This window comes from Kribbella jejuensis (assembly GCF_006715085.1).
Lineage (GTDB): Bacteria > Actinomycetota > Actinomycetes > Propionibacteriales > Kribbellaceae > Kribbella > Kribbella jejuensis.
In genome coordinates this window covers 514,652-745,337 of the sequence record NZ_VFMM01000004.1, presented here as the reverse complement: position 1 = coordinate 745,337, position 230,686 = coordinate 514,652, and the positions used below count along the sequence as shown (strand labels likewise).

At 69.0% G+C, this 230,686-nt stretch carries 194 protein-coding genes, 1 tRNA gene, 1 other RNA gene and 2 pseudogenes (2 of these 198 cut by a window edge); 110 read left to right on the top strand and 88 right to left on the bottom strand.

Annotated features, from left to right (window positions below; translation table 11 throughout):
* On the bottom strand, positions 1-2,216 hold the 5' portion of the coding sequence (aceE, locus tag FB475_RS36210) for a pyruvate dehydrogenase (acetyl-transferring), homodimeric type (protein ID WP_141862962.1). Its footprint begins 553 nt before the window's first position; only the first 2,216 of its 2,769 coding nucleotides appear in the window; its start codon is at positions 2,214-2,216; its stop codon lies beyond the left edge, outside the window.
* Positions 2,217-2,493: 277 nt separating this feature from the next.
* Here aceE and FB475_RS36205 point away from each other — a divergent pair, with 277 nt between their 5' ends.
* From FB475_RS36205 to FB475_RS36190, 4 genes are all read left to right on the top strand, one after another.
* Positions 2,494-2,937: a DUF3052 domain-containing protein gene (locus tag FB475_RS36205; protein WP_141862960.1), complete on the top strand. Its 444-nt coding sequence runs from the start codon at positions 2,494-2,496 to the stop codon at positions 2,935-2,937.
* A complete protein-coding gene (locus FB475_RS36200; protein ID WP_141862958.1) occupies positions 2,934-3,404 on the top strand; it encodes a peroxiredoxin in 471 nt (156 codons plus the stop codon). Before FB475_RS36205 ends, FB475_RS36200 begins: the two co-directional genes overlap by 4 nt.
* A gap of 33 nt (positions 3,405-3,437) precedes the next feature.
* Positions 3,438-3,510: transfer RNA gene (locus FB475_RS36195), tRNA-Val, on the top strand.
* Between the two features lie 425 nt (positions 3,511-3,935).
* Positions 3,936-15,005, top strand: coding sequence for a non-ribosomal peptide synthetase/type I polyketide synthase (locus FB475_RS36190; RefSeq protein ID WP_141862956.1), 11,070 nt, complete (start codon positions 3,936-3,938; stop codon positions 15,003-15,005).
* 423 nt (positions 15,006-15,428) lie between these two features.
* Here the strand turns inward: FB475_RS36190 and FB475_RS36185 are convergent, their stop codons facing one another.
* A complete protein-coding gene (locus tag FB475_RS36185) occupies positions 15,429-16,379 on the bottom strand; it encodes an ROK family protein (RefSeq protein WP_141862954.1) in 951 nt (316 codons plus the stop codon).
* Positions 16,380-16,604: 225 nt separating this feature from the next.
* Here FB475_RS36185 and nagZ point away from each other — a divergent pair, with 225 nt between their 5' ends.
* Entirely contained in the window at positions 16,605-18,083 is a 1,479-nt protein-coding gene (gene nagZ / locus FB475_RS36180; protein ID WP_141862952.1) for a beta-N-acetylhexosaminidase, read from the top strand.
* Positions 18,084-18,096: 13 nt separating this feature from the next.
* Here the strand turns inward: nagZ and FB475_RS36175 are convergent, their stop codons facing one another.
* Positions 18,097-19,302, bottom strand: a complete 1,206-nt coding sequence (locus FB475_RS36175; RefSeq protein WP_141862950.1) for an ROK family transcriptional regulator — start codon at positions 19,300-19,302, stop codon at positions 18,097-18,099.
* Positions 19,303-19,410: 108 nt separating this feature from the next.
* Between FB475_RS36175 and FB475_RS36170 the strand changes: the two genes are divergently transcribed.
* The 5 genes from FB475_RS36170 to FB475_RS36150 all read left to right on the top strand — a co-directional run bounded on the left by FB475_RS36170 (position 19,411) and on the right by FB475_RS36150 (position 25,748).
* A complete protein-coding gene (locus FB475_RS36170) occupies positions 19,411-21,048 on the top strand; it encodes a glycoside hydrolase family 13 protein (RefSeq protein WP_185759589.1) in 1,638 nt (545 codons plus the stop codon).
* A gap of 214 nt (positions 21,049-21,262) precedes the next feature.
* Entirely contained in the window at positions 21,263-22,390 is a 1,128-nt protein-coding gene (locus FB475_RS36165; protein ID WP_141862946.1) for a Nif3-like dinuclear metal center hexameric protein, read from the top strand.
* Positions 22,391-22,400: 10 nt separating this feature from the next.
* Entirely contained in the window at positions 22,401-23,159 is a 759-nt protein-coding gene (locus FB475_RS36160; RefSeq protein ID WP_141862943.1) for a zinc ribbon domain-containing protein, read from the top strand.
* Positions 23,156-24,280: a bifunctional RNase H/acid phosphatase gene (locus FB475_RS36155; protein ID WP_141862941.1), complete on the top strand. Its 1,125-nt coding sequence runs from the start codon at positions 23,156-23,158 to the stop codon at positions 24,278-24,280. Before FB475_RS36160 ends, FB475_RS36155 begins: the two co-directional genes overlap by 4 nt.
* Before the next feature lie 16 nt (positions 24,281-24,296).
* Positions 24,297-25,748 (top strand): RNB domain-containing ribonuclease, encoded by a 1,452-nt coding sequence (locus tag FB475_RS36150; RefSeq protein WP_141862939.1) that lies wholly within the window; start codon positions 24,297-24,299, stop codon positions 25,746-25,748.
* On the opposite strand, the gene FB475_RS36145 is transcribed toward FB475_RS36150, so the two are convergent.
* A complete protein-coding gene (locus tag FB475_RS36145) occupies positions 25,731-26,291 on the bottom strand; it encodes a TetR/AcrR family transcriptional regulator (protein ID WP_141862936.1) in 561 nt (186 codons plus the stop codon). The genes FB475_RS36150 and FB475_RS36145 overlap by 18 nt on opposite strands.
* Before the next feature lie 52 nt (positions 26,292-26,343).
* On the opposite strand from FB475_RS36145, the gene FB475_RS36140 reads away from it, so the two are divergent.
* On the top strand, positions 26,344-26,829 hold the full coding sequence (locus FB475_RS36140) for a GNAT family N-acetyltransferase (RefSeq protein ID WP_141862934.1): 486 nt from the start codon (positions 26,344-26,346) through the stop codon (positions 26,827-26,829).
* Here the strand turns inward: FB475_RS36140 and FB475_RS36135 are convergent.
* Positions 26,826-27,971 carry an alpha/beta hydrolase gene (locus tag FB475_RS36135; RefSeq protein ID WP_141862932.1) on the bottom strand — a complete coding sequence of 382 codons (1,146 nt, stop codon included), beginning with the start codon at positions 27,969-27,971 and terminating at the stop codon, positions 26,826-26,828. The genes FB475_RS36140 and FB475_RS36135 overlap by 4 nt on opposite strands.
* A gap of 120 nt (positions 27,972-28,091) precedes the next feature.
* Here FB475_RS36135 and FB475_RS36130 point away from each other — a divergent pair, with 120 nt between their 5' ends.
* A complete protein-coding gene (locus tag FB475_RS36130) occupies positions 28,092-28,826 on the top strand; it encodes a DUF899 domain-containing protein (RefSeq protein WP_141862930.1) in 735 nt (244 codons plus the stop codon).
* A gap of 95 nt (positions 28,827-28,921) precedes the next feature.
* On the opposite strand, the gene FB475_RS36125 is transcribed toward FB475_RS36130, so the two are convergent.
* Complete coding sequence (locus FB475_RS36125; RefSeq protein WP_141862928.1) at positions 28,922-30,520, bottom strand: TROVE domain-containing protein; 1,599 nt, start codon at positions 30,518-30,520, stop codon at positions 28,922-28,924.
* Positions 30,521-30,894: 374 nt separating this feature from the next.
* Here FB475_RS36125 and FB475_RS37100 point away from each other — a divergent pair, with 374 nt between their 5' ends.
* Positions 30,895-32,535 (top strand): HNH endonuclease signature motif containing protein, encoded by a 1,641-nt coding sequence (locus tag FB475_RS37100; RefSeq protein WP_185759588.1) that lies wholly within the window; start codon positions 30,895-30,897, stop codon positions 32,533-32,535.
* Here FB475_RS37100 and FB475_RS36105 read toward each other — a convergent pair.
* The 3 genes from FB475_RS36105 to FB475_RS36095 all read right to left on the bottom strand — a co-directional run bounded on the left by FB475_RS36105 (position 32,507) and on the right by FB475_RS36095 (position 35,568).
* Positions 32,507-34,357 (bottom strand): IS1182 family transposase, encoded by a 1,851-nt coding sequence (locus FB475_RS36105; RefSeq protein WP_141862926.1) that lies wholly within the window; start codon positions 34,355-34,357, stop codon positions 32,507-32,509. The two genes, FB475_RS37100 and FB475_RS36105, sit on opposite strands and share 29 nt — an antisense overlap.
* A 419-nt stretch (positions 34,358-34,776) precedes the next feature.
* Positions 34,777-35,189: RNase P RNA component class A (rnpB, locus tag FB475_RS36100), an RNA gene on the bottom strand.
* 10 nt (positions 35,190-35,199) lie between these two features.
* Entirely contained in the window at positions 35,200-35,568 is a 369-nt protein-coding gene (locus FB475_RS36095) for a DUF952 domain-containing protein (RefSeq protein ID WP_141862925.1), read from the bottom strand.
* 44 nt (positions 35,569-35,612) lie between these two features.
* Here FB475_RS36095 and FB475_RS36090 point away from each other — a divergent pair, with 44 nt between their 5' ends.
* Positions 35,613-37,091, top strand: a complete 1,479-nt coding sequence (locus FB475_RS36090; RefSeq protein ID WP_141862923.1) for a S10 family peptidase — start codon at positions 35,613-35,615, stop codon at positions 37,089-37,091.
* A 14-nt stretch (positions 37,092-37,105) separates the two neighbouring features.
* On the opposite strand, the gene map is transcribed toward FB475_RS36090, so the two are convergent.
* The gene (gene map / locus FB475_RS36085) at positions 37,106-37,954 is read right to left on the bottom strand and encodes a type I methionyl aminopeptidase (protein WP_141862921.1); all 849 of its coding nucleotides are present in this window, start codon (positions 37,952-37,954) and stop codon (positions 37,106-37,108) included.
* Positions 37,955-38,005: 51 nt separating this feature from the next.
* Between map and FB475_RS36080 the strand changes: the two genes are divergently transcribed.
* The gene (locus tag FB475_RS36080; RefSeq protein ID WP_141862919.1) at positions 38,006-38,194 is read left to right on the top strand and encodes a hypothetical protein; all 189 of its coding nucleotides are present in this window, start codon (positions 38,006-38,008) and stop codon (positions 38,192-38,194) included.
* 58 nt (positions 38,195-38,252) lie between these two features.
* On the opposite strand, the gene FB475_RS36075 is transcribed toward FB475_RS36080, so the two are convergent.
* Positions 38,253-38,831 carry a histone H1 gene (locus tag FB475_RS36075; RefSeq protein ID WP_141862917.1) on the bottom strand — a complete coding sequence of 193 codons (579 nt, stop codon included), beginning with the start codon at positions 38,829-38,831 and terminating at the stop codon, positions 38,253-38,255.
* A gap of 234 nt (positions 38,832-39,065) precedes the next feature.
* On the opposite strand from FB475_RS36075, the gene FB475_RS36070 reads away from it, so the two are divergent.
* Both FB475_RS36070 and FB475_RS37095 read left to right on the top strand, forming a co-directional pair.
* The gene (locus FB475_RS36070) at positions 39,066-39,863 is read left to right on the top strand and encodes a helical backbone metal receptor (protein ID WP_238332654.1); all 798 of its coding nucleotides are present in this window, start codon (positions 39,066-39,068) and stop codon (positions 39,861-39,863) included.
* A 63-nt stretch (positions 39,864-39,926) separates the two neighbouring features.
* On the top strand, positions 39,927-40,103 hold the full coding sequence (locus tag FB475_RS37095) for a hypothetical protein (protein ID WP_185759602.1): 177 nt from the start codon (positions 39,927-39,929) through the stop codon (positions 40,101-40,103).
* A 9-nt stretch (positions 40,104-40,112) separates the two neighbouring features.
* Here the strand turns inward: FB475_RS37095 and FB475_RS36065 are convergent, their stop codons facing one another.
* Positions 40,113-40,592 carry an NUDIX hydrolase gene (locus tag FB475_RS36065; protein ID WP_141862915.1) on the bottom strand — a complete coding sequence of 160 codons (480 nt, stop codon included), beginning with the start codon at positions 40,590-40,592 and terminating at the stop codon, positions 40,113-40,115.
* Positions 40,593-40,682: 90 nt separating this feature from the next.
* On the opposite strand from FB475_RS36065, the gene FB475_RS36060 reads away from it, so the two are divergent.
* Positions 40,683-41,582, top strand: a complete 900-nt coding sequence (locus FB475_RS36060; RefSeq protein WP_141862913.1) for an aldo/keto reductase — start codon at positions 40,683-40,685, stop codon at positions 41,580-41,582.
* On the opposite strand, the gene panB is transcribed toward FB475_RS36060, so the two are convergent.
* The 5 genes from panB to FB475_RS36030 form a co-directional block, all read right to left on the bottom strand.
* Positions 41,579-43,894 carry a 3-methyl-2-oxobutanoate hydroxymethyltransferase gene (gene panB / locus FB475_RS38545; RefSeq protein ID WP_425551983.1) on the bottom strand — a complete coding sequence of 772 codons (2,316 nt, stop codon included), beginning with the start codon at positions 43,892-43,894 and terminating at the stop codon, positions 41,579-41,581. The genes FB475_RS36060 and panB overlap by 4 nt on opposite strands.
* 146 nt (positions 43,895-44,040) lie before the next feature.
* Positions 44,041-45,813, bottom strand: a complete 1,773-nt coding sequence (locus tag FB475_RS36045) for an NAD+ synthase (protein ID WP_141862911.1) — start codon at positions 45,811-45,813, stop codon at positions 44,041-44,043.
* A 156-nt stretch (positions 45,814-45,969) separates the two neighbouring features.
* A complete protein-coding gene (locus FB475_RS36040; RefSeq protein ID WP_141862909.1) occupies positions 45,970-46,179 on the bottom strand; it encodes a hypothetical protein in 210 nt (69 codons plus the stop codon).
* A 34-nt stretch (positions 46,180-46,213) separates the two neighbouring features.
* Entirely contained in the window at positions 46,214-46,855 is a 642-nt protein-coding gene (locus tag FB475_RS36035) for a dihydrofolate reductase family protein (protein ID WP_141862907.1), read from the bottom strand.
* 67 nt (positions 46,856-46,922) lie between these two features.
* Complete coding sequence (locus FB475_RS36030) at positions 46,923-47,600, bottom strand: peptidoglycan recognition protein family protein (RefSeq protein WP_141862905.1); 678 nt, start codon at positions 47,598-47,600, stop codon at positions 46,923-46,925.
* 48 nt (positions 47,601-47,648) lie between these two features.
* On the opposite strand from FB475_RS36030, the gene FB475_RS36025 reads away from it, so the two are divergent.
* Positions 47,649-48,113 carry a hypothetical protein gene (locus tag FB475_RS36025; RefSeq protein WP_141862903.1) on the top strand — a complete coding sequence of 155 codons (465 nt, stop codon included), beginning with the start codon at positions 47,649-47,651 and terminating at the stop codon, positions 48,111-48,113.
* Entirely contained in the window at positions 48,110-48,994 is an 885-nt protein-coding gene (locus FB475_RS36020) for an HTTM domain-containing protein (RefSeq protein ID WP_141862901.1), read from the top strand. The genes FB475_RS36025 and FB475_RS36020 overlap by 4 nt, the downstream gene beginning before the upstream one ends.
* On the opposite strand, the gene FB475_RS36015 is transcribed toward FB475_RS36020, so the two are convergent.
* Complete coding sequence (locus FB475_RS36015; protein WP_141862899.1) at positions 48,920-49,327, bottom strand: hypothetical protein; 408 nt, start codon at positions 49,325-49,327, stop codon at positions 48,920-48,922. The two genes, FB475_RS36020 and FB475_RS36015, sit on opposite strands and share 75 nt — an antisense overlap.
* Before the next feature lie 115 nt (positions 49,328-49,442).
* Between FB475_RS36015 and glnA (FB475_RS36010) the strand changes: the two genes are divergently transcribed.
* On the top strand, positions 49,443-50,783 hold the full coding sequence (gene glnA, locus FB475_RS36010; RefSeq protein ID WP_141862897.1) for a type I glutamate--ammonia ligase: 1,341 nt from the start codon (positions 49,443-49,445) through the stop codon (positions 50,781-50,783).
* 173 nt (positions 50,784-50,956) lie between these two features.
* Here the strand turns inward: glnA (FB475_RS36010) and FB475_RS36005 are convergent, their stop codons facing one another.
* Entirely contained in the window at positions 50,957-51,460 is a 504-nt protein-coding gene (locus FB475_RS36005; RefSeq protein WP_141862895.1) for a hypothetical protein, read from the bottom strand.
* Positions 51,461-51,584: 124 nt separating this feature from the next.
* Between FB475_RS36005 and FB475_RS36000 the strand changes: the two genes are divergently transcribed.
* From FB475_RS36000 to trmB, 4 genes are all read left to right on the top strand, one after another.
* Positions 51,585-54,569: a bifunctional [glutamine synthetase] adenylyltransferase/[glutamine synthetase]-adenylyl-L-tyrosine phosphorylase gene (locus FB475_RS36000; RefSeq protein ID WP_141862893.1), complete on the top strand. Its 2,985-nt coding sequence runs from the start codon at positions 51,585-51,587 to the stop codon at positions 54,567-54,569.
* 145 nt (positions 54,570-54,714) lie between these two features.
* Positions 54,715-55,026: an ArsR/SmtB family transcription factor gene (locus tag FB475_RS38005; RefSeq protein WP_141862891.1), complete on the top strand. Its 312-nt coding sequence runs from the start codon at positions 54,715-54,717 to the stop codon at positions 55,024-55,026.
* Positions 55,023-55,448: an SRPBCC domain-containing protein gene (locus tag FB475_RS38000; RefSeq protein WP_141862889.1), complete on the top strand. Its 426-nt coding sequence runs from the start codon at positions 55,023-55,025 to the stop codon at positions 55,446-55,448. The genes FB475_RS38005 and FB475_RS38000 overlap by 4 nt, the downstream gene beginning before the upstream one ends.
* 21 nt (positions 55,449-55,469) lie before the next feature.
* A complete protein-coding gene (gene trmB / locus FB475_RS35985) occupies positions 55,470-56,174 on the top strand; it encodes a tRNA (guanosine(46)-N7)-methyltransferase TrmB (RefSeq protein WP_141862887.1) in 705 nt (234 codons plus the stop codon).
* Here the strand turns inward: trmB and FB475_RS35980 are convergent.
* Entirely contained in the window at positions 56,152-58,764 is a 2,613-nt protein-coding gene (locus FB475_RS35980; RefSeq protein ID WP_238332653.1) for a family 78 glycoside hydrolase catalytic domain, read from the bottom strand. The two genes, trmB and FB475_RS35980, sit on opposite strands and share 23 nt — an antisense overlap.
* 265 nt (positions 58,765-59,029) lie before the next feature.
* Here FB475_RS35980 and FB475_RS35975 point away from each other — a divergent pair, with 265 nt between their 5' ends.
* The 5 genes from FB475_RS35975 to FB475_RS35955 are packed head-to-tail and all read left to right on the top strand — an operon-like array spanning position 59,030 to position 63,140.
* Entirely contained in the window at positions 59,030-59,926 is an 897-nt protein-coding gene (locus FB475_RS35975) for a sulfite exporter TauE/SafE family protein (protein ID WP_141862882.1), read from the top strand.
* 31 nt (positions 59,927-59,957) lie between these two features.
* The gene (locus tag FB475_RS35970; RefSeq protein ID WP_141862880.1) at positions 59,958-61,022 is read left to right on the top strand and encodes an ABC transporter substrate-binding protein; all 1,065 of its coding nucleotides are present in this window, start codon (positions 59,958-59,960) and stop codon (positions 61,020-61,022) included.
* Between the two features lie 21 nt (positions 61,023-61,043).
* A complete protein-coding gene (locus FB475_RS35965) occupies positions 61,044-61,838 on the top strand; it encodes an ABC transporter ATP-binding protein (protein WP_141862878.1) in 795 nt (264 codons plus the stop codon).
* Entirely contained in the window at positions 61,825-62,715 is an 891-nt protein-coding gene (locus FB475_RS35960; protein ID WP_141862876.1) for an ABC transporter permease, read from the top strand. The genes FB475_RS35965 and FB475_RS35960 overlap by 14 nt, the downstream gene beginning before the upstream one ends.
* 26 nt (positions 62,716-62,741) lie before the next feature.
* Positions 62,742-63,140, top strand: a complete 399-nt coding sequence (locus FB475_RS35955) for a PLD nuclease N-terminal domain-containing protein (RefSeq protein ID WP_141862874.1) — start codon at positions 62,742-62,744, stop codon at positions 63,138-63,140.
* A 30-nt stretch (positions 63,141-63,170) separates the two neighbouring features.
* Here the strand turns inward: FB475_RS35955 and FB475_RS35950 are convergent, their stop codons facing one another.
* The 3 genes from FB475_RS35950 to FB475_RS35940 form a co-directional block, all read right to left on the bottom strand.
* Complete coding sequence (locus FB475_RS35950) at positions 63,171-63,464, bottom strand: WhiB family transcriptional regulator (RefSeq protein WP_141862871.1); 294 nt, start codon at positions 63,462-63,464, stop codon at positions 63,171-63,173.
* Between the two features lie 261 nt (positions 63,465-63,725).
* Positions 63,726-64,268: a histidine phosphatase family protein gene (locus FB475_RS35945; protein ID WP_238332652.1), complete on the bottom strand. Its 543-nt coding sequence runs from the start codon at positions 64,266-64,268 to the stop codon at positions 63,726-63,728.
* Positions 64,269-64,306: 38 nt separating this feature from the next.
* Positions 64,307-64,579 (bottom strand): hypothetical protein, encoded by a 273-nt coding sequence (locus FB475_RS35940; protein ID WP_238332651.1) that lies wholly within the window; start codon positions 64,577-64,579, stop codon positions 64,307-64,309.
* A 394-nt stretch (positions 64,580-64,973) separates the two neighbouring features.
* Here FB475_RS35940 and FB475_RS35935 point away from each other — a divergent pair, with 394 nt between their 5' ends.
* A complete protein-coding gene (locus tag FB475_RS35935; protein WP_141862869.1) occupies positions 64,974-66,059 on the top strand; it encodes a 3-deoxy-7-phosphoheptulonate synthase in 1,086 nt (361 codons plus the stop codon).
* A gap of 159 nt (positions 66,060-66,218) precedes the next feature.
* Here the strand turns inward: FB475_RS35935 and FB475_RS35930 are convergent, their stop codons facing one another.
* Positions 66,219-66,863, bottom strand: coding sequence for a nucleoside/nucleotide kinase family protein (locus tag FB475_RS35930; protein WP_238332650.1), 645 nt, complete (start codon positions 66,861-66,863; stop codon positions 66,219-66,221).
* Positions 66,860-67,903 carry a LacI family DNA-binding transcriptional regulator gene (locus FB475_RS35925; protein ID WP_141862867.1) on the bottom strand — a complete coding sequence of 348 codons (1,044 nt, stop codon included), beginning with the start codon at positions 67,901-67,903 and terminating at the stop codon, positions 66,860-66,862. The genes FB475_RS35930 and FB475_RS35925 overlap by 4 nt, the downstream gene beginning before the upstream one ends.
* 151 nt (positions 67,904-68,054) lie before the next feature.
* Between FB475_RS35925 and FB475_RS35920 the strand changes: the two genes are divergently transcribed.
* The 3 genes from FB475_RS35920 to FB475_RS35910 are packed head-to-tail and all read left to right on the top strand — an operon-like array spanning position 68,055 to position 70,890.
* Positions 68,055-69,086 carry a substrate-binding domain-containing protein gene (locus FB475_RS35920; RefSeq protein ID WP_141862865.1) on the top strand — a complete coding sequence of 344 codons (1,032 nt, stop codon included), beginning with the start codon at positions 68,055-68,057 and terminating at the stop codon, positions 69,084-69,086.
* Positions 69,087-69,091: 5 nt separating this feature from the next.
* Positions 69,092-70,090, top strand: a complete 999-nt coding sequence (locus FB475_RS35915; RefSeq protein WP_141862863.1) for an ABC transporter permease — start codon at positions 69,092-69,094, stop codon at positions 70,088-70,090.
* Complete coding sequence (locus FB475_RS35910) at positions 70,087-70,890, top strand: ATP-binding cassette domain-containing protein (protein WP_202878698.1); 804 nt, start codon at positions 70,087-70,089, stop codon at positions 70,888-70,890. Before FB475_RS35915 ends, FB475_RS35910 begins: the two co-directional genes overlap by 4 nt.
* On the opposite strand, the gene ybaK is transcribed toward FB475_RS35910, so the two are convergent.
* Complete coding sequence (gene ybaK, locus FB475_RS35905) at positions 70,891-71,379, bottom strand: Cys-tRNA(Pro) deacylase (RefSeq protein ID WP_141862861.1); 489 nt, start codon at positions 71,377-71,379, stop codon at positions 70,891-70,893.
* A 65-nt stretch (positions 71,380-71,444) separates the two neighbouring features.
* Complete coding sequence (locus tag FB475_RS37995) at positions 71,445-72,335, bottom strand: helix-turn-helix transcriptional regulator (protein ID WP_141862859.1); 891 nt, start codon at positions 72,333-72,335, stop codon at positions 71,445-71,447.
* Between the two features lie 74 nt (positions 72,336-72,409).
* Here FB475_RS37995 and folE point away from each other — a divergent pair, with 74 nt between their 5' ends.
* Positions 72,410-73,021 (top strand): GTP cyclohydrolase I FolE, encoded by a 612-nt coding sequence (folE, locus tag FB475_RS35895; RefSeq protein ID WP_141862857.1) that lies wholly within the window; start codon positions 72,410-72,412, stop codon positions 73,019-73,021.
* A 28-nt stretch (positions 73,022-73,049) separates the two neighbouring features.
* Here the strand turns inward: folE and FB475_RS35890 are convergent, their stop codons facing one another.
* A complete protein-coding gene (locus FB475_RS35890) occupies positions 73,050-73,370 on the bottom strand; it encodes a hypothetical protein (protein ID WP_141862855.1) in 321 nt (106 codons plus the stop codon).
* Positions 73,371-73,592: 222 nt separating this feature from the next.
* On the opposite strand from FB475_RS35890, the gene FB475_RS35885 reads away from it, so the two are divergent.
* From FB475_RS35885 to FB475_RS35840, 10 genes are all read left to right on the top strand, one after another.
* Positions 73,593-75,050: a 3' terminal RNA ribose 2'-O-methyltransferase Hen1 gene (locus FB475_RS35885; protein WP_141862853.1), complete on the top strand. Its 1,458-nt coding sequence runs from the start codon at positions 73,593-73,595 to the stop codon at positions 75,048-75,050.
* On the top strand, positions 75,050-77,575 hold the full coding sequence (locus FB475_RS35880) for a polynucleotide kinase-phosphatase (RefSeq protein ID WP_141862851.1): 2,526 nt from the start codon (positions 75,050-75,052) through the stop codon (positions 77,573-77,575). The genes FB475_RS35885 and FB475_RS35880 overlap by 1 nt, the downstream gene beginning before the upstream one ends.
* A 94-nt stretch (positions 77,576-77,669) precedes the next feature.
* Positions 77,670-79,553: a glycoside hydrolase family 127 protein gene (locus FB475_RS35875; protein ID WP_141862849.1), complete on the top strand. Its 1,884-nt coding sequence runs from the start codon at positions 77,670-77,672 to the stop codon at positions 79,551-79,553.
* Positions 79,553-81,250, top strand: coding sequence for an ABC transporter substrate-binding protein (locus FB475_RS35870; RefSeq protein ID WP_141862847.1), 1,698 nt, complete (start codon positions 79,553-79,555; stop codon positions 81,248-81,250). The genes FB475_RS35875 and FB475_RS35870 overlap by 1 nt, the downstream gene beginning before the upstream one ends.
* On the top strand, positions 81,247-82,206 hold the full coding sequence (locus FB475_RS35865) for an ABC transporter permease (protein ID WP_185759587.1): 960 nt from the start codon (positions 81,247-81,249) through the stop codon (positions 82,204-82,206). The genes FB475_RS35870 and FB475_RS35865 overlap by 4 nt, the downstream gene beginning before the upstream one ends.
* Entirely contained in the window at positions 82,203-83,186 is a 984-nt protein-coding gene (locus FB475_RS35860; RefSeq protein ID WP_141862845.1) for an ABC transporter permease, read from the top strand. Before FB475_RS35865 ends, FB475_RS35860 begins: the two co-directional genes overlap by 4 nt.
* Positions 83,183-83,986: an ABC transporter ATP-binding protein gene (locus FB475_RS35855; protein ID WP_141862843.1), complete on the top strand. Its 804-nt coding sequence runs from the start codon at positions 83,183-83,185 to the stop codon at positions 83,984-83,986. Before FB475_RS35860 ends, FB475_RS35855 begins: the two co-directional genes overlap by 4 nt.
* Entirely contained in the window at positions 83,983-84,807 is an 825-nt protein-coding gene (locus FB475_RS35850; protein ID WP_141862841.1) for an ATP-binding cassette domain-containing protein, read from the top strand. Before FB475_RS35855 ends, FB475_RS35850 begins: the two co-directional genes overlap by 4 nt.
* The gene (locus FB475_RS35845; RefSeq protein WP_238332649.1) at positions 84,771-86,081 is read left to right on the top strand and encodes an alpha/beta fold hydrolase; all 1,311 of its coding nucleotides are present in this window, start codon (positions 84,771-84,773) and stop codon (positions 86,079-86,081) included. The genes FB475_RS35850 and FB475_RS35845 overlap by 37 nt, the downstream gene beginning before the upstream one ends.
* A 39-nt stretch (positions 86,082-86,120) precedes the next feature.
* Positions 86,121-86,816, top strand: coding sequence for a GntR family transcriptional regulator (locus tag FB475_RS35840; RefSeq protein ID WP_141862840.1), 696 nt, complete (start codon positions 86,121-86,123; stop codon positions 86,814-86,816).
* On the opposite strand, the gene FB475_RS35835 is transcribed toward FB475_RS35840, so the two are convergent.
* The gene (locus FB475_RS35835) at positions 86,804-87,397 is read right to left on the bottom strand and encodes a TetR/AcrR family transcriptional regulator (RefSeq protein WP_141862838.1); all 594 of its coding nucleotides are present in this window, start codon (positions 87,395-87,397) and stop codon (positions 86,804-86,806) included. The two genes, FB475_RS35840 and FB475_RS35835, sit on opposite strands and share 13 nt — an antisense overlap.
* Before the next feature lie 71 nt (positions 87,398-87,468).
* Between FB475_RS35835 and FB475_RS35830 the strand changes: the two genes are divergently transcribed.
* On the top strand, positions 87,469-87,888 hold the full coding sequence (locus FB475_RS35830; RefSeq protein WP_141862836.1) for an ester cyclase: 420 nt from the start codon (positions 87,469-87,471) through the stop codon (positions 87,886-87,888).
* Here the strand turns inward: FB475_RS35830 and FB475_RS35825 are convergent.
* Entirely contained in the window at positions 87,885-88,865 is a 981-nt protein-coding gene (locus tag FB475_RS35825; RefSeq protein ID WP_141862834.1) for a carbohydrate kinase family protein, read from the bottom strand. The two genes, FB475_RS35830 and FB475_RS35825, sit on opposite strands and share 4 nt — an antisense overlap.
* Positions 88,866-88,960: 95 nt before the next feature.
* Here FB475_RS35825 and FB475_RS35820 point away from each other — a divergent pair, with 95 nt between their 5' ends.
* From FB475_RS35820 to FB475_RS35800, 5 genes are read left to right on the top strand one after another with little or no spacing between them, the layout of a single operon-like run.
* Entirely contained in the window at positions 88,961-89,596 is a 636-nt protein-coding gene (locus FB475_RS35820; protein WP_141862832.1) for an O-methyltransferase, read from the top strand.
* Positions 89,593-90,237 (top strand): ABC transporter ATP-binding protein, encoded by a 645-nt coding sequence (locus FB475_RS35815; RefSeq protein ID WP_185759586.1) that lies wholly within the window; start codon positions 89,593-89,595, stop codon positions 90,235-90,237. Before FB475_RS35820 ends, FB475_RS35815 begins: the two co-directional genes overlap by 4 nt.
* The gene (locus FB475_RS35810) at positions 90,234-91,775 is read left to right on the top strand and encodes a DUF6297 family protein (RefSeq protein ID WP_141862829.1); all 1,542 of its coding nucleotides are present in this window, start codon (positions 90,234-90,236) and stop codon (positions 91,773-91,775) included. Before FB475_RS35815 ends, FB475_RS35810 begins: the two co-directional genes overlap by 4 nt.
* A 10-nt stretch (positions 91,776-91,785) precedes the next feature.
* Positions 91,786-92,013, top strand: coding sequence for a PadR family transcriptional regulator (locus FB475_RS35805; protein ID WP_141862827.1), 228 nt, complete (start codon positions 91,786-91,788; stop codon positions 92,011-92,013).
* Positions 92,010-92,570, top strand: a complete 561-nt coding sequence (locus FB475_RS35800) for an HAAS signaling domain-containing protein (RefSeq protein ID WP_141862825.1) — start codon at positions 92,010-92,012, stop codon at positions 92,568-92,570. The genes FB475_RS35805 and FB475_RS35800 overlap by 4 nt, the downstream gene beginning before the upstream one ends.
* 97 nt (positions 92,571-92,667) lie before the next feature.
* Here the strand turns inward: FB475_RS35800 and FB475_RS35795 are convergent, their stop codons facing one another.
* A complete protein-coding gene (locus tag FB475_RS35795) occupies positions 92,668-93,441 on the bottom strand; it encodes a peptidoglycan recognition protein family protein (RefSeq protein ID WP_141862823.1) in 774 nt (257 codons plus the stop codon).
* 160 nt (positions 93,442-93,601) lie between these two features.
* Positions 93,602-94,651: an LLM class flavin-dependent oxidoreductase gene (locus tag FB475_RS35790; RefSeq protein WP_141862821.1), complete on the bottom strand. Its 1,050-nt coding sequence runs from the start codon at positions 94,649-94,651 to the stop codon at positions 93,602-93,604.
* A gap of 164 nt (positions 94,652-94,815) precedes the next feature.
* Between FB475_RS35790 and FB475_RS35785 the strand changes: the two genes are divergently transcribed.
* A complete protein-coding gene (locus FB475_RS35785) occupies positions 94,816-96,699 on the top strand; it encodes a glycoside hydrolase family 76 protein (RefSeq protein ID WP_141862820.1) in 1,884 nt (627 codons plus the stop codon).
* On the opposite strand, the gene FB475_RS35780 is transcribed toward FB475_RS35785, so the two are convergent.
* Positions 96,680-97,264, bottom strand: a complete 585-nt coding sequence (locus FB475_RS35780) for a TetR/AcrR family transcriptional regulator (protein WP_141862818.1) — start codon at positions 97,262-97,264, stop codon at positions 96,680-96,682. The genes FB475_RS35785 and FB475_RS35780 overlap by 20 nt on opposite strands.
* 85 nt (positions 97,265-97,349) lie before the next feature.
* On the opposite strand from FB475_RS35780, the gene FB475_RS35775 reads away from it, so the two are divergent.
* Positions 97,350-98,225 (top strand): aldo/keto reductase, encoded by an 876-nt coding sequence (locus FB475_RS35775; protein WP_141862816.1) that lies wholly within the window; start codon positions 97,350-97,352, stop codon positions 98,223-98,225.
* Here the strand turns inward: FB475_RS35775 and FB475_RS35770 are convergent.
* Complete coding sequence (locus FB475_RS35770; protein WP_202878697.1) at positions 98,215-99,903, bottom strand: sialidase family protein; 1,689 nt, start codon at positions 99,901-99,903, stop codon at positions 98,215-98,217. The two genes, FB475_RS35775 and FB475_RS35770, sit on opposite strands and share 11 nt — an antisense overlap.
* 134 nt (positions 99,904-100,037) lie before the next feature.
* Positions 100,038-101,462 carry a type I glutamate--ammonia ligase gene (gene glnA / locus FB475_RS35765; RefSeq protein WP_141862814.1) on the bottom strand — a complete coding sequence of 475 codons (1,425 nt, stop codon included), beginning with the start codon at positions 101,460-101,462 and terminating at the stop codon, positions 100,038-100,040.
* Between the two features lie 189 nt (positions 101,463-101,651).
* On the opposite strand from glnA (FB475_RS35765), the gene FB475_RS35760 reads away from it, so the two are divergent.
* Positions 101,652-102,113: an RDD family protein gene (locus FB475_RS35760; RefSeq protein ID WP_141862812.1), complete on the top strand. Its 462-nt coding sequence runs from the start codon at positions 101,652-101,654 to the stop codon at positions 102,111-102,113.
* On the opposite strand, the gene FB475_RS35755 is transcribed toward FB475_RS35760, so the two are convergent.
* The 3 genes from FB475_RS35755 to lipA all read right to left on the bottom strand — a co-directional run bounded on the left by FB475_RS35755 (position 102,110) and on the right by lipA (position 105,151).
* Entirely contained in the window at positions 102,110-103,390 is a 1,281-nt protein-coding gene (locus FB475_RS35755; protein WP_141862810.1) for an SAM-dependent methyltransferase, read from the bottom strand. The two genes, FB475_RS35760 and FB475_RS35755, sit on opposite strands and share 4 nt — an antisense overlap.
* Before the next feature lie 111 nt (positions 103,391-103,501).
* Entirely contained in the window at positions 103,502-104,197 is a 696-nt protein-coding gene (locus FB475_RS35750; protein WP_141862808.1) for a DUF4191 domain-containing protein, read from the bottom strand.
* Between the two features lie 15 nt (positions 104,198-104,212).
* Complete coding sequence (lipA, locus tag FB475_RS35745) at positions 104,213-105,151, bottom strand: lipoyl synthase (protein WP_185759585.1); 939 nt, start codon at positions 105,149-105,151, stop codon at positions 104,213-104,215.
* Between the two features lie 55 nt (positions 105,152-105,206).
* Between lipA and FB475_RS35740 the strand changes: the two genes are divergently transcribed.
* The 5 genes from FB475_RS35740 to FB475_RS35720 all read left to right on the top strand — a co-directional run bounded on the left by FB475_RS35740 (position 105,207) and on the right by FB475_RS35720 (position 110,379).
* A complete protein-coding gene (locus tag FB475_RS35740) occupies positions 105,207-106,475 on the top strand; it encodes a sensor histidine kinase (protein ID WP_238332648.1) in 1,269 nt (422 codons plus the stop codon).
* On the top strand, positions 106,468-107,139 hold the full coding sequence (locus tag FB475_RS35735) for a response regulator (RefSeq protein WP_141862802.1): 672 nt from the start codon (positions 106,468-106,470) through the stop codon (positions 107,137-107,139). Before FB475_RS35740 ends, FB475_RS35735 begins: the two co-directional genes overlap by 8 nt.
* 123 nt (positions 107,140-107,262) lie before the next feature.
* Entirely contained in the window at positions 107,263-108,144 is an 882-nt protein-coding gene (locus FB475_RS35730; protein ID WP_202878696.1) for an ABC transporter ATP-binding protein, read from the top strand.
* Positions 108,141-109,307, top strand: coding sequence for an ABC transporter permease (locus FB475_RS35725; RefSeq protein WP_141862800.1), 1,167 nt, complete (start codon positions 108,141-108,143; stop codon positions 109,305-109,307). The genes FB475_RS35730 and FB475_RS35725 overlap by 4 nt, the downstream gene beginning before the upstream one ends.
* A 109-nt stretch (positions 109,308-109,416) precedes the next feature.
* Positions 109,417-110,379 (top strand): LysR family transcriptional regulator, encoded by a 963-nt coding sequence (locus FB475_RS35720; RefSeq protein ID WP_141862798.1) that lies wholly within the window; start codon positions 109,417-109,419, stop codon positions 110,377-110,379.
* 217 nt (positions 110,380-110,596) lie between these two features.
* Here FB475_RS35720 and FB475_RS35715 read toward each other — a convergent pair whose 3' ends face one another.
* Positions 110,597-111,997 carry an MFS transporter gene (locus tag FB475_RS35715; RefSeq protein ID WP_141862796.1) on the bottom strand — a complete coding sequence of 467 codons (1,401 nt, stop codon included), beginning with the start codon at positions 111,995-111,997 and terminating at the stop codon, positions 110,597-110,599.
* A gap of 99 nt (positions 111,998-112,096) precedes the next feature.
* Here FB475_RS35715 and FB475_RS35710 point away from each other — a divergent pair, with 99 nt between their 5' ends.
* Entirely contained in the window at positions 112,097-113,479 is a 1,383-nt protein-coding gene (locus FB475_RS35710) for a sulfatase family protein (protein WP_141862794.1), read from the top strand.
* On the opposite strand, the gene lipB is transcribed toward FB475_RS35710, so the two are convergent.
* Entirely contained in the window at positions 113,461-114,165 is a 705-nt protein-coding gene (gene lipB / locus FB475_RS35705) for a lipoyl(octanoyl) transferase LipB (RefSeq protein WP_141862792.1), read from the bottom strand. The genes FB475_RS35710 and lipB overlap by 19 nt on opposite strands.
* A 424-nt stretch (positions 114,166-114,589) precedes the next feature.
* On the bottom strand, positions 114,590-115,678 hold the full coding sequence (locus FB475_RS35695) for an IS110 family RNA-guided transposase (RefSeq protein WP_141862790.1): 1,089 nt from the start codon (positions 115,676-115,678) through the stop codon (positions 114,590-114,592).
* Between the two features lie 276 nt (positions 115,679-115,954).
* Between FB475_RS35695 and FB475_RS38515 the strand changes: the two are divergent.
* Both FB475_RS38515 and FB475_RS37985 read left to right on the top strand, forming a co-directional pair.
* A pseudogene (locus FB475_RS38515) lies at positions 115,955-116,374 on the top strand (protein kinase domain-containing protein); the annotation flags it as partial.
* Positions 116,375-119,026: 2,652 nt separating this feature from the next.
* A complete protein-coding gene (locus FB475_RS37985; protein ID WP_141862788.1) occupies positions 119,027-119,416 on the top strand; it encodes a hypothetical protein in 390 nt (129 codons plus the stop codon).
* A gap of 94 nt (positions 119,417-119,510) precedes the next feature.
* On the opposite strand, the gene FB475_RS35675 is transcribed toward FB475_RS37985, so the two are convergent.
* Positions 119,511-121,922 (bottom strand): HNH endonuclease signature motif containing protein, encoded by a 2,412-nt coding sequence (locus FB475_RS35675; RefSeq protein WP_141862786.1) that lies wholly within the window; start codon positions 121,920-121,922, stop codon positions 119,511-119,513.
* A 307-nt stretch (positions 121,923-122,229) separates the two neighbouring features.
* Here FB475_RS35675 and FB475_RS35670 point away from each other — a divergent pair, with 307 nt between their 5' ends.
* Positions 122,230-122,934 (top strand): DUF4386 family protein, encoded by a 705-nt coding sequence (locus FB475_RS35670; RefSeq protein ID WP_202878695.1) that lies wholly within the window; start codon positions 122,230-122,232, stop codon positions 122,932-122,934.
* Positions 122,935-123,112: 178 nt separating this feature from the next.
* On the opposite strand, the gene FB475_RS38510 is transcribed toward FB475_RS35670, so the two are convergent.
* The 5 genes and pseudogenes from FB475_RS38510 to lpdA form a co-directional block, all read right to left on the bottom strand.
* Positions 123,113-123,295 (bottom strand): hypothetical protein, encoded by a 183-nt coding sequence (locus FB475_RS38510; RefSeq protein WP_420359242.1) that lies wholly within the window; start codon positions 123,293-123,295, stop codon positions 123,113-123,115.
* Positions 123,296-123,420: 125 nt separating this feature from the next.
* Positions 123,421-124,358: pseudogene (locus FB475_RS35665) on the bottom strand (integrase core domain-containing protein); the annotation flags it as partial.
* Positions 124,359-124,484: 126 nt separating this feature from the next.
* On the bottom strand, positions 124,485-125,372 hold the full coding sequence (locus tag FB475_RS35660) for a TIGR01777 family oxidoreductase (protein WP_141862782.1): 888 nt from the start codon (positions 125,370-125,372) through the stop codon (positions 124,485-124,487).
* A gap of 85 nt (positions 125,373-125,457) precedes the next feature.
* Positions 125,458-127,437, bottom strand: a complete 1,980-nt coding sequence (sucB, locus tag FB475_RS35655; RefSeq protein WP_141862780.1) for a 2-oxoglutarate dehydrogenase, E2 component, dihydrolipoamide succinyltransferase — start codon at positions 127,435-127,437, stop codon at positions 125,458-125,460.
* Positions 127,438-127,658: 221 nt separating this feature from the next.
* Entirely contained in the window at positions 127,659-129,038 is a 1,380-nt protein-coding gene (gene lpdA / locus FB475_RS35650; RefSeq protein WP_141862779.1) for a dihydrolipoyl dehydrogenase, read from the bottom strand.
* A gap of 183 nt (positions 129,039-129,221) precedes the next feature.
* Between lpdA and FB475_RS35645 the strand changes: the two genes are divergently transcribed.
* The gene (locus FB475_RS35645; protein WP_141862777.1) at positions 129,222-129,536 is read left to right on the top strand and encodes a hypothetical protein; all 315 of its coding nucleotides are present in this window, start codon (positions 129,222-129,224) and stop codon (positions 129,534-129,536) included.
* Positions 129,422-129,862 (top strand): cupin domain-containing protein, encoded by a 441-nt coding sequence (locus FB475_RS38250; RefSeq protein WP_272952124.1) that lies wholly within the window; start codon positions 129,422-129,424, stop codon positions 129,860-129,862. The genes FB475_RS35645 and FB475_RS38250 overlap by 115 nt, the downstream gene beginning before the upstream one ends.
* On the opposite strand, the gene FB475_RS35635 is transcribed toward FB475_RS38250, so the two are convergent.
* Complete coding sequence (locus FB475_RS35635) at positions 129,851-131,359, bottom strand: leucyl aminopeptidase (RefSeq protein ID WP_141862775.1); 1,509 nt, start codon at positions 131,357-131,359, stop codon at positions 129,851-129,853. The two genes, FB475_RS38250 and FB475_RS35635, sit on opposite strands and share 12 nt — an antisense overlap.
* Positions 131,360-131,457: 98 nt before the next feature.
* Here FB475_RS35635 and gcvT point away from each other — a divergent pair, with 98 nt between their 5' ends.
* The 6 genes from gcvT to FB475_RS35605 all read left to right on the top strand — a co-directional run bounded on the left by gcvT (position 131,458) and on the right by FB475_RS35605 (position 139,070).
* Entirely contained in the window at positions 131,458-132,558 is a 1,101-nt protein-coding gene (gene gcvT, locus FB475_RS35630) for a glycine cleavage system aminomethyltransferase GcvT (RefSeq protein ID WP_141862773.1), read from the top strand.
* Between the two features lie 352 nt (positions 132,559-132,910).
* Entirely contained in the window at positions 132,911-133,918 is a 1,008-nt protein-coding gene (locus FB475_RS35625) for an ABC transporter permease (protein WP_141862771.1), read from the top strand.
* Positions 133,919-133,959: 41 nt separating this feature from the next.
* A complete protein-coding gene (locus FB475_RS35620) occupies positions 133,960-135,717 on the top strand; it encodes an ABC transporter substrate-binding protein (protein WP_141862769.1) in 1,758 nt (585 codons plus the stop codon).
* Between the two features lie 98 nt (positions 135,718-135,815).
* The gene (locus tag FB475_RS35615) at positions 135,816-136,808 is read left to right on the top strand and encodes an ABC transporter permease (protein ID WP_141862767.1); all 993 of its coding nucleotides are present in this window, start codon (positions 135,816-135,818) and stop codon (positions 136,806-136,808) included.
* Positions 136,805-137,983: an ABC transporter ATP-binding protein gene (locus FB475_RS35610; RefSeq protein WP_238332645.1), complete on the top strand. Its 1,179-nt coding sequence runs from the start codon at positions 136,805-136,807 to the stop codon at positions 137,981-137,983. Before FB475_RS35615 ends, FB475_RS35610 begins: the two co-directional genes overlap by 4 nt.
* Before the next feature lie 22 nt (positions 137,984-138,005).
* Positions 138,006-139,070: an ABC transporter ATP-binding protein gene (locus FB475_RS35605; RefSeq protein WP_141862765.1), complete on the top strand. Its 1,065-nt coding sequence runs from the start codon at positions 138,006-138,008 to the stop codon at positions 139,068-139,070.
* A 79-nt stretch (positions 139,071-139,149) separates the two neighbouring features.
* Here FB475_RS35605 and FB475_RS35600 read toward each other — a convergent pair whose 3' ends face one another.
* The 4 genes from FB475_RS35600 to FB475_RS35590 form a co-directional block, all read right to left on the bottom strand.
* Positions 139,150-139,989, bottom strand: a complete 840-nt coding sequence (locus tag FB475_RS35600; RefSeq protein ID WP_238332644.1) for an IS3 family transposase — start codon at positions 139,987-139,989, stop codon at positions 139,150-139,152.
* An 11-nt stretch (positions 139,990-140,000) separates the two neighbouring features.
* The gene (locus FB475_RS37980; RefSeq protein WP_238332643.1) at positions 140,001-140,498 is read right to left on the bottom strand and encodes a helix-turn-helix domain-containing protein; all 498 of its coding nucleotides are present in this window, start codon (positions 140,496-140,498) and stop codon (positions 140,001-140,003) included.
* 77 nt (positions 140,499-140,575) lie between these two features.
* Complete coding sequence (locus tag FB475_RS35595) at positions 140,576-141,598, bottom strand: low temperature requirement protein A (RefSeq protein ID WP_141862763.1); 1,023 nt, start codon at positions 141,596-141,598, stop codon at positions 140,576-140,578.
* A 15-nt stretch (positions 141,599-141,613) separates the two neighbouring features.
* On the bottom strand, positions 141,614-142,159 hold the full coding sequence (locus tag FB475_RS35590) for a hypothetical protein (protein WP_141862761.1): 546 nt from the start codon (positions 142,157-142,159) through the stop codon (positions 141,614-141,616).
* A 139-nt stretch (positions 142,160-142,298) separates the two neighbouring features.
* Here FB475_RS35590 and FB475_RS35585 point away from each other — a divergent pair, with 139 nt between their 5' ends.
* Both FB475_RS35585 and FB475_RS35580 read left to right on the top strand, forming a co-directional pair.
* On the top strand, positions 142,299-144,323 hold the full coding sequence (locus tag FB475_RS35585) for a sensor histidine kinase (protein ID WP_141862759.1): 2,025 nt from the start codon (positions 142,299-142,301) through the stop codon (positions 144,321-144,323).
* A complete protein-coding gene (locus tag FB475_RS35580; RefSeq protein WP_141862757.1) occupies positions 144,320-145,000 on the top strand; it encodes a response regulator in 681 nt (226 codons plus the stop codon). The genes FB475_RS35585 and FB475_RS35580 overlap by 4 nt, the downstream gene beginning before the upstream one ends.
* Here the strand turns inward: FB475_RS35580 and FB475_RS35575 are convergent.
* The 13 genes from FB475_RS35575 to FB475_RS35515 all read right to left on the bottom strand — a co-directional run bounded on the left by FB475_RS35575 (position 144,963) and on the right by FB475_RS35515 (position 157,872).
* Positions 144,963-146,258 carry a sugar ABC transporter permease gene (locus tag FB475_RS35575; protein WP_141862755.1) on the bottom strand — a complete coding sequence of 432 codons (1,296 nt, stop codon included), beginning with the start codon at positions 146,256-146,258 and terminating at the stop codon, positions 144,963-144,965. The two genes, FB475_RS35580 and FB475_RS35575, sit on opposite strands and share 38 nt — an antisense overlap.
* Complete coding sequence (locus tag FB475_RS35570; protein ID WP_141862753.1) at positions 146,255-147,064, bottom strand: ATP-binding cassette domain-containing protein; 810 nt, start codon at positions 147,062-147,064, stop codon at positions 146,255-146,257. The genes FB475_RS35575 and FB475_RS35570 overlap by 4 nt, the downstream gene beginning before the upstream one ends.
* A gap of 77 nt (positions 147,065-147,141) precedes the next feature.
* Positions 147,142-148,215 carry an ABC transporter substrate-binding protein gene (locus tag FB475_RS35565; RefSeq protein ID WP_141862751.1) on the bottom strand — a complete coding sequence of 358 codons (1,074 nt, stop codon included), beginning with the start codon at positions 148,213-148,215 and terminating at the stop codon, positions 147,142-147,144.
* 80 nt (positions 148,216-148,295) lie between these two features.
* Positions 148,296-149,471, bottom strand: a complete 1,176-nt coding sequence (locus tag FB475_RS35560; RefSeq protein ID WP_141862749.1) for an ROK family transcriptional regulator — start codon at positions 149,469-149,471, stop codon at positions 148,296-148,298.
* 150 nt (positions 149,472-149,621) lie between these two features.
* Positions 149,622-150,665 (bottom strand): adenosylcobinamide-GDP ribazoletransferase, encoded by a 1,044-nt coding sequence (locus FB475_RS37335; RefSeq protein WP_238332670.1) that lies wholly within the window; start codon positions 150,663-150,665, stop codon positions 149,622-149,624.
* Between the two features lie 293 nt (positions 150,666-150,958).
* Entirely contained in the window at positions 150,959-151,642 is a 684-nt protein-coding gene (locus tag FB475_RS35550) for a bifunctional adenosylcobinamide kinase/adenosylcobinamide-phosphate guanylyltransferase (RefSeq protein ID WP_141862747.1), read from the bottom strand.
* The gene (locus FB475_RS35545) at positions 151,635-152,444 is read right to left on the bottom strand and encodes an ECF transporter S component (RefSeq protein ID WP_141862745.1); all 810 of its coding nucleotides are present in this window, start codon (positions 152,442-152,444) and stop codon (positions 151,635-151,637) included. Before FB475_RS35545 ends, FB475_RS35550 begins: the two co-directional genes overlap by 8 nt.
* Complete coding sequence (locus FB475_RS35540; RefSeq protein ID WP_141862743.1) at positions 152,441-154,051, bottom strand: ABC transporter ATP-binding protein; 1,611 nt, start codon at positions 154,049-154,051, stop codon at positions 152,441-152,443. The genes FB475_RS35545 and FB475_RS35540 overlap by 4 nt, the downstream gene beginning before the upstream one ends.
* Entirely contained in the window at positions 154,048-155,133 is a 1,086-nt protein-coding gene (locus tag FB475_RS35535; protein ID WP_141862741.1) for a CbiQ family ECF transporter T component, read from the bottom strand. The genes FB475_RS35540 and FB475_RS35535 overlap by 4 nt, the downstream gene beginning before the upstream one ends.
* Positions 155,134-155,832, bottom strand: a complete 699-nt coding sequence (locus tag FB475_RS35530; protein WP_141862739.1) for an SCO2322 family protein — start codon at positions 155,830-155,832, stop codon at positions 155,134-155,136.
* Between the two features lie 214 nt (positions 155,833-156,046).
* Positions 156,047-156,256, bottom strand: a complete 210-nt coding sequence (locus tag FB475_RS35525) for a hypothetical protein (RefSeq protein ID WP_141862737.1) — start codon at positions 156,254-156,256, stop codon at positions 156,047-156,049.
* Complete coding sequence (locus FB475_RS35520; protein WP_141862736.1) at positions 156,253-157,263, bottom strand: aldo/keto reductase family protein; 1,011 nt, start codon at positions 157,261-157,263, stop codon at positions 156,253-156,255. Before FB475_RS35520 ends, FB475_RS35525 begins: the two co-directional genes overlap by 4 nt.
* 21 nt (positions 157,264-157,284) lie before the next feature.
* Positions 157,285-157,872 (bottom strand): DUF3043 domain-containing protein, encoded by a 588-nt coding sequence (locus tag FB475_RS35515; protein ID WP_141862734.1) that lies wholly within the window; start codon positions 157,870-157,872, stop codon positions 157,285-157,287.
* 167 nt (positions 157,873-158,039) lie between these two features.
* Between FB475_RS35515 and FB475_RS35510 the strand changes: the two genes are divergently transcribed.
* The 4 genes from FB475_RS35510 (at position 158,040) to FB475_RS35495 (ending at position 161,603) form a co-directional block, all read left to right on the top strand.
* A complete protein-coding gene (locus FB475_RS35510) occupies positions 158,040-158,879 on the top strand; it encodes a PspA/IM30 family protein (protein ID WP_141862732.1) in 840 nt (279 codons plus the stop codon).
* On the top strand, positions 158,876-159,151 hold the full coding sequence (pspAA, locus tag FB475_RS35505; RefSeq protein WP_141862729.1) for a PspA-associated protein PspAA: 276 nt from the start codon (positions 158,876-158,878) through the stop codon (positions 159,149-159,151). Before FB475_RS35510 ends, pspAA begins: the two co-directional genes overlap by 4 nt.
* A 307-nt stretch (positions 159,152-159,458) precedes the next feature.
* The gene (locus FB475_RS35500; protein ID WP_238332641.1) at positions 159,459-160,985 is read left to right on the top strand and encodes a sugar transferase; all 1,527 of its coding nucleotides are present in this window, start codon (positions 159,459-159,461) and stop codon (positions 160,983-160,985) included.
* A 48-nt stretch (positions 160,986-161,033) separates the two neighbouring features.
* On the top strand, positions 161,034-161,603 hold the full coding sequence (locus FB475_RS35495) for an RNA polymerase sigma factor (RefSeq protein WP_202878693.1): 570 nt from the start codon (positions 161,034-161,036) through the stop codon (positions 161,601-161,603).
* A 36-nt stretch (positions 161,604-161,639) separates the two neighbouring features.
* Here FB475_RS35495 and FB475_RS35490 read toward each other — a convergent pair whose 3' ends face one another.
* The 11 genes from FB475_RS35490 to FB475_RS35440 all read right to left on the bottom strand — a co-directional run bounded on the left by FB475_RS35490 (position 161,640) and on the right by FB475_RS35440 (position 177,633).
* Positions 161,640-161,990, bottom strand: a complete 351-nt coding sequence (locus FB475_RS35490; RefSeq protein ID WP_141862727.1) for a hypothetical protein — start codon at positions 161,988-161,990, stop codon at positions 161,640-161,642.
* Between the two features lie 5 nt (positions 161,991-161,995).
* A complete protein-coding gene (locus tag FB475_RS35485; RefSeq protein ID WP_141862725.1) occupies positions 161,996-163,612 on the bottom strand; it encodes a right-handed parallel beta-helix repeat-containing protein in 1,617 nt (538 codons plus the stop codon).
* 42 nt (positions 163,613-163,654) lie between these two features.
* Positions 163,655-164,854, bottom strand: coding sequence for a glycosyltransferase (locus FB475_RS35480; protein ID WP_141862723.1), 1,200 nt, complete (start codon positions 164,852-164,854; stop codon positions 163,655-163,657).
* Positions 164,851-166,083 carry an O-antigen ligase family protein gene (locus FB475_RS35475; protein ID WP_141862721.1) on the bottom strand — a complete coding sequence of 411 codons (1,233 nt, stop codon included), beginning with the start codon at positions 166,081-166,083 and terminating at the stop codon, positions 164,851-164,853. The genes FB475_RS35480 and FB475_RS35475 overlap by 4 nt, the downstream gene beginning before the upstream one ends.
* A complete protein-coding gene (locus FB475_RS35470) occupies positions 166,080-167,708 on the bottom strand; it encodes a YveK family protein (RefSeq protein ID WP_141862719.1) in 1,629 nt (542 codons plus the stop codon). Before FB475_RS35470 ends, FB475_RS35475 begins: the two co-directional genes overlap by 4 nt.
* A complete protein-coding gene (locus FB475_RS35465; protein ID WP_185759583.1) occupies positions 167,705-168,922 on the bottom strand; it encodes a Wzz/FepE/Etk N-terminal domain-containing protein in 1,218 nt (405 codons plus the stop codon). The genes FB475_RS35470 and FB475_RS35465 overlap by 4 nt, the downstream gene beginning before the upstream one ends.
* Positions 168,923-168,983: 61 nt before the next feature.
* Positions 168,984-170,897: a heparinase II/III family protein gene (locus FB475_RS35460; RefSeq protein ID WP_202878692.1), complete on the bottom strand. Its 1,914-nt coding sequence runs from the start codon at positions 170,895-170,897 to the stop codon at positions 168,984-168,986.
* Complete coding sequence (locus FB475_RS35455; RefSeq protein ID WP_141862716.1) at positions 170,894-173,155, bottom strand: bi-domain-containing oxidoreductase; 2,262 nt, start codon at positions 173,153-173,155, stop codon at positions 170,894-170,896. Before FB475_RS35455 ends, FB475_RS35460 begins: the two co-directional genes overlap by 4 nt.
* A gap of 8 nt (positions 173,156-173,163) precedes the next feature.
* The gene (gene asnB / locus FB475_RS35450) at positions 173,164-175,080 is read right to left on the bottom strand and encodes an asparagine synthase (glutamine-hydrolyzing) (protein WP_141862714.1); all 1,917 of its coding nucleotides are present in this window, start codon (positions 175,078-175,080) and stop codon (positions 173,164-173,166) included.
* Between the two features lies 1 nt (position 175,081).
* Positions 175,082-176,314 (bottom strand): glycosyltransferase family 4 protein, encoded by a 1,233-nt coding sequence (locus FB475_RS35445; protein WP_185759582.1) that lies wholly within the window; start codon positions 176,312-176,314, stop codon positions 175,082-175,084.
* Complete coding sequence (locus tag FB475_RS35440) at positions 176,311-177,633, bottom strand: UDP-glucose dehydrogenase family protein (protein WP_141862710.1); 1,323 nt, start codon at positions 177,631-177,633, stop codon at positions 176,311-176,313. The genes FB475_RS35445 and FB475_RS35440 overlap by 4 nt, the downstream gene beginning before the upstream one ends.
* A gap of 179 nt (positions 177,634-177,812) precedes the next feature.
* On the opposite strand from FB475_RS35440, the gene FB475_RS35435 reads away from it, so the two are divergent.
* The 16 genes from FB475_RS35435 (at position 177,813) to FB475_RS35360 (ending at position 195,049) form a co-directional block, all read left to right on the top strand.
* Entirely contained in the window at positions 177,813-178,874 is a 1,062-nt protein-coding gene (locus tag FB475_RS35435) for an NAD-dependent epimerase/dehydratase family protein (RefSeq protein WP_141862708.1), read from the top strand.
* Entirely contained in the window at positions 178,874-180,097 is a 1,224-nt protein-coding gene (locus FB475_RS35430; protein WP_185759581.1) for a class I SAM-dependent methyltransferase, read from the top strand. The genes FB475_RS35435 and FB475_RS35430 overlap by 1 nt, the downstream gene beginning before the upstream one ends.
* 29 nt (positions 180,098-180,126) lie before the next feature.
* Entirely contained in the window at positions 180,127-180,933 is an 807-nt protein-coding gene (locus FB475_RS35425) for a sugar phosphate nucleotidyltransferase (protein ID WP_141862706.1), read from the top strand.
* Positions 180,882-181,583 carry a PIG-L deacetylase family protein gene (locus FB475_RS35420; protein ID WP_238332640.1) on the top strand — a complete coding sequence of 234 codons (702 nt, stop codon included), beginning with the start codon at positions 180,882-180,884 and terminating at the stop codon, positions 181,581-181,583. Before FB475_RS35425 ends, FB475_RS35420 begins: the two co-directional genes overlap by 52 nt.
* Positions 181,580-182,719, top strand: coding sequence for a class I SAM-dependent methyltransferase (locus FB475_RS35415; RefSeq protein WP_185759580.1), 1,140 nt, complete (start codon positions 181,580-181,582; stop codon positions 182,717-182,719). Before FB475_RS35420 ends, FB475_RS35415 begins: the two co-directional genes overlap by 4 nt.
* A gap of 3 nt (positions 182,720-182,722) precedes the next feature.
* On the top strand, positions 182,723-183,271 hold the full coding sequence (gene rfbC, locus FB475_RS35410; protein WP_141862702.1) for a dTDP-4-dehydrorhamnose 3,5-epimerase: 549 nt from the start codon (positions 182,723-182,725) through the stop codon (positions 183,269-183,271).
* Positions 183,268-184,581 carry a glutamate-1-semialdehyde 2,1-aminomutase gene (locus tag FB475_RS35405; protein ID WP_141862699.1) on the top strand — a complete coding sequence of 438 codons (1,314 nt, stop codon included), beginning with the start codon at positions 183,268-183,270 and terminating at the stop codon, positions 184,579-184,581. Before rfbC ends, FB475_RS35405 begins: the two co-directional genes overlap by 4 nt.
* A 22-nt stretch (positions 184,582-184,603) precedes the next feature.
* The gene (locus FB475_RS35400; protein WP_141862697.1) at positions 184,604-185,566 is read left to right on the top strand and encodes a glycosyltransferase family 2 protein; all 963 of its coding nucleotides are present in this window, start codon (positions 184,604-184,606) and stop codon (positions 185,564-185,566) included.
* On the top strand, positions 185,567-186,802 hold the full coding sequence (locus FB475_RS35395; RefSeq protein WP_141862696.1) for a polysaccharide pyruvyl transferase family protein: 1,236 nt from the start codon (positions 185,567-185,569) through the stop codon (positions 186,800-186,802).
* Positions 186,799-188,211: an MATE family efflux transporter gene (locus tag FB475_RS35390; protein ID WP_141862694.1), complete on the top strand. Its 1,413-nt coding sequence runs from the start codon at positions 186,799-186,801 to the stop codon at positions 188,209-188,211. Before FB475_RS35395 ends, FB475_RS35390 begins: the two co-directional genes overlap by 4 nt.
* Positions 188,208-189,392: a glycosyltransferase family 4 protein gene (locus tag FB475_RS35385; protein WP_141862691.1), complete on the top strand. Its 1,185-nt coding sequence runs from the start codon at positions 188,208-188,210 to the stop codon at positions 189,390-189,392. The genes FB475_RS35390 and FB475_RS35385 overlap by 4 nt, the downstream gene beginning before the upstream one ends.
* 191 nt (positions 189,393-189,583) lie before the next feature.
* Positions 189,584-191,059: a sugar transferase gene (locus FB475_RS35380; protein WP_141862689.1), complete on the top strand. Its 1,476-nt coding sequence runs from the start codon at positions 189,584-189,586 to the stop codon at positions 191,057-191,059.
* On the top strand, positions 191,059-191,997 hold the full coding sequence (locus FB475_RS35375) for a GDP-L-fucose synthase family protein (protein ID WP_141862687.1): 939 nt from the start codon (positions 191,059-191,061) through the stop codon (positions 191,995-191,997). The genes FB475_RS35380 and FB475_RS35375 overlap by 1 nt, the downstream gene beginning before the upstream one ends.
* Positions 191,994-192,989 (top strand): GDP-mannose 4,6-dehydratase, encoded by a 996-nt coding sequence (gene gmd / locus FB475_RS35370; protein ID WP_141862685.1) that lies wholly within the window; start codon positions 191,994-191,996, stop codon positions 192,987-192,989. The genes FB475_RS35375 and gmd overlap by 4 nt, the downstream gene beginning before the upstream one ends.
* A complete protein-coding gene (locus FB475_RS35365) occupies positions 192,986-193,771 on the top strand; it encodes a WecB/TagA/CpsF family glycosyltransferase (protein ID WP_141862683.1) in 786 nt (261 codons plus the stop codon). The genes gmd and FB475_RS35365 overlap by 4 nt, the downstream gene beginning before the upstream one ends.
* A 9-nt stretch (positions 193,772-193,780) precedes the next feature.
* A complete protein-coding gene (locus FB475_RS35360) occupies positions 193,781-195,049 on the top strand; it encodes an MATE family efflux transporter (protein WP_238332639.1) in 1,269 nt (422 codons plus the stop codon).
* Here the strand turns inward: FB475_RS35360 and FB475_RS35355 are convergent.
* The 3 genes from FB475_RS35355 to FB475_RS35345 all read right to left on the bottom strand — a co-directional run bounded on the left by FB475_RS35355 (position 195,036) and on the right by FB475_RS35345 (position 200,470).
* Positions 195,036-196,532, bottom strand: coding sequence for a fibronectin type III domain-containing protein (locus FB475_RS35355; protein ID WP_185759579.1), 1,497 nt, complete (start codon positions 196,530-196,532; stop codon positions 195,036-195,038). The genes FB475_RS35360 and FB475_RS35355 overlap by 14 nt on opposite strands.
* Before the next feature lie 56 nt (positions 196,533-196,588).
* The gene (locus FB475_RS35350; protein ID WP_141862681.1) at positions 196,589-198,118 is read right to left on the bottom strand and encodes a WD40 repeat domain-containing protein; all 1,530 of its coding nucleotides are present in this window, start codon (positions 198,116-198,118) and stop codon (positions 196,589-196,591) included.
* Positions 198,119-198,250: 132 nt separating this feature from the next.
* Entirely contained in the window at positions 198,251-200,470 is a 2,220-nt protein-coding gene (locus FB475_RS35345) for a LamG-like jellyroll fold domain-containing protein (protein ID WP_141862680.1), read from the bottom strand.
* 189 nt (positions 200,471-200,659) lie between these two features.
* Between FB475_RS35345 and FB475_RS35340 the strand changes: the two genes are divergently transcribed.
* The gene (locus tag FB475_RS35340) at positions 200,660-202,264 is read left to right on the top strand and encodes a Wzz/FepE/Etk N-terminal domain-containing protein (RefSeq protein ID WP_141862679.1); all 1,605 of its coding nucleotides are present in this window, start codon (positions 200,660-200,662) and stop codon (positions 202,262-202,264) included.
* On the top strand, positions 202,264-203,547 hold the full coding sequence (locus tag FB475_RS35335; protein WP_141862678.1) for an O-antigen ligase family protein: 1,284 nt from the start codon (positions 202,264-202,266) through the stop codon (positions 203,545-203,547). The genes FB475_RS35340 and FB475_RS35335 overlap by 1 nt, the downstream gene beginning before the upstream one ends.
* On the opposite strand, the gene FB475_RS35330 is transcribed toward FB475_RS35335, so the two are convergent.
* Positions 203,533-205,053 (bottom strand): right-handed parallel beta-helix repeat-containing protein, encoded by a 1,521-nt coding sequence (locus FB475_RS35330; RefSeq protein WP_141862676.1) that lies wholly within the window; start codon positions 205,051-205,053, stop codon positions 203,533-203,535. The two genes, FB475_RS35335 and FB475_RS35330, sit on opposite strands and share 15 nt — an antisense overlap.
* Before the next feature lie 147 nt (positions 205,054-205,200).
* On the opposite strand from FB475_RS35330, the gene FB475_RS35325 reads away from it, so the two are divergent.
* Positions 205,201-206,664, top strand: a complete 1,464-nt coding sequence (locus tag FB475_RS35325; RefSeq protein WP_141862674.1) for a hypothetical protein — start codon at positions 205,201-205,203, stop codon at positions 206,662-206,664.
* A gap of 25 nt (positions 206,665-206,689) precedes the next feature.
* Here FB475_RS35325 and uxaC read toward each other — a convergent pair whose 3' ends face one another.
* Positions 206,690-208,102 (bottom strand): glucuronate isomerase, encoded by a 1,413-nt coding sequence (gene uxaC, locus FB475_RS35320; protein ID WP_141862672.1) that lies wholly within the window; start codon positions 208,100-208,102, stop codon positions 206,690-206,692.
* Positions 208,103-208,284: 182 nt separating this feature from the next.
* Between uxaC and FB475_RS35315 the strand changes: the two genes are divergently transcribed.
* Positions 208,285-209,313 (top strand): LacI family DNA-binding transcriptional regulator, encoded by a 1,029-nt coding sequence (locus tag FB475_RS35315; protein ID WP_141862670.1) that lies wholly within the window; start codon positions 208,285-208,287, stop codon positions 209,311-209,313.
* On the top strand, positions 209,310-210,686 hold the full coding sequence (locus FB475_RS35310; RefSeq protein WP_141862668.1) for a mannitol dehydrogenase family protein: 1,377 nt from the start codon (positions 209,310-209,312) through the stop codon (positions 210,684-210,686). Before FB475_RS35315 ends, FB475_RS35310 begins: the two co-directional genes overlap by 4 nt.
* On the opposite strand, the gene FB475_RS35305 is transcribed toward FB475_RS35310, so the two are convergent.
* A complete protein-coding gene (locus FB475_RS35305; RefSeq protein ID WP_238332638.1) occupies positions 210,683-212,272 on the bottom strand; it encodes a right-handed parallel beta-helix repeat-containing protein in 1,590 nt (529 codons plus the stop codon). The genes FB475_RS35310 and FB475_RS35305 overlap by 4 nt on opposite strands.
* 147 nt (positions 212,273-212,419) lie before the next feature.
* Complete coding sequence (locus tag FB475_RS35300) at positions 212,420-214,129, bottom strand: right-handed parallel beta-helix repeat-containing protein (protein ID WP_238332637.1); 1,710 nt, start codon at positions 214,127-214,129, stop codon at positions 212,420-212,422.
* A 73-nt stretch (positions 214,130-214,202) separates the two neighbouring features.
* Between FB475_RS35300 and FB475_RS35295 the strand changes: the two genes are divergently transcribed.
* Genes FB475_RS35295 through FB475_RS35265 form a run of 7 tightly spaced genes read left to right on the top strand, consistent with a single transcriptional unit; the run spans position 214,203 to position 219,559 of the window.
* Positions 214,203-215,426 (top strand): glycosyltransferase, encoded by a 1,224-nt coding sequence (locus FB475_RS35295; RefSeq protein WP_141862664.1) that lies wholly within the window; start codon positions 214,203-214,205, stop codon positions 215,424-215,426.
* 55 nt (positions 215,427-215,481) lie between these two features.
* On the top strand, positions 215,482-215,919 hold the full coding sequence (locus tag FB475_RS35290) for an adenylyltransferase/cytidyltransferase family protein (protein ID WP_238332636.1): 438 nt from the start codon (positions 215,482-215,484) through the stop codon (positions 215,917-215,919).
* Entirely contained in the window at positions 215,916-216,641 is a 726-nt protein-coding gene (locus FB475_RS35285) for a CDP-alcohol phosphatidyltransferase family protein (RefSeq protein WP_141862661.1), read from the top strand. Before FB475_RS35290 ends, FB475_RS35285 begins: the two co-directional genes overlap by 4 nt.
* Positions 216,638-217,054 (top strand): FAD synthase family protein, encoded by a 417-nt coding sequence (locus FB475_RS35280; protein WP_141862659.1) that lies wholly within the window; start codon positions 216,638-216,640, stop codon positions 217,052-217,054. Before FB475_RS35285 ends, FB475_RS35280 begins: the two co-directional genes overlap by 4 nt.
* Positions 217,054-218,241, top strand: coding sequence for a glycosyltransferase (locus FB475_RS35275; protein WP_141862657.1), 1,188 nt, complete (start codon positions 217,054-217,056; stop codon positions 218,239-218,241). The genes FB475_RS35280 and FB475_RS35275 overlap by 1 nt, the downstream gene beginning before the upstream one ends.
* Positions 218,242-218,296: 55 nt before the next feature.
* The gene (locus tag FB475_RS35270; RefSeq protein ID WP_141862655.1) at positions 218,297-218,674 is read left to right on the top strand and encodes a VOC family protein; all 378 of its coding nucleotides are present in this window, start codon (positions 218,297-218,299) and stop codon (positions 218,672-218,674) included.
* A 15-nt stretch (positions 218,675-218,689) separates the two neighbouring features.
* Complete coding sequence (locus FB475_RS35265) at positions 218,690-219,559, top strand: alpha/beta fold hydrolase (RefSeq protein WP_141862653.1); 870 nt, start codon at positions 218,690-218,692, stop codon at positions 219,557-219,559.
* Here the strand turns inward: FB475_RS35265 and nadA are convergent, their stop codons facing one another.
* Positions 219,560-220,741: a quinolinate synthase NadA gene (nadA, locus tag FB475_RS35260; protein ID WP_141862651.1), complete on the bottom strand. Its 1,182-nt coding sequence runs from the start codon at positions 220,739-220,741 to the stop codon at positions 219,560-219,562. It lies immediately after the preceding gene.
* Positions 220,742-220,823: 82 nt separating this feature from the next.
* Between nadA and FB475_RS35255 the strand changes: the two genes are divergently transcribed.
* The 3 genes from FB475_RS35255 to FB475_RS35245 all read left to right on the top strand — a co-directional run bounded on the left by FB475_RS35255 (position 220,824) and on the right by FB475_RS35245 (position 223,052).
* Positions 220,824-221,426, top strand: coding sequence for a nucleotidyltransferase family protein (locus tag FB475_RS35255; RefSeq protein WP_141862649.1), 603 nt, complete (start codon positions 220,824-220,826; stop codon positions 221,424-221,426).
* 24 nt (positions 221,427-221,450) lie between these two features.
* Positions 221,451-222,545, top strand: coding sequence for a glycerate kinase family protein (locus FB475_RS35250; protein ID WP_141862648.1), 1,095 nt, complete (start codon positions 221,451-221,453; stop codon positions 222,543-222,545).
* 150 nt (positions 222,546-222,695) lie between these two features.
* Positions 222,696-223,052 carry a HesB/IscA family protein gene (locus FB475_RS35245; protein WP_141862646.1) on the top strand — a complete coding sequence of 119 codons (357 nt, stop codon included), beginning with the start codon at positions 222,696-222,698 and terminating at the stop codon, positions 223,050-223,052.
* Positions 223,053-223,103: 51 nt separating this feature from the next.
* Here FB475_RS35245 and FB475_RS35240 read toward each other — a convergent pair whose 3' ends face one another.
* Positions 223,104-224,546: a DHA2 family efflux MFS transporter permease subunit gene (locus tag FB475_RS35240; protein WP_141862644.1), complete on the bottom strand. Its 1,443-nt coding sequence runs from the start codon at positions 224,544-224,546 to the stop codon at positions 223,104-223,106.
* Positions 224,547-224,646: 100 nt separating this feature from the next.
* On the opposite strand from FB475_RS35240, the gene FB475_RS35235 reads away from it, so the two are divergent.
* Positions 224,647-225,357, top strand: coding sequence for a TetR/AcrR family transcriptional regulator (locus FB475_RS35235; protein WP_185759577.1), 711 nt, complete (start codon positions 224,647-224,649; stop codon positions 225,355-225,357).
* Here FB475_RS35235 and FB475_RS35230 read toward each other — a convergent pair.
* Positions 225,354-226,061 (bottom strand): maleate cis-trans isomerase family protein, encoded by a 708-nt coding sequence (locus FB475_RS35230; protein WP_141862640.1) that lies wholly within the window; start codon positions 226,059-226,061, stop codon positions 225,354-225,356. The two genes, FB475_RS35235 and FB475_RS35230, sit on opposite strands and share 4 nt — an antisense overlap.
* 45 nt (positions 226,062-226,106) lie before the next feature.
* On the opposite strand from FB475_RS35230, the gene FB475_RS35225 reads away from it, so the two are divergent.
* On the top strand, positions 226,107-228,959 hold the full coding sequence (locus FB475_RS35225) for an FAD-binding and (Fe-S)-binding domain-containing protein (protein WP_141862638.1): 2,853 nt from the start codon (positions 226,107-226,109) through the stop codon (positions 228,957-228,959).
* Here FB475_RS35225 and FB475_RS35220 read toward each other — a convergent pair.
* On the bottom strand, positions 228,933-229,739 hold the full coding sequence (locus FB475_RS35220; protein WP_141862636.1) for a MerR family transcriptional regulator: 807 nt from the start codon (positions 229,737-229,739) through the stop codon (positions 228,933-228,935). The two genes, FB475_RS35225 and FB475_RS35220, sit on opposite strands and share 27 nt — an antisense overlap.
* A gap of 5 nt (positions 229,740-229,744) precedes the next feature.
* Positions 229,745-230,686, bottom strand: the 3' portion of a protein-coding gene (locus FB475_RS35215; protein WP_141862634.1) for an amidase family protein. It continues 354 nt past the right edge of the window; only the last 942 of its 1,296 coding nucleotides appear in the window; its start codon lies off the right edge, out of view — the gene reads right to left on this strand; the stop codon is at positions 229,745-229,747.

The window sequence follows — 230,686 nt, the reverse complement described above, 5'->3', positions numbered from 1 at the left end:
TACATGCCCTTCAGCAGGGCCGCGACGTCGAGGTTCTCCGGCTCGGCCGGCTGCGGGACCGGCTCGTTGTAGACGGTGAGGTAGTAGAACACGTCCTCGCCGTACGGCTTGTCCGCCTCGAGCCCGTAGCCGTACATCCGGCGCAGACCGTCCTTGACGATGTACGGGATCTCGTACGCGAACGCGGGGTCGTAGTGCACCGCCGCCGGGTTGGTCGAGGCGAGCAGCGGCGAGTGTCCGTCCGCGTGCTGCAGTCCCTCGCCGGTGAGCGTCGTACGACCGGCGGTGGCGCCGATCAGGAAGCCCCGGCCGAGCTGGTCGCCGAGCGCCCACATCCAGTCGCCGGTGCGCTGGAACCCGAACATCGAGTAGAAGATGTAGAACGGGATCATCGGCTCACCGTGCGTGGCGTACGCCGTACTCGCGGCGAGCACCGAGCCCATCGCGCCGGCCTCGCTGATGCCCTCGTGCAGCAGCTGACCGGCCGTGGACTCCTTCCACGACAGCAGCAGGTTGCGGTCGACGGCGTCGTAGTTCTGGCCGTGCGGCGAGTAGATCTTCGCGGTCGGGAACATCGAGTCCATACCGAAGGTGCGGTACTCGTCCGGCGCGATCGGGACGATCCGGTGGCCGATCTCGGGGTCCTTCATCAGGTCCCGGAACAGCCGGACCAGCGCCATCGTGGTCGCGACCGGCGCGTGCGAGCCCTTCGACAGCGGCTTGTACACGTCGTCGCCGGGCAGTTGCAGCTTCTTCGGCTGCACCCGGCGCTCCGGCAGCGAACCGCCGAGCTGCTTGCGGCGCTCCATCATGTACTGGTACTCCGGCGAGTCGGTGCCGGGGTGGAAGTACGGCGGGTTGTACGCGTCCTCGAGGTCCTTGTCCTCGATCGGCAGGTACAGCCGGTCGCGGAACGCCTTCAGGTCGTCCGACGTCAGCTTCTTCATCTGGTGGGTGGCGTTGCGGCCCTCCAGCGCCTCGATCGTCCAGCCCTTGATGGTCTGGGCGAGGATCACGGTCGGCTGGCCGACGTGCTCGGTCGCGCTCTTGAACGCGGCGTACACCTTGCGGTAGTCGTGACCGCCGCGGGGCAGCTTGCGCAGGTCCTCGTCGGACAGCCCGCTGACCATCTGCCGCAGCCGCTGGTCGCCGCCGAAGAAGTTCTCCCGGATGTACTCACCGGACTCGACGGAGTACGTCTGGAACTGCCCGTCCGGCGTGGTGTTCATCTTGTTCACCAGTGCGCCGTCGTGGTCCTGGGCCAGCAGGTTGTCCCACTCGCGGCCCCAGATCACCTTGATCACGTTCCAGCCCGCGCCGCGGAAGAACGCCTCCAGCTCCTGGATGACCTTGCCGTTGCCGCGGACCGGTCCGTCCAGCTGCTGCAGGTTGCAGTTGATCACGAAGGTGAGGTTGTCCAGCTCCTCGCGCGCGGCCAGGCCGATCGCGCCGAGCGACTCCGGCTCGCCCATCTCGCCGTCACCGAGGAAAGCCCAGACGTGCTGCTGGCTGGTGTCCTTGATGCCGCGGTTGTGCAGGTACCGGTTGAAGCGCGCCTGGTAGATCGAGTTCAGCGCGGCCAGACCCATCGAGACCGTCGGGAACTCCCAGAACTCCGGCATCAGCCGCGGGTGCGGGTACGACGAGAGGCCCTTGTGCGGGCCGCGGGAGACCTCCTGGCGGAAACCGTCCAGCTGGTCCGCGCTCAGCCGGCCCTCGAGGAAGGCGCGCGCGTACATACCGGGGGAGGCGTGGCCCTGGATGAAGATCTGGTCGCCGCCGCCCGGGTGGTCCTTGCCCCGGAAGAAGTGGTTGAAACCGACCTCGTACAGGCTCGCGGCCGACTGGTAGGTGGCGATGTGACCGCCGACCTCCAGGCCCTTGCGGTTCGCCTTGCTCACCATCACCGCGGCGTTCCACCGGATGAAGGCGCGGATCCGGCGCTCGATGTGCTCGTCGCCGGGGAACCAGGGCTCCTTCTCGGGCGGGATCGAGTTGATGTAGTCGGTGCTCCGCAGTGCGGGCACCCCGACCTGTCGCTCCCGGGCCCGCTCGATCAGCTTGAGCATCAGGAAGCGCGCTCGCGCCTTGCCCCGTTCGTCCAGGACGGCGTCGAGCGATTCGACCCATTCACGCGTCTCGTCGGGGTCGATGTCGGGGAGCTGGGTGGGCATCCCCTCGGTGATGATGGCTGGTGGTTCGTGTCCGGAAGCCACGGTGTCCTGCCGTTCTCTCTGGTTGTCTTCACCGCAATCCTGTCACCTGTTCGGAATGCGTTCTACTTCGCCTTCCGTTCCGGCCGGTTTCCGGCTGGTCAGGCGTGATCTGAGCGGACACGCCTGGTACCCGCCACGCGGATACCGGACACGTCACGGAACCCTGGTGCATACTTGCGCGACGCGGTACGTCACGATGGACTACCGCTAGCTGTATCGCTAGTAGTAGAGCTATGACACCTATCCCCGGGCAAGCGGGGACCACGGAGGAGGACACGTGAGCGCGACCGCGGATCACGCGGACGGCAAGAGCGGCGGCCCGAACATGGCCTCCCGACTCGGCCTGGAGGCCGGTTGGGTAGTGCAGGAGATCGGGTACGACGACGACTGCGACGACGACCTGCGTGACGCCATCCGGGAGGTCACCGGTGAGGATTTCGTCGGTGACGACACCGACGAGGTCGTGGACGCGGTCCTGCTCTGGTTCCGCGAGGACGACGGCGACCTGGTCGACGCGTTCTTCGACATCCTGACCGATCTGAAGGCCGGTGGAGTGGTCTGGCTGATGACTCCGAAGGTCGGCCGCGACGGCTACGTCGAGACCAGTGACATCGCCGAGGCCGCCCCGGTGGCCGGCCTGGCCACGACGAGCACGCTGAGCGTGACCGACGACTGGTCCGCGACCAAGCTGGTGGTCCCGAAGTCCGGTCGCCGCGGGTGACCGTCCCAGCTGCCGGCCCGGCTGCCGGCAGCCGGGCGCCCGACTTCCAGACCCAGAACCAGTACGGCGAACCCGTCCGGCTGAGCGACTACGCCGGCCGGCGGGACGTCGTACTGGTGTTCTACCCGTACGCGTTCAGCCAGGTCTGTACGAGTGAGCTGACCGCGCTCCGGGACCGCCCTTCGCTGCTCGCGGCGGCGGAGTTCCTGGCCGTCTCGTGCGACCCGATGTTCACCTTGCGCGCCTACGCGGACGCGCAGCAGTTGCCCTTCGGCCTGCTGACCGATTTCTGGCCGCACGGCGCCATCGCTTCGGCGTACGGCGTCTTCGATGCGGATCGCGGCTGCGCGGTCCGTGGCACCTTCGTGATCGACCGCGCCGGGATCGTGCGCTGGTCCGTCGTGAACCCGCTGCCCGAGGCCAGGAACCTCGACGACTATGCCGAGGCCCTGGCGAAGCTGGGGTGAAACCTCAGGTAGACTCCTCCGGTCGTTCGATCCGGGCGGATAGCTCAGTTGGTAGAGCGCTTCCCTTACAAGGAAGATGTCGGGGGTTCGAGTCCCTCTTCGCCCACCCGATCTGTTGAACCCACCGGGCGTTCAAGTACCGGTGTGTAGACCCTTGGCAGGTTTACGCCGTGTGGCCGGTGTACGGCTTTCGTGCGGGGCGTATCGGAAGCTGCCGTCACTCGTTGGAACGGTGTCGACGGTCGCAGGATTCTTAACCATCGGGTGCTGAGAACGGACTCCTCCAGGGCGGGTCGCGGCTGGTAGGGTTCACGGCTGTCGGTCGGCGCGATGACGCACCGGGTGTACCCGGGCGTGGCATCTGTTCCGGCTGCTGGAACACGGGGCTGCAGTCGGTGAGAAGTGAGGCGGGTCTGCCCGGACCCGCTCCGTCCAGTTGGGGAGGCACGTGTCCGTGGGTCGCCAACAGACCGGCGTCTTCCCGCGTCCCGGCGTACCCGCTGGCGAGGCCCCGCTGGTGGTGGCATCGGCGTGAGAAGTGGTGCGGACCGGCCGGCGATCTCCACCGGGCCGGCATTGATGATTCCCGCCGGGTACCCGCGCGACCTGCCGAGCGCGCTGCTGCGTGCCGCGCGTGACTTCGCCGGTGCCGGCGTTGTCGAGATCGGTCCGGACGGCCGTGAGACCAAGCTCGACTTCCCGACCCTGCTCGAGCTCGCGGCGCGAATCCTGGCCGGTCTGCGCGCGAACGGCGTACGGGCCGGTGATCCCGCGGTCGTGCACTGCACCGAGCCGGTCGGGTTCTTCGCCGCGTTCTGGGCCTGCACGCTCGGCGGCATCCGCCCGCTGCTGGTCGCCCCGAACCCGGGCGGCGACCGGACCGAGGAGGGCCGCGAGCGGCTCCGCCGGATCACCGACCTGCTCGGCTGGACGGTGCTGATCGGCCGTCCGTCCGACCTGCCGAACGACCTCGGCCTGCCGGTGCTGGACCCGGACGCGCTGGCCGGCCACGAACCGACCTCCGACTTCCACCGCCCGGCCGCGGACGACGTCGCCGTACTGATGCTGTCCTCCGGCTCGACCGGTACGCCGAAGATCGTGCAGCTCACGCACCGCGGGCTGGTGGAGTTCGCCGCCGGTACGCCGGCCATGCTCCCGGTCCGCCCTGGCCAGACCACGCTGAACTGGCTGCCGCTGGACCGCAGCGGGGCGTTCCTGCTGTACCACCTGCTGCCTGTGTTCACCGGCTGCACGAACATCCACGTCAACACCGACTGGGTACTCGCCAACCCGCGGCGATGGTTCGACCTGATGGAGCAGCACCGGGTCAACCACTCCTGGTCGCCGAACTTCGGGTACCGGCTCGCGACCGCGGCCGTCGCGGGGGAGCCCGACCGGCACTGGGACCTGTCCGCGCTGCGCAGCCTGGTCAGCGGCGGTGAGCAGATCACGGTGCCGGTGATGTCGGACTTCCTCCGCGTGACGAACCGGTTCGGCGTCGTACCGGAGACCTTCGTCGCGGCCTGGGGGATGACCGAGACGGTCACCGGGATCACGTTCGCACGGCCCGGGCTGACTCCGAACGTGCATCGCGTGCGGATCCCGCCGACCGGCGTCGTCGAGTGGGTCGACCAGCGCCCGTCCTCCGGCAAGGTCGCGGTCGCGCGGCCCGGCGCCCCGCGGGTCGAGGCGCCGGGTGTGCTCTCGCTGGTATCTGTGGGCGCACCGGCGCCTGGTGCGACGGTACGCATCGTCGCGCCCAACGGCGCCGTACTGCCCGAGGGCCGGATCGGTCAGCTGCAGGTCGCGTCCGCGCGGGTGACGCCCGGGTACCTCGGGAACCTCGAGGCGGACCGGCTCGCGTTCCCGGTCGGCGCCTGGCCGGCCCGCAAGTGGCTCGCGACCGGCGACCAGGGCTTCATCACCGGCGGCCAGGTCGTCATCACCGGCCGGGACAGCGAACGCATCATCATGTCCGGGAAGCTCCACTACGCCCACGACATCGAGTCTGTCGCCGCGACGGTCGTCGGCGCGGAGCCCGGCCTGGTCGCCGCCTGCGGCATCGCCGACGAGGAAACCGGCACCGATCGGCTGGTCGTCTTCTACGCGCTGACGCCGGACTCGGTCCCCGGAATGGATCAGGCGATCCGCAGCCTCATCCAGACCCGCCTGGGCCTGACCGCTCAGGTCGTCGGCGTCCCACGCCGCGACTTCCCGACCACCCCCGGCGGCAAGATCCTCCGCCCACTGCTCAAACAACGCTGGATCGACGGCACCCTCGACTCCACGTCGCACCCCCACGTAGAACCCGCCGGCGCCACCCAATCCTCCGGCCCCGAAGGCCAAGGCCCGTCGACCACTCCCGAAACCACCCCGTACGCCGACGAGGACCCCTCCGAGCGCACTACCGAACTCCCGGTCGTCCACCTCGCCTGGAAACGCGAACTGCAACAATCCATCCCCACACCCCCCGAACGCCCCACCCTAGGCACCCCCCGCACCCCCGCCGTCCCCCCGGCGCCCGTCCCGCCGGAGCCCTCGCATCCGCAGACGACCCAGCCCGCGGAACTCCCGCAGGACAACGTGTCCGTGGAGCGTCCGCAGGACAACGTGTCCGTGGAGCTGGAGCCATCTCCCGAGCCCGCCGCACCCGCATCTCCGTACGGCCCCGCCCCCCTCACAGGCCCCGCCGACCCCGCCGCCAACCCACCCGCAGCCGCGTCCCTCACCGACGACGAGCCCGCAACCACCGAACTAACCCGCATCACAGACAACACCCCCGCCCCCACCGCGAACTCAACCGAAGCCGCGCCCATCCGCGAACCCGCCCCCACCGACCCAGGTGACGCCAAGACAGCCCGCACCAACGACGCGACCGCACTCGACGACGCCAGCGCACCGGCCGAGGCCAGCGCACCGGCCGAGGCCAGCGCACCGGCCGAGGCGACCACCGCCGACGGTGAGACGCGGGCCGACCGCACCGACGTACTCAAGCCAACCGACGCAGCCGGTACGACGGACGTGGGTACGGCGGACGGTACGACGGACGCAGGTACGGCAGAGGCAGGTACGGCGGACGCAGGTATGAGCGGCGTGGGTACGGCGCACGCGGCTACGGCGCACGCGGCTACGGCGGACGTGGCTACGGCGGACGTGGGTACGGCGGACGCTGGTACAAGCGACGCGGGTACGGCGGACGCTGGTGCGACCGACGCTGGTGCGACGGACGCGGGTACGACGGACCGGTCTGTGGATGCTGTGGAATCGAACGGTCGCAACGGAGCTACCGGGGAAGCGAACGCGGGAGATCCGAGCGGGGCGGACGACGGCGAGACTGCCGAGCAGATTCAGGCCGCAGTGCATGGAGCGACGTCGGAGGATCTGAACGTCGGCTTCGACGAAGAACCGGCGGACGCATCGGACTCGACCGATGAGCAGTCGGAGACGGCCGAAACGGACTACGCCGGCGGGCTGGAGAACACGTCGGAGGAGTCAGACGAGCGCACCAACGCCGACGAGCTCAGCGCCGAACCGTACGCAGCAGCCGACTCGACTGACGACGAAGCAGTCGCGAACGGGCACGACTCGATCACCAGCGAGTACGAAGCCACCATCACCCAGCCGGACGAACCCGCCGAAGAACACATCGCGGCACCTGGCGACGCCGACGCCACGCTGACGGAAGACGAAACGCCTACAACCGCCGACGAGCCCACCGACACGAAGTCCGACGCCGAGCACCAGGTGGCCGCTGACGGGGATGAGTCGTCTGCCGCCGAGCACCAGGTGGCCGCTGACGGGGATGAGTTGTCTTCCGCCGAACGTGCAACCGTCGAAGAGCTGGAAGCCGATGCCCCCGGGGGTGAAGCCGCGGCCGCTGAGGCCGCCCCAACCGCCGCCGACGAGGATGACTCAACTGCCACCGAGGAGGTCGACTCAACCGCCACCGAATCCGCGGCCGTCGCCCCAGGAGAGGCTGCAGCCGAGCGCGAGGTAGCCGTTGCCGAGGACGCCTCGACTGCTGCCGAACGCGTAACTGTTGAAGAGAATGACGCGACTGCTTCCGAGCCCGAGACGCCTCCGGAGGAGGACGACGCTGTCGCCACCCAAAGCGCGACCGCCCTCGCCGCGGAGCACCCTGCAGGCGAGCCTGAGGTGGTTGTTGCTGACGGCGACTTGAGCTCGAGCCAACGGGTGAGTGGCGTCTCCGAGGAGGAGGCTGCAGGCGAGCCTGAGGCGGCTGTTGCTGACGGCAACTTAACCTCGAGTCAACACGCGACCGACCCGGCCGCCGAGGAGGCTGCTGGCGAGCCCGAGACAGTTGTTGCTGACGGCAACTTGGCCTCGGGTCAGCGGATGAGCGGTGTGGACGCGGAGAACGCTTCCGCTGAGCGCGAGGCGGTCGTTCACGAGGACGCGTCGGGTGCTGTCGAGGGCGTGGCAGGCGAAGGAGCGGGGGAGGCTGCCTCCGAGGAGCAGGCTGCTTCCGAGGAGGCGGCGGTTGCCGAGGGCGACTTCGCCTCCAGCCAGGGCGTGACCGGTGTTGCCGCGGACGAGCGCGAGGTCGGCGAGGACGGGTCGACTGCTGTTCAGGGCGCGACGGCCGACGCGGGTGGTGACGCCGTACCCGGGGCCGCGGGCGATGTGGGCCACGGCGTCGTAGACGAGTTGACGGCCGAGGCGGGCCACAGCGCCGTACCTGAGAAGACGGCGGACTCGGGTGGTGACGCGGTACGTGGGGCCGCAGCTGATGCGGGCGACGGCGTCGTAGACGAGATGACGGGCGAGGCGGGCCACAGCGCCGTACCTGAGAAGACGGCCGACGGGGGTGGTGACGCCGTACGTGGGGCCGCAGCCGATGCGGGCGACGGCATCGTAGACGAGATGACGGCCGAGGCGGGCCACGGCGTCGTACATGAGACGACGGCCGACGCGTGTGGTGACGCCGTACGTTCGGTCGCAGGCGATGCGGATCACGGCGTCGTAGACGAGATGACGGCCGAGGCGGGCCACGGCGTACGCGAGGTGACGGGCGAGGCGGGTTCTACCGACGTGTCTGTCGATGACGTCTCTGTGGCGGCGGAGTTGCCTCTGGTGCGGGGCGGTGAGTCGGCGGGCGTGGGGGAGGACGTTGCCGACGTAGAGGTTCGCGATGTGGTCGATGCGAGCGGGGATGCGAACGCTGCCGCGGGTGTCGACGCTGCCGATGATGGGGATGCGCGAACGGTCGTTGACGGTGCCGATGATGGGGATGTGCGCACGGTCGTCGTCGACGGGGCCGGTGCGATTGAGGATGCCGGCGGCGTCGAGGTTGTGGAGTCCGCCGGTGGGGCAGACGTTGCGGTCGCGGCGTCGGCAGTTGCAGTTGATTCTGAAGATGCAGCTGCGGATGTCGACGGCGACGTGGACGTTGCCGATGGAGCGGATGTCCCGGCCGTTGGCGCCGATGCGGAAGGTTCCGGTGATGCGGCCGTTGTCGACGGTGCGGAGGGGTCCGATGGCGCGTCCGTTGTCGACGGTGCGGAGGGGTCCGATGGCGCGACTGCCGTTGGCGGCATGGACGTGTCTGGCGGGGTGGACGTGTCTGGCGGCGTGGGTGTCGTCGAGGACGCTGACGCTCCTGAGGATGATGGTTTGGCGGTCGCTGCCCGGGCCGCGGGGGTTGAGCAGGTCGGGGCTGGGCGTGGTGGGGATGGGGCGGCTCGGGTTGTGGAGCCGGTGGCTGTGGTGGGGGTGGCGGGGCGGTTTCCGGGGGCGGAGACGCTGGAAGGGTTCTGGGAGAACCTGGTGGGGGGTGTGGAGAGTGTTCGGCGCGGGCGGACGGAGAGCGGCGACGGCGCGGTAGCGGTCTCGGGTGCGTTGGAGCACGTGGAGGCATTCGACGCGAAGTTCTTCGGGTTGAGTGATCGCGAAGCCGAGTTGATGGAGCCGGCGCAGCGGTTGTTCCTCGAGGTTTGTCATCAGGCGTTGGAGCACGGCGGGTACGCCGGTACGTCGGCCCGCGTCGGCGTCTTCGCCGGTTCCGGCATGAACCTGTACAACCGGCAGCACCAGTCCCGCGACTCGATCGCCACCCGGGTCGCGTACCGGCTCGGGCTGACCGGTCCGGCGATCGGCGTCCAGTCGGCGTCGTCGTCCTCGCTCGTCGCGGTGCACCTCGCCTGCCAGGCGCTGCGGTCCGGTGACGCGGATCTCGCGCTCGCCGGTGCCGCCGCCGTACAGGTGCCGCAGGCAACGACCTACCAGCCGACGCCGGATTCGATCCTGTCGCCCACCGGTCACGTAAGGGCGTTCGCCGCGGATGCGGACGGCACCGTCGGCGGAAACGGTGTCGCCGCCGTACTGCTGAAGCGCCTCGACCAGGCCATCGCCGACGGGGACACCGTGTACGCCGTGATCCGCGGCACCGCGGTGAGCAACGCCGACGGGAACCAGGTCGAGCTGGTCGAGCGGGCGCTGCAGCGGGCAGGGTTCGACGCGGACTCGTTGAGCTACATCGAGGCGAACGGGATCGGCAGCCCGGCCGCGGACGCCGCCGAGGTGAAGGCGCTGACGACCGCGTTGCGCCGGCACACCGACAAGGTCGGGTTCTGCACGCTCGGCTCGGTGAAGCCGAACATCGGCCACCTGGACAGCGCCGCCGGGATGGCCGGCCTGATCAAGACGATCCTGATGCTGCAGCACCGCACGCTCGTCCCGACCATCAACTACACCAAGCCGAACCCGGATCTCGAGCTCGACGACAGCCCGTTCGTGATCGGTACCGACGCGCGCGAGTGGACCGTACCGCTGCAGTCCGGCGCTACGACGCTGCGCGCCGGCGTCAGCGCGCTGGACCCGAGCGGCACCAACGCGCACGTGATCCTCGAGGAGGCGCCGCGCCAGATCCGCCGCGGCGACGACGGTCCGGTCGTACTGCCGCTGTCCGCGCCGGACCCGGACGCGCTCGCCGACCTGGTCGAGCTGTACCGCTCCGACCTCGGTCACGGCACCGGCCATCGCCTGATCGACCTTGCCGGTACGGCGGCGCTCGGCCGGCCCGCGCACCGGTACCGGATCGCGGTCGCGGGTACCTCCGAGCAGGACCTGGTCACCGCGCTCGGATCCGCGCAGCCGACCGAGGTACCGCGGGGTGGACCGGGGCCGCTCGGGTACGCGTTCACCGGGCAAGGTGCCGCGCGCCGCGGAATGGCTGCCGGGCTGGCGGCGCGGTTCCCGGTGTTCCGGTCGGTGCTCGACGAGTGCGACCGCGTGTACCACGAGGAGACCGGCGGCAGCTTGAACGAGCTGCTCCTCACCCCGGCCGGCGGTGCGGAAGGCGTGTGGCCGACCGAGACGGCGCAACCGGCGTTGTTCGCGTTCGAGGTCGCGTTGGCGCGGCTGTGGCAGTCGTTCGGGGTACAGCCCGGGCTGGTTGTCGGGCACAGCGTCGGCGAGTACGCCGCTCTCTGTGTCGCGGGCGCGTTGTCGGTCGCGGACGGCGTACGGCTGACCGCCAAGCGCGGCGAACTCATGCAGCGGGGGACCGTGCCGGGCGCGATGGTTGCCGTCCGCGCCGATGCCGACCGGGTCCGGGAGATCGCGCGGACCGCCGGCGTGGAGGTTGCTGCGGGCAACGGTCCGCAGTCGTTCGTACTGACCGGGTCCGAGGTGATCGTCGGGCAGCTGGCGGCGCAGCTCGATCAGTTGCAGGTGGCGTGGCAACGACTGGACGTGGACCGGGCGTTCCACAGTTCGTTGGTCGATCCAATACTGTCGGACTTTGCGGAGATCGTTCGGGAGATCACGCTGAAGCCGCTGCGGACGCCGATGGTATCGAGCTGGTCGGGTGATCTGCTCGAGTCGGGGACTGTCCTCGACAGCGACTACCTGGTCGGTCAGTTGCGGCAGCCGGTGCTGTTCGGGGACGCGGTCGAGGCGGTGACCGCGGCCGGGTGCCGGCGGTTCCTCGAGCTCGGGCCGGACGCCGTACTCAGCCCCGCCGGTCGCCGGATCGCGCCGAACAGCACGTGGATCCCGGCGCAGCGCCTCGGGCAGGATCCGGTCCTCGCGACGATGAACGGGCTCGCCGAGCTGTACGAGCAGGGCACCGAGATCGCGTGGGCGAAGGTGTACGCCGACAGTGGTCGGGTGCCGTTGCCGACGTACCCGTTCCGCCGGGTGGATCACCCGGTCGATCCTTCGGTGATGGTGGTCGCCGGTCCTGGTACGGCGGTTGCCGGGGACAACGTTGCGCCGCGGCTGAACGCGTTCGAACGGGCCGCGCGGGCGCAGTCGGTGGTGTTCGAGCCGCCGTCGAGTGCCGCGGTGAAGCGGATCCCGCTCGATCCGCCGGTGACGCCGGAGCCGGTCGAGGAGGACCGGGCCGAGGCGGAGCGGGACGAGCCGGACGCGTTCGCGTTGCCGGCCGAGACGCATGCGATCGATGCGGACTACCTGGCGCAGGCCGGTTCGCTGGCGGGCAACGAGATGTCGGCGGAGCGGTACCGCGAGTCTCTGAACGTCGTACTCGATCTGACGTGCGAGGTGCACAACCTCGATCCGTACGACCTGACCGTGGACCACACGTTCGCGGAACTCGGCGCGACGCCGGCGTCGATGGCGCCGGTGCTCGACGAACTCAACAGCCGGTTCGGGGCGGGGTTGGCGCCGGATGATCTTTTCCTGACGTACACGACACCACACAAGCTGGCGACCGCAGTCGCCGTCCAAACAGCTGAACCAGACGAGCCGGTGGAAGAGCCGTCCGCGGACGAGCTGCGGGCCGAGGAAGACCTGTCGCACGAGAGCGATGAGGCTGAGCCGACGCAGGTTGAGTCGTCGCTGGCCGCACCGTCGCTGGATGCACCGTCGCGGGATGGGGCGCGGGATCCGCGGGCGGCGTTGGCGATGCTTGGGTCGGGGCTTGCGGAGTTGGCGGCAAAGGTTGACGAAGCCGCGGCCGCGACCAGTGCGGCGGAGCTCCCCGGCAACGGGATGGCTGCGCTGATGTCCCAGCAGCTGCGCGTAGCCGGTCAGTTGGTCGAGGGCGTCACCCAGCTGATGCGCGAACAACTCGCCCTCCTCGCCGAACCCGCCGATGAACACCCCGCTCGCCAGGTCCACCCCACGCCCGAACCCGAGGACACACAGGCGTCCAACGAGCCTGCTCCCGACGCGGAGGGTGCTTCGGATGCCGGGCGACAGGCGATCGAGGTTGTGGCGACAGACGGGGCGGCGACAGACGGTGCGGCGACAGACGGTGCGGCGACAGACGGTGCAGCGGCCGACGGTGCAGCGATCGACGGTGGGGCTGTCAGCGGTGGGGCTGTCAGCGGTGGGGTGGCCGGGGCTTGGGATGGCGTGCCGGTGGTTCCTGCGGGGGGCGGTGATATGCGGCGGGATCTGGCGTATTGGGAGCAGGTGTTGGCCGGGGGTGAGCCGTTGGTTTTGCCGGGGGATCGGGTGCGGGGTGCGGGGGACGACGGGGTGGCGTCGGTCAAGCGGGAGCTGGACGGTGAGCTCAGCGACGCCGTCTTCGCATACAGCCGGGAGCGCAAGCTCAGTCCGGTAATGACCATGCTCGCCGCCACCGCGACCGTTCTCGGGCGGTTCGCCGCGCAGGACGATGTCACGATCGGTTCGGCGTTGACGCGACCGCAGGGCGACACCTCGACCGACCCGCTGCCGGCGCTCCCGCTGCGCATCGACCTGTCCGGTGAGCCCGAGCTGGGCGAGTTGACCGAGCGGATCCGCGACATCACGACCGCCGCGCTCGAACACGCCGGCGCCGACCTCGGCTTCTTCGAACGCGATCCGTTGTTCCAGATCCTGGTCGAGTTCGAGGACGGCGCCGACGAGCTGCCGCCGTCGGTCGACCTCAGGTTCCGGCTCACCCACCACGGCGCCGGCATCACCTGTACGGCGGACTACCGGACCGGCCTGTTCGAGCAGCGGAGCGTCGAACGCCTCCTCGACTACCTCGCCGAACTGTTGCGCAGAGCAACGACCAGCCCGCGGCTCCGGCTGCCCGAGCTCGTCGCTCCGATCGAGTCCGACCTGGAGCTGCTCCGCCAACTCGAATCCGAGTCCGGCCCGATCGGCGGAGTACGCCGCGACGCCGTCGTCGCCGGTGAACTCAGCGGCCTGCACACCCTGTTCGAGCAGCAGGTCGCCCGTACTCCGGACGCAATCGCTGTGATACAAGGCGATCGCGAGCTGACGTACGCCGAACTCGACCGCCGCGCGAACGCCGTCGCCTGGCAGCTCGTCGACCTCGGCGTGAAGCCCGGCGAGATCGTCGCGGTCCGTGTTGCCCGCGGCACCGAAATGGTCGTCGCCGTCCTGGCGGTGCTGAAGTCCGGCGCTGCCTACCTCCCGCTCGACCCCGGCGTCCCCGAATCCCGCTGGGCGTTCATGGTCCGCGACGCGGCCGCCGGCACGCTCGTCGGTGACGACGCGGCGCTCGCGGACCGGCTCGGCCTACGGCTGGTACCGGTCGCGGCGGCCGACGCACGAGCGCGGCAGGCCCCTCCGGCGCGGGCCGCGGCGGACGATGTCGCGTACTGCATCTACACGTCCGGCTCGTCCGGCAACCCGAAGGGCGTCCTGGTCCCGCACCGCGGCCCGGTCAACCTGGTCCGGCACTACCTGCGCACGCGGCGGCCGCTCAGGACGCTCCAGTGGACCTCGTTCGGGTTCGACGTCCACGTGCAGGAGATGTTCACGACGCTGGCCTCGGGTGCGGCGCTGGTACTGATCGGCGAGGACGATCGGTACGACCCGGACGCGGTTGTCGCAGCGTTGCGCGATCACGGCGTACAAAGGCTGTTCATGGCGTTCAGCCCGCTGACCGCGCTGCTGGCGACGATGCGCCGGCTACCCGAGCTGCCCGCGCTGCGGGAGATCGTCGCGGGTGGTGAGGCGATGGTGCTGACGCACAAGGTGCGAGAGTTCCTCGAGGCGCATCCGCGGTGCCGGCTGTTCAACGAGTACGGGCCGACCGAGGCGTCGATCGTGACCACGATCCACGAGGTCGACCCGGCCGAGGACCGGCCGTCGATCGGGCGGCCGATCGAGGGCGTCGCCGTACGGCTGCTCGACGCCGCGCTGCGTCCGGTACCGGTCGGCGCGGTCGGCGAGATCCACCTCGGTGGCGCCGCGGTCGCGCAGGGCTACCTAGGCCGGCCGGAGGACACCGAGCGCGCGTTCGTCGGCGATCCGGCGCACCCGGGCGCGCGGCTGTACCGCAGCCGCGACCTCGGCCGGTGGCGCGTCGACGGCACCCTGGAGTACCTGGGCCGCGCCGACGACCAGGTGAAGATCCGCGGCCATCGCGTCGAGCCGGGCGAGACCGAACACGTACTCGCGGACCAGCCGGGCGTGGTCGACGCGGTCGTGGTCGCTCAGACGGATCCGGCCGGCGACACCTGCCTGATCGGGTACGTCGTCCTCGAGGACAGCGACCCCGCCGTACTGGCCCGGCTGATGCTTGACCTGGGCAAGGAGCTGCCGATCTACCTGGTCCCGGCGGATCTGATCCCGATCGAGGAACTCCCGCTAGACGACAACGGCCGCCTGGACCGCGCCCGCCTCCCCGAACCCGAGTGGCTCAGGCCGTAACCAAGGCATCAGTTCTGCACCGTGGACGGGGGTCAGGCCGATGGCAACCCCCTCCTGCTGCCATCGTTCACCGTTCACGGTGCAGAACCCGCGGTCGATTCCGTCCCTCCCCGGATCGATCGCGTGCGAAACGGTCGGACGTTGCCGAAGGCACGCTGGTTCCCGACCGGTGCTGCACACGTTTGCGGCGGGGAGTCTCCTCACCCGCCGCTCGCGTGTTCCGGTAGATCCGAGCCCCCCTCGATCTGCCGTTGTACCGTCCGGCCCGAGCCCCCTCGACCGGTCGTGGATGACGGTGCCCCCACCCCATCCATCCCTTGAATCGCTGCGGGTAGGGCGGTCGTTACACGGATTCGGGAGATTCGTAAAAATTGCGCAAAGGTGCGCGGGAGAAGGGTTACCGCGCGACCGGAAGTGTGCAGATCAGGCGAGCGCAGCCCACGCCTGGTGCGCCGCGCCGAGCAGCCCGGCGTTGTCGAGCTGAGCCGGTACGACGCTCAGGTCCGTCACGAACGGCAGTTGCGCCAGCCGCTTGACCCACGCCTGCACCGGATCGAACAGCACCGGCCCCGCCTTCGCGACACCACCGCCGATGACCACTGTGGTCAGGTCGACGGTCACGGCTGTCGCCACGATCCCTGCGGCCAGCGCCTGCGCGCCGTCGTCGAACGCAGCCAGCGCGAGCTCGTCCCCGGCCGCGGCGTCGGCGGCCAGTACGGCGGCATCCACGTCCTCGCCCGTCCGCCAGCCGCTGCGCTGCGCCCGGGCGACCATCCGCGGACCGCTCGCGTAGGCCTCGACGCACCCGTACGACCCGCAGGCGCACGCCTCGCCGTCCTGGTCCACGACCGCGTGACCGATGTGGGCCGCGTTGCCGGACTGCCCGACCAGCGGCTTGCCGTCGACCACCAGACCGCCACCGACGCCGGTCGACACCACGATGCCCAGCAGCGTCTGCGTACCCCGGCCCGCACCGTTCCAGAACTCACCGAGCGCGAAACAGTGCCCGTCCAGCCCCAGTGCGACGGGCACGTCGCCGGTCAGTGCGCGGACCTGGTCGACCAGTGGAAAGTTGCGCCAGCCGGGGATGTTCACCGGCGACACCAGGCCGTGCTTCTGGTCGAGCGGGCCGGCCGAGCCGATGCCGACCGCGAGCGGGGTGAATTCGGGCGCCTGCCCGCGGACCCGGCCGATCAGCTCACCGAGCGCGGCGAACACCTGGTCAGCGCCGCCGGGTGGGGTCGGGATCCGGTCGCCGGTGAGAATCGTGCCGTCCGCGGACACCAAAGCGGCGGCCATCTTGGTGCCGCCGATGTCGATTCCCAGCACGGACTCCCGCGTCACAGCTGTGCCCGCTACGGTGTCGTCGCTCATCGTCCCCCCGGTCAGGGCGGTCAGGTCGAGAGACAACGTTATCTGTAGTCGGGTCGAACAGACAGGGGTGATTCGAGGTAATCACGGAAAACCCGCAGGAAGACGGCCGTTAACGGTGGTGACAACGCTTGACAACGATGCCCCTCAGGGCCTGTCAAGGCCGATACCGATCAGCACTGCGTGATTGGCTGGCGCGGGCCGCCCGGGCTGCGAGAGGGTGGGGGGATGAGTGCTCAACTGGATCGTGACGCGGCCGGATCGCTGGTCGTCGGCTTCACCGGGACGACGGCTCCGGACGACCTGCGCCGGGCGGTGGCCGGCGGACTCGGTGCCGTCATCCTGTTCACCCGCAACGTCGCCGACGCCGAGCAGGTCGCCGCGCTGACCGCCGCGCTGCGCGCCGAGCGCCCGGAGTTGATCGTGGCCATCGACCACGAGGGCGGGGAGTTCAGCCACCTCGCCCCGGCGAACCCGTGGCCGCTGGCGTCACCGCGGCTGCTCGGCGACCTGGACGACGTCGAGCTGACCCGTGCCGCCGCCCGGGACGCCGCCGCCACGCTGGCCGCACTCGGGATCGACCTGATGCTCGCGCCGTCGGTCGACGTGAACAGCAACCCGGCGAACCCGATCATCTCCACCCGCTCGTTCGGGCGGACGCCGGACGTCGTCTCCCGGCACGGTGTCGCGTTCGTCGAAGGTGTCCACGACGCGGGGATCGCCGCCTGCCCGAAGCACTTCCCGGGCCACGGCGACGTCTCCGTCGACTCGCACACCGACCTGCCGCGGGTCGACCGCTCGATCGACGAGGTCCAGGCGGTCGAGCTGGCACCGTTCCGCGCGACCATCGCCGCGGGCGCCGACGTCGTGATGAGCGCGCACATCGTCTTCTCGGCGTACGACGACAAGCCCGCCACGCTCTCGCACCGGATCCTGACCGGGCTGCTGCGCGAGGAGCTGGGCTTCACCGGCGTCATCACGACCGACGCGCTGGAAATGCAGGCGATCACCAAGGGCCGCTCGATCGAGGACGCCGCGGTCGCGTCGATCGGCGCCGGCGCGGACCTCGCCATGATCGCGGTCGGTACGGCGGACCCGCAGGTGCTGACCGCCCGAGTGGTCGACGCCGTCCGGAACGGAACCCTCCCGGCCGAGCGGGTCGCCGACGCCGCGGCCCGCGTCCGTACGCTCGCCGACTCGCTCGGGCAGCGCACCCGGCAGCCGGGTCTCGACGGTGCACCGATCCGCGAGGTCGCTGCGCGGGTGGTGGCCAGGCAGACGTTCCCCGCGCTCGGCCTCGCGCCGTACGTCGTGGATCTGACGCAGGGACTGCACCCGGCGTGGAACCCTTATTTCTCAGGGCTTCCGGAGATCTTCACGCGGGTCGCGCCCCAGGCCGAGGGTGTCGTACTGCGCGGCGAACACCACCTCACCGACAACGGCGAGCCGCAGGACGACGCGATCGCCCAGGCTGCGAAGGCGGCGCAGGGCCGACCGCTGGTGATCGCCGTACAGGACGCAGGCCGTACGCCGTGGATGCGCGCGGCGCTGAACCACCTGGTCGAACGTCACCCGGACAACGTCTTCGTGCTCTGCACCGGCATCCCCGAGGACCAGGCGCTGGTCCCCGTGGGCGTCGCATCCGCCACCACCTCGGGGCGCAATGTCGTCGTCCTCGAGGCGATCGCGCGCGAGCTGACGCGGTAGGGCGTCGCGCGCCTCACGGGCGGCAGCTGAGTTCCAGGTCCAGGGCGTGCAGTTCGACGTAGTTCAGCGCGTGCCGGACGGCGCCGACCGAGACGATCGCGTCGCCCAGCGAGGAGACGGCGACGCGGAGCGGTGTGCTGGTGTAGCGGGGGAGTTGTTCCTCCAGGTCGGGGAGCAGGGCGGCGGCCGCCTGCGCGACGGCACCGCCGATCACGACCAGTTCGGGGTTGAACACGGTGCCGAGCGTGGCGATCACCCGGGCGGTCCGGTCGGCGATGTCGTGAAGGATGCTCTGGGCAACCTTGTCGCCGTCGGCCGCGGCCCGGAAGACCTGCTCGGCGGTCACCTCGCCGTCGGTCGCCAGCTCCCGCAGTGACGTCTCCACGGCGTCGTCCGCGACCGCCGCCGCGCCCTTCTCGCGCGCGATCCGGGCAATACCGTGGGTGTTGCCAACGCCCTCGATGAGCTTCAGGAACACCATTTCTCCGGCCCCGCCGCGGCTGCCGTGCAGCAGCCGGCCGGAGTCCATCAACCCCGAACCGAACCGTTCACCGGCGAGCAGCACGACCAGGTCGTCGACGTTGCGCGCCTCGCCACGCCAGTGCTCGCCGAGCGTCGCCAGGTTCGCGTCGTTCTCGAGCAGCACCGGCCAGCCGTGCAGTTCGGTGAGCCGCGAGGACAGGCCGCTGTCGAAGCGGCGCCAGAACTCGTCGTCGACGAGCAGGTTGCCTTCCCGGTCGACCGGCGCCGCGACGCCGACCCCGGCCGCTAGCACCTGGGCGTCCGACACCCCCGCTGACGCCAGCGCCTCGACGACGGTCTCGTGCACGAGCTCGGTCCGCTCGCCGGGCGTCTTCACGCCGGCCACCGACCGTCCGACCTTGGCGACGGTGTCGCCGCGCAGGTCCGAGACCAGCACGGTCGTCCGCGCCGCGCCGATGTCGATACCGAGCACGTACCCGGCGTGGCTGTTGAACTCGAACCGCCGCGACGGCCGCCCGACCGAGGTCCGTCCCGGGTCGAGCTCGACCACCCAGCCCATCGAGATCAGGTCGTTGCAGACCGCGTGCACCGTAGCGCGGGTGAGACCGGTGGCCTCGATCAGGCCGGTGCCGGTCATCACCCGGGCGCGGGTCAGCACGCCGAGAACCTTGCCCGCGTTCACCCGGCGCAGCATCGTCGGCGTCGCCGTTGGCGGGGTAGCCGGTGGTTTCGCCATGAAAGCCCCTTGACCTGTTCGTTGTTCCACCGCAGAATACATGCAGATTCTAAATTTAGAGCCTATATATAAACCCCGGGTTACCGGCAGATTCCGAGTGAGGCAATCGTGACGAGTCCGCAGACGACCGACCCCGACTGGTGGCGGCAGGCCGTCGTCTACCAGATCTATCCGCGCAGCTTCGCCGACTCCAACGGCGACGGCGTCGGTGACCTGCCGGGCATCATCAGCCGCGTCCCGTACCTGGTGTCGCTGGGGATCGACGCGGTCTGGCTCAGCCCGTTCTACCCGTCCGCGCTGGCCGACGGCGGGTACGACGTCGACGACTACCGCAACGTCGACCCGCGGCTCGGCACCCTGGCCGACTTCGACCAGTTGGTCGAAGCGCTGCACGCCGAGGGCATCAAGCTGATCGTCGACATCGTCCCGAACCACACCTCCGACCGGCACGAGTGGTTCGTCGAGGCGCTGGAGGCGGCCAAGGGCCACCCGGCCCGGGACCGGTACATCTTCCGCGACGGTCCCGACGGCGCTCCCGACCAGCCGCCGTCGGACTGGGACTCGGTGTTCGGCGGGTCCGCGTGGGCGCAGACCGACGACGGCCAGTGGTACCTGCACATGTTCGCGGCCGAGCAGCCCGACCTGAACTGGGAGCACCCCGAGGTCCGCGCGGACTTCCTGGAGACGCTGAAGTTCTGGTCGGACCGGGGTGTGGACGGCTTCCGCGTCGACGTCGCGCACGCGCTGGTGAAGGATTTGTCCGAGCCGTTCCCGTCGAAGGCCACGCTGCCCCGGCAGTCCGAGTCGTACGGCAAGCACCCGTTGTGGGACCAGGACGGCGTGCACGAGATCTACAAGGACTGGCGCAAGCTGCTGAACACCTACGACCCGCCGCGGTCCGCGGTCGCCGAGGCGTTCGTACCCGCCGCCCGCCGGCACCGGTACGCGAGTGCCGACGGGCTCGGCCAGGCGTTCAACTTCGACCTGCTGCAGGCCGACTTCGAGTACGAGAAGTTCCGCAAGGTGATCGAGGAGAACCTCGCCTTCGCCGAGCAGAACGGGTCGTCGTCGACCTGGGTGTTCTCGAACCACGACGTGGTCCGGCACGCCACCCGGTACGGCCTGCCGAAGAACCCGAAGGGCGGCTGGCAGGACGGCAAGGACTGGCTGCTCAGCAACGGCACCGAGCCGACCGTCGACGTCGCGCTCGGCCTGCGCCGGGCCCGCGCCGCGACGCTGTTGATGCTCGCGCTGCCCGGCTCGGCGTACCTGTACCAGGGTGAGGAGCTCGGTCTGCAGGAGGTCGGGGAACTGCCGGCCGCGAATCTGCAGGACCCGGCGTACTTCCGGTCCAAGGGTGCCGAGAAGGGCCGTGACGGCTGCCGGGTGCCGATCCCGTGGACGATCACCGGTCTGTCGTTCGGCTTCGGCACCGGCGGCTCGCACCTGCTGCAGCCGAAGTGGTTCGGGGCGTACTCCGTCGAGGCGCAGCAGGACGACGCCGACTCGACGCTCAGCCTGTACCGCAAGGCCCTCGCGGTACGGCGTGGGCTCCGCACCGGCAGCGAGCTGATCTGGATCGACGGCACCGACGACGTCCTGCACTTCGTCCGGTCCGGCGGCTGGCAGTCCGTGACGAACTTCGGCGCGGCCCCGATCGAGCTGCCCGACGCCGCGGTCGTCCTGTCCAGCGGCCCTCTGGAAGGCGACAAACTCCCGAGCGACACCACGGCCTGGTTGATCTAGGGACCCCAGAACGCGCCCCGGTCGGCCGTCCCGAGACGGTCCTCCCCCTGTGTGACCGGGGCGTACCCGCCGGTGCGGGTGTTGTGCCGGCTGCGGCGGGGCGGCCGCACCGGCACGCGATCACCGGTACCGGCGGACATGGTCGTGGCGGGGGCACCGGGCGGTTGCCCCCGTCACGATCCATGCGATCACAGGGGAATGTCAGGATAAGCGCGTGACGACGCTAGCGGACGTGCTTGCAGTACTCGATCGGCTCTACGATCCGGCCTGGGCGGAGGACTGGGACGCAGTCGGTCTGGTCACCGGTGACCCCGACCAAGAGGTACGGCGGGTGCTGTTCGCCGTCGATCCGATGCGGCCCGTGGTGGACGAGGCGATCGACGGCGGCTTCGACCTGCTCGTCACGCACCACCCGCTGTTGCTCCGCGGCGTGAACAGCGTCGCCGCGACGACGCCCAAGGGTCGCGTGATCACGGACCTGATTCGCGCAGGTGTCGCTTTACATGTCTGTCACACGAACGCCGACAACGCGAACCCAGGTGTGAGCGACGCCCTCGCCGCGGCGATCGGGCTGCGGGACACGCGGCCGTTGAAGGCGATGCCGGCCGAGCCGATGGACAAGGTCGTCGTGTTCGTACCGGTCGCCGAGACGCAAGCGATGCTCGACGCGCTCGCGAAGGCCGGCGCCGGCCGGATCGGCGACTACGAACGGGCGGCGTGGAGCGGGACCGGCGAGGGTACGTTCCGCCCGCTGGCCGGCGCGAACCCGACGATCGGGACGGTCGGCGACGTCGAGGTCGTAGCGGAGAACCGGATCGAGATGATCCTGCCGCGGAGCAGGCGGCGCGCGGTCGTCGAGGCGCTGGTCGCGGCCCATTCGTACGAGGAACCGGCGTACGACATCTACGAACTGGCGGCGTTGCCGAGTGAGCGGGGCGGCGGGCGGGTCGGCGTACTCGAGGAGCCGTTGCCGCTGGCCGAGTTCGCGCGGCTGGTCGCGCAGAGCCTGCCGCGGACCGAGCACGGTGTGCGGGTCGCCGGCGACCCGGACCGGATGATCGGGACCGTCGCGGTGGTCGGCGGAGCGGGCGATTCCGAGTTCGCCCGGGTTCGTGCCGCCGGTGTCGACGCGTACCTGACCGCCGACCTGCGGCACCACCCCGCGACCGAGGCGCAGGCGTACGGCGAACCCGCGCTCGTCGACGTCGCGCACTGGGCCAGCGAGTGGCCGTGGCTCGTGGACGCCGAGCGCCTCCTGCTCGAAGGTCTCGCGGCCCGAGGCAGTACCGTGGACACTCACATCTCAACCCTCTGCACGGACGCCTGGACGCTGCGGATCTGAGTGAACCTGAGTGAAGGAGCCGACTCTGAACGCCGAGCCCGCCGTCCAACGCCGGCTGCTGGACCTGCAGGATCTCGACCTGCAGCTCGATCAGGTCGCGCACAAGCGCGCGTCGCTGCCGGAGCACCAGGCGCTCAAGGAACTGGCCGCCGAGAAGTCCGTGGTCGACCGCGAGCTCGTCACCGCCGACACCGAGGTCAGCGACCTGCAGCGTGAACAAAAGAAGGCCGACACCGATGTCGAGCAGGTCCGGCAGCGCCGGGCCCGCAACCAGCAGCGGCTCGACTCCGGTCAGGTCACCTCGCCGCGCGACCTGGAGAACCTGCAGCACGAGATCGGCTCGCTGGAGCGGCGGATCTCCGACCTGGAGGACGCCGAGCTCGAGGTGATGGAGAAGCTCGAGGCCGCCGAGGTCGTGCAGGCCGAGCTTCGCTCGCGCGCCGAGGCGTTCGCCGGCCGGCAGGCCGAGCTGGAGACGTCCCGCGACGCAGCGGTCAAGGAGCTGGACGAGCAGCGCGCCGGGCTCGCCGACAAGCGCGCCGCGGTCGCGGCCGAGCTGCCCGAGGGCCTGATCACGCAGTACCAGCGACTACGTGAGCACAACGGTGGCATCGGCGCCGCGCCGCTGGTCGGCAAGCGCTGTATGGGCTGCCGGATGGAGCTCGCACCGTCCGATCTGAACGCGATCAAGGCCGCCGCCCCCGATGCCGTACTGCGGTGCGAGGAGTGCGGCCGCATCCTCGTCCGGACGGCGGACAGCGCGGTATGAGTTACTCGCACGTCATCGTCGAGGCTGACGGTGGATCGCGGGGGAACCCGGGCCCGGCGTCGTACGGTGCGCTCGTCCGGGACCCGGTGTCCGGCAAGGTCATCGTCCAGCAGGGCAAGACGATCGGGATCGCGACCAACAACGTCGCGGAGTACTCCGGGCTGATCGCGGGCCTGGAGCTCGCCGCGGAGTACGCGCCGGACGCGTCGATCGAAGTACGGATGGACTCCAAGCTGGTCATCGAGCAGATGGCCGGCCGCTGGAAGATCAAGCACCCGGACCTGCAGCCGCTGGCGATCAAGGCGCAGGGCCTGGCGCCGTTCGGGACCGAGTGGACGTGGGTGCCGCGCGCGCAGAACGCCGCGGCGGACGCCCTCGCGAACAACGCGCTCGACGGCGTACCGATCCCGATGCAGCCGGCCGATGCGCAGGTGCCCGCGGTGCAGCCGGTCGCGCAGCCGACGGATCAGCAGAAGGCGATGCGTGGTTGGGGTGCGCAGGCGGAGCCGCCGACGCAGTTGATCTTCCTGCGGCACGGCGAGACTCCGCACACCGTCGAGAAGCGGTTCTCCGGTTCGGGCGGGGACGACCCGGCGCTGAGTGAGACCGGCCGCCTCCAGGCGGTTGCGGCAGCCGAGTACCTCGCTCGGATCGGTGGGGTCGACGCGGTGGTGACGTCGCCGATGCGGCGGACGCGCGAGACGGCGTCCGTGGTTGCCGAGCGGCTCGGGCTGAGTGCGGTCGTGGACGACGGCTGGGTGGAGTGCTCGTTCGGGGACTGGGACGGGCACACGTTCGGCGAGGTGCAGGAGAAGTGGCCGGACGCGCTGAACGCCTGGCTGGAGTCGACGACGGTGGCGCCGCCCGGCGGCGAGTCGTTCGACGCGTGCGCGCGGCGGGCCCGGTTGGCACGCGACGGGCTGCTCGCGCGCTACCCAGGCAAGACGATCGTCGTGGTCACCCATGTCACCCCGATCAAACTGATGGTCCGATCGGTGCTCCAGGCCCCCATGTCCGCCATCTTCCGGATGGAACTCCGCCCGGCCACCATCACCGAAGCCCACTGGTACGCCGACGGCCTGGCCTCCTTGCGGTCCTTCAATGTTGAACCGCCGCTCTAGGCCCTAGTCTGACCCCATGCCGCTGCAGAGGGTTCGTTTCGCTGAGGATGTGCCGGAGGTTTTCCGGGCGTCGTTGCAGGACATCCGCCGGGAGCAGGAGGTGCCCGCGGAGTTTCCGGCCGAGGTGACCGCCGCGGCGGTGCAGGCTGCCCAGAATGCGCGGCTGCCGGAGCTGGATCGGACCGACATCGAGTTCGTGACGATCGATCCACCCGACTCGATGGACCTCGACCAGGCGCTGCACATCGAGCGGAGCAGTAGCGGTAACAGCGAAGGCTTCACGGTGTACTACGCGATCGCCGACGTAGCGGCGTACGTGCAGTACGGCGACCCGATCGACACCGAGGCGCGACGCCGCGGCGAAACGTTGTACGCGCCGGACAAGCGCACCCCGCTGCACCCGCCGGAGCTGTCCGAGGGAGCCGCCTCGCTGCTGCCCGACCAGGTCCGTCCCGCGCTGCTGTGGACGGTGACGCTCGACGCGACCGGCGAGATCACCGGCGTCACCTGCCAACGAGCATTGGTCAAGTCGCGCGCAAAGCTGAATTACGCCGGCGTACAGAAGGACCTCGACGCGGGTACGGCGTCCGCCTCGCTGCAGCTGCTGCGCGAAGTCGGGCAGCTCCGAGAGCAGCGCGAACTCGACCGCGGCGGCGTGAACCTGCCGATCCCGGACCAGGAGGTCGTCACCTCCGACGGCGGCTGGGGCCTCGAGTTCCGCGCACCGCTGCCGGTCGAGGGCTGGAACGCACAGATCTCGCTGCTCACCGGGATGGCCGCCGCGCAGCTGATGATGAAGGGAAAGATCGGCATCCTGCGCACGCTGCCCGAGTCACACGACGACCTGCGCCGCAAGCTCGGCAACACCGCGAAGGCACTGCGGATCGACTGGCCGGCCGACCTGTCGTACGCCGAGTTCATCCACGGGCTCGACCCGAAGGTGCCCGCGCACGCGGCGATGCTCGCGGCCTGCACGGTGCTGTTCCGCGGCGCCGGCTACACCGCCTTCAACGGCACGGTCCCGGACAAGCCGCAGCACGCCGCGATGAAGGCGGAGTACGCGCACGTCACCGCGCCGCTGCGGCGGCTGGTGGACCGCTGGGCGGGGGAGATCTGTATCGCGCTGTCCGCCGGCGTCGAGGTACCGGCCTGGGTCCGCGAGTCGATGGACGAGATCCCGAAGATCATGGACGAGGCGGACCGACGCGCGCACGCGTACGAGCGGTCGATCGTCAGCATGGTCGAGGCAGGCCTGGTCGCGGACCAGGTCGGCGACGTCTTCGACGGCGTCATCACCGACGTCGACCAGAAGGAGAACAACCGCGGCATCGTCGCGCTCACCAAGCTCGCGATCGAAGGCCGCGTCACCGGTACGGCGCTGCCGCTCGGCCGCCAGGTCCGCGTCAAACTCGTCGAGGCCGACATCGCCAAGCGCACCGTCGCCTTCGAACTAGTGCATGCCGGCTAGGTAGTCCTCGACCGCGGCGGTCGTCCTCTCCAGGTCGCCCGTCGCGAGTAGGTCGATCAGCGCGCCACGGAGGATCGCGAGTACGGCGGTACGCCGGGCGGCGGTCTGCCCAGGCTCGCTCGCCGCCAGCAGTTCGAGCCAGTCGTCGACCGTCGACCGGGCGAAGTCCGCCCACGGTCCTTCCGGCGCGACCAGCGAACGGCCGTACGCCTCGACCCAGAACGTCATCAGCGGCCGGCGCTCCGGTGCGGCCAGCCAGGTCCACAGTTCGCGGGCGATCACGGTCAGGCCGGGCGGGGCGTCGTACCGCTGCTCGGTCTGGCGGAGGAGTTCGAGCTGGTCGGCGCGGCCGCGGGCGAGCAGTGCCCGGATCAGGCCGTCCTTGCTGCCGAACAGGAACAGCAGCACCCGCGGGCTGGAGCCGATCGCGCTCGCCAGCGGGCGCAGCGACAGGTCGGCCAGCCCGTGGGTGAGCGAATAGGAGTAGGCGCGCTCCAGCAGTTCTTGCTGCCGCGCTGACGGAGCTTCCTTTGTGGTCGGCACGGGTCTAGTATTGCTTACTGAAACACTCGTGTCAGTAGATCGGGTAGGGTTGATGACGAAACTGATCAGGAAGCTGGGGAAGCCTGGGGATCTCGGCTGGGTGGTCCAGTCGCACGCGGAGATCTATGCGCAGGAGTACGGCTGGGCCGCGCAGTACGAAACGTTGATCGCGCAGATCGTGGCGCAGTACGCGACCGACCACGACGACGAACGCGAATGCGCGTGGATCGCCGAGGTCGACGGGGAACGGGCCGGGAGCATCTTCTGCGTACGCGGTCCGGACGAGACGACCGCGCAGCTACGGCTGCTGCTCGTCACGCCGGCGGCGCGCGGATTGAAGCTCGGCGCCGAGTTGGTCGACACGTGTCTGGAGTTCGCGCGGTCGGCCGGGTACAAGCGGATGGTGCTGTGGACGAACGATCCGCTCGTCGCCGCGCGGCACATCTACCTGTCCCGGGGCTTCCGGCTGACCGGTTCCGAAGTACACGAACTGTGGGGCGACCGGTTGACGGGGCAGACGTACGAGCTCGACCTCTAGCGTTTGCAGAGCGGCGCGCCGGGGGCCGCGGTCTTGTAGATCGCGTGCGAGAGGAAGGTGTTCAGGTAGCCGCTGGTGACGGTCAGGGCGTGCCGCGGGTCGACGCTGCCGAGCGGCAGGAACTTCCGGAGCGGGTAGGCGAGGTAGTACACGCCGTAGTCGGTGAAGTTGAAGTGCCGGGTGCCGGGGATCGTGGCGCACCACGACGTACCGGTGCTTGCCTTGAGCAACGAGATGGCGCGGTCGCGGTCGGTGTCGTTCTTGGCGTCCGGGCCGCAGACGCCGGTGATACAGGAGTCGTCGGCGCCGAGCAGCATGATCGGCGCCGTCACGCCCTTCTTCACCACGTCGCCGAACTGGCTGCCGTCCAGGTCGACGGCCCCCGCGCACCGTGCGTCGAGCCGGCAGGCCTCCAGCGACGCGGCGCCGCCGAACGAGTGGCCGACGTACGCCGCACCGACCGCGGGCTCCACCGAGTTCGGGAGCACCTTGGCGACCATACCGGCGGCGAACCGGGCGTCGGCGGCCCAGACACCGACGAGGTGATCGCCGACCTGCTGCGAGCTCTCGCTGCTGTCGCCGAGGTTCGACGGGTTCGCCTCGGGTTTGCTGGTCACGACCTGACCGCCGAGCACGGTGAGGTTCGCACTGTACGTCGGCGTGACACCGGCGACCAGGTATCCGTGGCTGGCCAGGTCCTCGGCGAGAGCGGCGTACATCGGCGCGGACAGGCCCATCCCCGGCATCAGTACGACGACCGGGAACTTGCCCGGCGCGATCGCGACCCGGTCGAGGGCGCGGTCCTGCAGTGTGTCGAACGGACCTTGGAAGATCGAGATCGGGGCCTTGAGGTGCAGGCCGTTCCAGTCGCCCGGTGTGTACTGGACGTGCTGGCCGGTGGTCGTTTTCGCCACCGGATACCAGAGCCAGACGGCGAGCCGGCGCGGACCGTTCGCGTACGGATCGCGGCGCGGCGCGTCGGTCCACTCGAACGTACGCCGCCCGACCTGGAACCCACCGGTCGTCTCCGGAAGCGCCACCGGCTCCGACCGCTGCACGAGCACCGAGCCGACGTACCCGGCCCCGGCCAGCAACACGATCAGCAGCAGGATCACGACCCCAGTACGCACCCGCCTCCGCATACCCCAAGCTTCTCACCCCTGCTGGGCCGTCCGATGCAGAAACTCCAGCGGTCGATGTCGAACTGAGACCGGCGGCTCCGACGTCCCGGGTACAACTGTCGGGTTCGAAGGAGGTTCGGGATGAGTTTGCCGGAGGTTGTTTCGCGGGACGAGTGGCGGGCGGCGCGGTTCGAGTTGCTCGCGGCGGAGAAGGAGTTCACGAAGCAGCGGGACGCGTTGAACACGCGGCGGCGGGAGTTGCCGATGGTGCTCGTGGACAAGCCGTACGTGTTCACCGGCGCGGACGGGCCGGTGAAGCTGGCCGACCTGTTCGAGGGGCGGCACCAGTTGGTCGTCTACCACATCATGTACCCGCCGGAGTGGGACGCGGCCTGCCCGAACTGCACCTGGTTCGTCGACGACATCGGGTCGCGGCGCGGGCTGGACGAGACCGACACGACGTTCGTGCTGATCTCGCGTGGCCCGTACGAGAAGCTCGCCGCCTACAAGGCCGAGCGGGGCTGGCAGCACCCGTGGTACTCGTCGGCCGGGACGGACTTCAACTACGACTACCACGTGACGCTGGACGAGTCCGTCGTACCGTTCGAGTACAACTACCGCTCGAAGGCGGAGTGGGACAAGCGGCCGAACGCCGACTTCATCCAGCAGGAGCAGCCCTTCGACCTCCACGGCCTGAGCTGCTTCCTCCGCGTCGACGAGCAGGTCTACCACACCTACTCGATGTACGGCCGCGGCCCCGACGCGATGACGTTCTCCACCAACGCCCTCGACCTGACCGCCCTCGGCCGGCAAGAACCCTGGGAAAAGCCAGCCGGCCGGGCAGTCCCTCCGTCACACGACGAACACTGCCACTGATCTTCCCAGTCCTCGCCCGTGGCGCTGTCCGCGACGGGCCTCGGGTGAGGGGCGGGCGGGCGCGCTGGGTGGCGCGCCCGCCGCGGTCCGCCTGTTCAGCGCGAGAAGTCGCTGATCAGGCCAGGTACGGCGCTGTCGAAGCCCGACACGTCCAGCATCCCCGGATCGGACGGGTCCGCGATCGTCCGCCCGCTCGCGGTCATCGCGACCACGACCAGCCGGGCGTCGATCCCCGACGTCTGCCGGTACTGCCGTAGTGCCTGGTGCGGATGGATGTCGCCGTACCACGTCTCGTTGTCGGTGTAGATGACGAACGTGTCGATCGCGAGCTTCCGCCGGATCGCGTACAGCATCGGCAGTGCGCAGTCGGTCGCCCCGAAAGGCAGCTCCGACACCGTGCGGATCGCGTCGTCCAGCCGCTGCCGTGGACTGATCGAGAGCCGCGTGAGCTCGGTGTCGCGGAACATCCGCTTGCTGGTGAAACCAACGATCTCGTACGACGACTCGGTTGCGGCCGTGACCAGCGCGAGCGCCGTCGAAGCTTCGCGGCACGTGATCGGCAGACCCGACACCGGCGAGCCCATCGACCCGGACACGTCGAGCGCGAGCAGCGTCCGCTTCCCGGTCGGCTCGACCGCGTCGTACGCCTGGTAGAACGCGGCGTCGAGCGCATCCACGATCGGCCGCGACGGCGACCAGGTCCGGACGCCACGCGTACCGTGACCGGCCGAATAGGTGCGCTGGGCAACGAGTACGTCGACCGGATGCACCCGCGCCTTCCGCAGTCGGGCGCGATCGGTGAGCTGGTCGGCGACGATCCGCGCCCACGATCCGAGCGGCTCGAGCAGCCCCAGCCGGGTCAGGCGGGGGAGCTGTCGCAGCAGCGCGGTCTGCGGGAGACCGTTCGCGAGCAGGGCTTCCCAGATCTGCGGCTCGTTCAGGAACCGGTCGGGGATCATCTCCCAGGACAGGGCCCGGTTGAGCGCGATCACGTCGGCAGCCTCGGTCACGTCGGTCGCGGCCTGGATCCGCTCGAACGCGGCGATCAGCGGGAGCGCGGACAGGTCGTCCGGGCGGCCGTGGATCCAGTCGAAGAGCTCACGCCGTACCGGCTCTGTCGTCTTCGGGTGCGCCAGGCGGAGCAGGTCCGCGTGCGACCAACCGTTGCGCCGGCGGTACTTGAGCACCTGGTACGCGAGCGCGTCGACGGCGGGTTCGACGTACCAGTTGCCGATCGCGCGACGCGTACCGCGACCCCAGCCACCGAACTGCTCGAGGTAGCCGGCGAACGTGAACAGGTGCGTGCCGGTGCGCGCAACGAGCGGTACGGCGGCCAGCGCGGCGCGACGCCCTTCCTCGTCACCGAGCTTCGCGGCGGCCGCGAGCGCGAACAGGGCCTGGTTCTGCTTCGGCACACGACCGGAGAGGGAGATGTCCAGCACCGCCGCCACCACCGCGGTGGCCTGCGTGCGCGCGAGGTCGATCACCAGGGCAGCGTTCTCCTGGGACAGCTCACGCGCGGACGTGTAGTACGTTCCGCCGGTGGTGCCGAGGGTCAGGAACCGGTGCAGGCGCGCGAAGTCGTCCTGTCCGAACGCGTACCCACCGGCACGGTTCAGCTGCTGCCGCGGGTCGGCCTGCTCGCCCTGGCGGGTCTGCCGGGTGCTGATCTGAGCCAGCGGGTCTGTGGACATGTCCTTTCTCCCCCATCGATTTCGGGCATGACGAAGACAAGCCCAGGCGGACGTGGTACGCCGACCGGAAGATGCTCTAGCCAGTTGAGCTACATCGGCGAACCGATGGCGGGACTCGAACCCGCAACATTCCCATCAAGAGTGGTAACCGACCAGCTCCGGCCCGCCTGGGCTTGTCTTCTGTCCCAACGGTACGACTGCACTGCCCGGGATCGCCACGTAATTATGGGGTTTCGCAATGGTGGCGGAGGGCAACTATCTAGCCGGCTGTGGACAACGATGCCGCCTGTGGACAACCGATCGGTGCTGATCTCCTTGAAAACAAGGGGTTCTGGCGTTGGAAACTGTCGGAGGGCGTGTCTAGAGTTATGGGCATGGAGATCCTGGGTGCACGACCCGTCTGGTCGATGAGCGACAGTGAGAAGCTGTCGGCTCTCGACGCGGTCGTCGCCGAGGAAGCGCGCTTGAAGACGCTGAGGTGGCAGCTGACAGCGAGCCTGGACGCCTCCGGCTACGCGAAGGAGCTAGGCGCCGGCGACACCGCTCGACTGCTCTCGACCCGATACCGCCAAGACCTCAAGGACACCCGCCGCGACGTCCGCCTCGCCAACAGAGTAGCCGCCTACACCGCCACCAGCGCCGCCCTACCAAACCCCACCACCCCCTTCCAAAACCCCACCTACGCCACCCCCGCCACCGACTGCGACACCAGCACGTCGGACTCCGGTACGTCGGACCCCAGCACGTGCCACGCTGGCACGTGCGACGCCGGCACGTCGGACTCGAAGGCGCCGGACAGCGGGATGCCCGACGCTGTTACGTCCGGCACCGCGGGTGCCGAGGGTGGCGTGGGGTGCGGGTGGCAGGTGAGCCCGGCGCAGGCCGCGGCGATTGTCGCCGTACTGGACCAGGTCCCATCCACCGTCCCGTTGGACAACCTGGAGGTCGCCGAGCGGGAGCTGATCGGCCTGGCCGCGACTCACACCCCGCAAGAACTCCGCCGCGCCGGTCGCCGGATTCGCGACCTCCTCGATCCCGACGGCCCCGAGCCGGACGAGAAGGAGGCCTACACCCGCGAATCCCTCACGCTGAAACCCGCCGACCGCGGCGTCACCTTCACCGGCTACCTCGCGAACGAGAACGCCGAACTCTTCCGCACCCTCATACACACCCATGCCCGCCCCCACCGAACCACCGACGCCGAACCCGACCCCCGCCCCCTGACCAAACGCCAAGCCGACGCCCTCACCACCATCCTCAACACCACCGGTCTCGACGGCGCCGGTCGATCGGGGCGGCCGCCGTCCGGACAGCACGCCAAGCGCGGTCCTGCCGACGCCATAAACTGCAGTACTTCGGACAACCCTCTGCCCGGATTCGCCGCATCGCGCCCCGCTCGTGCAGGTGCAGGCTCAGCGGCACTCGGCGACAACGGGGAACCGACGTCCTCGCCCGACCCGGAAACGCCCCGCACCAATCGCCGAGCCTTCGATCATGCGCTCACCGGCTCGGACGCCGACGCGGGTATCGACAGTCGTGGATGCGGCGGCCAGGACGTCGTACCCGGTCATGGTCAGAAGCCCCACATCAGCATCACCATCAACTACGACGATCTCGTCGCCGCGACCCCCAACGCTACTGGCACGCTGATCTTCGGCGACAACCTGTCCGCCGCGACCGTACGCCGCCTCGCCTGCGACGCCGCCGTACTACCCATCATTCTCGGCTCGAAGTCACAACCCCTCGACGTCGGTACCAGCCAACGCCTCGTCACCCGCGCGATGCGCCGCGCCCTGAACGCCCGCGACAAAGGCTGCGTAGTCTGCGGAGCCCCGCCCAACCAGACGGAAGCCCACCACATCATCCACTGGGCCGACGGCGGCCCCACCGCCATCACCAACCTGGCTTTGCTGAGGCTGTCGCGCGAATCCTCGGGGCCGGGGGTTGGTCGTGTGTTCGGCGGTCCGGGGGTGCTGCCCCTGCCGGTCAGGCGGGGGTGGCTTGTTGGAGTTTGAGGAGGTTGTGGACGGTGCAGATGAGGCGCCATTCGCTGTGCACGGCCGGAAGGCTGCGGCGGGCGAAGCGCCGGAATCGGAGGTTGTGCTTGATGTTGCCGAACACGGGTTCGATGCTCGAGGCCCGTTGCTTGTAGAGTTCGGCGTTGCCGGGGTCGGCGAGTTTGGTGTCCATCGTTTTGCGGGCGACCGTTGGATCGGTGGCTTCGCCGCGGACGTGGGCAAGCATTGCGTTGATGCGGGTGTCGGAGACGGTGAGCTCGTCGCGGGCGGCGCGTTTGGACATCTCCCCGCGGGCGACTTGTTCGATGACCGGGATCCATTCGGCGGGTTCGGGTTCGGCGCTTCGGGTGATGCGTTGCCCGTCGTTTCCGAAGTACCGCTTGGTCATGTCCCGCACCCAGGTGTAGGAGACACCGAGGATCTCGCCGGCCTTGCGTTGTGACAACTCGCCACGGTTGACCTTGGCCAGGACCGCGAGCTTGTCGTCGTCGGGCTTGTCTGCCTTGCGCCATGAGGGTTTCTTCGTCGCGATGAGCACCTCGGCACCAACACCGGTGGTGCCGTTCGCAGCCGTCCAGTAACCGGCATCGGCCACGAACGCCCCGACCCCGTCGTTGTGTCCGGCGTCGGTCAGGTTCTCGCTCACCGCGGTGGCCATCGGCACGAAGTGGGGTTGATCGTTGGTGGTTGCGGTGACCTCGGCCGCGACCACGATCTGAGCAGTCGTGGCAGCTGTTTGGGCGTTGTAGCCCTGCATGACACCCTTCGACGCCTGAGCAATGATCCGCGAGTGCGGATCGGTGGTGTTGGCCCGCCGCGGCTTCGAGCGCCGAGCGGCGTCTTCCTTGGGTTTGGGGCCGGTCAGCTTTCGTCCCAGCCCGGCCTCCTTCTTCGCGCGCTCAGCCATCCGGGACTCGTAGTCGCGCGACTTCTGCGACTCCAGCTCATCGAGCGCGGCACGGATCCGGGCCCGACGATCCCGGCCTCCCGCCCACTCGACGGGAAGCTCGTCGCCGCGGGCATCGCCATGCTCAGCGTCCTCGGCCTCATCGACCGCGGCAGCCTCGGCCAAGACCGCCTTGGCGACCTCACGCGCCGCATCGACCAGATCGCCAGGATCCATCTGGCCGGCCTGGCTGTGCTCGGCCATCGCAGTGAGTTCCTTGGCCAGGGCTTTGCCTTCGCGGTTGGCGAAAAACGATGCATTCGCGGCGATCTTGGTGCCGTCGATCGCGACCACGCCGGCATCAACCAGACCGGCCTTCACACACAAACCAAGGACCTGCCCGAACAACCCGGCAATCGCTTCTTGATGACGCGCCCGAAACCGCGCGATCGTCGCGTGATCGGGCTGCTGGTTCGCCGCCACCACCCGATAGGCGACGTCCTCGACCAGACGCCGCTCGACCCGGCGCGAAGACCGCTCACCAGTGCAATACGCGTACAGCAACACAGCAAGCATCATCGCCGGGTCGTAGACCGAACCACCCCGCCCGTCAGCCCGATACGCCGCGAAGAACTCCGCCAGATCCAGCTCGGCCACCGTGTCCAGCACGAAGAACGCCAGATGATCCCCAGGCAGCCACTCCCGCACCGAAGGCGGCATCAACATCAACTGATCCACGTCGCCACAACGCACATTCACAGCCACACCAAATACTCCCGCGAAACCCCAGCCAGACCCCGCAGGCGCGCGATTCGTGCGACAGCCTCTGCTCTGCAAACGCCACCACCAGGATCTGCACTCCGGCCACTGGCAGATCCGCATCCTCAACGGCATCGTCCAGGTAACACGCCCTTCCTGGTCGAACCCGACCACTATCCCACCCAGCAGCTACGAACCGCCGACCGCCAACATCGTCCACAAGCCACTCATCCCAATGAACCCCTGGGGCGATGACGAGCTGCCCAGCCCAAAGATCACCTCGGAGCCACCGAATCCGCATGACATCTGGGGCGATGAGATCGTGCCGGTGTCGAGCGCACGGTTGTCGCCGGTTACGCGCGATGTTTGGGGCCATGCAGTGACGCCCGCCACCGGTACCGCACAAACGCCCGTCGATCCATGGGGCGAAGACACTGCATCCGCGGTGTGACCCGCGGGACAGTCGTCCTTGAAAGCAACCGACTTGTGGGTCACAGCTGGTCGACTGCGACTGCGACTGCGACTGCGACTGCGACTGCGACTGCGACTGCGACTGCGACTGCGACTGCGGGTGTGGTGCGGTGCGGGTGAGGGGAACGGGCCGGTCGTGTAAGCCGGATTCTGTCGTGGGCGATCATCCATCTACGGTGACCGTTGCCGGGCACCTCCAGCGGCCTACCCGCGAGCTCGGGCGGGCCGCCCTCGAACGCTCGCGCGGGCGGTGGTTGCCCGCCGCCCTTCTTGGCCTTGCTCCACGTGGGGTTTACCTAGCCTCCGCAGTCACCTGCGGAGCTGGTGGTCTCTTACACCACCGTTTCACCCTCACCCGCACTCCTGTGAACCACGGGGTTCACCGGAGCCGCTGGCGGTCTGTTCTCTGTGGCACTGTCCCGCGGGTTACCCCGGGTGGGCGTTACCCACCACGCTGCCCTGTGGAGTCCGGACTTTCCTCGGCGCCCCGGCCAGCATCAACTGTCCAGGACGACGCGATCGCCCGACCGACCCGTTCCGTACCCTCAGGATACGGCCTGCTCGGACACCTCCGGCCACAGGCCGTCCGGTCCGCGGTGATACGGCCGTACGTCGACCACCGCGTCCAGGTTCAACGGTCCGTAGATGTGGGGGAAACTCATCCCGGTCCCGTCCAGGTCCTCGTCGCAGAGCGCGGACACCAGCCGGGTGGTGTCGATCACCAGCAGGCACAGCGGTACGTCGACGTCGTCGTACGCGAAGTTGGCCACCATCGCGACCTGCTCCGGGCGGGAGGCGTGGATGAAGGTCGCGCCGTCGTCGAGACTCTTGCCCCGCGTCGACCACCGGTAACAACCAGCCTCGACCGCCGCCTCCCACTGGTCGGGAAATGCGATATGAAAAATCGTCGCCATGAACCCAACGCTAGTGCTTCCGGCGGTGGATTAAGGTGCTCGACATGGCCAACGAGGAGCAGGGCGAGACCGACGCCACGGAGACCAAGGCGGCGAAGCCGACGGACGATCTGGTGGCGACGCGGCACACGATGACCGTCGACGGGCAGGAGTTGCGGTACACCGCGACCACCGGGCGGATCGTGCTCCGCGAGGAGGTGTATACCGACGGCAAGTTCGAGGGGCTGAAGCCGAAGGCGGAGGTCTTTTTGACGGCGTACACGCTCGACGATGCTGAGGCCACGGATCGGCCGGTGACGTTCGCTTTCAACGGCGGGCCGGGTTCGTCGAGCATCTGGTTGCACCTCGGGCTGCTCGGGCCGCGCCGCGTGGTGTCGGGTGACGCCGGTGCGCTCGCGCCGCCGCCGTACGAGCTGGTCGACAACGCGGAGACGCTGCTGCGGTACAGCGACGTCGTGTTCATCGACCCGGTGTCGACCGGGTTCTCCCGGGCCGCCGAAGGGGAGAAGCCGGGGGACTATCACGGGTTCACCCGCGACCTGGAGTCGGTCGGTGAGGTGATCCGGCTGTGGACGTCGCGGAACGGGCGGTGGATGTCGCCGAAGTTCCTCGCGGGCGAGTCGTACGGTACGACGCGCGCGGCCGGGCTGGCGGCGCATCTGCAGGAGCGGTACGGGATGTACCTGAACGGCGTGATGCTGATCTCGGTGGTGCTCGAGTTCGGCACGCTCGACTTCACGCCGGGCAACGACCTGCCGTACACGCTGTTCCTGCCGACGTACGCCGCGATCGCGCACTACCACGGGCTGGTCCCGGATCGGGAGCTTTCCGAACTGCTCGCCGACGCGGAACGGTTCGCGGCCGGGCGGTACCCGAACGCGCTTGCCCAGGGCAACAGGATCCCGGCGGACTACCGGGCCGAGGTGGTCACCCGGCTGGCCGCGTTGACCGGGTTGAGCGAGGACTACATCGACCGGGTGAATCTGCGGATCGAGCACATGCGCTTCTTCGGTGAACTGCTCCGCGCGCAGCGTCGTACCGTCGGCCGGCTCGACGGGCGCTTCACCGGCTGGAGCGCCGACTACGGTTCGGAGACCCCGGACCGCGACCCGTCGATGAACGCGATCACCGGGCCGTATTCGGCGGCGCTGAACCATTACGTACGGGTCGAGCTCGGCTACGAGAACGACGTACCGTACGAGGTCCTGAACATGGACGCCGCGAAGAACTGGTCGTTCAAGGAGTTCGAGGGCCAGCAGGTCACCGTCGCGGAGAAACTCGCGGACGCGATGCGGATGAACCCGCACCTCAAGGTCTACGTAGCCTCCGGCCACTACGACGGCGCCACCCCGTACTTCGCCACCGAACACACCCTCGCCCGCCTGCAGATCCCCGCCGAACTGACCCCCAACATCCAAACCAAGTACTACCCAGCCGGCCACATGATGTACGTCCACGAAGAGTCCCGCATCCAACAGGCGGCGGACCTCGGCGCGTTCATCCAGTCCTCCTCCAACCGCTGACCTTCAGGAAGGTGTTACGGGAGGGTGAGGACTTCGGCGCCGGTGTCGGTTACTACCAGGGTGTGTTCGAACTGGGCGGTGCGGGACTTGTCCTTCGTGGTGGCGGTCCAGCCGTCGTCCCAGAGGTCGTATTCGTAGGTGCCGAGCGTCAGCATCGGCTCGATGGTGAACGTCATGCCGGGCTCGATCACGTCGTCGAAACGTTCGTCGTCGTAGTGCGGGATGATCAGGCCGGAGTGGAACGACGTCGAGATCCCGTGGCCGGTGAAGTCGCGCACCACGCCGTACCCGAAGCGCTTCGCGTACGACTCGATCACCCGCCCGATGATGCTCACCCGGCGCCCGGGACGAACCGCCTTGATACCGCGGTTCAGCGCCTCCTGCGTGCGCTCCACGAGCAACCGGCTCTCCTCGTCGACGTCACCGACGAAGAACGTCGCGTTGGTGTCGCCGTGCACCCCGTCCAGGTACGCCGTGATGTCGACGTTGACGATGTCGCCGTCCTCGAGCGGCCGGTCGTCGGGGATGCCGTGGCAGATCACCTCGTTGACCGACGTACACAACGACTTCGGGTAGCCGCGGTAGCCGAGCGTCGACGGGTACGCGCCGCGGTCGATCAGGTACTGGTGGCCGACCGCGTCCAGCTCGTCCGTCGTCACACCGGGCTTGGCCGCCGCACCGACTGCCTGCAACGCCTGCGCGGCCAGCTTGCTGGCGACCCGCATCTTCTCGATCAGCTCCGGCGGCGTCACGTACGAACCGTCGAACGGCGTCGGTGCCGGCTTGTCCACGTATTCCGGGCGCGGGATGGAAGCAGGTACGTCGCGGCGCGGCGAAATGACGCCAGAGGTAAGCACAGACATGGTGAGATCATTGTAGGTAGCCGCGACAAAGATCCCGGGAGGTGGTCATCGATGAGCGACGATCACAGCAACGAGTGGTACTACAACACCAAGACCGGCAAGGTGGAGCCGTACCAGGGCGCGAAGTCGGGCGACCGGCTCGGTCCGTACAGCTCGCCGGAGGAAGCCGCCCGCGCGCTGGAAAAGGTCCAGGAACGCAACGAGAACTGGGACAACGACCCGAAATGGGACGACGACTGACAACGTTCTGAGGGGCACCACCGCAGCCGCGGTGATGCCCCTCAGTTGTGTACTACCGTCAGCGAGCGGCCTTGCGGGCCGGTGCCTTACGCGCCGGAGCCTTACGAGCCGGTGCCTTCTTGGCAGCGGTCCGCTTCACCGCGCTCTTCTTCGCGGCGACGCGCTTCGCGGGCGCCTTCTTCGCGGCCGTCTTGCGGGCCGTCGTCTTCTTGACGGCAGCCTTCTTGGCCGGAGCCTTCTTGGCGGCGGTGGTCCGCTTCGCGGCCGTCGTCGTCTTCTTCGCAGCAGCCGTTGTCTTCTTGGCAGCGGTGGTGCGCTTCGCCGGCGCCTTCTTCGCGACCGTCTTCTTGGCAGTCGACTTGGCGGTCGTCTTCTTCGCCGGGACCTTCTTCGCAACAGCCTTCGTGGCGGTGGTCTTCTTGGCCGCAGTCTTCTTCGCTGGGGCCTTCTTCGCCACCGTCTTCGTGGCCGCGGTCTTCTTGGCCGCACTCACCTTCTTCGTCGCTGTCTTCTTTGCTGCGCTGACCTTGCGCGCGGTCGTCGTCTTCGCGGCGCCGGTCTTCTTCGCGACAGTCTTCTTGGCGGGAGAAGCCTTTTTGGCTGTCGCCTTCCCTGCGGCTGCCTTCTTGGCTGGCACTCTGCCTCCTTGGTGCGGCTGAGGAAAACCACGGTGGATTCCTCGTCGTCATGATGATGACAACACTTGTGCGTTACGTAAAGCACCGGAAACACACCCAGGCTAAGGCGAACCGGCAGCGTGATCAGGCGCAATTGCCGAAAATCCTTGTAGAGAAGGGATTCCGCCGCGCCCCGAGCATGCCGGATGCCCGGAATATTTTCTTCGCGACACGCGGCGGTTTTGCCCCCGAAAGTGCCGGATCGGACGAGTGTTGTCCTCGGCAACGTCCTGCGAACAGAGGAGCTGAAGCACGTGTACGACGACCTGCACAACGTCGTCGAACTCCCTCGCGAGGTGCGCCGGGTGGTCAGCATCGTGCCCTCGTTGACGGAGTCGATCGCAGTCACCGACGCGGACAAAATCGTTGGTGCGACCGACTGGTGCACGCATCCCGCGGACCTCGACGTGGTCCGTGTTCGCGGTACCAAGAATCCCGACCTCGATCGGATCCGCGAACTCGCACCGGACGTCGTCGTCGCCAACGCGGAAGAGAATCGCGTAGTCGATCTCGACACGTTGCGCGCGAGTGGAATCGCGGTCTGGGTGACCGCACCGACGACGGTGCCCGAATCACTCGACTCACTCGGCCGCATGCTGTCCGCGATCATCGGTACCGAACCGCCGTGGCTGCACGAAGCACGCGAGGTCTGGAGCACGCCGTACGAAGGAATACGCCGGCGGGCCGTCGTACCGATCTGGCGTAGACCATGGATGGCACTCGGACGGGACACGTTCGCCGGAGATCTGCTCGAACGTCTTGATGTCGACAACGCGCTGAGAGATTCCGGTGAACGCTATCCGCGATTCGACCCGGACGCGTTACCCGACTACGACATCGTCGTACTCCCGGACGAGCCGTACGCGTTTTCCCCGGACGACGGACCGGAGGCGTTCGGCAAACCCGCGAAGTGCGTGTCCGGCCGGCACCTGACCTGGTACGGACCCTCACTCGTCGAGGCGCGCGCGTTGCTCAGCGGACAACTCGCGTGATGTCCACCACGAACGACGCTCGGCGTCTGGACGGGTTAGGCATGCCTCACCTAGGCTCGCCGGGTGCCGTCGATGAAGGCGAAGAAGAAGTGCTGCAAGGACAAGCCGAGGTGCAAGAAGTGCCCGGTGGTCCTGCTGCGCCTGTCCAAGGCTGGCTGCGCCGAACGGCTCGATCGCGTGCACTACAAGGTTGACAAGAAGATCCCGAAGAAGGTCCTGAAGGAAGCACGCGCCCGCTGACCTGCTGACCTACGAGGCCCGGCGCAACGTGATCGCGTCCGTGGCCTGACGCAGCATCGCGGGGATCGTCACGTGCGCGGCCAGGCCGGTCGCTTCGAGGTCGTCGCCGTACCACCAGCCGTGGTGGCTGATCGTCTGCAGCTCGAGCTCCTCCTGATTCGCGAACGTCACGTCGACGGTGTCCACCGCGACCGCGAAGAACGTCTGCCGCTGCACGATCAGGCAGCCGCTGTACTCGTACTCGATCGTGTTCGTCGCCACCGGCGCGCCGAGCTCGCCGGCCGGCAACTCGATACCGACCTCCTCGCGCAGTTCGCGGCAGGCCGCTTCGGCGATCGTCTCGCCCTCCTCGACGCCGCCGCCGATCGTGAACCAGTACGTCGTGTCCGGTTTCAGCGGGTCCCAGCCGTGTAGCAGCAACACCCTGCCGTCCGGGCGTACCGGCAGTACGCGGGCCGTCGTCCGCCGCCTCACCGTCAAGTCGGTCACACCACAAAACGCTAGACGAAAGAGGCGACCGAACGTCGCCCGAGGCGGCGCGTCTCACACTTGTTGCCGCGCACACCTACGATCGGAGCCATGGCAACGATTGGGCTGGGGCTCGCGGCGCTCGGGCGTCCTGGGTACATCAATCTCGGGCACGACCAGGACCTGCCGCCGCGACGGGCAGTCGAGGACCTGCGGGCGCGCACGCACGAGCTGCTGGAGCAGGCGTGGCAGGCAGGAGTTCGGTACTTCGACGCCGCGCGTTCGTACGGTCTTGCCGAGGAGTTCCTGGGCGAGTGGCTGACACCGGAACGCCGTACCCAACTGACCGTCGGCTCGAAGTGGGGTTACACGTACGTCGCCGACTGGCGGCACGACGCGGCCACGCACGAGGTGAAGAGCCACGACCTCGCGACCTTCGAACGACAGTGGCCCGAGACCTTGCATGCGCTGGGCGGGCCGCCGGACTTCTACCTCGTTCACAGCCTGACCGACGACAGTCCCGCGCTCGACGACAAGCGTTTGCTGGACCGTCTGCGCGAGCTGGCCGACACCGGCGTACGCGTCGGTCTGTCGACGAGCGGACCGCGACAGGCCGAGACACTCCGCAAGGCGCTGTCGTCCGGTACGCCGTTCTCCGCAGTACAGGCGACGTGGAACGTACTGGAGACCTCCGCCGGCCGTGCGCTCGCCGAGGCGCACGATGCCGGCTGGTTCGTCGTGATCAAGGAAGCTGTCGCGAACGGCCGGCTGACCGCACGTGCCGGCGAGACCCCGTTCAACGAGTTCGCCCGCCAACACGGGGTAGCACCGGACGCGCTGGCGATCGGCGCCGCGATGGCTCAACCGTGGGCGGACGTCGTCCTCAGCGGCGCCACCACAGCTGAACAGCTGAAGAGCAACCTGGCGTACCACGTCGACGGCCCGCTCCTCGAGTTCGTACAGCAACCCGAGGAGTACTGGACCGAACGTTCAGCCCTGCCCTGGATCTAAAAGGTGTGCTCGTCGGCCGGGAACGCGCCGTTGGCGACCTCGGCGGCGTAGCTGGTGGCGGCGCTGGTGAGGATGCCGCGGAGGTCGGCGTACTGCTTGACGAACCGCGGCATCGTGCCCGAGCGCAGACCGGCCATGTCCTGCCAGACGAGGACCTGGGCGTCGGTGTCGCGGCCGGCGCCGATGCCGATCGTCGGGATCGGGATCCGCTTGGTGATCTCGGCCGCCACGTCGCCCGGCACCATCTCGAGCACGAGCGAGAACGCGCCGGCCGCGGCGAGCGCGACCGCGTCGTCGATCAGGCCGGCCGCCTGTTCGCCGCGGCCCTGGACGCGGTACCCGCCGATGCTGTGCTCGCTCTGCGGGGTGAACCCGATGTGCGCCATCACCGGGATGCCGGACTGCGTCAGCTTCTCGACCATCGGTACGACGGTACGGCCGCCCTCGAGCTTCACCGCCTGGACGCCGGCTTCCTTCATGAACCGTACGGCGGTGTGGAACGCCTGCTCCGGCGACGCCTGGTACGAACCGAACGGGAGGTCCGCGACGACCAGCGCGCGTTGGGCCGCGTTCGCGACCGCGCGGGCGAGCGGGATCAGTTCGTCGACGGTGACGCGGAGCGTGGTGTCGTAGCCGTACACGTTGTTCGCGGCCGAGTCACCGACGAGCAGCACCGGGATGCCTGCCTGGTCGAAGATCTCGGCGGTGTACTGGTCGTACGCCGTCAGCATCGCCCACTTCTCGCCGCGGTTCTTGAAGTCGCGGAGGTGGTGGACGCGGTACCGCCGCGGACGCTTCGCCTGGTCGCCGGTCGTTTCGGCGGGCTGGTTGCTCTTGGCCGCGGGGCCGCCGTACGGCGAGACCTCTGCGTCACCGCCTGTGCTGTTGGTCGCGGCGGCCGGCTGCGGTGGGGAAGTGGGTGCAGGTTCGGTGTGGTTGGCGAACGCGCGTCGTGCGGCGCGGTGTGAGGTGACCTGCTCGGCCGGTACTTGGCTCGGGGCGTCCTGCTGTACGTCCGCACGTCGGCGCGCACCGATCGGCCGGGAACCCTCGGTCGCCGGCGACTCACCGGGCGGCTCCTCGGTCATCGGTGCGTTGACCTCGTACTCCGCACTCGGGTCGGTCAGATACCCGTTCTCCCGCGGCCCGTCGCCCCGCAGCCGAATCTCCTGCGGCTGAGTACTCTGCTCAACCACCCGCTCGCTCTCCCGAGGCTGCGCCGCCGCCACCTCATACCGCCGCGCCTCGTCAGCCTGTGCCCCGTACCGCTGCTCGCTCTCGGGACGCCGCGCGTCCTCCTGCTGCGGTTCGTAACGTCGCTCGCTCTCGCGGCGCGGCGCGTCCTCTTGCCGCGCCTCGTACCGCTGCTCGCTCTCGGGACGTCGCGCGTCCTCCTGCTGCGGTTCGTAACGTCGCTCGCCCTCGCGACGCGCCGGGTCCTCTTGCTGTGCCTCGTACCGCTGTTCGCTCTCGCGGCGCCGCGCGTCCTCTTGCTGTGGGTCGTAGCGCTGCTCGCGGCGGCGGGACTCGTCCGGCCGGGCGCCCTCCTGCGACCTGCCGGCGCCGTACGCCTGGGCCGCGTCGCTCAGTCGCGACGGCTCCGGCGGACGTTGCTGCGGCGGCTCGGGCCGACGTTCGTGTCCCCACACCGGCTCGGGCCCGGGGCCCGGTTCGTACCGGCGCCGTGGTTCTTCCTGTTGTGCGCGCGACGCGTCCGGCGGCTGGAGCCGCTGCGGCGGACGCGGCGGCTGCGGCGGCAAACCGTTGCCAATCACACCATTACTACTGTGCCCATTGCTGCTCTGCGACGGCGATGAGGGCGGCGACGATGGCAACGATGGTGGCGGCGGTGGCGACAACGGTGGTGGCGGCGGCGACGACGGCGCGAACGGATTGGGCTGCGGCGCCGGGCCGCTCCACCCCGCGTTGCCGTTCGACGACGGCCGCGGCGGCGTACCGTTTCCCGCCGGTGGCCGCGCCGGTACGCCGTTCGACCCCGGACCGAACGAACTAGGCCGTCCCTGCGCGGGCGGTGTTGTCGGCGGTGTCGCAGGCGGCTGCTGCTGCGGGCGGAACGGGTTCTGCTCCTGGTGCTCACGCCCGTACTGCTCGTCCCGCTGCGGCTCGTAGTACGGCTGCTGGCCGGGAGGTGGTGGCGCGCTCGGCAGGAACGGCGGCTTCGGGACGTACGGCTGCTGCGGCACCGGGCCGCGCTCGTAGGTCCGCGGCGCGTTCGGCAGTGACGGCGACGGGTCGAGACCGAGCCCGCGGTCCCGCCAGTTGTCGTCCTCGTAGTCCGAGCTGTCAGCCATGGCGTCATCGTCCCACCGATGCGGAGGGTGAGCACCACCGGCTGTGGAGGAGCTCACATCCTGGTTGGGCAGGCCGGAACGATCGTAGGGCTCTTCGGGAGAACCCCACGGGGAGTCTTGGGATGGGCGGTATCGCCAGGAGTCGCTCAGTGCTCGGCTGCCTTCCGTGCGTCCTCACGCCATGCGTTCGTGATCGGCAACCGGCGGTCCCGGCCGAAGGCCTTGTGCGTCAGCTTCGGGCCCGGTGGGTACTGCCGGCGCTTGTACTCCGCTCTGTCGACGAGCTGGATCACCTTCGTGACCAACTCGGTGTCGAAGCCGGCCGCGACCAGTTCGGCACTGCCGCGGTCCTGCTCGACGTAGTCGTCGAGCATGTCGTCGAGCAGGTCGTACGGCGGCAGCGAGTCGGTGTCCTGCTGTCCCGGACTGAGCTCGGCGGACGGGGGTTTGACGATCGAGTTCTCCGGGATCGGCGGTTGCTGACCGCGCGCCTTCGCGTCCTCGTTGCGCCACTTCGCCAGCCGCCAGACCAGCGTCTTCGGCAGGTCCTTCAGCGGCGCGTACCCGCCGACGGCGTCGCCGTAGATCGTCGAGTAGCCGACCGCCAGCTCCGACTTGTTGCCGCAGGCAAGTACCAGGTGACCGTCTGAGTTCGACAGTCCCATCCAGATCACGGCGCGGACCCGGGCCTGCAGGTTCTCCTCGGACAGGCCGGTCAGCCCGAGCGTGTCGAGGAACGGCTGCACCATCGGCTGGATCGGGACGACGCGGTAGTTGAGACCGGTCCGGGCGGCGAGCTCGGCGGCGTCGTCCTTGGAGTGGTCGCTGGAGTAGACGCTCGGGTTGGAGATCCCGAACACGTGCTCGGCGCCGATCGCGTCGCACGCGATCGCGGCGACCAGCGACGAGTCGATACCGCCGGACAGGCCGAGCAGTACGGACTTGAACCCGTTCTTCTGGACGTAGTCGCGCAGCCCGGTGACGATCGCGCCGTACATCTCGGCCTCGTCGGACAGCCGCGGTGCGATGTTCGGTGCCATCGGTGCGTACGGCGGGAGCGCCTCGGACTGCAGCACTGTGTGGACGATGTCGATGCCCTCGTGGCTACCGGACGGAGTGCCTGTCGCGGCAGGGAGTTCGAGGTCGACGATCATGCTGCCCTGCTCGAACTGCGGGGCGCGGGCGAAGATCGTGCCCTCGGCATCCGCGATCAGCGAGTCGCCGTCGAAGACCAGTTCGTCCTGACCGCCGACGAGGTTCACGTACGCGAGCGCGCAGCCGGCCTCGCGGGCGCGACGCCGTACCAGATCGCCGCGGAGGTCGTCCTTGTTCGCCTCGTACGGCGAGCTGTTCACGACCAGCAGCAGACCGGCGCCTGCCTCGCGGGCGACCGCGACCGGGCCGCCGTCCTGCCAGAGGTCCTCACAGATCACGATCGCGACGTCAATGCCGTGGATCCGGACGACCTGCAACGTGTTGCCTGGTACGAAGTGCCGGAACTCGTCGAAGACGCCGTAGTTCGGAAGGTGGTGCTTGACCGCGCTGGTGACGACGCGGCCCTGATGGATGACGGCAGCCGAGTTGGTCGGCGAACCCTTCGGGCGGCCGAGCCGGTCGACACCCATCGCCGTACCGCCGGCGCGATCGAGGTACCCGCAGATCACCACGATCTCGCCGAGCCCTTCGTCGGCGAGCCGCTGCGCGAGCTTCTTGATGCGGGTCTGCGACGCGTCCACGAACGAGGCCCGCAACGCCAGGTCCTCGACCGGATAACCGGTCAGCGCCATCTCCGGAAAGGCCACCACCTGCGCACCCTGCTCCACCGCGTTCCGGGCCCACGTGACGATCTTGTCGGTGTTCCCGTCGATATCACCGACGGTCACATCGACCTGAGCAAGAGCAACCCGAAGCTGAGGCACGGGAGCACATTACTGGTTCCCCAGTCCCCACCCCACGCCCCTCACCAACTCTTACCAACGCCTTAGGAAACCGCCCGCATCCTGGCGACCAGAAGGGGAGTGAGGGTCATGACGATGTGGGGACAGAGTGGAGTGGCTGCTTCGGAAGGGAGATGGTCATCCGGGTGGGTTGTGGTCGGTGAGGGCGAGGTGGGTGGCGGCGGTCGCGTGGTGTTCGGTGGTGATGTACTCGACGCGGCGGTCGGGCTCACCGGTCCGGACCACCGTCACGTCGTCGACGTACTGCGAGTCGTTCCAGCCGCGGGCAGCCGCCCACCCGCGCTGCCAACGAGCCAGCGCTTCCTCGTGCACCCGTCCATCGAACAACGGCGAAGGTTCACCCGACCGGGCTACTCGAGGGCTACCTACGGACGAAGCTCAAATGCGTCACGCCGCTCGGTGACGACACGGACTGGATGTCGAAGTTCTGCTCGAGCGATTCCTGCTCGTCCCACAACCGCACCCCGCGACCGAGCACGATCGGCACCACGGCCACGTGCATGTAGTCGACCAGACCGGCCTTGAGGAACTCGCGGATCACCGTCGCCCCACCACCCAGCCGTACGTCGGCATCACCCGCCGCCGCCCGCGCCTGCGCCAGTACGTCGGCAGGCGTCGCGTCGACGAAGTGGAACGTCGTACCGCCCTCCATCTCCACGGAAGGCCGCGGGCGATGGGTGAGGACGAACACCGGGGTGTGGAACGGCGGGTTCGGGCCCCACCAGCCGGTCCAGTCGGCGTCGTCCTGCCAACCGGGCGGACCGAACTTGTTCGCGCCCATGATCTCGGCGCCGATCCCCGGCTCGTGCTGCGCGGCGAACGCGTTGTCGACGCCCTGCGTACCGCCCGGCAGCCCGTCGCCGGACTGGAAGAACTGCGTACCGACGAACCACTCGTGCAGCCGTTCGCCGGCATGACCGAACGGCGTCTCCCTGGACTGGCCCTCGCCGGTACCGAACCCGTCCAGGGAGACCGCGAAGTTGTGAACACGGACCTGAGACATCTGAACGCTCCTCGTGATGGATGGATGCTGCCACCCATCGGTCGGAGCGGCCACCGTCACCTTGACATCAACCGAGCAGAACCGCGGCGACCCGGTCCCGCAACTCCGGCAGCCGCGCGTAGAACACGTCACCCGGGCACTGCGTCGTGTTGTAGTCGCGGTGCCCGACGATCGCGACGTGCGGATCGAGCCCGTACTTCGTGCACAGCCAGGCGCACGTCAGGACCGACATGTCGAACAGCGCGACCGGTACGTCCTCGCTGACGTAGATGCCCTCGTGCTCGATCCCGATCGTATGGCTGTTGTTGTTCGCGGTCTGCGCACCGAGCACGTTCTGGCCGTTGTTGATCGAGGACAGCGACTTGCTGCGGCCCTCCATGAGGTACCCGCCGCGGCTGATCGTCAGCTGGTTGCCGATGTCGATCCAGCCGTTGGTGTCCATGTGCAGGTCCTGGATCCAGTGCTGGACCTTGTAGGCCGCGGCCAGCGAGTAGTCGGTGACGTTCGCGCTCGCGGTGTGGTGGATGACGATGTGGTCGGGCTTGCCGATCACCTGGGTGGGGGACTTGGGCGGACGCGCCGACCACTCGGTGCGCGTGTAACAGCGCGGAGCGGGGGCCGCGTGGGCTGCTGTCGGCAGCGTGATGCCGCCGAGCAGTATGCCGCCGGCGGTCGCGCCGAGCAGCGTACGCCGGGACAGCTGTGGATACCTCTGGGCGCGTTGGATATTTTCTGGGGCGGTCATGTTCTAGAAAATTCCCTACAAACGGGCGCTCCAAACCGGAATGATGTAATGGCGGGCGTGACAGATGGTGAGCGGTTGGGCCGGGTCGGCAAGGGGGTGCGGGTGCTCGTCGCGGTCGCGGGGATCGGTCTGCTGATCAACGGATCGGTGCGGGCCAGCGACGACGCCTGGCCCTTCGGTCCGATGTCGCAGTACGCGATGTCGGTACCGGACGACGCGAAGATCGACTACACCCGGATCAGCGCGGTCACGGACGCGGGTACCACGGTCGACGTACCGCTGAACATCGAAGGTGCCGGCGTCGCGCGGGCCGAGATCGAGGCGCGCGCCGGGGAGATCGAGAAAGACCCGTCGCTGCTGCAGCAGGTCGCGGACGGGTGGGCGCGCAAGCATCCGGACAAGCCGAAGTACGTGAAGCTCGAACTGATCCGCGACACCACCCAACTGGTGAAGGGCCGGGTCGAGGGACCGCCGACGTCGCAGGTGCTGGCGACCTGGGAGGTACGGCGATGAACTGGTTCACCCCGCCCATCGCGATGGGGAGGATCGCCTGGCTCCGGACCGTGCTGTATCTGTTCGTCATCCTCGACATGCACGCGTTCGTCCGCGACACGCTCGACAAGGGTCAGCACCCCGGGCTGTACCAACCGTTGCTGCTGGCCCGGTTGCTCGACCTCCCGAAGCCGTCGGTCGCGAACACGACCACGTTGTACGTCGTACTCATCCTCGCGTGCCTTGTCGGCGCGACGAACCGCTTCCCGCGGATCGCCGGCTGGATCGTCGCACCCGCGTTCACGTGGTGGGTGCTGATCGGGATGAGCGACGGCAAGGTCGACCACGACCACCTCGCGCTCGTCATCGCGTTGTGGGCGCTGCCCACGGTCGGGCGGGCGAAGTACGGCGACCAGACGAAATCCGAGGCGGCCGGGTGGGTGATCCGGTGCGTCCAGATCTGCGTGATCGCGACGTACTTCCTGTCCGCGATCGCCAAACTGCGCAGTGCCGGATGGGCGCTGACCTGGCCGGGTAGCGCCGTACTCACGTGGGCGATCGTGCGGCGGCCGCATCCGGTCGGGGAGTGGCTGCTGAACTACCCGTGGATCCTGCACGTCATGCAGTGGGTCGGCATCATCGGGGAGTTCTGCTCGCCGGTGATCCTGTGGCTGAAGGGCCGGTGGCAGCTTTTCGGGGCGCTGTTCTTCCTCGGGTTCCATGCGGCGAACACCGCGATCCTCTTGATTCACTTCCTGCCGACGGTCGTCTGCTGGCTGGCCTTCGCACCGCTGGAACGGATCGTGCCGTGGTACCGCGAGCGCCGTTCAGACCGCGATGCCCGACAGGCCGAAGACCAGGCCGAACAGGGCCGGCAGGCCGAGCAGCAGGCCGGCGCGTAGCTTGAACCGGCGCCCGCCGGGGCCGGGCGTCCGGACCACCCGGGACAGCACGGCACCGGCGTACCCGAAGACCAGGGCGGCGAGCAGGATCTGCCGGGTCGGCAGGTTGGTCGCGTCGTGATGGGTGAGGCCGAGCGTGACCAACCCCGGGCAGCAGAACGCGACCATGCCGAACCCGAGCTCCGGGACCGGCAGCCAGCGGCGGCCGAGGACGTCGCGCTCGGCCGGTCGTTTCCGGCGCAGCGACTGGACGAAGCGCGCCGTACTGACGATCAGGTCGCTCAGGCAGAGCACCGCCGCGACAATCAGCGCGGCCCGGAAGATCGTCTGCACAACAGGACACGCTAGGCCCCTGGACGTGGTGTTGTCCGCCGCGGCACGTAACGTCTGCTTAACAAGGGCGGGGCACACTGTGAGAGACCGAGTTGAGCTCGTGAGAGGTGGACCGATGGACAAGCAGCAGGAATTCGTGCTGCGCGCGCTGGAGGAGCGCGACGTACGCTTCGTGCGGCTCTGGTTCACCGATGTACTCGGGTTCCTGAAGTCGGTCGCGGTGGCGCCGGCCGAGCTGGAGAGCGCGTTCGCCGAGGGACTCGGGTTCGACGGGTCGGCGATCGAGGGGTTCGCCCGGGTGACCGAGGCCGACATGCTCGCCAAGCCGGACCCGTCGACGTTCCAGATCCTGCCGTGGCGCGGCGAGACGATGGGCACCGCGCGGATGTTCTGCGACATCAACATGCCGGACGGTTCGGCGTCGTTCGCGGACCCGCGGCACGTGCTGAAGCGGACGCTGTCGAAGGCCGCCGAGCTCGGGTTCACGTTCTACACGCACCCGGAGATCGAGTTCTACCTGTTCAAGTCGCTGGTCGGCGCACCCGGTACGACGCCGGAGCCGGTCGACTCGTCGGGGTACTTCGACCACACGCCGCAGGGGATCGGCAACGACTTCCGCCGCGAGGCGATCACGATGCTCGAGTCGATGGGCATCTCGGTCGAGTTCAGCCACCACGAGGGCGGGCCGGGCCAGCAGGAGATCGACCTGCGGTACGCCGACGCGCTGTCGACCGCCGACAACATCATGACGTTCCGCGTCGTGGTGAAGGAGGTGGCGCTCTCGCAGGGCATCTATGCGTCGTTCATGCCGAAGCCGCTCTCGGATCAGCCGGGGTCCGGGATGCACACGCACATGTCGCTGTTCGAGGGTGACCGGAACGCGTTCTTCGAGGGCGGAGCGCAGTACGGGCTGTCCAAGACCGGCCGCGCGTTCATAGCCGGCCTGCTGCGGCACGCGCCGGAGATCACCGCGGTGACGAACCAGTGGGTGAACTCGTACAAGCGCCTCGCCGTCGGCGACGAGGCGCCGTCGTTCATCTCGTGGGGTCACAACAACCGGTCCGCTCTGGTGCGGGTGCCGATGTACAAGCCGCACAAGGGGCAGTCGTCCCGCGTCGAGTTCCGCTCACTCGACTCGGCCGCCAACCCGTACCTGGCCTTCGCCCTCATGCTGGCAGCCGGTCTGAAGGGCATCGAGGAAGGCTACGAACTCCCCGCGGAGGTGGAGGAGGACATCTGGTCCCTCACCCCCCGCGAGCGCAAGGCGCTGGGCATCAAACCCCTTCCCGGCAGCCTCGCCGAAGCCATCAGCGCGATGGAAGACAGCGAACTCGTCGCCGAAACCCTCGGCGAACACGTCTTCGACTTCTTCCTCCGCAACAAACGCGCCGAATGGCAGGACTACCGCCGCCAGGTAACCCCCTTCGAACTCAACAAACTCCTTCCCGTCCTGTAGCTCAGGGGGAGGCCGGTAGGTAGATGAGGGCCAGGGTCATCGCGGTGAGGGAGATGCCGAAGGATGCGATGGCCTGGGCGCAGAAGGCTGCGGTTTGCTGGGGCTGGACTCGTTGGCTCATGCGGAGATCGTCCACGCCGAGACGCCGGTCCCGCATGAGCAGAACTACTTGTTCAGACTCCGGCGGGTTCGGACGGTACGTCGTCCGAGGCGTGGCGGGACGTCCAGCGTGAGGCCGCGGTCGAGTGGCGGTACGGCGGATCGGTTGGCGTCGGCGTGTCCGCGGCGACGGGCGGCGTATCGACTGGTGCGGCGGCAGCTGGTACGACCGGCGTACCGTCGGGCGCGAGAACGTGCACCTCTTCGACGGTCAGGAGGCCGACCGGGCGGACGCCTTCGGTGACGACGACGATGCAGCCGGGGATGACCTGCTGGGCGCGATTCCCCTTGGCGGGAACGAGAATCCCCTCGGCCGGCGTCCGCCACGCACCCGGTGCGAACCGGCGCAGCGCTACCCCCACCTGACCGTCCTCAGCCGTCCGCGGCGGCAGATACGCAGTCGCGGTGTAGTCGTAGTCGTAGTCAGGTTCGGGCGGCCCGGACACCCGTCCGCCTTGCTGTGGCGTCAACCAGACCATCATGCCGCTCACCGCGAGCGACCCCGTCATCATGACCATGAAGAGTCATCATGCCCGACTACTCAGCGGATCCGCTACACGACACCGTGTATTCACCGCAATCCAGTTGAGACTTTCACCCACCGCCCGTTCCGAATCTGGCGCGGTTGGGTAGCCTGCGGGGGTGGCTGAGGGTCGGAGAGCGTCGTGGGAGGGGCGGCTGGTCCGGCTCGGGTTCGAGGACCCGCAGCGGGCCGCCGGCATGCTCGAGGAGTTGGACGCGCTCGACTCGCACACCCCGATGGCGACCGAGGAACTGATCACCACGCTGTCGGAATGCGCCGATCCCGACCTCGCCCTGCACGGCTTGTGCGTGATGGCCGAGTCGCTGCACCGGCACGGGCACGACGTCGCCGCGTTCGCCCGCACGCTCGGCATGGACGCCGACTTCCGCCGCCGGCTCGTCTACGTCCTCGGCGCCAGCGAGGCGCTCGGCAGACATCTCGGCGTCCACCCGCGGCACTGGTACGACCTCGCCGACCCGTCCCTCACCGGTTCCCGCCCGTCCGTCGAGGACGTCGCCGCCAAGCTCGCCACCGCGATCGGCGCGCCGAGCCCGATCGATGCCCTGCGCATCGAATACCGCCGCCTGCTGCTCCGCCTCGCCGCCCGCGACCTGGCCGAGGGCCTGCTGGTCGACGAGGTGGCCGCCGTACTCGCGGATCTCGCCGCCGGCGCGCTGGAAACCGCCCTGCAGATCGCCCGGAACCAATACTTCGCCGCCCACCCCGACGCCGCCGACTGCCGTCTCGCGATCATTGCCATGGGCAAGTGTGGCGGCCGCGAACTCAACTACGTCAGCGATGTCGACGTCCTCTTCGTCGCCGAACCACTGGACGGCGAGGCCGAGGCACCAGCGCTGAAGACCGCGACCCAGCTCGCCGCCGCGACGATGCGGATCTGCTCCGCGCACACCGGCGAGGGCACGCTCTGGCCCGTCGACGCCGCCCTCCGCCCCGAGGGCAAGTCCGGTCCGCTGGTCCGCACGCTCGACAGTCACTTCGCGTACTACCAGCGCTGGGCGAAGACCTGGGAGTTCCAGGCGCTGCTCAAGGCCCGCCCGGTCGCCGGCGACGCCGAACTCGGCCGCCAGTACGCCGAGCGGATCGGCCAACTCACCTGGTCCGCCGCCGACCGCGAGGGTTTCGTCGACGACGTCCAGGCGATGCGCCGGCGCGTCATCGACCACATCCCGGCCGCCGACGTCGACCGGCAGTTGAAGCTCGGCCCCGGCGGACTGCGCGACGTCGAGTTCGCCGTACAACTCCTGCAACTCGTCCACGGCCGCAGCGACGAGTCGGTCCGCAGCGGTACGACGCTCGTCGCACTCGAGGCCCTCACCACCGGCGGGTACGTCGGCCGCACCGACGGCGCCGTACTCGCCGATGCGTACCGCTTCCTGCGGTCGATGGAGCACCGCATCCAGCTGTACCGCCTGCGCCGCACCCATCAGGTCCCGGAGGACGAGGCCGACCTGCGCCGCCTCGGTCGCTCGCTCGGCTTCACCAAGAACCCGGTCGCCGATCTCACCGCGGCGTGGAAGAAGCACGCCCTCGAGGTACGGCGGCTGCACGAGAAGCTGTTCTACCGCCCGCTGCTCGCCGCGGTCGCGCGGATCCCGGGCGACGAGGTGCGCCTGACGCCCGAGGCCGCGAAGCAACGCCTGACCGCCCTCGGGTACGCCGATCCCGCGTCGGCACTGCGGCACATCGAGGCGCTGTCCGAGGGTGTCTCGCGGCGTTCGTCGATCCAGCGGGCGCTGCTGCCCGCGATGCTCGGCTGGTTCGCGGAATCGCCCGCCCCGGACGCCGGCCTGCTCGCGTTCCGGACGATCTCCGATGCGCTCGGCTCCACGCCCTGGTACCTGCGCCAGCTCCGCGACGAGGGCGCGTCCGCCGAACGCCTCGCACACCTGCTCGCCAGCGGCCGGTACGCCGTCGACCTCCTGCAGCGCGCCCCCGAAGCGACCGCGATGCTCGCCGACGAACGCGAGCTGACGCCGCGCACCCACGACGCGCTGCTCACCGAGATGTCCGCGGCCGCGCGCAGACAGGACGCTCCGGAGGCCGCGGTCGCGGCGATCCGGGCGGTACGGCGCCGCGAGTTGTTCCGGATCGCCGCGGCAGACCTGTCCGGGCTCCTCGACGTCGAGGAGGTCGGCGAAGCGTTGACCGTGGTCTCGATCGGCACCCTGACGACCTCGCTCGAGGTCGCCCGCAAGGCTGTCGCGAAGGGCGAACCGGAGCCGACGCGGATGTCGATCGTCGCAATGGGCCGGTTCGGCGGGCACGAGCTCGGGTACGGCAGCGACGCCGACGTGATGTTCGTGCACGACCCGTTCCCGGGCGCGGACGAGAAGCTGGCGACCGACTTCGCGACCCAGGCGGCGACAGAGCTCCGCCGGCTGCTCGCGCTGCCCGGCGCCGATCCCGCGGTCGCCATCGACGCCGACCTCCGCCCGGAAGGCCGGCAAGGACCGCTCGTCCGTTCGCTCGCGTCGTACGCGTCGTACTACGCCCGCTGGTCGGCCGTCTGGGAGGCGCAGGCCCTGCTCCGGGCCGACCCGCTCTGCGGCGACGGCAAGCTGTGTCAGTCGTTCCGCGAGCTGATCGACCCACTCCGCTATCCGGAGGGTGGCATCAGCGAGCGCGACGTGATGGAGATCCGCCGGATCAAGGCGCGCGTCGACGCCGAACGCCTGCCGCGCGGCGCCGACCCGGCGACGCACACCAAGCTCGGCCGCGGCGGACTGGCCGATATCGAGTGGACCGTGCAACTGCTGCAGTTGCGCGAGGCGCACCGCGTTCGGAGTCTGCGGACGACGCGGACGCTCGCCGCGCTCCGGGCCGGCGTCGAGGCGAACCTCGTCGACCCGTCCCAGGCGGACACGCTCAGCGCGGCGTGGAAGCTGGCCAGCCGGATCCGCAATGCGATCATGCTCGTCCGCGGCCGCCCTGGCGACTCGCTCCCGCAGGATCCCCGCGACCTGGCGGCCGTCGCCCACATCTGCGGCTACCCGCCCGGCGAGTCCGGCCGCTTCGCCGACGACTACCTCCGAACGACCCGCCGGGCTCACAACACCGTCGCCCACCTCTTCTGGGACGACTGACCCGTACCGACGAACGGGTGGTCCTCCCGCCCCACCGCCGGGCCGAGCCCCTACCCGCTCACACCTGCCCACCGGAGCCGATGACTACCCGTTCTTCGGTACGCAGCATTGACAGGCAACCTTTTGGTTGCCTATGGTCGGAGGCGTGGAGTTGGTGTTCAAGGCGCTGGCCGACGAGGGGCGGCGGCGGTTGCTGGATGCGTTGCGGGAGCGGAACGGGCAGAGCCTGCTGGAGTTGTGCGAGCTGTTGCCCGACCTGACCCGGCAAGGTGTCACCAAGCACCTGCGGATCCTCGAAGACGCGAACCTCGTCGTCACGGTCAAGCGCGGTCGGCACAAGCTCCACTACCTGAACCCGGTGCCGATCAACGAGATCGCCGAACGGTGGCTGAGCAACTACGAGCGCGACAAACTCCGCGCCCTCAGCGCGTTGAAGGCAGCCTTGGAGGAGACATGAGCAAGCCCGCGATGATCCACGTGACCTACATCGAGACCACTGCGGAGAAGTTGTGGGAGGCACTCACCTCGGGTGCGTTCACCCAGCTGTACTGGTTCGGCCGCCGGATCGAGTCCGACTGGACGGTCGGTGCGCCGGTCCGGTTCTACGACAGCGCCGACGACAGCCTCACGGACTGGGGCGAGGTCCTGGTGTACGACGAGCCGAAGACGCTGGCGTACACCTTCACGAACGAGGCCACAGACGGGAAACCCGGCCGGGTCACGTTCACGATCGAACCACGCAGCGAGACCGTGGTGAAACTGCAGGTCGTGCACGACCAGATCGCCGAGGACACCGTCGAGGGCTGGCGGAACGGCTGGGGCCCGATCCTGGCCAACCTGAAGACCTACCTCGAGACCGGCCGCACCCTGCAGTTCTAGCAACGCCCTAGAATCCACCTGGTGGAAGCAACGGATCGGGTCAGGCAAGCGGGTGTGTTCAGCACCGTCCGCCGCAGTGTGCGGATGACGGTCGGGCAGAAGCGTGTCTGGCAGTCGCACTGGTCCGAGCTCGGGCGGACCCAGGAGGACCTGCCGCCCGGCGTCCTCGACCTCGCCGGCTGGTTCGGGCGCGAGGCGCCGACGGTGCTCGAGATCGGTTCGGGTATGGGTGAAGCGACCGCGCAACTGGCCGTCGCTGCGCCCGACGTGAACCACCTGGCCGCGGAGGTCTACCCGGCCGGTCTCGGTCAGTTGATGCTCTGGGTGGAGAAATACGACCTCGAGAACGTCCGCCTGCTGCAGGGCGACGCGGTCGACTTCCTCCGCGACCACGTCGCGGAGGACGCGCTGTCCGGCGTACGGATCTACTTCCCGGACCCGTGGCCGAAGAAGCGGCACCACAAACGCCGCCTGGTCACGCGGGCGTTCGTCGCGCTGATCGCGTCCCGCCTGCAACCCGGCGGAACGTTGCACCTGGCAACGGACTGGGCCGATTACGCGGATCGCATGCTCGAGGTCTGCGAGGCCGAGCCGTCGCTGCGCAACACCTACGACGGCTGGGCCCCGCGCCCCGCGTGGCGTCCCGTCACCAAGTTCGAGTCCCGTGCGCAAGCGGAGGGTCGTGAGGTCCGCGACCTGATCTTCACGAAGCGGACCGGCTCGTGAACGACCACTTCCCGGCCCCGACGGTATAGACCGTGTAACCCTCGTCGTACGACGGCGAGCCCGCGAACGACTGCGGTACGGCGTCCACGTCCGACGCCCGCGCCGACGGTACGTGCACCTCGGCCGTCGTACCGACCGGGACCTGGACGTCCAGCGACAGCACGCGTCCCGTCTGCTGCCAGGAGACCGTGACCCGTCCGCGGATCGTCTCGGTCCGGATGCTTGCGGCGTCAACCTCGTCCCGCGCGTCCGGCCGTACGACGATCCGCTCGCCGCCGGCGTCGATCACCCGCAGCCCGGCCACGTTCTCGAAGATCCACTGCACGACCGTGCCCTGGAAGTAGTGGTTCCGCGACCGCGAGTCGTCCTCCCACTTCTCCCACATGGTGTCCGCGCCGAGGTCGAACCAGTACCCCCAGCTCGGGTAGCTGCGCTGCAGCGCGACCTTCGTTGCCACCTCGCCGTATCCGTACTTCGTCAGCACCGGTAGCAGTACGCCGACGCCCAGGCAACCGGTGTTCAGGTGGAACCCGCGCGCCTCGACGTCCGCAGCCAGCCCGGCCGCGACCCGCGACACCATGTCGTCCGGCACGATCCCGAAGGCGAGCGGGACCGCGTTCGACGTCTGCCGGTAGTCGGGGTCCTGCGCCGAGCGGTAGCAACCGGCGTCACGGTCCAGGAACGCCCGGTTCAGCCCGTCCGCGAGTTCAGCCGCCGCCTTGCGGAAATCGTTGGGCTCCCCAATCAACGAGCCGATCTCCGCGGCGACCACGAGCGCGCGGTAGAGGTACGCCGTACCGGTCAGCCGCCGGTCCTCCGGTGCCGGACCGTCGCCGAAGCCGGGTGGTAGCCAGTCGCCCAGCACGCTCACAGACAACCCGTCCTCGACCCGGCCGAGCTCCCACGCGAGGTACCGGGTGAGCGAGTCCCAGTGCTCGCGCAGCAGCCGGTCGTCGCCGTACCAGCGATACATCTCGCGGAGCAGGAACGGGTACACGGTCGGCCACTCGGTCGCGGGGGAGAGGTCGGTGAAGCCCCAGCCGCTGGTCGGCACGATCACCGGCAACTGCCCGGAGTCCGCCTGGCTGTCGCGGATGTCGCCGAGCCATTTGGTGAAGAACCGCGCCAGGTCGAGGGTCGCGAGCATCGTCGGCGCGCCGACCTGCGCGTCGCCGGTCCACCCGTTCTTCTCGAAGTACGGCGTGTCGGTCGGGATCCCGTGCAGGTTGCTGAGGATGGTCCGGCGCATCGCGCGCTCGAACTGTTCGTACGGCGCCTGCGACGACTCGAACGTGGTCGCCGAGGCGACGTCGGAGTTCACCACCCGCATCTCCAGTTGAGCCGGGGCACCCTCGAGTTGTACGTACCGAAAGCCCTTGTAGGAGAACCGCGGTTCCCACGTCTCGACGCCGGTGCCGGCCGCGATGTACTCGTCGCGCTGGATCCGATCGCCGTCCACGTGCACGTTCCGGGCCACCACGTTGCCGTCGGCAACCGTCTCGCCGTGGGTCAGGCTGATCGTGGTCCCGGCCTCCGCGGTCACGGTCAGCCGCGTCCAGCCGGCCACGGTCCGTCCGAAGTCGGCGATCCAGACACCCGGCCGGACCTCGGTCACCTCGACCGGATCGACCGTCTCGATCACCCGGATCGGTTCGTGCGCCTGGGCCTTCAATGTGCCGCGCGGCGCTTCGACCACCTGCGTGGGAGCCCAGGACGAGTCGTCGAAACCGGCCGCGTCCCAGCCGGGCAGCGCGCGACGGGCGTCGTACGTCTCGCCGAGGTACAGCGAGTCCGACAGCGTCGGCCCGCCGGTGATCCGCCACGTCTCGTCGGTGACCACCTCGTCGACGCGGCCGTCGTCGTACTCGATCACCAGCCGCGCGATCAGCCGCGGGTCGGCGGTCCACGGCGTGTCGTGCCAGCGCCAGACGTTCACCGACGTCAACCCGAAGAACCCGCGGCCGAGCTCGGCGCCGACGACGTTGTCACCGGCGGCGAGGAGAGCGGTTACATCCTGCGTACCATACAGTACGGTATGGTCGTAGGCGGTGAAGCCGGGATCGAGGACGGCGTCGCTGACCGCGCTCCCGTTCAGTCGTAGGTCGGCGTACCCGAGGCCGCTCGCGTAGAGCCGCGCGCGCCGCACGGTGCCGTCGACGGTGAACGCCCGGCGCAGCAGGGGAGCGCTGTCGGTCACCCCTCCGATCCACTGCGCGTTGCCGAACCCCTCGGCGAGCAGCCCGGTCTCGAACCACGACGGCTCGGCCCAAACACCGCCCTCATCCCCGGCGCCGTCAGCGGCGTCGTCGGTGGGCCACAGGCGGACGGTCCAGTGGTAGCGGGTGCGCGCTGCCGCCGGTCCGTCGTACGCGATCCCGAACGTCCGCGCCGACTCGACCCTGCCCGAGTCCCACACATCCGCGCGCTCCGGCGTCAGCAGCTCCGGCGCGCTCGCGACCAGCACCTGGTACGCCGCCTGCGTCGCACCGTACCCGGGCGCCTCGACGACCCAACTGAAGCGCGGGCGCGGTACGTCGACGCCCAGCGGCTGCACGGCGTACTCGGTCTTGAGAGAGCGGGGGATCAGCACGCTGACGACCGTAGGAGCGCTCTCCGCGGGCTTCAACCCTTCTGTCCGCATCCGGCATTCGATTTCTCGTCTCACATCGCGAAACCAGAGCAGGTTGCTTGACTTTGTCCGCTTTCATAGTCCTATGCAGATCATCACGAACGCGCCCGGAGACGCCTTGACGCGTCGCCGGCACGTCGATCTGCTGCGAGTGAACTCCGCGGGGTGTCGACCGACGGCGTAGGGCCCGTCCGTCCGACTCTTTCCGACCCGCAGGAGCTGCTCCATGCGTCGTCTCGTCCTGATCGCCTTGCTCGGCTCGATCGCCCAGCTCGTCGACGGCACCCTCGGCATGGCATACGGCGTCACCGCCAGTACTGCCCTGCTGATCACCGGCATCACCCCGGCGGTCGCGTCCGCCTCGGTCCACCTGGCCGAGGTCGGTACGACGCTCGCCTCCGGCCTGTCGCACTGGCGGTTCGGGAACGTCGACTGGCGCGTCGTCGCGCTGATCGGTGCTCCCGGCGCGGTCGGGGCGTTCGCCGGTGCGACGTTCCTGTCCAGCCTGTCGACCGAGTCGGCCTCGCTGTGGGTGGCCGGCCTGTTGCTGCTGCTCGGCGTCTACATCCTGGTCCGGTTCGGCACCGGGAAGGTCCGCGCCGTGGTGGAGGGCCGGCTGGCCGGGAAGTTCCTCGGCCCGCTCGGGCTGGTGGCCGGGTTCATCGACGCCACCGGCGGTGGCGGGTGGGGGCCGGTCGCGAACTCCGCTCTGCTGACCAGCGGCAAGCTGGCGCCGCGGCGCGCGGTCGGGTCGGTGAACGCGGCCGAGTTCCTGGTGTCGGTCGCCGCCAGCATCGGGTTCCTCTTCGGCCTGGGTAAGGAGCACCTGCCGTTCGGCATCGTCGCCGCGCTGCTCGTCGGCGGCGTCGTCGCCGCGCCACTGGCCGCCTGGCTGGTGTCGCGACTTGCCACCCGCTGGCTGGGTGTCGGCGTCGGCCTGGTGCTGATCCTCACCAACGCGCGCACCGTTCTGCACGGCCTCGACGTCACCGCCGGCCCGCGGTACGCCGTCTACGCGGCCCTCGTCCTCGGCTGGGCCGCCCTCGTCACGTACGGCGTCCGCACCTCGACGCGGCGCGCCGTACCGGTCGAGACCACCAACGAGCTCGAGCTCGTTTCCTGACTTTCCTTTCCGACAAGACAAAGGTCCCCCTGTGAGCATCATCCGTCCGTTCCGTCTGCTCGCGGCCACCTTGGCCCTTACCGCCGCCGCAGCGGGCTGCTCCCGCGCCGGTGGCAGCGACGCGACCCAGGCCGCTTCCAGCGACAAGGGCCCCGCGACCGAGCTGCGGCTCGGCTACTTCCCGAACGTCACCCACGCCGCCGCACTCGTCGGCCTCGGCAAGGGCCTGTTCGCCAAGGAGCTCGGCAGCACCAAGCTCGTCCCGACCAAGTTCAACGCCGGCCCCGAGGAAGTGGGAGCCCTGCTCGGTGGCTCGCTGGACGCAGGCTTCATCGGCTCCGGTCCGGCCATCAACGCGTACGCGAAATCGAACGGCGAAGCGGTCCGGCTGATCGCCGGTGCGACGTCCGGTGGCGCGCAGTTGGTGGTGAAGCCGTCGATCACCAAGCCCGCCGACCTGATCGGCAAGACCGTCGTCACGCCGCAGCTCGGCAACACCCAGGACGTGGCGCTGAAGAAGTGGCTTGCCGGTCAGAACCTGACCGGCAAGGTCAAGGTCACCAACCTGGAGAACGCGCAGACCCTCGACGCCTTCAAGAAGGGCGACGTGGACGCGGCCTGGTTGCCCGAGCCCTGGTCGTCGCGGCTGGTCCTGGACGCCGGCGCGAAGGTGCTGCTCGACGAGGCGTCGCTGTGGCCGGACGGGAAGTTCCCGACCACCGTGCTGATCGTCCGCACGCAGTTCCTGCAGGAACACCCCGAGACCGTGAAGGCGCTGCTGTCCGGTCTGGTCGCCGCGATCGACTACAGCAACTCGAACGCGGCCGACGCCAAGGCCGTCGTGAACGACCAGCTCAAGCAAGCGACCGGCAAGTCGCTGAAGCCGGCCGTCATCGACCGCGCGTTCCAGCACATCAAGATCACCGCCGACCCGATCGCGAGCACGTTCCCGCAGCTCGCCAAGGACCAGGTCACCGCGGGCATCGCCAAGCAGGCGCCGGCCGTGGCCGGCTTCGCGGACCTCGGCCCGCTGAACGAAGTACTCGCCAAGGCAGGCAAGCCCGCGGTCGACGCCGCCGGCTTGGACTCGAAGTAACAAGTAGCAGGGGAGAGGCCCATGACCGCGACCGTGGACGCTGATGTGACGACCCGGGCGGACCAGCTCAGCCCGGTGCGGTTTCACCAAGTGGGTAAGGCGTTCGGCAGCGGCCGCAAGGCGGTGGTCGCGCTCGACGGCGTCGACCTCGAGGTGCGGGCCGGTGAGTTCGTCTGCCTGCTCGGCGCGTCCGGGTGCGGCAAGACGACCCTGCTCAACCTGGTCGCGGGTCTGGACCGGCCGACCACCGGGCGGATCGAGCTGCACTCGTCCCGCCCGGCGGTCGTCTTCCAGGAGGCCGCGCTGATGCCGTGGCTGACGGCGGCCGGCAACGTCGAGCTTCCGCTGCGGATGGCCGGCGTACCGAAGGCGCAGCGCCGCGCGAAGGCGGCCGAGCTGCTCGAACTCGTACGGCTCAAAGGGCTTGGGGACAAGCGGCCGCACGAGCTGTCCGGTGGCATGAGGCAACGAGTTGCTCTTGCCCGGGCGCTGGCGTCGACGGCCGACAGCACGGACAGTGCCGACGCGGGGAAGCCGTCGTTGTTGTTGATGGACGAGCCGTTCTCGGCGCTCGATGCGATCACGCGAGACGTCCTGCAGGGCGAGCTGCTGCGGATCTGGCGGGCGACCGGTACGGCGATCCTGTTCGTCACGCACGACGTCCGCGAGGCCGTCCGGCTCGGGCAACGCGTCGTACTGCTGTCGTCCCGGCCCGGTCGCGTCGTGCGCGAGTGGGACGTCGAGGAGTCCGGAGATGCGGTGGCGGAGATCAACACCGCGCTGCGAAAGGTGATCAGCAGCCATGCCGCAGCTTGACGTCCATCGGAACGAGCACGAAGTAGACGCGGTCGAGGCCGGACTCGATGCCCTCGACACCCCGGTCCAGGCGGTCGAGGGTTCACGGCTCCGGCGGATCGCGGCGCGGGTGCTCCCGCCGATCGGCGCAGTCGTCCTGTTCGTCGCGATCTGGCAAGCCTTGTGGGCGGCCGCGTTCTGGCCCGAGTACAAGCTGCCCGCGCCCGCGGCGGTGTGGAGCCAGATCTGGCAACTCGTGGCCAGTGGCGACATCCTCGGGCTGTTCTGGGTGTCGGTGCACCGGGCCGTGATCGGGTTCGCGTTCTCGCTGCTGATCGCTGTCCCGCTCGGGCTCGCGATCGCGAATCTGCCGGTGGTACGACGGGGTATCGGGCCGATCGTCTCCGGACTGCAGAGCCTGCCCTCGGTGGCGTGGGTACCGGCCGCGATCCTGTGGTTCGGGATCAACGACCGCGCGATCTACTGGGTGGTGCTGCTCGGCGCGGTGCCGTCGATCGCGAACGGGCTGGTGTCCGGGCTCGACCAGGTGCCACCGATCCTGCCGCGGGTCGGCAAGGCCCTCGGTGCCGGCCGCTGGGGCGGGATCCGGTACATCCTGCTGCCGGCCGCGTTGCCCGGTTTCCTCGGCGGACTCAAGCAGGGCTGGGCGTTCTCGTGGCGGTCGCTGATGGCGGCCGAGCTGATCGCGACCTCACCGGAACTCGGTGAAGGCCTCGGGCAGTTCCTGCACAACGGCATGTCGCTGTCGGACATCTCGATGGTGTTCGCCGGCATCGTGCTGATCTTCGTGGTCGGCGTCGGCATCGAGCTGCTCGTCTTCCGCCCGCTCGAGAACAGCGTGCTCCGCGCGCGGGGACTCACCTCCTCCGCACACTGAGGCAGGCAGCGCCGTACTGTTGGAACGTGGTCCGATTCCTGCCGTTCCTGATCAGCCTGGTCCTGACTGTGTACGCGCTGTTCTCGTGCATCCAGACACCCGACGAGGACGTACCGCATCTGCCGAAGCTGCTGTGGATCGTCCTGATCGTGTTCGTCCCGTTCGCCGGGCCGATCGTCTGGCTGCTGATGTCCCGTGCCCAGGGCAACCCGCAGGCAGCCGTGGTACGGCGACCCGCGGCGCCCTCGACCGCGCGGCCGACGGCGCCCGACGACGATCCCGACTTCCTCAAGTCGCTGGACCGCTACCGGGACCCGCGGACGACGATCAAGCCGCCCGAACCCAAGGACAAGCCCAAGGCCAAGGACCCGGACGAGCCGGAGGACGGCGAGACCGACGCAGGCGCAGCGGACGATAAGGCCTGATTTCTCAGGCCTTACGTCGACGGCGAGCAGCTAGGCGGACTTGCGGTGCTCGGGCAGCACCGGGTTGTCGCGCTCGGACTCCGTGGTGCCGCCCCAGACCCCGTACGGCTCACCGACCGACAGCGCGTGCTGCCGGCATTCGGGCTGGACCGGGCAGGTGCCGCACAGCGACTTGGCCACCATCTCGCGAGCGCGTTTCCGAACGCCACGCTCCGATTCGGGTGAGAAGAAGAGCTCCGGGTTGACGTCCCGGCATGCGGCTTGCGACTGCCAGTCCCACAGATCCATGAGCGGGCGGGGCAGGCGAGGCATCCCTCTCGACATGGCAACCTCCTTGACTCACCGTAAGCGCGGACGGGCGCTCGGTGAAAACTATGCTCATCTCTTACGTAGTTCAACCCTTGTTGTCTCGAAGTTCGGGCCATTCGTTATCGCAGACGACCGTTGCGGCCCGTGATCGGCGGTTTTCAGGCGGAAAGCGTGTTCACGTCATCAATGCGTGTGACATAGATCACTTTATGGTGCAAAAGCGTCTGCACGTGCAGATGCCCAGGCGGCGTTTGAAGCCCTTGCTCAAGGCCCCGATCAGGGCTCGTAGCGGTAGTACTCGTGGGCGCCGTGGGCGGTGTTCCGCTCGCCGGTCAAGGCCCTGATGACGGTCGCATGGGTGATCGCGAGGACCGGTCCGTCGGTGCTCGCGGTGTGCCGGGCGAGCGCGGCGAGGGCGCGCTCACGGACCCGGGACAGGGGTTCCCACGGCCGTTGGATGCCGTCCGGCCACTCACCGTCGTACGCGTCGAACTCGGCCTGTGCGGCCCGGACGTCGGCGACCCCGCGCCACAGGCCGTTGTGGTCCGGCGACCAGTCGCGCAGGTCGTGGTCGACCTTGACACCGAGCGCGAGCCGGTGGCCGATGATCGCGGCGCTGTGCAGGGCGCGGGTGAACGGCGAGCTGACCAGGTACGTCGCGCGGATCCCGCCGAGCAGGTCCGCGAGTTCCTCGGCCTGCTTCATGCCGACGGCGGTGAGTGGGGCGGAGTCGGCCGCCGGACCCGGCAGACCGCGGGAGTCGATCGGCTCGTAGTCCGGCTCGCCGTGCCGGATCAGGTAGATCTGGATCACGGGCATCGGCCTTGCTCGACATGGATCTGGATCACGGGCAGGTTCTACCTCAGATGTCGTGCCCCTGCCCATCCACGCGGGTGGCTGGGCGGCGGCGTGAGCGGATCGTCGACGGTGCTCGCGGACCGGATCTGGTGCAGTTCCTCGAACAGGTTGCCCGGAGCCCTCGGTGCGTCGATCCAGCGGATCTCGGTCGCCCCCTGGTGTCCGTGGACGGCCAGGATGGACTCGACGTTCGGCCAGACGGCCGTCGCCGGATTGTCACCGCGCCAGCGCAGGGCCACCGAACCGTCGGTGAACTCACACCCTTCCGCCACCACGCCTGTCCCCGAAACACCACTGGGATCCCGGTACCGAACCAACTCGAAGGTCCGCGGCCTCACCACCTGTCAGCAACTCCCCGATGTCTCGATCCGTCTTGCAGCAGTCAACGCTGTGTTGCACTCAACGACCCCGGACACCGATGGTTACTGGTCCGCGGTTCTGGGTGATGGGTGCTATGGTCTTTCCCGTGAAGCGTTGCTATTGGCGATTTTTTGAGTGGCCGGCCTTGGTGCCGGGCGACTTAGCCGATCGCTGACGCCCACCTGTTGACCTAGACAGACACCAGAGCCGGCACGAAGGCAAGGACACCGTCCTTGCCTTTTCTCGTATCCACAGCCGGCTGACTGCGCTGCATCGCGAGCGGACCGGCGGAAAGGTCCCCCAGCAATGAACACCCTCCCGAAATCGAGCGAACAGAGTCGCGTCGTCGACCGGCGCATCGAGAAGACCGTCCCGTTGGTCACCCCGCTCGCGCTGCACGACGAGTACCCGCTCAGCGACGAGCTCGCCCGGACCGTCGCGACCGGCCGGCAGGCGGTGGCCGACGTACTGAACGGCGCCGACGACCGGTTGATGGTTGTCGTCGGCCCGTGTTCGGTGCACGACGCCGACGCCGCCCTCGAGTACGCGCAACGCCTCGCCCCGGTCGCCGAACGCCTCTCCGACGGCCTGCTGGTCGTGATGCGCGTGTACTTCGAGAAGCCGCGTTCCACGCTCGGCTGGAAGGGCCTGATCAACGACCCGGGCCTGGACGGTTCCGGTGACGTTAACCGCGGCCTGCGGATCGCGCGCCAGCTGCTCGTCCAGGTCACCGAGCTCGGGCTGCCGGTCGGCTGCGAGTTCCTCGACCCGATCACCCCGCAGTACATTGCCGACACGGTCGGCTGGGGTGCGATCGGTGCCCGGACCGTCGAGAGCCAGGTGCACCGGCAATTGTCGTCCGGCCTGTCGATGCCGATCGGGATGAAGAACCGTCCCGACGGCTCGATCGCCACCGCGGTCGACGCGATCAAGGCCGCCGCCGTACCGCACGTCTTCACCGGTATCGACCACGACGGCGCGCCGGCCATCCTGCACACCCGGGGCAACCCGGACTGCCATCTCGTACTGCGCGGCTCGGACAGCGGGCCGAACTACGACGCGGAGTCGGTCGCCGGCGCGGTAGAGCTGCTCCACAAGGGCGGCCTGCCCGAGCGGGTCGTCGTCGACGCGAGCCATGGCAACAGCCGCAAGGACCACAAGCGGCAGCCGATCGTCGCGGCCGAGATCGGTGCGCAGATCGCGGCCGGCAACCACGCAATCGTCGGCGTCATGCTGGAGTCGTTCCTCCAGGAGGGCCGCCAGGACCTCGACCCGACCCGGGAGCTGACCTACGGCCAGTCGATCACCGACGCCTGCCTGGGCTGGGACACGACAGTCTCGGTCCTGGAGCAGTTGCGCGACGCGGCGCTCGCCCGCCGCGCCCAGAGCTAGTCCGCGGACGTCCCGCCCGCTATTGCTGTTCACCTGGCCGTTCAGCGGCGCCCAAGAGGTTTTCCTCCTCGGTTCGGTGGCGGGCGGGGCAGCGGTCTCGCTGCTCGTCGGCTCTCCGGCCATCTGGAAACCGGTAGACCAACCGGCACCGGCTGAGCGTCAGGCCGACACCAGTGCGTCGGCGTGGGCCCGGGTGGCGTCGATGAGGCGTGCGTTCGCCTCGTCGCTGCCCTCGGTCCGCGCCCGCGCCTCGTCCTCGGTACGGCCGTGCCGAACATGCCGGGCGGTCAGCCGCTGCCGTCGTACGGCCGGATCCAGCTCGAGAAACCAGCACTCGTCGAGCAGCGTACGGATCGTTGCCCAGGGCCCCTGATCGAGCAACAGGTAGTTGCCCTCGGTCACCACCAGCCGGGTCTCGTCGGGTACCGCCAAGCCGGCCGCGATCGGTTCCTCCAGGTCCCGGTCGAACCGCGGCGCCCAGATCGTCCGCCCGGACGGATTCCGCAGCCGCCGCAGCAAAGCGGCGTACCCGTCGACGTCGAAGGTCTCCGGCGCGCCCTTGACCGGCACCAGCCCGAGCTCCGCCAGCGCGGTCTGCGCGAGGTGGAACCCGTCCATCGGCACCAGCGCCGCCGGATAACCCATCGCCGTCAGGTCGCGGACCAGTTGTTCGGCGTACGTCGACTTGCCGGCACCGGGCGACCCGGCGATACCGAGGATCGACCGCCGCGCCCGCTGCAGCACTGCGACGGCGCGCGACAGAGCGGCGGCCCCGTCGTACCGAGGGATGGTGCGCACCGTCACCCGGACACCTCGGCCACGGTCGGCGGCACGGCCCGGCAGCCGCAGCTCTCGCGATGCTCGATCTCGGCCGGCAGCCGCTCGATCCGGCGGGGCGCGAACGGATCCGCCAGCCGCCGCACCAGGAGCTGGACCGCTCGGGCACCCATCGCGTGGAACGGCTGCGCCGCCGCGGTGAGGGCGGGGGACATCGCACTCGCCCACTCGAAGTCGTCGAACGTCACCAGCGCGACGTCCTCGGGGATCCGCCGATGGGTCTCCTTGAGCGCGAGCAGCGCTCCGATCGTCATCGCGTTGTTCGCACCGAAGATCGCCGTCGGCGGGTCCGGCCGGTGCAGCAGCGAGATCACCCCGGCACGGCCGCCGGTCACGGTCGAGTGCGCATCGACGATCAGCCCTGGGTCGACGGCGATCCCGGCCGCCTCGTGCGCGCGCCGGTAGCCGCGCCGCCGCTCGTCCGTGGTGGACAGACCGGCCAGGCCTGCCAGCATGCCGATCCGGCGATGGCCGATCTCGATCAGATGCTCGACCAGCGCGGCGGCCACCGACTCGTTCTCGGTCCCGACCTGGTCGGCACGGACATCGCTCATCCGGTCGACGAGGACGAACGGGGTGTTGTGCTTGCGCAACACCGGCAACGTTGTCTCGGTCCACCCCGGTGTCGGCGCGATGATCACCGCTTCGACGTTGTGCGCGAGCAACGTGGCGACGGCCTTGGCCTCGAGTTGGGTGTCGTCGTGGGTGTCGCAGAGCAGCAGCGCGAAGCCGGCCCGGCTCGCCTCCGACTCGACGCCGGCGATCAGGTCACCGAAGTACGGATTCGACGCGCCGGTGATCGCCAGCCCGAGCGCGCGGCCCGACCGCTTCGGCACCATCGGCGCCGGTGGCGCGTAGTCGAGCGCCTCGAGCGCGTGCCGGACCCGCTCCCTGGTGTCCGGAGCGACGTACCGGGTGCCGTTCAGGACATGGGAGACAGTGCTGATCGACACCTCCGCCAGCTTGGCCACGTCGACCAGCCGAGCTCCTCGACGTGGGCCGGCCATGGGGGAATCGTCGCTGTTGGGAAACAACTCCGCAATCTTTTGCGCAAATTATTCCGTGCTCATCTGAGCGGTTCTAGCTTGGCTGCACCGCTCGGCCGGAATCGGTCGCGCAAACAGCTCGCAGACAGACCAGAAAGCAGGAGGTGCTCTGATGAGGTTCACCGGATTCCGGCGGTCGACCACTGCCGTGGCCGCGCTCGTGTGCGCCGGCGCGGTGGTGCTCAGCGCCTGTACGACGACCAAGAAGTCGGGTCCAGGGTCGGACTCGGGCGGCAGCTCCGGGCCGGTCAAGATCGGGCTCGTGACCAAGACCGAGACCAACCCGTACTTCGTCAAGCTGCGCGAGTCGGCGAAGGCCGCGGCCCAGGCCAAGGGCGGCACGCTGATCGCGCTGGCCGGCAAGTTCGACGGTGACAACGAAGGTCAGGTCACCGCGATCGAGAACCTGGTCCAGCAGGGCGTCAAGGGCATCCTGATCACGCCGAGCAACTCGGCCGGAGTACTCGGTGCGATCAAACAGGCGCAGGACAAGGGCGTCGTGGTGATCGCGCTGGACACCCAGACCACGCCCGCGGACGCAGTCGCGGCGACGTACGCGACCAACAACGAGAACGCCGGCAAGTTGATCGGCCAGTACGTCAAGGCCCGGCTCGGCAGCACGAAGCCGCAGTTGGTGATGATGGACCTGGACCCGAGTGCCAGCGTCGGCATCCAGCGGCACAACGGGTTCCTCGAGGGGATGGGCCTGCCGCTGAACACGCCCGACATCATCGGCACCGCGCTCACCCAGGGCGACCAGACCAAGGCCCAGGCCGCGATGGAGAACCTGCTGCAGCGGGTCGGCAACCAGGTCAACGCGGTGTACAACATCAACGAGCCGGCTGCCCGGGGTGCGTACCAGGCGCTGAAGGAGAAGGGCCTGGCCGGCAAGGTGCTGGTCGGCGCGATCGACGGTGGCTGCCAAGGCGTGCAGGACGTGAAGAACGGCATTTTCGTCGGCACCGTGATGCAGTTCCCGAAGAAGATGGCCGAGGACGGCGTGAACGCGGTCTTCGACTACGCCCAGACCGGCAAGAAGCCGTCCGGTTTCATCGACACCGGCGCCACCCTGATCACCGACAAGCCCGTCGCGGGAATGGCGTCCAAGGACACCACCTGGGGCGCGCAGAACTGCTGGGGGTGACATAGATGTCCACGGCAACGACCACCGTTCACACCGGTAGCCGCGGCGACGCCGTCCGGGCGCTGTTCGCCCGTAACCCGGTGCTCGGCCCGACCGCCGCACTGCTTGTCGCGATCATCTTCTTCTCGCTCGCGACGAGCACGTTCGCGAGCATCGACAACTTCTCGTTCATCGTCCAGCAGTCGATTGTGGTCGGTACCCTGGCGCTCGGCCAGACCCTGGTGATCCTGACCAGCGGCATCGACCTGGCCAACGCCGCGATCGCCGTCTTCGGCACGCTGCTGATGACCCGGCTCGTCACCGGGCACCTGCCCAGCGCGCTCGCCCTGGTCGTCTCGATCGTGGCGTGCGCCGTGGTGGCGACGCTGTCCGGCCTCCTGGTGAGCCGGATCAAGCTGCCGCCGTTCATCGTGACGCTGGGCATGCTCGCGGTGATGACGGCGGTCACCAACCTGTACAGCAAAGGGACGACCTGGCCGGTGCCCGACGGCCTGCTGACCTGGCTCGGTACGTCGCTGTACCTGTTCGGCCGGGTCCAGTTCACGATGGGCATGGTGCTCGCCGCGGTGCTGTTCGCGGTGACGTGGTTCGTGCTGGCGAAGACCGGGTGGGGCCGGCACGTGTACGCCGTCGGCAACGAGCCGGAGGCGGCCCGGCTGACCGGTATCCACATCGACCGCACCCTGGTCAGCGTGTATGCCGTGGCCGGCATTATCTACGGGTTCGCGGCGTGGATGGCGCTCGGCCGGACGCCGACCGCCGACCCGAACGCGTACCAGACCGGCAACCTGGACAGCATCACCGCGGTGGTGATCGGCGGCACCAGCCTGTTCGGTGGCCGCGGCGGTGTCGTCGGCACGATCGTCGGTGCGCTGATCGTCGCCGTACTGCGCAGTGGCCTGACCCAGATGGGGATCGACTCGAACTACCAGAACCTGGCCACCGGCGTGCTGGTGATCGCCGCCGTGGCGTTCGACCAGGCGACGCGGAGGAGGAGTTCATGACCACCGACACCACCGAAACCGCTGTACGGACGGCGATGCTGAGCGCTCGCGGACTGGTCAAACGCTACGGCCATGTCACGGCGATCAACGGGGCCGACTTCGACCTGTACCCGGGCGAGGTGCTGGCGATCGTCGGCGACAACGGCGCCGGCAAGTCCAGCCTGATCAAGGCGCTCACCGGTGCGCTGCAACCCGATGCCGGCCGGATCGAACTCGACGGCAAGCCGGTGCAGTTCCACTCGCCGCTGGACGCACGCCGCAGCGGCATCGAGACGGTGTACCAGACGCTGGCGGTGGCGCCCGCGCTCGACATCACGACCAACCTGTTCCTCGGCCGGGAGATTCGGCGCGAGGGACTGCTCGGCAAGCTGCGGATGCTGGACCGCAAGGCGATGCGGATCGAGGCGCGCAACCAGCTCGACGCTCTGGGCATCGCGACGATCCAGGACATCACGCAGCCGGTCGAGAGCCTGTCGGGTGGTCAGCGACAGGCGGTCGCGGTGGCGCGGGCGGCGATGTTCGGCAGCAAGGTGGTGATCATGGACGAACCCACCGCGGCCCTGGGCGTACGCGAGACCGCGCACGTACTCGAGCTGATCAAGCGGATCAGCAACCGCGGCCTCCCGGTCGTCCTGATCTCCCACGACATGCCGGCCGTCTTCGAGGTCTCCGACCGAGTCCACGTCCACCGCCTCGGCAAACGAGTAGGCGTAGTCGACCCGAAGAAGGTCTCCATGAGCGACGTAGTCTCCTTCATCACCGGCGCCGAGACGATTCCGGAGGAGGCGATGGCCGGCTGATCAGCGGGCGATGGGGGCTGTGCGGGCGTTCGTTACGGTGATCAGGTCGGTGGGGGAGAGGCCGATGTCGAGGCCGCGGCGGCCGCCTGACACGTAGACGGTTGGGTGGTCGGTCGCGGTGCTGTCGATGACGGTCGGGAGGGCGCGTTTCTGGCCGATCGGGCTGATGCCGCCGACGACGTACCCGGTCGTGCGTTCGGCGGCGGCCGGGTCGGCCATCACCGCCTTCTTCCCGCCGGCCGCGGCTGCGATCGCCTTCAGGTCGAGCTGCTTGTCGACCGGTACGACGCCTACGGTGAGCTTGCCGTCCACCTCGACGAGCAACGTCTTGAACACCTGCTCCGGCGCGAGCCCCAGCAGCTCCGCCGCCTCCAGCCCGTACGACTTCGCCGCCGGGTCGTGCTCGTACGCGTGCGTCGTGAACTCAACCTTCGCCTTAGCCAACGCGACCGTAGCCGGAGTCCCCTGCGTTTGCTTCGCCTTCGCCACGGGGTGAGTTTAGTTGGGCGGACCTGCACCACTCAGTAACCGTTCGCCGCGACGGCGTAGCACGCTCAGCCGGCCGTCGCGGGGGCGTCATCGGCGGTGTTGGTGAGTGGTGCACGTCCGCTGATCCGGACACAGCAGTGGCCCGGGCTCGGCGCGAGCTCGGCGTGGAGCGCGACGTCGAGCCCGGTCAGCAGGCCCGTGACCAGATGCAGGTTCATCCCGCAGACCAGCTGCGGATGCTCCTTCGCCAGCCGCCGGAACGGACAGTTCCCCAACGCGATCCCATCACCCTCCGCCCGAGGCTCGAACCCATGCGCCTCCAGCACTCGCACCAACAGCTCACGCCCACCAGCCCGCTGCCGCGCGGCAGCCCCCATCCCACCAGCTCCGCGGGCGGCGTCTGTCTTAGCGGGTCCGCGGGTGGCGTCCGTCTGATTGGGCCTGTCGGCGGTCTGCTTTTCGGCGGGGGCGGCGGTCGTGGCTGTCTCGGTGGGGGCGGCGGTGGGGGTTGGGGTGGGTTTGGCCTTTGTTAGGGCGATGTGGGCGAGGGTTTGGCCGTATTCGGTGGCTCGGTGGTTTATCGCTTCTCGGGGGGTGAGGGGGCCGGTTTCGGCGTCCTGGATGGCGGCGGCGAGGAGGTGGCCGGCGACGGCGTACTGGCGTTCGGGGAGGGTGATTTCGATCTCGCGGTCGGAGCGGTGGTACAGCTTCGCGGGCCGGCCCGCACCCGGGCCGGTGCGTCCGGTCCGGCGTTCGTAGCACGTGTCCAGCAGACCCTCGTCGGTCAATCGGTCCAGGTGGAACGCCGCCGTGGTCCGTGGGATGCCGAGCGCGGCGGCGGCGTCGTCCCGGCTGACCGGCTCGGCGCGGCCCGCGACGTACTCGTAGAGCCGGCGTCGCGTCGGCTCCTCCAGTACCGCCACGGCCTGAAGCGAGGCGTCCCAGGAACTGTCCACGGGATGATTCTATCGACAACTTCGGTTGGTGAAACAGTATGATGTCAGTTCGTTGAGACCTCAGGGAGTAGCGCATGGCGATCTCGGCCGACCTCGAGTCCGTCCCTCTTCATATCGTCGCCCGCCGCGAGCAGATCGACCTGCCGGCGGCGCAGCGGGCCGTCGCGGACCTGTTGACCGCCCTCGGGCGGGACCCGCAGAGCGCCCACCTCGCGGACACGCCGCGCCGGGTCGCGAACGCGTACGCGGAGATGCTCACCCCGCGGGAGTTCGAGCTGACCACGTTCCCGAACGACGAGGGGTACGACGAACTCGTCCTGGCCAAGGACATCCCGGTGCAGTCGCTGTGCGAGCACCACCTGCTGCCGTTCCAGGGCGTCGCGCACGTCGGGTACCTGCCCGGCGACCGGATCCTCGGGCTGTCGAAGCTGGCCCGCGTGGTGGAACTGTTCGCGCGCGACTTCCAGGTGCAGGAGCGGCTGACCAAGCAGGTCGCGGACTGGCTGCAGGATCACCTGGAGCCGAAGGGCGTCGGCGTCGTGATCGAGGCCGAGCACCAGTGCATGTCGTTGCGCGGGGTACGGGCGACCGGCTCGAAGACCGTCACGTCGGCGCTGCACGGAACGCTGCGCAACAACCCCAGTTCCCGCGCCGAGTTCTTCGCGCTGACCGGCCTCACCCCGTAAGGGCAGCCAGTCGCGAAGTACGTACGCCTCAGGCCGAGGCGACGACCGTCGGGTGGTGGGTACGCCGGCCGGTGGCGAGGATGTGCGTGAGCTCGCCGGGCAGGAGGTCGGTACCGGGAACGGGCTCCATCTCGGAGACGTCGAGCCAGCGGACGACGGTGGCGCCGCGGTGGCCGTGGACGGCGAGAATGGAGTCCAGGTCCGGCCAGACGGCCGTGGAGGGGTTGGCACCGTGCCAGCGCAGCGCGACCGAGCCGTCGGTGAAGACGCAGCCTTCGGCGACGACGCCGGTCCCGGAAACCCCGCTGATATCGGTGTAGCGAACGAGTTCGAACGTCTGGGGTTTCACCGGCGGTACCCCATGAGGCGTGAAAGAGCTGCCATGATCCTTTCCCCGTAGTAGTGGCGTGAGTGAACCTTCGCCACAAACCGGGGACGTGTACCGAATGTCAGCGGGGAAGAACGGTCCGTAGCGACACATCTTCTGTTCTCAAGCTAGAACCAATCTGCCCGAACGCGCCAGACCCTAATCCGCGTGTCTCGATCCGCGACACGTGATCGAATACCTCAGGTGTTCCTGACGCTTGGTACCGATTTGTCCGGAGTAGGCGCTCCTGCGAGTGATTTCGGGTTTCTGTTGCACAAGAACCCGGCGCGACCGCAGGCGATCGACGTCACCGGTGGATCGGCCCATGTGTTTTATCCGGAGGCCACGGACGAGCGGTGTACGGCGGCCGTGATGCTCGAGATCGACCCGATCGGGCTGGTCAAGGCCGGGCGCGGCAAGGCCACCGAGGGGTTCACGCTCGGGCAGTACGTGAACGACCGCCCGTACGCCGCCTCGAGCCTGCTCGCGGTCGCGCTCGGCAAGCTCTTCCGTACCGCGATGAACGGCCGCTGCGACGCCCGCCCGGAGCTCGCCGCGCGGGCGATCCCGCTCGACGTGCACGTACCGGCGCTGCCGTGTAGCGGCGGTACCGATCTCGCACAGCGGCTGTTCGGGCCGCTCGGGTGGACCGTCGACGCGCGCCCGGTGCCGCTCGATCCGGAACTTCCGGCGTGGGGCGATTCGCGGTACGTCGACCTGCGGCTGAGCGGCGTACTGCGGTTGGCGGACGCACTCAAACACTTGTACGTGATGCTCCCGGTGCTCGACGATGCCAAGCACTACTGGGTCGGCTCCGACGAGGTCGACAAGCTCGTTCGCGCGGGCGAGGGCTGGCTCGCGGCGCACCCGGACAAGGACCTGATCTCGCGGCGTTACCTCGCGCACCGCCGCTACCTGACCGACGCCGCCCTGGAGCGGCTGGTCGAGGTCGACGGCCTCGCGCTCCCGGAGGAGCCGTCCGAAGAAGAGGGCATCGCGCGCCCGCAGGAAGGTTCGGTGTCGCTCGCGGTCGAGCGTCGTACGACGGTGGCCGGCGTACTGCGGGAACTCGGCGCGCGGCGGATCGCCGACATCGGCTGCGGCGAGGGCGCACTGGTGGCGGAACTGCTCAAGGACCCTATGATCGGCGAACTGATCGCGACCGACGTCTCGGCCCGCGCCCTGATCTCCGCCAAGCGCCGCCTGCACTACGACGACCTCCCGGACCGCCAACGCGACCGGCTGTCCTTCCTCCAATCCTCAGTGACGTACGCCGACGACCGCCTGGCCGGCCTCGACGCCGTCGTCCTGATGGAGGTCATCGAACACGTAGACCCACCCCGCCTCCCCGCCCTCGCGCACTCGATCTTCCACGTCGCCCGGCCAACCGCGGTCGTGATGACCACCCCGAACAGCGAGTACAACGTCCGCTTCCCAACCCTCCCGGCAGGCATCTACCGCCACCCCGACCACCGCTTCGAGTGGACCCGCTCAGAGTTCGGCACCTGGTGTCAGCAGACCGCCAACCGGTACGGCTACCAGGTGGAGTTCCGCCCGGTGGGTTCCGACGACCCAACCGTCGGCCCACCAACCCAACTAGCCATCTTCACCCGCCCCGCGGTGGAGCCGCGCGACGTGAACCCAGGCGAGGTGGCGCGCTGATGACCGAACTGCAGATCCCGAAGCTATGTCTGGTTGTGCTCGTGGGTGCGAGTGGATCCGGGAAGTCGACGTTTGCGCGGAAGCATTTCCGGGCGACCGAGGTGATCTCGAGTGACTTCTGCCGCGGGTTGGTGTCGGACGACGAGAACGATCAGGCTGCGACCAAGGACGCCTTCGAGGTGCTCAACTTCATCGCAGGCAAGCGCCTCGCCGCCGGGCGGCTGACGGTCGTCGACGCGACCAACGTGCAACCCGAAGCCCGCAAGGAGCTCGTCAACCTGGCGCGTGAGTACGACGTACTCCCGGTCGCGATCGTCCTCGATCCACCCGAGCGCGTCTGTGTCGAACGGAACGAGCACCGCGCCGATCGCCAGTTCGGCAGCAAGGTGATCGTCCGTCAACGCTCCCAACTGAAGCGCGGCCTGCGCAGCCTCAAACGCGAAGGCTTCCGGACCGTTCACGTCCTCACCACCGTCGACGAGCTCGATGCCGTCAGCATCGAACGGACCCGGCTCTACAACGACCTGACCGACCGGACGGGCCCGTTCGACATCATCGGTGACGTGCACGGCTGCCGCACCGAACTCGAGCGCCTGCTCACCGACCTCGGTTACACCCTGACCCGCGACGCCGCCGGCCGCCCGATCGACGCCGCGCATCCGGATCGTCGCGCGGTGTTCGTCGGCGACCTGGTCGACCGCGGCCCGGACAGCCCCGGCGTACTCCGCCTCGTCATGGGAATGGTTGCGCAAGGCAACGCGTACTGCGTACCCGGCAACCACGAGGACAAGCTGCTCCGCGCCCTCCGTGGCAAGAACGTCAAGATCAGCCACGGCCTCGAGACCACCCTCGAACAACTCGCCGCCGAACCGGCGGACTTCCGCGACCAGGTCGCCACGTTCATCGACGGCCTGATCTCGCACTATGTCTTCGACGGCGGCAACCTGGTCGTCTCGCACGCGGGCCTGGTCGAGCGGATGCACGGCCGTACGTCGGCACGCGTCCGTTCGTTCTGCCTGTACGGCGAGACGACCGGCGAGACCGACGAGTTCGGGCTGCCGGTGCGCTACCCGTGGGCGAACGACTACCGCGGCCGTGCGACCGTCGTCTACGGCCACACGCCGACGCCCGAACCGGAGTGGATCAACAACACGATCTGCCTCGACACCGGTTGCGTGTTCGGCGGATCCCTGACCGCGCTGCGCTACCCGGAGCGCGAGCTGGTCTCGGTACCGGCTGCCAGGGAGTACTACGCGCCCGCCAAACCGTTGCATGCGGCAACGGCGCCGAGCCGCGAACCCGACGTACTCGAGCTGACCGACGTGACGGGCCGGCGCGTGATCGAGACCGCGACGCACGGACGGCTGAGCGTCCGCGCCGAACAGGCCGGTGCGGCGCTGGAGGTGATGAGCCGGTTCGCGATCGACCCGCGGTTCCTGCTGTACCTGCCGCCGACGATGAGCCCGGTCGCGACGTCGCCGGAGCCGGGGCTGTTGGAGCACCCGCGCCAGGCGTTCGAGACGTACCGCGCGCAGGGCGTGACCGAGTTGGTGTGCGAGGAGAAGCACATGGGTTCGCGGGCCGTCGTACTGCTGACCCGCGACGACGACGTGGCGGAGAAGCGGTTCGGCCTGGCCGGACGGGGTGCGATCCACACGCGCACCGGACGCTCGTTCTTCGACGCGGACCTGACCGGCGAGCTGCTGCTGCGGCTGCGTGGCGTTGCCGAGCGAGCCGGGTTGTTCGCGGAGCTCGACACCCCATGGATCCTGTTCGACGCCGAGCTGCTGCCGTGGAGCGCGAAGGCGGAAGACCTGCTGCGGAACCAGTACGCCGCCGTGGGTGCGGCCGCTCGTACTTCGTTGCCCGTTGCAACTGCTGCGCTCCGCGCCGCGCTCGAGACCGGGTTGGACGTCGGCGACCTGCTCGCGTCGACGCAGCGGCGTACCGCGAACGCGGAACGGTTCACGCAGGCGTACCGGCGGTACTGCTGGCCGACCGACGGGCTCGACGGTGTGCGGCTGGCGCCGTTCCAGGTACTCGCGTCGGAAGGGGCGACGTACGAGGAGCAGCCGCACGCCTGGCACCTCGGGATCGCGGACCGGATGGTTGCCGAGGGCCCGGAGCTGATCACGCCGACGCGCCGGCTGTCCGTCGACGCGGACACCTGGGACGCCGGGATCGCGTGGTGGGAGGAGCTGACCGGGGCCGGGGGAGAGGGCATGGTCGTGAAGCCGGCCGCGAACCTCACCCGGACGGCGAAGGGTCTCGCCCAGCCGGGGTTGAAGGTCCGCGGGCGGGAGTACCTGCGGCTCATCTACGGGCCGGACTACACCGAGCCCGCGAACTTCACCCGCCTCCGCGACCGCAACCTCGGCCACAAACGATCCCTCGCACTCCGCGAGTACGCCCTCGGCCTGGAATCGCTCTCCCGGGCCGCCCGCGGTGAGCCGCTGTGGCGCATCCACGAGTGCGTGTTCGCCGTCCTCGCCCTCGAATCCGAACCGGTCGACCCGCGCCTCTGACGACCGCCGACGCCAGGTCGACGTTGGTTTCCGGCGTGTAAACGTCTTCCGTGAGGGCTTGGCAAGGTGTGACATTGCACTTAAGGTCTGTGCAATGTCACACGGTACAGAGGTTGAGGTGCAGCTGACCGGTGGGCTGCTGGGCGGTTGGCAGCGGCGGAACCGGGTGGCGACGATCCCGCATGCAATCGCGGAACTGCGCAAGGCCGGCAACCTGGAGAATCTCCGGCGGCTGAACGACCCGTCCGTCGGGGCGTACCGCGGGCGGTACCCGTTCCTGGACACCGATCTGTACAAGACGCTCGAGGGGCTCGCGTACGAGGTGGGCCGCGAGGATCCGCCGGCGGGAGCGCGGGAGTTCTACGACGAGGTCGTCGAGTTGCTGGCGGAGGCGCAGGCGGAGGACGGCTACCTGAACTCGTACTTCCAGGACCCGGACCAGCCGAAGCAGCCGTGGTCGGACCTGGGCTGGGGACACGAGCTGTACAACCTCGGCCACCTGATCCAGGCAGCAGTTGCGGCGCACCGGCAGTTGTCCGACAGCAGGTTGCTGACCATCGCCCGGCGGTTCGCGGATCTCGTCGTCCGGAAGTACGGCGTGCACGGCGAAGAGGTGGTCGACGGTCATCCCGAGGTGGAGATGGCGCTGGTCGAGCTTTATCGAGAAACCGGCGAGGCGGACTACCTGACCCAGGCGCGGTTGTTCGTGGACCGTCGCGGGCAGGGGAAGCTGAAGCACACAATCTTCCCGGGTGAGTACTTCCAGGACCACGTCCCGTTCCGGGAGCTGCCGTCGGTCACCGGGCACGCCGTACGGATGGCGTACCTCGCGGCAGGCGCGGCCGACGTACACCTGGAGACCGGCGACCCGACGCTGCTCGCGGCGCTGGAGCGGCTGTGGGACGACATGGTCGCGACCAAGCTGTACCTCACCGGTGGGCTGGGCAGCCGGCACTCCGACGAGGCGATCGGCGACCGGTACGAGCTGCCGTCCGAGCGCGCGTACGCCGAAACGTGCGCGGCGATCGCGACGATGCAGTGGGCCTGGCGGATGTTCCGCGCGACGGGAGCGGCGAAGTACCTCGACGTGTACGAGACGGTGCTCTACAACGCTTACGCTGTTGGGCTTTCGGCCGACGGTACGGCGTTCTTCTACGACAACCCGTTGCAGCGGCGACCGGACCACGAGCAACGTTCCGGCGCCGAGGACGGTGGCGAGCTCCTTCGCCGCGCCTGGTTCGGCTGCCCGTGCTGCCCGCCCAACATCATCCGCTGGATGTCCGAACTCCAGGACCACGTAGCAGCCGTCCGCGACAACACCCTCCACATCGGCATCTACACCAACGCCCACATCACCACCGAAGACCTGTCCCTGACCGTCGCCACGAACTACCCCTGGGACGGCGAGATCACCCTCACCGTCGAGCACGCACCACTCGACGAACGCACGATCGCGCTTCGCATCCCAGGCTGGTCGAACGGAGCCACCCTCGCCGAACCAGAGGACGCGCCATCCGCGGCCGAACCGCTTGCAGCGCAGCCGGAGGAAGATGGGTGGGTTCGAGTTCGTCGGACATTCGTGCCCGGCGACACGATCCGCTTGACGTTGCCCATGGCACCTAGAGCGCGCGGGACGCATCCGTACGTCGACGCGACCAGGGGTGCGATTGCCGTCGCACGAGGCCCCATCGTCTATTGCATCGAGCAACAAGACGTCGATGCGCCGGTCGACGACCTCCTCCTGTCGCCGGCAGCCGTCGCCAACGCGAGGCCGCGCAAAGAAGAAGACCACGTAGTACTCGACCTCACCGCCGGCGTGGCCCCACCACCGGCGAGGGACCTCTACCCGGTGATGACCGAAACGCCCAAGGACACCGTCTCCCGGCACGTCCAGGCGACGTTCGTGCCGTACTTCCTGTGGGGAAACCGTCAGCCCCTGGCCATGCGTGTGTGGCTGCGAACCGAAAGAGAAGACTGATGAAGAGAACCTCCAAACTGGTCGGGTTGGTGGCAACCGCCGCCCTCGCCCTCACCGCCTGTGGTGGCGGCGGCACCTCCGGCACCAAGGGTGAAGCCGCCGGCCCCGGCGCGAAGGCCGTCAAGGGCGGGACCCTGCAGGTGCTGGCGAACGCGGCGTTCTCGCACCTCGACCCGGCGCGCGGGTTCGACGGCGGCGTGAACAACTTCTACCGGCTGATCTACCGCACGCTGACCACCCAAGGCGCCGCGCCGGGCGCAGACGGTACGAAGATCGTCCCGGACCTCGCGACGGACGTCGGCAAGCCGTCGGACGGCGGCAAGACGTGGACGTTCACGTTGAAGGACGGCCTGTTCTTCGAGACCGGTGCGCCGATCACCAGCGCGGACGTGAAGTGGGGCGTCGAGCGCGCCTGGGACCCGGAGATCGGGATCGGCTCGCCGTACGCGAAGCAGCTGATCGAGGCGCCCGCGTCGTACCAGGGCCCGTACAAGTCAGGCGATCTGCCAACCATCCAGACCCCCGACGCGAAGACGATCGTGTTCCACCTGAAGAAGCCGTTCGCGGACTTCGGCAGCGTGGTCGCGCAGAACACCTTCACGCCGGTACCGAAGGGCCAGGGCGCGGGGAACACCCTGGACAGCAAGCCGGTCGCGTCCGGCCCGTACAAGCTGGCCGACTACAAGCCCGGCGCGTCGCTCAAGCTGGTCCGCAACGACAAGTGGGACAAGAAGACCGACGACGTCCGGACCGCCAACCCGGACGTGTTCCAGTGGACGTTCGGCCTCGACCCGGCGACGATCGACGAGCGGATGATCGCCGGCCAGGGCACCGACGCGGACGCGATCGCCGGTACCGTCCAGGCCGCGAGTGTGGCCCGGATCCAGTCGCCGCAGCTCAAGCAGCGCACGATGACCGGCATCAACGGCTGTACGACGTACATGGGCCTGAACACCACCAAGAAGCCGCTGGACAACGTCAAGGTCCGGCAGGCGATCAACCTCGCGGTCAACAAGCAGACGGTCCGCGACGCGGACGGCGGTTCGGCGCTCGCCGAGATCGGTACGACGATCCAGCCGCCGACGATCGCCGGCCGGGTGGACTACGACCCGTACCCGAGCCCGGACCACAAGGGTGACGTCGACGGGGCCCGCAAGCTGCTCACCGAGGCCGGTTTCGCCAATGGCTTCACGATGACGCTCGACACCCGCGCGCAACCGAAGATGCAGGCGATGGCGGTCGCGATCCAGCAGGCCCTGGAGCCACTGAAGATCACGGTCAAGATCAACACGATCGACACCGCGACGTACTACGAGGTGATCGGTACGACGTCGCAGCAGCACGACGCCGCGATCACCGGGTGGTGCCCGGACTGGCCGTCCGGTGCGACCTTCCTGCCGCCGCTGTTCGACGGCCGCAACATCACCCCGAAGGGCAACACCAACCTGTCGCAGCTGAACGACCCGGGCGTGAACGCGAAGATCGACGAGATCTCCAAGCTCACCGATGTGAACGCCGCGAACAAGGCGTACGGCGAACTGGACAAGCAGATCATGGAGCTCGCGCCGGTCGTCCCGCTGCTCTACGAGAAGGTCCTGATGCTTGTCGGCAGCAACATTGGTGGCGCCTACCTGCACGACGGGTTCTCCGGCGGCATCGACCTGGTGTCGGTGGGCCTGAAGGACGCGAGCAAGTGACCACGAGCCCGACGCTCGCCGAGATCGAGGAGGTGGGACCGGCGGCTCCGGCCGCCGGTCCGCCGGCCTCGGGCAGGCGGCTGCTCAGCACGATCACGCGGGACAAGGGCGCGCTGGCCTGCCTGGCGTTCCTCGGGATCGTGGTGCTGATGGCGGTCGCCGCACCGCTGATCACCAAGCTCAGCGGCTGGGGGCCGTACCAGTTCGACTCGGCCGCGATCAACTCCGACCTCGGCGGCGTACCGCACGGTGCGCTCGGCGGGATCAGTGGCTCGCACTGGTTCGGTGTCGAGCCGCAGAACGGCCGGGACCTGTTCGCGCGGATCGTGTACGGCGCGCGCGTGTCGATCACGATCTCGTTGTCGGCGACCCTGTTGACCGGGATCCTCGGCGTCGTGCTCGGGATGCTGGCCGGGTTCTACCGTGGCTGGGTCGACCAGGTGATCTCCCGGCTGATGGACTTCCTGATGGCGTTCCCCGCGCTGATCTTCATGATCGCGATCCTGTCGTCGCTGCCGTCCGGCAACCGGCCGGTGCTGCTGGTCGTGGTGATCAGCGCCTTCGGCTGGCCGTACCTGGCCCGGGTGATCCGCGGCCAGACGATGACGCTGGCGAACCGCGAGTTCGTCGAGGCCGCGCGGGCGTCCGGGGCGAAGGACAGCCAGGTGGTGTTCCGCGAGATCCTGCCGAACCTGCGCGGCTCGATCGTGGTGATGACCACGCTCGCGATCCCCGGCTACATCGGCACCGAGGCGGGCCTGTCGTTCCTCGGCGTCGGCGTCTCGCCGCCGACCGCGTCCTGGGGCCAGATGATCTCGAGTTCGGTGAGCTGGTACTCGGTGGACCCGATGTTCTTCGCGATCCCGGGCGCGTTCCTGTTCCTGACCGTGCTCTCGCTGACCGTACTCGGCGACAAGATCCGCACGCTCATCGACCAAGGGGAGGCCGCCGCATGACCCGGTACATCATCGGCCGGCTCGGCGGGGTCGTCCTGATCCTGGCCGCCGTCTGCCTGTTCACGTACCTGATCTTCTTCGAGCTGTCACCGGATCCGGCCGTGATGATCTGTGGCAAGACCTGTACGCCGGAGCGGATCGACTCGATCCGGAACGTACTCGGGCTGAACCAGCCGATCCTGACACAGTTCTGGGAGTTCGTCAGCGGGATCTTCGCCGGCCGCGACTACGGGTCGGTGCACTGCTCGGCACCGTGTCTCGGGTACAGCTTCCAGACCAACGAGGCGGTGTGGAGCATGATCACCGCGCGGCTGCCGGTCAGCATCACGGTCGCGGTCGGTGCCGCCGTCCTGTGGTTGCTCGCCGGTGTGATCGGCGGTCTGATCAGCGCGGTCAAGCAAGGCACGTGGTGGGACCGCTCCGCGATGGCGCTCGCGCTCGGCGGGGTCAGCGTGCCGAACTACGTGCTCGCACTGGTGCTGCAGTACGTACTGGTCGTGAAGCTGCAGGTCCTGCCGTTCCCGTCCGCGGTGTCGTTCGGTGACAATCCTGTTGTCTGGTTCGAGTCGTACCTGATGCCGTGGGTCGTGCTCGCCGTCGGGTACGCCTGTCTGTACGCGCGGTTGACCCGGAGCAATGTCATCGACACGCTCTCGGAGAACTACTACCGGACCGCGCGGGCGAAGGGTCTGAGCAGCTCGCTGATCATGCGCCGGCACGCGCTCCGCCCGGCGCTGACACCGATCACGACGATCTTCGGGATGGACTTCGCCGGCCTGCTCGGCGGTGCGCTGATCACCGAGACCGTCTTCGGGCTGAACGGGATCGGCAAGATGGCCGCCGACTCGATCGCCAAGAACGATCAACCGGTGATCATGGCGGTGACGCTGCTGGCTGCGTTCTTCGTTGTCATCGGCAACGTTGTCGTGGACCTGCTCTACACCGCCCTGGATCCGCGGGTACGGGTGGTGTCGGCATGAGCGAGGAATTGTTTGTTGTCGACGATCTGACAGTCACTTTGCCGACCAGCCGCGGCCCGGTCGACGTGGTGAAGAACGTGTCGTTCACGGTCGGCCGGGACGAGACCGTCGGCATCGTCGGCGAGTCCGGATCGGGCAAGTCGATGACGGCCCTCGCCGTGCTCGGCCTGTTGCCGCGCGGCGCCCGGACCTCGGGGAGCGTCAAACTCGACGGCAAGGAACTGCTCGGCCGCTCGGACCGGGACCTCAGATCCGTCCGGGGCAATGCCATCTCGATGGTGTTCCAGGATCCGCTGTCGTCGCTGAACCCCTACTACACCGTGGGTCTGCAGATCTCTGAGATGTACCGGGCCCATCGCGGCGGTTCGCGGCAGGCGGCCCGCAAGGTCGCGATCGAGGCTCTGGAACGAGTGGGAATCCCGGACCCCGGACGCCGTGTCGACCACTACCCGCACCAGTTCTCCGGTGGCCAGCGGCAACGGGTGATGATCGCGATGGCGTTGTGCTGTTCGCCGTCGATGCTGATCGCGGACGAGCCGACGACCGCGCTCGACGTGACGGTACAGGCCCAGATTCTGGAGTTGCTCGCCGAGCTGCAGTCGACGACCGGAACCGGGATGATCTTCATCACCCACGACCTGGCGGTGATCAGCTCGATCGCGCAACGAGTCCTGGTGATGCAGTCGGGTGATCCGGTGGAGTACGGCACGGCGGAGCAGGTGTTCTCGGAGCCTCGGCACGAGTACACCCGGATGCTGCTGGACGCCGTACCCAGAATCGACGACGAGGTAGCGTCATGACTTTGCTGGAAGTACGCGGCGTGACGAAAGAGTTCGTCACGCGGGGCGAAGGGGCGCGGGCCCGGAAGACCACGTTCACCGCGGTGGACGACGTGAGCTTCGAGGTCGAGCTCGGCGAGACGCTGGCGATCGTGGGCGAGTCCGGCAGCGGGAAGTCGACCACCGCGCGGATCGCGGCCCGGTTGCTCGAACCCACCACGGGCACGGTCGCCTTCGACGGCCAGGACGTGACCCGGGCCACGGGCAAGGATCTCTCGTCGTTCCGCAACAACGTGCAGGTCGTGTTCCAGGACCCGTTCTCGTCACTGAACCCGCGCTACACCGTCGAGCGGATCATCACCGCCCCGCTCAGCTACCAGGGCATCACGCCCAAGGCCGGGCGGACGGCGTTCGCGCAGGAGCTGATGGAGCGGGTCGGGCTGAACCCGGACCACTGCCGGCGATACCCGGCACAGTTCTCCGGCGGACAGGCGCAGCGGATCGGGATCGCCCGGGCGCTCGCGGTCAACCCGAAGCTGGTGATCTGCGACGAGGCGGTGTCGGCGCTGGACGTCTCGATCCAGGCGCAGGTGCTGGAGTTGCTGATGCGGCTGCAGCGGGAGAGCGGGTTCAGCTACATCTTCATCGCGCACGACCTGGCCGTGGTGCGGCAGATCTCGCAGCGGGTCGCGGTGATGAACCGGGGCAGAATCGTGGAGCTGGGGTCGTGCGACCAGGTGTTCGGTGCGCCCGAGCACGACTACACGAAGACGTTGTTGGCGGCGGTACCCCGGATCAATCCGGAATGGGACGCGAGACGCAGGCAGAAGGCGGCGAGATGATCAGCTACACGATTCCGGGAATGCACGTACGGGATCACACTGTCGACGTTCCCTTGAACTGGGAAGAGCCAGGGGAGTCGATCAGCCTGTTTGCGCGGGAGTTGGTGGATCCCACTAAGCAGGACGAGGAGCTGCCCGTCTTGCTGTTCTTGCAGGGCGGACCGGGCGGGAAGGGGCCCAGGCCGGTCAGCGCCGACGGGTGGATCGGACGGGCGTTGAAGACGTATCGGGTTGTGCTGATGGATCAGCGCGGCACCGGACGCAGTACGCCGGTAAGTGGCCGGCGGATGGCGTCGATGACGGCCGAGGAAGGCGCGGCGTACCTCGCCTGCTTCCGGGCGGACTCGATCGTCGCCGACGCCGAGCACCTGCGGAAGACCGTCTTCGGCGGCAAGCGCTGGTCCACGCTCGGCCAGAGCTATGGCGGGTTCCTCACGCTCACCTACCTGTCGCAGGCGCCCGAAGGTCTGAGCGCCTGTTACGTGACCGGTGGTCTCGCCTCGATCGATCCGTCCGCCGCCGAGGTGTACCGGCGGACCTATCCGCGGGTCGCCGCGAAGAACCGCGAGTTCTACCGGCGGTACCCGCACAATGTCGAGCGCGTCAGCCGGATCGCGGACCGGCTCGCGACGGACGACGTACGGCTGCCGGACGGCGACCGGTTGACGGTACGGCGGTTCCAGTCGCTCGGCATCGACTTCGGGATGAAGCCCGGGTACGAGCGGATCCACTGGCTCATCGACGAGGCGTTCGACGGCGACGAGCTCTCGGACACCTTCCTGGGCCAGGTCCATGCCCAGTCGTCGTACCTCGGGAATCCGTTGTTCGCGGCACTCCAGGAGAGCATCTACGGCTCCGGCGAGGGCGCGACCGGCTGGGCGGCCGAGACGGAGCGGGCGCGGCACCCGGAGTTCGCCGAGGACGCCCGGCCGCTGCTGTTCACCGGCGAGATGATGTACCCCTGGATGTTCGAAGAGATCCGCGGGCTGCGGCCGTTCCAGGGCGCCGTCGAGCTGCTCGCGCAACGCCCGAGCTGGCCGGCCTTGTACGACGTCGAGAAGCTCGCCGCGAACGACGTACCGGTGGCCGCCGCGGTCTATTTCGACGACATGTACGTCGACTCCGGGCTGCAACTGGACACCGCGAGCCGGGTCGGGAACGTGCAGGCGTGGGTGACCAACGAGTACGAGCACGACGGGATCGGCGCGGACCGGGTGTTCGAGCGGCTGACGGAGCTGGTCGCATCGATCGGGGGTGGCGTCCGGGATCGCTGACCGGTGTGTTTCACAATAGGCCACCAGGGAGGTGAAGGGATGACTGCCGATTCGACGCAGCCGATGCAGCCGCTGCCGAGCGTCCGGCGGCTGGCGCAGCGCGAGAACCTGCGCGACAGCGTCGCGAACGCGCTCCGGGCGGCGGTGATCTCCGGCGAGCTGAAGCCGGGGGAGGTGTACTCGGCGCCGACCCTCGGCGCCCGGTTCGGCGTCTCCGCGACCCCGGTCCGGGAGGCGATGCTCGACCTTGTCCGCGAGGGACTGGTCATCTCGCTGCGGAACAAGGGATTCCGGGTCACCGAGGTGTCCGACGACGACCTGGACAACGTGGCCGCCGTCCGCCAGCTGATCGAGCCGCCGACGGTCCGGGACGTCGTCCCGGTGATCCCGGCGGCGGACTACCCGCGGCTGCGCCGGCTCGCCGAGGACATCGTGGTGGCGGCCGAGGCCGGTGACCTGATCGCGTACATCGAGGCGGACCGGGTCTTCCACGTGACGCTGCTCGCGTACTCCGGGAACCAGAAGCTCGTCGACGTCGTGTCGGACCTGCGCTCACAGACCCGGCTGCTCGGGCTGACCCCGCTGGTCGAGAGCGGCCGGCTGGTGCCGTCCGCGACCGAACACCACGAACTGCTCGACCTCGTCGAGGCCGGCGACGGCGAAGGCGCCGAGCAGCTGATGCGGCGCCACATCGGCCACGTCCGCGGCCTGTGGGCCCGCTCTCAGAGCAGCTGACGCTGGAGTGAGTCCGCGACGAACGCCTCGAACTCCGCCGGGGTCCACCCGGACTCGCTGACCAGCTCCTGGTAGACACCGGGCGCGGCGAGCGCGCGGTAGATCGCCTGCGCCTGCTTCAGCGGCACCCGTAGTACGTCGCCCAGTGAGGCGATCATCGCGTCCATCACCTCGTTGCGTCCGGCAAGCTTCGAGCGGAGCAACGTCTTCGTCTCGGGGCTCTCGTCGGTCGCGGCCTCGAAGATCAGCACGACGTCGAAGCCGGCCGCGTACAGGTTCGTCAGCCAGCCGGCCGCACCGCGCAGCCGCTCGACCGGATCGGCGATCGCGAACACCTGCTGGGCCCGCTCCAGCGCGCCGGCCTCGGACAGCCACAGGTCGCAGATCAGCGACAGGATCTCCCGCTTGGTCCCGAACGCGGAATACACGGTCCGGGTCGCGACGCCCGCGTCCTTGGCGATCGCGTCGATGCTGGTGGCGCCGTACCCCTGCTCGCCGAACAGCCGGCGCGCCGCCTGCGCGATCCGGATCCGGGTCTCCTCCGCCTGCACCTGGCGGTAGGTCTTGACAGGATCGGCCATATCGGCACACTATCACTGTGTTCAGTGCAGTGATACTGCATCGAGTGCACGACTACTGAATTGGGGGAGTCATGGAAGGACCACTGGAGGTTCTGGAGCGGATCCTGCACGAGGGGTTCGCGACCGGGAACGAGGCGATCGTCGACGAGGTGTGCGCGCCGGATCTGATCGAGCACCAGTTCGGCCTGGCCGGGAGGGGTGAGCAGGCGCGGGCGCAGGTGAAGGCCGCGATCCGGCAGGTGCACGAGTTGATGCCGGACATCGTCTACACGCTGGAGGACTCGGTCGTCGTCGGCGACCTGGTCTGGGCGCGCGGCCGGGCCCGGGGTACGGCGACCGGTTCGTTCTTCGGGCCGCCGAGCAACGCGCCCGTCGAGATCACGCTGTTCGAGCAGGCGCGGGTGCAGGACGGCCGGATCGTCGAGCACTGGGGCAACCCCGACCGGTTCGCTCTGTTGGCGCAGACGGGCGCCCTGGCCCGTCTGGGTTAGGCCTGCTTGAGCGCCTGCTTCGCGGTGGCGGCGGCGTCGGCGCCGTACGCGCCGGCGAGCCGGTCGAGGAAGGTCGGGTGGTCCAGCGTGTATTCCTGGGTGCCGACCGTCTCCAGGACCGTGGTCGCGAGCGTGCAGCCGAGATGAGCGGCGGCCTCGTGGTCGAGACCGGCGGCCCGGCCAGTCAGGTAGCCGGCCCGGAACGCGTCGCCGCCGCCGGTCGGGTCCACGAGCTTCGGCGCCGGCACCGCGGGCACCTTCGCCAGGATCCCGGTGCGGTCCTCGATCACCACCCCGTCGCCGCCGTGCGTGGTGACCCGGACGCCAACCCGCTCGAGGATCTCGTCGTGGCTCCAGCCGGTCTTCTGCGCCATCAGACCGGACTCGTACTCGTTGCTGAACAGGTACGCCGCGCCGTCGATCAGGGTGCGGATCGCGTCACCCTCCATCCGGGCGAGCTGCTGCGACGGGTCGGCCGCGACCGCGATCCCGTGCTGCTTGGCCAGCTCGGTGTGCTTCAGCATCGCGTCCGGGTCGTCGGCGCCGATCAGCACCAGGTCGACACCGCCCGCGGCCCGGTGGATCGCGCCCAGGTCGAGCTCGCGCGCCTCGGCCATCGCGCCGGTGTAGAACGAGGCGATCTGGTTCGCGTCCAGGTCCGTCGTACAGGTGAACCGCGCGGTGTGTACGTTCTCGCAGACGCGGACATGCGACACGTCCACGCCGACGGCCGTCAGCGCGGCGCCGTACTCGGCGAAGTCGGCGCCGACCGAGCCGACCAGCAGCGACGGGTACCCGAGCTGGGCCATCCCGTAGCAGATGTTCGCGCCGACCCCGCCGCGGTGCACGACCAGCTCGTCGACCAGGAAGGACAGCGACACCTTGTGCATCTGTTCTTCGAGGAACTGGTCCTTGAACCGGCCCGGGAACGTCATCAGGATGTCGGTCGCGATCGATCCGGCGATGGCGATTCGCATGGGTGAAGCTCCCTCGGGTGGGGTGGGTGTCGGTGCAACGAGCAACCCATAGAGACTACAAGGCGACGACTTAATACACGGAGGGCGGATTTCCCATGGGCCATCAGGTGCCGGTGACCGAGGAACTGCACGACTACATGCTCGCCCACGGGATGCCGCTGGACGAGATCGCGACCGAGTTGCGGGCCGAGACCGAGCAGCTCGGCAGCCCGGCCGGCATGCTCACCACCGCCGACCAGGCCGGCCTGCTGACCACCCTGACCCGGCTGATCGGGGCGCGCCGGGCGGTCGAGATCGGTACCTTCACCGGGTTCTCGGCGCTGGCGATCTCCCGCGGTCTGCCCGCCGACGGCGAGCTGATCTGCCTGGACGTGAGCGAGGAGTGGACCTCGATCGGCCGGAAGTACTGGGAGCGGGCCGGCGTCGCGGACCGGATCGACCTGCGGATCGGCGACGCGCACGAGTCGGTGACCAAGCTCGACGGTACGTTCGACCTCGCGTTCGTCGACGCCGACAAGGACTGGTACATCAAGTACTACGAGACCGTGCTGCCGCTGATCCGGCCGAACGGATTGCTGCTGTTCGACAACACGCTGGCCGGCGGCCGGGTGATCGACGCGGACGGCCCGGCCGACCGCAAGGAGTTCAACGCGCATGTCGCCGGCGACGCGCGCGTCGACGTGATCATGCTCGGCATCGGCGACGGGCTGACTCTGGTCCGCAAGAAGTGAGCAAGAAACAGGCGCCCAGGCTGGCTGTCTCGGGACTTCAGCACAACTACGGCGACCGCCCGGTGATCGAGGGACTGAACTTCACTCTCGCCGCCGGGCAGGCGATCGCGCTGGTCGGGCCGAACGGCGCCGGCAAGACGACCGTGCTCAAGTGCATCGTCGGCGCGGCCGTCCCGGCGGCCGGGAAGATCCTGCTCGACGGTCAGCCGATCGACGAGCGCGCCGAGGCGGTCCGGCGGGACGTCGCCACGCTGCTCGACGACCTGGACTTCTTCCCGGACCTGACCGCGGCCGAGCACCTCGACCTGCTGGCCCGCGCCCACGGGAACGCGACACCGGAGGACCTGGTCGACACGATCCTCGACGACATCGGCCTGCTGTCGGCCGCCGATCAGCTGCCGGGGTCGCTGTCGTCCGGCCAGCGTCGCCGGCTCGCGCTGGCGACGGCGCTGGTCCGGCCGCGCAAGCTGATGGTGCTCGACGAACCCGAGGCACGGCTCGACACCGGCGGCGTGCAGTGGCTGTCGGACCGGCTGGTCGCGGAGAAGAACTCCGGTACGTCGATCCTGTTCGCGAGCCACGACCCCGGCCTGGTCGAGACCGTCGCGGACTCCGTCGTCACGCTCACTCCGCTGCCATGAGCGCAGCGGAGGGACCGGTGCAGTTCGACCCGGCAGACTTCGGCGCGATCCCGACGTCGCGGTCGCTCCGGCGATGGATGCGGAACACCCGGCGGCAGCACGCGGACCGGTCGTTCTGGGAGATCTTCGAGGACATCTACCTGGTCGTCTTCACGCTGCTGATGGCCGGCGCGACCGGTGGCAACGTCGTACGGCATCTGAACTCGAACGCGGCCGGCTGCTCGTCGCTGTCCTGTGCGCAAGCGATCTCGTGGTTCCCGTGGATCGTCGTACCGTTGCTACTGGCAACGACACTGCGAGTGTTGCTTGCCGTCGGCCCCGTTTCCGCCTCGCGCGCCACCGGCTTCTGGCTCCTCGCCACCCCGGTCAGCCGAGCATCCCTGCTCCGCCCGGCCTATCGCCTGGTGATCGCGTCGGTCGCGGTGATCGGCATGATCGTCGGCGCCCTGATCTGGGCGCTCATCGGCGCACCCGTCGTCGACGTCTTCGAAGCTGCCGTGCTGATCGGCGCCGCGCTGGTCTGCGCGGCCGTCGGGACGGTCTGGGCCCAGCAGACGGCGCGGCGTACGTGGTGGACGCTGCGGGTGGCCGACGTACTCCTGCTGCTGGCCGTCGTGCCGGCGGTGATTCTTGCGCTTCGTCCCACTCCTGGGCGGAGTGTGCAGACGGCCAACGTAGTGCTCACGTTCGCCCAGGTTCAGGAGATTGAAGGCAGCGGTGGCGAGTTTCTCCTGCTGTCCGCCGTAGCGGTGGTGGTGTGCCTCGCCTTGGCGCTCGTCATGTCGCGCACGCTCGACCGGCTGGGGCGGATCAGTGTGATTGCCGGCGGTGAGTTGCTCGCCGGGCTGGCGGGCGCGGCGAGCAGCTTGGACATCAGCATGCTCGGTGACGTGATCGCCGGCCGGCACTGGCGTCTCAAGGGGCGAGTGCGTTCGCATCGCGGGCGCGGCGCGAACGGTGCCGCGATCGTGCAGCGCGAGTTCCGGCGGATCCTGCGCTGGCCGCGGCGGCTCGCGGTCGCGTTCGGGCTGCTCGTCGTGCCGTACGCCGTGCACGGCGCCGGGTTCCGTGTGCTGGTACCGATTGCCGCTGCGATCGCCGGCTTCATCGCCGTACGACCGCTGCTCGACGGCCTCCGTACCGCGTGCCGCTCGACGGGATTGGTCCGCGCACTCGGCTGGGACCTGCGCGAGCTGCGCGTGGTGATGGCCGTCGTACCGGCGGGCGTCACGGTCGTCTGGGCGGCCTGCGCGTACCCCGCGATCGGCAGCGCGGCGTCGACGTTCGCCGTTGCCGCAGGCATCATCACGGGTACCGTGCGGCAGGCGTCCGCGCGCCCACCGTCGTACGCCGGACCGCTCGTCACGTCCCCGATGGGGGCGATCCCACCCGGCCTGTTCTCGCAGCCGGCCCGTGGCTTCGACCTGCTGATGATCTGTCTGGCTCCGGTGCTGCTCAACCTGAGCAGCCTGTGGGTGGTGCTGATCCCCTCTGTGGTGATCGCCGGAATGTTCGCCGTCCGCCCCAAGACCAACTGACGCGTCAACCGTGGTCGACGGTCTGGTCACGACCGAGGGCACGATCTACCCACTGCTGGCCAGACTGCGCCGCGAAGGACTGGTCGACACCAGCTGGCAGGAGTCCGAATCGGGCCCGCCGCGGCGCTACTACACCTCCACACCCGAGGGCACCCGAGCACTGGCCGCGTTCACCGCGGACTGGCACCGGTTCTGCACCTCGGTCGACAAGATCTTGCAGAGTGGGAGACGGGGATGAACATGGAGCTGGACAGCGATCGCCTGGTCGACGCGTACCTGAAAGAGCTGGCCACCGAGGCCGAGGGGCTGCCGGCCGGTCGGCGCGACGAACTGCTCGCCGACATGAAGGCGCATATCGACGAGGCGCGCGCCGGCGGTGCGACTTCCGAGGCGGAGATCCGCGAGGTGTTGCGGCGGCTCGGCCCGCCGAGCGAGATCGTTGCCGCCGCCACCGATGGACTGGTGCAGGTCGAGGTAGGTCCGCGCCTACGCCCGCAGGACTTCGCTGCGGTCGGGCTGCTGCTGTTCGGTCCGTACCTGCTGTCGTTCAGCTTGATCCTGGCGGTCGTCGCCTGGGGGAGCGGCCTCGGGCTGCTCTGGACGTCGAACCGTTGGACCACCCTGTGGAAGCTGATCGGCACGGCGAACTGGCCGCTCGCGTACGCCGTCGCGATTGCGCTGGACTGGTTCTTCCAGGCCCCGATCTGGCTCATCATGGCAGCCGACTCGGTGGTCTCGATCGGCCTGATCATCGCCCTCGCACTGAACGCCCGCCCCCCGCGTCAGCGCTCGTAGACCAGCCACTTCCGTTCGATCTCGGCCGGCAGATCGACGTCATGCTGATACGCGAACAGCAGCAGCTTGCACAGCACGTCCGCAAATTGGTGAAACGTCAGCTCTCGGCGGGCGGCTGCTGGGTGTCTGTTGGGGGTTCCGGGTCGGGTGGGGCGTCGGGGACGAGCGGCTGGTCGAGGCCGTGGTCCTCTGCGATCGCGGCGTGGGCGACGGAGGCCTCGATGCGGTTCAGTTGTTTGCGGATGGCGGTACCGGTGCCGGTGGGAGCGGCCCAGAACCGCTTCATGTACTCCTCGATCTCGGCCTGCATCATGGCCCTGAGCTGAGCTTGTGTGTACGGCAAATCGTCCTCCACGTGACCTGGGGTGAACTCGCCGCGGGCGATCGCGGCTCGGGCTGGATCGCCGGGGCAGTCGGTCGGCTCCGGGCGGACCGCGGAGTGCGGCCGGATCGCCGTACCGCGGGGGTAGAGCTTACGGAAGTCGGCGATCACCGCGCGGGTGGTCGCCTTCATCGCGCCGGACGGCTGCTCGCCGGTGACGAGGACGAGCAGGATCGCGCCGTACCGATCGTTCACGTCGGCGTCGCCGTTCGCGGCGGACTTGGTGCGCATCCCGCGCAGCGTCCACGCCCGGCCTGCCTGGTCGACCGCGACCTGGTACGCGATGTCCGACCAACCGCGAGTGTCCATGTGGTAGTCCTGCCAGCCACGCAGCGCCGACGCGACCGCCGCCTGCGTGTGGATGACCTTCGTCGATCCGGTCCCCGGCCAGTGGATGACCACGCCGTCGACGTGCGACGCGATCAAGCTCCCCGGCCCGGCGGTCGGCGGCCGCGCATGCCACGCGGACCGGGGCAGATAGTCGACCATCAGTGCTCCTCACATGCCTCACCACGCCACATACCCACCGCTGGCACTCGGTAACCAACCGATCACCCAGGGCATACAACGCCAAGCAACGCCCCATCCAATCAGCCCGAGGCGTGCGAACGCCCCAACAACCACAGCATGTCTTCGCGGAACTGGCCGTTTAGCGGAGCAGCGGGAGGAGTTGGTCGCCGATGCGGATGGTTTCGTCGCGGTAGGGGGTATCGGAGAGGATGAAGTGGGTGATGCCCAGGTCGCGGTAGCGGTGGAGGGACTTGGCGACGTCCTCGGGGGAGCCGACGAGCCAGGTGGTGCCGGCGCCGCCGCCGCCGTACTTGCCGGGTGCGGTGTAGAGGTTGTCGTCGAGGACCTCGCCGCGTTCGGCCAGGTCCAGCAGACGTTGCTGGCCGACCGCCTTGAACCAGCGGCCGTCTCGGGACCCTTGTTTTTCAGCCATCTCGGCGACCTTCGCCTCGGCGTCCGCCCACGCCTGGTCGGTGGTGTCGCGGACGAGCGTGGTGATCCGCAGGCCGAACTCCAGCGGCGGGTGTTCGCGCCCGAGCTCGTTCTCCAGTTCGCGCAGCTTCGCGATCCGGGCCGCGACGCCGTCGAGTGGTTCACCCCAGAAGAGTTGTACGTCGGCGTCGGTCGCGGCCACCCGTTGCGCCGCGTCCGACGCGCCACCGAAGTACAACGTGGGATGCGGGCGGCCCTCGCGTACGACGGGACGCGTGGCGACGGTGGACCCGCTGACGGAGAAGTACTCGCCCTGGTACGTCACGTCCTCCTCGGTCCACAATCGCCGTACCAGTTGGAGAAACTCCTTCGTACGGGCGTAGCGCTGCGGCTGATCGCCTTCGCTGTCGCCGTACGCGGCGAGGTTGTCCTGGCCGGAGACGATGTTGATCAGCAGCCGCCCGCCGGTGAGCTGGTCGAGCGTGCTCGCCGCCGACGCGAAGTGCGCGGGCTGCCAGTACCCGGGCCGGATCGCGGCCAGCGGCCGGAAGGTCGTGGTCCGCGCGGCCAGCGCGGTGGCCACCGTGAACGTGTCCGGCCGCCCCCACCCGGTGCCGATCAGCGCCCCGGACCACCCGTGCTTTTCGGTGAGCTGGGCAAGTTCGGTCAACCGCTCGATGCTGTTGTGTCCCTGGACGGCGTCGTCCCCACGATGACCGGGGTCGACCTGGTTCGGGATGTACCAGAGGAAAGTCATACCCAGCAGAGTAAGTCTATTGAATTACCACACTTTCGCTGTCTCGCCCCGTGGTCGCGATGCTCGATTTGCAGTGCTGCCGAGCCATTGACATCGTTGTCTCGCCCGACGACGATACTGCCTCGAAGCTCGGTGAAACGTTTCCAAGCTCGAGGAGCCCGCCCATGCCCGTCCGTCGTCCTACTCTCCGCCTGCTCGTCGCCGGGGTGGTGACGCTCGCCCTCGGGCTGGTGTCGCCGCCGGCCGGTGCGAGCCCTGGTCAGGCTGCGTCCGGCCCGACCGCCGTCGCCCGTGCCCGGGTCGCCGCCGACCAGTTGATGAGCTCGTACGAGCCGAACAAAGCCTGGTTCCCCTCGAGCTGGTGGAACTCGGCTGTCGCCTTGCAGACCATCGGCGACTACATGCAGCGCACCGGCGACCGCCGCTACCTGCCGCAGCTGGACAACACGTTCGAGAAGGACAAGGGCGCGTTCCCGGCCGGCTACCTGTCCGGCGACGAGCTGCTCGGCAACTTCACCAGCCGCGCGATCGACGACTCCGAGTGGTGGGGTCTCACCTGGGTCCAGGCGTACGACCTGACCAAGAACCCCAAGTACCTCGACATGGCGGTGAAGATCGCGGAGTACGTCGAGGGCTACTGGGATCCGAGCACGTGTGGTGGCGGCGTCTGGTGGAACGGCGAACGCACGTACAAGAACGCCGTCACCAACGGCCTCTGGATCCGCCTCACCGCCGAGCTGCACAACCGGATGCCGCACGACACGCGCTGGCTCGGCCGCGCGCAGGAGGGCTGGAACTGGTTCACCAAAAGCGGCATGATCAACTCGGCCGGCCTGGTGAACGACGGTCTGAAGGACAACTGCGAGAGCAACGGCGATACGGTCTGGTCCTACAACCAAGGCCTCGCGATCGGCGCGGGCCTCGAGCTCTGGCGGGCGACCCACAAGCCTGCCTTGCTGACGACGGTACGGCGCCTCGCCGACGCAGCCATCGCCCCGGGGGGTCTCGTCACCGACGGCGTGCTCACGGAGTACTGCGATGCGCCGGGCCGGACGTGTGACGACAACGGCAAGCAGTTCAAGGGCATCTTCATGCGGTACTGGATGGACCTCGCGGACACCACGCACGACAGCCGCTACACCGCCTTCGTCGCCCAGCAGGCCGCGACGGTCTGGAACAACGACCGCGACGCATCCGACCGGTTGGGGGAGCGGTGGTCCGGCGAGACCCCGAACGTCTTCGACTGGCGTACACAGGCCAGCGCCCTCAGCGCCCTGCTGGCGGCCGTACCCGCGACACCGCCGGTCCGATCGCTGTCCGCGACAACCGATCCGGCCCTGCCCGTGGTGATGCCGGCAACCGGTAGCGCGACGCACGTGAAGATCAAGGTCGGCGTTCAGGCCACCGGTTCCGTCGGCGACCGCACCACCGCGGTCGTCCAGGCGGCCGGCCCGTCGGGTTGGACGGTCACTCCGGCCCGTTCCACGGTGACGCTCACGACCCGCGGCAACGCCGTACCGGTCGACACGTCCGTCGACCTCGACGTCACGATCCCGGCCGGCACGGCGGACGGTCTGCACTCGGTGACCGCCACGGTGACGTCCGGGCCACAGCTGTCGTACACGACGCGTGCGGACATTCTCCTTGCCCACAAGGCCGACTTCGACACCGGTACGGCGGCCGAGACCCCGTGGCTGTACGACGCCGACGGGTCGCAGAGCAACGGCGTGCAGAACCGGTTCGCGGACGGGAACTCGTACTTCGTCTACCGGTTCCCGTTCCCGTCCGACGCATCGTCGGCATCGGTGGCGTTGACGATCGACAACGAGTTCGTCGTCCAGCTCAGCGGCGACGGTCAGAACTGGACGACCGTCGCCACCGAGACGAACCAGTACCACGACGGCCAGAACAAGGCCACCCGCACCTTCGACCTCACGCCGTACCTGGGCAACGGATCAGGTAAAGCCGGCTACGTCCGGATCTCCGACTCGTTCCCGAACGACGGCTGGGGCGGCCGGGTCTACCACGTCACCGCGACGTACAACTGAGCCCGTCGATCAGCAGTGCGAGCAGGCGTTCGGTCTGCTCGCGCTGCTGCGTCGAGTCGGCCGGATCGGCGGCGAACACCGCGCCGGCCATCGCCGCGACGACGTCACCGGCCGGTACGTCGGAGCGGAAAACGCCGGCCCCGATGCCTTTCGCGAGGAACGGCTCGACCGCCGCGGTGAGGCGGGCGCGCGTGTCAGTCTGGGTGATGGCGCCCGAGGCAACCATCGTCCGCAGGTCGGAGCCCATGGCCCGCTTGGAGTCGACGAAGTCGAGGTAGCGGTACATCCAGGTGAGTAGTGCCTCGTCAGGCGGTGCTCCGGCGGCCAGGCCGGGCGCCGCCTCGCAGAGCCGGGTGAGCTCCTGGTGGTAGACGGCTTCGAGGAGTGCCTCGCGGGTCGGGAAGTGCCGGTACAGCGTGGCGACTCCGACCCGCGCCCGAGCCGCCACCTTGTCCAGCGACAGCCGGGCCGTCTCGCCTTTGCGCGCGGCCACGGCGAGATCGGCGAGCTCGTCACCGGCCGCCGCAACCACTTGCTCGCGTTTACGAGCCGCGTCCGCACGCATAAGTGGAGAAACCTCCAGTTAGTGCTATCGTCGAGAAATCGGAGAATTCTCCGTTTCCGTCGACTCTACCTGAGGACCTCAGCAGATGACATCTCAACGCCCTGGGGGCACTGTCAAGCTCGGTCAGCACGAGATCGCCCGGATCGGGTACGGCGCGATGCAGCTCGAGCATGTGGATACGGCCGCGGCGTCCGCCGTACTGCACCGCGCCGTCGAGCTCGGCGTCAACCACCTCGACACCGCATCGTTCTACGGCTACACGACCGTGAACCAGCACATCCGGGCCGCGCTGCGTCCGTACCCGGAGGACCTGGTGATCGTCAGCAAGGTCGGCGCCCGCCGCGTCGACGCACAGTTGACGCTCGCCCAGCGGCCGCACGAACTGCGGGAGCAGGTCCACCTCGACCTCAGGTCGCTCGGCCTCGATCAGGTGCCGGTGGTCAACCTCCGCCGGGCGGACCAGGGCCCGGGCCTGATCGCCGAGGGCGACCAGGTCGTCCCGCTCGACGACCAACTCGCCGAACTGATTGCCCTCCGCAACGAAGGCCTGATCGGCGCGATCGGCCTCAGCAACGTCAGCACCACCCAGCTGAACCAGGCCCTCCCGGCCGGAATCGTCTGCGTCCAGAACGCCTACAACCTGCTCGACCGCTCGTCCGAGGGGCAGCTGGAAATCTGCGCCGCGAACGACATCGCCTACGTTCCGTACTTCCCACTCGGCTCGGCCTTCGACCGCATCCCGTCCCCGACCGAGCATCCCGCCGTACGCCGGATCGCCGACCGCGAGCGCACCACACCGGCGGCAATCTCCCTCGCGTGGATCCTTGCCCACGACAACCACACGGCGCTGATCCCCGGCACCCGCGGCATCGCGCACCTGGAGGAGAACCTCCGGGCGGCCGAGGTCGAGCTCGACGAGGCGATGCTCGCCGAGCTCGACCAACTGGGCGTCAGTGCCTGAGCGCGATGCTCTGGGTGTAGGCGTCCTGGTTGGGCGTGTTCACGCCGGGGTTGCCGCGGAAATCGGTCCAGCTCGGGTGGATGCGGAGGTCCGCGCCGATCGCGACGGCGGAGTAGTCGCCGATGAAGACGCCCTGGACCTCGGTGCCGTCCGGGTTGACCGACAGGAACTGGACCTGCGGGTTCTCCGAGACGGTGGTGATCCGTTGGGTCGCCGCCCGGCTCAGCGACCGGGTGCCGGAGGCGGACCAGTACGCGTAGTCGAGGTTGATCCCGTTCGGGTCGTAGTGCCTGGTGTACGACGTGATCGCGACCTTGCCGTCGCGCGCCGCAACCGCGCTGAAGAACTCGTCCTGCGGCGTGCCGATCACCAGCGGCCGGGACCAGGTCTTGCCGTTGCCCGAGGACGAGACCACGTTGTCGCCGTTCGTCCGTACCGATGCGCCGGTCGCCGGGTCGTACAGGCCGTTGCGGTCGTCCGACCAGACCACGGTCAGCTTCCCGTTGAGCCGGTCGTACGCCAGTTGCGGGTAGCTGTTTAGCCGGAAGTTCTCCCCGGTCAGCGTGGCTGGGAAGTCGTAGTTCGTGTCGACGATCGCGTGCCGGAAGGTCCGTCCGTGATCGGTCGACGTGGCAACGACCGTGGCGTCCCGGTCACCCGCACTGTCACACGCCGCGGTCGCGCAGACCGACGCCTCGTAGGCGACGTACAGCTGCCCGTCGTTGCCGACCTGCGGGTTCGAGCCCTGGTCGAACGGCGTGATGCCGCCCGAGAAGCCGTCCAGCGACGGCGGGATCCGTACCGGTGCGGCGAAGTGCGTGCCGAAGTCCACGCTCGCCGAGACCATGATCGGCGACTCGACGTAGTTGTCCTTGCTGTCGTAGGTGAACCGGGTCCAGCTCACGTACACCCGGCCGCTGGACGGATCGGCGGCCATCCACGGCTTGTCGTTGAAGATGTGTGTGACCGTCGGCGTCCCGTCAGGGTTGACGCCGTCCATCGCGACCACGCGCGGGGGACCCCAGTGCAGTCCGCCGTCGTGAGACGTGTTGACGACGATCGCGCTCGCCTCCTGACCGCCGAGCGGAGTCGACCGGCTGAACAGCAGACTCGCGAAGTACACCGTGTTGCCCGGCCCGAACGCGACCACCGGGTCACCGGATCCGTCGAACCAGTGGAACGCGCCGGTCCCGCCGGAGGTGATGGTCAGCCCGGGGATCATGATGTTGCTCCAGGTTCGCCCGCCGTTGAACGACGTGTAGGCGAAACTCGAGCTGTCGTTGCGGTTCTCCCGCGCGTTGAACAGCCGGTAGTCGTTGGCGCCACCGACGATGTTGTACGGGTTGCGCGTGTTGACCGCGATCGTGGTCTCGTTCTGCGCCGCGCTGCAGCCGGCCTGCGAGCCGACCGGTACCACGGTGTCACCGACGATCTGGTCGACGTTCGGCGCCGTCGCCGGATACGGGTTCGGCTGCCCGAGGAACGACTGGCAGAGTGCCGACTGGGCCGGGTCGTCCGGGTCCGGTTCCTCCTCCTCCGCCAAGGTCTGTTTGAGCAACGGGTTGTGAACGGCAACGGCGCTCGGCGCCGCCGTCGCGGGCGTGGCTACCAGTGCGAGCGATCCGAGCAGACCCAGTACTCCGAGAATCGCGGACCGGCGCATGTATGACGGCCTCACTGTGTTCCCCCTTCCGAGCCCCCGAGCGATGTCATGCGCATTCTGCGCCTGTGTTCCGGCCCGGTCCAGACCATGAAAAAGCCCCACCCGAATCAATCGGGTGGGGCTTTTCTCAGCTAGGACTCAGCTACGACTCAGACGTCGTAGTAAAGCTCGAACTCGTGCGGGTGCGGGCGGAGCTGGATCGGGGCGATCTCGGTCTCGCGCTTGAGGTCGATCCAGGTCTCGATCAGGTCGGACGTGAACACGTCGCCCTCGAGCAGGAAGCTGTGGTCGGCCTCGAGCGAGTCGATCACGGCCGGCAGCGAGGTCGGCACCTGGGCGATGCCCGCGTGCTCCTCCGGCGGCAGCTCGTACAGGTCCTTGTCGACCGGGTCGGCCGGCTCGATCTTGTTGCGGATACCGTCCAGGCCGGCCAGCAGCTGGGCCGAGAAGGCCAGGTACGGGTTCGCCGACGGGTCCGGGCAGCGGAACTCGATGCGCTTGGCCTTCGGGTTCGAGCCGGTGATCGGGATCCGGATGCAGGCCGAGCGGTTCCGGGACGAGTACACCAGGTTGACCGGCGCCTCGAAGCCCGGCACCAGCCGGTGGTACGAGTTCACCGTCGGGTTGGTGAAGGCCAGCAGCGACGGGGCGTGCTTGAGCAGACCGCCGATGTACCAGCGGGCCACGTCGGACAGGCCGCCGTACCCGGACTCGTCGTAGAACAGCGGGTCGCCGTTGCTCCACAGCGACTGGTGGCAGTGCATCCCGGAGCCGTTGTCGCCGAAGATCGGCTTCGGCATGAAGGTCGCGGTCTTGCCGGCCTTCCACGCGGTGTTCTTGACGATGTACTTGAACTTCATCACGTCGTCGGCGGCCTTGAGCAGCTCGTCGAAGCGGAAGTTGATCTCGGCCTGACCGGCGGTGCCGACCTCGTGGTGGGCGCGCTCGACGATCAGCCCGGACCGCTCCAGCGCCAGCGTGATGTCGTCGCGCAGCTCACCGAAGTGGTCGGTCGGCGCGACCGGGAAGTAGCCGCCCTTGTAGCGGACCTTGTAGCCGCGGTTGCCGCCGTCCTCGACCCGGCCGGTGTTCCAGGCGCCGGCGATCGAGTCGATCGAGTAGTGCGCACCGTTCGACTTGGTCTCGAACCGGACGTCGTCGAAGACGTAGAACTCGGCCTCCGGCGCGAAGAACGCGGTGTCCGCGATGCCGGTCGACTTCAGGTACTCCTGGGCCTTCCGGGCGATGTTGCGCGGGTCCCGCGAGTAGGCCTCGCCGGTCAGCGGGTCGTGTACGAAGAAGTTCACGACCAGCGTCTTGGCGGTGCGGAACTCGTCGATGAACGCGCTGGTCGGGTCCGGCAGCAGCTTCATGTCCGATTCGTGGATCTGCTGGAACCCGCGCACCGACGAACCGTCGAAGGCCAGGCCCTCCTCGAAGACCTCGGGACCGAACGACGACACCGGGACGGTGAAGTGCTGCATGATGCCGGGAAGGTCACAGAACCGGATGTCGACGATCTCGACGCCCTCGTCCTTGACGTAGGCGAGCAGCTCCTCCGCGCTGGAAAACATACGTACTCCTAGGGTGGCTCAGAGATTCATCTGAACGTAGGGCCACCCGGTTTCTCCGTCGTGACCCTGATGTTTCGCGGATGTTACGCCCAGCGTGTCCGCGCTGACCCACTGGTGTACGGCGGTTACGCCCTGAGATATCGCGCCCCGTTCGGGGGCGTCTCGGCGCGTGTCCGTAGGCTAGACATCATGGCATCATCCGCGGAGCCCGCAACCGGACCCTCCGAAGAATTCCGTTACCCGGGCAATCGGCTTGGCCTGCCGGAGGACGGTCCGGGGTCGGTCGGGACCTGGGGCCGGCGGGTGTTGGCGCTGGTGATCGACTGGCTGATCGCGGGCCTGATCGCGTCCGCGCTGACCGGGCGGCCGATGTGGGCGGGCGGGAACAATCACAGCCTGCTGCACACCGCGGCGTTCTTCGCGATGTCCGCGATCCTGGCCGGCCTGCTCGGCAGCACGATCGGCCACCGGCTGTGTGGGCTTCGCGTCGCCCCGGTCCGCGACCGCAAGACGTACGACGGACCGCCCGGGCTGCTGGCCGGCATCATCCGCTCGGTGCTGATCCTGCTCGTGATCCCCGCGGTGGTGTTCGACCGCGAACGCCGCGGCCTGCACGACCTGGCCGCGAAGACGATCGTCGTACGCCGCTAACGCCGGGTCAGCATCAACTGCACGTCGTCAAGGTACCCGGTGCGGAAGCCGGCCTCGGAGTACGCGAGGTAGAACTCCCACATCCGCCGGAACGTGTCGTCGAAGCCGAGCGCGGCGATCGCCGGCCAGCGCTCGATGAACCGGTTCCGCCAGATCCGCAGCGTCCGCGCGTAGTCCGGTCCCAGGTGCCGGATCACCTCGGCGCGCAGGCCGGTGTGCTGCGAGGTGATGTCCTCGATCACCTTGATCGACGGGATCAGGCCGCCCGGGAAGATGTACTTCTGCACCCAGGTGAAGGTGTTGCGGGTGGCAAGCATCCGCTCGTGCGGCATCACGATCGCCTGCACCACGCCGATCCCGCCGGGCGCGAGCCGCCGCTCGATCGCGTCGAAGTACACCGGCCAGTACTTCTCGCCGACCGCCTCGATCATCTCCACGCTGAGCACCGCGTCGAACTCGCCGATCTGGTCGCGGTAGTCCCGCAGCGCGACCTGCACCCGGTCGCCGACGCCGGCCTCGGCGATCCGGCGTTGCGCGAGCAGCGCCTGCTGCGAGGCGATCGTGATCGCGGTCACCCAGGCGCCGCGCTGGGCGGCCCGGATCGCCAGACTGGCCCACCCGCAGCCGATGTCGAGCACCCGCGACCCGGACCGCACCCCGGCCGCGTCGAGGATCGAGTCGAGTTTGCGCAACTGAGCCGCGGTGAGTTCGTCGTACGACGCGGACGCCAGATCGAGGCTCGTGTCAGCGCCGAAGTACGCCGCCGAATAGGTCAGCGTCGGATCCAGGAACTCCGAGAACATCGCGTTGCTGAGGTCGTAGTGCCGGCTGACGTTCTCCCGGGCGCCGGCCCGGTCGTTCTCCTGCTCGCCCGGTTGCGACTTGGTCACCAGCCAGCGCAGCGACTGGGCCCACTTCGGCAGCAGATGCCGGGTCTCCTCGTTGCTGAACCGTTCCGCGAACGGGACCAGCAGGTCGGCCAGGTCGGTGCCGGGCTCCGGGTCCCAGTCGCCGGCCAGGTACGCCTCGCCGAAGCCGGAGCCGGCGTCCTGCCCGAGCCGGTCAAGGAACGCCGACGTTCGATGCACCCGCATTGCCGGCCCGCCCAATCCGTAGGAGCGGTTGCTGTCGAGGTGGATGGTGGCGGGCAGGTCCTTGGCGATCAGCCGGATCGCGGTCGCGGCGCCGTACCGGCGTACCGGATTGGAACGCGGACGGGCCAGCGAAGGCCACGTCTCGGTCACCGGCTGATGGACCGCCGGCATCAGGTCCGTCATGTCGTCTGTTCCCCTGTAATCCCGTCCTGGTCGCACTCTAAGGGCAACCAGCCTCCCCACGGCGCATGTGAACAGTTCAACTGCCGAACATGCCTCTTGGTTACAGTTTGATCACCGGCCGCGCATGGCCTGGCGGGCGCCCTTCAGGCTCGTCGGGACCGGACCCTTGGGCATCGGCACCTGTGGGCGGACCGCGTCCAGCGCCTTCAGCCGCTGCAGCAGGTCGGTGATCTCGGACGGCTGCAGGACGGCCGGCAGCTTCATCACGTGCTTGGTCAGCTTGCGGATGTCGACCTCGCCCTCGCCCTGACCGGCGATGATCTGCGTCACCGGCGCGCCACCGGCGACCCGGTTGTGCTTCTTCGCCTCGGCGGCGAGCAGGTTCTTCACCCGGCTCGGCTGGCCCTCGCCGACCAGGACGATGCCCGGCCGGCCGACCACGCGGTGCACGATGTCGGAGTTCTTGGTGACCGCGACCGCGGGGGCGACGGTCCAGCCGCGGCGGAGCGTCTGCAGCGCGGACGCGGCCGCACCGGCCTGGCCCTCGATCTGGCTGTAGGCCGCCTTCTCGACCTTGCGGCCGAAGATGATCGTGGTGACCAGGAACGCGATCGCCACGCCCAGCGGCAGCCAGACCAGCAGCGGCCCGACCAGCAGTGCGAGCACGACGAACACCGCGACGATGCCGAGGAAGATCCCGGCCAGTACCAGCCCGACCTTCGGGTCGGACTTCTTGGTCATCTGATAGGCCTGCAGGATCTGCTTCAGCCTGCCGGTCTTCTCCGCGGGGGCGTCGTTCTTGGCCATCTCTACCCTGTCCTGTTATGCCTGCGTAGCGTTCATACGTGACTCGACCGCCTGACGGTACAGCCGACCGGCGCGGTAGGAGGACCGTACCAGCGGACCGGACATCACCCCGGCGAAGCCGATCTCCTGCGCCTCCGCGTCCAGCTCGACGAACTCCTCGGGCTTGACCCAGCGCTCGACCGGGTGGTGCCGCACGGACGGACGCAGGTACTGCGTGATCGTGATGATCTCGCAGCCGGCCGCGTGCAGGTCCTTGAGCGCCTGGCTGACCTCGTCGCGGGTCTCGCCCATGCCGAGGATCAGGTTGGACTTGGTGACCAGGCCGTAGTCGCGGGCCTGGGTGATCACGTCCAGGGACCGTTCGTAGCGGAAGCCCGGCCGGATCCGGCGGAAGATCCGCGGCACGGTCTCGACGTTGTGCGCGAACACCTCGGGCCGCGACGAGAACACCTCGGCGAGCTGTTCGGGTACGGCGTTGAAGTCGGGCGCGAGCATCTCGACGCCGGTGCCCGGGTTCAGCTCGTGGATCTGGCGGATCGTCTCGGCGTACAGCCAGGCGCCGCCGTCGTCCAGGTCGTCGCGGGCGACGCCGGTGACGGTCGCGTACCGCAGACCCATGCTGCGGACCGACTCGGCGACGCGGCGGGGCTCGTCGCGGTCGAGGGCCTCGGGCTTGCCGGTGTCGATCTGGCAGAAGTCGCAGCGCCGCGTGCACTGATCGCCACCGATCAGGAAGGTGGCCTCGCGGTCCTCCCAGCACTCGAAGATGTTCGGACAGCCGGCTTCCTGGCAGACCGTGTGCAGTCCTTCGGACTTCACCAGCTTCTGCAGCGCCTGGTACTCCGGGCCCATCTTCGCGCGGGTCTTGATCCACTCGGGTTTACGCTCGATCGGGGTCTCCGCGTTGCGCACCTCGAGCCTGAGCAGCTTCCGTCCTTCTGGGGCGATGGTCACGACTCCAAGGGTACGCGCCACGGTTCAGCGGTGTTTCACCCGTACGCTGATGAGAATGTGGACACGTCCGGCGCCGACCGCCCGTGAGCAGCGGTACGACGTACTGCTCGGACTCGGGATGGCGGCGGCCGGTGTGTTCGGGACCGAGCTCGCCCGCGGCGGGTCGCCGCAGCACGTCAGCCTGGGGATCGGCGGCGTCGAGCCGTACGTACTGAGCGCCGCCGTGGCGTTGCCGCTGTGCTTCCGGCGCCGGTGGCCGATTCCGGTGCTGCTGGCGGTCGCGGTGCTGTTCGTGGTGAACGGCGAGCGTGCGCTGTTCTCGTACCAGGGCAACCTGGTCACCCAGGCGACCATGTTCATGGCGGTCTACGCGGCGGTCGCCTGGGCCCGCGACCGGCGGCTGATGAAGGTCGCGGTGGCGGTCGTGTTTCTCGCGATGTTCGGCTGGCTCGGCCTGAACTTCGTCCAGGCGCTGCGGAACAACGCGCTCGAAGGACCGAACGATGCGCTGTTCTCGCCGTACGTATCGAGTGTGGTGCTGGCGGTCGCGCTGAACGTTCTCTACTTCTTCGGGGCGTACTTCTGGGGCCGGACCGCCTGGGGAACCGCTCGGCAGCGGTCCGAACTGGAACAGCAGGCGACCGAACTCGCCGCGCAACAGCAGGCGAACGCCCGGCGCGCAGTGATCGACGAGCGGCTGCGGATCTCCCGGGAACTTCACGACGTGGTCGCACACCACATCAGCAGTATCGGCATCCAGGCCGGGGGAGCGCGCCGGGTGATGGACACCGATCCGGACGCCGCGAAGAACGCGCTGAACGTGATCGAGGACTCGAGCCGGAGCGCGGTGAACGAGATGCGCCAACTGCTCGGCATGCTCCGCGCCGCCGACCCGGACCTCGACGTCGGTACGCCGGACCCGAAGGAGCCGCAGGCCGGCGCCGACCGGTTGCCCGCGCTGATCGCGGAGGCGAACGGACTCGGGCTGGAGGTTGGGTTCCACCAGATCGGCTCGCCGGCCGAACTGCCGAAGACCGTGTCGGTGTCGGTGTACCGGATCGCGCAGGAGGCGCTGTCCAACGTTCGTAAACATTCGACGGCCCGCAGCGCTCACCTCACGCTGCGTTATCTCGGTGACGCGGTGGAGCTGGAGGTGCTCGACGACGGCCGTCCGAAGCACGCGCCGGTCGGCAGCCGGCTCGGTCACGTCGGGATCCGCGAACGGGTCGCCCTGCTCGGCGGTGAGAGCGAGATCGGCCCCCGCCCCGTGGGAGGATTCCGGGTCCGCGTCCGAATCCCGCTGATTGGAGTACCAGTTGACTGACAAGCTGCGGGTGTTGCTCGTCGACGATCAGGACCTGGTGCGGGCGGGGTTCCGGATGATCCTGTCGGTCGAGCCGGAGATCGAGGTGGTCGGTGAGGCGGCCGACGGCGAGAAGGCGATCGAGCTGGCGCTCGCGTTGCGGCCCGACGTCGTACTGATGGACGTCCAGATGCCCGGCGTGGACGGGATCACCGCGACTCAGCGGATCGTCGCCGAGGACGCCGGGAAGGTCGTGATCCTGACCACGTTCGACCGCGACGACTACCTGTTCGAGTCGCTCGGCGCCGGGGCGAGCGGGTTCCTGCTGAAGAACACCGCGCCGGAGGACCTGGTCGAGGCGATCCAGATCGTGCACTCCGGCCACGCGTTGCTCGCGCCCGAGGTCACGCGCCGCGTGATCAAGCGCTTCGCCGGTGGCGGCGAACGCGTCTACCGGCCGGACCTGCTGGCCGAGCTGACCGACCGCGAGCGCGAGGTGCTCAGCCTGATCGCCCGCGGCCTGACCAACACCGAGATCGCCTCTCAGCTGTACGTCGGCGAGGCGACCGTGAAGACCCACGTCTCCCGGGTCCTGCTCAAACTCGGCCTCCGCGACCGCGTCCAGGCGGTCGTGTTCGCGTACGAATGCGGCCTCGTGACCCCCGGAGACGACACCTCCAGCTGATCCGTCCTGCGGATGACCCCGGCAGTCACCCTCACGGCCGACGTACGCCGAGACGCCCTCTGGCTAGCTTGGGGAGGGTCGGGCGACGGGCGTCCGGCGGAGCTGATGGGAACGGTGACACACATGCTCAGGGTGAGTGGGCTCACCCGGCGGTTCGGTGATCATCTGGCGCTGGACGACGTGACCTTCGACGTCGTACCGGGACGGATGACCGGATTCGTCGGGGCCAACGGGGCCGGGAAGACGACGACGATGCGGATCATCCTCGGCGTACTGGCCGCGACCGCCGGCGAGGTGCGCTGGCAGGGCGGGCCGTTGACGCAGGAGGTCCGCCGTGACTTCGGCTACATGCCCGAGGAGCGTGGGCTGTACCCGAAGATGAAGATCCGCGACCAGTTGGTGTTCTTCGGCCGGCTGCACGGGCTCGACCCGGAGCGAGCCTTGGAGCGGACCGACAAGCTGCTCGAGCGGCTCGGCCTGGCCGAGCGCGCCACCGACGTACTCGAGACGCTCTCGCTGGGCAACCAGCAACGGGTGCAGATCGCGGCCGCGCTGGTCCACCAACCGATCGCGCTGGTGCTCGACGAGCCGTTCAGCGGCCTCGACCCGCTGGCCGTGGACGCGATGGTCGACCTGCTCCGCGAGGAGGTGACGCCAGAAGTGCCGGTGCTGTTCTCCAGCCATCAGCTCGATCTGGTGGAGCGCCTGTGCGACGACCTCGTCGTACTGTCCCGCGGCAAGGTGGTCGCGGCCGGTTCCGTTGCGGAGCTCTCGGCCGGCGCGGCGTCGACGTACCGCCTGGTGATCGACGGCGACGCGGGCTGGTTGCGTGACCTCCGCGGGATCCAGGTGCGGGACGTGGCCGGCGGTACGGCGCTGTTCGACGTACTGGATGCCGCGATGGAGCAGAAGATCCTGCAGGAGGCGATCAGCCGCGGGCCGGTGCTGGAGTTCGGGCCGGAGCGGGTGGCGTTGAGCGATGTCTTCCGGGAGGCGACCCGATGAACGCATTGGACAGGCCGTGGGTGCTGATCGCGGAGCGCGAGGTCACCACGAAACTGCGGGACAAGACCTTCGTCGGCTCGACCGTGGTGATGCTGCTGATCGTGATCGCCGCGACGATCCTGCCGGCGGTCCTGGCGGGTAACAGCGGCCCTTCGAAGATCGGCGTGGTCGACGAGTCGGGGGCGAAGGTGGTGCAGCAGGCATCGACCACAGCCGGCGGCAAGGGGTACGAGGTCGTACGACTGGCCGATCGGTCCGCTGCCACCAAAGCCGTCACCGATGGCGACGTGAAGGCCGCGCTGCTGCCCGGCGACGACGGGTACGTCGTCCTGGGCAAGGACCACGTCGACAGCGGCATCGAGAGCGCGCTGCGGGAGGCCGTGGCGTCTGTTGGTACGGCGGCGAATGCGGCGAAGGCTGGACTCACCCCCGCGGAGTTGCACGTCGGCACGAAGGTCCAGGTCGACCTGCTGAAGCCCGGTCCGTTGCCGGATGTGGTGTCGCAGTTCGTGAACGTCGGGCTGGCGCTGGTGTTCTACATGACCGCGCTCGGGTTCGGCATGATGATCGCGCAGAGCGTCGTCCAGGAGAAGGAGAGCCGGGTCGTCGAGATCCTGGCGGCCGCGGTACCGATCCGGTCGCTGCTGTGGGGCAAGGTGCTCGGCAACACCGCGCTCGCGCTCGGGCAGATCGTGATCATCGCGGGAGCGTCGCTGATCGGGCTGCTCGCGACCGATCAGGCCGCGATCCTCGAGGTGGTGGCGCCGGTCGCGGGCTGGTTCGTGGTGTTCTTCGTACTCGGGTTCGTGGCGCTGGCCGGGCTGTGGGCGGTCGCCGGATCGCTGGCCACGCGGCAGGAGGACCTCGGATCGACCACGCTGCCGGGGCAGATGATCCTGATGATCCCGTTCTTCTTCTCGGTGTTCGCGGGGTCGTCGGCCAAGACGGTGGCGTCGTTCGTCCCGATCGCCTCCTCGATGTCGATGCCGGGGCGGATGCTCACCGAGGACGTACCGGTCTGGCAGCCGCTCGTCGCGATCGCGCTGTTGCTCGCGGCCACGGTACTGATCGTGCGGATGGGGGCGCGGCTGTACGAGCGCACGCTGCTGCAGACGGGCCGCCGGTTGGGTTACCGCGAGGCGTTGGCGTTGGAGCGGGGCTGATTAATCGTCGCGGCCGGGTCTCGCGTTACAGGTGCGGGCTCGGCTGTGACGAAACCGCAATGTAGGTCGCCTGTGAGCTGTGCGTGCACCTCGACTACGGTCTCGACGCATGAACGTGGAGCTGCGCCATCTGCGAGTTGTCGTCCTGGTGGCGGAAGCGGGGTCCGTCGGACGGGCCGCCCGCTGGCTCAAGGTCAGCCAGCCGAGCCTGACGGCGCAGCTGAAGCGGATCGAGGCCGCGTTCGGCGGAGAGCTGTTCGAGCGCTCGCGAACCGGCGTCACCCCGACCCCGCTGGGCCGGTACGCCGTCGACCGCGCGCGGGCGATCCTGGTCGACGTCGACCACCTCGCGGCGACCGTGTCCGCGATGACCGCGGTTGAGTCGTCGGCGGTCCGGCTCGGTGGATTCCCGACCGCGCCGACGTCGGGGATCGCGTCCCGGTTGCGGGACCACGGGGAGATCGAGCAGGTCAGCGTCGAGGTCGAGTGGTCCTCGAGTGTGTTGCTGCAGCAGCTCGAGAGCGGACGGCTGGATTTCGCGTTGTTGCGCGAGTTCCCCGGGTTCGAGCTGCGGTTGCCGGCCGGTGTCGAGTCGACCACCGTGGTCGAGTCGGAGTCGGCGTACGTCGCCTTGTCCGCCGATCATCCGGTGGCGGCGCGGACCCGCGGCGAGATCGAGTTGGCCGCGCTGCGCGACGAGGAGTGGATCGGAGAACCGCCGGACGACAGCGGCTTCCACGTCCTGTTCCGTGCAGCGTGTGAGGCGGCGGGCTTCCAGCCCCGGGTCGAGCATCATTCGGTTGATACGTCAGTACTGATGGGGTTCGTCACCAGCGGCCAGGGCGTGGCGCTCATCTCACCCACGTCGTACCGAATGCTCTCCCCGGAAGTAACCACGCGCACCCTCGCCGGGAACCCGATCCACCGCAAGCTGGTACTGGCCTGGAGCACGGAGTCCCCCCGAGCACAGCTGTCCCGCGAGGTCCTGGCAATAGCAACCACCGCCTACAACGAGGCCCTCACAGAACACGCCCGCCGAGGAGAACACCAACAACACATGCACGTCGCCTAAATCGCCCCCAGCCCAACGTTGCCTAGCCCGACGTCCCCCGGACCGGCCTCTCGTAGACCGGTTGCTGAGCCCGATGTTCCGAACCGCCGTTCCGAGCCGCCGTTACGAGGCCGGCGTTACGAGCCGCCGTTCCGAGGCCAGCGTTACGAGCCCGCCGTTCCGAGCGCGACGTTCTGGGGCCAGCGTTCCGAGCCCGACGTTCCGGGGCCAGCGTTCCCTAGGCTGGTTTGACGGCCGGGTTCTCGAAGGCGAGGAAGAACTCACCGGTGTCTTCCGGGTTCTCCATCCGCTCCCGATACTGAGACCCCACCTGCTCCTTCGGCGAAACCTTCGGGCTCTCCTCGACCTTCGTTGCCTCAGCCTTCGAATCGGCCGACCTGGCTTCAGCTGCCTTGGCCTCCACCGGCTTCGCCTCGACTGGCTTGGTCTCCCCGGCCGCAGACTCCCCAGCCGCAGACTCGTCGACCGCGGGCTGCTCCGCCGCAGCCTCCTGCTTCACAACAGGAGCGGCCGACTCTCCCACCACGGGAGCGGGTGCTGCGACAGACTCCTGCTTGGCCGCCGGAACCGTCGGCTCGTCCGCGACCGGACCGGGTGCTGCGACAGGCTCCTGCTTGGCCGCCGGAACCGTCGGCTCGTCCGCCACAGGGGCAGGTGCCCCGACAACCTCTTGCTTGGCCACCGGAACGGTCGCCTCGTCCGCCACCGGAGCAGGTGCCCCGACAGCCTCCTGCTCCCCGGGGACCGCAGACGCCTCAGCTGTCGGCTCGGACCCGGCGACTGACTGCTGCTTGCTCACGGCAGCGCTCGTCTCTTGCGCCTCGGGCTCCTGCTTGCCAACCGACGCCGCAGGCGCTTCCGTCACAGGAGCAGGAGCCGTGGGCTCGTCCGCGACCGGCTCAGCCTGCTTCTCGGCGACGGGTGCCGCGGCGACGGTCTCGTCGGACTTGTTGCTGTCGGCATCCGGTGCCGGGAACGGGCGGGTCTGCTCGAACTCCTCGTCCCCACCGACCGGGAACTGCCGCGTCTGCTCGTCCGCCTGGTTCCGCGGCCGCACCGGCTCCGGCTCGTCGAACAGGTCGTCGTACGAGCTGTGCCCCTGATAAGCAGCAGGCGCCTGATAGGTGCCCGCAGCAACCGGGTACACGGCCGCGACGTCCGCCTCCTGCTGCGCCTGCGCCGCCTCCTGCTCCCGCTGCAGCCGCTCGGCCTCGGCGCGTTCACGCCGCCGCCGTTGCACCGCGCGGACGATCAGCTGGACGGCGTACACCAGCGAGATCACGCCGAGGATCGGCACGACGCCGTTCAGCGTGTACTGCTTCGTCCCGTCGATCATCCCGTTGGTGACGCCGGGGACGTCGTTCAGGAAGTTCGTGGTCCGGTTCGGGATCCACAGCCAGCAGTAGACCAAGGTGCCGAAGGCCACGAACGCCCCGAGCGCACCCGCGCCGGAGAAGTACGACACGACGGCCCAGAACACGAGCGCGCCGATCCCGAAGGCGAGCGCCATCCCTTTGGCATTCAGCTCGATACCACCCGGCGCCGCGAGGACTCCGAACACGGCCGGTCCGGCCAGAGCAACGGCTACGCCGAGCAAGAACCCAAGAAATTTGGACACACCCCCAAGGTAGCGACGAACTGCCGTCACACCTCGCAGACACTTCGGTACCACACAGATAGGCGGTTGCTCGCCTAGGCGCTTGCCTAGGCTGTGGCCATGGACCGTCCTCCGAACATTCTCCTGATCGTTTCCGACGACCACGGGTACGCCGACCGCGGCGGCCTCGGCGTGCACCCGGACGTACTGACCCCGTCCCTGGACCGCCTGGCTGCGGAGGGCGTGACCTGCACCGACGCGTACGTCACCGCGCCGATCTGCAGCCCGTCCCGCGCGTCGATCATCTCCGGGCGGTACCAGCAACGGTGGGGCGGCCAATGGTTCGACTCGGCCGCGTTCCCGCCGGACGACGTACCGACGCTGGCCGAGGTTCTGCGCGACCAGGGCTACCGGACCGGGTACTTCGGCAAGGTGCACTACGGCAAGGAGGACGTGGGGGACAGGGCGTGTCCGCCGCACCACGGGTTCGAGGAGACGCTCTACGGGCTCGCGGGGCAGTCCTTCGGCCGGCTGAATTACCTGCACCACTCAGAGGAGGCCGTGGAATCCTACGGCCAGCCCGCCGCACACCACATGGCCGTGCAACCCCTGCTCTCAGGAGACGAGCCTGTGGAACACGAGGGCTTCCTGACGGCTGAGTTCGGCCGACGGGCAACACAGTTCATGAGCGCAGCGGACGAGCGGCCGTACTTCTGCATGGTCGCGTTCAACGCCGTACACAACTTCTGCTGGCAGCTACCGCAGGAAGAGCTGGAGAAGCGCGGACTTCCCACGTTCCGCGACTGGTCACCGGACGCGGACGGCCCGTTCATGGAGTGGTACGACGACGTGATCGTGCCGAACCTCCCGCACGGCCGCGAGTACTACCTCGCCCAGCTGGAGCTGATGGACGCCGAGATCGGCCGCCTGCTCGACGCGGCCGGCGACGACACGATCGTCGTGTACATCACCGACAACGGCGGTTCCACCTGCAACTTCGGCGACAACGCTCCACTGCGTGGCACGAAGTACACGCTCTGGGACGGCGGCATCCGCATCCCGATGCTCTGGCGTTGGCCCGGTCAGCTGCCCGCTGGCCGTCGTACGAACGCACTCGTGAGCACGATGGACCTGGTACCGACGCTGGCGGCAGCCGCAGGTGCAACCGTGGACGGCGCCGACGGCGTAGACATCCTACCCGTACTCACGGGATCCGCCGACGCAGCGCACGAGAACCTGCACTGGGACTGTGGCTTCCAATGGGCCGTACGGTCAGGCGACTGGAAGCTCAGCTGGGTCGACGACGACGAGAACACGCGCCACCTGCGCGACTACGAACACGCGCCGATGGGCGAGGGCTGGTTCCTCGCGAACCTGGCCGACAACATCGGCGAGTCGAGCAACGAACTCTCAGCCCAACCCGAGCTCGTCGAACGCCTGCGCGCCCTGCACGCGTCGTGGCGCGCCGAAGTAGGGCTGGACCCTCAGACCGTCAACCCGTAGGTGATCGCGGTCGGCGGCTCCTCGTGGTGATCGATGTCCGGGCTGCGCTCGTACTCGTTCCACGCGAGGAGCTCGTCGAGATGCCGGCGAACCGGCTCCAGAACCTCGGCGACGGTCACCTCACGCCCAAGCTCCTTGGACAACGTCGTCACGTCCGCATCCGAGATCCCGCACGGAACGATCCGATCGAACCACGCCAGATCGTTGTTGCAGTTCAACGCGAACCCGTGCATCGTCACGCCCTGCGCGACCCGGATCCCGATCGCGGCGATCTTCCGCTCCCGCCCACGATCATCAGCCGCAACCCAAACCCCGCTGCGCCCCTTCACCCGGCCGGTCTTCACCCCGAGCTCCGCGCAAACCCCGATCAACGCCTCTTCCAGCCGCCGCACATAGTCCACGACGTACACATGCGAGGCGAGCTTCACAATCGGATACCCAACCAACTGCCCCGGCCCGTGCCAGGTGATCTTCCCGCCCCGATCAACATCCACCACCGGAGTACCGTCCACCGGCCGCTCATGGGGCTCGGTCCGCTTGCCCGCCGTGTAAACCGGCGGATGCTCCAGCAAAATTACCGTATCCCGCCCCGCACCCCCCGCAACCCCCGCATGCAACCGCCGCTGCTCAGCCCACGCAGCCTCATAACCCACCACGCCGGCTTCCACATACTCGATAGCACTCACCCCCCGAGTGTAAGCACGCCCCACCCCACGTCCCCTTCGCGGTCGCAGCCGACCCGCCCCGACGCCCGTCGGGTCGGGCCGGCCCCGACGCCCAGCCCGACGGCCTCGCCCCACCGGCTGCACGGGCCGACCCCCCCGCCCGACCCGACGGCCCGACCCCCCGGGCCTGGCCCGACCCCCCCGGCCCGACCCCCCGGCCCGACCCCCCCCGGCCCGACCCCCCGGGCCCGACCCCCCCGGGCCCGACCCCCCGGGCCCGACCCCCCGGCCCGACCCCCCGGCCCGGCGGCCCGGCCCACCGGCTGCATGGGCCGAGCTGCTCACGACCCGCTGGAGCTGCTGGCACCTCCAGACCCCGCCGACCCCGCCGACCTCAGGGACTGCGGTGGGAGGTGAGGCTGATGCTCCTATAGACCCGGAGCCGTCAAGTCTGGGTTGTGAGCGCTTGGGTGATGAGGGGTAGGAGTTCGCGGCAGAGGTTGCGTTTGAGGCAGCGGATGACTTCTTTGGTGGTTTTGCCTTCGGCGCGTCGGCGGGCGACGTAGGCGCGGGTGGGCTGGTGGTGGCGCATGCGGACCAAGACGATGGTGTGCAGGGCGGTGTTGGCTTGGCGGTCGCCGCCGCGGTTAAGGCGGACGCGGTGGGTGCGGCCGGAGGCGACGGGAACCGGAGATGCCCCGCAGACGGCCGCGAAGGCGGCGTTGCTGTGCAGTCGGTGGGGGTTGTCGCCGGCGGTGGTGAGGAGTTGGCCTGCTGTTTCGGGGCCGAGGCCGCAGCGTTCGAGCAGGGCCGGTGCGGCCTGGTGGGTGAGAGTGCGCAGTTGGGTGTCGGCGTCGGTGACTTCCTCGGTCAGGTGCTGGCAGCGGCGGGCGAGGCGGCGCAGCGCGGTCTTGGTGGCTTGGACCGGGTCGGTCAGATCGGTGGTGGGGCGTAGTGCGGAGGTGGCGTGGATGAGTTGGTCGGTGGTGAGGCCGGCGAGTTGTCCGCGTAGTGGTTCCGGCGCGGTGGTGACGAGCTGGCGCAAGGTGTTGATGGCGGCGGTCCGGGCCTTGATCGCGCCGGAGCGGGTGGTACGCACGACGCGAATGGACTCCACGATCCCCGTACGGGTCTTCGGAGTGCCGGTCGCGGTGCCGGCCAGGACCGCTCGGGCGGCGGCCTCAGCGTCGATCGGGTCGGACTTGCCGCGGCGGCGGCGGTTCTGCCGGTTCGGTCGTGACACCTCCACCACCCGGACGTGTTCGGAGGTCAGCAGCCGGGCGAGGCCGGCGCCGTAGCTGCCGGTGCCCTCGACCCCGACCACGGCAAGGTCGCCGAAACCCCTCAGCCAGGTCAGTAGCTGCTTCTCCCCGGCGTTGGTGGCCGGGAACTGGGCATGGGCAAGCAGTCGGCCGAGGTGATCCAGGCAGGCGGCGGTGTGGGTGTCTAAGTGGGTGTCGACCCCGCCGACGACTTCGCCTGATCCGGCGATGTCGGTGATGTCGAAGTGAGTAACGCCGATCGGGTCTGTCATCGTAGAGACAGCCGTCCTTCCGTTGTGCGAACCGACACGGGACGGCACGCACCGCCGGTCCGGGCGGACAGCACATGGACGGGCCTCTGCGACAGGCTCCTATCAGGTCACGTTCCGTCCGGCCGGTGCGTGCAGCTCGCCGGCCGGAGACGGATCAGCCCGAAGTCAACCCCTGTTGCCGGTGACGGTGGATAACTGAGTCATCCGGCCAGCGAACCCATCATCCATGTGGATAACTTCCGCGGGGGTGTTGGCGATCGGTGCATCCTCTTGGGCATGGACCTCGCAGACCTCGACGGCTACAGCCTGCGCCGGCAGCTCGGGTCCGGACCGACCGGCACCGTCTGGCAGGTCCGGGACCGCGCAACCGGCCGCAACGCAGTGCTCAAACACATCCCGATCAACGCCCTCCCCGACCGCCGCCGCGTCCGCGAAGACCTCGGCATGCTGTCCCGCCTCCGCCACCCCCACGTCGCCCGCCTACTCGACTACCGCGAAACCGAGGCGGGCTGGATCCTCATCACCCAGCACCTGGTAGCCGGCACTCTCACCGCCCTCCTGACCCGCCGAGGAAAACTCACCCAAGGCGAAACAGTCACCCTCCTGATCCCCCTAGCCGAGGCCCTCACCCACCTCCACAACTCAGGCCTCACCCACGGCGCCATCACCCCCAACAACATCATGTTCGACGCCGACGGCCGCCCAATCCTCACCGACGCCGTCCTACACCCCACCACCACAACCACCGACGCAACCGCCCTCAAAACCATCGCCCACCAAGCAACCACCCACCCCGACTCCTTCCCCCACCCCCTCTTCACCGCAATCCCCCTCCACCTCCTCCCCACCCGCCTCCTAACCATCTCCGCCGCAACCCCCATAGACCTAGCCATCCCACCCGAAGGCCTCCACCCACCCACCTGGCCCCCACCCACCCCACCCGCCCACCCCAACACCTCCGCACCCGCCCACCCCAACACGACCCCACCCCACCCCGCCGCCCCATCGGCAACCCCCACGAACGCCAACCCCGACTCTCCAGGTAAGCCCCACCCCACCAACCCAACCCACCCAACGACCACCCCCACAGACCCTCCACCCACGCGCACCCCATCCGCATGGCTCCCAACCCCACCCACCGCCCCCAACAACCCACCCACATCAATCCCCACCGCCTGGCTCCCCACACCCCACCACCAGCCCACCCCCAATACCGTCAACGCCCCTCGCGACGCCACAACGCCCGGCGACGCCAAGGCGCCTCGCGGCCCTCACGCGCCCCGCGACGCCCACCGGCCCCGCGACGCCCACGCGCCGGGGGATGCCACTGCGGCTCGGGATGGCAACGCAGCCACCGACTGGGCCGCGACTCCCGACGCCCACGCCTCGGACGACGCCACCGCGCCCCGCGACGTGCACGCGCCGCGGGATGCCACTGCGGCTCGGGATGGCAACGCAGCCACCGACTGGCCCCCGCTTCCCGACGCCACCGCGCCAAGCGACGCCACCGCACCGAGCGACGCCACCGCGCCGGGCAACGCCAATGCGGCTCGCGACGCCGACGCGCCGGGCGACGCCACCGCGCTTCGCGACGCCACCGCGCTTCGCGACGCCCATACGCCCCGCGACTCCCACGCGCCAGGTGACGCCACTGCGGCTTGCGATGGCCACGCAACCACCGACTGGCCCGCGACTCCCGACGTCACCGCGCCTTCGGATGTCACCGCGCCTCGCGACGCCTCCGCACCGGGTGACGCCACTGCGGCTTGGGATAGCCACGCAGCCGCGCCTCGCGACGACCACGCGTCCCGCGACGCCCACGCGCCGGCCGACGCCATTTCGCCTCGGGATGACCACGCAGCCACGGACCGGGCTGCGACGGACGTCACCGCGCCACGCGACACCACCGTGCCTCGCGTGGCAACCGCGACCGGCAACGTCAAGGCACGGGGCGATCACAGTCCACCCCGCGGTGAGCCCACGCCAGGCGATGTCAGCGAGACTCACGACGACAACGCGACTCACGCCAGCAGCGCGCCCGAACGCAACACCCTCGAACCAGTCCCACCCTCGAACGGACCGGCACTCCGCCCACGAGCCACCCGCCGCACAAAGTCCCCCACCGGCACCACAATCCGAACCATCCAAACAACCCGCGGCACTCACACCACCCAACTCCCACCGACCGCGAAGATCTCCGCGCCCACCGAGCCTCCCGTCAACGGCCAAGTTCCTCCGCACGGGCGGGTTCACCCGCACGGGGACGATCCCAGCAGTGCAGTTGATCCTGAGACCCTGCATGGCGTTCGCAGTGCACGTGATCGGCGCGACGTACATGTCGGTGAGGACTTGTCCGTTGGTAGCGACGCGCCGCTCGGTGCACACGATCACTCCGCACACGGAGAACGTCAGCACCCCAGTCGTGAGCGATCATCCACACCTGGCTTCGGCGGAGCAGCCACGGTCCGCGGGGGCAAGGAAAGGTCCGGCGGACTTCATCCGCAGCGGCTCCGGCACGATGCGCGCCGTTCGACCCAGCGCCGTTCGACCCAGCGCCGTCGTCACCGGACCCGGCGTGGCGACGGGCGGTTCAGCCGATTCGGTAGGAGCAGAGGGCGGCGTGGAGGCGGTCGGCTCAGCTGGTTCGGCCTGCGTCGGGTACGGCTCGTGGAACGTCGGTTCAGCGGGCCGCCTTGGCGCCGGGTACGGCGGGGTACAGCTCATGGTCGCGGCTTCGGGCGTCGTGGGCGAGCTGTTGTCGGCGGTCGCACGTTCGGTCGGTTTGCGCATCCGGCGTACGGGATCCTCGCCGCGGTAGCCGTTGGTGCGATCATCGTGCTCGCCCTCGGAATCGCCACCATTCGCACCCTCGACACGTCGCCGACGGCACAGTCAGAACCGATCGACTCGCCAGAGACCTCCGGCGCCTCGGTGCACCCGACGTCGGTGCCGCCTTCTGCCGGCGACACGACGGGACCGACGTCTGAGCCGCCGTCCGCAGGAAGCTCGATAGAACCGAATTCTGCACCGTCGTCCGCGGGGAACTCCACTCAGCCCAGCTCCGCGCCGGCGTCGACGGGACACTCGTCATCGCCCACGTCCGCGCCAACGTCTGCAGGACAATCGGCACCACCCACCTCCGGGCCGACGTCCGCAGGTAGCTCCGTACCGTCGTCCGGGCTGCCCTCTTCGCCGGGGGCGGTGCAGCCGACATCTGCTGGCGCGACGCGGTCTGTGAGCCCGACCCAAGCGGGGCCGACTCAACCGGTGCGGCCGACGCGGTCGTCAAGCGAGGGTGTGCGTTCGCCGGGTGAACCTGCGAGCCACTCCGCAGAGACAGCGCCGTGGGTGCGGACGTTGCAGGCGCTGGATGCGCAACGTTCGCAGGCGTTTTGGACGCTGAACTTGGATGCGCTCAGCAACATCTACATACCGGGCAGTTCACCGTGGACTGCCGACCGTGCGCTGATGTCGGAGTACCGCCAGCAGAACGTCCGCGTTCAAGGCCTCCGAATCACGATCGACAGCATCACCATCACCCGTCATACCCGCACCACCATCACCCTCAGAACCACCGACCAACTGACTGGCGGCGAAGTCGTCGATCACAGCGGCACCAAAACCCCACTCCCACAAGGCCCTCGAACCACCCGCCTGATCACCCTGACCAACAACCCAACGAGCACAACCACCCCACCCAGCGGGCCCTGGCGCATCACCACAATCACCCGGGCCTGACGCTTCAGCTGAGTGGCGTGCCCGTTGCGGTGACGGAATTGTCTTCGAGCGTGGCCAGGGCAACAGTCCGTGAAGTGGTCAGGTTTGCGCTGTCCTAGAACGGTGGTGGGCCGGCCATCGGTTGGCGTGAGGGTATTTGCGCGGGCGATGGTGCGGATGGTGGCGGGGGCGCTTGCTCGCATAGGAGGTGGGCAGTGCTGATCTGTGGTTCCGCTGGTCCGGATGGCTGGGTCTTGGCAGGTGCGTGCGCATGGGGTGCTCCCGGGGTGGGTCGCGGGTCTTTGGAGGCTGGATCGCCTGTTGGGCTTGGGGAAGGTTGGGGTGGAGGCGGTGTTGGAGTGTGAGCGATCGGGCCTCGGGCAGGCGGGACGGTGGTGTAGCGGTGGCCTGTGGGCGTTGTGAGGGTGATTGAACCGTCGGGGTGGGGTGTGGCGTTCCAGCCCCAGGTAGGGGTGTCTTTGATGACGTGGTGGTATTCGCAGTACGGAATCATGCCGGTGAGGGTTGTTTGCCCAGACCGTGCGAACGGGATCGCGTGGTCGCGGTCGCATTCGCGGGAGATGCGATCGCAGCCTGGCCAGGCGCAGACCGGGTGGCGGGCGAGGAGAGTTTCGGTGACGAGTGCGCCGGGATCGTGACGGGTGGTTGATGCTTCGAGTACTGCGCCGCTCGTGGGATCAGTGAGGAGCCTGCGCCAGGTGCCGTCGGTGGCGATGTGGCGTGCCATCTCCGCTGGGATGGGGCCGTAGCCGGTCAGTTCACAGGGCTCGTCGTCCACTCCTAACAGGGTGGTGATCGGGACGAGGACCTCGATGTGCGGACGTCGGCGGTGCTGATCAGGGAGTCGCCGGCCGAGCCAGTCGAGTCCGTTGTGCAGCATGTGTTCGAACAGGTCGGCGATCACATCGGCACGGCGCTGCGGCGCCAGGCGCACATTCCGATCAGACTCGGCCGATCCGACCCAGTCACTCGATCCCGTTGATTCGTCGGCGTCCCGGGCCTCCCCGGCGTCTTCGGCGTTCCGGGCGTGTCCCGCCTCACCGGGGTTGTCGGCATCCCAGGCGTTCTCGTCCCGCGTAGCGTTCCCAGCCCGCTCGGCCTTTCCGGCGTTTTCGACTTCGCCGCCGTTCTCGCCATGCGTGGTGCCCCCGATGTGCCCGATGCGCTCGGCCTGCCCGATGTGCCCAGCCTGCCTGGCGTCCCTTGTGTGTCCGGCGTTCCGGGCCTGCCCCGCCTCCCCGGCGTTGTCGGCATCGCAGGCGTTCCCGGCCCGCGTGGCGTTTCCGGCGTGCCTGGCGTCTACAGCGTGCGCGGCCTGCATGGATTCCTCGGCGTCCAAGGCGTCGATGGCGTCCATGGCCTGACTGGTGTCGTCGGGGTTTCTGGGCGATTGCCGCTGGCGCGTTGAGGAGGTTGGTGTGGCGTGTGTGGGTGAGGCGGCGTGTTCGGTGGGCGGGGTCGTTTCGGGCTTGGGGGTGGCTTCGGTTGGTTGGGGGCGTGTGGGGCGTGCGGGGTAGCCGTGGCCGTTGACGTGGGTGCGCGATGGGGGCCGTTCAGGTGGCGGGGGTGAGCTGTTCTCCGGGCGGGTTGCGGTGTTGGGTGGGGTGGGGCGTTTGGAGAGGTCGGCCATGGCTTGGATGACTATCCACATTTGCTGGATTTTGGGGGCGGTGTGTACGACCCAGAGGCCCGCCATGCCGTCTGGAAGGGGGACGATCTTGCAGGTTCGGTCTGCGAGGGCGGCGCGATGGTTGTCGGCGTCCTGGGTGGTGGTGTGCTTGGCGACCTGGCGGCGGAGTGAGGTGTTCAGGTTTTTGTGAGTCTGGCCTGGGGCGCGACGGAGGACGTGAGCCTCGACGGCGCGAGCCGCATCGGTGGGTAGCGAGCGAGTGGCTTCGGAGATGGCCAGAGCCTTGGACAGTGTCAGTGCGCCACAGCGGAGTGCGGTGTGAGTGGCAGTCAGAGTGCTCGTCAGGTGCAGCGCGGTCTCGATGTGGCGGCTCGCGGTGGTGGGCGCCAGATGTAGCGCGGCGGCGATTTCGGCGGCCCAGGATCGTTCGGGGTCGATGGGGCGGCCGGAGGAGTCGATCTGCGTGGGGCGCGGGATCTCGCTCGCCTGAGCCTTGCGCTGGCGGACGAACGAAGCCATGACGGCGTTCTTGATCGCTGCGGCCCAGGATTCGATCCGGGCCGCGGCTTTCATCGCCTCGATCAACGCGACCGGCGACTCGCACTGCGGACGCAGCTCCTCCAGGGCCGCGGCCAGTTCGGCGCCCGGCGGCAGGAACACCCAGGCCGGCGCCTTCAGGCGCAGCATGACGCGTTCGGCCTCGTCCTGTTCGACGCCGGCCCATTCCTGCCACTCGAACGCCTCGACGCGCGACATCGGCGGCAGTTCGTCGTGCAGGTCCGGATCCCACACGTCGTCGTACATCTCGTCAGACGGCAGGTAGGAGTCGCCGAGCGTGGATCGCCCAGGAGCCCGATTGGTCATCGTCGCCATCATGCGTCTATATTAGAACATGTGTTCGATTGATCCAAGTTGACCTAAGCGAGGGCGGTGTGATGTCTCGGGACATGGGTGACAGTTCTGCATCAGGACATCGGTGACACTCGATCTCTCATGACATCGGTGACACTCATGGCCAACCACGGCATCTGCTCGGCCTGACCGGACGCGCTCGCTCAGCGGCAGATGAGTGCGTTTCCCGAGTCAGCGTTTAGTAGCGCCACAGCAGCGCCAGGGTGGGTCAGGGCGTAGATCGGGGTGATCCGCGTTGATGATTGCGGCTACACAAGCGCATGCTGTGGCCGTGAACAAGGTTTCGCTGACGGCGCCGACCCCGGCGTTCGGGGAGCGGGTCGTGGGCGCGGCGGCGATCGCGTTGGTAGCGTCGTTAGTCGTTCAGAATGCTGTGTTCGTCTGGACCCATCCGCCCGGCTACGGCGACCCGATCGAGAAGGTGCTCGCCTGGCACCAGCAGAACCGGGACGTGGTCGCGATCGCGGTCGGCTCAGAGGCGCTGAACCTGCCGCTGCTGCTCGTGTTCGTGACCGGTCTCCACGGGCTGGTCGGGCGTCGCGGGGGTGCGGGCGCCGACTGGTCGCGCCTCGCGGTGGCCGCGGGCGCGACTCTCGCGGCGGTCTTCGCGCTCTACGCCGTGCTGTGGAACGGAGTCGTATTGTCCGCCGGCGGTCTCGCCGAGCCGAGCCCGCTGTTCAAGCTCGTCTGGCAGCTGCATGCAGGAGCATTCGCTCTGGCGCTGTCGGCGCTCGGCACCACCTTCATCGGCGCTGCGCTGGCGGCGCATGCGAGTCGGCTGGCAGCGCCGTGGCAGCGTGTGCTCGGCGTGGCCGGGGGAAGCCTGGCGATCGCCGCCGGGGTGGCCAACCTCGCGATCGCTGACGGCTCGCCGATCCTGTTCGTGGGGCTACTCGGCTACGCCGCCTGGCTCGTGTGGCTGCTGGTGACCGGGGTACGGCTGGTTCTGACGCCCAGGAAGGTCGGCGCTGCCTAGGAACTGTTCCCGCCACGCGGCAGCCCCGATACAAAGATTGCGTCAATCTGGGCGACCGAAGTGACACGACCGCTCATCGGCCAGATCCGGAAGGACATGCCTTGCACGCCGGGCCGAAGAAGCGTCACCACCGAGTGCCCCTGAAGCGTCACCGATGTGTCAGGACATTGGTGACGGTTCAGGGTGGGTCGCGGAGGTGGTGGCCGTTGCCGACGTAGGTGATTCCGGGTGCGGGTCTGGTGTGTTCGATGAGGATTTCGCCGTCGAGGTCGGCGACGGTGATCTTGTCGCCGGCGGTGATGACGAGGACCTGCTGGAAGCCTTGTCGCCCGTCGACCATGTACTGGACCTCGTTCAGCATGAAGACGCCGTTGGCGGCGAGTTCTTGACGATGGTGCCGTTGGGCAGGTCTGTAGGCACCGGTGTCCGGGTGGGTCGGGGTGGGCTGAGGGGTCGGTGGAACAGGTCGCGGGTGGGGTGGGGTGCCTCGGTCTTCGCGGTGGCCTGCCAGGCGCTCAAGGGTGTGACGCGGCCGGGCAGTCCTTGGTGGGGACGCTGGGTGTTGTAGAGGTGGTCGAAGGTGTCGACCTGGGCCTGTAACTGCGCCAGGTCGGCGGCCAGTGGCTGCTTGTCGAGGTAGCGGAACAGGGTTTGATGGAAGCGTTCGTTCTTGCCCTGGGTGGTTGGTTTGTAGGGCTTGCCGGTGATCGGCTCGACGCCCAGGGCCATCAGGTGGACGACGAGCTGGCCCAGGATTCCACGGCGCGAGGGGTTGAGCGCGGACCCGTTGTCGGACAGCAGCCGCTGGGGCACGCCATGGGCGGCCACGCCTTGTCGAACACGGCGATCGCCGCCTCGGAGGTCTCGCCCCACGCGACGTGGGAGGCGACCGCGTAGCGGGAGTGGTCGTCGATGAGCTGGAAGATCACGCATCTGCGGCCACGGGTGAGCACATACTCGGTGGCGTCGACTTGCCAGCAGGCGTTCGGGGCCGGATACACGAACCGACGCCACGCGGCCCTGGGTTTCTTCCTCGGTTCCAGCCGCGCGATGCCTGCTTGGCGGAAGATCCGGGCCAGCGACGCGACCGAAGGCACCGTCTCCAGGCCCATCGCGTGCATCTTGTCGTGCACGCTGATCGGACCGAAGTCCAGCCCGGACTGCTCGAGCGCGGCCCGGACCCCGATCGCCTGCTGCTTGACCTCATCGGCCAGCTTCGACGGGCTCGACCGCGGCCGCCGCGACTTCGGTTCCAACGCCGCCGCAGGCCCCTCAGCCAGGGTGCGCCGCCGGATCTCGTAGAACGTCTTACGCGAGATGCCATGCTCGGCACAGAACGTCGTCACCGCCCCACGAGGCGCATCACACGGCCACTGCGTGATCGCGAGACTGACACGAGGATCAACAAGCTCGTTCTTCGACACCCGCGCAGTCGACCGGCCCAGGCATCATCGACCCCGCCGACTCACCGAAATGTCACCACCAACAACCCCGAAAGCGTCACCGATGTCTCAAGGCAGAACCGTCACCGATGTCCTGAGACATAACACCTAAGCGAGGGCGGCGGAGAGGGCGGTGGGGATTGTGGGGTGGTGGAAGGTGAAGCCAGTGGACTGGAGGCGGGTTGGGAGGGCTCGCTTGCTGCCCAGCAGTTCCCAGGCGAACTCGCCGAGCGCGAGCTTCATCAGCGGTGCGGGGACCGGAATTGCCGAGGGACGGTGCAGGGCAGTGGCCAGGGCCTCTGTGAATTCGCTGTTGGTGGCTGGGGCGGGCAGGGCAATGTTCACCGGGCCGCTCAAGGCTTCGGTCTCGGCTACGTGGCGGACCGCTCGGGTCCAGTCGGTGAGGGAGACGACCGGGAAGTACTGGGTGCCCGATCCCAGGCGGCCGCCGAGACCGAGGCGGAAGGGGAGCGACAGGAGTTGGAACGCGGGTGCGCCGCGGTCGAGGACGACGCCTGTGCGGAGCGCGGCAACTCGGCTGCCGGCGGCGCGAGCGGGCTCGAGTGCGCCCTCCCACAGGCGTACTACATCGGCAAGGAAGCCGTCACCGAGGTCGGAGTCTTCGGTGAGGATGCGGTCACCAAGGTCCGTGCCGTATCCGCCGATGCCGCTCTGCGTGATCAATACCGGGCGGCGGTCGAGTTGGGTCGCGGCGGCTGCCAGGGTCGACGTGGTGGCGACGCGGCTCTCGCGGATCTGCAGGCGGTACGTCGGTGTCCACGGGCGGCCGATGTTCGCGCCGGCCAGGTTGACCAGTACGTCGGGATCACCGAGCGCCGACGGGTCCAGGTCGCCGCGCGCCGGATCCCAGCGGATCTCGTCGGGCGTTGACGGCGTACGCCGTACCAGCCGCAGCACTTGGTGGCCTTCGGCAACCAGGTCGCGGGCGAGGGCCTTGCCGAGGAAGCCGGAGGCGCCGGCCAGCACGTATTTCATCCCGTACGAGCTCCTTGTCGAGAAAGCGAAGGCGCCGGTGACCGTCCCGCGGGGAGACAGGCACCGGCGCCGTTGGCCGATCGGATCAGACGTCGAACTGGGCCTCTTCGAGGCGCTGCTTCACGGCCGTCAGGTAGCGGGCCGCGTCGGCGCCGTCGACCAGACGGTGGTCGTAGGTCAGCGCCAGGTACACCATCTGACGGATGGCGATCGTCTCGCCGAGCTCCGGGTGGGTGATGACGACCGGGCGCTTCACCACGGCACCGGTCCCGAGCATGCCGACCTGCGGCTGGTTCAGGATCGGGGTGTCGAACAGCGCGCCCCGGCTACCGGTGTTGGTGATCGTGAACGTACCGCCCGCCATCTCGTCCGGCAGCACCTTGTTGTTGCGGGTGCGGTCGGCGAGGTCGGCGATCTTCTTCGCCAGGCCGGCGATGTTCAGGTCGCCGGCGTTGTGCACGACCGGGACCATCAGACCGCGCTCGACGTCCACGGCGATGCCGAGGTGCTCGGCGGCGTGGTACGTGATCTCGCCCTTCTCCTCGTCGATCGAGGCGTTGAGCTTCGGGTACTGCTTGAGCGCGTCGACCGCGGCGAGGGCGAAGAACGGGAGGAAGGACAGCTTGACGCCCTCGCGGGCCTCGAACTCGGCCTTCTTCTTGTTCCGCAGCTTCGCGATCTCGGTGACGTCCACCTCGACGACCGTGGTCAGCTGGGCCGAGACCTTGAGGCTGTTCACCATGTGCGCGGCGATCGCCTTGCGGATCCGGCTCATCTTCTCGGTGGTACCGCGCAGCGGGCTGATCTCCGGGGACTTCGCGGCCGCGGCGGCGGGCGCCGAGGCGGCGGCCGGAGCAGGTGCGGCAGCGGCGGCGGCCTTCTTCGCCTCGGCGGCGGTGATCACGTCCTGCTTGCGGATGCGGCCGCCGACACCGGTGCCCTGTACGGAGTTCAGGTCGACGTCGTGCTCGGCGGCGAGCTTGCGGACGAGCGGGGTGACGTAGTTCGGGCCGTCGGAGGCGGCGCCGTTCGGCGACGGGGTTTGTACGGCGGGAGCGGCAGCCGGTGCAGCCGACGGAGCGGGTGCAGCCTGCGGGGCCGGTGCAGCCTGCGGAGCCGGTGCGGCTTGCGGGGCCGGGGCAGCCTGCGGAGCAGGTGCGGCGGCGGGGGCGGGCGTGGCGGCCGGGGCGGTCTGCGGGGCGGGGGCCTGAGCTGGGGCGGCCTGGGGGGCCGGGGCTGCGGCCGGAGCGGAGGCTTGCGGGGCCGGGGCGGACTCGGCGGGAGCGGACTCGGCCGGGGCTGCGGGAGCGGCGGGGGCGGCGGCTGGGGGTGCGTCGCCGGAGCCGACGATGGCTAGTTCGGCGCCTACCTCTACGGTTTCGTCTTCGGCGACCTTGATCTCGAGGAGCTTGCCGGCGATCGGGCTGGGGATCTCGGTGTCGACCTTGTCGGTCGAGACCTCTAGGAGCGGCTCGTCGACGGCTACGTCGTCGCCTACCTGCTTGAGCCAGCGGGTGACGGTGCCTTCGGTGACGCTCTCGCCCAGCGCCGGGAGGGTGACGGGGGTGCCGGATGCTGCCTGGGGAGCGTTTGCCTGGGCGGCCGGGGACTCTGTTTGGGTCGAGTCGGCGGCGGCCGCGGAAGGAGTGGAGGAAGCCTCGCCGGAGGACTGGGGGGCGGCTGGCGCGGCCTGGGCGGCGGGGGCAGCTTGGGCGGCCTGGTCGGGGGCCGGGGCCTGGGTGGACTGGGCCTGGTCAGACGGGGCCTGGGCGGACTCGGTTTCCGCGGGTTGGGCGTCGTTGGCGGGGGGTGTGGAGGGGGCTTCGCCGGCGTCGCCGATTACTGCTAGTTCGGCGCCTACCTCTACGGTTTCGTCTTCGGCGGCCTTGATCTCCAGCAGGGTGCCGGCGACGGGGCTCGGGATCTCGGTGTCGACCTTGTCGGTCGACACCTCCAGCAGGGGCTCGTCGACGGCAACCGTGTCACCGACCTGCTTGAGCCAGCGGGTGACGGTTCCTTCGGTGACGCTCTCCCCGAGGGCCGGCAGGGATACAGAGGTCGGCATGACGGTCGTTGCTCCTTCGTCTGATCGGTCGAGTGTCAGCCTACGGTGCCGCCGGAACGAACGGGATCCGGGTCACGGCGTCCCGATCGCGTTCCCGCAGCCGCGGGGGTGTCCTGGAATTCTGCGCCTACCACGCGCCGCCGAGCACCTGGTCGCGGCGGCGCGTGGTAGGCGCAGCGTTCCGGGACACGCCCCAAACCTACTGGGGTGAACCAGCAGGGTCAGTCATGGAAGTGCAAAGGTTTTCCGGCCAGCGCGAGGTGGGCCTCGCCGAGGGCCTCGTTCTGGGTGGGGTGCGCGTGCACGAGCGGCGCGACGTCGGCCGGGTACGCCTCCCAGTTGTAGATCAGCTGCGCCTCGCCGATCAGCTCGCCGACGCGCGAGCCGACCATGTGCAGGCCGACGACGGCGCCGTCGCGGGCACGGACCAGCTTCACGAAGCCGGCGGTCTTCAGGATCTGCGACTTACCGTTGCCGCCGAGGTTGTAGTTCAGCACCTCGACGTCGCCGTACCGGGAACGCGCCTGCTCCTCGGTCAGTCCGACCGAGGCGACCTCGGGCTCGGAGTACGTCACCCGCGGGATGCCGGATTCGTCGATCGGCGTCGGCGACAGCCCGGCGATGTGCTCGGCGACGAAGATGCCCTGCTGGAACCCGCGGTGCGCGAGCTGCAGTCCCGGCACGATGTCGCCGACCGCGTACACGCCCGGGACGCTGGTCTGCAGCGTCTCGTCGACGGTCACGAAGCCGCGGTCCAGCGCGACGCCGACCTCCTCGTACCCGAGGCCGGCGGTGTTCGGCCCACGACCGACCGCGACCAGCAGTACTTCGGCCTCGATGACCTCGCCGCCCGCGACCCGGACCTGTACGCCGGAGTCCGTCACCGAGACGGATTCGAACGGCGTACCGGTCTTGAAGGCGATCTTCCGCTTCCGGAACGCGCGCTCGAGCGTCTTCGAGCAGTCCGCGTCCTCGGCCGGGACCAGCCGCGGCAGCGCCTCGACGATCGTTACGCGGGTCCCGAACGAGGTCCACGCGGACGCGAACTCGACGCCGATCACGCCGCCACCCAGGACGACGGCCGACTCCGGGACGCGATCGAGCGTCAGCGCGTGCTCGCTCGCGATCACCCGGTGCCCGTCGATCTCCAGGCCCGGGAGGGAGCGCGAGTAGGAGCCGGAGGCAAGGATGACGTTGCGCCCGGTGTACGTCGTGTCGCCGACCTGGACCGTGGTCGCCGAGGTCAGCCGCCCCTCGCCCTCGATCACGGTGATGCCGCGCGCCTTCAACTGACCCTGCAGACCCTTGAACAGCCGGTCGACGACGCTGTCCTTGTACTTGTTGACGCCGCCCATGTCGACACCCTCGAGCGTCGTCCGGACACCGAACTGCTCGCCGTCGCGGGCCGAGTCCGCGACCTCGGCGGCGTGCAGCAGCGCCTTGGTCGGGATGCAGCCGCGGTGCAGACAGGTCCCGCCGACCTTGTCCTTCTCGATCAGCGCCACGGACAGGCCGAGCGTCGCGGCACGCAGTCCGGCGGCGTAGCCACCGCTGCCGCCGCCGAGAATCACCAGGTCGTACGTCGTACCAGCATCTGTCACAGGTTCCTCCGTGGGTCCGGTCGAAGCAGGCGGTCCCGGATCGCGGGCTCCGCCCGCCGCCATCCTTTCACCGATGACGCCCGGATCCACGCGCGGGCCGGTTCCGACGTGCCGGTGGCTGCCGGCCGCAACCGTTATCCAGGATTCCGGCCCCGACTTGCACAGATAGTGGACACTGTCGTCATGAAGTGGTTCGGTCGCCGGCAGAAGGCCGGAACGATGCGCCGGGCGGACGCCCCGGACCAGGCGCACCTGCAGGAGTTCGCCCAGAGCCGCCAGGGCGTCGAGGGTTTCGTCGAGCCGAAGACGGCGGTCACCGACTACACCCTGCTGCTGGTCGCGATCGACGGCGAGTGGACCCGTCGGCGGGTCCCGTCGGTCAAGTGGGCGCACGACTTCGCGAACCGCCTCGGCATCCCGTCGTACGACGCCGCCGTGGTCGGCTACCCGCCCCGGATGCGCGAGTACAACGCCCGGATGAAGAAGAACGGCCGCTGAAAGGCGAGCAGGAGTTCTTCGCCGCCGCAACCGTCGAGTGGGCGGACGCGGGCGATGGGATCTCGGAGCGGGTGCTCAGTCGCGGCCCCGACGGGATGCTGACGCGGATTGCGCGGTGGGCGCCCGGAACCACGTCGGGCGCCGAAGTCATTCGCCATGAGTACGTCGAAGAGGTGTACCTGCTGGAGGGGGAGCTGACCGATCTCACCCTCCAGCGGACGTTCCGCCCCGGCGACTACGCCTGCCGGCCGCCGGGGATGCCGCACGGTCCCTACACGACCGGGACCGGCTGCGTGATGCTGGAGATCCGTTACTCAGCTGGCTGAGGCGGCCAGTTCGATCAGGGTGCGGACCGCATAGCCGGTGCCGCCGTTCGGGGTGTAGCCGGACGCGCCGCCGTCGTTGAAGGCCGGCCCGGCCACGTCCAGGTGCACCCAATCGATGCCATCAGCAACGAAGTCGCCGAGGAACGCGGCCGCGGCGAGGGCGCCGCCCCACGGCTCGCCGGTGATGTTGGCCAGGTCCGCGACCTTCGAGTGTGACTTCAGCTTGTCGAGCATCTCGGCCGGGATCGGCAGCGGCCACATCGACTCACCGGCCGCGATCGCCGCGTCGACGACCCGGTCGCGGGCGGAGTCGGTGTTGCCGAAGGCACCGGCGACCTTGGTGCCCAGGGCAACGACGCAGGCGCCGGTCAGCGTGGCCACGTCGACGATCAGGTCGGGTCCGTCCTCGGACGCCCGGACCAGCGCGTCGCCGAGCACCAGCCGGCCCTCGGCGTCGGTGTTCAGCACCTCGACGGTCTTGCCGCCGTACATCGTCAGTACGTCGGACGGCCGGGCCGCGGAACCGGACGGCATGTTCTCGGCCATCGCCGCGTACGTCGTCACCTGCACCGGCAGGCCGAGCCGCGCGATCGCCAGCGTCGCGCCGATCACCGCGGCCGCGCCGGCCATGTCGGACTTCATGCTCACCATGCCGGTCGACGTCTTCAGCGACAGACCGCCCGAGTCGAACGTGATGCCCTTTCCGACGAACGCCAGGTGCGTGACCGGCTTCTTCGGCGTGTACGACAGCCGGACCAGCCGCGGCGGGTTCGCCGAGCCCTGGCCGACGCCCAGGATGCCGCCGTACCCGCCCTTGGCCAGGGCCTTCTCGTCGAGCACCTCGACCTTGACGCCGTACTCCTTGCTGAGCTTGACCGCGTCGGCGGCGAACTCGACCGGGTGAAGGTCGGACGGCGGGGTGTTCACCCAGTCGCGCACCTGCGCGACCGCGTCGGCGGTGACCTGGGCGCGCTCGAGCGCGGCCTTGGCGTCCTTGTTCCGCGCGAGGTCGGTCAACACGGTCAGGTTGCCCGGCGCCTCGGAGCGGTCCGAGGACGAGGACTTGTACGCCGTGAACGCGTAGCGGCCCAGCAATGCGCCTTCGGCGACGGCGCGGACGCACTCTGCATCCGGCGTCGGCAGCGCGAACGCGACCGATTGCGAGGTCTTGGTCGCGCGCACCCCGGTGCCGGCCGCCGCGCGCAGGTCCTCGGTCTTCAGCGCGCCGTCGGGGGCCGGACCGAGGCCGACCGCGATCAGCGTGGGGGACTTGCCCGGCTTGTTCAGACTCGGCCCGGGCACCTTCGTCACCTCGTCGGCCTTGCCGGTGGCGCCCAGTCCGGACAGCACCTCCACCAGCTTCCCGCCGTACGCGGCGTTCAGCGACTCGGTGCCGGCCGGCAGGGTCACGCCGCCGCCGAGTTTGACCACGCCGATGACCACGGCGTCGGTCTTGACGCCGGCGGCATCGGACTTGCTCAGGGTGATGGTGGTCACGAAATCCTCAGTCCTCCTTGACCAGGCACTCAGATGGCCGGTCGTGACGGTACGTGCAAGCTGCCTCCGCATGCTACGCGTCCGGTAAGTTCCGCTGCATGACAGAGTCGTCGGATCTGAAGAAGTCCCCGTTGCACGAGCGCCATCTGGCCCTCGGTGCGAAGTTCGCCGAGTTCGGCGGCTGGGAGATGCCCCTGGAGTACAGCGGCGTCGTGGCCGAGCACACCGCGGTCCGTACGTCGGTCGGCGTCTTCGACGTCAGCCACCTCGGCAAGGCCACCGTCAAGGGCCCGGGCGCCGCGGCATACGTGAACGCTTGCCTGACCAACGATCTCGGCAAGATCGCCCCCGGGCAGGCGCAGTACACGCTGTGCTGCAACGAGCGCGGGGGAGTGGTCGACGACCTGATCGCGTACCTGCACGCCGACGACGACGTGTTCCTGATCCCGAACGCCGCCAATACCGCTGAGGTGGTCCGGCTGCTGCAGGCGGAGGCACCGGACGGTGTAGAGGTCACCAACGTCCACGACGACTACGCGATCCTCGCGGTCCAGGGCGCGAACAGCGACGAGGTGGTCGCCGCGATCGGTCTCCCGATCGGCCACGACTACATGGCCTTCGCGACGGCCGACTTCGGCGGTACGCCGGTTGTCGTCTGCCGAACCGGTTACACGGGCGAGCGCGGCTACGAGCTCGTCGTACCGAACGCGGCCGCGCTGCCGGTGTTCGATGCGTTGCTGAAGGCCGGTGAGCAGTACGGCATCGTCCCCGCCGGGCTGGGCGCCCGGGACACGCTCCGGACCGAGATGGGCTACCCGCTGCACGGCCAGGACATCTCGCCGGACATCACGCCCGTCCAGGCCCGCTCGGGCTGGGCCGTCGGCTGGAAGAAGGACCACTTCTGGGGCGACGCCGCCCTGCGCGCCGAGAAGGAAGCCGGCCCGTCCCGGATCCTCCGCGGGCTCCGTGCAGTCGGCCGTGGCATTCCCCGGCCGCATATGACAGTTGCCGACCAATCCGGCACCGGGATCGGCGAAGTGACGTCCGGCACCTTCTCGCCGACCCTGAAGAAGGGCGTGGCGCTCGCGCTGCTCGATGCGGCGGTCAAGGAGGGCGACCAGGTGACCGTCGACATCCGCGGCCGTCAGGAACTCTTCGACGTCGTGAAACCGCCTTTCGTGACGGTTCACGTGCGCTAGACGCGTTCTGTTGCCGATGAGGTCATTTCGTCACAATGTGTGAAAACCTGGCACAAAATGGCCACTGTCGGTGCTGTGCCGACGCGGAATGCGAAGATTTGACTGCCCAGAGTGACGATTTGGGGCAAATGTTCCGTTCGAGTACCCGTTCCGGTAACGATTTGTGCACTGGTGCCGGGCACCGCTGGTTTGGTGTCACAGTGTCAGGCAGGCTAGCGCGCGGTTGTGGGGGAAGCGCCCTGTCAAGGGGATTTGACGCCACCCGACCGCAAAGCAAAGGCTCGGCACGTTATCCACCGATGAGTGCCGGATCAACGGACCGAAATCCGGCCGACGAACTGACGGAGTGCGAATGAGTATTGGGTCGCCAGACTCGACCGTAGGGGTCGAAGAACACCCGGCCTCGGCGGAGCCGGTCCGCACGGCCGCCACTCCGCATGGCAAGTCGCCGAGCCGGATCGCGTTCGACCGGTTGCGCAAGGACCGGGTCGCGATGATCTGCGCGGCGATCGTGCTGTTCTTCATCCTGATCGCGATCCTGGCGCCGCTGCTGGCCAAGCTCGAGGGCCAGGACTACAGCACCTTCCACACCGACCTGGTCGACGAGTTCGGTTACCCGACGATCGGTGTGAACGGTGCGCACTGGCTCGGTGTCGAGCCGAAGACCGGCCGGGACAACTTCGCGCGCTGGGTGTACGGCGCCCGCCCGTCGCTGATCATCGCGTTCCTGGCGACCGTGGTCGGTACCGCGATCGGCGTCGTGATGGGCCTGCTGGCCGGCTTCCTCGGCGGCTGGACCGACCGGGTCATCTCCTGGATCATCGACTTCGTCCTGAGCCTGCCGTTCCTGCTGTTCGCGATCGCGCTGGTGCCGATCGTGGAGTCGATGCGCGGCGGTTCGTTCAACCTGACCCCGAACCAGCAGGCGTCGATCAGGTTCTACGTACTGATCTTCGTGCTGTCCTTCTTCGGCTGGGCCGGCCTGGCCCGGATCATCCGGGGTGAGGTGCTGTCCCTGCGCGAGCGCGAGTTCGTGCTCGCCGCCAAGGCGATCGGTGTGCCGACCCGGCAGGTCCTGTTCAAGGAACTGCTGCCGAACCTGGTCGCGCCGATCGTCATCTCGGCCTCGCTCGCGGTTCCGTCGTACGTGACCGCGGAGGCCGGTCTTTCCTTCCTCGGTGTCGGACTGGTCGAACCGATCCCCTCGTGGGGTCAGACGATCTCCGTCGCCACGAACTGGTTCAAGGCAGACCCGCTCTACCTCTGGCTGCCAGTGGTCGGCATCACCGCTCTGGTGCTCGCGCTGGCCCTGCTCGGAGACGCGGTCCGGGACGCCTTCGACCCCAAGACTCGCCGGTAGTTCGGCGATTGCCCCAGCGGCAGAAAAGGAGAAACCCGACCATGCAGTGGAAACGGATAACCGCAGTCGCGGCGACGGTCATGCTGGCCGCCGTGGCCTGTGGCAGCCCGTCCTCGAACAGCGGTAGCAAGGGCGACAGCGGCAACTTGGGGGGTGCGCAGGTCAAGGCGACCGACCCCACTGCGAAGGGCCCGGCCCCGGATGTCGACGGCGCGAAGAAGGGCGGCACGATCACGGTCCTCTCGGACGTGACGCCGGACACCTTCGACCCGACCGCGATCTACTACACCGACGGTAACCAGATCGCGAAGCTGATGTTCCGGTCGCTGACCCAGTACCGGCTGGACGGCCCCGACCACAAGCCGGTCCTGGTGCCGGACCTGGCCGAGGACCTCGGTACCAAGTCGGCCGACGGTCTCACCTGGACCTTCAAGCTGAAGCAGGGCATCAAGTACATGGACGGCACGCCGGTCAAGGCTGCCGACTACGCGTACGCGATCAAGCGCTCCTTCGCGCACGACCTGTACGACGCCGGACCGACGTACCAGATGCAGTTCTTCCTGGACGGCGAGAAGTACAAGGGCCCGTACGCCGCCGGTGGCGCGGACTACAAGGGTGTCGAGACGCCGGACGACCACACGCTGGTCATCCACCTGGCGAAGAAGTTCGACGACCTGCCCTACTACGCGGCGTTCCCGATGTTCACGCCGATCCCGCAGGCGAAGGACACCCAGAAGAACTACGAGCAGCACCCGATGGCGACCGGCCCGTACATGCTGTCGTCGTACCAGCCGGGCAGCGAGCTGAAGCTGGTCAAGAACCCGAACTGGGACGCGAACAGCGACCCGGTGCGGCACCAGTACGTCGACGGCTTCGACTTCAAGTTCAGCCAGGACCTGATCAAGGCCCAGCGCCAGGTGCTCGCGAGCTCCGGCCCGGACGCCGACGCGCTGAACTACAGCAACCTGGACGTCTCGCTGCTGCCCGAGGTCAAGGACCAGTCGCAGCTGATCAAGGGCCCGTCGCCGTGCACGATCATGTACACGATGGACACCCGGAAGATCCCGCTGGAGGTCCGCAAGCTGATCGCCAAGGCGCACCCGTACGACGGTTGGCGCAAGGTGGCCGGCCTGAACCCGAACGACGACCCGCCGGCCTCGACGATCCTGCCGCCGGCCGTCCCGGGCTTCGAGAAGTACGAGCTGCCGGGTCTGAACGGTACCGGTAAGGGCGCCGAGGACGACGCGGTCGCCGCCGAGGTCAAGTCCGAGCTGGCCAAGCTGGGCAAGTCGAACTTCGAGCTCAGCTGGTACTACTCGATCGACGACAAGATCTCCACGCAGGTCACGCAGTTCCGCAAGCAGATGTTCGAGAAGGCAGGCTTCAAGGTCCGGGCGATCGGTGTCCCGAAGGCCAAGATCCGTACCTTCACCGGTGACCAGAACGCTCCGGTGAACATCGGCAAGACCCCGACCGGTTGGTGCTCCGACTGGCCGAGTGGCACCAGCTGGTTCCCGGTCCTGTTCCGCTCCGACGCGATTGCCCTGGGCAACAGCGTTGGCCAGCTCCAGGACAAGGCGCTGGACGCCGAGATCGACGCCGTCACCGCGAAGGCGCCGGACGAGCAGCTGAAGGAATGGAAGAACGTCGACAAGGACATCCTGGAGAAGTACCTCCCGGTGCTCCCGCTGTACTACAGCCAGAGCAACTTCCCGGTCGGCAAGAACATCGGGCACGCGATCAACGACCCGACACAGGGTCTGCCCGAGTTCACCTCGCTGTACCTGAAGCAGCCCTGATCCACGCCCGTTCTGAAGCAGTAGTGATCCACTGAACGCCTGTCTGGTGCCCGGGCCACAAGCCCGGGCACCAGACCGGTCGGTGAGGAGACAATCCCGTGCTCTATTTCGTGGCGCGCCGCCTGGTCAGCGCGCTGAGTGTCGTGCTCGCTACCTTGATCGCGACCTTCACGTTGTTCTTCGTCGCGCCGACCGACCCGGCGGGTGCGATCTGTGGTGACCGCAACTGCACTGCGCAGCGGTACCAGGAGATCCGGACCAACCTGCATCTCGACCGGCCGAAGGTGCAGCAGTTCGCGGAGTACACCGCGGGAATCTTCGTCGGTCGTGACTTCACGACCTCGGGTGTCAAGCAGCACTGCGCGGCGCCCTGCCTCGGCTTCTCGTTCAAGAACGACCGGCCGGTCACGGACATGATCAAGAGCCGGTTCCCGGTGACACTGTCGCTGGTGGTCGGGTACGCCGTACTCGTCCTCACCATCGGCGTGTTCGTCGGATCGATGGCGGCCAAGAGACGCGGGACGCTGGGCGACCGGGCGCTGATGACCAGCACGCTGGTGATCAGTTCGGTGCCCTACTACATCGTCGCGCTGATGGTCGCGCTGTACCTGACCGTGCTGTATCCCATCCTTCCAAGAGGTGAGTGGACACCACCCTCGGAGAATCCCGGCAAATGGATAGCCGGCATGCTGACACCGTGGCTGGTGCTCGGCATCTACAACTGTGTCTCCTATGCGCGCTACTCCCGTGGCTCCATGGTCGAGACACTGAGTGAGGACTTCATCCGGACCGCGCGGGCCAAGGGCCTGTCCGACCGGGTGGTCACCTACAAGCACGCTCTCCGGTCCGGCCTGATCCCGGTCGTGACGATCTTCGGCCTGGACGTTGCCACCAGCCTCGGCGGCGCGATCTTCACCGAGCGGATCTTCGACCTGCCCGGCCTCGGCCAGCTGGTCCTGGACAGCTTGAACAACTACGACCTGCCGGTGATCATGGGCACCGTACTGGTCGCTTCCGTGCTGATCGTGGTGCTGAACCTGCTGGTGGACGTCGGCTACAGCCTGATCGACCCGCGGGTGAGGCTGGCATGAGCACTCCCGCGCCGCAAGATCGCAACCCCGAGGACCGGAAGGACAGCATGGCCGACAGTGATGCCGCTGCCCCGGAGGCCGCCACCACCGCCAAGCGTGGTCCGTCGGTCGCCACCCGGGAGCGCCGCCAGGCGTCGATCAACCCCAGTGGCGAGACGCCGTACCTGGTGGTCGAGGACCTGGCCGTGAAGTTCCCGACCGCGGACGGGCTGGTCAGCGCGGTGAACGGGCTGAGCTACTCGGTCCCGCTCGGCCGGACGCTGGCGATCGTCGGCGAGTCCGGGTCCGGCAAGTCGGTGTCGAGTATGGCCGTGATGGGCCTGCACGACCGCAAGCGGACCCGGATCACCGGGTCGATCCGGCTCGGCGGCGACGAGATCGTCGGCCTGAGCGAGAACGACCTGATGAAGATCCGCGGCGACGCGGTGTCGATGGTCTTCCAGGACCCGCAGTCGTCGCTGCACCCGCTGTACACGATCGGCAACCAGCTGACCGAGGCGTACCGGGTGCACCACAAGGTCTCCAAGGACGCCGCGAAGAAGCGCGCGCTGGAGATGCTCGACCTGGTCGGTATTCCGAACCCGTCGCGCCGGTTCAACCAGTACCCGCACGAATTCTCCGGCGGTATGCGGCAGCGCGCGATGATCGCGATGAGCCTGATCAACGACCCGAAGCTGGTGATCGCCGACGAGCCGACCACCGCGCTCGACGTCACGGTGCAGGCGCAGATCCTGGACCTGCTGAACAACCTGCAGAAGGAGTTCGGCTCCGCGATCGTGCTGATCACCCACGACCTGGGTGTGGTCGCCGAGATGGCCGACGACGTCCTGGTGATGTACGCCGGGCGCTGCGTCGAGTACGGCACCGCCGAGGACGTACTGGCGAACCCGCGGATGCCGTACACCTGGGGCCTGCTCGAGTCGATCCCGACCGTCTCCGCCGCGAACGAGCGGCTGCGCCCGATCAAGGGCCTGCCGCCGAGCCTGCTGAACCTGCCCGACGGCTGCGCGTTCAACCCGCGCTGCCCGTACAAGGACCGCGTCAGCGGCGAGCTCTGTACGACGCAACTGCCGGAACTGCTGCCGGTGGACGGCGCCGGTGCCCACACGTCCCGTTGTCACCTGCACGACAAGGTCTCGGTGTACGAGACCGAGGTCGCGCCGAGACTGGGCTGACGAGGGGACTGAGGAGACAACAATGAGTGACGCAACCGTTTCCGACGTGGTCGGGAAGCCGGCCGCCAAGGGCGAGACCCTGCTCCAGGTCCGCGACCTGAAGATGCACTTCCCGATCAAGGAAGCCGCCGGCCTCGGCCGGACCAAGAAGGTCGTGCAGGCCGTCGACGGCGTCAGCTTCGATCTGAAGCAGAGTGGCAGCTTGGGCCTGGTCGGTGAGTCCGGCTGCGGTAAGTCGACCACCGGCCGGATGATCACCCGGCTGCTGACGCCGACGTCCGGCCAGATCCTGTTCAAGGGCACCGACATCGCGCAGCTGAAGGAGCGGGACCTGCGCCCGTTCCGCCGGCAGCTGCAGATCGTGTTCCAGGACCCGTACAGCTCGCTGAACCCGCGGCAGACGGTCAGCAACATCATCAGTACGCCGCTGCGGGTGCACAACCTGGTCAAGAAGGGCAAGGAGCTCGCCCGCGTCCAGGAGCTGCTCGAGCGGGTCGGCCTGAACCCGGAGCACCACAACCGGTACCCGAACGAGTTCTCCGGCGGCCAGCGCCAGCGGATCGGCATCGCCCGGGCGCTCGCGGTGGAGCCCGAGGTGATCATCGCCGACGAGCCGGTGTCCGCGCTGGACGTGTCGATCCAGGCGCAGGTGATGAACCTGCTCGAGGACCTGCGCCGGGACCTCGGCATCGCGTTCGTGTTCATCGCGCACGACCTCGGCGTGGTCCGGCATTTCTGTGACGAGGTCGCGGTGATGTACCTCGGCAAGATCGTCGAGCAGGGCAGCCGGGACCAGATCTACAACGCGCCGCAGCACCCGTACACCCAGGCGCTGCTGTCCGCGGCGCCGGACCTCGGCACGATCCGCGGTGTCCCGCCGAAGGAGCGGATCCGGCTGGTCGGCGACGTACCCTCGCCGATCGACCCGCCGAGCGGCTGCCGGTTCCGGACCCGGTGCTGGAAGGCGGAGGACATCTGCGCCACCCAGGAACCGCTGCTGGAGATCAAGCCGCAGTCCAGCCAGGGTCACACGGCCGCCTGCCACTTCGCGGAGCCAAAGGTCGACCTGACCGCCGCCACCGCGTAACCCACGCAGAAAGCCCCCGTCAACGATGAACTGGTCCCGGAAAGTTGGACTGGTTAAGTAAGAGGTTATAGAGGGGTTTCTAGGCTGCGAGGGTCTGGGTCCGGTAGTGCACCGGGCTCAGGCCCTCGAGTTGTGTGGAGATGCGGTGGTTGTTGTACCAGCCGACGTAGTTGTGCAGTGCTTCGGCCAGCGCGTCGACGGAGGCGTATCGGTTGTGGTTGAAGAGTTCTTCTTTGAGGTGCCCGAACCAGTTCTCGATGACGGCGTTGTCGTAGCAGTTGGCTTTGCGGGACATCGATTGGGTCGCGCCGGCGTCGGCGAGCAGCCGCTGCCAGGTGGGGTGCTGGTATTGGAAGCCTTGGTCGGAGTGCACCAGCGGCGCCTGGCCGGGTTCCAGGGTCGCGACGGCCTCGCGGAGCGAGTTGTTGGTCAGGGCCAGGTTCGGGGAGTTGCCGATCGTGTAGGCGATGATCTGGTGGTCGAACAGATCCATCACCGGCGACAGGTAGAGCTTGCGGTCCCCGACCCTGAACTCGGTGACGTCGGTGACCCATTTCTGGTTCGGGGCGGTCGCGGTGAAGTCCCGGTTCAGCAGGTTCGGGGCAGTTCTTCCGGTCTCGCCGCGGTGGGAGTTGTAGCGCTTCTTGCGTCGTACTGGGCAGTGGAGTCCGAGTCGGCGCATCAGCTTCAGGACGGTCTTCTTCGCCACTCGCCAGCCCTGCCGGGTCAGTACGGCGTGGACGCGCCGGTGCCCGTAGCGGCGGTGGCTGTTCTCGAACACGGCCGTGATCGCGGTCTTCAACTCGGCCCGCGGATCCGGTCGAGCCAGGCGGGCCTGGTGGTAGAAGAACGTGGACCGGGCCAGCCCGGCGATCTGCAGCAGCAAGTCCAGACGATGTTCAGCCTTGAGGGCGATCACAGCGGCCACCTTCACCGCCGTTCTTGATCCCTCAAGGCCCGTACTTTTCCCAGATAGGCGTTCTCAGCCCGCAACCGCTCGACCTCGCGGCGAAGCTGCTCCAACTCCGACTCCGGCCGGACCGGCGCGTCAGGATCCTTGGCGGCCTTCGGTGGCCGGCCCTTCGGCTTCGGCCGCAGCCCGTCAGCACCCTCGCGCCGATAGGTCCGCGCCCACGTCTTCACCAACTCCGGCGCCGACAGCTCGTACTCGGCCGCCAGTACCGTCGCCGACTCGCCAGCCAGGAACCTCTTCACCACAGCCAGCTTGAACTCGAACGAGTACGAGCGCTTCGTCGGCTTGGTCACCAGCGCTCCTCTGCCCCAGACCTGCCAGCGGCGATACAGCCGCTTGACCGGCCAGACTGCCACACCCAGCAGCCCCGCCACCGAGCGATACCCCAAGCCCTCCTCGAACCACGCTACCGCCCGCTCACGTTGCCCCACCGACAACGAACTACGTCCATCCATACGAACGCTCCCCAGAATCAGAACTGAATTTCTCAGTCCAACTTCTGGGGAGCGGTTCAACGACGACGGGGGCTTTCTCATACCCGTGAGCTTGTCCGGGACTCGGTGATCACGAGAGCGGTCAGTGCAACAGTCAGTACCAGGAGCTGGGCGAGGGCAGGTACGCCGCGGACCAGGGGTACGGCGACCAGCAGGACAGCCGCTGTGATCAGCCGGGGGAGGCTCCAGTGGTGGATTGCGCGGCGTTTGAAGGCGGCGAGGCCGGCGAGGTAGAGCGCCGTACCGACGTACAGCGCGAACAGGCCGATGCCGTGGAGCGGGCGGGCGAGGTCCTCGCCGACGTACTCGAGGATCTTCTTGAGGCCGAGGGCGAGCAGAACGATGCCGGGCAGTGACGCCGCCAGGATCGGCCAGGAGATCGGCAGGGCGGTGACGCCGACACCGATCTCCACGATCGACTCGCCGAGCGCGATGATGATGATCAGACCGTGCCGCTCGGCCCAGTGCGCGGGCGAGTTGAACCGCCAGCCGCGGGCGTCGACCAAGTACGTCGAGACGTAGTCCGCAGCGAGTGCGCCGGCCCAGAGCAGGGTCTGGGTGATTCCGTGGTACTGCGAGGCGACCAGCAGCAGCGCGGCCGCGCCGACCTTGCCGATGGCGAAGAACGCGATCGTACGGCGCAACACCTGGTCGCCCTCGGCAATCAGCCAGAGCAGGACCAGGTGAATTGCGCGGAGGACGAAGTACGCGATCGCGATCACCACCGGACCGGACAGCCCGCCGGGCAGGTCGTCGAACGCTTCCGGAACCGCCAGCGCGATCACGAACATCGCGGCCATCGCGCCCAGCAGCACGGTGCGAACGGCGCCCTCGTCGGCCTTGGCGATGTTGCAGACCCACGAGTACGCCGCCCAGCTCCACCACAGCAGTCCGAGCAGGAACGCACCCCGAACGACCCCGCGCCAACTGAGGTCGTGCGCCATCAGCTCGGTGAGCTGCGTCAACGCGAACACGAAGACCAGATCGAAGAACAGCTCCAGCGTCGTCACCGACTGGTCCGCGCTGGTCCCCACCGCCCGGACACGCCTGCTGCCTGCCATGGCGGACATCATGCATCAGCGAAGGTCACCGGCGAGCAGGATCCGGCCGATCGCCGTCCAGCAGAGGCCCCAGATCGCGATCGCGAGGAAATGCGGTACGTCGCCGATCGCCAGGCCGATCGGGATCGTCAGCGGCCAGAGGCCGGTCACCAACGGCAACGCCCTGACGGTGGGACGCCAGCGACGGGCGCGGACGAGCGCGACACCCGCGACCACCAGACCGAGCGCCGACAGCAGCATGAACGCGCTGAAGAACGGAATCGCCCGGTCCTGGTCGACGACCGCGTAGAAGTGCGCGAGCCCGAACAACGTCATCGTGACAGCGGCCGCACCGAGCGCCGTGCGGGCCACCGGTACGTCGGACGCCGCGCGATGCAGCCCGACCACGCCGGCGGTGCTGAGCAGGACGCTCGCGCCGGCGAAGCCGAACCACACGCTGTCGGCGACGCTCGCGTCGACCGCCGCCACAATCCCCGCCGCGGTGACGCCGAGTCCGCCGACGACGGTTGTCCAGCCGAGTGGGCGGGGTGTGCTCCGGACGGCGGTTGCAGTGGTGTTCATCGGATCCCCCTGATGGAGAGCAGTTGTGAGTGCCTCCAGATTCAGTACCGCCGAACCTGGACCGGCAGGGGCGCGTGCCCGGGTGATCCGGGAGATCTGCCTAGAGACACCGGGACGTTCCACGGCCCACCATGTGGACATGGGCGTGGAGATGGGCACCGATCGCAGGACGTGGGTACGGATCGCGCTCTGCCTTGTCCTGCTGGAGGCGACCGCCGCAGTCGTCGGCGCGGTACTGACCGGCATGAGCTTCGCGGCGGCGCGGGACAGTTACCTGATCCCGAACCTGGCGGTCGGTGTCAGCTGTGCGGTGTCCGGTGGCCTGATCGCCTGGCACCGGCCGGGCCACCCGCTGGGCTGGCTGTTGCTCGGAGCCGGTGTCGCCCAGACCGGTACGCCGGCCGTCACTCCCTGGCTGATCCGCGCGCTGGAGGGAACCGGGTCGGCACGGTGGCCCGCGACCTTGTACTCGGGCCTGTGGCCGTGGTCGGTAGCCCTGTGCATCCCGCTTGCGTTGCTGCTCTTCCCGGACGGAGAGCTCCCGGGCCGGAAGTGGCGCGTGGCGATGGCCGTTGCCCTGGTCAACGGACCGCTGCAGGTGCTGCTGTTCAGTGCGGACCGCAATCCGTTGGCCGCGGTGCACCAACTCGGGCCGGAGGCGCGGGACCGGGCCGTGTCCTGGCTGCGGATCCCACCCTTGGACGGGCAGGTCGGTCTGCAGGCCGTGTCCGACGTCGCGCTCGCCGCGACGCTGCTGGCCGCGCTCGCCGGGCTCGTGGTCCGCTACCGGCGTGGCACCGAGCAGGCCCGCCGGCAGCTGCTCTGGTTGTTGCTGGCAGCAACGGTCATGGCGGCCGTGATCGCGTCGTCACGGCTGCCTGGGCCGGTGGAGCTGATCGGCTATCCGATCATCCTGATGACGCTGGTGGCGCTGATTCCGCTGGCCATGACGGTGGCGGTGCTGCGGTACCAGTTGCTCGACATCCGGCTCGTCTGGTCCCGGACCGTGACTTATCTGGTGCTGACGGCCGCCGTCGCCGGCACGTACGTCGGGATGGTGGAGGTGACCGACCGACTGCTCCGGCCACGGCTCAACGCAGGCGCGGCAGTCCTCGCGGCGCTCGTCGTCGCGGTCGGGTTCAACCCGGTGCGAGTCCGGCTGCAGCGGTTGGTGGACCACCTGTTCTACGGCGATCGGGGGAATCCGGTCCGCGCGGCGCGGTCGGTGGCGGCTCAGCTCGCCGGGGCGTCGCAGCCGGCCGACGTACTGCCTGCGGTTTGTCACGCGCTGCGGTTGCCGTACGCCGCACTCACCGATGACGCCGGCGTGATCCGGGGCGAGTACGGCATCCGGCCGTCGGCACTGGAGTCGATACCGTTGCTGCACGCCGGGGAGCGGGCCGGCGAACTGCGGGTCGGTATCCGGGCGGGCGAAAGCCATCTGGGTACCGCGGATCGGGCCGTCCTCGAGCTGATGGCGGCGCCCCTCGGTGTCGCGCTCCGGGCGCAGGCGATGTCCGACGCGCTGCAGCGGTCCCGGCGGGAGATCGTCGAGGCGCGCGAGGAGGAGCGCCGCCGGTTGCGGCGGGATCTGCACGACGGTCTCGGCCCGGCGCTGACCGGGATCGGGTTCCGGGCCGACGCTGTGGTGAACCTCGCCGACGGTCAGGTCCGCGAGCTGGGCGTGGACATCCGGAGCACCGTCGACGGCGCGATGGCCGACGTACGGCGGCTGATCAACCAGTTGCATCCGTCGACGCTGGACGAGGTCGGCCTGGTCGAGGCGGTCCGGCGGCACGCGGCGCTGCTCGATCGGCGCGGCGACGGATCGCCGCTGCGGGTGACGGTCGAGGCCGAGCAGGTTCCGGAGGGGTTGCCTGCCGCGGTCGAGGTCACGGCGTACCGGCTGGTCACCGAGGCGCTGACGAACGTCGCGCGGCACTCGCTGGCCGGGACCGCTCGGGTCCGGATGAGCGGCGGGCCGGGGGAGTTGCGGCTGGCGATCGTCGACGACGGGCCGGCGACCAACGGTCAGTGGGTCCCGGGCGTCGGACTGACGTCGATGCGCGAGCGGGTGGCCGAGCTCGGCGGCACGATGCAGGCGGCCGGTGCTCCGACCGGCGGCGAGGTCCGGATCAGCCTGCCGGTGGAGGCCGCGCGATGACGATCCGGGTGGTGCTCGCGGACGATCATCCGGTGATCCGGGACGGGCTGCAGGTGCTGCTGGCCTCGGTCGACGGGATCTCCGTCGTGGGCGTCGCGGCGAACGGGCCGGAGGCCGTCCGGGCGGCGGTGACGCTGAAACCGGACGTGCTCGTGATGGACATCCACATGCCCGGTGGCGACGGCGTCACCGCGGCGCAGGAGGTCGCGCGCGTCGCACCGACGGTCGGCGTGCTGATGCTGACGATGCTCGACGACGAGGAGACCGTCCGGGCGGCGGTCCGCGCCGGCGCTGCCGGGTACGTGCTGAAAGGGGCGTCGCAGCAACAGATCGTGCGCGCCATCGAGACCGTTGCCGCGGGCGACGCGATCCTCGGATCGGGTGTCGCCCGGCCGGTGCTCGACGCACTGGCCGGGCGGTCCGCGGCGCCACCCGACCCGCTGGCCGGGTTGACGCCGCGGGAGCGGCAGATCGTCGAATTGCTGGCAAGCGGATTGTCGACGACCGCGATCGCCGGCCGCCTCGCGCTTACCACCAAGACCGTCAACAACAACCTGTCGGTCGTTTTCGGCAAGCTGGGCGTCGCCAACCGGACCGAGGCCGCGCTGCTGGCTCGTGGTGTTCTCGGCAGCAGTGCCCCTACGCGCGACCGTGGGCCTGGCGGCTTCGGCGGCTGAGGGAGTCGATCGTGACGGCGATCAGCAGGACGCCGGCCGTGACGATGTAGCGGACGTTCGAGTCCAGGCTCAGCAACGCCAGCCCGTTGGAGATCGACGTGATCACCAGCGCGCCGAGCAGTGCGGAGTACGCCGAACCGCGGCCGCCGAACAGGCTGGTTCCGCCGATCACGGCGGACGCGATCGCGTTCAGGTTGGTGTCCGTACCGCCGCTCGACTGGCTGACCGCGACCAGCCGGGCCGCCGCCAGGATGCCACCGACCGCTGCGAACGTCGTACAGGCCGCGAACACCGACAGGTAGATCATCCGGACGTTGATACCGGCCCGGCGCGCCGCCTCGACGTTGCCGCCGACGGCGAAGACCGAGCGGCCCCAGCGGGTCCGTCGTACGGCCAGGTCCGTGACCACGACCAGCGCGAGGAACAGCAGGAACATCGACGAGACGCCACGGTCGCCGTTGAGGACCAGAACCGGGACGAGCAGTACGACAGCGAGGCCTGCCGCCTTCGCCGCGATGAACGACGTCGGCGCCGCGGACAGCCCCGCCGCGGCGCGAGCGCTCCGGCCCTGCAGCCTGGTCAGGGTGTAGACCACGACGACCAGAGCGACCAGTCCATATGCGATCGCGGGAGACAGGAAGCTGCGGGTCGCGAAGCCGACGAGCGGCGAGTCGTACGGCAGGTTGATCGTGCCGTCCTTGCCGAGCACCAGCAACTGCAGCCCGAGGAACCCGAGCAACCCGGCGAGCGTGATCACGAAGCTCGGTACGCCGAACCGCGTGTAGAGCAGGCCGTAGAACAGACCGACCACGATGCCCAGCACGACGCCGGCCAGCAACGACAGCACGATCGGCCAGCCCTGGTTGACGAACGTGACCCCGACGACCGCGCCGGCGAAACCGCTGACCGAACCGACCGACAGGTCGATCTCACCGAGCAGCAGCACCAGAACGATGCCGAGGGCAATCACCCCGACCGACGTCGTCTGCAGGGTCAGGTTGACCAGGTTGCGGCTGGACAGGAACGAGCTGTTCGCGATCTGGAAGACCACCCAGATGATGATCAGCCCGATCACCACCGGTACCGAACCGAGGTCGCCGGAGCGCAGCCGGGAAGTGAACGCGCCGACCGCGCCGCTCAGGCCGCGGCTGGCGATCAGCCGCTCGTCCTGCAGATCCGCGGGCAGCTGCACCGAATCCGGGGCCGAATCCAGGGCCGGATCCTGGGCCGGATCCTGGGCCGAGTCCTGCAGGGTCATGATGGCTCCTCTGGGTTCCGGCGCGCGGCGCGCTCGGAGACCGCGTTGTCGACCGCGCCGGTGATGGCCGCGATGATGTCCTGCGTCCGGGTCTCGCTGACGACGAAGACCCCGTTGTTCCGGCCGAGCCGCAGTACCGCGACCCGGTCGGCGACCGCCATCACGTCGGCCATGTTGTGGCTGATCAGGATCACGGCCAGGCCGCGTTCGCGCAGCCGCTCGACCAGGTTGAGGACCTCGGCGGTCTGAGCGACGCCGAGAGCCGCGGTCGGTTCGTCGAGCATCACGACCTTGGGCTTGCCGAGCAGGCTGCGGGCGATCGCGACGGTCTGCCGCTGGCCGCCGGACAGGCTGGCGACCGGGATCCGCACCGACGGGATCTTCGCGGACAGCTGCCGGAGCAGTTCCCAGGACTGGCGTTCCATCTCGACCTCGTCCAGCGCGCCGGCCTTCTCGAGCTCGCGACCGAGGTACAGGTTCGCGACCACGTCGAGGTTGTCGCAGAGCGCCAGGTCCTGGAACACGGTGGCGATGCCCAGCTGCTGTGCCTCGGCCGGACTGCCGACCCGGACCGGGCGGCCGTCGAAGACCATCGTGCCGTCGTCGGCGGTGTACACGCCGGCGATCGTCTTCACCAGCGTGGACTTGCCGGCGCCGTTGTCGCCCACCAGGGCGAGCACTTCACCGGCCCGGACGTCGAGTTCGATGTTCTTCAGGGCCTGGACGGCGCCGAACCGCTTGGAAATTCCCTGCAGCGACAGCACCGTACCGGCGCCGACGTCGGGGGGAGCGGGGGTAACAGTCACACGATCAGCCTCCTGAACTGAAACGTAGACCTAAGCTTGCCCCCGCACCTCACTGCGGGGGCAAGCTCGGGGGGCGGTCAGTTGTTCGACAGTCCGGCTGCGGCGCAGGCTGCCGCGAATGCTGCCGTACAGATGTCCGAGATCTTGTAGATGTTGTCCTTGACAACGGTGTCCTTGATGTTCGCCTTGGTCACCGCGACCGGGTCGAGGATCGTCGACGGGACACCGTTCTTGTCGGTGGTGGACTCCGGCTTGTTTCCGTTGGCCAGCGCCACGGCGCCCTTGGCGGCGGCTTCGGCCTGCGGCTTGACCGCCTTGTAGATGGTCATCGCCTGGTCGCCGGACACGATCCGCTGGATCGCGGCGAGTTCGGAGTCCTGGCCGGTGACCGGCGGGAGCGGCTTGACGCCACCACCCTTGAGCGCCGCGATCGCACCGCCCGCGGTGCCGTCGTTGGCGGCGTACACCCCGACCAGACCGTTCTTGATCGCGCTCAGCTGGCCTTCCATCCAGGCCTGCGCCTTGTCCGGGCTCCAGTCCGGGGTGTCGAACTCGGCGGCGATCTTGAAGCCGCTCGAGTCGAGCACGCTGTGCGCGCCCTTCTTGAAGTCGGCCGCGTTCGGGTCGGTGGGCGAGCCGTTGATCATCGCGATGTTGCCGGACGTCTTACCGGCCGCCTTGAGCGTGTCGACCAGCGTCTGCGCCTGCAACTTGCCGACCGCCTCGTTCTCGAACGACACGTAGTAGTTGGCGTTCTCGATGAACCGGTCGTACGCGACCACCGGTACGTTCTGGCCCTTCGCCGACGCGGCGATCGCGGCGGCGGCCTTACCGTCGACCGGGTCGAGCACCAGGACGTTCGCGCCCTGGGTCAGTGCGGCCTCGGCCTGCTGTTGTTGCTTCGACGCGTCCTGGTCGGCGTTGCTGTAGATCAGCTCGCACTTCGCGCAGGCGGCCTTCAGCGCCTCGGTGAACAGCGGACGGTCGAGCGCCTCGTACCGGGTGGTCTTGGACTCGGGCAGCAACAGCGCGATCTTCTTCGCGCTGCCTGAGCCGCTGCCGGAGTCGTTCGACCCACAGGCCACCAGCGAGACGGCAAGGGCCGACACGGCGAGGCCGAGACCGACGAGACGGGTAACGGGGACGGACATAGGCAACTCCTTGACAAGGCAGGCCCCAATTGGCCTGCCCGAAGTCAAGCTCTCCGCGGTCTTGTCGTCAAGACTTGAATTCAAGAAATGGAGATATTGGTATGACTCAGTACCGACGCGCGGTGGATCGCGCCGATGATGTCGGCCGCGTCTCCGAGCTCGGCCGGGCGCAGTTCGACGGTCGCGGCGGCGCTCGGGATCGCGCACCGGTCGAGCGCCTCGCGGAGCGGGCCGAGGATGAGGTCACCGGCCTCGGCCATCAGGCCGCCGACCACGATCACCTCCGGATTCAGCAGGTTCACCACCCCTGCGACGGCCACACCGACCCGGCGGCCGGCGTCCTCGATCACCCGGCGGCAGCCGATGTCGCCGGCCAGCGCGCGGGTGACGATGTCCTTCAGTCGCAGCGGTCCGTGGGAGGCGGCCAGGCTGTTGATCAGCGCCCGTGATCCGACGAACGTGTCCAGGCAGCCGCGATTGCCGCAGCGGCAGATCGGGCCGTTCTCGTCGATCGTGACGTGGCCGATCTCACCCGCCGTACCGGCCGAGCCGCGGAACACCTCGCCGTCGATCACGATCCCTGCGCCGACGCCGTACGAGAACTTCAGGTAGCAGCCGTTCCGGACGCCGCGGAGCGCGCCGGCGCGGAGTTCGCCGAGCGCGGCCAGGTTGGCGGTGTTGTCGAGCGCGACCGGGGCGCGCAGGTACGCCGACATCGCCTCGGTGACGTTCACGCCGCGCCAGCCGGGCAGTACGGCGTCCGACCCGGCCTCGCCGCTGATCGCGTCCACCGGCATCGGCAGGCCGAAACCGACCGCGGAGATGTCTTCGACGCCGGAGCTGACCGTCTCGGCCAGGTCGGCGAGCAGCCGGGCCGCGCGTTCCATGCCCTCGTCGGCGACGTGGTCGGCCTGCAGCGGCATGAGTTGCTGGGCGAGGATCTCGCGAGACCCGTTGGCGACCGCGACCCGGACGTCGCGCTCTCCGAACGCGACACCGGCGAGCAGGCCGCCACCGGAGGCGAGCGACACGAGTACGGCGCGGCGGCCGTTGCGGATGCTCCGGGAGAGGCCGACCATGCCGGCTTGGTCCAGCTCCTTGACCATGTTCGACACGGTGGCGGCGGACAGGCCGGACGCGGCGGCGATCTCGACCTGGGTGAGCGGGCCGTGCTGACGGACGACGCTGAGAACGCGCGCACGGTTGGCTTCGCGCAGCGAAGTCTGCGAGCCGGGCGCCGGGCGGGTTGCGTTCATTACATAAAGATAACGGATCGCGGGGCGTACCCGGCCGCCCACGTGTCGTCAACCACAAACATCAGCTGCAACCTCGCCGTCACTACCCCACTTGATCGTTCCATCGGCGACAGTAGACCACCGTGGTGGCGGGGCGGTGGAGGTGAGCGCTCACACGGTCAGGGCGATGCTCAGAAGGGCTACCGGAAGGGCCAGTTCGACCGTCGCGCCGAGGACATCACCGGTGGTCCCGCCGAGTTTCCTGGTTGCTGTCCGGCTGATGAGGAAACTGATGGCAACCGCCAACAGCACGGCGCCTGCGCCACCGCTGAGGTGAAGCCAGTTGGGTGTGCTGAGGTCCTGCCGGGTGGGGGCTGCGGCGTCGGTGAGCTCGAGCCAGGTGGTGGGTGTGAGGTCTTGGTGGGTGGGGGCTGTGGCGGCGGTGGGGTGGAGCGAGGTGGGTGTGTTGAGGTGCTGGTGGGTGGGGGCTGTGGCGGCGGTGGGGCGGGGCGAGGTGGGTGTGTTGAGGTGCTGGTGGGTGGGGGGTGTGGCGCCGGCGGCATCGTGTCGGACCACTTGGTAATCGACGCGTTCGTGTTGGACGGCTTGGTGTTGGGCGGTCTGGTGGGGGACGGCCTGGTGTTGGGTGGCCTGGTGGGGCTGCCAGGTGAGGGCGGTGGTTGCGGCGAGGACGAGGGCTGTGGCGAAGGTGGCGGTGATGGGGCGGACGGTGGCGGCGACGATGGTGCCGAGGCCGTCGGGGCGGGCGGCGGGGATCGTCGTACGGCAGGACCAGGGGAGGGTGAGGCGGCTCGCGACGGTGGCGATCAGGATGGCCTGCCAGCCGAAGCCCGCCTGTACGCAGGCGGTCAGCGCGGCGACGTCGACGAGCAGTACGCCGACGATCGCGACCACCCCGAACGGTCCGATGTCGCTCTGCTTCATGATCCGCAACATCGTCTCCGGATCCCGCCGCGAACCGAGCGCATCCGCAAAGTCCGCCAGTCCGTCGAGGTGCAGACCGCCCGACAGCCCTGCCACCACCAGCACCCCGAGCACCGCCGCGAGCAGCTCGGCGTCGGGCCGCACAAGCTGAGCCAGTGCCACCACAGCCGCCGCAACCCCGCCCACCACCACCCCCACCAAAGGCGCCAACACCATCGCGCGCCCACCCACCCCTCGATCCACCCGCCGAGGAATCCCTGCGGGCAACACCGTGAGCGTCCCGAACGCCAACCGCACCCCATCAACCCACGACCCCCGCGCTGAAGGTGTAGCGGCGCTCTGTGCGGGAGGTGTAGCGGCGCTCTGCACGGGCGGGCTGGCTGCGGTGTGCACGGGCGGGGTGGCTGCGGTCCGCGGGCGCGGGGTGGTAGCCGGGCGGCCGCCGGCGGGCTGGTCACCGTCGGACCGGTCAGCGCCGGCTGCTTCACCGGCCGGGCGGCCGGCCGCCGGCGTGGCGGGGGTTGGTGGGTTGTTCTCGGCGGGGTTTTCGTTGGGTGGGGTGGTCATGTCAGGGGGAGGGTTCGGCCGGCGATGGTCCAGAGGACTTGGGTGGAGGACAGGGAGATGGTGGTGTTGAGGCGGCCCATCAGGTCGCGGAACAGGCGGGTGCCGGGGTCGGCGGGGACGATTCCGGAGCCGACATCGTTGCTGACGGCAACCACACGGCGGGGCGTCGAGGCCCAGGCATCAGCCAGCCGGACGATCTCCTGCTCGAGCAGGTCGACAGCCGTCGGTTGACGCTCGGCCGGGTCGGCCGGGTCGGCCGGGTTGGCCGCACCCGTGGGGTCCGCCGGGCCTGTGGGGTCCGCCGGGCCTGTGGGGTCCGCCGGGTCCGTGGGGTTCGCCAGGCCCGTGGGATCTGTGGGGGCCGTGGGGATGGGGTGGGAGAGGTTATCCCAGACGTTGAGGGTGTCCATGGTGCGGGAGAGCCAGAGGGTTAGGCAGTCGATCAGGAGGGGTGGGCCGGGGGACTGCAGGAGGGGGATCAGGTCGATGGTTTCGGCCAGGCTCCAGGTGGGTGGGCGGCGGGCTCGGTGCTTGGCGATGCGGGCGGCCCATTCGGGGCTGCCGGCGTCGTCGCCGCCGGTGGCGACGTATACGACGTCCGGTACATCGGCCAGTAGCCGTTCGGCCGCGATCGACTTGCCGGAGCGGGCGCCGCCCAGCACCAACGTACGGTCAGGCATCCGTCCTCCTGGGTTCGAAGACCACCGGCGCCTCGAACGCCGCCTTGCGGGCGGTACGCCGGAATGCGTTGAGAATCGGCCGTCCGAGCACCAGTACCAGCACCGCGCAGAGGATCCCGCGCGGAATGTCCCACCCGAGCGAGGTCGCGATCACGAACAGGAAGTACCGGTGCAGGTTGTCGGCCAGCGAGTCACCCGGCACGAACGAGAAGTCGCTCCCGAACGTCGCGTACGGCCAGAACCAGAGGTTCATGATCACGCCGTACAGCACCCCGGACACCAGCGAGTACGCCGCCAGCAGCAGCAGCTCGAGCCGCCCGCCGGCCCGTGGCAGCAACCCGGCCAGGCAACCGACCCACGCGCAGGCGAACATCTGGAACGGCATCCACGGCCCGACCCCGCCGCTGATCAGCGCCCCGCCGAGCAGCGACACCGCCCCGAGGACGAACCCGAACCCGGCGCCGAACGCCCGCCCTGCCAGCACCAGCAGGAAGAACCCGGGCTCGAGTCCCGCCGTACCAGGGCCCAACGCCCGCAGTGCCGCACCGACCGCGGCGAGCATGCCGACGAGCGAGATCACCTTCGCGTCGATGCCGGCCTCGGAGAGCTCCGCAAGTACGACGGCCACCAGCAGCGGGAGCAGCAACACGAAGAGCCACGGAGCGTCGGTGGTGTGCCCGATCGCCGACTCGCCTGCTTGCGACGTCTGGAAGAAGAGCGGCCAGGCGAAGGCGAGCACACCGACGAGAGAGGCGACGAACAACGCGACGGTGCTGCGAGGCTTGAGCCGGATGAGGTTCATGAGGCTCGGTCCAGGGCGTCGGCAACCTCGCCGACGGTTAGGAACGGTAGCGGTGCCAGGATCTTCGCGACCTGGGGTGCGAACGCCGGCGATCCGGCGATCACCTCGGCGGTCGGGCCGTCGCTGACCAGTTCACCCTCGGCGAGCACCATCACCCGGGTGGCGACCTCGGCCACCATCTCCACGTCGTGCGTCGACAGCACCACCGCGTGTCCCGCGGCGGCGAGCTCGCCCAGTATTGCCACCAGCCGCCGCTTGGCGCCGTAGTCCAGTCCGCGCGTCGGCTCGTCCAGCAACAGGAGCGGCGGCGCTCCACACAGTACGACGGCCAGCGCCAGGCACAGCCGTTGTCCCTCGGACAGGTCCCGCGGGTGCATGTCCAATGCCACGTCAGGCGCGAGCCGTTCTAACAGCGCTCGGCAGCTACCAGCGGGCACCTTGAAGTCCGAGTCGGCGCTAGAGCACTCGTCCGCGACCGTAGCGGCGTACAGGAGGTCTGCGGGCTCCTGCGGTACCAGTCCGACGGCCTTGACGAGCTGCTTCGGTTTGGTGCGGTGAGGGTCGGTACCAGCGGCAACCGCCGTACCGGAGCGGACCGGGACGATGCCGACCAATGCGTTGAGCAGCGTGGATTTGCCCGCGCCGTTGCGACCCATCAGCGCGACCACCTCGCCGGCCCTGACGCTGATGGAAACGCCACGCAGTGCAGTGACGGTGCCGTAGCTCACCACCAGGTCCTTGCAGTGGGCAAGCTCCGGTCCGAGCTGTCCAACACCACGCGGAGGGGGAGGAGAGTCCAGCTGCTTTCGCAACGTCACAGCCGCCCGCCGTGCGTCTCGCACGGACAGCGGAAGCGGTGACCAGCCAGCCAGTCGTCCGAGCTCCACGACAGGTGGTGCGACCGGTGCCGTCACCATGCGCTCGGCAGGCAGCCCAGTCGACACAGCAGCAGCTCCGCCCGGTACTTCGATCACACGGTCGGCGTACTGGATCACCCTCTCCAGCCGGTGCTCAGCCATCACCACCGTGACACCCAGGTCGTGCACCAGCCGCTGCAGCGCGGCCAGCACCTCCTCGGCCGCCTGAGGATCGAGCGCCGACGTCGGCTCGTCCAGTACGAGTACGGCGGGATGCGACGTCAGCGCCGCACCGATCGCGGTCCGTTGCCGCTGACCGCCCGACAACGACGTGAGCGCCCGGTCGCGTACGTCGGCCAGCCCGAGCAGGTCGAGCGTCTCCTCGACGCGCCGGCGCATCACGTCCGGCGGCACGCCGAGCGACTCCATGCTGTACGCGAGCTCGTCCTCGACCGTGTCGGTGACGAACCCGGCCATCGGGTCCTGCCCGACCATCCCGACCACGTCGGCAAGATCCCGCGGCCGGTACGCCCGGGTGTCCCGCCCGTCCACCAGCACCCGTCCGGCGAGCGCGCCGCCGGTGAAGTGCGGCACCAAGCCGTTGATTGCCCGGAGCAACGTCGACTTACCGGACCCGGTCCGCCCGATCACCAGCGCGAGCTCACCTTCCGGCACGGTGAAGCTCACGTCCTGCAGGGCGGGCGCACGCGCTCCGTCGTACGTCACGGTCACCTGGTCGAACTCGATCATGCGGCGCCCTTCTTGAGCGGTGGTGCGGCCAGCGCGGGCACCAGTCCGACCAGTACGCCGACCACTGGCAACACCGGCACCGGTGGAATCACCAACGGACCGGCCAGGAGCAGACCGTCCACGCCACGGACCGCCGCGGTCACCATGGCGCCTGCAGCAACAGCACCGGCCGCTACGACCAGCCACTCGGGCAGGGCCCACGGGTCGGGTCGGTAGCGCGTCCGGCTGACCCGCTGACGTCCCACTACCATCGCAGCGACTGCCAGGAGTACACCGATCGCCAGCGTGGCCGCGGCCAGTGGGAACGCCATGGAGTCCGTCAGCAACGCGTAGACACCGAGCAGGATCCCCAGCAGACCGAGCAGCACGCACAGCGCTGTGAGCCGACGCTGGCTCCGAGGAGCTTGCGCCGTGCGCCCGTATCCACGGGAGTCCATCGCAGCGGCCAGCTCCACCGACCTGTCCAGTGCACCTTCGAGAACCGGCATGGCCGTCGTACGGAAGCCGGCGCGAGTACGGCCGCGGAGGCGGCGAGCGGCCCGGATACGGCGGCCGTCCGTGACCAGCTGTGGCGCGAAGGTCAGCGCCACGACACAGGCGACGCCCATCTCGTACAGGGCCCCGGGCAACGACTTCAGCAACCGGCGTGGGCTCGCCAGCGCATTGGCCGCGCCGACGCAGCACAGCATGACGGCCAGTTGACCACCGTCGTACAGAGCCGTCACCAGAGCCTCTGCGGTCACTTGGCCGCCAAGCTTCACGCCGGCAGCCCAGTCAGGCAACGGGATCTGCGGCAGTGTGAACAGCACCGTGTTGCCCTGCGAGCGGGTGGACAGCAAGGCCTGCAGGACAACGCGGATCCCGATGACGAGCAGACCGAGCTTCAAGAACGCCGTGAAGCTGTGCGCCCAGGGCGCGTCGCTCCGGCGGGCAGCCACGACGAACCCCGTCACAGCGAGGATGAGGACCAGCAGGATCGGGTTGCGCGTCCGGCTGGCCGCAACAGCCATGCAGAGCGCCCACAACCACCAGGCCCCCGGGTGCAGCGCCCGGGGGAGTGTGAGGTGGTGTACGGCGCGCATCTACTTGGTCGCGGTACGCCGACGGGTCAGGTAGAACCCGCCGCCGGCCAGGAGGACGACCACGATCATCGCGATGATGATGCCGGTCCACGGCGTACCACTCTTGTCCGGCGCCGCCGGAGCGGGCGCGGAGGAACCGACGGCCGCCTTGATCTGCAGTGTGACCGGGGGGTCGGTGGCCGGGACCTTGATGTTCTTCACCTGGTCGCCGCAGCCCTTGGCCGGGTACCCCGCGATGCCGCAGGTCAGGCCCTTCTCGATCCGTACCGGACCGGTCGCGGCCAGGATCTGCGCGCCGGTCGACTTCGGGTCGGTCACCACGCAGGTCCCGCTGGCCTGCCCCGGGGTCTCACCGGCGACCGCGTCCTCCGGTGTCCCCGGGTCGACCACCAACGCCACCCGCTTCTTCCCGGTCTCCGCCGGGGTCTTGCCGCAGATCGCGTCGAAGTCGCCGGCAGCCCGCGGGACCCGCGGCTTCGCGCCGCCCAGGGCGAATCGCCAGCCCTCCACCGCCCCGTCCGGCGGGACGTAGGCGTCAGCGCCCTTCTGCGAGAAGGCCCACTGGCCGTTGGTCCACTGGTAGTAGCCCCAGAAGCGGTAGCCGTCCTCGGCCCTGGCGCTGGTTGCAACGGTCCCAGCCAGCAGGAGACCCGCCAGCAGGCTGAGGACCAGTCGTAAGGTCCGGCGATGTGCAGTCATTGTGGTTCCTCGGTCGGGCCGCAGCCCGGTGGAGGAGGTCCCGCCTGCACCGGCAGGGTAGGGGCTCCACCCGCGGGCCACGGCGGGTAGTTGAGCCTGACCGCCTGCGTCACAGTGTTCCGGCTCGCCACCAGGAGCGGTGGCCTACGGTTGCGGGTCAGCGCCGGACTCGGACCGGCTTCCCTGTGACACAGGCGTGTGGTTCGACCGAACTCTACTCTGCTGCCGACAAACTCATCGGCCCGTACACCTCACGGCCGTCCTCCAGCAGGTACACCTGACCGACGCCGCGGTCGGCCAGGTCCCGCCAGACCTCGCCCAGCCAGCTCTCCGCGTCGCCCTGGGCGGAGAAGTCCGCGCCGCCGACCTCGCCCGGGTCGACCAGTGCACCGGTAGCGGTCTCGAACCGCCAGGTCCAGCTCACGAGTTCGGCCGCTTCTGCGGGGCGTTCTGCGCGGTCTTCGCCGGGTCGCTCTCGACGATGTGGCCGAGCACCTCGTCGATCCGCTTCAGCAGGTCGTCCTCGAGCTTCACGCCGGAGGCCTTGACGTTCTCGGTGACCTGCTCGGGCCGGGAGGCACCGATGATCGCGGAGGCGACGTTCTGGTTCTGCAGCACCCAGGCGATCGCCAGCTGCGACAGCGACAGGTCGACCTCGTCGGCGAGCGGCTTGAGCTCCTGGACCCGGGTCAGTACGTCGTCGGTGAGGAACCGCTTGATGAAGTTCGACCCCGCCGCGTCGGTGGCCCGGGAGCCCTCCGGCGGCTGCTGGCCGGGCAGGTACTTGCCGGTGAGCACACCCTGTGCGATCGGCGAGAACACCACCTGGCTGATCCCGAGCTCCTCCGAGGTCGGGACCACCTCGGCCTCGATCACCCGCCAGAGCATGCTGTACTGCGGCTGGTTCGAGACGAACGGGATGCGCAGCTCGCGGGCCAGCCGGTGGCCCTCCTGGAGCTGCTCCGCGGTCCACTCCGACACGCCGATGTAGAGCGCCTTGCCCTGCCGGACGACGTCGGCGAACGCCTCCATCGTCTCCTCGAGCGGCGTCTCGGTGTCGTACCGGTGCGCCTGGTACAGGTCGACGTAGTCGGTGCCGAGCCGCTTCAGCGAGCCGTTGATCGACTCGTGGATGTGCTTGCGGGACAGGCCGGTGTCGTTCGGTCCGCCGGGGCCGGTCGGCCAGTACACCTTGGTGAAGATCTCCAGTGACTCGCGGCGCTCGCCGGCCAGCGCCTCACCGAGCACCGACTCGGCCTTGGTGTTGGCGTAGGTGTCGGCGGTGTCGAACGTCGTGATGCCGGCGTCCAGGGCCGCCCGCACGCAGGCCTTGGCCTGCTCGTTCTCCACCTGGGACCCGTGCGTGAGCCAGTTCCCGTACGAGATCTCACTGACCTTCAGACCGCTGTTGCCGAGATAGCGAAAGTCCATACCCCGACCCTACTGCCTCGGTCAGGACGGTTTCTCGCCACGCTTGACCATCGGCTTCGGCAGCCGCCAGCGGCGCATCTGCATGGTCCGCCGGACCGCGTAGAAGCCGATGCCCTTGGTGGACTCCTTCGGGAACTTGATCCCGATCTGCTTCTTCAGTCCCTGCGTGAGCAGGAACCAGTCCGCCGCGATCAGCAGGATCATCAGCAGGAACAGCAGGTTCACCATCCCGGCCAGCCACGGGAACTGCGGCGAGAACACCACGCCGACCAGCGACACCACGAGCAGGATCGGCAGCGCGAACTCCATCACCGAGTAGCGGGCGTCCACGTAGTCGCGGGCGAACCGCCGGACCGGGCCCTTGTCGGCGGCCGGCAGGTACCGGTCGTCGCCGGTCTGCATGGCCTGCTGCATCTTGGCCCGCTCGGTCCGCATCTTCTCCCGCCGGATCGAGGAGGCCTCCTTGCGGTTGCGCGGCTTCTTGAACGCCGCCTTCCGGGCCGCCTCCGCCTCCTTGCGGCTCGGCGTGGGACGGCCCTTGCCGCCCGGCTTGCCCTGGGGCTCGGCAGGTACGGTGGTAGCTGTCTCAGACTTGGTACGACGGAACACGGGGTCAGAACCTCATTCGCAAGGGCAGGTCGCGAGTCGGGGTGGTCCCCGGACCTTCCGACTACTTTATCGGGGCCTGTCCCGATGGTGTGGTGACCCGGTGGCACATAGGGTGGAAGGCACGCACGCCGGGTCGTCAGTCCGGCACAGAAGGGGTACGGATATCGATGAGCATCTTCAAGCGGATGTCGACGATCTTCAAGGCCAAGGCGAACTCCGCCCTGGACAAGGCCGAGGATCCTCGCGAAACCCTTGACTACTCGTATCAGAAGCAGCTCGAGCTGCTCCAGAAGGTCCGCCGGGGCGTGGCCGACGTGGCCACCAGCCGTAAGCGGGTGGAGCTGCAGGCCTCCCAGCTGCAGTCGCAGTCGGCCAAGCTCCAGGAGCAGGCGCAGAAGGCGCTCTCGATGGGCCGCGAGGACCTGGCCCGGGAGGCCCTGACCCGCAAGTCCGGGCTGCAGGGCCAGATCGACGACCTGCAGACCCAGCACGCGCAGCTGCAGGGTGAGGAGGAGAAGCTCACGCTCGCCTCCCAGCGGCTGCAGGCCAAGGTCGAGTCCTTCCGGACCCGCAAGGAGACCATCAAGGCCACCTACACCGCGGCCGAGGCGCAGACCCGGATCAACGAGGCGTTCTCCGGCATCTCCGAGGAGATGTCCGACGTCGGCCTCGCGGTCCAGCGGGCCGAGGACAAGACCCAGCAGATGCAGGCCCGGGCCGGCGCGATCGACGAGCTGCTCGCCTCCGGCGCGCTCGACGACGCCTCCGGTACCAGCAAGGACAACATCACGCTCGAGCTCGAGCGGATGTCGTCGGGTTCCGACGTGGAGAGCGAGCTGGCCGCGATGAAGGCCCAGCTGTCCGGGGGCAGCGCGCCCAAGGAGCTCTCCGGTGAGGGCCAGCAGACCGCCCAGCAGCCCGCCCAGCCAGTGCAGCAGCCGGCCACCCAACCAGCCGCCCAACCTGCCTCAGAGCCGGCGCGACCTCAGGACGGAGATGTTCGGTGATCGTTCGCATCATGGGTGAGGGCCAGTGGCGACTGGCCGACGACAAGGTCGACGCGCTGAACGCGGTCGACGGCGACCTGGAGAAGGCCGTGTCGTCCGGCGACGAGGCGGCCTACCAGACCGCCTTCGCCGCTCTGCTGGACTTCGTCCGTTCCGGCGAGAAGGTGCCGGACGACGAGCTGCACGACTCCGACGCGATCCTGCCCCCGTCGGACAGCTCGCTCGCGGAGATGCGCGAACTGATCAGCGGCGACGGCCTGATCGCCGGCTGAGGCAGAGCCGACCTGGGCGGTGCCGACTGACGCTTGACCGATCGGTGCCCCGACCCGGCAACTGATCACTTGAAGTAGTCGTTTGAGACCCCTGGGAATCCGGAAACGGGTTCCCGGGGTCTCGGCATTTTCGGAACCTGGCAGTCGCATTGCCCGCAGGTAAACACTCGCGTCCGGTGCTGTCTTCTGCCGCGGCCACGTAGTACTCTCTGGTTCACGTCGTTGTGGGGGCGACGTTGGACGAGGTCCGTGACGGGGAGTGGGTTGGTCACGGGTTTCGCTTCTCACCTGTGGGGGGTGACTGTGCGTGACTGAATTCGTCATGTCCGAGGGGTTGGCCGATCCGGCTGACTTACGGCCGGCGCCGTCGGGGGAGCGTCGTCGGCCGGTCTGGGTGGTACCGGACGAAGTACCGGCGATCGTGCCGCGATCGGCACGGTCCACCGAGGCGCGCTGGGTCGCGAAGTACCGGTGGGCCGCGCTCGCCGGCGACCTGGGAGCCGCGCTGTTCGGTGTGTCGCTGGCGCTGCTGGTCCGGTTCGGGGCCCAGATCGACCTCGGCTACGTTCTGCTGGGCGCGGCGTTGCCGGTCGCCTGGCTGGTCTGTGTGGCGCTGGAGCGGGGTTATGAGACCCGCTACTTCGGCACCGGGCCGGAGGAGTTCCGATCGATCATCCGGGCCGCTGTCGCGCTGACAGCGGTGGTCGCCGTGACGTCGTACGCGACGAAGAGCCAGGTTGCGCGTGGCTTTGTCGTCCTGGCGGTGCCGATGACCTGTCTGGCGGCGATGTTCGCCCGCTGGCTGCTGCACCGGCAGATCTCCAAGCGGCGGTTCCTGAACCGCTGCATGCGCCAGGTGCTCGTTGTCGGCCGCAACGACCAGGTGACCACCTTGCGGCGGCACCTGGAGGAGCGCAAGACCGACGGGTACGTCGTGGTGGCGAGCTGTCTGCCGCGCGGTGACGCCTTCGAGGAGCCGGAACCGGAGCGGCTGGGCCGTGCCGAGATGGACATCCTCAAAGCCGTCGACGAGTGGGAGGTCGACGTCGTCGCGGTGGCCGCCGACCCGGAGCTCACCGGGCACTCGCTGCGCAAGCTGTCCTGGGCGCTCGAACAGCGCGGCGTCGAGCTGATCGTGTCGCCGGGCATCGTCGAGGTGGCCGGCCCGCGGATCTCGATCCGTCCGGTCGCCGGGCTGTCGCTGCTGCATCTGGAGCGGCCGTCGGTGAGCGGTGGACCGCACGTGCTGAAGAACGTCTTCGACCGGGTCGTCGGCTGCCTGATGTTGCTGGCGCTGGCGCCGTTGCTGCTGGTCACGGCGATCGTCGTGAAGCTCACCAGCCGCGGACCGGTGCTGTTCAAGCAGACCCGGGTCGGGCGTGGCGGCGAGCAGTTCAAGATGCTGAAGTTCCGCACGATGGTGGTCGACGCCGAGGAACGCAAGGCCGAGCTGCACGCGCTGAACGAGGGCAACGGCATCCTGTTCAAACTCCGCGACGACCCGCGGATCACCAAGGTCGGCAAGTACCTGCGCCGGTTCTCGATCGACGAACTGCCGCAGCTGGTGAACGTGCTCCGGGGGGACATGTCACTGGTCGGCCCGCGTCCGCCGCTTCCGGCCGAGGTGGCGCAGTACCAGATCGACGACGCCCGCCGGATGCTCGTGAAACCAGGGCTGACCGGCCTGTGGCAGGTCAGCGGTCGCAGTGACCTGACCTGGGAGGAGTCGATGCGGCTCGACCTGCGGTACGCCGACAACTGGTCGATCGCGCTGGACCTGCTGATTCTGTGGAAGACCGCGCGTGCCGTGCTGGGGAGCGACGGCGCGTACTAGGCGGGTTCGCAGTACCGAAAATGCTGTGCATTCCCGAGGGGGGAATTCGTGACCGTAGTAATGGAGAGGTCGGCCACCGACCGGTCCGACGCCGCGACGCTGGTGATCCAGGCGGCGGCCGGGGACCAGGGGGCGTGGAGCCGGTTGGTCGACCACTATGCCCGGCTCGTCTGGGCCGTGACCCGCAGCTTCCGCCTGACCGACAGCGACGCCGCTGACGTCTCGCAGATGGTCTGGCTGCGGCTGCTCGAACACATCAACCGCGTCGACCCCGAGCGGGTCGGCGCCTGGCTGGTCGTCACCACACGCCGGGAATGCCTGCGGGTGCTGGCGTTCCGCAAGCGCGTGCTGCTGACCTACGAGTCGACCGCGTTCGAGGAGGTGGCCGGTGACCAGCCCGAGCTGGACGCCGACCTGCTGGCCGGCGAACGCGCGGACGACGTCCGGCGGGCGCTGGAGAGCCTGCCGGACCGCTGGCAGCAACTCCTCGGCATGTTGATGGCCGACCCGCCGGCGCCGTACGCCGAGATCTCCGCGACGATCGGCATCCCGATCGGCAGCATCGGGCCGATCCGCGGCCGCTGCCTGGACAAACTCAGACTGCTGCTTGCCTCCTGAGGCAGCAGGCCACCCGGTCCGGACCGCCACCAGGGATCACAAGATGATCCAGGCGGTCCGGACCGGTCGTTGGGTACCACCGGGCCACCGCAACAGGAAGCTGACCAGCCGGTTGGCCTCGTCCCCGCGGGACTCCACCACCACGGGCGCGGCCGGCGACACCCGCAGCTCCACGCCTTCCGGCGTGCGCTGGACGTCGAGCGTGACGCCGTGCCCGGCGAAGCGCAGCCGGCGTACCCCGGCGGCTCCGGGGGTGTCGATCAGGCTGTCGAAGACCAGGTCGAGGACGTCGAGGTCCCGCTCGTGCCGGCCGAACGCGGCGTACCCGACCGAGCGGAGCAGTGCGATCTGCTCGCCGGCGGCCCGCTCCGGAGGCACAGTCGTCATCGTGGTCAGCGCTCCCCGTTGACCTTGATCACGCTGTCCTGGTCCTGCCCGTACGGGGCGCCCTGCCAGGCGGCCCAGTTCACCGCATTGCCCTGCTCGTGCACCATGAACTTCCACGGGCCGCTGTAGGTGTTGGAGAAGAACCGGTTGCCCTGGTGGAACGTGATCGAGTCCTCGACGGTACGGGCCTTGTACGGCGACCACTCCGGGAACGTGCCCCAGTTCGAGAAGATGCCGTTGTAGCCACAGCCGCTCCGCGAAGCGCACTTGTCGCCGAGATTGTCCGGGTCCAGGCTGAACACGTTGTCGTGCACGCGGACGTTCTGGGTCCGCCAGCGGCAGTCACCGACGTACGGCTCGTTCTTGATGTTCTGGGCGTTGCAGCTCGCGTTGTTGACCACGGATGGGTTCACCAGCGTGCTGGAACCGCTGCTGGTGTTGGCGGCGGACCCGGCGAACCGGTCCGCGTTCTCCCACAGGATCACGCCGGCCCAGTTGTCGGTGAAGACGTTGCCGCTGACCTCGAAGGTCTGGTTGAACATGCCGGGCACCCGCTTGTCGGCGCCGGACTCGGAGATGTACAGCGCCGGGGTCGGGAATCCGGTGTTGGTCGGGCCCTTGCCGATCCCGTTCCGGATGAACGTGTTGCCGCGGATCGAGGCGTTGTAGCTGATCTCGTAGACGATGCCCTCGGCGTAGTTGCCGGCGATGTAGTTGCCCTCGATCGCGAACGCGGTGTTGTTGGTGTCCGCCCACATCCCGGCGCCGCGGTTGTCGTGGATCCAGTTGCCGCGCACGATCGCTCCGCTGACCGCCCAGAACTTCCCGCCGCCGGTGCAGCCGCAGCCGGGCCGGACGGTCTCCCAGTCGTCGGTGTTGTTGCCGGTGATCTCGTTGCCCTGGAGCGTGATGCTCGCGACCCGCTGCGGGCTGTACGCGTTGAACCCGTACTGCCCGTTGTCCTTGAGGCAGTTACCGCGGAGCACGTTCTTGCTGCCGAGCATCACGCCGGCGCCCGCGTTGTGCTGGATCGTGTTGGCCTCGACGGTCCAGCCGGTGCCGGAGTCGTGGTTCACCACACCCTCGTCGTTGTTGCCACGGACCTTCCCGAAGTTCTGGATGGTCAGGTGGCTGATCACGACGTCCTTGGCGTACCCGGTGAACGCGTAGCGGTTCCGGTTGGCGCCGTCGAGGATGGCGCCGGGCGCGCCGATGTAGTGATTGCCGTCCTTCGGGACGACCTGGACGAACTCGTCGTTGGTCAGCCGGTGCCGACCGGGCGACAGCCAGAACGTCGTACCGGCAGGGGATTGCGCAGTCAGTGTCGACAGGTTCTGCGACGTACTGACGACGACCGCGCCGGCCGGCGCCTGTGCCGGTCCGGTCAGGAGTTTGGTGTTCCCGCAGACCTTGGCCGGGGGCGTGACCGGTGCCTTGACCGCTGCCACCGTGGCGGATGCGCCCGGCGGCGCCGGCTTCGCCTTGTGGGCCGGATCGCCGTCCGCGACCAGCACAGCCGTCGTGGAGAGCCCGCCGACGAGCAGGAGGATGCCGCCGGCAACGAGGTTGCGTCGTCGGCGGTACCACGCGGCCGGAGGGCCGTTCGGGGCGCGCTGTTCCATGGTGTTCCTTCGGGGGTCTTCCTTCGGGGGCCTGGCGAGGTGCTACGGGGTGGGCACCGGGTTCGCCACCGCGAACCGGTAGATGTCGAGCAGTTGCCGCAGGTTGCGTTGCGGGTCGTGCCGGTTCTCGTACGTCGACCGCGCGTTCCGGCCGAGTTCGGCGTACCGGTCGGGGGCGGTGTCGACGTCGAGCAGCAGCTTGGCCAGCTCGTCCGGGCGGCGCGGATCGAACAGGGCGCCGTCGACGCCGTCGGTGACGAGTTCCGGGAACGACCCGTGGCTCGAGGCGAGCAGCGGCACGCCGACGGCCATCGCCTCGACCACCACCAGCCCGAACGTCTCCTCCCACTCCGACGGCAGCACGACGGCCCGCGACTCGCGCATCAGCTCGAACACGTCGGGTTTGCGCATCAGACCGCGCAGGTCGACCGACGGCCGGTCGGCGGCCCAGGCGGTCACCTCGTCGAGCAGCGGGCCGCCACCCGCGATGACGAGTCGGAGCGCGTCGTCGCCGGCGATCTCGCGGTACGCGTCCCAGCCCTTCATCAGCAGCGGCGCGCCCTTGGCCGCGTCGAGCCGGCCGACGTACGTGACCTGGCGTTTCGGTGTCCCGCCCAGCGGTCCGTCGTACGGCACGTAGTTGTAACGAACGAAGCTGCGGTCCTGGTCGAAATCCATGCCGGCCAGCAGCTTCCGTTGTGATTCCGAGATGAACAGGTACGCCGAGACGAGGTTGCGCCACGTACGACGATGGGACCTCGTGTTGAGCACCGTCGTCGCCGTGGCGAGCTTGGAGCCGCGGTAGCAGCCGTGTTTGACCGCAGGCACGGGGCTACCGCCTGCACAGTCGTGGCAGACCGCACCGTCACGGTAGAAGTCACCGCTCGCGCACAGGAGCTTGTAGTTGTGCAGTGTGATCACTACGGGCACCTTGGCCTCGCGGCAGGCGTAGACCACGGCGGGGCTCAGCACGGGGAAGGTGTTGTGGATGTGCACCACGTCCGGTCGGAAGGCGCGCAGCGTGACGGCCAGATCGCGTTTGCTGGCAGGGTTCCACACCACCCGGGCCGGCAGCGTGGCCTTCTTCCAGGCCGGCCAGTCCTCGAGCTCGTCGCTGTGCCGTTCGAAGAGGCCGACGTCGTGGCCGAGTGCTGTGAGTGCTTCACGTTCCTGGTCGACGACCCGGTTCTCACCGCTCGGTGCAGTCGAGCGGTACCTGTTGTGCACCAGCAGGATCCTCATTCGACACCCTCCTGCGGTGGACGGGAGTACACGAGCGAAGCGGCAAGCGTGAGTTCGAGCAGGTACGGCGATGCCTCGCTCAGGCCGCTCTCGGTGAACGAGGCGACGACGCAGTACGCGACGATGAAGAGGGCTACCGCACGGCGTGGTCCCTGGGGTGTGAACCAGGCGCCCACGAAGACGAACAGCACCATCGCGATACAGAACGAGACGCCGAGCACGCCGGTGTCGTAGTACGTACCGAGCCAGTTGCTGTCGATCGGCAGGCCGTTGAACGACTTGTTGGACAGCCCGAAGCCGAACAGGGTCTGCCAGGTCGTGCGCTGTTGCGCGATGATCGCGTCCCAGACGAACGTGCGTCCGGTCAGAGCGGTCACCTGCTCGGTGTCCTGGCCGCGGGCGAGCCACGTCGTCACCAGCGAGCCCGCGGTGAGTGCACCGACCGAGAAGACTCCGATGCCGATCGCGAAGAACTTGCGGACCCGGGAGCGCGCGGTGAACAGGCTGAGACCTGCGACCACCGAACCGACGAGAAGGGCGATCAGTGCCGTGCGCGTGTGGGTAAGGAGGAGCACCGGGACTGCTGTGAGCACACTGGCGAGCGCGGCGTTGCGTTTGAGTAGCCCTGCCATCCACAGGACGACCGTGAGTCCAGCAGCCATTGCCGCGTAGTGCCCGGTCTGCGTGGGCGGGATCGGCCAGACCATCCCGACGAGCCTGCCGTCCGGCCTCGACGCACCGGGCGCGATCAGGAAGCCGAACACCACCGAGCCGACGATGAACCACAGCACGATCAGATGCGTCCGTACCAGCAGCAGATCCTTGCGGGTCCACCACGGTGTGAGCAGCCACAGTACGACGACGAACAGGAACAGACGGGTCGACCGGTACAGCGCACTGATCAGGAACTCCGACCGGAGGCTCGCCATGACCGCCTCGGTGACGAGCAGGCTGGCCAGGAAGATGTAGACACTCGGCCGGACCCGGGCCGGCCGGTTGACCGTCAGCACCAGCAGCAGGGCCAGCGGCAACGCGCCCTGCGCGATCAGCTTGCCGACGATCCCGGGGAACGGGATCAGTTGCAATGAGCCCGGGAAGTACGTCATCACGTTCATCACCAGCAGCGCCCAGACCAGCTGGACCCGCCGGCGCCGGCGGCGCTCCGGGGAGACCTCGCGGAACCCGGGCTTCGGCCCGAGCCGCGTCCGGATCGCGGTAACAGTGCTCATCGCGCGAACATCTCGAGGTCGGCGGTCGTGGTCGAGGCCTCCGCGTCCGCGACCCCCACGCCTTCGTCGGTCCGGTCCGCGTTCAGTACGATCGCGGAATCGATGTCGAGGCCGGCCAGCCGCAGCATCTCGCCGGTCGCCCGGACCTTGGCCGACGTCGACTTGCCCGCCGTCACCACCACGGCCGCACGCGACGCCCAGCTGCCGAGGTGGTCGGCGCCGATCGCCGGCGACAGCGTGGCGAGCGTCAGCACCAGGTCCGCGACGTCCCAGGCCGCGTCGAGCTGGACGTCGGCCGAACCGCTCGGCCGGTTGTTCTCACCGAGCCGCAGGTAGCAGCCCTCAGGCGGCAGCCCGTCCGGGTCCGGGACGAAGACGTCGATCCGCCGGCCGGCCTCGCTGAACTGCGACTCCCGGGTGCCGAGCTCCTTGACGCCCAGCCGGTGCGCGAGCGCGCCGGTCCCGGTCAGGTCCGCGACCAGGACGTGCTTGCCCTCGTCGGCCAGCGCCACCGCGAGCGACGCGACCGCGAGCGCACATGCCGGTACGTCGTCCACGCTGATCACGGCCAGCGCCGGAGTCGGCCGCTTCGACCAGACGATCCGCTGACCGAGGTGCTGCGACAGCAACCGGATCTCCGGGTGCCGCGACTGTGACGGGCGGAGCGCATTGGCGAACGGCAACAAGCTGCGCGGCGGACGTCCCGTGCTGAGCCGCACCCGCGCACCCAGCGCGTTCGACACGTCCTGCCGTTTCCACAGCCGGTCCGAGAGCAACGCCCGGACGACGATGAACCCGATGCCGAGGAACAGCCCGGCGATGAGTCCGGTACCGGCCTTGATCGCCAGCACGCGCTTGGCGTGGACGAGCACCGGGGACGGCGTGTCGAGCAACCGGCTGGCGTTCATCTTCGAGGCCCGGGTGGTCTGGTCGAGCAGCTGCTGCTGGACGAACCGGAACTTGTCGCCGGCCGCGTTGAACCGCGCGACCTCCGGGCTGTTCGGGTGCTGCGGGTTGTTCGGGTCGTCGCCGGCGGCAACGACCGCCTGCCGGGCCAGGGTCAGGTCGTTCTGTGCCGCGGTCAGGTCCTTGCGCAGCGGGCCCTCGTCGAGGCCGATCTGCTCGCGCCGGAAGATCAGGTAGGTCTGGGCGAGGATCGTGGCCAGCTTTGTGGCCTGGTCGTCGGTCTTCGCCTGCGCCTGGATCTGCAGCACGCGATCGGTCAGCATCGTCGCGGTGTACTCGCCGAGCAGTTCGTCCGGGGTCTCGGGCAGGCCGAGCAGCGCGATCGTGCGCTCCGCCACGGTCCGGCTGGTGGCCAGGCTGATCTCGGTCGCCATCGCCTTCACCGGGTCGTCGCCCTCGCGGGTGGTGACCAGCAACCGGGCCGCCGCCTGGTGCGGCGCGGGCAGCAGGAAGTACGTCGCCAGGCCGCCGGTGAACCCGATCACCGCGAGCACGATCCAGATCCGCATGTGCCGCACCACGGCGTCGCGCAGGTACCGCAGCGTGACGAGTCCCTCCGGCGGATGCGCGGTCGACCGGTCGTCGGCGAACAGGCCGTCGTCGTCCTCGGCCCAACCGGCGATCGTGCCGGGCTGCTCGGAGATCTGCTGGTTCGTCATCGGGTCCGCCTTGCCGTGCCGGTGAGAAGCGTCGGGAGCCGCGAGCTGGAGCGGCGCTGCGCCTGCGCGACCCGGCCGATCGTGCGGTCGAACGGATCCGGATCGGTGACCACCAGGCCGTCGATCGTGCGGTCGTCGGCGGCGGTCGCGACCGCCAGCCGGGCCAGTTCCTCGGCGGTCACGGTGCCGGCCGAGAGCGCGATGATGGTGCGGGTGGTGTGTTCGGTGTGGTCCAGGTGCGGTGCGTCGCGGTCGACGAGCACCAGGTGGATCTCCAGCGCGACCTGACCGGACGGCTTCTCGTGGTGCTGGTCGATCACCAGCGACGTCGAGATCCCGACCGTACCGGCGAACGCCGCGAGCTGCGGGCCGAGCGGCCGGGCCTTGTTGTCGTCCGCGAACGAGAGCACGGTCAGCGAGACCTGCTGCCCGGTCTTCGCGTCCAGCGCAAGGTTGTGCAGAACCTTGCGGAGCGCCCAGGCGTCGACCGCGGTCGGCGAGTAGTGCTCCAGCAGGTTCGCCCAGTCGGACGGATCGGTCGCCTGGTACGACGAGACCGAGGCGAGCACCGGGAGGCCGACGGCGTCGGCGATCTCGTCGCGCAACCGCAGCCGGCGATCGCCGCGCGCCCTGGCGAGCACCAGGATCGCACCGGCGATGGCGCCGAGGATCGCGCCCAGGCCGCCGTAGATGCCCATGTGGACGAGCATGCTGCCGCCGTGCGCGTTGACTGCCTCCTCGAGGATCCGGGCGCCGGTGCGTTTGCCCAGGTCACCGGGCAGTTTCTGGTCGGTCGTGATGAAGACCAGGTAGACCTCCGCGACCGCGTTGGCCAGCTGGGTGGCCTGCTTGGCCGACGTACCCTTCGCGTCGATGCGGATGACGTCCTCGGTGACGGCGGTCGCCTTCACCCGGGTCCGCGTCACCTCGGTGGTCAGCGTCGGCGTGACGTTCTGGCCGGCGCTTCGCAGGACCGGTCCGCTCTCCGCGATGTACACCTGGGTGTCGATGCTCTGCGTCTTCGTCGACGCACCGGAGGCGGACTCCGGCGGCGGCGGGAGGACGACGAGCGCCGAGGCGCTGTACATCGGCGGCTGCAGCAACGCGTAGCCGATCCCCGCCAGCAGACCGACGGCGGCGACCGCGGCCACCAGCAGCCGATGCCGGCGAATGGCTTGCCACGACTTCTTCACGTCCAACTGCTGCGCGCTCACAGGCCCCCTCCAGGATCCGTCTGCACTAATAGAGGGTCGGACCCTGGTGCTGATACACCCGTTAGAAGCGGAAGATGCTGGTAGCCGGTGTGTCAGCAGTTATCGTTCCGTCGCCGACGAGCGTCGTAGTCGGGACTTTGTGGCCGAATCGCGGTGAGTACCAGCCCAGCAACGGATCGTCGCTGCCGTGGTACGTCGTCCACTTGAGGTTGGTGGGCAGCTCGACGGATGCCGAGCCGGTCGGCCAGTGCAGACGGCCGGTCGCCAGGTCGATCTCTACTTCCGGGCCCAGGTGCCAGGCGATTCTTACGTCGGCGGTCGCGTCCAGGTGATCCTCCACGCGGAGCACGCCGTTCTCGAGTTCCGCCGTACGTCTATGGGTCACGGGGGCATAGCCGTCGTGTTCGGCTTCCCAGGTGCTGGGGGAGTGCCGCAGTACCTTGCCGGTCGCGCCGCGCAGCCAGAGGAACGCACCGCCCCAGGTTGACTGTTCGGTGCGAGCTACTTCGACTGTGTTGTGGGCGATCGTGGAGCGGAAGTAGTTCCGCCACTCCTCTTCACCGTGGTAGCAGTACGTGCCGGGGTCCGCCAGGATGTCCACACCGTCGGCGCGTACCTCGAGGGAGAGCGCATCGGAGTGTGCGTGCGCTGCAATGGAGAGGAAGCCGTGCGGACCGGCGTCTGCACGGCACCAGACGGTCTTGTCCCGAAGAATGGTCAGACCGGCGTCGCTGAAGTGACCTGGCCGTTCAGCAGGACGGTCCCCTTGCTGACCGTTCACCAGCGAGCCGACGATGACCGAGGTCGCCGTCGGTGGACTGTCTGGCCACCACGGTGCTTTGCCTACAACAGCAGCGCCGAGAGAGAGGTACGCCGACCAGCTGCTCGCGTCCGGTGGATCCAGTACCAGGACCATGCCCTCGTCGTCGTCACCCTGGCGTGGTGGACGTAGCCGGCTGTCGACGATCGCTGCGGCCACGTCGACGGTGCGGGTCAGTAGCGACCACGTGTCCTGACTCAGTGGGTGGCCGGCGTTGTCTGCTTCGAGTGCGGCGTACAGGCCGAGCTCCGAGACGAAGCGGTGGTAGTCCGTCGCGAGCTCACGGTTGACGCCGGATGGGAACGTGTTGGCGGCCAGCTCCTTCTCCAGTAGGGCTGCGGCGTTCGCGCGCCAGCGGTCGCTCTTGCTGAACCAGGGAAATGCGCACGCGCCGACGAGCTGTCCGGCCGCTTCCGCGATCACATGGTTGTTCGCAGAGGAGCCGTGGCTCTGGAACGCGGCCAGGTAACGCTGGTGCCAGTACAGCTGCTGCAGCGCGAGTTCGTTGTGCTCGAAGAGGCTGGTGATCTCGGGCCAGTCGTTGAGCAGCCGGCGGATCCAGGTCCAGCTGATCAGCCGCAGGCCGACCTCGATACCGCTCGCCCAGTGCACACCGGAAAGGAACGGGTTGGAACGCCACCAGTCGTTGAGGTGCTCGGCCACGCGTTCGGCGTACCGGTCGTCGTGGGTCAGGTACCACGCGGCGGACAGCTGGGTGAGGTGGTGGTGCCGGGACAGCTCCCACACCTGCTTGATGTTCCCGACCGCCTGTTCGTTGCGGTGGTTCAGCTTGAACACGTACTGCGCCGGGTCCGAGCGGCGGCCGGTGACCGGGTCGCGGAACCAGTCCGGTGCACGCAGGTCGGTCCGGTCGACGCCCAGTACTTCGAGGTTGCCGGCCAGGATCGCGTCGGCTTGCTCGATGACTGCCTTGCGGGCTTCCTCCGGTACGGCACAGGCGGTCTGCGGGGCGAGCGTCGTACGGAAGGTTCGCTCGCCGCGGAGTGGGAGGGTCGGCTGTGCGTCCTGCCCGGGCCTGACCTGCTGGTAGGCCCAGGCAGTACGCCGTCCGGCATCGCTGGTGCGCTGGATGAGTTCGGTGGGGGACATCCGGCGCAGGCGGCGGACGTACCAGCCCAAGGGCTGGCGGGTCACACGACTTCCGGTTTGCCGGAGGCCAGGCTGCGGTCCACTGCGATGGTGGCGCGGGTGGTGGCGACCAGTTGCTCGAACGGGATCGGCATCGGGCCGCCGGACTTCACGGCGGCGACGAAGCGCTCGAGTTCGGTGCGCTGGCCCTTGTCGGTACTGCGGGACTTGCGGGTAGCAGGCTTGCGCCCGGTCCAGACCGACGCTGCCTGGAAGTTGTCGAACCGGGCGTTGCGGCCGCCGCCGGTGATGTCGATAGTCTCCTTCGGGAACCGCGCGTTGCCGCCGCCGACGTACGCGATCGTGCCGACGGAGCCGTTGGCGAACCGGAGCGTGACGAGGACGTCGCCGGTGTCCGGGCCGGGTACGGCGTACACCTCGGTCGGGAGGCTGTTCAGCCACCAGGTGAGCGTGTCGATGAAGTGACCGCCCTCACCGGCGAACCGGCTGCCTTCCTTGCCGGCGTCGAGGTACCAGCTGGTGGAGTCGAGCTTGCCGGCGTTCACCAGGTACCTCACCGAGCTGTTGCCGCCCGGGGTGCCGAAGCGGTGCTTCAGGTCGGTCAGCAGCGGCGCGAACCGGCGGTTGAACCCGACCATCAGCCGGTCGTTGCCGGTGGCATCCACCGTGGCGACGATCCGGTCCAGCTCGTCGTCGGTCAGAGCCAGCGGTTTCTCGACGAAGACAGCCTTCCCGGTCTCCAGCGCACGGCAGGCCAGCTCCGCATGCGAACTGTGCCGAGTCACCACGAACACCGCATCCAGACTCTCGTCTGCGAGCACCTCGTCCGCGTTGGTCGACACCGCCTCGAACCCGAACCGCCGCTGAGCATTAGCTGCCGACAAACTCTTGTTGGTAGCAACCCGCCCCAGCACCGCGCGCTCATCCTTCTGCAGCTGCGGCAGAAGCATGCTGGACGCGTAGTTCCCCGCTCCCACAAACCCCACCCGCACGACGCCGGCGGGAGCCGGCCGACCGGCCGGCTCCCGCCGGCGGCTGTTTGTAAGACCCGCGCTGTCTCGCAGGTCCGGAGTGGCCTCGGGGCCCGCGGCGGCCCCCGGCCGCTCGTCTGCTCCGACCGCTCCCGCCGCGCTCTCCACTCCGACGTCCGCCGCGCGGAGCGCGGCGCCTTCTTCTTCTTTTGGGTACTCGAAGAGGAAGCCGACGCCTGGGTAGGTGCCGGTGCTGAGCTTTTGGTAGACGTCGGTGGCGTCGGCGATGGGGAAGGTGTTGGCGATGAGGGAGCCTACGTCGATCTGTTCGCGGGCGATCAGGTCGACGAAGCAGGCGAGGTTGCGGCGTTCGGTCCAGCGGACGTAGCCGGCCGGGTAGTCGATGCCCTGCAGTTCGTACCGGTCGTCGTACCGCCCCGGACCGTACGACCGGGAGAACCGGACGTCCAGTTCCTTGTCGTAGTACGCGTTCCACGGCAGGTCGAGCTTCGTCTTGCCGATGTCGACGACCCGGGCCCGGTCGCGGGCCAGCCGGGCCGCGGTCTCCACCGGTCCGTTGGAATGCCCACCGGCGGCCAGCAGGATGTGGTCCGCGCCCAGTCCGTTCGATGCCTGCAGCAACGACCGCTCGAGGGCGTCGATGTCGTCGGGGGAGGAGCAGGCGAGCGCGCCGGCCTTCTCCGCCATCCGGCAGCGGTCGGCGACGGTGTCGATCCCCCACACCCGGACGCCCGCCGCGACCAGCAGCCGGACGACGAGCTGCCCGACCAGCCCGAGCCCGATCACGACCGCGGTGTCACCCAGCTGGACCTCGGCCTGCCGCACACCCTGCATCGCGATCGCACCAACGGTGGAGAACGCGGCCTGCTCGGCCGGCACTCCGTCCGGCACCGGTACGCACAGGTTCAACGGCACCCAGTTGTACTCCGCGTGCAACGCGTACTCGTTCCCCGCGGCGGCCACGAGCTGCCCGACACTGAACTCCTCGGCGCCGGCGCCGACCTCGACCACCACACCACACAGCGAGTACCCGAGCGGGGTGTACGAGTCGAGCTTGTTCATCACCTTCTTGTACGTGCTCATCACACCCTGCTGCGCAACGGTGTCGAGCACCTTGCGGACCTGGTCCGGGCGCGCCTTCGCCTTGCCGACCAGCGACAGCTTGGCCTCGCCGACCTTCATCAGCTCGGTCCCGGTGGAGATCAGCGAGTACAGCGAACGCACCAGCACCCCACCCGGCGCACAACCCGGCGGGGGTACGTCGAGCACCGCCAGCTCGCCGGACTTGTAGTTCTGGGCAACCTGCTTCATAGCCGTCCTTAAGAAGTAATCGTCACGCCGAGGTCCCGCATGTGGCGGGTCCAGGTCTCCAGCGTCAGCAACTGCCAGATCTGCTTGGAGTAGTCCTCGCGCCCGGCGCGCTCGTCGTCGACGAGCTTCTGGACGGCGCTCTGCCGCAGGAACCCGCTCCCGACCAGCTCACCGCGCAGCAGTACGTCGTCGACCAGTTCCCGGAGGTCGTTGCGGACCCACGCCCGCAGCGGCGCGCTGAACGACGCCTTCGGCCGGTAGATGATCTCCTTCGGCAACCACGCCTCGGCCGCCTTCTTCAGCGCGAGCTTGCTGACCCGGCGGTGGATCTTGGCGCTGCCGGGGATCGAGAACGCGGCCCGGGCCACGACCGGGTCGACGAACGGTGTCCGTACCTCGGTCGACGCGGCCATGCTCGCGCGGTCGGTGTAGGTGAGGTTCAGTCCCGGCAGGAACATCCGCGAGTCCGCCAGGCACATCCGGTTCACGTGATCGTCGAGCGCGTTGTCGTGGTAGATGTCGCTGTGCTCGGCGAGCAGCTTGCCGACGTACGGGTCCAGGTCCGGGCTGAGCAGTCCCGCAAGCTGGTCTGCGTCGTACATCGTGTAGCTGCGCCGGAACGCCTCTTCCTCACCCAGGTTCGCGAACGTCTCGAACCGCTTCGCCCAGCGCGCGTACCGCAGGCCGCGCCCGTTCACGGTCACCGGCAGCCGTCGGACGGCGGGCCCGATCAGCCCGTTGCGCAGTACGCCGGGCAGTCGCTGGTACTGCGCGCCCATCACGCACGCGAGGTGCTTGCGGTAACCGCCGAACAGCTCGTCGGCGCCCATCCCGGACAGCAGCACCTTCACACCGGCGTCGCGCGCGGTGTCGCACATCAGCAACGTGTTGATCGCGGCCGGGTCGCCGATCGGCTCGTCCAGGATGTCGACGATCCGCGGCAGCAGCTCGACGACGTCCGGCGCGATCTCGATCTCGTGCAGGTCGATACCGAACTGCTGCGCGAGCTTGCGCGCGTAGATCGCGTCGTCCGGCATCGCCTCGAGCTTCTGGTCCTGCGCGCGGAACGTGATCGTGTAGGAGTCGACAGCCGGATCCAGCTGCTTCGCCAGCACGGTCACCAGACTGGAGTCGAGACCGCCGCTGAGGAACGTGGAGACCGGGACATCGGCGACCATGTGCGCGGCGACGGACTCCTCGATGATCGTCCGCAGCTCGGCCGGCGGACCGGCCGCGGCCTCGGTCGCCACGTCGGTCACCCGCCAGTACGTCTCGTGCCGGGTGCCGCCGTCCGGCCGGAACTCCGCCCACGAACCCGCCGGCAGCTTCTCGACGCCGTCGATCGCGCAGCGCTGCTCGGGCAACCAGTAGTAGAGCATCGACGCGATCAGCGCGCCGGGCTCGGTACGCAGCTCGGAGCCGACCGCGGAGACCAGTGCCTTCAGCTCGGACGCGAACAGTACGCCGTCCTGCCGGCGCAGGAAGTACAGCGGCTTGATGCCGAACGGGTCGCGGGCCAGGTACAGGCTGCCGCTCTCCTCGTCCAGCATCGCGAACGCGAACATGCCGCGGAACCGCTTCAGCGCGTCCGGACCCCACCGCCGCCAGGCCTCGAGCACGACCTCGGTGTCGCCCGCGGTGCGGAAGTGCACGCCGTACTTCGACAGCTCGGCCCGGAGCTCCTTGTAGTTGTAGAGCTCGCCGTTGTAGCAGATCGTCAGGCCCTGCTTGCTGAACGGCTGGTCGGCGGCCGACGACAGGTCGATGATCGACAGTCTGCGATGCGCCAGGAACGCCCGGACATCACCCTCGTCGAACGCGTACACCCGGTGCGCGTCCGGACCGCGATGCGCGATCCGGTTGCTCATCAGCTCGGTCAGCGCGAACCCGTCGCGCTGCTGGTAGCAGCCCGCGATGCCGCACACGTCAGGACCCCGTCCTGACGCCGGTGACCACGCCGACGTGGCTGACGTGCCCGGTGAGCTGGTCGTACACCTCGAGGTACGCCTTCTGCTGGTGCTTCCAGGCGAGTACCTGCTCGACGCGTTCGCGGCCGAGTTTCGCCATCCGGCGCCGGCGGACCTCGTCGTCGAGCAGGTCGACGATCGCCTCGCCGTACTTCGCGACATCGTTCGGCTCGACGTACACCGCGGCAGCACCGGCGGACACCTTGGTCTCCACCAGGTCGAAGGCGACGACCGGCAGCTCGAACGCCATGTACTCCATGGTCTTGTTCATCGTCGACACGTCGTTGAGCGGGTTCTTCGGGTCGGGGGAGAGGCCGGCATCCGCGGTCGACATCACCGCGCGCACGGTCTCGTCCGGCACCCGGCCGGTGAACTCGACGTACTCGCCGAGCCCCAGCTCGTCCCGCAGCGCGACCACGTCGTCGTACGAGTCGCCGCCACCCATCAGCGTGAACGCGATGTCGGTGCGGCCGAGCGTGTTGACGATGTGGTCCGCCGCGCGGACGACGATGTCGACGCCGTCCTGCGGACCCATCACACCGATGTACGTAACCAGGTAGCGGTGACCGCGGCGCAGCGACTCGTCCGCTGCCCCGCGGAGCAACTTGTCCGGGTCCGGCCCGGTGCGGACCACGGTGACGTCGTGGTTCGCCTTGCCGCTGCGGGTGATCGCGATCCGGCGGTACGAGTCGTTCGTCGAGATCACGTGGTCGGCCTGGCGGTGCGTGGTCCGCTCGAGGAAGCGCAGTCCCTTGTACGGCAGGCTCGCCGTACCCCCGAAGCGGGACTGGAACAGCTCCGGGCACAGGTCGTGGTGGTCGAACACGAACCGCGTGCCGTCGAGGCGGCGCAGCAGCATCGCGATCGGCCAGAAGATGTCCGGCGGGTTGCACGCCTGCAGCACGCGGAACTTGCCGGCCTTGCGGGCCCGGAACACCAGCCGCAGCGTCATCAGGAACGAGTACGCGTACTCCCAGACGAAGCTGACCTTGCTGCCACCGGGCGCGTACGCCTTGTACTTGTGCACGGTGACGCCGTCGATCATGTCGTACGACGGATCGCCCGGACCCTTCGGGCAGACGACGGTGACGTCGTACCCGGCCGCGACGAGCGCCTGGCACTCGAGCCAGACGCGGCGGTCGAACGGTACCCAGAGGTTCTGGATGATGATCAACACCCGGGGACCGGTCACCAGCCCACTCCTTCGTATCCGGCCAGTGCCTCGACGTCGGCGCCGAGCCGGCCGCTCAGGTCGATGGTCCGCGGCGGTGGCGTCTCCAGCAGTGCGTTGATCGCGCCGCGATCGGTCGCCGAGACGATCGCCACGTCGGCGCCCTTGAGCGCCGCGTTCGGGTCGTCGGTGAGGACGCGCTGCAGGTGCGGAAGCTTGGACTGGACGTGGCGCAGGTTGGCACCGACCAAGCGGGTCGGGTTCACGATCGCGTCGTAGATGCGCAGGTTGTAGCCCTTGCCGATCAGCCGTTCGGCGAGCTCGACGTTCGGGCTCTCCCGCAGGTCGTCGGTGGCGTGCTTGAAGCTCAGGCCGAGCAGTGCGATCTCCCGGCCGGGGCCGGCGATCACCCGGTCGACGACGTCGCGGACACTGCGCTCGTTGGTCGCCAGCGCGCCGGAGAGCAGCGGCAGCTCGGTGTCGTTCATCCGGGCCAGGTGCAGGACGCTGCGCAGGTCCTTCGGCAGGCACGAGCCGCCGAACGCGAAGCCGGGTTTGAGGTAGTACGGCGAGATGTTCAGGCTGGTGTCCTGGACGAAGATCTTCATCACCTCGCGCGAGTCCACGGCGAAGTGCCGGAAGATCCGGCCCATCTCGTTCGCGAACGAGACCTTGGTGGCGTGGAACGCGTTGCACGCGTACTTCAGCGCCTCGGCCGTCCGGACGTCGACGAGCTGGACCTCCTTGCCGAGGAACGCGAACAAGTCGGTCAGAGCGGTACCGACTTTCGGGTTGCCCGTCCCGACGACGACGAACGGCGGCTCGTAGAAGTCCGCCAGCCCCGATCCCTCGCGCAGGAACTCCGGGCACATCGCCGTACCGAAGGTGAGCCCCTCGGGCGGCGGTACCTCGTCGAGCACCTGCGCGACGACCTCGTCCACGGTGCCCGGCGGGACCGTACTACGGACCACGATGCTGTGGAACCCGGACTCCGGCCGGACGACGACCTGCGCCGCCTCGGCGATGTCCCGCACCGCGCGCTTGATGTAGGTGAGATCGGTACTGCCCGCCGGCGTCGACGGCGTACCGACACAGATCAGCGAGACATCGGCCCCCTCCAGCGCCAACCGTGGATCGGTCGTCGCCCGCAGCCGCCCCGAGGTGGCGCCGTCCGCGACGAGCTCGTCCAGCCCCGGCTCGACCACCGGGCTGTGCCCTTCGGCGATCGGCTGCACCTTGGCGGTGTCGACATCCACCCCCCACACCTCGTGCCCGGCAGCAGCCAGACAAGCCGCGGTCACCGACCCCACGTACCCCAAGCCGAACACGGCAACCTTCATAACGCCCCCCACAGGCTCATTTGCGACGTCCCCACACCCCCGGCGCCCATGAGAGCAACCACCGCACCCCGCTGATACATCTGCCGCGGAAATCTCTGCTGAGAAATTGCCTGTATCAGGGAGCCCGCCCGGTGATCTTTATGGGCGACGGGATGTGGGCCGGTGTGAGGGGAATCGGGATGAAGGTTCTGGTGGCGGGGGATCGGGGTTACATCGGGGCGGTGATGGTGCCGTTCCTGCGCAGTGCTGGGCATCAGGTGGCCGGGCTCGACTCCGGGTTGTACGAAGGGTGCGACCTGCTGGGTGGACCGGAGCCGATCGGACAGCGGGCGCCGCGGGACCTGCGGGACGTGACCGCGCAGGAACTGAGCGGGTTCGACGCCGTGGTCTGTCTGGCCGCGTTGTCGAACGATCCGCTCGGCAACCTGGACAAGGCGGCGACGTACTCGGTCAACCTCGACGGCACGCTGAACCTGGCCCGGGCCGCGAAGGACGCCGGGATCGAGCGGTTCCTGTTCGCGTCGTCCTGCAGCCTGTACGGCGCGGCCGGGTCGGAGGCCGTCGGTGAGGACGCCGAGATGTTCCCGGTGACCGCGTACGGCGAGACCAAGGCGCTGGCCGAGCAGGAGCTGTCGAAGCTCGCCGACGACAACTTCAGCCCGACGTACCTGCGGAACGCGACCGCGTACGGCGCGTCGACGCGGCTGCGGCTGGACATCGTCGTCAACAATCTGACCGCGATCGCGGCGACCACCGGCCAGGTCCGGCTGGAGAGCGACGGCACGCCGTGGCGGCCGCTCGTGCACATCGAGGACATCAGCCGGGCGTTCCTGCAGGTCCTGGAGTCGCCGCGGGAGACGGTCCACGACGAGGCGTTCAACGTCGGCCGGTCCGAGGACGTCGTCCAGGTCCGCGACATCGCCGAGATGGTCCGCGAGGCGGTCCCCGGCTCGACGCTGTCGATCGCCGACGGCGCCGGACCGGACCTGCGCAACTACAAGGTCGACTTCAGCAAGCTCAACGACACCTTCCCGGACCTGAACCTGCAGTGGTCGGTCCGCACGGGCGTCGACGAGCTGTACGACGCCTACCAGCGGCACGGCCTCACGCTCGACGACTTCAACTCCGCGCAGTTCGTCCGGCTGCGCCGGATCCAGCAGCTGCTGGACGCGAACCTCGTCGACGGCAACCTGCGCCGCCAGACCGACGCGCCGTTCCCGGGACCGAAGGAGATGAACTGATGGCCGACCAGATCGCCTGCCGCCTGTGCGGTGAGCCGTTGACGCAGACGTTCGTCGATCTCGGCATGTCGCCGCCCTGCGAGAGCTACCTGCGCGCCGACCAGCTCGACATCGGCGAGACGTTCTACCCGCTGCACGTCCGGATCTGCGGGAACTGCCTGCTCGTCCAGCTGCCGGCCTACGTCGCGGCCGATGACGTGTTCAGCGACTACCTCTACTTCTCGTCGTACTCGACCAGCTGGGTCGAGCATGCACGCCGATTCGTCGTCGACATGCAGGAGCGGCTGAACCTCGACGAGCACAGCCTGATCGTCGAGGCTGCCAGCAACGACGGCTACCTGCTGCAGCACGCCGTTGCCGAAGGCATCCCGGTGCTCGGCATCGAGCCGGCCGCGAACATCGCGAAGATCGCGAACGAGAAGGGCATCCGGACCGAGAGCTACTTCCTCGGCGAGGCGACCGGCCAGGACGCGGCGGCCCGGCACGGCAAGGCGGACCTCGTCGTCGGCAACAACGTGTTCGCGCACGTGCCGGACATCGTCGACTTCGCGAAGGGCCTGCGGGCGCTGGTGAAGGACGACGGTCTGGTGTCGCTGGAGTTCCCGCACCTGCTCCGGCTGATCGAGAACCGCCAGTACGACACGATCTACCACGAGCACTACCAGTACCTGACCCTGAAGACCGCCGCCGCGGCACTCGCGAAGGCCGGGCTCACGGTCGTCGACGTACAGGAACTGCAGAGTCACGGGGGCTCGCTCCGGGTGTTCTCCAGCCCGACCGGCGAGCCGACCGAGCTCGTCGGCAAGGTGCTACAGGACGAGAAGGACGCCGGCCTGCACACCGTCGAGGGCCATCTGGGCTTCGCCGACGAGGTGTTCACGATCAAGTCCGACCTGCTGGAGTTCCTGGTCCAGGCGCGCCGCGACGGCAAGTCGGTCGCCGGGTACGGCGCTCCCGGCAAGGGGAACACGCTGCTCAACCACTGCGGCATCCGGGAGGACCTGCTGCCGTACACGGTGGACCGCAGCCCGCACAAGCACGGGATGTTCCTGCCCGGCACGCACATCCCGATCCACGCCCCGGAGCGCCTGGCCGAGACGCGCCCCGACTACATCGTGATCCTGCCGTGGAACCTGCGCGCGGAGATCGTCCACCAGCTCGGCTACGCACGGGAGTGGGGCGCGAAGTTCGTCGTACCGATCCCACGTCTCGAAGTGATCTGAAAAACCCCGGGGGGAAGGGAAATACCGAGATGAAGGTCGTGATCTTCTGTGGGGGGCACGGACTGCGGATGCGCAGTGGCGTGGATTCCGCACCGAAGCCGATGATGACGATCGGCGACCGGCCGGTCCTGTGGCACGTGATGCGGTACTACGCGCACTTCGGTCACACCGAGTTCATCCTGCCGCTGGGGTTCGGCGGGGCCTCGGTGAAGGAGTACTTCCTGCGCTACGAGGAGACCGTCTCCAACGACTTCGTGATGACCAAGGGCGGCCAGCACATCGAGCTGCTCGAGTCCGACATCAGCGAGTGGAAGATCACCTTCGTCGACACCGGGATCGACACCAGCATCGGTGAGCGGTTGCGCCGGGTGCGCCCGTACCTGGAGGACGACGACGCGTTCCTGGCCAACTACGGCGACGTGCTGACCGACGCGCCGATGGACAGGATCGTCGACCACGTGATGACCAGCGACATCACCGCGAGCCTGCTCGCGGTGCCGCCGCAGGACTCGTTCCACGTGGTCGAGTTCGGCACCGACTCCCGGGTCACCGGGCTGCGCTCGGCGACCGATCTGAACGTCTGGATCAACGGCGGCTACTTCGTGCTGAAGAAGGAGATCTTCGACGTCCTGCACGAGGGCGAGGACCTGGTCGGCGACGCCTTCCCGCGGCTGGCCGCGATGAGCAAGCTGGAGGCGATCCCGCACCACGGGTTCTGGGCGCCGATGGACACGCTCAAGGAGCGCAGCATGCTCGAGGACCTGTACCGCTCGGGCAAGAAGCCGTGGGCGTTGTGGAGCCGCTCGTCGCGCAACTCCGACGCGGTGGCGGTCTGATGCTGCCCTTCCAGCTCGGCCTGATCGACGGCCCGGTGCACCTCGTTGCCTTGGGCGCCCATCCGGACGACATCGAGATCGGCTGCGGTGGCACGCTGCTCAAGCTGGCCGAGTCGGTCCCGGAGCTGTCCGCCGAGTTCGTGATCGCGACCGGTACGCCGGTCCGCCTGGAGGAGGCGCGCCGGGCGGCAGAGCTGTTCCTGCCCGAGTGCGAGGTGACCGTGACGTCGGCCGAGCTCCCCGACGGGCGGCTGCCGGCGTACTGGAACCAGACCAAGGAGTTGCTGGAGGCAACGGCCCGGAGCAGTCGGCGCGCCGACCTGGTACTTGCCCCGAGCAAGCATGACGCGCACCAGGACCACCGGCTGATCGCCGAGCTGGCGCCGACGGTCTGGCGCAACCACCTGGTGCTGCACTACGAGATCCCCAAATGGGACGGCGACTTCGGCCGGCCGTGGCTGTACGTCGAACTCACCGAGGAGCAGCTGCGCGAGAAGGTCGCGCTGCTGCACAAGGCGTACCCGTCGCAGGTTCCGCACGACTGGTTCGACGAAGAGGTGTTCGCCGGGCTGGCCCGGTTGCGCGGGATGGAATGCCGGGCGCCGTACGCGGAAGCCTTCACGACAGGCAAGGCCACGCTGACATGGTGATCGAGGGGGATGCAGTGACCTTCAAGTGCCGAGGGTGTGCGGCCGACGATGTCGTACCGGTGGTGGACGTCGGCGATCAGCCGTGCGCCGACTACTTCCCGCCGGCGGAGGCGCCGGGGCCCGATCCGCGGTGGCCGCTCGCGCTCTGGTTGTGCCGGGCGTGCACGCTCGTGCAGCTCGGTCCGGTTCAGCCGCAGCTGCCCGAGGAACCGTTGGCGGTCGAGTCGGCGACCAGCCGTTCGCACGCGGAGGCTTCGGTCAAGGAGATCCTCGGTGATTTCCCGGAACTGAGCGGTGCGGTGGTGTTCGAGTTCGGCAGTCCCCATGGCGGGTCCTGGCTCGACCACCTGTACGCCGCTGGGTGCCGGCTCGCGGGGGACGCGGAGAAGGCGGATCTCGTCGTCGACGTGCACGGGATCGTGCACGAGCCGGAGTACGGCGAGATGCTGCGGCTGCGGGCCGAGCGGCTCGCGCCCGGCGGGCTGCTGGTGATGGAGTTCCACCACCTGCTGCCGCTGTTCATCGGCAACCAGTTCGACACGATCCGGCACGGCCACTGGGTGTACATGTCGCTGCGTGCGCTGCGGAACCTCGCCGCGCTGCACGGTCTGACGGTCGAGTCGGTCCGGCAGGTCGAGATGTACGGCGGCAGCCTGATGGTGATGCTCCGGCACACTGCGGACGCGAAGCCGGACGCGTCGGTCGACGTGGTACTCGAGGACGAGGAAGCCGCGGGAATCGCCGACGAGGTCCAGCTCGGCACGCTCCAGGAGGCCGCGTGGCACGCGGCCGGTGCGCTGCACGACGAGCTCGTCCGGCACCGCGCCGCGGGCCGTACTGTCCTCGGCTACGGCGCCCCGTCCAAGGCGCCGCTGCTGCTCGACCTGAGCAAGGTCACCACGGACCTGCTGCCGTTCACCGTGGACCTTGCCCCGGGCAAGCACGGCCGCCGGATCCCCGGCGCCGGCATGGTCCCGATCCGCCCCATCGACGACCTCGTCAAAGCCCAGCCCGACGTCGTGCTCGTCCTCACCTGGGACATCGCCGACGAGATCATCACCCAGTTGGAGGCCGGCGGCGGCTGGGGTACGACGTACCTCGTCCCGCTCCCCGAACCGCACGAGAGGGGGCGCTGACGCATGGAGGTCATCGAAGTACCGGGGATCGCCGGCGTACTGCTCTTCCGCCCAGCGCCGCATCGCGACGAGCGCGGGTTCTTCTCCCGGACGTTCGACCGGGACGTCGTCGCGAAGGCAGGGCTCGACCCGGACGCGTTCGTCCAGGACAGCATCTCCCGCTCCCGCAAGGGCGTCGTCCGGGGCATGCACACCCGCGCCGGACAGGGCGAGGCGAAGCTGGTGCGGTGCTCGTACGGCGCGGTGTTCGACGTCGTCGTCGACCTCCGGCCGGGCTCGCCGACGTACCGGAACCGGGAGACGTTCGACCTGACCGGTGACAACCAGGTGACCGTGTACGTACCGGCCGGCTGCGCGCACGGGTTCCAGGCGCTGACCGAACCGGCCGACGTCTCGTACCGCATCGACCGCGCGCACGACCCGTCCGAGGACGTGGCGATCCGGTTCGACGACCCCGATCTGGACATCCCGTGGCCGCTCCCGGTGACGCTGATGTCCGAACGCGACAAGGCCGCGGCACCACTCGCCCTGGCAACTGCGAGGCTCACATGAAGGCTTTCGAGAAGTCCGTCGCCGCGAACAAGCGGCTGCACGACCTGATCCCCGGCGGCGCGCACACCTACGCCAAGGGTGAGGACCAGTACCCCGAGGACATGGCGCCGGTGATCGAGCGTGGCGACGGCGCCCACGTCTTCGATGTCGACGGCAACGAGTACATCGAGTACGGGTCCGGCCTGCGCGCGGTCAGCCTCGGCCACCGGCATCCGCGGGTGCTCGAGGCCGTCCGGCGCGAGATCGACCGCGGCAGCAACTTCGTCCGCCCGAGCATCGTCGAGCTCGAGGCCGCCGAACGCTTCCTCACCTCGGTACCGACCGCGGAGATGGTGAAGTTCGGCAAGAACGGGTCCGACGCGACCACCGCCGCGGTGAAGCTCGCCCGCGCGGTCACCGGCCGGCCGCTGGTCGCGCTCTGCAGCGACCACGCGTTCTTCTCGATCGACGACTGGTTCATCGCCCGGACGCCGATGTCGGCCGGCATCCCGGACGCGATCGCCGACCTGACCGTCGGCTTCCCGTACGGCGACCTGGGCGCGACCGAGGAACTGTTCCGCCGGCACGACGGGCAGATCGCCTGCCTGATCCTGGAGGCCGCGACCCAGTACGACCCGCCGCCCGGCTACCTGGAAGGCCTGCGCGACCTGGCGCACCGCCACGGCGCGCTGCTGATCTTCGACGAGATGATCACCGGCTTCCGGTTCTCCGAGGCCGGCGCCCAGGGCCTGTACGGCGTGACGCCCGACCTCTCGACCTTCGGCAAGGCGCTCGGCAACGGTTTCGCGGTCAGCGCACTGGCCGGCAAGCGCGAGTACATGGAGCGCGGCGGCCTGCGGGACGTCAACGAGCGGGTCTTCCTGTTGTCGACGACCCACGGCGCCGAGACCCACGCGCTCGCGGCCGCGATCGCCGTGATGGACGTCTACGCGGAAGAGGGCATCGCGGCGCGGCTGCACGAGCGGGGCGAGCGGCTGACCCGGGGCGTCCGCGAGGTGGCGGCAGCGGCCGGCGTACAGGATCACGTCCTGGTCCGTGGCCGGCCGAGCAACCTGGTGTTCGCGACCCTCGACGAGGACCTGCAGCCGTCGCAGCCGTACCGCACGCTGTTCCTCCGCGAACTGCTGCTCGGCGGGGTGATCGGACCGTCGTTCGTGGTCAGCAGCGCCCTCACCGACGAAGACATCGACCGCACGGTCGAGGTCGTGGCCGGCGCCTGCCGCGTCTACCGCCAGGCCCTCGACGGGCAGAACGTCCTCGAGCTCCTCGGCGGCCGCCCCGTCAAGCCGGTCTTCCGCCGGTTCGTCTAGTTTCGTCCAGTTAGGAATCACGATGTCCACAGCGACCCCCCGACTGAGCGTCGGTCTGCCGGTCTACAACGGCGAGGAGTACCTGCGGCCGGCGCTGGACGCGGTGCTCGGGCAGACGTACACCGACTTCGAGCTGGTCATCTCGAGCAACGCCTCGACCGACAGCACCGACGCGATCTGCCAGGAGTACGCCGCGCGTGATCCGCGGATCCGGTTCTTCCGGCAGGAGCGGAACATCGGCGCCGCGCCGAACCACGACTACGTGTTCCGGCAGAGCCGCGGCGAGCTGTTCAAGTGGGTCTCGTCCGACGACCTGTACGCGCGGGACCTGTTCGAGCGGTGCATCGCGCTGCTCGACAAGCACCCCGAAGCCGTCCTGGCGCACGCGTGGGGAGCCGCGATCGATGGCGACGGCAACGTGACGCAGGCACTCGAGTACCCGCTGAACACGGAGTCGCCGCGCCCGTCGGAGCGGCTGCGGAGCATGATGCTCGACGGCGACACCCCAGGCGCGTTGTGTGCGGACGACTTCTACGGCGTGATCCGCTCCGACGCGCTGCGCAGCGTCAAGCCGCACGGCAGCTACTACCACGCCGACTACACGTTCACCGCGCAGCTGGCGTTGCTCGGTACGTTCGTGCAGGTCCCCGACTGGTTGTACTTCCGCCGGCACCACTCGGGCCGGCTGTCGCTGTCGGGCATCCAGACCGCCTGCGCGAACCTCGACCCGAAGCGGTCGAATCGGCGCCGCAACCCCGCGGTCCGGCTGGTGGCCGAATACCTGCTGAGCTGGTTCACCGCGGTCGGCCGGGCGCCGTTGCCGGTCCGCGAGCGGATCGCCTGCTACGGCCAGATCTTCCGCTGGATCGGGAGCCGGGTGTCGCGGCGGCTGCGCGGCTGGTACCCGGCGGAGCCGCCGTCCACGTTCGGCAAGGTCGACGGACTGTCGGTGCGCGCGGTAGTGGCCGGACAGGAGGCGAGCTGAGTGCCGCACGAGCAGGTCCAGCAGCGGGTGGGGTTGTTCGGGCGGATCGGCGCCGGCAACCTCGGGAACGACGCGAGCCTGGAAGCCGTGCTGCAGTACCTGCGCCGGGAGCACCCGGACGCCGTGCTCGACGCGATGTTCACCGGTCCGGAACCGGTCGGTGACCGGTACGGTCTACGGGTCACCCGGCTGAACTGGTTGCGTCCGGCGGGCAGGTCGCGCTCGCGGCTGCTGCACATCGTGCTGACGATGCTGCGGATCGGCATCGGAGCGGTCGCCGACGCGATCTGGATCGGCGCCTGGGTCTCGGGGCACGACGTGGTGATCCTGCCGGGGATGGGACTGTTCGAGACCGACCTTGCGCAACGGCCGTGGGAGTTCCCGTACTCGTTGTTCCTGGTGTCCGCGGCCGGACGGCTGTTCGGTACCAAGGTCGCCTACGTCAGCGTCGGCGCGACCGCGACCGAGCAGCCCGTCACCGGCCGGCTGCTCCGGGCCGCCTGCCGGCTCGCGCACTACCGGTCGTTCCGCGACCAGTCGTCGCTCGACGCGGCGCGCCGGATGCGGATGGCCGGCCCGGACGATCGCGTCTACCCGGACCTCGTGTTCGCACTGCCCGTACCGCCCGCTCGCCCGGAGCCCACCGGCGCGGTCGCGGTCGGCGTGATGGCGTACGACGGGACGCCGTCGGACCGCAACCGGGCCGCCGAGGTGCGTTCGGCGTACGTTGGCAAGATGACGCAGCTCGTCCGGTCGCTGATCGACGACGGGCACCGGGTCCGGCTGATGATCGGCGACTTCAACGACCTGCCGGTGGTGGAGGAGATCCTCGCCGACGCGCGGTCGCGGTGGACCGGGCCGGGCGAGCCGCCGGTGGTTTTCGAAGAACTGTCGACGATCGACGAGGTGATGGACCAGCTCAGCCAGGTCGACCTCGTCGTCGGCACCCGGTTCCACACCGTGCTGGTCGCGCTGATGCTCGGCAAGCCGACGGTCGCGATCGCGTACGGGCGCAAGCACACCGAGCTGATGAACGAGATGGGCGTCGGCGACTGGGTCCAGCAGATCGCCGACCTGGACGCGGACCTGCTGGAGAAGCAGGTCGCCTCCCTCTCGAACGATCGTGCCCGGATCACGCAGATCCTGACCGCACGAGCCACCCGGAACCGCGAACAGCTGGACGAACAGTTCGCCCGCCTGTCCACCGAGCTGCTCAACACCCCGAGCCGCGCATGACCGCCAACCACGGCCGCCACGCCGCCGGCCGCTCACCCGAGCCGGTCGAGCCGGGCCTGCCGGTCGAGCCGAGTCAGGGGGTCGAGTCGGGTCCGCCGGCCGAGCCAGGCCTGCGGGTTTCCGCGGCGCCCTCGGTTCAGCCGGGGCGCCGCGGTGTTGCCGGGCGGCTGGGGTGGGGGATTGCCGACCAGGCGGTGTCGAGCATCGGCAACTTCCTGCTCGGGGTCTTCGTCGCCCGGTTGCTCGGGGCAACTGGACTCGGCGCGCTCGGGCTCGCGTTCCTCGCGTACTCGGTGGCATTGAACTGCTCGCGCGCGTTGTCGACAGACGCCCTGATGGTGCGGTTCAGCGTGTCGGGGCGCAGTGACCGCCGGCAGGCCGTCGCCGCGGCCGGCGGCGTCGCGCTGCTGGTCGGAATCGCCGGCGGTCTGATCTGCGTACTGATCGGGATCGTCCTGCGGCTGATGACGCCGCACTCCGAGCCGGGTGCCGCTTTCATTGCCCTGGGCATCGTTCTGCCCGGGTTGACGTTGCAGGACAGCTGGCGCTCCGCGTTCTTCTCCGCCGGCCAGGGCGCGAAGACGTTCGCGAACGACGCCTTGTGGACAGTCCTCATGTTGACAGTCCTGTTCGCCGGTCGCTACCTGGACTTCGGCATCACCGCCGCCCTGCTCACCTTCGGCGGGACGGCGGCGGTCGCCGGCCTGTACGGGATCCGGCAGTCCGGGGTGATGCCGCGTCCGGCGGGTGCGGTCGGCTGGATGCGCAGCCACAGCGATCTCGGACTGCGCTTCCTGGTCGAGAACGTCGTCCTCGGAGCAGGTGGTCAGATCCGCACGCTGATCGTCGCGGCCAGTGGTGGGCTCGCCGCGGCCGGTGCGATCCGCGGAGCCGAGATGCTGATCGGCCCGGTCGCGGCGCTGCTGATGGGCGTCGGCCAGGTCGCCGTACCCGAAGCGGCGCGGGCGCTGGCGCGTGGCACCCACGTGTTGTGGCGGTTGTGCGCCCTGCTGAGTGGTGGACTGTCGGCGATCGCCTTGTCGTGGGGCCTGGTGATCCTGGTCGTCTTCCCGCTCGGCCTCGGTGAGGTCGTCCTGGGCAGTGTGTGGCGCGACGCCCACGCGCTGGTGCTGGGCGTGATAATCAGCGCGGCCGCCGGTTGCCTGTACGTCGGGCCGTCGGCGGGACTGCGGGCGCTCGGGCGCGCGGATCAGACCATGCAGTGCCAGATCGCCGTCACCACGATGTTCGTCGTACTGGCCACGCTCAGCGGCGTGTTCTGGCAGGCACAGGGCGTCGTGTGGGGTTCGGCGATCGCCTCGGTGCTCGGGATCGGCGTCTGGTGGAGCCGGCTGGTGAAGGCGCGACGCCAACACGTCGCGACCCCGGAAGAGAGTGCGGCGGTATGAGCGAGCAGACGAAGAGCGCAGGCAAGCCGGTCGTCGTGGGAGCGGATCGCGAGATCGTCATCGCGACGCCCATGCGGCCGACCGGTACGTCGGGGCTGCAGAGTCACGTGCGCACGTTCCACGAATACCTGGACGACGCGTCCCGGCCGGCGAGCGTGATCAGCCCGTTCTCGCTGCGGTCGCTGACGATGAAGCCGATGTTCGGCGCCCGCCTCGCGATCCGCCCGGTCAGCAAGCCGGCCGGCGTCTGGTGGTACCGGTACTGGCACGCCTACTACCTGCAGAAGGCGCTCGAGCAGCGGATTGCCGGCAATCCGAATGCCGTCATCTACACCCAGTGCCCGGTGTCCGCGGGGGCCGCGATGCGTGCCCGGACGACGCAGCCGGTGGTGATGGCCGCGCACCTGAACGTGTCGCAGGCCGACGAGTGGGCGGGCAAGGGCGAGCTCCCCGAGGGTGGCCGGCTGTACCGCTCGATCCGTGCGTACGAGGAGTCCTTGCTGCCGCGGCTCGACGGCATCGTCTATGTGTCCGACTTCGCGCGCTCGGTGCTGGAGGAGCGGATCCCGGCACTGCGGAACGTGCCGTCCGTCGTCGTCCCGAACCCGGTGAGCGCGTCGACGGCTGCGCCGACCACCGACCCAGCGGATCTGATCACGGTCGGGTTCCTGGAGTCCCGCAAGAACCACGCGTACCTGATCGACGTCCTCGGCGCCGCCGCCCGCCGCGGGCACCGGTACACGCTCGACATCATCGGCAGCGGCCCCGACCGCCGCGCGCTCGAGGCCCGCGCCGACGGCCACGGCATCGGCGACCAGGTCCGCTTCCTCGGCTACCAGGCCGACCCGCCCGCGCTGCTGCCCGGCCACCGCCTCTACTGCCACACCGCGATCATCGAGAACCTGCCGATCGCACTACTCGAGGCCATGGCCGCCGGGCTACCGGTCCTGGCCGGCGCCGTCGGCGGCATCCCGGAGATGGTCCGCCCCGGTGTCGAGGGTCAGTTCTGGCCGCTCGACGACGCCGAGACAGCAGCCGGCGTACTCATCGAGACCCTCCAGGACGAGGGTCGCCGGACGGCGATGGCCGCCGCCGCGCGGCTTCGTGCCGAAACCGAGTTCTCCCGCGAAGTCGTCGGGCGCCGCCTCACCGACTTCCTGGACGCGACCGAGCTCCGCTGAGGAACCTTGCCGGGCTGATCGTCCTTGTCGAAACTTCTTGACAAGTGGATGTCCCCTGCGTCGCTGACGCCCCGACCTCGTAGTAATCTTCGGTGACTCGGCGACGACGCGCGGGTGAACAAGGACACGCTGCACGCCGCGCCGGACACTGTTAGTGACGGGGCCGTTGCAGGAGGGAACGAGGGGCCGCTGTGAGCGGAGCAGAAGCGCCGGACGCTGTAGACAGCCGTCGGCCGCTCTGGGTTGTCCCGCACGAGGTGCCGGCGATCGTTCCGTTGCCGTCGCGGTCGACCGAACCACGCTGGGTCGGGGTGTATCGCTGGGCCGCGGTGGGTGGGGACCTGCTCGCGGCGATGCTCGGCGTCTCGATCGCGCTGCTGACCCGCTTCGGGTACCACGTCGGCTCCAGTTATCTCGTCGTCAGCAGCCTGTTGCCGCTGGCCTGGGTCGCCGTCGTCGGCCTCTCCAAGGGATACGACCCCCGGTTCTTCGGCGCCGGGCCGGACGAGTTCCGCTCGCTGATCCGGGCCGGCGTCGGGCTGACCGCGGCGGTCGCGATGACGTCGTACGTGACCAAGGCCGAGATCGCCCGCGGGTTCGTGGTGCTGGCGATTCCGGTGATGGTCGGTTCCGCCTTGCTGCTGCGGTACGCGCTGCGGAAGGACCTGCACCGGCACCGCGTGCGAGGTCGGTGCATGCACAGGGTTCTCGTGGTCGGGCGAAGTGGCCCGGCCGCGACTCTGTGTGAGCACTTGGAGAGCCGCCCGACCGATGGTTACCGGGTGGTGGCGACGTGCCGCCCGCGCGGTGAGTCCGGTGAGGTCGAGGCCCTGGACGAGCCCGACATCCTGGCGGCCGCCGACCGGCACGCCGTCGAGGTGGTGGCGATCGCGACCGACCCGGAGTTGGCCGGTCAGTCGCTGCGCCGGCTGTCCTGGGCGCTCGAACAGCGTGGCGTGGAGTTGATCGTCTCGCCGGGCATTATCGAGGTGGCCGGTCCGCGGATCTCGGTGCGCCCGGTGGCTGGGTTGTCGCTGCTGCATCTGGAGCGGCCGTCGGTCAGCGGCGGTCCGCACCTGATGAAGGCTGTCTTCGACCGTGTGGTTGCTCTGGGCATCATCGTGTTGTTGTCGCCGGTGCTGATCGGGCTGGCGCTCGCGGTGAAGCTGACCAGCGCCGGGCCGGTGTTGTTCCGCCAGCAGCGCGTGGGGCGTGCCGGTGTCGAGTTCACGATGTTGAAGTTCCGCAGCATGTACGTCGACGCCGAGCAGCGGCTCAGTGACCTGTATGCGTTGAGCGACGGCAACGGCGTGATTTTCAAGATGCGCAACGATCCGCGGATGACGCCGATGGGTCGGTGGATCCGCCGGTTCTCGCTGGACGAGTTGCCGCAGTTGTTCAACGTGTTGCGCGGTGACATGTCGCTGGTCGGGCCGCGACCGCCGCTGGCCGAGGAGGTCGCGCTGTATGCCGCGGACGACTCGCGGCGGATGCTGGTGAAGCCCGGCATGACAGGTCTGTGGCAGGTCAGTGGCCGCAGCGACCTGTCGTGGGACGAGTCGGTCCGTCTGGACTTGCGGTATGTCGACAACTGGTCGATGACGCTGGATCTGCTGATTCTCTGGAAGACCGTGCGCGCGGTGATCTACGGCGCGGGAGCTTATTAATGGATTTTCATGCACCGGTGTATGTGGCCGGCCATCGTGGTCTGGTCGGTTCGGCGATCTGGCGGCGCTTGGACGCGGCCGGGTACACGAATCTGATCGGCGCGTCATCGGCGGAGCTGGATCTGCGGGATCGTGAGCAGACGTTCGCGTTCCTGCGCGAACATCGGCCGGTCACTGTCATCGACGCGGCGGCGCGGGTCGGTGGCATCCTCGCGAACCGGGACCATCCGACGGAGTTCCTCAGCGACAACCTGCGCATCCAGGTGAACCTGATGGACGCCGCCCTCGAGGTCCGCACGCCGCGGCTGCTGTTCCTGGGTTCGTCGTGTATCTACCCGAAGTACGCCGAGCAGCCGATCCGCGAGTCGAGTCTGCTGACCGGGGAGCTGGAGCCGACCAACGACGCGTACGCGATCGCGAAGATCGCCGGGATCATGCAGGTCCAGGCGGTCCGCCGGCAGTACGGTCTGCGCTGGATCTCGGCGATGCCGACCAACCTGTACGGGCCGAACGACAACTTCGACCCGACCAGCTCGCATGTGCTGCCCGCGCTGATCCGCCGCTTCCACGAAGCCAAGACGACCGCCGCGGAGGAAGTCGTGCTGTGGGGGAGTGGCACACCGCGCCGGGAGTTCCTGCATGTCGACGACCTGGCCGATGCGTGTCTGCACCTGCTGGAGCACTACGACGAACCGGAGCCGATCAACGTCGGGGTCGGCGCGGACGTGACGATCCGCGAGCTGGCCGAGTTGGTCGCCCGGACCGTGGGCTACACCGGTGCGATCAGCAACGATCTGTCCAAGCCGGACGGCACGCCGCGCAAGCTGCTCGACGTGAGCCGGCTGCAGGCGCTGGGTTGGAAGCCCTCGATTTCGTTGGAAGACGGTGTGGCCGCCACCTACCGCTGGTATGTGGAGAGCTTGGAGCGCACCGCATGAAGAAGGCCTTCATCACCGGTATCACCGGCCAGGACGGTTCCTATCTGGCCGAGTTGCTGCTGTCCAAGGGGTATGAGGTGCACGGCCTGATCCGCCGCGCTTCGACCTTCAATACGAAGCGGATCGACCATCTGTACGAGGATCCGCACGCGCAGGACCAGCGGCTGTTCCTGCACTACGGCGATCTGACCGACGGGTCGCGGCTCGTCACGCTGCTGGCGGCGATCCAGCCGGCCGAGGTGTACCACCTGGCCGCGCAGTCGCATGTACGGGTGAGCTTCGACGAGCCGGAGTACACCGGTGACACGACCGGGATGGGTACGACGCGGCTGCTCGAGGCGATCCGGATGATCGGGCTGGACTGCCGGTTCTACCAGGCGTCGAGTTCGGAGATGTTCGGCGCGACGCCCCCGCCGCAGAACGAGGACACCCCGTTCTACCCGCGCTCGCCGTACGGCGCCGCGAAGCTCTACGGGTACTGGATGACCCGGAACTACCGCGAGGCGTACGACATGTTCGCGGTGAACGGGATCTTGTTCAACCACGAGTCCCCGCGGCGCGGCGAGACGTTCGTGACCCGCAAGATCACCCGCGCGGTCGCGGCGATCAAGACCGGGCGCCAGGACCGGTTGTACCTGGGCAACCTGGACGCGTGCCGGGACTGGGGCTACGCCCCGGAGTACGTCGAGGGCATGTGGCGGATGCTGCAGCACAACACCCCCGCGGACTACGTGATCGCGACCGGTACGTCGTACTCCGTGCGCGACTTCGTCTCGCTCGCGTTCGAGCACGTCGGGCTGGACTGGGAACAGTACGTCGACCACGACCAACGCTACGAGCGGCCGACCGAGGTCGACTCGCTGATCGGCGACGCCACCAAGGCCGCCGTGGAACTCGGCTGGAAGGCCCAGGTGCACGTACCCGAACTCGTCCGGATCATGGTCGACGCCGACCTCGCAGCGTTGTCAGGGCTGGAAGGAGAGGACCGATGACCGACCTTCACGCGGAGCCCACAACCTCCACTGTCGCGCAGCGTGTCGACGTTCTCGGTATCCACGTCAGCGTGACGAACCTCGACCACACGGTCCAGACCTTCGCCGGCTGGATCGAGCGTGGCGAGCGGCAGCTGGTCTGCGTCACCGACATGAACGCGCTGCTGCACGCCCGCGCCGACGAGCGGCTGACCGAGGTCTACAACACGTCCGGGCTGACCGTCCCGGACGGGATGCCGCTCGTGTGGGCCGGGAAGAAGGCCGGCTTCGAGCAGATGGACCGGGTCGCCGGGCCGGACCTGCTCGAACGGGTGCTGGCCGAGGCCGCCGAGCGCGGCTGGACGCAGTACTTCTACGGCGGCGCCGACGGCGTGGCCGAGGAGCTGCGGGAGCGGTTCCAGCAACGGCACCCCGCGTTGAAAGTCGTCGGCGTCGAGTGCCCGCCGTACCGGGCGCTGACCGAGGCCGAGGACGCGGAGACCGTCGCGCGGCTCAACGAGGCGCGCCCGGACATCGTCTGGGTGGGGCTCGGCGCGCCGAAACAGGAGCGCTGGATGGCCGAGCACCGCGACCGGCTGAACGCGGCCATCCTGATCGGCGTCGGCGCGGCGTTCGACTTCCACACCGGCCGGCTGGACCGCGCGCCGCGCTGGATGCAGCGCGCCGGACTGGAGTGGAGCTACCGGCTGTACAAGGAGCCGCGGCGGCTCTGGAAGCGGTACGTGCTCGGCATCCCGCGATTCCTCCTGGGCGTCCTGCGCCATCCACCACGCGCCCTCTAGAGTGAGCCGGTGAAGTTCCGGCGGCCGAAGCTGCGTCGGCTGGCCGGACCGGCCGGTCGCGCCACCTGGGGTTTGGCCGACCAGGCGCTCTCCAGCCTGAGCAACCTCGCCGTCGGAGTGGTCGTCGCGCGCTCGAGCACGGTCGCCGACTTCGGCGTGTACGCCCTCGCGTTCGGCGGCTACACCATCGCCCTCAACGTCTCCAGAGCCGTCTCCACAGAACCCCTGGCCGTCCGCCACTCCGGCACCAGAACCCCGGAGTGGCAACGAGCAGTCCGGGCAAGTACGGCAACCGCCATGTTGTGCGGTCTCCTGGCCATGTTGGTGGGCCTCCTGATCGCCGCAGTCCCGGGCGTTCCGTCAAAGGGTGTCCTCATCGCCTTCGCCCTCACCATGCCCGGCCTGCTACTACAGGATGCGTGGCGCTGGGCCTTCTTCGTCGTCGGCGAAGGGCAGAAAGCCTTCGTCAACGACCTGATCTGGCTACTCGCCATGCTCGCGATCTTCGGCGGCCTCTACCTCACCAAGACCACCTCGGCCTTCACCCTCACGTTCGCCTGGGGCCTCGGCGCGGTGATCGCGGCGATCGCCGGCCGCTTCCAGGCAGGCGTCGCCCCGCGCCGGCAGCTGATCCGGGAATGGGTGAAACGCAACTGGGACCTGAGCCCGAAGTACGTCGGCGAGATGCTCGCCGTCTCCGGCACCATCCAGGTCTACATGCTCGGCATCACCGCGGCCGCTGGGTTGGTCGCCACCGCGGGCATCCGCGGCGCCCAGGTCCTGCTCGGCCCGGTGAACGTCCTGAACCAGGGCATCCGGATGATCTCGGTCCCCGAGGCCGCGCGGGCCTTGAGGCACTCGTACCGCCGCCTGTGGCTGGTCGGTCTGGCGATCTCACTCGGCGTCGGCGCCGGCGCACTGGCCTGGGGCGCGATCTTCCTGCTGCTGCCGGCCGTCGTCGGCCGCGAGCTGCTCGGCCCGGGCGTCTGGAACCAGGCGCACCCCGTCCTGATCCCGGTGATCCTGCTACAGGCCCTCGGCGCCTCGAACGCCGGCGCCTTCGCGATCCTGCGCGCACTGACGGCAGCGACCCGCGGCCTGCGGGTCCGACTGATCTCGTCGGTCGTACTGATCACCTGCGGGATCACCGGCGCCTACGCCTGGGGCCCGAAGGGCGCGGCGTGGGGGCTGGCCGGAGCCTCGTTCGCCACGTTGTTGCTGTGGTGGAACGAGGCACACCGTGCCATCGCCGCGCACCGGCGGCTCAGCGCACCCTGACGGTCGCGTAGCCGCCGCGGACGACGTGATGTCCGTCGAAGACCTCGATCCGGTAGGCCTGAGTGGTCCCGGACGGCGCCGCGGTGTCGGTGAGCGTGATGCTGGGCCGGTACCAGAACGAGGAGCTGACCGTGGTCGCGGCGACGACGGTGTTCGTCCGCCCGCGGAGCAGCCGGTACGTGAGCCGTATGTCGTCGTTGTCGAGCGATGCCCTGACGGTGGCGTTCACCCGATGGACCCTGGTGCTGGACAGCGCCGGCGCCGGCGGGGTCAGCGGTGCGGCCCCGGGACCGAAGTTGGTGAACCGGGTCAGGCCCTCCTGACCGACGCCGTTGATCTCGGTGAAGTCGCCGCCGATCCACAGGTCGCTGCCGCCGCTGACCGCGACCAGTGGACCGACCAACGTCGGCGGCCCGCCGTTCGCGTTCGGGAACCACGGCCCCAGGGCGCCGGTCGCGGGATTCTGCAGCAGCAGGAAGTGGGTGCCGCTGCCGTCGGCGAACGTGTGCGGACAACTGTGCGCGTGCGACCCCTTGAACAGCCATCCGTCGACCATCGCCAGCGCCTCGGTCGCGCCCAGGCAGTTGCTCCTCCACAGCAGCTTGCCGGTGGCAACGTCCGCGGCCCAGGTCCCGTCGAAGCAGCCCCAGCCGTCACCGGCGTCGGCGAAGAAGACCCGGCTCCCGGACGTCTCGATGTCCTTCACCCGCGAGGTGCACGAGTCGTTCGGCAGCGGTACGGCGGACGCGGCCGGGAACGGCAGCGCCGCACCGGTGGAAGTGTTGACGCTGGCAACTGCCCAGTGATCCGTCCCGCGCAGCGTCGAGAACGTCCCGCCCACGTAGACCTTCGAGTTGTCGTCGGCGACATCGATCGCGTAGACGTCGTCGTCCGCGTCCGGATTCCACGGCAGCAGGGCGCCGGTGACGGTACTGATCGCGGCCACCCGGTTCCGGGTCACGCCGTTCACCTGCTCGAAGGAACCACCGAAGTACAGACTGTTCCGGCCGATCGCGAGCGCCTTCACCCGGTACGAGACCTGCGGCGCGATGTTCGCGACGAGCCGGCCGGTCGCGGTGTCGAAGGCGGCGAGCCGGTTCCGGACCAGACCGTCGACGCGGGTGAAGTCGCCCCCGACGTACACCCGGGAACCGTCGGGCGAGGCCACCACCGCCCAGACGAATCCGTCCAGCTCGTGGTTCATCGCGGCATCGAGCGCTCCCGTGCGCTCGTCGAACGCGGCCAGGTAGGTCCGGGTCACCTCGCGAGTGCCGGCCGGCGCGCCGGGCGGACGGACCGTGGTGAACCGGCCGCCGACGTACACCTTGCCCTTGGCAACGGCCAGGCCGAGCACGCTGGCATTGGTCTGCCAGCTGGCGGCAGCGATCGCCGTCAGCCGTGCTCCGGTGCTCAGCGCGGGCTGCGGTGACAGCACCGCGAGGACCAGCCCACTGATGCCCAGCGCAACGAAAAGTCTTCTCATGGTCGGCACTCCCAGTCATCAAGCTACGACCGAGAGTACCGATCGGGATAGAGCAGTTACGGGATCTTGATGCTGGCCGTGGCGCCCTTCATGATGTTGCGACCGTCGTGCACCTCGACGTGGTACGAGTACGTCGAGCCGCGCTTGAGGCCGCGGTCGACCACCTGGTAGGTCTTCCGGGGCTGCCAGAAGTAGGTCGTGTACCGGTTCGAGCCGATGTTCAGCGCGCCGCGGAACACGTTGTACGTCAGGGTGAGGTTGTCCAGGTCGTAGGAGTCGCTGTAGCTGACGTACACCCGGCCGGCCGACGTCGCGGTCAGCCTCGGCGCCTTCGGTACGGCGGGAGCCGCGCCGCCCGGCGTGTTCGTGAACCGGGTGATACCGACCTGGAGCTGGCCGTTGACGTGCAGGAAGTCGCCCCCGACCCACAGGTCCGTGGCGGTGCCGGCCATCGCCAGCGGACCGACCTTCGTGGTGCTCTTCGGGTTCGCGTCGGTGTTCGGGAACCAGGATCCGAGGTAGCCGTTGATCGTGCTCTCGACCAGCAGGTAGTGCGTCCCGGTGCCGTTGCCGAAGCCGTTCGGGGTCGAGGTGCAGTCATGGGCGTGCGAACCCTTGTAGAGCCAGTTGCCGATCGCCTTGATCGCCTCGGTCGCGCCCAGACACTTGTTCTGCCAGAGCAGTTTGCCGGTCGACACCGACGCGGCGAGAACACCGTCGTAGCAGCCGGAACCGTCGCCGCCGTTGGACACGTACACGTTGTCGCCGAGGGTGTCGATGTCCTTGACCCGGGTGGTGCAGGTCGGCGTCGGCTTCGGGATCGCCGCGGCGGCCGGGAAGGCGAAGGCCGCGCCGTTGGTGTTGTTCAGCATCGCCAGCGCGTAGTGGTCCTTGCCGTTGATCGTGCTGAACGGGCCGCCGACGAAGACCCGGGTGCCGTTGTCGGAGACGTCGATCGCGTACACGTCGGCGTTGGCGTTCGGGTTCCACGGCAGCAGATCACCCTGGATCAGCCGGACCGCGCCGAGCCGGTTGCGGACCACGCCGTCGATCTTGCCGAACGCGCCGCCGATGAACACGCTGTTGCCGTAGATGGCCAGCGCCTTCACGCGGGCCGCGACGACCGGGTCCCAGGCGGCGACGAGCTTGCCGGTGGCGACCGAGAACATCGCGATCTTGCTGCGCCGGACCCCGTTGACCATGGTGAAGTCGCCGCCGATCACGACCCACTTGCCGTCCGGGCTGGTCGCGATCGCGTACACCGGGCCGTTCAGCACCGGCGCGAACGCGGTCGGCGCACCGGTCGTCCGGTTGAACGCGGCGACGTACGTGCGCTTCGCCTCCGGCGCCTGACCCGAGGCCTTGCCGGGCTGGCGGAGCCGGGTGAACAGACCGCCCGCGAACACGGTGTTCCCGGAGATCGCCAGCGCGTTCACGCTGTTGTTGGTCTGCCACGACGGCTGCTTGATCGCTGACACCGCGGTCGCGAACCCCGGGGTCGCCGCCTGGACAGGCGGTCCGGAGGGGATCAGCGCGGCGGCCAGAACGGCCGCACCGGTGACAAGGGCCAGCACTAACTTCTTCATTGATGTCCTAACACAGGCGGGGCCTCACAGCGCGTGCCTCATCACGCACCAGCGTCGGACACTAGCGCTGCAGGAGGCCCACCGGAAGCGGGCCCCCTGATCGCGTTATGACTTTGTGCCAGAGAAGCCTTTTCACCTGGCCGCGTAGTGAGACTGCACCTGCAGCGGCGACAGGGCGTACGGGTAGACGGCCGCCTCGTCGATGCCCATACCGGTCTGGGTCGCTCCGCCGCCGGGCCACGAGTTGGTCAGGTCGTACCCGACTCGCCACCAGCCGTAGTAGATCGACGCGGGGCCGACGAGCGCACTGCCGCTCAGCACGCCGTCGACGTACAGCTTCATGCTGCCGTTGTCGTAGGTACCGACGACGTGGTGCCAGTTGCCGTCGTTCTTCCCGGACGAGCTGGTCAAGGTCCGCTGCGCGCCGTCGTTGACGCCGAACACGATCGAGCCGTTCGTCCGCATGTAGAGCATCCGGTCGCCGCCGCCACCGCTGTTCCCGGTCTTCGAGTTGCCGAAGCCGATGATCCGGCCGCCGCGGTTGAAGCCGCTCTGCTTGACCCAGGCCTCGACGGTGAACTGCTGCGGCATGCTGTACGCCTTCTCGCCGACCATCCGTCCGGTGCTGGTGCTGGTGGTCATCGCGGTGTTGCCCGCGATCGCACCGGCGCTGCCGAGCGTGACACCGGTGAAGGTGCCGTTGTTGCTCTGCCCGGAGGAGTCCACCGAGGTCGTCGTACCTGCGGGCTCGCCGAGGCGCCAGTACGCCTGTGGGCCGTCGGCGTTGACGATCTGGTCGTAGGCCGTGGACGCCGTCGAGGCGACCGTGAGCGGGTCGGAGTAGTTGCCGCGGACAGTCGTGGTGCCGTCGCTGACCTCGACGCGGTAGTTCGTCACCTCACCGGGTGCCGAGGAGGTGTCGGTGTAGCTCAGCCAGGGCCGGTCCCACGGCGTCGACTTGGCCGTCCAGGTCGCGATCGTGGTGTTGGTGAACCCCTTCAGCAGCCGGTACGTCAGCGTGCTGTCGTCGTTGTCGACGACGGTCGGGAAGTGGATCTGGACCACGCCGGGCTGGACGCTGTACGGCAGCAGCTTGGCGGGCTTGGCCGGCGCGGCCCCGGGGCCGGCGTTGGTGAAGTGCGTGAGGCCTTGCTGGCCGCTGCCGTTCACGTTCAGGAAGTCGCCGCCGACCCACAGGTCGCTGCCGCCGGTCGCGAAGGCCAGCGGGCCGACGTTCGTCACGCTGTTCGGGTCGGCGTCGGTGTTCGGGAACCAGGGACCCAGCGAGCCGTCGGTCAGCTTCTCCGAGAGCAGGAAGTGGTACCCGAAGCCCTGCGGGAAGCCGCCGGCGCCCTGGTTGGCGCAGTCGTGCGCGTGCGAGCCCTTGTACAGCCAGCCGTTGACGACCTTGACCGCTTCGGTCGCACCGAGGCACTGGTTCTTCCACTTGAGCGTGTTGGTGGCGATGTCGACCGCCCAGGTGCCGTCGAAGCAGCCGCCGCCGTCACCGCCGTTGCCGAAGTACACCGTGTCGCCGCTGGCGTCGATGCTCTTCACCCGGGTCGTGCAGGACCCGGTCGGCAGCGGCACGGCCGAGGCGCCCGGGAAGGGCAGCACGGCGCCGGTCACCGGGTCGAGGCTGGTCACGGTGTTCTGGTTGGTGCCGTTGACCGTACTGAACTGACCACCCGCGTACACCTTGGACGCGTCGTCGGCGACGTCCACGGCGTAGACGTCGCCGTTCACGTCCGGCGCCCACGGCAACAGCGCGCCGGTGTCGGTGGTGACCGCGGCGAGCCGGTTGCGGGTCAGGCCGTTGACCAGGCCGAACGAGCCGCCGAAGTACACCGTCGTCCCGGACACGGCGATGGACTTCACCCGGTACGACACCGAGGGCTTCCAGTCCGCCACCAGGGCGCCGGTGGCCGTGTCGAACGCGGCGATCCGGTTCCGGGTCTGGCCGTTCACGGTGGTGAAGTCACCGCCGACGAAGATCCGCGACCCGTCCGCCGAGGCGGCGACCGCGTAGACCTGGCCGTTCAGCACCGGGGTGAAGGTGGTGACCAGCGCGCCGGTCGATGCGTCGAAGGCGGCCAGGTACGCCTGGGCCACCTCACCGGTCCCGGCGGCGGCGCCCGGCGGGCGGACGCTGGTGAAGCGGCCCCCGGCGTACGCCTTGCCTGCTGCGACCGCCAGCGCCTGGACACTGGCGTTGGTCTGCCAGGTCGAGGTGTTGACCGCCGAGAGCGAGGCCTCGACGCTCTGCGCCGGCGGCGCGATGAGCAGCGTTCCTGCGATCGCCAGGATGGTTCCGGCGATCCCCAGCCGCGTGAACAGCCGTCGTTTCGTCAATGTCCCCCCTAGGACACAATCCGGCGCCGCCTCACGGCGCCGTACCCCAGATCTTCGGTCGAAGCTCCCCCGGAACAGAGAGTAAGGCACCGGAGCGGGATCGTGTACGCGGGCCACCCGGCGCTGTGGATATCCTGGGTCGCCGGCCCCCAGCGGGTCGGGGCGGATCGAGGCGGATCGAGGTAGTAGATGGAACCCGGCACTGTGGTCTGGCGGGAGACCGCTCAGTCACTGTTGCGGCAGAAATGGCTCATCCTCGGCTGTGTACTGCTCGGACTGCTCGGCGCCTCGGTGTTCGCGCTCTCCCAGACGACCCGCTGGACGGCCTCGAGCCAGCTGGTGATCGGCCCGGCCGTCCCGCCCGCGCTGGTCGGGAAGCTGTCCACCGGCGCCGACAAGACCGGCCCGCTCGGCATGGACCTGCCGGCCGAGACCCAGGCCCGGGTGATGGCCAGCCCGACGCTGCTCGCCGCGGTGGTGAAGTCGCTCGGCATGCCGAACACCGACAAGACCATCCAGGGCCTGGCCGCGGTGACCCGGGTGAAAGCGGTCACCGACAACGCGTACCTGGTGACCACCGACGGCCCGACCGCGCAGCAGGCGGTCGACCGCGCGAACGCGATCGCCACGATCTACCTGACCCAGCGCAACAACGAGGCGAAGGCGCTGCTCACCAACCTGGCCGAGCAGGCGCAGGGCCGGTCGAAGACCGCGACCCAGCAGTCCCGCAGCCTGATCAGCCAGATCAACGAAGCGGTCGGCCGCGGCGACAACCAGACCGCGGCGGCGCTCCGCGACCAGCGCGTCGGCCTGGCGACCGAGGCCCGGCAGGCCGCTGACGACGCGGCCGCGATGCTGAAGGCGCTGACCGCCGTCGGCGCCGGGAGCCAGCTCGTCACACCGGCCACCACCGACACCGCCACGTCGTCGCCGATCGTTGCGCGCGACATCCTGGTCGGCGGCATCCTCGGCCTGGTGCTCGGCTTCGGCCTGGCCCTGCTCCGGTCGCACCTGACGCCGTACATCCTGACCCGCGACCAGGCGGCCCGGGCCGCCAGCGCGCCGGTGATGGCGGCCTCCGAGGGACATCGCCGCCGGTTCTGGCAGCGGTCCGCCCCGGAGCTCCCGCAGTACGAGATCACAGCCCTCGGCGCCGAGGCGAGCGGTGCGCTGGCCCGGCGCGAGCTGAACCCGCGAGCGGTCGCGGGCGGCAGCCCCGGAGCGTTGCTGGTGGTGTCGGCGTCCCCGACGCCGAACTCCGCGGGCATCGCGCTCGCGATGGCCGAGGCGAACGCGCGCGACGGCCGCGAGACCCTGCTCGTGCTGGCCGACATCGAAGGTCCGCCGGTGCTGCCGCACCTCACCGGGCACGAAGGGCTCACCGACCTGGTCAACGAGCCGGCCGCGACCCGCGCGATCCGCGCCCGCAAGCTGTTCCGGCCCGGCACCGTCGCCGACCTGTACGTGCTACCGCCCGGCCTGAACCACGAGGAGACCGCCGAGGCCGTCGGGCCGTCGCTCGTCCCGGGCATCGTCGCGGACCTGCCCCCGGGATACTCCGTCGTCATCCACGGCCCGGCCTCGGTCGGGCGGCACGGGATCAGCCCGCTCGCCGCCGCGGTCGACGCCTCGGTGCTCGTCGTCCAGGTCGGCCTCGACAAGGAGATGGACGTCGCCCGGCTGACCGGCGCCCTGCAGTTCGCCGGCGCTCCGGTGCTCGGCGTCGTGCTGATCGGTACGGCGGCGCAGGACGAGACGCTCGGCATCCCGCTGAACTACAAGCCGCTGGACTGATGTCCGTGTCGCTCGGGACCTTGGCACCTCCCGTTCCAGGCACGGTCGAGAACGTCGACGAGCGACCGGCCTGGTTCTGGCTGATGCTGTGGTGCCTGTTCGTCCTCGGTGTGCAGCCGTGGTCGTCACGGGTCGCGGCGCCGCAGGGTACGACGGGGTCCACGAACAGCATGGCGAAAGGCGTGCTGCTCGGAGTGGTGTTCCTGGTCGCGGTCGCGGCGACCAGGCCGGGCTTCCGGACCCGGGTGAATCCGGCCAGCTGGCTCTACGTGATGTACGTGCTGTTCGCCTGCGCGACAGCGTTCCTGCTGGCCGAGCCGATGGGTCCGCTGACCCGGTTGGCCCGGTTCCTGATCGGACTGGTCTTCGTCTTCCTGCTCTGGCGGCCGCTGATCCAGGTACCGGAGCGGCTGGTCCGGGCGCACCTGTGGGCCCATGTGTTGCTGGCGGCAACCGTCGTGCTGAGCCTCGCGTACTCGCCGTCGCAGGCGTGGCGGCCGCTCCGTTCGCTCGGCGCCGGGTCCCGGCTGCAGGGTGTCATCATCCCGATGCTGCCGCCGCGGGTCGGCGAGGTCGGCGCGATCCTGCTCGGGCTCGCGCTGATCGGGCTGTTCGCCCGGAAGCTGTCGGCGCTGCCGGCGTTCGCGCTGATCGGCCTCGGCGGCGTACTGATCGCGGCCAGCCGGACCCGTACGTCGGCCGCGGCGGTCGCGTTCGGGCTGGTGATCGCCCTCATCATCACCCGGAAGACGTGGCTCGGCCGGATCGCGTGCCTCGCCGTACCGGCGTTGCTCGGGCTCGCGTTCCTGACCATCGGCTCGTTGCACACCTGGCTGCTGCGCGGTCAGGGCACCCGGCAGATCACGTCGCTGAGCGGCCGGACGACGAGCTGGCACGCGGTCGTGGACGAGAAGGTGTCGACGCAGACCGCGATCATCGGCCACGGCCTCGGGAACAAGCGGGTCCTGCTGACCCGCGGCGAGGGCGACGTCGACGTGATGGCGATCGACAACAGCTGGCTCGGCCTGTACTGGGAGACCGGGCTGCTCGCCGTCGCGATCGTCGCGCTGGCGCTGATCCTGGCCTGGGTGTCCGTGCTGCGCGCGCCCACGCCGTACATCAGGGCCTGTGGCGCGCTGCTGCTCGGGTACGTGACCGCGGCCTCGCTCAACGAGAGCGGCCTGTCCGACCTGTCCTCGATGACGGTGCACCTGCTGGTCGCCGCGGCGATCTGCGACGCCGACCGGCTGAGACAGCGAAGACGGGCGCTAGCTGCTCACTGAGTCCTGGTCGAAGCCGGACTGCTGCCACTGCGACCAGGTGAGGGTCTTGCCGCGGTAAGCGAACTTCCCGGCGCCCTGGTAGCTGTTCCGGCGGAAGGTGACCGCACCCGGCTGTGTCGGCGACTTCTTGTTCTCGACCACGCCGAGCGACGCCGACGGGTCCGTCATCACGAACAGGTTGCCCTCGACGAGCACGTTGCTGAGGACGTACGTCCCGCGCGGCCCTTCGCCCCGGGTCCGCGACTGGATCGACAGCGCGTTCCGGTTGTCCTTGATCAGGTTGCCCCGCACCTGCACGTCGGACGAGGTGTTGACGTTGATACCGCCGCCGTCCCAGAGCGTGCCGCCGGAGCCGCGACCGGTACCGAAACCGTTGTGCTCGACGACGTTCTGGTCGATCACGCCGGTGTAGCTGATCTCGTATCGGATGCCGTCCGCGGCGTTGTCCCGGATCCGGTTCCCGGTGATCCGGCGGTCGTACTCCGCGATGTCGCTCCAGATCCCGACGCCGGTGTTCGCGACCACGTCGTTGCCGCTGACCTCGCCGGACGACCGGGTGGACTTGATCCCGCCGGACTCCCAGTCCGCGATCCAGAACCCGTCGGTGTTGTTCCGGGTGACCAGGTTCGCGCTGATCCGGACGTCCTTCGACTTGTACTGACCGATGCCGAGCTGGCCGTTTTCCGCGACCGTGTTCCGGCTGACCTCGGCGTTGTCGCCCTCGATCACCATGATCCCGACGGCGTGGTTCCAGCGGACCTCGTTCGACACGACCTTCCAGCCGGGACCGGCCTGCAGCGCGCCGGCCTGCGGGCGGCCGGCGAAGTACTCGATCGTCAGCCCGGTCACGGTCACGTTGTCGGCGGACTTGTCGATCGCGGTCTGCGTCCGCGACATCTCGACGACGTGACCGGCCGGATCAGCTCCGACGTAGACGGTGTTGGTCGTGTAGTCGCCGTAGAAGGTGCCGGGCTTGAGCTCTTGGAGGCTCATGACTCGGGTCAGGTGCTTGCCGTCGACGAACAGCTGCTCGCCCCGTTGACACGGGTTGGTCCTGTTGTCCTCGCACTGGCCCTTGAGCGGATAGGGGCTTGGTAGGACACCGTGTACCGACCAGCTCGTGCCGGTGTGCTTCCAGCCGGTCAACCTGACGGCTCCGCTCAGCACCGCGCCGAGTTGTCCGCCGAGCGTGTCACCCCTTTTCGGCTGGATCGCGCGGATCAGCCGGTGCACACCCTTCGCGAAGCAGAACGTCGTGCCTCCGGGGGCGGCGTCGATGACAGGCTGCGGGTCGGTCCCGACCGGAATCGCCGTACCTGTGCAGGGCTTCGCCGTACTCGGGCCGGTCGGTCCGAGCACGGCGGCAGCGGCGGCAGGTGGGCCGGTGGGGACCGTCACTGTGGACGTGGGGGTTCCGGCCGGGTGTCCGGCGTTCTGGTCGCCGTCGGTGCACCCCGTCAGGAGCACCAGCGCGACGCCCGCCGTCGCGGCCACACGACCCCTCATCTCAGTCCCTTCCAGGCGCATGTCCGGACGCTCGGCGAACCGGACCTCCGGGGACCCTACCTTGTCGCAGTAGCAGCGGCGTGAGACCCCGGAGTCGGTAGAGTGCTGAGCTCTTCGGCGGGGGCAGGTACTAGGACGGATCGATCAATGGTGCGCATACCCGGGTTCTGGCGGTCACGTCGAGGCGCCGCTGCCACAACGTCTGCCGCGACGTCTGGCGCTGGGTCGAAGCGGGATGCTCGGGGGGTCGAAGCGATCAGCCCGGAGCTCGCACTGGGCGCGGGTTTCCTGATCGAGACCGCCGCGGACGGGCTGCACCTGCATGCGCCGCGGGTGGACCTTCGGGCCGAGCGGCTGGTCGCACTGGTCGTCGAGCCTGGTGAGCGCGGCCCGATGCTTGCCTACCGGGTGTTCGACCCGGATCGGCAGGCGGCCGACAAGGCGTACGACATGCACTGGAGCGAGGGGAGCAGCGGCGGACTCTGGGAGGAGTCGGTCAAGTCGAAGCTCCTTGCCGCCGAGTCGCCGAGGCTTCCGATCGGCTCTCGACTGGCTGACGCGGGCTTCGAGCAGGTCTCCGACGGCATCTGGCGGCACAGCCGGTTCGGCAGCACGATCACCGCGGTCGTGCGCGACGGCGAGGTCGGCTTCTACACTCCCACCGGCAACGCCGCGATCGATGACGTGATCCGGCGTTCCCGCGTCGTCGGACCCGTACAGGTGCAGACGTACAGGGGTCCGCAGCCGGCACTCAGGCTGAGTGGGGAGTGGATGACCTACACACTGGAACAGCCCTTCACCCATCCCCTGGACGTCGAGATGACGCGCCCCGCGACGCGTGCCGAACTCGGCCTGCCCGAGGTGACGCTGCCCGACGCCCCGGCAGCCGGCGACGAGACCGAGCGGATCCTCGGCCTGACCGAGATCGACGGCCGGCCGGTCCGGGAACTCGAGGCCTGGATGCGCCCGTTCGATCCGGATCGGCCCTCGGAACCGGTGGACTTCAATCGTTCGCAGGAAGGATTCCTCGGCCCCCGGGACAGCCTGTTGCGGACCCTGGCTCGCGACAACGAGGTGGTCCGCAGACTCGGCCTGACCCACGAGGAGCTCGCGGTGACCGTCGAGAACGCGACCACGGCGTCCGCCCGGTTCGCCGTCAAGCAGTACGTCGGGCCCGATCACCATCGCTACCGGATCGAGGCGAACGGATCGATGGGCGTGCAGCCGTCGCCGTTCCGCGACGGCGGGGTCGGCAGCAGCGACTACCGGGTGGTCAACGAGCGGACCGGGTCCGCGCTCGAGCTCTCGGACCTGACGGCGTCGATGGCTCGTCGCGGTTTCTACCAGGGACCCGGGACGTCGTACCGATCCGCGCCTGAGGACATCGTTCGTACCTTCACCCAGCTGTCCGAGAAGGCCGGTGGCGAGCAGAAGATCGCGCAGGTCGTCGCCGAGGTCGACGCGTACTTCTCCACCCTCGATGCGGTGGACAGATCGTCCGCTGCCGGTGAGCTCCGGCCGTCCGCGCCGGCGGTGGCCGACCCGGACCGCCCGGGCGGCCGGTCGGCCAACGGCCGGACCTCGCGGGCACCGGACGTTCCGGGACGCTAGCGGCGACGCTGCCCCCCACGGGCAGTCAGGAGAGGTACGTGTCCTTCGCGAGGTCGTACGCGAGGGCCTTCGCGACCTGCAGCGCGTCGTCCTCGTCCAGACGGTGTTGGACGACGAGGTTGGCCAGGTACCCGGCGTCGATCCGGCGGGCCAGGTCGTGCCGGGCCGGGATCGACAGGTACGCGCGGGTGTCGTCGACGAAGCCCGACATGTTGTAGAAGCCGGCCGTCTCGGTGACCAGCTCGCGGAACCGGCGCATCCCGTCCGGGCTGTCCAGGAACCACCACGGCGCCCCGAGCCGTACGGCCGGGTAGACGCCCGCGAGCGGCGCGAGCTCCCTGCTGTACACGGTCTCGTCGACGGTGAACAGCACGAGCCGGAAGCCCTCGGCGTGCCCGAACCGCTCGAGCAACGGTCGCAGCGAGCGGGTGAACTCGGCCGCCACCGGGATGTCGTGGCCCTGGTCCGGCCCGTACGTCGCGAAGATCGCCGGGTCGTGGTCGCGCAGTACGCCGGGGTGCAGCTGCATGACCAACCCGTCCTCGGCCGACATCACCGCGAACTGGTACAGCATGTGCCCGGCGAACGCCTGGGCGTCCTGCGCCGTGACGTCGCCCTTGAGCGCGCCCGCGTAGATCCGGGCCGCCTCGGCGTCGGTCAGCGGTACGGCGGCCGCGCTCAGGTGACCGTGATCGGTGGCCCGCGCGCCGGCCGCGATGAAGGCCCGCCGGCGTTGCCGCAGTGCCTGCAGGAAGCCGTCGTACGTCGTGGTGTCGACGTCGGCCAGCTTGCCGAGCTGCGCGATCAGGCCGGGCCAGCCGTCCCGGTCGACGTGGGCCACAGCGTCGGGGCGGAACGTCGGGACCACGCGGCCGGGCAGCTCCTGGTCGAGGCTCGCGTGCTGCGCGAGGTCGTCGGTGGCCGCGTCGGTGGTGGAGATCAGCTCGATGTTGAACCGGTCGAGCAGCGCGCGCGGGCGGAAGCCGGGCTCGGCGATCCGGGCCATGATCCGGTCGTACAGGTCGTCGGCGGTCTCCGCGGACGGGTGGACGTCGAGTCCGAGAACCTCGGCGAACTCGTGCTCCAGCCAGTACCGGCTCGGCGTACCGAGGAACAGGTGCCAGTTGGCGCAGAACTCCCGCCAGACCTCCCGCGGCTGTGCCTGGGCGGTCTGCTCACCGTGACGGCGGGGAAGGCCCAGCTTGTCAGGGGAGACGCCCTGGGAGATCAGCATCCGGGTCACGTAGTGGTCCGGGACGACGAGCAGGTCGGCCGGGTTGCCGAACGGTGCGTCGGTGGCGAACAGCCCGATGTCGACGTGTCCGTGCAGGCAGAGCAGCGGCAGGTCCTTCGTCGAGGCGTGGATCCGGCGTGCGACGTCACGGGCCGGGCCGGCCGGCAGGGCTCGGTCCGGATGGGGCTGCAAAGCCTTCGGCATCTGTCCTCCGATGAGCGGTTGGTGAAACAGCACTGCAAAGGATTGCAGTCCATGCCTGCCCGCACAATACCCCGGTCCTTGACACAAGCTGCAACCGATTGCAGACTCGATCCGCTCACCCTCACCCTCGCTTCGCCCGGGACGGAGGGGAGCGGGGTCGGTGCTTGGTGCGGGAGGTGAGCGTGGCGGCGACGATTCGGGATGTGGCGCGGTTGGCCGGCGTCTCGCCGTCGACCGTGTCGCGGGCGCTCTCGCTGCCGGGGATGGTGAACGCGACGACCCGCGCCCGGGTGGCGGCCGCCGTCGAACAGCTCGGGTACGAGCCGAACCGCGCCGCGCGCGGGCTGATCACCGGCCGGACCGGGACCATCGGACTGGTCGTGCCGGATCTGGCCAACCCGTTCTTCGCCGGCCTGACCAAGGGCGTGCAGGCCCGCGCCCGTCGCCACGATGTCGCGGTCTTCGTGGCGGACACCGACGAGGACCCGGGCGTCGAGGCCGGGCTGGTCCGGGCGCTGGCCAAGCAGGTCGACGGCGTCGTCCTGTGCTCGCCGCGTGCCGGTGACGCCGAGCTTGCGGCGATCGCCCAGGAGACCACCGTGGTGCTGGTCAACCGCGCCGCCGAGGGCCTGCCGGGGATCAACTTCGACAACGAGGACGGCATGCGTCAGTCCGTCGCCCATCTTGTTGCCCTCGGCCACCGTCGGATCGCCTGGGTGGGCGGACCGGCGTCGTCGTGGTCCACGCAGCACCGCGGCCTCGGTCTCCGGAACGCCGCCGAGGCGCTCGGCGCCCAGCTCGTGCCGGTCGGCAACTTCGCCCCGACCTACGAGGGCGGTATGGCGGCCGCGGACCAGGTGGTCGCGACGGGTGCCACCGCGGTGGTCGCGTACAACGACCTGGTCGCGGTCGGCTTGCTGGCCCGGCTGCACAGCCGCGGCATCTCGGTGCCCGGCGACCTGAGCGTCGTCGGCGTCGACGACATTGCGATGTCGGGAATGGCCCGGCCGGCGCTGACCACGGTCCGGCTGCCGACGCAGGAGGCCGGCCGGCTCGCGGTCGAACTGTTGCTCGCGATGCTCGACGACCCGTCAGCCGCCTTTGCGGCACACCGGGACCTGCACGGGGAACTGATCGTCCGGGACTCGACCGGACCGGCTCGTGACCCGGGTGACGGAAGAACCCACGGATCGAAAGGTAGTTCCGCTTGAACAGGCTGAGCCTCACCAACCTGCCCCTCGCCCCGGCGGTCGACCCGAACGCGTTGTCGGTCGGCATCGTGCACCTCGGGATCGGCGCGTTCCACCGCGCCCACCAGGCCGTCGTCACCGAACGCGCGGCGGTCGCGACCGGCGAGACCCGCTGGGGGATCACCGGGGTGAGCCAGCGCTCGACCACGGTCCGCGACCAGCTCGCGCCCCAGGACGGCCTGTACTCCGTCCTCGAACGCGGCCTCGGCGAGCCGTCGATCCAGGTGATCGGCAGCGTCCGCGACGTTCTCACGGCGCCCGAGGACCCCGAAGCGGTGGTCGCGCGGATCGCGGACCCGGCGGTCTCGGTGGTGACGCTGACCGTGACCGAGAAGGGGTACCGGGCGGCGGGCGATGGGCTCAACCTGGACGACCCGGAGATCCAGGCCGACCTGACCGGCCGCCCGCCGCGCACGGTGATCGGCCAGCTGGCGGCCGCGATCGCCCGGCGGGACGAGCCGCTGACGATCCTGTCCTGCGACAATCTGGTCGCCAACGGCCCGTTCCTGCGCAGGCTGATGACCGACTACATCGAGGCGCTCGGCAAAGTCCCGCCTGCGTTCGACGGTACGCGGTTCCCGGCCGGCATGGTGGACCGCATCGTCCCGGCGACGACCGAGGCAGACCGCGACGACGCCGCCCGGATGCTCGGCGTACGGGACGAGGCCGTGGTGGTGGCGGAGCCGTTCCTGCAGTGGGTGATCGAGGACGACTTCGCCGGTGCGCGGCCCGCGTGGGAGCGGGGCGGCGCGGTGCTCACGTCCGACGTCGCGCCGTGGGAGCAGGCGAAGCTGCGGATGCTCAACGCCACCCACTCGATGCTCGCCTACCTCGGCGCCTTGCGCGGCTACGAGACGATCGCCGAGGCGGTCCGCGACGACGAGCTGGGCGGCCTCGCGCGCCGCTTGATGACCGAGGACGTCATCCCGACCCTGACCGCACCCGACGGCCTCGACCTGACGGCGTACGGCGCCACCGTCCTCGAACGCTTCGAGAACCCGGCCCTCAAACACCGCACCCGCCAGGTCGCGATGGACGGCTCGGTCAAACTCCCGGTCCGGATGCTCGGCACCGTCCGGGACCGCCTGGCCACCGGCGCCGAGCCCGAGGTGATCTCCCTGGCCGTCGCTGCCTGGATGGTCTACGTGCTCCGCACCCCGGACCTGGACGATCCCCAGGCCGCCCGCCTGCAGACCGCCGTGAGTGGTATCACCGACCCCGCCAAACTGGTCGACGCCCTACGGGCCGTCGACACGATCTTCACGCCCGACCTCCGCGACTCGGACGTCTTCCGTGGCCTCCTCGTCAACCACGTAACGGCTCTGACGCGCTAGCTCGCCGGGAGGACGGTCAGGATGCCGGTGGCGTCCAGGACTGCCTTGCCGATGGTGAAGAGGCTGGTGGTGTCCTGGCCGGTGTTCTGCCATTGCTTGGCGGTGTACCACTCACCGGTCTTCTGGAACCGTTCGGCGCCGAGGCTGTCCAGGATGTAGGAGTTGTCGTTCATCGTGACCTCGCCGGCCGGGATCACCGCGCCGGCGTTCTGCACCATGCCGGTCGCCGTGGTCCCGCCGCGCATGGTCACGCGGTTGCCGGAGACCACGATGTCGCGGAGCACGTTGGTCCCCCACGGTCCGGAGCCGCGGGTCCGGGACTGGATCGCGATCCCGTTCACGTTGTTCGCGACGATGTTGTCGCGGACCTGCACGTTCGACGACGTGTTCACGTTGATCCCGCCGCCGTCCCACAGCGACGTACCGGAACCGCGGCCGGTGCCGAACCCGTTGCCGCTGATCACGTTGTCCTCGATCACACCGTTGCGGCCGATCTCGTAGCGGATCCCGTCCGCGGCGTTGTCGGCGATCTGGTTGTTGGCGAACGTACGGCTGTCGTCGTACGCGTCGCTCCACAGCCCGACACCGAGGTTGTCCTCGATCAGGTTGCCGCTCACCGAACCGCCGCTCGACCAGGTGGTCTTGATCCCGCCGGACTCCCAGTCCGCGATCCAGAATCCGTCGGTGTTGTTGCCGCTCACCTCGTTGGCGGTGATCGTGCCCTTCAGCGTGCTGTACTGGCCGACGCCGAGCTGCCCGTTGTCGTGGATCCGGTTCCGCTCCAGGACGGCGCTGTCGGCGTTGATCAGCATCGCTCCGACGGCGTGGTTCCAGCCGATGTCGTTCCCGTATACGTGCCAGCCCAGCCCGAGCACGATCGCGCCGCCCTGCGGGGGAGTGGCGAAGTGTTCGATCGTCAACCCGCGGACGATCACGTTGTTGCCACCCGGCTCGATCGCGGTCGGCGTACTGGACATCTCGATCGCATGCCCGTACGGCGAGTCGCCGAGGTAGACCGCGTTCGCCGCGTAGTCCGCGTAGAAGGTGCCGGGGGCAACCTTCTCGCGGGATGCCACCCGGGTCAGGTGCGTGTCGTCGCGGAACACCTGCTCGCGGAGGTAGCAGATGTTCGCCTGGTTGTCCTCGCACTGCCCGGTCCGCGGGTACGCCGGCGGCAGCACCCCGGTGGTCACCCAAGCACGGTTCACGCCGGCCGGGGAGGTGGTGTTCGAGGGTGACCAGCGGGTGAGGGGGACGGAGCCGGTGAGCACGGCGCCGCGGTCGCTGGCGAGCACCTGATTCGCCTTCGGCTGGATCGGTTTGCTGATCCGGTGCAGGCCGGCAGTGAAGCAGAACGTCGTACCGGCCGGCGCCTGGTCGACGATCGCGGCGGCATCGTCGTCCGTACCGATCGTGACCCCGGTGCACGACGGCGCCACCGCCGGTCCGGTCCGAAAGGACCCGTCCCGTGGGGGCGTGGTCACCACCTGCGGCTCGTCGTCAGGCGGTGCGCTGTTCGCGGGTAATGGGCCGACAGCAACCAGACTGGTGCCGACGACAACAACTGCCAGAACTGCCTTCTTCATAGCGGAGCCTCCGGTGGCACAGGTAGCCCTGAGCGCACCCCCCATGGCGCGGCTTCGTAGGCAGGTTACCCCTACGTCACGTAGTCATGGCAATACGTAGCGCACAAACATGTTGCGAAAGGCAAGCGATAGCCTCGCGACGAGTGCTCAGTTGGCGAGGAAGCTGCTGATCTTGTCGAGGCCGGCCTGGCGCCAGCCGGCCGCGGTCAGTTTGGTGCCGAAGCGGGCGAAGCGCTGGGTGCCGAGGCTGTCGAGGACGTATTTGTTGCCGCTGAACACGACCTCGCCGGCCGGCACCTCGGCGCCGGAGTTCTGGACCATGCCGGTCGCCTGGGTGCCGGACGTCATCTCGATGACGTTGCCGCTGACCTGGATGTCGCGCAGCAGGTACGTGCCCCACGGGCCGCTGCCGCGGGTCCGCGACTGGATCGTCACGCCGTTGACGTTGCCCGAGACCCGGTTGTCCTTGATCGTGACACCGGTCGAGGTGTTCACGTTGATCCCGCCGCCGTCCCACAGCGACGTACCCGAGCCACGCCCGGTGCCGAACCCGTTGCCCATCACGGTGTTGCCCTCGATGGTGCCGTTGCGGCTGATCTCGTACCGGATGCCGTCGGCCGCGTTGCCGACGATCTGATTGCCGGCGATCACCCGGCCGTCGTCGGCGACGTCGGCCCACATCCCGATGCCCTTGTTGGCCTTGATCACGTTGCCGCTCACGGTCCCGGACGAGCGGGTGGACTTGATCCCGCCGGACTCCCAGTCGGCGATCCAGAAGCCGTCGGTGTTGTTCGAGCTGATCACGTTCCGGGTCACGTCGGCCGCGGCCGAGCTGTACTGCCCGAGGCCGAGCTGTCCGTTGTGGTGGATCAGGTTCTTGTCGACGATCGTCTTGTCCGCATCGACCAGCATCACGCCGACGGCGTGGTTCCAGGAGACGTCGTTCGCCGTCACTTTCCAGCCCGGCCCGGACACGAGCGCCCCGGCCTGGGGCGCGCTGGCGAAGTGCTGGATCGTCAGACCACGGACGACCACACCGGAAGCGTTCGACTCGATCGCGGTCGCGGTCTTCGACATCTCGACGTCGTGCCCGACAGGGTTGCTGCCGAGATAGATCGCGTTCGCTGCGTAGTCGGCGTAGAACGTCCCCGCCTTCACGGCCGAGGCGCTCGCGACCCGCGTCAGGTGCGTGCCGTCCAGGAACAGCTGCTCGCGCAGGTAGCAGATGTTCGCCTTGTCGTCCTCGCACTGACCGCTCTTGCCGTACGCCGCCGGCAGCGCGCCGCGGGCCACCCACGCCGACCCCGAGCGGACCCAGCCGCTCAGCGGCACGGACCCGGTCAGTACGGCGCGCTGCGCGCTCGCGAGGACCTGGTTCGCCTTCGGCCGGATCGTCGAGCTGATCCGGTGCACACCGGCGGCGAAGCAGAACGTCGTACCGGCCGGCTTGGAGTTGACGATCGAGGCCGCGTCCTGGCCCGGCTTGATCACCACGCCGCTGCACGGACCGGCGACGGCCGGTCCGGCCTCGTCGGAGCTGACCGCCGGCGGCTTGGGGAGCTTGGGCTCGACCGGTTTCGTCGTGGTGGTGGTCGAGGACGTCGGCTTCCGCGTCGGACCCGGCTTCGTCGACGGGGTAGGCACAGTTGAGGTGGCAGTCGGCTTGGTCGCACGCGGCGCAGGCGTCGAGCCCGACTTGCCGGGGCGGTGCGAAGGCAGCACCCGGCCGGCTGCCTGCTCCGACTCCTGGAACTTCGCCGTCGTCGTTGCCTTGTTCTCGTTGGCGATCACCGGCACAGCAACGGCGACAACCGTCAGCGCTCCGGCACCGAGCGCCACCGACCACAACTTCCTCAATGCACTTCTCCTGGGAACAGGCGAGAGACCAGGTGTAGCCAAGAGCAATCGCCAAGGGACTTAAGGTAGTGCCATGCGGGTCGCCATGCTGCACAACCGTTACCGGACCGGTCAACCCAGTGGTGAGAACACGGTTGTCGCGCAAACGGTTGATTTGTTGCGTAACTCAGGACATGAAGTCGACCTGTACGCGCGGAACAGCGACGACATCGCCGATCTCGGCCGAAAAGATCGCGCACTGTTACCGTTTCGATCCGTTTGGTCATTTTCGGCGGAACGCGATTTAACACAGCTATTGCAAGCGCAACGGCCCGATGTGGTGCACGTCCACAACACGTTCCCGTTGTTCAGCGCCTCCGTACTGCGCGCGGCGTACCGGCTGGATCTCCCGGTCGTGGCGACCCTGCACAACTTCCGGCTGCTCTGCGCCAACGCGGTCCTGCAGCGCGACGGCCGGCCGTGCGAGTCGTGTATCGGCAAGTTGCCGCTGGCCGCGGTACGGCACGCGTGCTACCGGGAGTCGCGCGTGCAGACCTTGCCGCTGGCGACGAGCATCGGCGTCCACAACACGCTCCACACCTGGCAGCGGTACGTCGACACGTTCGTCGTACCGTCCGGCTTCGTCCGGGACCGGTACGTGGCGGCCGGGTTCGACGCGGAGCGGTTCGTGGTGAAGCCCCACGCCGTACCGCACGAAGGTCCGGCCAGGTCCGGTCCCGGCGATGCGGTGGTGTTCCTCGGGCGGCTGAGCGAGGACAAGGGTTTCGCCGATCTCCTGCAGGCATGGGATTCCACGCTCGGCCGGCTCGTCGTCGTCGGTGACGGTCCATTGCGGGCGGAGGCCGAGGAACGGGCCCGGAAAGACCTGTCCGTTCAGGTGCTTGGTCAACTACCGTGGGCTTCCGGCATGGATGTGCTGAGAACCGCGCGCGTCGCCGTCGTACCGGCTCGTTCGTATGAGAGCTTCGGACTCGTGGTGGTTGAGGCTTTCGCGCACGGCGTACCGGTGGTCGCCTCCCGGTTGGGTGCGCTGGCCGAGCTCGTCGACGACGGAGAGACCGGAGCGCTGACCGAGCCCGGCGACCCGGAATCGCTGCGGAAGGCGATCGGGTTGATGGCTGATCCCGTGACTTCGATAGCCTGCGGCGAACGAGCCCGTCAGGTCTACCTGGAGCGCTTCACTCCGGAGCGTGACCAAGTGGCCACGGAAAGGATCTACACGGATGCGATCGCCCGGCACGCCGCCCGCGACCGGTCGCGCGCGGGACGTTGGGCGGGTCGTGCCCCCCGGGTATAAAGTCACCCCCGACGCGGGGGGCAGCGTCGGGCATCAGGGAACGCAGGAGTTCGTGTTGGGGGAAAGTGTGCCGCGCACCGGATGCGTCGCCGGAGTCTTCGACCTGTTCCATGTCGGGCACATCGACGTGCTCGAGCGGGCGCGCAAGGTCTGTGACCGGCTGGTCGTGGCGGTGCTGTCCGACGAGTGGGCGCTGGACGCGTGGGGCGGGCGGCCGTTCGTACCGCTGCTCGAGCGGGCGCAGATCCTCGAGCACCTGCGCTGTGTCGACGAGGTCGTCGCCGTCGACGGCGTACAGCCTGGCTGGCTGACCGAGGTGCTGGGGGCGCAGACCGTCTTCGCCGCCACCGGTCTGGACGGCGTACTGGGCGTGGGCGAACTGTCCGGGATCCCGGCCGAGCTGATCACCGTGCTGCCGGCGGGCCGCGGCTCGCGCAGCACGATCCTGCGCGCCGCGATCGACCAGCGCCAGTCCCGCAGCTCGGTCGCATGAGCGCGCTGCGGGATACGGTCGCGCGACTCTCCCAGGCGCAGAAGCCGTCGGCCGGTACGCCGGCGTACTCGCGATTCGTTAATCGCCGGATCGGCCGGGTGTTCGCCGCTGCGGCGTACCTAGCAGGACGGACGCCGAACCAGGTCAGCCTGGCATCCGGATTCTGCTCGCTGGTCGGGATCGTGCTGGTGGCAACCGTTCGGCCGTCGTGGTGGCTCGCCCTGCTGGTGACCGCACTGCTCGTCCTCGGGTACGGGCTGGACTCCGCCGACGGGCAACTGGCCCGGTTGCGCGGCGGCGGCTCGCCGTTGGGGGAGTGGCTCGACCACATGATCGACGCGGTGAAGATCGTGCTGCTGCACAGCGCCGTACTGATCTCGTTCTACCGCTTCGATGCCTTCAGCAATCATCTCGTACTGCTCGTCCCGCTGGCCTACGTCTGCATGTCGTCGGTACTGTTCTTCGGGCTGATCCTGATCGACCAGCTCCGCCGCCGGCACGGCGCGGCCGCGAAACCCAACGAGCGCGGGGATTCCGTGGTCAAGTCGTTGCTGATCGCACCGACCGACTACGGCGTCCTCTGCCTGGTCTTCCTTGCCTTCGGCACCCCGGCGGTCTTCGTCGTGCTGTACGGCGCTCTGCTCGTGCTGAACCTGCTGTTCCTGGCCGCCGCGGTCGGGAAGTGGTACCGCGAGATGTCCGTCCTGGGGGTTCAGGCGTGACGATCGTCGGCTACGCGCCCGGGGTGTACGACATGTTCCACATCGGCCACCTGAACATCCTCCGCCGGGCCCGGGAGCACTGCGACCACCTGATCGCCGGCGTCGTCGAGGACGACGTGGTGGCGCGGATCAAGGGCCGCCCGCCGGTCGTGCCGCACCAGGAACGGATGGACGTGATCCGGGCGCTCGACCTGGTCGACGACGTGGTCAGCGACTGGTCCAGCGACAAGTTCGAGATGTGGCAGCAGCTGCGGTACGACATCCTGTTCAAAGGGGATGACTGGAAGGGAACCGAAAAGGGGACCAGACTGGAACGGTTGCTGGGTGAGGTCGGCGCACAGGTGCACTACTTCCCGTACACCGCCTCCACCTCGAGCACCGATCTGCGGAGGCTTCTGGAGGGGATGAGCTGATGCCTGACCGGCCGAAGGTATTGCTCAGCGCGTACGCCTGCCGGCCGTCGGGCGGGTCGGAGCCGGGCGCGGGGTGGGCGTGGGCGAAGGCCGCGGCGCGCGACCACGACGTGTGGCTGCTGACCCGGGGCAAGTTCGTGCACGAGATCCACGAGGAGCTCGCGGCCCGGCCGGTGCCCGGGCTGACCGTCGTACCGCTGGAGCTGCCGCGGTGGATCCTCCGGCTCCGGCGGCGGCCTTCGGACGTGTACTGGTACTACCCGCTGTGGCAGGGGCTGGCTCGCCGTACGGCGCGGGAGCTGCACGCGCGGCACTCGTTCGACGTGATCCATCACCTGACGTTCGCGGTCGACTGGATGGGCGCCGGCGTGGTCGAGCAGTCGTCGGCGAAGGTGATCTGGGGACCGGTCGGCGGGTCCACGACGGCACCGCTGTCGATGGCGCACTGGCTCGGCGCGCGCGGCGTCCTCGGGGAGCTGGTACGCCGCGCCTACACCGGCGCCCGGCGGCGCCTGACCGGCCGCCGGATGGCGCAGACCGCCGACCTGATGGTTGCCCAGAACAACGATGTGGCGGAGGCGTTCGCGCCGTACGCACAGCAGATCGTGGTCCAGCCGAACGTCGCGATCCGGCGCTTCACGGCCTCCGGGCCGTACGAACCGTTCAGCGCCGGCGTGAAGACGGCGCTGTTCGTCGGGCGGCTGATTCCCTGGAAGGGCGTGCTGCTCGCGATCAGCGCGCTGGCCCGCTCGGAGGCGGCCGGCTGGGAGCTCCGGATCATCGGCGACGGCCCGGACTGGGGTCGCGCCGAGAGCCTCGCGTGGCAGCTGGGTGTGCGCGATCGGGTGGAGTTCATGGGTGCGCTGCCGCGCGAGGAGGTGCTGGCCGCGATGTTTCGCGCGGACGCGCTGCTGGCCCCGGCGTTCCGCGAGGCGGCCGGCTGGGCCGTCACCGAGGCGCTCGCGTCCGGCTGCCCCGTGGTGTGTGTGGACCGCGGCGGCCCGGCCGTCATCGTCGGCCCGGACGAAGGCGTCAGCGTTCCGTGGCGCGGCGACGTCGTCGGTGAACTGGCGAAGGGGCTGGCGTCGTTGCGCGGCCGGATCACGCCGGTGGACCGCTGGGGTCCGGACCGCCTCCCGGACCTACTCGCCGACTGGTACGCGCCGGCGAAAGTCCCCGCGGACTGAGGCGTGGAACGGGGTACCTGCAAAAAGTGCCGGTCCCGTTCACAGAAAGGCCACCATGTCCGCGAATCTCGCTGCCACCGTCCTCGGAACTCCGGATCCACCCAGGCTGGCGGATTTCTACCGGGAACTGCTGGGGTGGGTCGAGGTGAGCCGAGAGCCGGAGTGGGTCCGGCTACGGCCTCCCGAGTCGGAAAGGCCCGGCCTCAGCTTCCAGTTGGAGACGGACCACGTCCCGCCGATCTGGCCGCAGCAACCCGGTTCCCAGCAGATGCAGGCCCATCTCGACATCGCGGTCGACGACCTCGACCGTGAGGTGGAGCATGCGGTGAGCATGGGCGCGAGCGTGGAGTCGTACCAGCCGCAACCGGAAGGGGTCCGGGTCATGCGCGACCCGGACGGGCACCTGTTCTGCCTGTTCCTGCCCGGCTTCTGAGGGTACAGGCGGGTCGTGTTCGAAGAATTCGTACTGGAGTACGTCGAGCTCGAGGGCCAGCGGATCCGCGTGCGGTACGGCGGCACCGGACCCGCGGTCGTGTTGCTGCACGGCCACCCGCGGACCCATACGACCTGGTACGCCGTGGCGCCGCGGCTCGCGGCGGCCGGGTACACCGTCGTCTGTCCGGATCTGCGCGGCTACGGGCAGTCGGGCAAACCGGTGACCGACGCGGACCACATGCCGTACTCGAAACGGGCGATGGCGCTGGACGTCGTACGGCTGATGGACGCGCTCGGGCATGACCGCTTCGCGGTCGCCGGGCACGATCGCGGTTCGTACGTCGCCTACCGCACCGCGCTCGACCACCCGGAGCGGGTCAGCAAGCTGGTCGTGATGGACAGCGTGCCGGTCGTCGAGGCGCTGGAGCGGTGCGGTGCCGAGTTCGCCGCGGCCTGGTGGCACTGGTGGTTCTTCGCCCAGCAGGAGAAGCCGGCCGAGCGGGTGATCTGCGCGGATCCGGAAACCTGGTACAACGCGTGGACGACGAATTCGCCGCAGGCACTCGGCCCGGAGAACCACGCCGACTTCCTGGCCGCCATCCGCAATCCCGCGACCGTGCACGCGATGGTCGAGGACTACCGCGCCGGGCTGACCGTTGACCGCGGCAACGACGAGGCGGACCGGGCCGCGGGACGCCGGATCGAATGCCCGACTCTGGCGCTGTGGTCGACCGACGACGACATGGAGCAGATCTACGGCGATGTGGTCGCGGTCTGGCGGCCGTGGTGCCGGCAGGTCGAGGGCCACGGCATCAAGTCCACCCACCACATCGCCGAACGCAATCCGGAAGACCTCGTCCGAAGCCTCCGCGACTTCCTCTGATCAGTCCTTGGCGGTCTTGCCCGGGAGGGCGAGCATCTGGTCGAGCGCGACCTTGGCGTAGTGCTCGGTGTCGGGGTCGACCTTGATCGGGTTCACGACGTGGCCGGCGACCAGGTTCTCCAGGGTCCAGACGAAGTGCGGAAGGTCGATCCGGTTCATCGTCGCGCAGTAGCAGACCGTCTTGTCGAGGAACACGATGTTCTTCTCGGGGTGCTGCTTCGCCAGCCGCTGGACCAGGTTGAGCTCGGTGCCGACGGCCCACGACGTACCGGGCTCGGCGGTTTCGAGGGCCTTGATGATGTACTCCGTGGAGCCCACCTGGTCGGCCTTCGTGACGACCTCGTGGCGGCACTCGGGATGGACGATCACGTTCACCCCTGGCACCCGGGAGCGGACGTCGTCGACCGACTCGGCGGTGAAGCGGCCGTGGACCGAGCAGTGCCCGCGCCACAGGATCATCTTCGCCGCCGCGAGTTGCTCCTTGGTCAGGCCGCCGCCCGGCTTGTGCGGGTCGTACACCACGCAGTCCTCGAGCGACATGCCCAGCTGCAGTACGGCGGTGTTGCGGCCGAGGTGCTGATCGGGGAGGAACAGCACCTTCTCGCCCTGCTCGAACGCCCAGTTCAGCGCGGTTTCGGCGTTGCTCGACGTACACACGACACCGCCGTGGCGGCCGCAGAACGCCTTGATGTCGGCGCTCGAGTTCATGTACGTCACGGGCACCGTGACATCGGCGACGCCGGCGTCGGCCAGCGCGTCCCAGGCCGCCTCGACCTGCTGGATCCGGGCCATGTCCGCCATCGAGCAGCCGGCCGCGAGGTCCGGGAGGATCACGGTCTGCTGGTCGTTGGTGAGGATGTCGGCCGACTCGGCCATGAAGTGCACCCCGCAGAACACGATGTACGGCGCGTCCGGGCGGGCCGCCGCGTCCCGGGCCAGCTTGAACGAGTCACCGGTGACGTCCGCGAACTGGATCACCTCGTCGCGCTGGTAGTGGTGCCCGAGCACGAACACCTGGTCGCCGAGCGCCGCCTTCGCCGTCAGCGCCCGCTCCACCAGATCCGGGTCGGACGCCGGCGGGAGCGCGCCCGGGCACTCGACGCCGCGCTCGGAGTGCGGGTCCGTGTTCTGCCCCAGAAACAGCAACGGAAGGGACTTCGAGCCGTCTGCGATCGTCGTCACGGCAGACATGCTCCCACGCGTCTCGCCGGACACCGCGTGGTGGACGTCACTGCCCGAACTGTGAAATCAGTACGCTGCCGCTGTGAAGATCGCAGGCCTGCTCCTGGCCGCGGGCGCCGGTCACCGCATGGGCACCCCCAAGGCCCTCATCCGCGACCCGTCCGGCGTGCCGTGGGTGGTCCGCACCGCCCGCCTCCTCGCGGAAGCCGGCTGCACTCCGGTAGTTGTCGTAGTGGGCGCCGCCGCCGAAACAGCCCGAGCTTCACTGACCTCCGAACCGGTCGAGGTCGTAGAAGCAGTCGACTGGCCCGAGGGCATGAGCGCCTCCCTCCGCACGGGTCTGACCCACCTGGAGTCCAGTCCGGCGGAGGCGGTTGTGGTTGTGCCGGTGGACGTTCCGGGGTTGACCGTTGCAGCTGTGCAGCGGGTGATGTCCCGGGCTGGTGCGGGGGTCCTGGTTCGGGCGACGTACGACGGGGCTCCGGGACATCCGGTGACGATCGGGCGGGATCACTGGAACGCGGTGCTCGCCTCGGCGCGAGGCGACGAAGGCGCCCGCACGTACTTGCGGTCGCACCGCGCCAACTTGGTGGAATGCGCGGACATTGCCGACGGAGCAGACGTCGACACGCCAGACCGCCTTCCCGCAGGACACGGTGCCGGTGGACAGGGGTCGGGTGGGTAGCGCGGTGTGGGGGAGGATGTGCGTATGCGGATTCTGATTGCGCCGGACAAGTTCGCGGGGACGTTGACGGCTGTGGAGGCGGCGGCGGCGATCGAGGAAGGCTGGCGGCGGCGCGACCCCGAGGCCGAGGTGCTGGTGGCGCCGATGGCCGACGGCGGGCCCGGATTCATCGACGTACTGTCGGCGGTCGTGGACGGGAAGTTGCTGTCCGTCACGGTCCGCGGGCCGCTCGGCGACGAGACCCCGGCGACGGTGCTGCTGGCGGGAGAGACGGCGTACGTCGAGACCGCTCAAGCCTGCGGGCTGCATCTGGTGGAGCCGAAGAACCGGCGCCCGGAGGATGCGTCGACGTACGGCGTCGGCCAGCTGATCACCGCGGCCGTGGACGCCGGCGCGAAGCGGATCATCCTCGGCCTCGGCGGCTCGGGCACGAACGACGCGGGCGCCGGCCTCCTCGCTGCCCTCGGCGCGACAGCCGAGTCGGGTGGGCTGGATGCCGGCGCGGCCGGGCTCGCCACGCTGACCTCCGTCGACCTGGCCCCAGCTCGTGAGCGGGTTAGGGGTATCGAGTTCGTGGCGGCGAGTGATGTCGAGAATCCGATGCTCGGGCTGCGGGGCGCGACCAGCGTGTTCGGGGCGCAGAAGGGGATCCCGGACGAACGGAAGCCCGTGGTGGACGGGTGGCTGACGCATTTCGCGGAGCTGGCCGACCGGAAGACCGCCGACCAGAAGGGTGCGGGTGCCGCGGGCGGGCTCGGGTACGCGCTGCTGCTGCTCGGTGCCGAGCGGGTCTCCGGGATCGACCTGGTGGCCGAGCTGACCGGGCTGAAGCAGAAGGCGTCGCAGGTGGATCTGGTGATCAGCGGCGAGGGTGCGTTCGACTTCCAGTCGCGCGACGGCAAGGTGATCGCCGGCGTAGCGAAGGTGGCGAACGACGCGATGCGGCCGTGTGTCGTACTCGCCGGTAAGGTGCTGATCGGCTCCCGGGAGATGCGTTCGATGGGCGTCGAGTCCGCGTACGCGCTGGTCGACGCGGTCGGTGAGGAACAGGCGTTCGCCGACGCGCACGGCTCCCTCGCCACGGTCGCCGAGCGCGTCGCCCGGACCTGGGCCCGCTGACCGCGCAGCGGGCGGGATGGTTGATCTGTGAAATTGGTGTGCGACCATGGGAATGAGCGCGGGACGGCAGCTGTTGTCCTGTGCTGACAAGAGACTTCCGTGCCGACGGAGTTCGAGCGTAGGCACTTGAGTAGATGACTGGAGTCAGGAATGACTGAAGCGCAGACCGAGCAGGCTACGGCGACGGGTGTTCTCCTCACCGACGGAGCCGCCTCGAAGGTGAAGGCGCTGCTCGACCAGGAAGGCCGCGACGACCTCGCGCTGCGGGTCGCCGTTCAGCCGGGTGGGTGCTCCGGGCTGCGGTACCAGCTGTTCTTCGACGAGCGTCAGCTCGACGGCGACGTGGTGGCCGACTTCGGCGGTGTGAGCGTCGTCACCGACCGGATGAGCGCGCCGTACCTGAAGGGTGCGACGATCGACTTCGTCGACACGATCGAGAAGCAGGGCTTCACGATCGACAACCCGAACGCCACCGGCTCCTGCGCCTGCGGCGACTCGTTCAACTGAGTTACTCCGGAGCCCCTGGCCGCCGGCACGGTGACCAGGGGCTTCGGCATGTCAGGCATGGCTGACGCTCTCCTCGCGAGCGCGCTTCGGGAGCAGGAACGTCACCGCCAGGCTGACGATGAACAAGCCGATCGCGACCAGGACCGAGGTCTTGGTGGCGCCCAGGAACGCGTGCGCCGGCAGCAGCTGGAAGAAGATCGTGCCGATCACGGCGATGCCGATCGCTCCGCCGTACTGCTGCATGGCGGTGAGTACGCCGGACGCCGATCCCGCGGCCTGGTCGTCGACGGACGCCAGGATGATGTCGAAGAGTGGCGCGAACACCAGGCCGGCGCCGATGCCGGTGGCGAGGGTCGCGGGGACCAGGTTCCAGATCGTGGTCGCGTCGCCGTACGTGTGCAGGGTGAACCAGACGCCGGCCATCGCCAGTGTCATCACCGCGACGCCGAGCTGCAGCGCCTTGCGGCCGAGCTTCGGGGCGAGCAGCGCGGCGGACACCGGTGCGCCGATCGCGATCCCGAGTGAGAACGGCACCATCGCGAGGCCTGCCTTGAGCGGGCTGTAGTGCAGACCGAGCTGGGTGAACAGGTTGAAGACCAGCATGAAGCCGTTCATCGCGAGGAAGAACGTGGTGATCACGCCGAGGCCGGGGACGTACCCACGGCTGCGGAACAGTGACGGGTCGATGACCGGGTTGCCGGACCGGCGCTCCCGCCAGCCGAACAGGGCGAAGACGAGGAGCGAGCTTGCCAGCATGAGGATCGTCCACAGCGGCCAGCCGAGCTCGCGGCCCTGGACGAGTGGGTAGATCAGCAGGCCTGACGCTGCGCTGACCAGTAGTACGCCGATCGTGTCGAGCCGGGTCGCGCCGGGTGTCTTGACCTCGGGCATGAAGCGCAGTGCACCGACCAACGCGGCGGCGCCGATCGGCACGTTGATGAAGAAGATCGTCCGCCAGCCGGCGTCGAACCAGTTGGCGTCGATCAGTACGCCGGCCAGGATCGGGCCCGCGACCGCGGACAGTCCCATCACCGGGCCGAACATGCCGAACGCCTTGCCGAGCTCGTCCGGCGGGAAGATCGACTTCGCGATCGCGAAGCCTTGCGGAATCATCACCGCGCCGAGCAGGCCCTGCGCGACCCGGCTGCCGATCAGCAGTTCCGGGCTGGTGGCCAGCCCGCAGACCGCGGACGCGACCGTGAAGCCGAGGGCGCCGATCACGAACAGCCGCCGGCGGCCGACCAGGTCGCCGAGCCGGCCGAAGGTGATCAGGCCGATCGCGAACGCCAGCGTGTAACCGGCCAGCATCCACTGCATCGCCGACTCCGAGCCGCCGAGCTCGGCCCGGATCGACGGTGCCGCGATGTTGACGATCGTCGAGTCGACCAGGTCCATGATCTCGGCGATCAGGATGGTCGCAAGCACGAGCCAGCGCCAGCGGTACGGCGTACCGCGTGGCGTGGTCGTGGTGTCTGTTTCGAGTGTGGTGCTCATAAGTGCCCCCTTTGTAGTTTTCGAACGGTGTTCGTTGACGAACACTGTTCTATCTACGAACAGTGTTCGTGTCAAGTACGGTGTTCGCTACAGTGGTCGCATGAGTCAATCCCCGTGGCAGCCGATCTCTCCCGCCAAGCCCGTCCGCGAGCGCAAGGCACCGCTCACCCGGGAGCGGATCGTCGACGCGGCGATGGAGGTGCTCCGCAAGGAGGGGTACGACGGGGTCTCGATGCGCAAGGTCGCGCAGGAGCTCAAGACCGGGCCGGCCTCGCTCTATGCCCACGTGGCGAACAAGCGGGAGCTCGATCAGCTCCTGGTCGAGCGGGCCAACGCCCAGATGGTGTTCGACGAGCCGGTCGATCCGACGCGTTGGCAGGAGCAGCTCAAGGCGCTGATGCGCGAGATGCTCCGGGCGATGCGGGCCAACCCAGGGGTGGCACGGGCCGCGATCGGCGCGGTGCCGCTGGGGGAGCGGGCGCTGCAGACCACCGAGCGGATGCTGACCTTGCTGAAGGCCGGCAACCTTCCGGACCAAGCGGCGGCGTGGGCCGTCGACCTGATTCCGCTCTACGTCACCGCCGTGGCCTTCGAGGAGACGGTGCAGAGCGCGTCGGACTGGACGCCTCAGGACGTCGAGGAGTTCGTGAACGGTCTGCGGACGTTCCTCGCCGAGCAGCCGGCCGACCGGTTCCCGTTGGTGGTGGCTCTCGCCGGCCCGTTGACGTCCGGGGCCAGCGGAGACGAGCGTTTCGAATTCGGTATCACGGTCATCACCGCGGGCCTGGCCGCGCTGGCCGACCGGACCTAGAACAACATCCCGAGATCTGGCAGCGACGGGACGGGCCCGACGAGGTCGAGGCCCTTCCACACCGTCACCTGGTTGGCCGTCAGCACGGTCTTGCCGGTCGCGAGCTCCAGGTCGTCGACGATCGCGAGCGTATGCATCGCGGTGTCGGGCACCAGCACCGCCTCGGCATCCGGGTGGTCGGCGGCGTTCACCATGTCGATCACCTGGTCGGCCGTCAGCATGGCGACCTCGGCCGCGGTGAGGATCCCGTTGCTGCCCGTCGACACCACCTCGATGCCGGCCGCGGCCAGGAACCGGACGAAGTGCTGCGTGATGTCCTCCGGGTACGACGCGGCGACGGCGACCTGGTAGATCTCCAGCGACTTGCAGGCGTCCACGAACGCGATCGACGTGGACGATGCCGGTACGCCGACCGCCTGAGCGAGCCCGCCTGCCTGGATGTTGGCACCCTCCCGGCCGAACACGAAACTGCCCGACGTGCACGCCCACATCACCGAGTCCGGCTGCTCCTGCTTGAGCTGCACCGCGCCCTCGGCCAGCCGCTCGGCCCGGCCGAGGTCGAGGAGCGCGTCCACCCGGTGCGCGTCCTCGCCCACCGAGGTGGTCACGACCGGCAACCTGACCTCGCCGTTCAGCCTCGCCGCGAGCGCCTGGTAGTCGTCCTCGGCGCTGTGTCCGGGATACAGCAGGCCCACCGTGACCATCGGACCTCCTGGCTCGAGCCGCACCGGCTGGGTAGATTGTCGGCAATGCTAACCCCAGAGCGGCTGCTCGAAACGCTGCGTCACGAACTCCGGGGCACGGTCAGGGACGATCCCGGGACCCGGGCGCTGTACGCCGCGGACGGCTCGAACTATCGCGCCGTGCCCGACCTGGTCGTCGTACCGGCCGATGCCGACGACCTGGCCGCGGCGGTGGCCCTGACCGCAGCGGCCGGGGCGCCCGTAGTGCTGCGCGGTGGCGGTACGTCGATGGCGGGCAACGCGATCGGCGGCGTGGTCGTCGACGCCTCACGGCACGTGAACCGGATCCTCGACATCGACCCGGTCGGGCGTACCGCGGTGGTCGAGCCGGGCGTCGTACTGACCGACCTGCTGGCGGCGGTGAAACCGTACGGGCTCGCGTTCGGGGCCGACCCGTCGTCGGGGAGCCGGGCGACGCTGGGCGGCATGATCGCGAACAACGCCTGCGGCGCGCACTCGGTCGCCTGGGGTACGACGGCGGACAATCTGCGATCCCTCGACCTGATCGCGGCCAACGGGACTCTGCTGACCGTCGACGCCTCCGCCGATCGTGCGGTCGCGGCGGCGCGACCCGGCTCCGAGGGAGAACTGCACCGCGCGCTCCAGTCGTTCGCGGATCGTCACGAGCTGCTGATCCGCCGGCGGTTCGGGCAGTTCAGCCGGCAGATCTCCGGGTACGCCTTGCACCGGCTGGTCGGCGACTACAACGTGGCCGGCCTGCTGTCCGGCAGCGAGGGCGGACTGGCGGCCACGCTCCGGGCGACCGTCCGGCTGGTCGAGTTGCCCAAGGCAAGGGTTCTCTGTGTACTCGGGTTCGCCGACTCGATCAGCTCGGCGGACTGCGTGCCGGTCGTACTGCGGCACGCGCCGCTGACGATGGAATCGATCAACGACGAACTCGTCCACCGGCTGCCGACCGAGGTCCGCGACGCCGCGGTCCACGCCGGGCTCCCGGACGGGAAGGCCTGGCTGCTCGTCGAGATCGGCGGCGACGACCCCGCGACCGCGGCTGCCCGTGCGGGTGCGATGCTCGAGGAGTTGCAGGATTCCGGCGCGACCGGTGCACTGGTGACCGATCCGAGGGCACAGGCCGTCTTGTGGCGGTGCCGTACCGACGCCGCGGGACTCGCGACCCGCCGCGCGGACGGGGCGGAAGCGTGGGGCGGCTGGGAGGACGCCGCCGTACCGCCGGAACGTCTGGGTGCGTACCTGCGCGGGCTCGACGAACTGCTCGGGCGGCACGGCTTGTCGGGTGCTTCGTACGGGCACTTCGGCGAGGGCTGCATGCACCTGCGGATCGACTTCGATCTGCTGAGCTCGCGGGGAATCGCGACGTACCGGGAGTTCGTCGAGCAGGCCGCGGACCTGGTCGTGGGGCTCGGTGGATCGGTGTCCGGCGAACACGGCGACGGGCGGGCCCGCAGCGAGCTGCTCGCGAAGATGTACGGCGCCGACGGGGTGGCGCTGTTCGCCGAGCTCAAGCGGATCTGGGATCCGGCCACGGTGATGAACCCGGGGATGATCGTCGACCCGCCGCCGCTCGATGCGGCGATCCGGCACGACGGCCCGGCGAAGGATCGCCGGTTGCCGACGATCTTCGGGTACCCGGACGACGGGCACGACTTCGCGCAGGCGCAACGACGCTGTGTCGGGATCGGCAAGTGCCGGCAGACGTCGGGCAGCGTGATGTGCCCGAGCTACCAGGTGACGCGCGAGGAAAAGCATTCGACCCGCGGGCGGGCGCACCTGCTCTGGGAGATGTTGCAGGGCGACCTGATCACCGACGGCTGGCGATCGACCGAGGTACGCGATGGCCTCGACCTCTGCCTGTCCTGCAAGGGCTGTCTGTCCGACTGCCCGGTCAACGTCGACATGGCGACCTACAAGGCCGAGTTCACCCATCACCACTACGCGGGCCGTCCGTGGGCGCGTCCGATGTCGCACTGGTCGATGGGCTGGCTGCCGCTCTGGTCGCGGATCGCGTCGCGGGCGCCGACCGTCGCCAACCGGTTGGCCGGGCTGCCGGTCGCCAAGCGACTCGGTGGAATCGCCCCTGAACGAGACGTCCCGTCCTTCGCGGCGCAGAGCTTCACGGACTGGTTCACGAGCCGCAAGCCGCCGAGCGCCGGTGGCCGGCGGGTGGTGTTGTGGCCGGACACGCTCACCAACTTCTTCGCGCCGGAGATCGGCCGGGATGCCGTTGCCGTCCTCGAGGCGGCAGGACACGAGGTCGTGCTGCCCGGCAAGCCGGTCTGCTGCGGCCTGACCTGGATCTCGACCGGGCAGCTCACGACCGCCCGCCGGGTCCTCAGCCGATCGCTCGCCACGCTCGCTCCCGAGCTCGCCGCGGGCACGCCGATCGTCGGCCTCGAACCCAGCTGTACGGCGGCTCTCCGCCAGGACGGGCCTGCTCTGATCGCCGGCAATCCGCTGGCCGGATCGCTGGCGGCCAACACGCGGACGTTCTCGGAGGTTCTTGTCGAGTCAGGCTGGCAACCCCCGCGGATCGGGGGAGCGGCGTTCGTCCAACCGCACTGTCATCAGCACGCCGTGCTCGGCTTCGACGCGGACCAAAAGGTGATGGCGGCGGCCGGCATCGACGTCGAGCTCGCGGCGCCGGGCTGTTGCGGCCTGGCCGGCAACTTCGGCCTCGAACGCGACCACTACGAGATCTCGAAGGCGGTCGGCGAACGTACCCTGCTGCCCGCGGTCCGCTCGTTGCCGGCGACAACAACCGTGCTCGCCGACGGCTTCAGCTGTCGCACCCAGATCTCCCAGGGCACTCCACGCGCAGCGGAGCACCTGGCCAGGATTCTTGCCCGAGAGCTGGATTCACGCGGTGAGGAACGGCTGCTGTAGTTCGGTGACCCAGCCGGCCGGATCCTCCGGGGTGTCGAGGTAGAGCTCGCGGGCCGGTTCGGCGGCGCTCCGGTCGTTCTCTTCGAGCCAGCGGGCAAGGGCCTGCCAGGACGGCAGGACCTGGTCGATCGGGCCGCGATGTACCAGGGTCGCCGCCCGGATCCCCGGCAGGTCGAGGACTTCGAGGCCGTTGAGGTTGCCTCCGGCATCGACCGCAGCAGGTACGGTCGCCCGTACGACGATCTCGTCGGCTTGTTCGTACAGGCAGGTGAGGCGGCCGGCGGGTCGTACGTCGGAGTCCGGAAGACGTCGGCCGAGTTCCGCGCAGAGCGGGTGGACGACGGGCGTGATGTCGTCGGGCGTGAAGCTCGCGGCGGTCGCGGTCAGACCGACGAGTCGTACGGCGGGCAATTCTTTGACGATGATGTCCGCGGCCGGGATCTCGGCCTCCAGGCCGCGCAGCCGGGCCTCGACCTGCGCGAGCCGGGCGTTGCTCTCGGCAACGGCCGTCTCGAGCTGCGCACGCCGCAGGGTGAGCATCGTACGGAGTTCGGCCGGGCTCGGATCGCCGGCGATCATCGTGGCGACCTGATCGAGGGAGAAACCGAGATCCTTCAGCGCGACGATCCGGTTCAGGTCGGCGAGCTGGGCCGCGGTGTAGCTGCGGTACCCGGTCGCGGGATCGACGTGCGCCGGTCGCAGCAGGCCGATCGCATCGTAGTGCCGCAGCATCCGAATCGACACCCGGCCGTGGCGGGCGAACTCACCGATCGCGAACATGGCTGTCAGTCAACCAGTTGGCCGAGGAGTTCGGCGAAGGTGATGGCGGTGTCGTCCTCGTGCCAGGGGCCGATGACTTGCGCGGCGGTCGGGAGCCCGGCGGCCGTCCGGCCGATCGGCATGCTGAGGGCGGGGTGGCCGATGAGCGACGCGTGCGCGATCCAGAACACCTGCGCCTCGTACGGCCGGCCGTCGATGGTGGTCGAGCCGTGCGGGAACGCGACGGTGAAGCTGGTCGGGCAGAGGAAGACGTCGACGTTCTCGAAGTACTGCTGCCATTTGGCTCTGGCTGCCAGGCGGTTGCGTTCGGTGGTGAGGAGCTGGTCGACGGTCAGCGAGCTGGGTTCGCCGCCGTGCAGGGCGAAGAAGAGTTCGACCTGGCGGCCGAATTCGTCGGCCTGTCCGTTCGGGTCGACGCGGTCCGGCCACTTCTCAACGATCTTCGCACCGCTCTTCGCCAGGACGTCGATCGTGTTGGACAGCGCGTCACCGACCTCCGCGGTGACCGGTGCGGCCGGGTGGTCAGTGACGATTCCTACGCGATAGTCGCTCAGCTGTCGGTGTCGCGGTGGGCGGAGCGTGTACGAGTACGGCGCCTCGGGACCGGCTGTTGCGCGCAGGGCGATCCGGAGATCCGCGGCCGAGCGGGCGAGTGGTCCGAGGGTCGACAAGTTGGGCAGTTCGCTCGGGACGTACGGCGTACCCGGGGGCTGGAAACCGCGTTGCGGGACGAGTCCGTTGGTGGGCTTCAGTCCGTAGACGCCGCAGTACGCCGCGGGCAGCCGGACCGATCCGACCAGGTCGGATCCGTACTCGAGATACGTGAGCCCTACCGCCAGCGCGGCCGCCGCCCCGCCGGACGATCCGCCGGGCGTCCGGGTGAGGTCGGCGGGGTTGTTGGTCCGCCCGTAGATCTCGTTCGTGGTCTGCCCGAAGTCGGCAAGCAT

Coding starts and splice junctions, on each gene's coding strand:
- FB475_RS35925 (WP_141862867.1), bottom strand. CDS start 67,903: ATGGCCGGCCCACGTCGAGGAGCTCGGCTGGTCGACGTGGCCAAGCTG.
- FB475_RS35595 (WP_141862763.1), bottom strand. CDS start 141,598: ATGGCAGGCAGCAGGCGTGTCCGGGCGGTGGGGACCAGCGCGGACCAG.
- FB475_RS35390 (WP_141862694.1), top strand. CDS start 186,799: ATGACCGCCAACCACGGCCGCCACGCCGCCGGCCGCTCACCCGAGCCG.
- sucB (WP_141862780.1), bottom strand. CDS start 127,437: ATGCCGACCTCTGTATCCCTGCCGGCCCTCGGGGAGAGCGTCACCGAA.
- FB475_RS35960 (WP_141862876.1), top strand. CDS start 61,825: ATGCCGCAGCTTGACGTCCATCGGAACGAGCACGAAGTAGACGCGGTC.
- FB475_RS35965 (WP_141862878.1), top strand. CDS start 61,044: ATGACCGCGACCGTGGACGCTGATGTGACGACCCGGGCGGACCAGCTC.
- FB475_RS35385 (WP_141862691.1), top strand. CDS start 188,208: ATGAGCGAGCAGACGAAGAGCGCAGGCAAGCCGGTCGTCGTGGGAGCG.
- rfbC (WP_141862702.1), top strand. CDS start 182,723: ATGGAGGTCATCGAAGTACCGGGGATCGCCGGCGTACTGCTCTTCCGC.
- FB475_RS35530 (WP_141862739.1), bottom strand. CDS start 155,832: ATGACTGCACATCGCCGGACCTTACGACTGGTCCTCAGCCTGCTGGCG.
- FB475_RS35785 (WP_141862820.1), top strand. CDS start 94,816: ATGCCCGTCCGTCGTCCTACTCTCCGCCTGCTCGTCGCCGGGGTGGTG.
- FB475_RS35620 (WP_141862769.1), top strand. CDS start 133,960: ATGCAGTGGAAACGGATAACCGCAGTCGCGGCGACGGTCATGCTGGCC.
- FB475_RS36020 (WP_141862901.1), top strand. CDS start 48,110: ATGAACTGGTTCACCCCGCCCATCGCGATGGGGAGGATCGCCTGGCTC.
- FB475_RS35435 (WP_141862708.1), top strand. CDS start 177,813: ATGAAGGTTCTGGTGGCGGGGGATCGGGGTTACATCGGGGCGGTGATG.
- FB475_RS36185 (WP_141862954.1), bottom strand. CDS start 16,379: ATGAGCGACGACACCGTAGCGGGCACAGCTGTGACGCGGGAGTCCGTG.
- FB475_RS35490 (WP_141862727.1), bottom strand. CDS start 161,990: ATGACGACTGTGCCTCCGGAGCGGGCCGCCGGCGAGCAGATCGCACTG.
- FB475_RS35590 (WP_141862761.1), bottom strand. CDS start 142,159: ATGAACACCACTGCAACCGCCGTCCGGAGCACACCCCGCCCACTCGGC.
- FB475_RS35235 (WP_185759577.1), top strand. CDS start 224,647: ATGAGTCAATCCCCGTGGCAGCCGATCTCTCCCGCCAAGCCCGTCCGC.
- FB475_RS35510 (WP_141862732.1), top strand. CDS start 158,040: ATGAGCATCTTCAAGCGGATGTCGACGATCTTCAAGGCCAAGGCGAAC.
- FB475_RS35795 (WP_141862823.1), bottom strand. CDS start 93,441: ATGGTCGACTATCTGCCCCGGTCCGCGTGGCATGCGCGGCCGCCGACC.
- FB475_RS35910 (WP_202878698.1), top strand. CDS start 70,087: ATGACCACCGACACCACCGAAACCGCTGTACGGACGGCGATGCTGAGC.
- FB475_RS35230 (WP_141862640.1), bottom strand. CDS start 226,061: ATGGTCACGGTGGGCCTGCTGTATCCCGGACACAGCGCCGAGGACGAC.
- FB475_RS35975 (WP_141862882.1), top strand. CDS start 59,030: ATGCGTCGTCTCGTCCTGATCGCCTTGCTCGGCTCGATCGCCCAGCTC.
- FB475_RS36035 (WP_141862907.1), bottom strand. CDS start 46,855: ATGTCTCAGGTCCGTGTTCACAACTTCGCGGTCTCCCTGGACGGGTTC.
- FB475_RS35790 (WP_141862821.1), bottom strand. CDS start 94,651: ATGACTTTCCTCTGGTACATCCCGAACCAGGTCGACCCCGGTCATCGT.
- FB475_RS35270 (WP_141862655.1), top strand. CDS start 218,297: ATGTCCGCGAATCTCGCTGCCACCGTCCTCGGAACTCCGGATCCACCC.
- nagZ (WP_141862952.1), top strand. CDS start 16,605: ATGAGTGCTCAACTGGATCGTGACGCGGCCGGATCGCTGGTCGTCGGC.
- FB475_RS35740 (WP_238332648.1), top strand. CDS start 105,207: ATGTGGACACGTCCGGCGCCGACCGCCCGTGAGCAGCGGTACGACGTA.
- gcvT (WP_141862773.1), top strand. CDS start 131,458: ATGACAGAGTCGTCGGATCTGAAGAAGTCCCCGTTGCACGAGCGCCAT.
- uxaC (WP_141862672.1), bottom strand. CDS start 208,102: ATGCCGAAGGCTTTGCAGCCCCATCCGGACCGAGCCCTGCCGGCCGGC.
- FB475_RS35950 (WP_141862871.1), bottom strand. CDS start 63,464: ATGTCGAGAGGGATGCCTCGCCTGCCCCGCCCGCTCATGGATCTGTGG.
- FB475_RS35605 (WP_141862765.1), top strand. CDS start 138,006: ATGAGTGACGCAACCGTTTCCGACGTGGTCGGGAAGCCGGCCGCCAAG.
- FB475_RS35870 (WP_141862847.1), top strand. CDS start 79,553: ATGAAGAGAACCTCCAAACTGGTCGGGTTGGTGGCAACCGCCGCCCTC.
- FB475_RS35475 (WP_141862721.1), bottom strand. CDS start 166,083: ATGAGCACTGTTACCGCGATCCGGACGCGGCTCGGGCCGAAGCCCGGG.
- FB475_RS35915 (WP_141862863.1), top strand. CDS start 69,092: ATGTCCACGGCAACGACCACCGTTCACACCGGTAGCCGCGGCGACGCC.
- FB475_RS35825 (WP_141862834.1), bottom strand. CDS start 88,865: ATGCGAATCGCCATCGCCGGATCGATCGCGACCGACATCCTGATGACG.
- FB475_RS36005 (WP_141862895.1), bottom strand. CDS start 51,460: ATGGTCATGATGACGGGGTCGCTCGCGGTGAGCGGCATGATGGTCTGG.
- FB475_RS35855 (WP_141862843.1), top strand. CDS start 83,183: ATGAGCGAGGAATTGTTTGTTGTCGACGATCTGACAGTCACTTTGCCG.
- FB475_RS35350 (WP_141862681.1), bottom strand. CDS start 198,118: ATGAAGAAGTTAGTGCTGGCCCTTGTCACCGGTGCGGCCGTTCTGGCC.
- FB475_RS35365 (WP_141862683.1), top strand. CDS start 192,986: ATGACCGACCTTCACGCGGAGCCCACAACCTCCACTGTCGCGCAGCGT.
- FB475_RS35330 (WP_141862676.1), bottom strand. CDS start 205,053: ATGAGGGGTCGTGTGGCCGCGACGGCGGGCGTCGCGCTGGTGCTCCTG.
- folE (WP_141862857.1), top strand. CDS start 72,410: ATGGCGATCTCGGCCGACCTCGAGTCCGTCCCTCTTCATATCGTCGCC.
- FB475_RS35840 (WP_141862840.1), top strand. CDS start 86,121: ATGACTGCCGATTCGACGCAGCCGATGCAGCCGCTGCCGAGCGTCCGG.
- FB475_RS35430 (WP_185759581.1), top strand. CDS start 178,874: ATGGCCGACCAGATCGCCTGCCGCCTGTGCGGTGAGCCGTTGACGCAG.
- FB475_RS36175 (WP_141862950.1), bottom strand. CDS start 19,302: ATGGCGAAACCACCGGCTACCCCGCCAACGGCGACGCCGACGATGCTG.
- FB475_RS35220 (WP_141862636.1), bottom strand. CDS start 229,739: ATGTTCGCGATCGGTGAGTTCGCCCGCCACGGCCGGGTGTCGATTCGG.
- FB475_RS35750 (WP_141862808.1), bottom strand. CDS start 104,197: ATGGCCAAGAACGACGCCCCCGCGGAGAAGACCGGCAGGCTGAAGCAG.
- FB475_RS35875 (WP_141862849.1), top strand. CDS start 77,670: ATGTCACACGGTACAGAGGTTGAGGTGCAGCTGACCGGTGGGCTGCTG.
- FB475_RS35625 (WP_141862771.1), top strand. CDS start 132,911: ATGAGTATTGGGTCGCCAGACTCGACCGTAGGGGTCGAAGAACACCCG.
- FB475_RS36090 (WP_141862923.1), top strand. CDS start 35,613: ATGGCCAACGAGGAGCAGGGCGAGACCGACGCCACGGAGACCAAGGCG.
- FB475_RS35775 (WP_141862816.1), top strand. CDS start 97,350: ATGACATCTCAACGCCCTGGGGGCACTGTCAAGCTCGGTCAGCACGAG.
- FB475_RS35470 (WP_141862719.1), bottom strand. CDS start 167,708: ATGACGAACCAGCAGATCTCCGAGCAGCCCGGCACGATCGCCGGTTGG.
- FB475_RS35575 (WP_141862755.1), bottom strand. CDS start 146,258: ATGACCCTGCAGGACTCGGCCCAGGATCCGGCCCAGGATCCGGCCCTG.
- FB475_RS35275 (WP_141862657.1), top strand. CDS start 217,054: ATGCCTGACCGGCCGAAGGTATTGCTCAGCGCGTACGCCTGCCGGCCG.
- FB475_RS36060 (WP_141862913.1), top strand. CDS start 40,683: ATGGCAACGATTGGGCTGGGGCTCGCGGCGCTCGGGCGTCCTGGGTAC.
- FB475_RS35720 (WP_141862798.1), top strand. CDS start 109,417: ATGAACGTGGAGCTGCGCCATCTGCGAGTTGTCGTCCTGGTGGCGGAA.
- FB475_RS35560 (WP_141862749.1), bottom strand. CDS start 149,471: ATGAACGCAACCCGCCCGGCGCCCGGCTCGCAGACTTCGCTGCGCGAA.
- FB475_RS35660 (WP_141862782.1), bottom strand. CDS start 125,372: ATGAAATACGTGCTGGCCGGCGCCTCCGGCTTCCTCGGCAAGGCCCTC.
- FB475_RS35355 (WP_185759579.1), bottom strand. CDS start 196,532: ATGAGAAGACTTTTCGTTGCGCTGGGCATCAGTGGGCTGGTCCTCGCG.
- FB475_RS38510 (WP_420359242.1), bottom strand. CDS start 123,295: ATGCTGAACGAGGTCCAGTACATGGTCGACGGGCGACAAGGCTTCCAG.
- FB475_RS35535 (WP_141862741.1), bottom strand. CDS start 155,133: ATGCGCGCCGTACACCACCTCACACTCCCCCGGGCGCTGCACCCGGGG.
- FB475_RS35755 (WP_141862810.1), bottom strand. CDS start 103,390: ATGACGGACCTGATGCCGGCGGTCCATCAGCCGGTGACCGAGACGTGG.
- FB475_RS35810 (WP_141862829.1), top strand. CDS start 90,234: ATGAGCGCAGCGGAGGGACCGGTGCAGTTCGACCCGGCAGACTTCGGC.
- FB475_RS35325 (WP_141862674.1), top strand. CDS start 205,201: ATGGTGCGCATACCCGGGTTCTGGCGGTCACGTCGAGGCGCCGCTGCC.
- FB475_RS35335 (WP_141862678.1), top strand. CDS start 202,264: ATGTCCGTGTCGCTCGGGACCTTGGCACCTCCCGTTCCAGGCACGGTC.
- FB475_RS35305 (WP_238332638.1), bottom strand. CDS start 212,272: ATGAAGAAGGCAGTTCTGGCAGTTGTTGTCGTCGGCACCAGTCTGGTT.
- FB475_RS36135 (WP_141862932.1), bottom strand. CDS start 27,971: ATGCGGAGGCGGGTGCGTACTGGGGTCGTGATCCTGCTGCTGATCGTG.
- FB475_RS35565 (WP_141862751.1), bottom strand. CDS start 148,215: ATGTCCGTCCCCGTTACCCGTCTCGTCGGTCTCGGCCTCGCCGTGTCG.
- FB475_RS35945 (WP_238332652.1), bottom strand. CDS start 64,268: ATGCCCGTGATCCAGATCTACCTGATCCGGCACGGCGAGCCGGACTAC.
- FB475_RS35425 (WP_141862706.1), top strand. CDS start 180,127: ATGAAGGTCGTGATCTTCTGTGGGGGGCACGGACTGCGGATGCGCAGT.
- FB475_RS35400 (WP_141862697.1), top strand. CDS start 184,604: ATGTCCACAGCGACCCCCCGACTGAGCGTCGGTCTGCCGGTCTACAAC.
- FB475_RS35675 (WP_141862786.1), bottom strand. CDS start 121,922: ATGATGGCGACGATGACCAATCGGGCTCCTGGGCGATCCACGCTCGGC.
- FB475_RS35375 (WP_141862687.1), top strand. CDS start 191,059: ATGGATTTTCATGCACCGGTGTATGTGGCCGGCCATCGTGGTCTGGTC.
- glnA (WP_141862814.1), bottom strand. CDS start 101,462: ATGTTTTCCAGCGCGGAGGAGCTGCTCGCCTACGTCAAGGACGAGGGC.
- FB475_RS35340 (WP_141862679.1), top strand. CDS start 200,660: ATGGAACCCGGCACTGTGGTCTGGCGGGAGACCGCTCAGTCACTGTTG.
- FB475_RS35725 (WP_141862800.1), top strand. CDS start 108,141: ATGAACGCATTGGACAGGCCGTGGGTGCTGATCGCGGAGCGCGAGGTC.
- FB475_RS35585 (WP_141862759.1), top strand. CDS start 142,299: ATGGGCGTGGAGATGGGCACCGATCGCAGGACGTGGGTACGGATCGCG.
- FB475_RS35860 (WP_141862845.1), top strand. CDS start 82,203: ATGACCCGGTACATCATCGGCCGGCTCGGCGGGGTCGTCCTGATCCTG.
- FB475_RS35935 (WP_141862869.1), top strand. CDS start 64,974: ATGAACACCCTCCCGAAATCGAGCGAACAGAGTCGCGTCGTCGACCGG.
- FB475_RS35820 (WP_141862832.1), top strand. CDS start 88,961: ATGGGCCATCAGGTGCCGGTGACCGAGGAACTGCACGACTACATGCTC.
- FB475_RS35480 (WP_141862723.1), bottom strand. CDS start 164,854: ATGAGGATCCTGCTGGTGCACAACAGGTACCGCTCGACTGCACCGAGC.
- FB475_RS35730 (WP_202878696.1), top strand. CDS start 107,263: ATGCTCAGGGTGAGTGGGCTCACCCGGCGGTTCGGTGATCATCTGGCG.
- FB475_RS37980 (WP_238332643.1), bottom strand. CDS start 140,498: ATGGATGGACGTAGTTCGTTGTCGGTGGGGCAACGTGAGCGGGCGGTA.
- gmd (WP_141862685.1), top strand. CDS start 191,994: ATGAAGAAGGCCTTCATCACCGGTATCACCGGCCAGGACGGTTCCTAT.
- FB475_RS38000 (WP_141862889.1), top strand. CDS start 55,023: ATGAGCAAGCCCGCGATGATCCACGTGACCTACATCGAGACCACTGCG.
- FB475_RS35550 (WP_141862747.1), bottom strand. CDS start 151,642: ATGCCTGACCGTACGTTGGTGCTGGGCGGCGCCCGCTCCGGCAAGTCG.
- FB475_RS35780 (WP_141862818.1), bottom strand. CDS start 97,264: ATGCGTGCGGACGCGGCTCGTAAACGCGAGCAAGTGGTTGCGGCGGCC.
- FB475_RS36095 (WP_141862925.1), bottom strand. CDS start 35,568: ATGGCGACGATTTTTCATATCGCATTTCCCGACCAGTGGGAGGCGGCG.
- FB475_RS35710 (WP_141862794.1), top strand. CDS start 112,097: ATGGACCGTCCTCCGAACATTCTCCTGATCGTTTCCGACGACCACGGG.
- FB475_RS35835 (WP_141862838.1), bottom strand. CDS start 87,397: ATGGCCGATCCTGTCAAGACCTACCGCCAGGTGCAGGCGGAGGAGACC.
- FB475_RS35580 (WP_141862757.1), top strand. CDS start 144,320: ATGACGATCCGGGTGGTGCTCGCGGACGATCATCCGGTGATCCGGGAC.
- FB475_RS35405 (WP_141862699.1), top strand. CDS start 183,268: ATGAAGGCTTTCGAGAAGTCCGTCGCCGCGAACAAGCGGCTGCACGAC.
- FB475_RS35440 (WP_141862710.1), bottom strand. CDS start 177,633: ATGAAGGTTGCCGTGTTCGGCTTGGGGTACGTGGGGTCGGTGACCGCG.
- FB475_RS35545 (WP_141862745.1), bottom strand. CDS start 152,444: ATGAACCTCATCCGGCTCAAGCCTCGCAGCACCGTCGCGTTGTTCGTC.
- FB475_RS36080 (WP_141862919.1), top strand. CDS start 38,006: ATGAGCGACGATCACAGCAACGAGTGGTACTACAACACCAAGACCGGC.
- panB (WP_425551983.1), bottom strand. CDS start 43,894: ATGGCTGACAGCTCGGACTACGAGGACGACAACTGGCGGGACCGCGGG.
- FB475_RS35540 (WP_141862743.1), bottom strand. CDS start 154,051: ATGATCGAGTTCGACCAGGTGACCGTGACGTACGACGGAGCGCGTGCG.
- FB475_RS35760 (WP_141862812.1), top strand. CDS start 101,652: ATGGCATCATCCGCGGAGCCCGCAACCGGACCCTCCGAAGAATTCCGT.
- FB475_RS35520 (WP_141862736.1), bottom strand. CDS start 157,263: ATGGACTTTCGCTATCTCGGCAACAGCGGTCTGAAGGTCAGTGAGATC.
- FB475_RS35800 (WP_141862825.1), top strand. CDS start 92,010: ATGAACATGGAGCTGGACAGCGATCGCCTGGTCGACGCGTACCTGAAA.
- FB475_RS35455 (WP_141862716.1), bottom strand. CDS start 173,155: ATGAAGCAGGTTGCCCAGAACTACAAGTCCGGCGAGCTGGCGGTGCTC.
- FB475_RS35645 (WP_141862777.1), top strand. CDS start 129,222: ATGAAGTGGTTCGGTCGCCGGCAGAAGGCCGGAACGATGCGCCGGGCG.
- FB475_RS35920 (WP_141862865.1), top strand. CDS start 68,055: ATGAGGTTCACCGGATTCCGGCGGTCGACCACTGCCGTGGCCGCGCTC.
- FB475_RS35880 (WP_141862851.1), top strand. CDS start 75,050: ATGACCGAACTGCAGATCCCGAAGCTATGTCTGGTTGTGCTCGTGGGT.
- FB475_RS35830 (WP_141862836.1), top strand. CDS start 87,469: ATGGAAGGACCACTGGAGGTTCTGGAGCGGATCCTGCACGAGGGGTTC.
- FB475_RS36025 (WP_141862903.1), top strand. CDS start 47,649: ATGGCGGGCGTGACAGATGGTGAGCGGTTGGGCCGGGTCGGCAAGGGG.
- FB475_RS35695 (WP_141862790.1), bottom strand. CDS start 115,678: ATGACAGACCCGATCGGCGTTACTCACTTCGACATCACCGACATCGCC.
- FB475_RS35250 (WP_141862648.1), top strand. CDS start 221,451: ATGCGGATTCTGATTGCGCCGGACAAGTTCGCGGGGACGTTGACGGCT.
- FB475_RS37100 (WP_185759588.1), top strand. CDS start 30,895: ATGGAGATCCTGGGTGCACGACCCGTCTGGTCGATGAGCGACAGTGAG.
- FB475_RS36130 (WP_141862930.1), top strand. CDS start 28,092: ATGAGTTTGCCGGAGGTTGTTTCGCGGGACGAGTGGCGGGCGGCGCGG.
- FB475_RS35295 (WP_141862664.1), top strand. CDS start 214,203: ATGCGGGTCGCCATGCTGCACAACCGTTACCGGACCGGTCAACCCAGT.
- FB475_RS35850 (WP_141862841.1), top strand. CDS start 83,983: ATGACTTTGCTGGAAGTACGCGGCGTGACGAAAGAGTTCGTCACGCGG.
- FB475_RS35285 (WP_141862661.1), top strand. CDS start 215,916: ATGAGCGCGCTGCGGGATACGGTCGCGCGACTCTCCCAGGCGCAGAAG.
- glnA (WP_141862897.1), top strand. CDS start 49,443: ATGGACAAGCAGCAGGAATTCGTGCTGCGCGCGCTGGAGGAGCGCGAC.
- FB475_RS36140 (WP_141862934.1), top strand. CDS start 26,344: ATGACGAAACTGATCAGGAAGCTGGGGAAGCCTGGGGATCTCGGCTGG.
- FB475_RS35485 (WP_141862725.1), bottom strand. CDS start 163,612: ATGGAACAGCGCGCCCCGAACGGCCCTCCGGCCGCGTGGTACCGCCGA.
- FB475_RS36150 (WP_141862939.1), top strand. CDS start 24,297: ATGCCGCTGCAGAGGGTTCGTTTCGCTGAGGATGTGCCGGAGGTTTTC.
- map (WP_141862921.1), bottom strand. CDS start 37,954: ATGTCTGTGCTTACCTCTGGCGTCATTTCGCCGCGCCGCGACGTACCT.
- FB475_RS36125 (WP_141862928.1), bottom strand. CDS start 30,520: ATGTCCACAGACCCGCTGGCTCAGATCAGCACCCGGCAGACCCGCCAG.
- FB475_RS35225 (WP_141862638.1), top strand. CDS start 226,107: ATGCTAACCCCAGAGCGGCTGCTCGAAACGCTGCGTCACGAACTCCGG.
- FB475_RS35240 (WP_141862644.1), bottom strand. CDS start 224,546: ATGAGCACCACACTCGAAACAGACACCACGACCACGCCACGCGGTACG.
- FB475_RS35245 (WP_141862646.1), top strand. CDS start 222,696: ATGACTGAAGCGCAGACCGAGCAGGCTACGGCGACGGGTGTTCTCCTC.
- FB475_RS35845 (WP_238332649.1), top strand. CDS start 84,771: ATGGGACGCGAGACGCAGGCAGAAGGCGGCGAGATGATCAGCTACACG.
- FB475_RS36030 (WP_141862905.1), bottom strand. CDS start 47,600: ATGACCGCCCCAGAAAATATCCAACGCGCCCAGAGGTATCCACAGCTG.
- FB475_RS35610 (WP_238332645.1), top strand. CDS start 136,805: ATGAGCACTCCCGCGCCGCAAGATCGCAACCCCGAGGACCGGAAGGAC.
- FB475_RS36155 (WP_141862941.1), top strand. CDS start 23,156: ATGAGTTACTCGCACGTCATCGTCGAGGCTGACGGTGGATCGCGGGGG.